This window comes from Prescottella equi, assembly GCF_002094305.1.
GTDB lineage: Bacteria > Actinomycetota > Actinomycetes > Mycobacteriales > Mycobacteriaceae > Prescottella > Prescottella equi.
In genome coordinates this window covers 1-230686 of record NZ_LWTX01000001.1, presented here as the reverse complement: position 1 = coordinate 230686, position 230686 = coordinate 1, and the positions used below count along the sequence as shown (strand labels likewise).

The window sequence follows — 230686 nt, the reverse complement described above, 5'->3', positions numbered from 1 at the left end:
TCACCCGAGACCTGTTCGTTGCCACGGAGTTTCGTTGTGACGAACAGGTCGTCGCGCGGAACTCCGGACTGCGCCAGGGCGGCGCCGACGGCGTCCTCGTTGCCGTAGATCGAGGCCGTGTCGATCTGCCGGTAGCCGGCGTCGATCCCGGCGAGCACCGCCTCGGTGGCCTCGGCGCCGACGAGCGGCCAGGTCCCGAGCCCCATCGGGGGAAGATCGTCGCGGATCATGCGGACACCTCCTGAGCGGCGGCCGCGGCAGCGGTGATCGCCGACGCGACGTCGGCGGCCGTGACGACCGCGGCGTTGACCGAGCCGCCGTCTCCGCTCGCGTCGCCGACGGTGTGGACGCCCAGCCGCGGCGCCAGCGCCCGCAACTCGGCCAGCAGTTCGGTGCGCGGCTCGACGCCCATCGAGATCAGCAGTTCGCCCGGCGCCGCGACCTCACGCTCGACACCCCCGGTGGAGATCACCGCGGTGTCCGCCGTGACCCGCCGGACGATCGACGACAGGTAGGTGGTCAGGTTCTCGCTCGCCGCCAGCCGCGGCAGCAGCACGATCTTGCCGCGCCGTCCGACGTCGTGGGCGATCGTCTCCTGCGGTCCGACCATCACCACCGTGGTGCCGCGCTGCAGCAGATCGTCGGCCACCGCGGCGGCCTCGCGATCGGCCCCGAAGAACGTGATCGCCTCGGGCGCCGGATCACCCGACTGCAGGAACTCCCGCACGTCGCGGATGCGGCGCGTCTCGGCGCCGTCGAGATCGACGACCGGACCGCGGCCACCGGTAGCCAGCACGATCGCGTCGAAGTCCCGATCGGCGAGATCGGCGGCGGCCACCCGGGACCCGAGGTGGCACGCGACCTTCAACTCGGCAATCTCGTCGCGGTACCAGTCGACGAGCCGGCCGTACTCGGGGTACTCGTGCAGGGCCGAGGCGAGCGCGAAATCGCCGCCGAGGTAGTTCCGCTCGTCGAAGAGGTGGACCTCGTGCCCGACCAGCGCCAGCTCACGCGCGGCCGCCATGCCCGACGGACCGGCGCCGACGACGGCCACGCGCACCGCGTTCGGGGCCGGCTCGGTCGGCTGCTCCGCCTCCCGCCCCACCCACGGGTTGACCGTGCACGGGATCGGGCCGGCCGCCAGGCTGTCGATGCAGTAGTTGCAGGCGATGCACGGCCGGTAGCGGCCGCCGTCGAGGGCCCGGTTCGGGAAGTCCGGATCGGCGTGCAGCGTCCGGGCCATGCTCACGAAGTCGGCCTGGCCGGACTCGATGATCCGCGCCGCGACGTCCGGGGAGGTGATGCGGCCGGCGACCCCGACCGGCATGTCGAAGCCCCGCGTGTACTGCGCGGAGTACGGCGCGAGCAGTCCGCGCTCCCACTCACCCGGCTGGATGATCCACTGTCCGGCCTCGTAGTTGCCGGCCGAGACGTCGAGGAAGTCGAGCCGGTCGGTGTCGATCGCGTCGATGCGAGCCCGGGTCGTCTCCGGATCCAGACCACCCTCGACACCCTCGAACGCCGAGAAACGCAGGCCGAGAACGATCTCCGGGGCATGCTCGCGGACCGACACGATCACCCGGTTGACGAAGAGCGTCGGATCCGCCCACTCGTCGTCGCGCTTGTTGTACGCCGGGGACAGGAACTGGTGGATGAGGTAGCCGTGCCCACCGTGCAGCGAGATGACGTCCACCCCGGCCTTCTGGCAGCGCGCCGCCGCCTCGCCGTAGCACTCGATGATGTGCTCGATGTCGTCGCTCCCCAGCTGCTCGGGCATCTCCCCGCCGACCACGTGGCACGGGATCGGGCTGGGCGCGACCGGAACGAACCCGCTCACCGCGCCCTGCGCCGTGCGACCACCGTGATTGAGCTCGACACCGAGCAGCGCACCGTGCGCGTGCACCGCCTCGACCAGCCGGGCGATGCCGGGGATGCGCTCGTCCTCGTCGACGCCCATCTGCCGGATCCGGCCCTTGCCATCGGCGCGGACGTACGCGGCCTCGGTGAACACCAGGGCCGCGCCGCCGGCCGCCCGACGTTCGAGATAGGCGATGTACCGATCGGACATCGTGCCGTCGAAGTCGCAGTAGTTGCGTTCCATCGGAGCGGAGACGAACCGGTTGCGCAGACGCAGCCCGCCGATATCGAGCGGCTGCGCGAACGACTGGGACGCCGTCGCGTGGTCGGACAGCGAATGGGACATGGGAAAACTCCTGTAATGCAATGAGAATGAGAGCGGGGGTCCACAGGGCCACCCGGCCCGCGACCACCACTTTTTCACGCGTTATTGACAGAATCAACGGTTCATTGTGCTGATTCCCGTCAATGTCAATGCGCGAAAAACGCGTGCGCGGATGGGCCGCGCACGCGTTCGTCGTCGTCAGCGCCCGGGAGCGCCGGCCCCGCTCGCCAGTACCTCGCCGAGGTGCGCGCGCATGCGGGACCGGTCGGTCGCCGCACCGGTCAACAGCTCGAACGTGTCCGCCGCCTGGGCGACGAGCATCTGGCCGCCGTCGAGCGTGGCACAGCCGAGAGCGGCTGCCGCGTCGAGAAGTTGGGTTCGCAGAGGGCGGTAGACGATGTCCGCCACCCACAGACCCGCGTGCAGTGCCGCAGGGTCCACCGGAGTTCCGGAATGTCCGTCCATTCCGATCGGGGTGGCGTTCACCAGGCCGGTCCGGGACGCAAGAACGTCGGCCACGTGGCCGAGATCGACCGCCCCACAGGCGGTGTCGGGGAACGCACCGGACACCCGCGCACACACGTCCGCGGCCCGACCCGCGTCGACGTCGGCGATCCGCAGATCCTGCACCCCGGCCGCGGCCAGCGCGTACGCGACCGCCGATCCCGCACCGCCCGCGCCCAGCAGGAGAACGGCGGCGAGGTCCGCGTCGGGCAGCCCTCGCTGCAGTGCGGTGAGGAAGCCGCTGTGGTCGGTGTTGTGTCCGACCAACCGGCCGCCATCGACGACCACCGTGTTGACGGCTCCGAGCAGGCGCGCGTTCTCGGACAGCTCGTCGAGCCCGCCGAGCACCGCCTGCTTGCACGGATGGGTGACGTTGAACCCGGTCCAGCCGGCCGCGGCGAACTCCCGGACGAGGTCCCCGGTCTCACCGACCGTCACCTCGCGCTCGGCGAGGTCGATCAGCTCGTACCGGTACTGGGACAGGCCGAGCGCGGCGGCCTCGTGCTCGTGGAGTTGCGGCGACAGCGACGTCGCGATACCCGCGCCGACCAGGCCGATCCGATGGGTGCGGTCAGCGGCGGTCATGCGTTGCTCCCGGCGAGTTCGCGCGCCTGCGCGGTGGCCCGTTTCTGCGCCTCGCGGCCGGCCGGTTCACCGAGCAGTTCGGTCGGGGTGCGGTGAGTCTCCGGACCGAACATCGCGGCGACCGCCGACAGGACCGCGAAGCCCATGCACATCCACGCCACCGGGACCCAGTTGCTCTCGTCACCGGACGAGAGCAACTGCGCGATCGCCGGAGTGAAGCCGGCGACCAGCAGGCCGAGCATGAGGCTGACCGCCATGCCGGTGTAGCGCACCTTCGCCGGGAACTGCTCCGGGAAGTACGCCGGGTAGATGCCGTTGGGCATCGAGTAGAAGAGACCGATCAGGATGATTCCGGAGGCGAACACCATGGGGACGCTTCCGGTACCTATCGCGTGGAAGAACGCGAACACCATCGCGCCCGCGCCGACGGCGCCGAGGACGAACAGCGGCTTGCGGCCGTACCGATCGGCCAGCATTCCGAAGAGGGGCTGGCTGAGCACCGCGACGAAGTTTGCCGTGGCGATCGCCCAGAGCATCGACTGACGCTCGATCCCGGCGACATTGACCGCGTACGCCAGGGCGAACACGTTGACGATCGTGTTGATCATCGCGAACGAGGAACTCAACGCGACCCGCAGCACCGTCCGCCAGTGCGAGCGGAAGACCTCCACGACCGGGACTGCGGCGACCTCGTCGCTCTCCTTCATCTCCTCGAAGACCTCGGGTTCGTCGAGGCTGCGGCGCAGCCACAACGCGACGACCGTGACGACGATGCTGGCCCAGAACGGAATTCGCCAGCCCCACGAGTACAGCGCGTCGTCGGGGAGGGAGGCGATCGGGATGAACACCAGACTCGAGACGACGATGCCGAACATGATGCCGCTCATCGTGAACGAGGTGAAGAACGAGCGCCGGTCCCCCGGCGCATGTTCGAGCGTGAGCGACGACGAACCGGGCGACTCACCGCCCGCCGACAGCCCCTGCAGCAGACGCAGGAGCACCAGGATGACCGGCGCCGCGACACCGATGGTCTCGTAGGTCGGAAGGCAACCGATGACGAACGTCGACACACCCATCATCAGCAGACAGGCCAGGAGGGCATTCTTACGTCCGAACTTGTCGCCCAGATGCCCCCACAGCACCGCTCCGAGCGGACGAGCGACGTAGGCGACTCCCAAGGTTCCGATCGACAGCAGCGTTGCCGTGGCGCCGTCGCCGGGAAAGAAGATCTTCCCGAAGACGAGCGCCGCAGCGGAGCCGTAGATGAAGAAGTCGTAGTACTCGAGCGTGCTGCCGAGGAATCCCGAAACAGCTGCCCGACGGGCATTCCGGTTCGGTGGTCCGTCCACGGTGCGGGCAGACGTGTGTGCCATGGGGGTCCTTTCGCGCAGGGAAGCCGACGGCTGACGAAGCTGGGGAAATGCCACGTCGCGCCACGAGAGCGGGATGCTCGTGACGGGTGTCACAGCCACCGGCAGGGCACGAGCCTGTCACGCCCGACTATGCCGCGTCCAACACCGAATACGTCTGAGACCCTGACCGATCAGGTCTCGATCCGCGGCGTCGGCAGAATCTCCTCCGACACCCTGAGCGCCACCCGCAGCGCTTCCGAAGCGTTGCGCGGCGACCACGCGATGGCATGGTTCATGTATTTCTCCTCGCCCGACAGGTGAACGAAAACTGTTCCCGGCGGGAGGATCTCGGCAACGCCGGAGGGCATCAACGCGACCCCGACCCCGGCGGCCACCAACATCAGGATCATGTACGGGTCCGTGATCTCCTGAACGATCCGCGGCCGGAACCCCGCGTCGAGGCAGGCGCGCATCGCCACCTCCTGCAGGCTCGACCCCGCCGACAACGGAGTGGTGACGAAGCCGTCCTCGATCAGTTCCCGGAGATCGATCTCGGCCGCACCCGCGAACCGATGGTCGGCAGGCAACACGACCCCGAACGCCTCGCGGCGGATCAACCGGGTGTCCACCGACGTCGACTCGACCGGGAGCCCCACGAAAGCCAGGTCGAGCGCGCCGCTTTCGAGTTGGACGACCGCCTCCCGGGTCATGATCCGGCCGACCAGAGAGAGTTCCACGTTCGGATAACGCTGCCGCAGCGCCCGGGTGAGCGGCGGCAGTGACTTGTGATTGAGCACGCCGGTGAAGCCGATCCTGATCCTTCCGTAGACCCCACCCGACGAGGATCGCGCCGCGTGGCGAGCGGTGTCGACATTCTCGAGCAGTCGATAAGCATGCGGGATGAACGCATGCCCGGCAGAGGTCAGCGCCACGCTGCGCGTGCTCCGCTCGAAGAGAGTGACGCCCAGATCCTTCTCCAGCTTCCGGATCGTCTGGCTCAGCGGCGACTGAGCCATCTGCAGTCGCGCCGCGGCCCGCCCGAAGTGCAACTCCTCGGCGACCGCGACGAACGCGTGCACCCATCGAATCTCCATCCCGCTCCTCCACGACTTGACGCCTGTGCCGCACGCCATATATTCAGCTACCGACATATTCAAAAGTTTGATTATGTGCGTTGGCAACTTAAACCATGACGAGTGCGCAAACAACGACAGGAGCAGAAATGACGGCAACGTATCCCGACGGCACGACGGCCCTCGTCACCGGAGGCGCCAGCGGTATAGGGGCGGCGTGCGCGAAGTTGCTGTCGGACAGCGGTGTTCGCGTCGTCACGGCCGATGTGGCGGTCGGGGCGGACGTGCGCCTGGATGTGACCGACGAAGCGGCGGTCGACTCGCTGCGCCGCGAACTCGGACGCGTCGACATCCTCGTCAACAGCGCCGGCGTGGTCGGCCCCTCGGCCCCACTCGTCGACCTGGACCTCGACGCGTGGCGCCGGACGTTCCGCATCAACGTCGACGGGGTCTTCCTCATGTGCCGGGCGTTCGTGCCCGCCATGGTCGATGCGCGATGGGGCCGGGTGGTGAACCTCGCGAGCATCGCAGCCAAGGACGGCAACCCCACACAGAGCGCGTACTCGGCGTCGAAGGCCGCGGTGATCGCACTGACCAAGTCGCTCGGGAAGGAGATCGCCCGCACCGGAGTACTCGCGAACGTTGTGGCACCCGCGGCCGTCGAGAGCCCGATGAACGCCCGAACGGATCCGGCGATCCTGGCACGATCGCAGAGCCTGACCCCGATGGGGCGGATGGGCCGTCCGGACGAGATTGCCGAACTGGTCGGCTGGTTGTGCTCGGATGCGGTCAGCTTCTCGACGGGCGCGGTGTACGACGCCAGCGGCGGCCGCGCGAGCTACTGACCGGTGGGGCGGCCGGAGGGGTCACGGCCGCCCCGAAGCGATCAGCGCGCCGTGGCGGCCTTGACGATCTCGTACATCTCCGCGATCGCGCGGGCACAGTCGCCCTGCGTGTAGCCGAGCAGCGCGGTCTCGGCCGGATCGGTGTCGTACGCAATGACGTTGCCCCGGCCCTGGACGATGAAGCTGTCGGGCAGCAACGGATGCTCCTCGTCGCGCTCTTCGATCGAACGGTCACCTCCAGCGGCGTCGACCAGCAGCTGGAAGTACTCGGCGAAGGTGAGGTTCTGGTCACCGATCAGGTAAGCCCGGCCGGACTCGGCGTTCTGCAGCGCACCCCAGATCGCCTCGGCGAGCGACTGCGCCGACATGTAGTTCGTGCCGCCGGCCGGTGCGAAGTCGGGGATCTGCGGCTCGTTGCCCGCAGCCCACGAGAACAGCTTGCGATAGCGCTTGGCGGACACGCCGCTGATGGCGCCCAGGATCGACGGCGGGTTCAGCGTCGAGACGTTGAAGTTCTCGTCGGCCAGGGCGCGCGCACCCTCGTCCGCCGCCTTGCGCGCGGCCACGTACGGCATCGTCTCCGCGTACTCCGGCCGCAGGTGGTGGTAGTAGCTGCCGACCTGGACGAAACGCGAGACCCCGGCCTCCTTCGCGAGCGCAGCGAAGCGCGGCACGCCACCGGTCTGGGTCTTCTCCCAGAACTCGGCCTCGTCCACGTCGCGGCCCATGTGCCGGATGTCCTGGCCCGCAGCGAACACGACGGCCTCGAACGGCGCCAGATCGTCGACCGTGAACGTCTGCTCCGTGTAGTCACCGAGCAGCACCGGGAAATCACGCACCGGGGAGTCGTCGGCCAGCGGATTGCGGGCGGCGACGGTGACGTCGTTTCCCTGATCACGCAGGTGCAGCGCGGTGTGGGCGCCGATCATGCCGGTGCCGCCGACGATCAGGATCTTCATGGAATGCCTCTTCTGTAGGTGGAGCGGTACTACCCTCACGAACCTACGGACGACACGATCGCCTGCATCCCGGATTCTCACCGAGCGAGAAACCGCCCGGGTTCGGCCGGCCCCGACCCCGACGCGGGGCCGGCCGAGACCCGTCCTCGCCGGTCAGCCCAGCGGGGTGCCGACGTAGTTCTCGGCGAGCAGCGTGCGGCCGGCCACCGACCGGGTGACCATGTCGAGCTCCGCGACCTGACGCTTGTGGTCGAAGCCGGACGCGTCCGGCAGTCGGTGCATCATCGAGGACATCCACCACGAGAAGTGCTGCGTGCGCCAGATGCGCGGCAGCACCGTCTCGGTGTAGGAGTCGAGTCGGCCGCGGTCGCCGGTCTCGAAGAACTCGGCCATGCCCTTGGACAGGACGTAGACGTCGGCGACGGCGAGATTGAGGCCCTTCGCTCCGGTGGGCGGCACCGTATGAGCGGCGTCGCCCGCGAGGAACAGGTTGCCGTGCTGCATCGGCTCACACACGAAGCTGCGGAACTGCAGGATCGACTTCTCGAAGATCCGGCCGTCCTTGATCTCCGCGCCCTCACCGTCCACGCGTGCGTGCAGTTCCGACCAGATGCGGTCGTCCGACCAGTTGTCCACCGAGTCGTCCGGATCGACCTGGAGGTAGTGGCGCTGGACCTGCGGGGTACGGGTGCTGATGAGCGCGAAACCCCGCGGATGGTTCGCGTAGATCAGTTCCTCGGAGGACGGCGGCGCCTCGGCGAGGATGCCGAACCACGCGAACGGGTACTGGCGGAAGTGGTCCTGCCGAATCGACGGCTCGGGGATCAACTTGCGGGTCTTGGTGCGCGAGCCGTCGCAGCCGCCGACCAGCGCACAGGTGAGCGTCTGCTCGCTCCCGTCCGCGTCGGTGTACGTGATGTAGGGCTTGTCGGAGGTGTGGTCGTGCACCTCGACGTCGGAGACGCCGAAACGAATGTCGCCGCCGTCGGCGAGCCGCTTGGCGATGAGGTCCACGAGGACCTCGTGCTGCGGATAGACCGTGACGGCGCGGCCGCCGGTGAGTTCGTCGAACGCGATGCGGTGTCCGCGTCCGCCGAAGCGCAGTTCGATGCCGTGGTGCTCGAGCCCCTCGGCCTTCACCCGGTCGCCGAGGCCGGTCTCCACCATCAGGTCGACGGTGTTCTGCTCGAGCACGCCCGCGCGGATGGTGCCCTCCACCTCTTCCCGCGTCCGAGCCTCGAGAACGACGGATTCGATGCCGCGCAGGTGCAGGAGATGGGACAGCATCAGTCCGGCCGGGCCGGCGCCGACGATGCCGACCTGGGTGCTCGAGATGGACATGGGTAACTCCCTCGGTAGATCGTGATCGCCAACACTGTCCCGGCGAACGACCCGTGCGCGGCAGGACCACTTTCACTGAGTGAAAGAGTATTTCGTCCCTGTCAGGTGAGACGTGTGTCACGCGACGCCACGGGAGATACCCCGCGCAGCGGCCCGCAGGGCGGGAATCAGGGGTGCCGGATCCTCGTCCGCACGAACCACCACGGAGACCGACGCGATCACCTCGCCCCCGGGACGTAGAACGGGCGCAGCCACCGCGAGCGTGCCGATGTTGAGATGCTCCCGGCAGACGATGAACCCGGTCCGCCGGATCTCGTCCAGCGTCTGACGCAGCCGGTGCTCGCTCGTGATCGTGTGGGGGGTGAACCGCTCGAGTCCCCCGGCCAGCACCGCGCCGAGCAGATTCGGGCCACCGTGCGCGAGGAGAACGAGACCCCCACTCGACGCGTGCAGCGGCAATCGCCCTCCGGCCCGCCCCACCACCGCAACCGCGCCGCGCGCCGAAAGCCGCTCCACGTACAGCGCCTCGAGTCCGTCGCGGACGATCAACTGCACGTTCTCCCGTGTCGCCTCGTACAGGTCTTCCAGGTAGGGCATGGCCACCTGCCTGAGACCGTGTGCGCGGGGCGCGAGAGCTCCCAGTTCCCAGAGCCGGACGCCGATCTCGTAGCGACCCTCGCCGTCACGTTCGAGCGCACCCGTCTCGACCAGTCGGGCGCACAGTCGATGGACGGTCGGTAGCGGCAGCCCGGTCCGCCGAGCAAGTTCGGACTGCGTCATCCGCAGTCGCTCCGAGGAGAACGAGTTGAGCACCCGGAACGCCCGACCGATCATGCTGCGGTCGATTCCACCTTCGTCGCTCACCTGCCCAGTGTGGCCGGACCACACGCGCAGCAGACCGCCAACCCCTCGGTTTGCGGCTTGACATTCTCCTGTGACCCACCCAACAATGACCGAGTTCTTAAATTGAACGGTGGTTCGTATTGCGAACACCTTGGCTTCTGGAGATCGAATGAGCACCATCGAACGACTCGAGACACGCGGCCGCGCCGCGATGTGGGTCGCCCCACTGTGTTGGATCGCCGTCCTCCTCGACGGCTTCGATCTCGTGGTCCTGGGTGCGGTGATCCCCTCACTGCGCGAGTACGGCGACTGGAACCTGAGCACCAGCGCGATCACGACGATCTCCACGTTCGGCCTCGTCGGTATGACGATCGGCGCCCTCGTCATCGGCACCCTCACCGACGTGATCGGACGGCGGCGAGCACTGATCTACGCCGTCGCGGCGTTCTCGGTTCTCACGCTGCTGTGCGCGGTCGCGCCGAATCCGTTCGTCTTCGGACTGCTCCGCTTCCTCGCGGGAGTCGGACTGGGCGGCGCCCTGCCCACCGCGCTGGCCCTGGTGAACGAATTCTCCAAGAAGCAGGGTGGCGGATCGGCATCGACGATGCTGATGACCGGCTACCACGTCGGCGCCGTCGCCACGGCGGCCCTGGCACTCGTGCTCATCGACCCGTTCGGCTGGCACTCGATGTTCGTCGTCGGCGCCGCACCGGCCGTCGTACTGATCCCGTTGATGATCAAGTACCTGCCGGAATCGCCATCCTACCTGCTGTCCAAGGGCCGCCGCGAGGAAGCCGCGACCATCGCGGCACAGTACGGACTCACGCTCGAGGCAGCCACGGCCGCCGACGCCCCCGTGGCCACGGCCACCGACCCCGTCAAGACGCTCTTCTCACGAAAGTTCCTGCGCAACAGCATCGCCATCTGGGTGACGTCGTTCATGGGCCTGCTGCTGGTCTACGGCCTCAACACCTGGCTGCCGACGATCATGCGCGAGGCCGGCTACGAACTCGGTGCGGCCCTGACCTTCCTGCTGATCCTCAACGCCGGCGCCGTCGTCGGCCTGCTGGTCGCGGGCCGCGTCGCCGACAAGGTGGGGCCGCGGACCGCGGCAATCGCATGGTTCACCGGCGCAGCCGTCTTCCTCGCGCTGCTCAGCATCGACGTCGGCGGCGGCATCTACGTCATGGTCTTCCTGGCCGGCTGCTTCGTCTTCAGCGCGCAGGTGCTCGTGTACGCGTTCACCAGCGCCAACCATCCCGCGAACGTTCGTGCGACAGCCCTCGGCTGGTCGGCGGGCGTCGGCCGGGTCGGCGCGATCTGCGGACCGATCCTCGGTGGCGCGCTGCTCGGCGCCGGCTACGCGGTGCCGTGGGGCTTCTACGCCTTCGCCCTGGTCGGTCTGATCGGCCTCGTGGCGATCGCCTCGACCCGCAATCTCGGCACCGACTGACGGACCGCACACGAGAGAGGGCCGGCCGGGATTCCCGGTCGGCCCTCTCTCGTCGGACGACGCCCCCTACCGGATCGGTGCGAGCGTGGGCCGCTTGGCGGTGATGCCGTCGCCCGACGACGTCCCGCGCAGTCGGCGCCCGACCCACGGGACGAGGAACTCGCGCCTCCACCGGCGGTCGGCCTCGCGCTGGGACGCCCTGTCGGTGGGCAGCTCCGGACCGAGCGGGTCCATCACGATGTGGTGCTCGACGCCGAGGGTCTGGAGCACCCGGATCGCCATGTTCTGATGTCCCGGGGTGGACATGTGCAGGCGGTCCCAGTCCCACATCCGCAGGTCGCGGTACTCGTCGAAGCGCCAGAAGTCGACGATCCGGGCGCCGTGCCGGTCCGCCACCTCCCGGACCAGTTCGTTGTAGATCGCGGACCGGCCGCGCAGCTTGCCGAACACTGCCGCCCAGCCCGCGTCGTAGGCGGTCCACACGAGCACCTCGGCGCCGGTCGCGGCGAGCTTGCCGATGGCCTCGTCGTAGCGGGCGACGAGCGCGTCGATGTCGATCTTGGGCCGCATGAAGTCGTTGCCACCGGCGTAGATGGTCACGAGGTCGGGCTCCAGCGCGACGGCCGCGTCGATCTGTTCGTCGACGATGGGGCCGAGCAGCCGACCCCGGACCGCGAGATTCGCGTATCCGAAGTCGGCGCTGCGCGTGGCAAGTTCCTCGGCCACCCGGTCCGCCCAGCCCCGCAGCCCGTTGGGCCGGGTCGGGTCGGGGTCGCCCACCCCCTCGGTGAACGAGTCACCGAGGGCGACGTACCTGTGGAAGACCGGTTCCTGCGACAACATGACCCCAGTATTTCAGTAGCAGCGCTAAAGAAGTTGGCGGCGTGCGCAATCACACGTCGGTGCTGAACCGCACCCCGCCGTCGGGCAACTTCACGCCGGGCCACACGCGGGCGCCGCCGATCAGCTCGCAGCGGGCACCGACGTCGGCGCCGTCGCCGATCACCGCGTCCCGGATCAGGGCGCGCGGACCGATACGGGCACCGAAACCGATGATCGACCGCTCGACCACCGCACCGGCCTCGACCTGGGCGCCGTCGAACAACACCGCGCCGTCCAGTCGGGCTCCGGCGCCGACCTCGGCACCGCGGCCCACGACGGTGCCGCCGATCAACAGCGCACCCGGCGCCACCCCGGCGCCCGGATGCACGAGCGACTCGCCGCGCGGACCCTCGAGGGCCGGCGACGGCGCGATGCCGCGCACCAGGTCGGCCGAACCGCGCACGAAGTCGTCCGGGGTACCCATGTCCCGCCAGTACGACATGTCGACGTGGCCGAACACGCGGGCACCGTCGGCCAGCAGGGCCGGGAACACCTCGCGCTCGACCGACACCGGGCGATCCGACGGAATCTTCTCGATGATCTCGCGGCGGAAGACGTAGCAACCGGCGTTGATCTGGTCGGTCGGCGGATCCTGCGTCTTCTCGAGGAACGCCTTGACCCGGCCTTCCTCGTCGGTGGGGACGCAACCGAACGCGCGCGGATCGCCGACCCGCACGAGGTGCAGCGTGACGTCGGCGTTGGTGCGGTGGTGCGTGTCGAGGACCGCGGCCAGGTCGGTGCCGCCGAGGACGTCGCCGTTGAAGACCATGATGTTGTCGGCGCGCAGGCTCGGCAGCACGTTGCGGATGCCGCCGCCGGTGCCCATCGGCTCCACCTCGGTCACGTACTCGATCTCGAGCCCGAGGTCGCTGCCGTCACCGAAGTGCTCCTCGAACACCTTCGCCTTGAACGACGTGCCCAGGACGACGTGCTTGATCCCGGCCTGCTTGATCCGCGCCAACAGGTGCGTCAGGAACGGAACTCCCGCCGTGGGGAGCATCGGCTTGGGCGCCGACAACGTCAGGGGACGCAGCCTGGTCCCCTGGCCTCCCACCAGAATCACGGCATCGGTCTCCGCAGCGAGTGTCATGCTTTCCCCTCTGTCTCGATCTCTTCGTCCTCGCGTCCCGTGCGCTGGCGGACGGCTGCCGCAACCGCCAGCTTCGAACGCAGTGCCAATCCCCCGCGCAGGGCCCACCGCAGCGGCGCCTGCCACCACAGCGGATGCCGGTCCGCCTGGAAGCGGTAGGCGCTCTCGTGATGTGCGGGCAGCATCAGTTCGGGATGCTTGCCGGCCGCGTGCCCCTTGGCGTGGGTGACCTCGGCCGACGGGACGAACACGTTGAGCCAGCCGGCCCGTCCCAGCCGGTCCCCGAGGTCGACGTCCTCCATGTACATGAAGTAGCGGGAGTCGAATCCGTTCACCGAATCGAACGCGGACCGGCGCATCAGCAGGCACGAGCCGGACAACCAGCCCGCGGGCCGCTCGGTGATCGTCTCGTTTTCCTGCCGGTACCGCTGCGTCCACGGATTCGACGGCCACACCGTGCCGAGCACCGCGTGCCCGGCGCCGGAGATCAGGTCCGGAACCTGCCGGGCGGACGGGTACACGCTGCCGTCGGGCTCGCGCACCATCGGGCCCAGTGCGCCGGCGCGCGGCCACCGGTCGGCGGCCGCGAGCAACTCGTCGATCGATCCGGGAGACCACCGCACGTCGGGGTTGACGACCACGACGAACTCGATGTCGGGGTCGATCTCGGCGACGGCGCGGTTGATCGCGCCGCCGTAGCCGATATTGCCGCCGGTACGCAGCAGCCGGACATGATCGTGAGCTGCTGCGGCGGCCTCGGGGGCGCCGTCCGTCGAACCGTTGTCGGCGAGGATGACCTGCGGGTTCTCGACCGTCGCGTCGGCCAGCGTGCTCAGAAAATGTTCCAGGTGCTCGCCCGGCGAGTAGGTCACCGTCACCACGGCCAGCTTCGAACTCACGCGGACAACCCTAGCCCGCGCGCCCGTATCGTCCTCATCGACGCTGCGCCAGCGCGTCGGCGAGGGCGTCGCGCCACGGGCGCAGCGGCGTCAGCCCGGCCGCTTCCCACGCGCGGGGAGACAACACGGAGTAGGCCGGTCGCGGTGCCGGACGCACGAACTCGGCACTGGTGCACGGCCGGACCCGTTCGGGGTCCGCGCCCACCCCGGCGAACACCGCGCGCGCCAGGTCGAACCACGTGGCGCTACCGGCGTTGGTGGCGTGCAGCGTCGCCCCGGGCCGGCCACCGACACGCGCCAGTTCGAGCAGGCCCGCGGCCAGATCCACCGCGTACGTCGGCGAACCCACCTGGTCGTCGACCACGGAAACCGTGTCCTTCTCCTTCTCGAGCCGCAGCATCGTCGCGACGAAGTCGGTACCGCTTCCCGTGTACACCCACGCCGTCCGGACGATGTGTGCGTCGGGGAGCACCGCACGGATCGCCAGTTCGCCGGCCAGCTTGGTCCGCCCGTACGCGGTCCGGGGGCCGGTCGGATCCCCGGGCTCGTACGGTGCGGCGTCGGCGCCTGCGCGGTCCCCGGAGAACACGTAGTCGGTGGAGACGTGGATCAGGTCGGCGCCCGCCTTCGAGCAGGCCGACGCGAGATTCCGGGCGCCGGTCTCGTTGACCGCGGTCGCTGCCGCCTCGTCCGTCTCGGCGGCGTCCACGGCGGTGTACGCCGCGCAGTTCACGACGACGGCGCCGGGCGCCACCCACGAGTCGACGGCACCCGCGTCGGTGATGTCCAGCTCAGCCGAACCGACACCCTCCACCGGCAGGCCAGCGGCCTCGGCGCACTGCACCAATCGGCCGCCGAGTTGCCCCCGCGCACCCGTCACCAGAATCCTTCGCACAGGGAGCGAGTCTGGCACGCCGAGCGCCGCCATGCCCTGTCGAAGCGGAATCACCAGTAGCCTTGTCGCCAGTATGAGTACCGACCGTCATGGAGGCCGACGCGTGCCACACGAGCCCACCGCACGGAGGGTGCCGCGAGCGCAGAACCCGCTCTCGCGCATTCAGATCGCAGTCGCGGTCGTCGCGGTGCTGGTCCTCGTCATAACCGGATTCGCCTGGCGCAGTGTCGATTCGCTGCGCTCGAATCTCGCCACGATCGGCGGCCTCGGCCTCGGTGGCGCCAAGGACGGCGCCGTCGACATCCTGCTGGTGGGCACCGACAGTCGCACCGACGCGCACGGCAATCCGTTGAGCCAGGCGGAACTCGACTCGCTGCGTGCGGGCGAGGAGGTCGCGTCCAACACCGACACGATCATTCTCGTCCGGGTACCCAACGACGGCAGTTCCGCGACCGCGATCTCGATTCCGCGCGATGCGTACGTCGACGTGCCCGGCCTCGGGAAATCGAAGATCAACGCCGCCTACGGCGCCACGAAGGAAGCCGAGCGCCAGAAGCTGATCGAGGACGGCGAGTCCGAGAAGACCGCCGAGAACGAATCGAGCCAGGCCGGCCGCGAGGCTCTCATCAAGTCGGTGGCGAACCTCACAGGGGTGACGGTCGACCACTACGCCGAGATCGGGCTGCTGGGCTTCGTCCTGCTGACCGATGCCGTCGGCGGTGTCGACGTGTGCCTCAACGCGGCTGTGGACGAACCCCTCTCGGGCGCGAAGTTCCCCGCCGGCGAGCAGACGCTGTCGGGGCCGAACGCGTTGAGCTTCGTCCGTCAGCGCCACAACCTGCCCCGCGGCGACCTCGACCGCATCGTCCGCCAGCAGGTGTTCATGGCCTCGCTGGTGCGCGAGGTACTCAGCGCGAAGACACTCACCAGCCCGGGCAAGCTCAACCAGTTGAGCGCGGCGGTGAAGCGCTCGGTGGTACTCGACTCCGACTGGGACATCATCGAATTCGCCACCCAACTCCAGGACCTGGCGGGCGGCAAGGTGCGGTTCGAGACCATCCCGGTGGTCGACATCAACGGGATGACCGACTACGGCGAGTCGATCGTGCAGGTCGACCCCAAGGCGGTTCGCAAGTACGTGGCCTCCCTCGCCGGTGAGGAGCCCGCCGAGGACGACACCACCACCTCCACGACGCCGACGACCATGCCGGACATCGAGGTGTCCTCGGTGACGGTCGACGTCGCGAACGACAGCAGCATCAGCGGTCTCGCGTCCACCGTCGCCGCGACGCTCGAGGACGAGGGGTTCGGACTGGGCGACGTCGGCAACAACACCGGCAAGTCCGTGAGCCGCAGCACGGTGTTCGCGAACAAGTCCGACAGCCAAGCCGGCCAGGCGGTTTCCGTCACGCTCGGTGGACTGCCGATCGAGGCGGACTCGTCGCTCGCGTCCGGCGAGGTTCGCGTCGTGCTCGCCGGCGACTACAAGAGCCCCGCGGGTTCGTCGACCGGGTCCGGCGGCGTCGCCGACGCGGGTACCTCCCCCACCCCCGTCGAACCCGGGCCCGCGATCGACGCCGGCAACAAGGGCCCGCACTGCGTGAACTGACCGGACAGGGAACCGACCCCGCCGCGTGAACTGACAGAATGGGCGCCGTGACCGACCTGACCACCGCACTGCTCGATCCGATTCTCGCCGCCGACCCGGCGGGCCCCCGGATCACCTACTACGACGACGCCACCGGCGAGCGCATCGAACTGTCGGCGGTCACGCTCGCCAACTGGGCCGCGAAGACCGCCAACTTCCTGTCGGACGAGTTCGCGCTCGTGCCCGGCGCCCGGGTGTCGGTGCTGCTGCCCGCGCACTGGCAGACCGCCGCCGTGCTGCTCGGCGCCTGGTGGGCGGGCCTGGAGGTCACACTCGAGGCGGATCCCGACGCGGACGCCGCCCTCGTGACGGTCGACCGACTGGACGATGTGGCCGACGTCCCCGAGGTCGCGGTCCTCTCGCTCGACGCGTTCGGGCGCCCCGTTCCCGACCTGCCTGTCGGCGTCACCGACTACGCGACGGCCGTCCGGGTGCACGGTGACCAGTTCCGGCCGAGCGGTTCCGGCCCTGCGGCCCTCGACGGCCGCGGCGTCGACGACGTCCTGTCCGCCGCCCGCTCCGGGGCCGCCGCCGACGGTGTCACCGGAAGCGACCGGGTGCTCTCCACCCGGTCCTGGTCGACGCCCGACGAGCTCATCGCCGGGCTGGTCTCGGTGCTCGCGGTGGGCGCGTCGCTGGTACAGGTGGCCAATCCCGACGCCGACGCGGTCGAACGTCGCGTCGGCGCCGAGAAGATCACCACCCGAGTCGGCGGGTAACCGGCTCACGCCAGTGCGGCCACCGGCGCCGTGCGCGCCGCCCGGCGTGCCGGCAGGATCGCGGCGACGACGCCGGCGATCCCGCCGCCGAGCACGATCAGCAGCAGCGTCAGCCACGGCAGGGTCCCGAGTTCGAGGTCGTCGAATCCGAACACCGACGCGGATCCGGTGATGCCGAACGCCAGACCCAGCACGACTCCGAGTGCGGACGCTACACCGGCGATCAGCACGGCTTCCCACAGCAGCAGCGACCGCAGACCCGCCCGGGTCAGGCCCACCGCCCGGAGCAGCCCGGACTCGCGGCGGCGCTCGAGCACCGACAGCGCCATCGTGTTCCCGACACCGATCAGGGCGATCACCACGGCCACCGACAGCAGCCCCGCGACGATCATCAACAGTGTGTCGAGGACCGTGTCGAGGGTCGCCCGCATCAACAGGGAGCCACCGACGTCGCTGCCCGGCGCCAATTGCTCCGCCAGTGACGCGATCTCGTCCCGGACCGCGCGCTGGTCGTCGTCGGAGAGACCGTCGACGAGCCGGATCCACAACTGCTCGGTACTCACCTGCGACGACAGCGTCCCCAACGCCCGCTGCTCGACCATCGCGGGCAGCTCACCCGAGTCGCCCACGGTGAACTCGCCGCGCGCCGCGTTGCCCGCGAGCATCACCATGGCTCCGGATTCGAGGCCGAGCCCGTTCCGGTCGTCGGCGGGCAGCAGCAGTTGACGGTTGCCCGGCAGGTCGATGTCGGTGCGCAGGGTCGCGCGCACCGCCGGAACGTCCGTGCCGTACACCGTGAGGGCGCGGCCGTCCGGGAGGGTGAGGTCCGCGACCGAGAGCGGTGCCACCGCATCCACCCCGTCCAGCGCCCGCACGCGGTCGGTGAGATCGATCGGCAGTCCCCCGTCCTGGTGCGTGGAGACGCTGACGTCCACCGGGAACTGGTCGTCGACCGCGCCGGGGGCACTCGCCTTGGTGACCGCGATCCCGACGACGAGTGTGCTCGTGAGCGTCACGCCGATCAGCAGTGCCGTCGCGGTCGCCGCGGTGCGCCGGGGGTTGCGCCCGGCGTTGCCCGCCGCGAGCATCCCGACCGGGCCACCGAAACGGCCCAGCACCGCACCGACGCGGGAGATCACAGCCGGGACGATTCGCTGGCTCAGCAGCACGATCGCCACGAACGTCAGCAGTCCTCCGACACAGGCGATGAGCACCTGAGCGGTGGCCACACCGACCGCCAGGATGCCGACGCCGACGACCAGCCCGAGCAGGCCCAGGAAGCGGCGGGCCCGCGAGACCACCAGTGGTTCGGGTTTCGACTCGAGCGGCTGCAGCGCCGCCAGCGGCGACACCCGCGTCGCCGCCCGGCCGGGTGCCGATGCCGCGATCATCGTCATGGCGATGCCGACGAGCAGCCCCGCGATCACCGTGACCGGGGTGACGGTCAAGCCGCGCAACGGAATCGGGGCGTCGGTGGCGGCCACGATCCGGCCCACCGCCCAGGCTGTCGCGACACCGGTCGCCACACCCAGCACCGACGCGACCGCGCCCACCCCGGCAGCCTCGGCCCGCACGCTGCGTCGCACCTGCGCGGCCGTCGCGCCGACGCAGCGGAGCAGCGCCAGCTCCTGGGTCCGGGCAGCGAGCAGCACCGCGAACGTGTTCGCGATGACCAGCCCCGCCACCACGACCGCGATGGCGCCGAACGCGAGAAGGACACTCGCCAGCAGATCGGAGTCGCCCAGGTACTGCTGCGACGCGAGTTCCGTCTGCCGGGCCGCGGTCTCCACGGTCGTGTCCGCCGGCAGCGCCGCGCGGACCCGGTCGGCCAACTGTTGCTGCGTCACGATGCCGTCGCCGGCGACACGGATCTCCCGCGCACCGCCACCCGCAGTCCACGCGTCCAACTGCGCGGGCGTCGCGAACACCGTGGCGCCGTCCATGCCCTGCGCCGTGCCGGACAGGTCGACATGTCCGACCACCTTCGCGGTCTCGGTGACCTGCCTGTCGCCGCCGAGCGTCGTGACGGTGATGTCGCTGCCGAGTGGGACACCCGAGTCCTTTTCCACCGCAACCTCACCCGGCACGTCCGGGAAGCGCCCGTCGGCGAGGGACTGCCAGCGCAGCGACGCGTCGTCCGCCACGGACTGCGCGGACCCCCACGCCGCGGACTCGCCGTCGCGTCGCACCTTGACGCTGACCGAGACGTCCTCGCTCACCGCCCGCACGCCCGGCACCGCCGCGACCGCGGCCACGTCGGCGCTGCCGGTCACCACGACGTCCGACGACGCGTACTGACCGGCCAACGAGTCCGTCACGCCGGACTTCAGTGTCGAGTTCAGGGTGAGCGTCGCGACGATGAAGGCCACCGAGATCACGACCGCGAGCGCCGAGGCGACGTACCGTCCCGCGTGGGCCCGCATCTGCGCCCATGCCAGCCCGCGCATCAGTGCGTCCTGCTGACGTCGTCGGCACCGAGCAGGCGCATCGTCTCGATCACCGAATCGGTGGTGGGACGGTCGATCTCACCGGCGATCCGGCCGTCGGCGATCAGCACCACCCGATCCGCGTAGGACGCCGCGACCGGATCGTGTGTCACCATCACCACGGTCTGACCCGTCTCGCGCACACTCGAGCGCAACAGGTCCAGAACCTCCGCGCCGGTGCGGGAATCGAGATTGCCGGTGGGCTCGTCCGCGAAGATCACGTCGGGCTGCGGCAGCAGAGCCCTCGCCACCGCGACCCGCTGCTGCTGCCCGCCCGACAACTCGTGTGGGCGGTGTCCGAGCCGGTCGGTCAACCCCAGTCGCCGCACCACCTCGTCGCGCCATCCCGGCTCGGGCAGACGTCCCGCCAACCGCATCGGCAGCAGCATGTTCTCCTCCGCCGACAGCACCGGCAGCAGGTTGAACGCCTGGAACACGAAGCCGATCCGATCCCGTCGCAGTTCCGTGAGCGCGCGGTCGCCCAGGGTCGTGATCTCGGTGCCGCCCACTTCGACGGTCCCGGCTGTCGCGGTGTCCAGGCCGGCGAGGCAGTGCATCAGCGTCGACTTACCCGAGCCCGAGGGTCCCATGATCGCCGTGAACATCCCGGCCCCGAAGTCGACGTCCACCCCGCGCAGTGCATGGACCGCGGTGTCGCCGCTGCCGTACGTCTTCGTCAGGCCCCGAGCCCGCACCTTCTGGTCGTCAATTCTCATGCAGTCGACGTTATGGCTGGTTAGGGGCCCGGCACATCGGAGCGCGGGGCGATCTCCAGGCGGGCCGCCGTCATCCCTGGGTAGGACCGGCGGTCATCCTGGGTGCCCACTCCCGGGCCTCGAGCGTGGAAATCCGCACACCCGACTCAGGACTGGACGCTACGGCTCTCCACAGGCCCTGGCCCATCCACAGACTTTTCCCCTCCCTGGGTGCCACACCGCGGTGCGTCATACCCGGGTCGGACTCTCCCCTCGTGAACCACTTCGGCATCCACACCCGTTCCGAGCCCCGTTCCAGAGTTGTCGTCGAAGTCGACGGACGCGAATTCCACAGCGGACCGGAGGTGTTCCACAGCGGCCGGAAGCGGCAGAACTGGCTGGTCCGGCAGGGATGGCCGGCGCTCGCGTCGCGCCCCGGCCTGAGTGTCCGCCCCTTCCGAGGTGCGGCGGGAATCCGCCCGGGAGGCGCAGGAGTGGGCGCAGAGGCCGACTCAGTCGGAGCCGAGCAGATCCTGCGGACGGACAAGACCGACCTGGAACGCGTAGACCACGGCCTGGACCCGGTCGCGCGAACCGGTCTTCGAGAGCACCCGTCCCACATGGGTTTTCACGGTCGCCTCGGACACCACGAACTTCTGTGCGATCTCCGAGTTCGACAACCCGTGGGCCATCGCCTCGAGCACCTCGATCTCGCGCGGGGTCATGTCCTCGGGCAGCGACGGGGCCGCCGAGTCGCTCAACATCGGCCCCACGTGCTGCAGCAGCTTGCGGGTGGAGCGGGCCTCGATCACGGCGTCGCCGCGGTGGACGGTGCGGATCGCGGCCAGCAGTTCCTCCGGGGGCACGTCCTTGAGCAGGAAACCGCTGGCGCCCGCACTGATCGCCGACATCACGTACTCGTCGTTCTCGAACGTGGTGAGCACCACCACCTTCGGGGAGTCGTCCCGCGCGGTGAGCCGGCGGGTGGCCTCGATGCCGTCCAGGTGCGGCATCTGCACGTCCATCAGCACGACGTCGGCGGCTGTGCGCTCCAACTCGGCCACACCCGCCGCGCCGTCGGATGCCTCGAGCACCACGGTGAGATCGGGCTGCGAGTCGATCACCATGCGGAAACCCGCCCGCACGAGCTGTTGGTCGTCGACGAGCGCCACACGGATCATGCGGACCAGCCTAGGGCGCGACGTACGGGAGCAGTCCCTGCACCCGGTAGCCGCCCCCGGACGCCGGACCGGCGGTCAGTCGCCCTCCGTGGAGTTTGGCGCGTTCGGTCATCCCGATCACGCCCTGACCGCCCGGCGACGGTTCGATCAACGCGGCCGCCCCGCCCCGGCCGTCGTCGGTGACGACGAGCTCGAGTTCACGCTCGCCCCAATACACGTCCACCCGCGCATGGGCACCGGGCCCGGCATGCTTGAGCACGTTGGTGAGCGACTCCTGCACGATCCGGTACGCGGTGAGACCGGCCCCGGTGGACAGCTCCCGCGGCTCGCCCGCAACGCTCAGAGCAATGTCCAGGCCGCCGCGCCGCAATTCGGCGACGAGCCCGTCGATGTCACCGACTCCCGGCATCGCGGAGAACTCGCGCGGCCGATCCTCGCGCAACACCGACAACAGCGCCCGCATGTCGGTCAGGGCCTGCCGCCCGGTCGAGGCGATGGTCTCGAGCGCGGTGATCGCCGCCTGCGGATCCTGCGCCGCGCCGTACCGCCCGCCGTCGGCCTGGGCGATCACCACCGTGAGGGAGTGCGCGACGATGTCGTGCATCTCGCGTGCGATGCGGGTGCGCTCGCCGAGGGCTGCGAGTTCGGCCTCCTGGGCGCGTTCGAGTTCGAGCAACCGGGCTCGTTCGGTCAGGCCCTCGATCTCCTTCAGACGGACCCGCCGCAGATCACCGAACGCCCACACCGCCAGCACGAACACGACGAGGAACGTCGACGTGATCACGGCCTCCTGCCAGCCGCGTCCGTCGTACGCGAAATACTCGAGACCGCCGATCGACGCGCCCCCGATCGCGATCAGCAGCGCCGTGTAGCTGCTCCACCGCGGGGTGTAAGCGGCGAAGGCGTACAGCGCGATCGGCACCGCGATCACGCTCGGCAGCAGCATGTTCGGGATCAGCACGAGGTGCGCCACCGCGAATCCCGCGATGGTGAACCCGGAGACGATCGTGTGGGAGCGTCGCCACGCCAGCGGCACCGTCATACCGAGCGACACGACCAACGCCTTGTCGCCGCCGTCGGAGGCGGCGGCCAGGAGGCAGAAGAACGACAGGAGCGCCGCCACGACACGGTCGATTCCGACCGCGTGGGCGGCGCTCCAGCGATACCAGCGCTCACTCAGGGGGAACCGGGCCATGCCGTCAGCCTAGAGCCCGGTTTCGCAGGCGCTCAGCCGAGCAGCTCGGCGCGCAGCGCCGCGTCCTTCTCCAGAACCATCTGCTCGAGACCTGCCTGGTAGTCCGCCATCCGCTGCTGCAGGGCCGGATCCGACGCACCGAGGATGCGGACCGCCAGCAGTCCCGCGTTGCGCGCGCCCCCGATCGACACCGTCGCGACCGGCACCCCGGCCGGCATCTGCACGATCGACAGCAGCGAGTCCATGCCGTCGAGGTACTTCAGCGGGACCGGCACGCCGATCACCGGCAGCGGCGTCGCCGACGCCACCATGCCCGGCAGGTGTGCGGCGCCGCCGGCACCGGCGATGATGACCTTGATACCGCGACCGGCCGCGTCATTCGCGTAGTCGAGCATGCGCTGCGGAGTGCGGTGGGCCGACACGACACCCACCTCGAACCGGACACCGAACTCGGCGAGAGCCTCCGCGGCGGCCTCCATGGTCGGCCAGTCGGAGTCGCTGCCCATGATCAGCCCGACGAGGGGCCCGTTCGATTCAGTCACTTGCCGTCCGTTCCTGTGTGATCGTTTCCGAATTTCCGTCGAGCCCGGTCAGGACCGACCGTGCTCGTCCCACCCGTCGGTCCACTCGGCGTGCGACAGCCAGTGCGCCGCCCGCTCCGCGCGCTCGCGCACCGCGGCCACGTACGCCGGGTCGTCGATCGAACCGGAGGCCGCGCCGAGCACGTTCACGTGCCCGATCTTGCGGTCCTTGCGCTCGCCCTTCCCGTACAGGTGCACCTTCGCGTCGGGCATCCGTGCGAAGAGGTGATGCAGACGCTCGTCCATGCTCATGGCCGGTGCCTCGGGTGCGCCCAGCACGTTCGCCATCACCGTGACCGGCGCGATGGGCGACGGATCGCCGAGCGGGTAGTCGAGGACCGCGCGCAGGTGCTGCTCGAACTGCGACGTCCGCGCGCCGTCCTGCGTCCAGTGACCGGAGTTGTGCGGGCGCATCGCGAGCTCGTTGACGATCAACGTGCCGTCCGTCGTCTCGAACAGCTCGACCGCCATCGAGCCGACGACACCCAACTCCGACGCCACGCGCAACGCCAACTGCTCGGCCTCGGCGGACAGCTCCTTCGACAGCTGCGGCGCCGGTGCCAGCACTACCGCGCACTGGCCGCTCCGCTGAACGGTCTCTACGACCGGCCACGACGCACCCTGCCCGAACGGCGAGCGCGCGACCATCGCGGACAGCTCCCGCGTGAAGTCGACGGCCTGTTCGACCATCAACTGGACGCCCCTGTCGAGCTGCTCGGTGACGATCGCCTCGGCCTCGTCCGAGTCGTCGGTGATCCACACGCCGCGCCCGTCGTAGCCGCCGCGAACCGCCTTGATCACCACGGGCCACCCGTGCTCGGCGCCGAAACGGACGACGTCCTCGGCCCACGTGACCTCGGCGAACGCCGGGATCGGGGCACCCATCTCACCGAGTTTGCGGCGCATCGCCAGCTTGTCCTGCGCGTACACGAGCGCCTGCGGCGGCGGCTGCACGTTGACGCCCTCGGACACCAGCACGTCGAGGTGTTCGGTGGGGACGTGCTCGTGGTCGAACGTCAGGGCGTTGGATCCGAGCGCCGCCTTCCGCAGCGCAGCGAGGTCCTCGTGGCTGCCGAGCACGACGTCGGGGCTGACCTGCGCGGCGGGCTCGTCGATGCTGCCCGCCAGGACACGCAGGGTCTGGCCCAGCTCGATCGCGGCCTGATGCGTCATGCGGGCGAGCTGACCGCCGCCGATCATCGTCACGACGGGCATCCCGCTGGGGAGGTCACGCGGAGGAGTGGGGCGAGGTGCGGATTCAGATTTGCCGGTCACGACACACCATGGTGTCATGTTCGCTCGCGAACGCTTCTGCCGAGGTCATCCCCCGTCGCAACCTGTGAAGAACCTGATAAACAACGGTCCGCTGCCGCCGTCGAGATCGCGGCTTCGTAGAATACTTCGTTGTGTCTTTCGTCGACGCGGCGATGAGCCGAGTACCGCAGCCCTTCCGGGCCATCGTTCTTCGCCACCACGAGTTGATCAAGTTCGCAATCGTCGGCGGCACCACGATGGTGGTCGACCTCGCGATCTTCTACTCGTTGAGTCTGACGATCCTCGAACAGAAGCCCGTGGTCGCCAAGATCTTCTCCGGCGTCGTCGCCACGATCCTGAGTTACATCCTCAACCGGGAGTGGTCGTTCAAGCATCGCGGCGGCCGCGAACGCCACCACGAGGCCCTGCTCTTCTTCACGATCAGCGGGATCGGCGTCATCATCGCGGCGGCGCCGCTGTGGATCGCGAACAACGTCTTCGACATCCGCGCGTCGGCGAGTTTCACGACGGTCGTGATCGTCGACTTCATCCTGAACTACATCATCGGCAACCTGCTGCAGATGATCTTCCGCTTCTGGTCGTTCCGGCGGTGGGTGTTCCCCGAGGAGACCGGCGAGCACGAGCGCATCGAGGAGCCCGAGATCGCCCCCCTGGCCGGCGAGGACCCCACCCGCAACTAGCGCGGTTCGTGGATCCCGGCCACCCGCGTCGGGGCGTCGTCCTCGACCCGCGCCAGGAACAGCGCGAACAGTGCGGGCCGGCGCCGCTGCAGTTCCAGCCGTCCGCCGTCCGCCTCGACGAGGGCGCGGGCCAGCGCCAGCCCCACACCGGTCGAGCCGGCGCCCGAGAAGCCCCGATCGAAGATGTGCGGCGCCAGTTCGTCGCTCACGCCCTCCCCCTCGTCGGACACCTCCACGCAGACCCGCGCGTCGTTCTCCGACCCACGGCCGGCGGGCCCCGACGCGAGCCGGACCGACACCGTGCACGTGCCCGCGCCGTGCTGCAGCGAGTTGTCGATCAACACCGACACGGCCTCGCGCAGCCGGGACCCCGTCGACGACGACGTCAGCCTCGGCTCACCGCGTAGTCGGAGGACCCGGCCGGCCTCCTTGTACGGCCCCTGCCAGTCCGCCACGACAGTCGCCAGCTCCCCCACCACCGACACCGGTTCGCGTCCGGCCGAGCCGCTGTTGCGCGACGACCGGACCAGGTCGTCGACCGCCACGGTCAGCCGGTCCACCTGCGCCATCGCCTCCTCGGCCTCGTGCACGACGTCGGGGTCGGGATGCCCCGACAACTCGTCGAGCCGCAGTCGTACCGCGGTGAGGCGGCTGCGCAGCTGGTGCGAGACGTCGGCGACCAGTGCATGCTCGCGCTGCAGACGCTGCGAGATCTCCACCGTCGCGGAGTCGAGGACGTCGGACACACGGTCGAGTTCGGGGATCCCGTGACGCCGCGAATCGGGCCGGAAGTCCCCCTCGGCCAAGCGGGCGGCCCGCTCGGCCACGTCCTTGAGCGGGTCCGCGAGCCGTTTCGCGGTGACCACGGCAACCGCAGCACCGGCACCGATCGAGGCGAGCACGAGCAGTGTCACGGCGCCGACGGCCTGCCTCTGCAGCGTGCGCATGCGATCGGACGGCACCTCCAGCCGCAGCGAACCCGACGTACCCATCGACAGCGACTCGACCAGAGGCGACGGCACCCTCTCGGCGCCGAGGTCCAACCGGGCAGCGCCCTCCTGCGGGGTCGGATACACCACGACGAGTTTGCCGCCCTCGGGAACGACCAGACGCAGCGACGTCGTGTCGAGTCCGTCCTCGACGACACCCGAGGCACCCTCCTGGACGATGATCTCGGCGGCCATCCGATCGAGCCGGGCCTGCAGATCGCTTCGCGTGAAGTCCTCCACCCACAGCCAGGCGGTGTAGATCAGCGGCACACCCAGCAGGAGACCGGTGAGGATGACGACGGCGAGGATCGACTGCAGGATTCGGCGACGCACGGTGGGCGAACCCTAGTCGGTGTTGATCCGGAAGCCGACCCCGCGGACGGTGGCGATCTTCCGGTCGGCGCCCGCCCCCTCGTCGCCGATCTTCCGGCGCAGCCACGACATGTGCATGTCGAGTGTCTTCGATCCGCGTAGTTCCACGTCGCCCCACACCTCGCGCAGAATCGTGTCGCGCGAGACGACCTGGCCGGCGTGCTCGAGCAACACCCGCAGCAGCTCGTACTCCTTGTTGGCCAACGCGATCTCGGAGCCGTTGACGAGCACGCGGCGCGCAGCCGGCTCGAGACGGATGCCGGCCACCTCCACGACGACGTCCTCGCCGCCGCCGCTGCGCCGCAACAGTGCCCGCACCCGGGCCATCAATTCCGCGAGCCGGAACGGCTTGCCGACGTAGTCGTCGGCGCCCGCGTCGAGGCCGACGACGAAGTCCACCTCGTCGGTGCGTGCGGTGAGCATCAGCACGGCGAGGTCGAGGCTGTGCGCGCGGAGCTGCCGGCAGACCTCGAGTCCGTCCATGCCGGGCAGGCCGAGATCGAGGATCAGTAGTTCGAACTCGCCGGTGAGCGCCCGCTCGAGCGCGGATGGCCCGGTCTGTTCGATCGTGACGGTGTAGCCCTCTCGGCCGAGTGCACGCGAGAGCGGCGCAGCGATGGCCTCGTCATCTTCGGCAAGCAGTACGGCGGTCACGACGACAGCCTACGGTCGGTTTCGTCGGCGCGGTCCCAATTACCATCCATTCCGGAAATCGCGGTGATCGTCGGGAGCAGCGCCGCGTCCGTCGTGTCCGGTGTTCGGGTAGCCGCCGGAGTGCGGATCGTTCGTGGCGTCGAACACCTGCCGGTAGAGCAGCGAGTGCACCTTCTGCACCTCGGGGATGTCGTCGAATTCCAGTGGGTCGTCGGACGATGCGACGATCATCAACGTGCCGGTCCGCAGCATCCGGTCCACGAGTCCGTGCCGGAACTGGACGTTGCTGATCCGGTTCATCGGGATGTCGATTCCCGTGTGCGTCATGATTCCGTGCCGGATCATCACCCGCCGGTCGGTGACGATGAAATGCGTGGACCGCCACCGCAATACCGGGACGAGGGTCTTCCACACCACCAGTGCGAGCCACGCGACGACGATCACGGCGGAGGCGACGAGGCTCGCGCCGTCACTCAGCCGGCGTTGCGCGAGGCCCAGCAGGTAGCCGCCGATCGCGGCGGACAACACGAAGATCGTGACCGGGACGACGAGCATCTTCCAGTGCGGGTGCCGATGCAGCACCAACTCCTCGTCCGCCGCCAGTGCGTCTTCCGGGTATCCCATGCGACGAGTCTGACAGGTACAGGTCCGCCCGGGCCTGCGGGATCAGCGCACGCGACGGCCGAGGAACGCGGCGGCCAGCACGATGATGCCGTACAGGATCATCCACACACCGACGACGATCACGAAGACACCGAGGGACAGTTCGGGCTGCAGCAGCACGATCGCGCCGGCGACGACGCTGATGAGGCCGAGCACGATGCCCACGGCCCGGTTCCCGGGCACTTCGGAGGCACCCGCGACGATGTCGAGCACCCCGCGGAACACCCACCACGCGCCGATGACGAGCGCGATCACGACGAGTGTCTGCAGCGGGCTGCGCAGGACGAGGAATCCCAGGAGGACCGCGAGCGCTCCGGACAGGCCGGTGAGCGTGCGCGCGGCGGTGGGCGCGTCGACCTCCGCGAAGGAGCGGACGATCTGGATGATCCCGAAGGCGAACACCTGGATCGCGATCAGGACGGCCACCACCACCAGAGTTGCGTCCGGCCACACCAGGATTGCGATACCGAGGCCGAGGGTGAGCAGACCGAACACCGCGGTCAGCCCGGTCAGGAATCGGCGCGCGGTCTCCAGTTGCCCGGTATCGCCCGCCACCCAGATGTCGTTCGGTGCGCTCATGGCTGTTCCCCTCCGCCTCACGAGAATTCGTGGATCAGCGTCAAGGTAGCAGCAATACCTGCGGCGGCGGACCGTACTGCGCACGCGATCGGCGGACCCGACGCGGATTCACCCTTCGGGGGTGAGGAGCGCCCGAGCGATCGGCGACACAATCCTGCTGAGGGCAGTGGACTCTCCAGCGAAGTTGCTCGATCGATCGAAAGGGGAACTGCGATGAGCGATCGCACACCGACGACCCACAGTTCGGGCGGCGGAGCCAAGCAAGGGTTCGCGGCGGGCACGTCGATCGCCGCCGCGATCGTCCTGATGACCGTCGGGGTCCTGGAGATCTTCCAGGCGATCTCGGCACTCGCCGACGACAACTTCTTCGTCGTCGGACCCGAGTACGTCTACCAGTTCGACCTCACGACGTGGGGCTGGATCCACCTGGTTCTCGGCATCGTCGTCGTCCTCGTCGGCATCGGCCTGCTGACCGGCGCGACATGGGCGCGGGTGAGCGCGATCGTCATAGCGGCGCTGGCCATCATCGCGAACTTCCTGTGGATTCCGTGGTACCCCCTGTGGTCCATCCTCATCATCGCGCTCAGCGTCGTGGTGATCTGGGCTGTCTCCACGTGGGACACCAGCAGGGTCTGAGCCTCACACGGCTCGTAGATGGGTGATGTCGCCGGCCGACACAGCGACCGGCGACTTCCCGTCCGCCTCGATCACGATCCGGCCCTCGACGTCGACGTCGATCGCCGTCCCGATCAGTTCCCGATCCCCCGGAAGCTCGGCCCGCACTCGGCGGCCGAGCGTTCCGCACCTCTCCTTGTATGCGGCGGCCAGCGCGTCGACCTTCCATCCCGCGGCCTCCCACTCCCGGTGGCGCCGCGCCAGTTCCCGCAGGATCGCCCGCACCAACACCGTGCGGTCGGTGACCTCCGCGTCCTCGAGGAGCAGCGACGTCGCGGTCGGTACCGGCAGTTCGTCCTCCGTCAGGCTCACGTTCAGGCCGATCCCGACGACGACCGTCGGGACCGGCGCCGTCGCAGCCACCTCCGCGAGGATCCCGACCACCTTGCGTCCGCCGATCAACACGTCGTTGGGCCACTTGAGTTCGGCGTCCACGCCCGCGGTCCCGCGCAGGACGTCGACCACCGCGACACCCGCGAGCAGCGGCAGCCACCCGATGTCGGCCAGGTCCATGCCGGGCATGTCGAGGACGGCCGAGACCGTGACGAGGGCACGCGGCGCGCTCACCCACGGGCGGGCGTGCCGACCGCGTCCGCCCGTCTGGTGCTCGGCGATCAGAACACTGCGCGGATAGTCGGCATCACGGGGTGCCGCAAGGAGATCGGCGTTGGTGGAACCGGTCTCGGTCACGACGTCGACGCGCGACCAGAATGCGTCCGGGTCGCCGCCCGCATCACGGACGAGGGCGCGCCGGAGCACACCGGCATCGAGCGGGGGGCGGTTCAGATCGGTCCACATCCGTCCAGCCTAGGATGCGGCTCGAATGTGACTCGTCAGTAGCTTAGGTTCAATAATTCAACGCAACCTGACCTCGCTCGACGCGGGCCCCACAGACCTGGTTAAGCTCACTTCCCATGACCAGTGTGCAGGAGCCAGCCGCGGCGGAGGCGGCGAACACCCCGGATATCCACACGACGGCGGGAAAGCTCGCTGACCTGCGCAGCCGCCAGGCGCAGGCAATGCAGCCGATGGGCGAAGCCGCGATCGAGAAGGTCCACGCGAAGGGCAAGCTGACTGCGCGCGAGCGCATCCACGCGCTCCTCGACGAGGGCTCGTTCGTCGAGCTCGACGCCCTGGCCCGGCACCGCAGCACCAACTTCGGCCTCGCCGACAACCGTCCCGTCGGCGACGGCGTCGTCACGGGCTACGGCACGATCGACGGCCGCGACGTCTGTGTCTTCTCGCAGGACGCCACCGTCTTCGGTGGCTCGCTCGGCGAGATCTACGGCGAGAAGATCGTCAAGGTCATGGACCTGGCGCTCAAGACCGGTCGCCCGCTGATCGGCATCAACGAGGGTGCCGGCGCACGTATCCAGGAGGGCGTCGTCTCGCTCGGCCTGTACGGCGAGATCTTCCACCGCAACGTCCAGGCCTCGGGTGTCATCCCGCAGATCTCCCTGATCATGGGCCCGGCCGCCGGCGGCCACGTGTACTCCCCCGCGCTGACCGACTTCGTGGTGATGGTCGACGAGGCCAGCCAGATGTTCGTCACCGGCCCCGACGTCATCAAGACCGTCACGGGCGAGGACGTCACCATGGAGGATCTGGGCGGCGCCCGGACCCACATGGCGAAGTCCGGTGTCGCGCACTACGTCGCCTCCGGCGAGCAGGACGCGCTCGACTACGTCAAGGACCTGCTGTCCTACCTGCCGAGCAACAACCAGGCCGCGGCCCCGCGCCTGGCCCCGTCCGATCCGATCGTCGGTGCGATCGAGGACTCGCTCACCGACGAGGACCGCGAACTAGACACGCTCATCCCGGACTCGGCGAACCAGCCGTACGACATGCACGAGGTCATCCGCCGCATCCTCGACGACGACGAGTTCCTCGAGGTGCAGGCCGGCCGCGCGATGAACGTCATCGTCGGCTTCGGTCGCGTCGACGGCCGCAGCGTCGGCATCGTGGCGAACCAGCCCACCCAGTTCGCGGGCTGCCTGGACATCGACGCTTCCGAGAAGGCGGCGCGGTTCGTCCGCACCTGCGACGCGTTCAACGTCCCGATCATCACCCTGGTCGACGTTCCGGGCTTCCTCCCCGGCACCGAGCAGGAGTACAACGGCATCATCCGCCGCGGCGCGAAGCTGCTGTACGCGTACGGCGAGGCCACGGTCGGCAAGATCACCGTCATCACCCGCAAGGCGTACGGCGGAGCGTACGACGTCATGGGCTCCAAGCACATGGGCGCCGACGTCAACCTGGCATGGCCGACCGCGCAGATCGCGGTCATGGGCGCGTCCGGCGCCGTCGGCTTCGTCTACCGCAAGCAGCTCCTCGAAGCCGCCAAGAACGGTGAGGACGTCGACGCGCTGCGCCTGAAGCTGCAGCAGGAGTACGAGGACACCCTGGTGAACCCGTACGTGGCGGCCGAGCGCGGCTACATCGACGCGGTGATCCCGCCGTCGCACACCCGCGGACAGATCGTCTCCGCGCTGCGTCTGCTCGAGCGCAAGATGGTTTCCCTTCCGCCCAAGAAGCATGGGAACATCCCCCTATGACAGCGACCACCCGGGAAGAAGTGCTCACCGACGCCGAGCTGCTTGATGCGTCCTCGCTCGAAGGAGCCGCGTTGGCCGAAGCTGTCGCAGGACTCGAGCCCGATGTCGCGGCCGATTCGCAGTCCCCGCTGATCAAGATCGTCAAGGGCAACCCCACCGACGAGGACGTGGCTGTGCTCGTCGCGGTGCTGTCCGCGGCGGCGGCGGCCTCGGGAGAGCCGGCCGGCGACGGCCTGCCGCCCGAGACCTGGGGCGCACCGACCCGCATGCATCGCGGGCACGCGCCGTTCTCGCCGTACTCGTTCGGCACCCCGGTCGCCGCGCGCCCGTTCTGATCGAACGGTCCGCACGAGTGACACACCTGGTTCTCGCCTCGGCGTCCCCGGCACGGCTGTCCGTGCTGCGGGGCGCCGGGGTCGAGCCCACCGTCCGCGTCTCCGGCGTGGACGAGGATGCGATCATCGACCGCCTGGGGCCTTCTGCCGCCCCGGAAGCCGTCGTCACCACGCTCGCCGAGGCCAAGGCCCGCGACGTGATTCCCGCCCTGAATGCCGAGGGCATCACCGATGCCGTCGTCATCGGCTGCGATTCGATGCTGCTCATCGACGGCGAACTGCAGGGCAAACCGCACACCGTCGACGTCGCCCGGGAACGCTGGCGTTCGATGGCCGGCCGCAGCGCGACACTCCTGACAGGGCACAGCGTCCTGCGACTGTCGGACGGCGTGGTCGTCGCCGATGCCTCGGATCACAGCGGCACCGTCGTGCACTTCGCCTCGCCGTCCACCGAGGATCTCGAGGCCTACCTCGCGTCGGGTGAGCCGTTGAAGGTCGCCGGCGCGTTCACCCTCGACAGCCTCGGTGGCTGGTTCGTGGAGCGACTGGAGGGCGATCCGTCGAGCGTGATCGGAATCGGCCTGCCGCTGGTACGGCGCCTGCTCTCGGCCGTCGGTGTCTCGATCGCCGAATTGTGGGCCGCCAACTCCCTGGTGCGCTGACCCCGCTCCGCTAGTTCCGGGCGCGCTGCAGCGCCGCCGCCATGGCGCGGGCCTTCGACTTGGCTCGTTCCGCGTCGACGCCGACAAACGACGCATCCACGGTGTCGCACCACAACGCCAACCACCGCTCGAACCGATCATCGGTGAGATCGTGCTGCCGGTGCAGCGCCTCGTGCACCGGCCCGAAGTGCCCCTGATATCTGACCGTGCGGAACAGGATCTGCTCCCAGAAGTCACCGACGACGGGTAGGTGCTCGTCGAGTCCCACGACGGCGAGGGTCTCGAAGACCGGGGCGAGCAGCGGGTCGACCAGGGCTCGTTCGTAGAAGGTGCGCAGGAGACGATCGACGTCGGCGCGGGTGGCCAGTTCCTCACGGGGGCCGTCGGGGGTCGTCACGGTGGCCGACAGTACCCGCCGGTAGCCGACGCGATATCGGTCACGCTGCCGAACGGGTGACCACTTAGACTCGTGGGTGGACAACCCTCCACCCACGCATGCCTCAGGAGCCCACCCGTGCCCGTCGCGCCAGACCCCAACCCCGCATTCGCTGCGTACGCCCACCCGGAGCGACTCGTGTCGACCGAGTGGCTGTCGATCAATCTGGGTGCTCCCGGCGTGAAGGTCGTCGAGTCCGACGAGGACGTCCTGCTCTACGACATCGGCCACATCCCCGGCGCGGTGAAGATCGACTGGCACCTGGACCTCAACGATCCGGTCACACGCGATTACATCGACGGCGCGGCGTTCGCCGACCTGATGAGCCGTAAGGGCATCTCCCGAGACGACACGGTCGTCATCTACGGCGACAAGAGCAACTGGTGGGCGGCGTACGCGCTGTGGGTGTTCACGCTGTTCGGCCACGAGGACGTGCGTCTGCTCGACGGTGGACGGGACGCGTGGATGTCGGAGAATCGCGACACCACGTTCGACGTCCCGACACCCGCCCCCACCGAGTACCCGGTCGTCGAACGCGACGACAGTTCGATCCGGGCGTTCAAGGACGACGTCCTGGCACACCTGGGCCACGGCCCGCTGGTCGACGTCCGGTCGCCGCAGGAGTACACGGGCGAGCGCACGCACATGCCCGACTACCCCGAGGAGGGCGCGCTGCGGGGCGGCCACATCCCGACCGCGGTGTCGATCCCGTGGGCCCGGGCCGCGGCGCCCGACGGGCGTTTCCGCAGCCGCCCGGAGCTCGAGGAGATCTACGGCGACTTCTCACGCGACGACGACGTGGTCGCGTACTGCCGCATCGGCGAGCGCTCGAGCCACACGTGGTTCGTCCTGACGCACCTGCTCGGGTACCCGAACGTACGGAACTACGACGGTTCGTGGACCGAGTGGGGCAACGTCGTGCGGGTCCCGATCGTCAGGGGTGACGAGCCGGGCACCGTGCCGGGCGCTGCCGTGGAAGCAGCATCGTGAGCCTGCCCGCCTCCCTGGCCGAGATCGTCGACGACTTCGCCGCCGTCGACGCGCAGGACAAGCTGCAGTTGCTGCTCGAGTTCAGCCGCGAGCTCGCGCCGTTGCCGGCCGAGCTCGAGCAGGACGCGATGGAGCCGGTGCCCGAGTGCCAGTCGCCGCTGTTCCTGTTCGTCGACAGTTCGGATCCGGAGAGGGTGCGTCTGCACTTCAGCGCGCCGGCGGAGGCCCCGACCACCCGCGGCTTCGCGTCGATCCTGCATCAGGGACTCGACGGGCACAGCGCCGCAACCATTCTCGCGGTTCCGGACGACTTCTACTCGGATCTCGGGTTGGCCGACGCGGTCAGCCCCCTCCGGCTGCGGGGCATGAGCGCGATGCTCGCCCGCATCAAGCGCCACCTGCGCAACTGAGCGGTACCTTTCCGCTGCACCACCCACCGGGGAGCGACCCTTCCCGACAACTTCACTGTGACGATCTTCACCGCCGCCACCGCGACGGGACAAGAGACTGGATTCTCCACGATGGAATTCACCGAGCTCGCGGACTACGCGATCTCCCCGGGCATGCTCACCGAGTGGTTACCCGAAGCCACCACCGGGTGGGTGGACGACGGCCGTCCGGCGTCGTACATCCACGAGGCACACCTGCGCCGCACCGCCGACGGCACCCACGACGACGGCCGGGAGTCCTGGCTCGGGGCCGCGTTCCGCATTCCGGGCGAGTTGGACCACGACGCCTTCCGTACGGCGGTGGGGATGTGGATCGAACGCCACGAGCCGCTGCGCACGCATGCCGCGCTGGGCCACGACGGGCGCATCACACGCCGCACCATCGACCCCGCCGGCATCGAACTCAACGAGGTCCGGCACGAGTTCGAGTTCGACGCGGACACCGTGTACGAGCGGGTCCACGACCTGTTCGACGAGCTGACCTCGCCGCACCGCTGGCCCGCGTATCTGTTCGTCACGCTCGAGCATTCCGATCCAACACCCGAATGCACGGTGTTCTTCGCTGCCGACCATTCGATCATCGACGGGCTCTCGATGGTATTGGTGGCGCACGAGATCACCAGCCTCTACACGGAGGCGCTGACGGGGAGGCCGTCGCTGCTGGTCCCGGCCGGCAGTTACATCGACTTCGGCACCGAGGAACGAGCGGCCGCCTCGGCGATCGATCGCACCCACCCGGCCGTCGAGTGCTGGCGGGCGGCTTTCGAGCGCAGCAAGGGGCGCCTGTCGGACTTCCCGCTCGATCTGGGGCCGCGTCCGGCGGAACGGATCGCGCAGCGGGCAGTGTCGGAGTGGGTGTTCGACGCCGGCCAGGCCGCCGCCTTCAACACGGCATGCCACCGCGCGGGGCAGAACTTCTTCGCGGGCGTCCTGGCGTGCCTGGCGCAGTCGGCCGCCGAACTGAGCGGCGACACGGTGTTCCGGACCGTCACGCCCGTGCACACGCGGAACGATCCGCACTGGGCCACGTCGCTGGGCTGGTTCGTCGGCCTCGCCCCCATCGAGTTCGACATCGCCGGCGCGGCGGACTTCGCGGAGGCCGCCGCGCGGGCGTCGGCTGCGATCTCCCTCACCAAGCCGGCGGCGAAGGTGCCGTTCGCGCGGGTCGAGGAGATCCTGGGGACCCCCATCCGGCCGCGTTTCGTCGTCTCCTTCATGGACGTCCGGTTCGTTCCGATGGCCCAGCAGTGGCCGGAGATCCACGCGCGGGCGCTGCGCAGCCGTCACTACACCCACGACGTCTACGTCTGGGTGAATCGAACCCCGCACGGCCTCAACATCTCCGCGCGATTCCCGGGAACCGACACCGCCACCGAGAGCGTGATGTTGTTCCTGCACCGCGCGCGTCGCGCCATGCTCGACGTCGTCGCGGCCTCCGAGCCCGTCCGGGCGAACATGCCGACCGCCGTCGCGAGCACAGGTGCCACTACTGATCAGTAGGGTTGCGATGCCGCGCCGAGCCCTTAATGTGTAAGCGCTATCCGGTTACATCGTCTATCGGATTGATGCATACACTCCGATGAGATGCCAACAGATACCCGCCGGTGACCCCACAGGTGATCCACGGGGACAGACCATGCGAAACACAGGAGGCTCAGTGCCCACTCAAGCCAGCGCGCAGATCACGAAGGTGCTCGTCGCCAACCGCGGCGAGATCGCTGTGCGGGTCATCCGAGCCGCGAAGGATGCCGGCTACGGCAGCGTCGCTGTCTATGCCGAGCCCGATGCGGATGCACAGTTCGTGAAGCTGGCTGACGAGGCGTTCGCCCTCGGCGGTCAGACGTCGGCCGAGTCCTACCTGGTGTTCGACAAGATCCTCGAAGCCGCGAAGAAGTCCGGCGCCGACGCGATCCACCCCGGCTACGGCTTCCTGTCCGAGAACGCCGACTTCGCGCAGGCCGTCATCGACGCGGGCCTGATCTGGATCGGCCCCTCGCCGCAGTCGATCCGCGACCTGGGCGACAAGGTCACCGCCCGCCACATCGCCGAGCGCGCGAACGCTCCGATGGCGGCCGGCACCAAGGACCCGGTCAAGAACGCCGACGAGGTCGTCGAGTTCGCCAAGCAGTACGGCGTCCCGGTCGCGATCAAGGCTGCCTTCGGTGGCGGCGGTCGTGGCATGAAGGTCGCGCAGACCATCGAGGAGATCCCCGAGCTGTTCGAGTCGGCCACCCGTGAGGCCATCGCGGCCTTCGGTCGCGGCGAGTGCTTCGTCGAGCAGTACCTGGACAAGGCCCGCCACGTCGAGGCCCAGGTCATCGCCGACAAGCACGGCAACGTCGTCGTCGCCGGCACCCGCGACTGCTCGCTGCAGCGCCGCTTCCAGAAGCTGGTCGAGGAGGCCCCCGCGCCGTTCCTGACCGACGATCAGCGCGCGCGCATCCACGCGTCGGCGAAGGCCATCTGCAAGGAGGCCGGCTACTACGGCGCCGGCACGGTCGAGTACCTGGTCCAGGGCGACACCGTCTCGTTCCTCGAGGTCAACACCCGCCTGCAGGTCGAGCACCCGGTCACCGAGGAGACCGCCGGCATCGACCTGGTCCGCCAGCAGTTCCTCATCGCCAACGGCGAGGAGCTGAGCATCAAGGAGGATCCGACTCCGCGCGGCCACTCCTTCGAGTTCCGCATCAACGGCGAGGACGCCGGCCGCGGCTTCATGCCCGCCCCCGGCCCCATCACCGTCTACAAGGAGCCCACGGGCCCCGGCGTCCGCGTGGACTCGGGTGTCGTCGCGGGCGACGTCATCGGCGGCCAGTTCGACTCGATGCTCGCCAAGCTGATCGTCACCGGCGAGAACCGCGAGCAGGCGCTGCAGCGTGCCGCGCGTGCTCTGGCCGAGTTCGAGGTCGACGGCCTCGCCACGGTCATCCCGTTCCACCGCCACATCGTCGAGAACCCCGCGTTCATCGGCGACGGCGAGAAGTTCGACGTCTACACCAAGTGGATCGAGACCGAGTGGGACAACCCGATCGAGCCGTTCACCGGTTCGGGTGCTGCCGCGGACGACGAGGAGAACCTGCCCCGTCAGTCGGTCGTCGTAGAGGTCGGTGGCCGTCGCGTCGAGGTCTCGCTGCCCGGTTCGTTCTCGATCGGCACGGGCGGCGCCCCGGCCGGCGTGATCCGCAAGAAGCCGAAGGCGCGCAAGCGTGGTGGCGCCGGTGGCGGTGCCGCTTCGGGTGACGCCGTGACGGCTCCGATGCAGGGCACCGTCGTCAAGGTCGCCGTCGAGGAGGGCCAGGAGGTCGCCGAGGGCGATCTGATCGTCGTTCTCGAGGCCATGAAGATGGAGAACCCGGTCACCGCGCACAAGGCCGGTGTCGTCACCGGTCTCGCGGTCGAGGCCGGCGCCGCCATCACGCAGGGCACGGTTCTCGCCGAGCTGAAGTGATGTCTCGGTAGGTAACCCACCGCTTCCCACTGTGCGCGCCTCGCGAATTCGCGGGGCGCGCACAGTGCTGTTCGGGCAGTAGGCTTCACGACATGTCCGACGTCCCGGAGATCCGTATCGGCACCGCCGAACGCGAGCAGGCGCTCGCGGCACTGTCGCAGCACTTCTCCGACGGCCGGCTCACGGTCGTCGAGTTCGACGAGCGCAGCGGACAGATCGCCGCGGCCACCACGCGCGGGCAGCTGGACGAGGTGTTCTCGGATCTGCCGTCGCTCACGCCGTCCGCGCCGTCGAAGGTCTCTCCGGAGCCCGCGGACGTCGACGGTGAGAAGACGTGGCGCAACACCGTCATGGCGGTGATCCCGTTCGTGGCACTGGCACTGTTCTTCGTGGTGCCGATCGACAACAGTTGGCTGTTCTTCCTCCTGATCCCCGCGACCGCGGCGATCCTCTTCGGCGGCAGGGACGGCAGGAAAGGGCGCGGCAGCTGCTGATGGAACCGATCGAGATCAACTCCGGCTCCTGGTATCTGCGCGCACTCCGCGCCGACGAGCGGGTCGACGACCGTCCCGCGCTGCGTGACGGCGGCGTCACCGATCCCGGCTACGTCGCAGATCGTGCGCGGCAGTGGGAGACGGAGGAGCACTTCTCCTGGGCCGTGTGCGAACCCACGACGGGTGAACTGCTGGCCGAGGTGGGGCTGACGCCCGGCGGCGCCGACGGCGCGCTGAGCGGGTGGGCACGCGCCGGCCACGACGACGCGCTCGCGGCCGCCACCGAGGCCGTCCGCCGGTTCGCCGAGGGTGCGCTCGGACTCGCCGTCACGGGACGATGAGGCCGATGCTCGACCGATTCGACAGGCGCTGTGTTCCGCTCGCGATCGCCACGGTGGTCGTGCTGGTGATGCTGTTCTCTCCCGGCTCCACGGTCCCGAGCGGACCGGAGAACAGCGACAAGATCACCCACGCGCTGATGTTCGCGGCGCTGGCCCTGACATCGCGCTATGCCCGGATCGGCGTGGGATGGACGGCGGCGTGGCTGCTGACGTTCGCCGCGGTGTCCGAGGTGCTGCAGGGCGCCCTGCCGATCCAGCGAAGTTGCTCGGTGTGGGACGCGGCGGCCGACGCCGTAGGCATCGTGGTCGGTCTGGTGGCCGCGCGGGTGCTGGCACGCCCGCTGCGCATCCCCGTCTGAGCCGCTCTCAGCCCTCCAGCAGGTGCGCGCGGATCGCGTCCTGTCCGGCGACGTCGATGCCGAGTCCGTCCGCGAAGTAGCCCTCGATCGAGCCGAACTTCTCGCGCATCTGGGTGAGGGCCGCCTGGAGGTACTCCGGCCGCACGCCGAGGACCTGCTTCAGCAGTTCCGGGTTGCCGCCGGCGGCGGTGAACTTGTCGAAGATCGACGCGAACGCCGGCAGCAACTGCTCGTTGGTGAGCAGATACTCGTGGAAGACGGCGTCCTCGTCCAATCCGAGCAGGAGCAACAGCGAGGCCGACGCCCAGCCGGTGCGGTCCTTGCCGGTGGTGCAGTGCACGAGGGCCGGAAGATTGTCGTGCGCAGCCAGATCCGTGAACAGCGTGCGGTACGACGCGATGGCGCTCGGCAGGGTCACGAAGTCGCGGTAGCTGCCGAGGAAGTAGTCGAGCGCCTTGTTCTCGCCCAGCATCGACACGGCGATCGACGGATCCGACATCACGGCCTGCATCTGTGCGGGCACCGAGCGCAGCGCCTTGTCGGCGAGGACGTCGAGCGGGACCTCACGTGCCGACGGCGGCAACCGGTCCGGCGCCGCCTCCCGCTCGGAGTGGGTACGCAGGTCGAACACCGTCACCAGGCCGAGCTCCGCCAGACGCGGGGCGTCGTCGACGGTGATCTTGCTGAGGTCGGTCGAGCGGTAGTAGCGCCCGAACCGGATGGTCGCGCCGTCCCGCGTGCGGTAGCCGCCGACGTCACGCAGGTTCGGGACGGACTCGATCGGGATGCTCGCACCGGGCTTCTCCCCGGAGGTTGACGTCATGCGCCCGAATCTAGACGAACCCGGCGGCCGAGGCTCGTGAAAGTCTCGGCCGCCGGGCTCGTGTCGTGTGGGGTGGGCCGTCAGCTCAGCTTCTTCGAGCGCAGTTCGTGGCCCTTCGAGGTCTTGCAGCGGCCGGTCTCGAGGTCCCACTGCCAGCCGTGCAGGTTGCACGTCAGGTTGGAGCCCTCGACGACGCCGAACTTGCTCAGGTCCGCCTTGAGGTGCGGGCAGCGACGCTGGATCTCGTAGCCGCCGACCTCGATCGAGGCGGTGTCGTCGTGCGCCTCGGCGAACCAGCCGTCGGCGTACGCGATGCGCTCGTCGGTGAGGCACTTGAAGAACGTGTAGAGGAACTCGTTGTACCCGCCGACGCGCCACGCCTCGAAGCGGGTGGACAGGAAGATCGTGTTGACCCAGTCCGGTTCGTCGTCGCGCAGCACGGTGCGCACCAGTTCGGGCGCGATGCGGAAGCCGTAGCGATACTTGCCGTCCCCCTCCTGCGGCTCGCGGACCGTGCGATTCGGGAAGTCGAGGACGACGGTCTCGTCCCCCATCACCAGTCCCACCGGGTAGCCGATGCCGTCGCAGATCACGTCGGACTGCGCCATGATCGGCTCGAACTTGGCCTTGAGCGGTCCGAGCAGCGGCTCACCCTCGGCGGGCGCCCACGAGGCCTTCTCCGCGGCGATGACGGGCGCCATGCGCTGCGCCATGTCCTCGATGTAGGCGGCCTTGTCGGTGAAGATCTTCTCGACGTCGGCGTCCGGGATGGGATGCGCCAGGGTGGCCTTCTCGCCGTGGATGTCGACGGTCGAGCCGGGGATCATCAGCAGGCCGCCGTCGTTGCCGTGGATCTTCATCTGCTCGAGGAACACGATCTGGTCGGGGAAGATGTTGCCCTCGTCGCCGTGATCGTCGTTGAGCGAACGGAGCGCGTCGTCGAGGAACACCGGCGGACCGGCGGACGGCACGACCCAGGTGGCGCCGACCTGCTCGATGTAGCTGCGGCAGCGGTCCATGCCGCGCTGGCGCTTCTGCTTGCCGAAGTTGCGCTTGGTGCCGGCCGGGATGTCGTAGACCATCGGGTACCAGATGGCGCCCGAGTACTGCAGCAGGTGGATGTCGATCTTGCCGAACGCCTCGAGCATCGGGTCCATGTCGACGGGCCGGGCGTCGTTCATGTTGAAGCACACGGTCTCGCCGTCGGAGACGACGAGGCCGGAGTCGCCGATCGGGCCGTCGGCCGGCGCGCGCAGCGCGATGATCATGATGTCCAGGTCGCCCTTGGGACCGCTCACCGTGTGCTTGACGGAGTCCTCGGTCTCGAAGAACTTGGTGAAGCCCAGCTTGCGGAGTTCACGCTCGAGGTCCGGCACCGGGTAGTCGGGGAGCAGGACGGTGGCGTCCTTGTTGACGTGCGCGGCCAGGGTCTCCGGATCGAAGTGGTCCTTGTGCAGGTGCGAGACGTACAGGTAGTCGACGTCCCCGAGGGCGTCCCAGTCGAGACCGGTGTTGTCCGGGAACGGGAACCACGACGCGAAGTACGCGGGATTCACCCACGGGTCGCAGAGAATCGACCCCGCTTCGGTCTGGATGTGGAATCCGGCGTGTCCGACGCTGGTGATCTGCACTCGTCTGCCTCCTCGATAGACCTCGACAATCGTAACGAGGCGAGGCCGCGATCCCGCCCGGCGCACCACCGATGTGGGCCGAAACACCAGGTATTCGGGACTTCGGCCCCTACGGATGCACCGCGGCCAGGGTCTGATCGAGCGCGTCGACGGCGGCGTCGAGTTCGGCGATGGTCACGGTGAGCGGCGGCCGGAACCGGATGCCGCGCTCCCCCGTCGCCAGGAACAGGACGTGTTCGCGCTCCCGCAGCCGCGTCACCACTCGGTCCCGGTGCGCGGCCGTCGGCAGCGTGATCGCGCACATCAGCCCGCGGCCCCGTGGCTCGGTGACGGCGTCGTGGGCGGCCGCGAGGTCGTCGAGCCGGCGCAACAGGTGGGTGCCGCACAGCCGGGCGCGGTCGATCAGACGGTCCTCCTCGATCACTTCGAGGATCCGGCGGGCCCGGACCATGTCGGTGAGGTTGCCGCCCCACGTCGAGTTGATCCGCGAGCTCACCTCGAAGACGTTGTCGTGCACCTCGTCGACGCGGCCGCCGGCCATGATCCCGCACACCTGCGTCTTCTTGCCGAAAGCGACGATGTCGGGGGTGACGCCCAGCTGCTGGTACGCCCACGCGGTTCCGGTGAGCCCGCAGCCCGTCTGGACCTCGTCGAAGATCAGCAGCGCGTCGTGTTCGAGGCACAACTCCCGCATGCGGGCGAAGAACTCGGGCCGGAAGTGGTGGTCGCCGCCCTCGCCCTGGATCGGTTCGGCGACGAAGCACGCGATGTCGTGCGGGTGGTCGGCGAATGCCCGCCGGGCCTGCGCGAGAGCGCGTTCCTCGGCCTGTTCCACGTCCTGTCCGTCGGTCAGGTACGGCGCGTCGATCCGTGGCCAGTCGAACTTGGGGAACCGCGCGATCTTGGTGGGGTCGGTGTTGGTGAGCGAGAGCGTGTAGCCGCTGCGCCCGTGGAACGCCTCGGTCAGGTGCAGCACCCGGGTGCCGAGCGCGGGATCGCGTCCGGCGGCCTCGTTGCGGCGGCTCTTCCAGTCGAACGCGACCTTGAGCGCGTTCTCCACGGCGAGGGTGCCGCCGTCGACGAAGAACAGGTGCGGCAGCGCCGGATCCCCGAGCACCCGCGCGAACGTGTCGACGAACCGCGCCATCGGGACGGTGTAGACGTCGGAGTTGCTGGGCTTGTTTATCGCAGCGGTCGCGAGTTCGTGACGGAACGCGCCGTCGTCGGCGAGTGCCGGATGGTTCATGCCGAGCGCGGACGACGCGAAGAACCCGAACATGTCCAGATACGCGGTGCCGTCCCGTTGATCGACCACGCTCACTCCGCGTGAGGCCTCCAGATCGAGGACCAGGTCGAAACCGTCCGCGAGCATGTGCGCTCGCAGGACGTCGTGCACTCGCCCGGCCGGCAGGTCCGAGTCACCGGCCGCGGGGCGGACCGCGGTGCTCATGCTCAAAGGCTACGTCAGCGTTCCGCCCCACGTCCGGGCATCGAGGCTCGTACGATCGAGGAGCGATGGCCGAAATCCACGAACTGCGGTCGAGATTCGCTGCGGCGCTGTCTCGCATGTACGGCCGCGAGGTTCCGGAGTACACGACGCTCGTGGACGTCACCGAACAGGTCAATGCGGACCATCTGGCCGCGCACCCGGACACCGCGGAACGCCTCGGCAGCATCGGACGGGTGACCGCGGAACGGCATGGCGCAATCCGGGTCGGGACGCCGGCGGAGATGCACGACGTCGCGGTGCTGTTCGCCGGCTTCGGCATGTACCCGGTGGGCTTCTACGACCTGCGCGAGGCGACGCCGCCGGTGCCGGTGGTATCCACCGCCTTCCGCCCGATCGATCCCTACGAGTTGGCGCGTAACCCGTTCCGGGTGTTCACGTCGATGCTGACGACATCGGATCGGCGCTTTTTCGATGCCGACCTGCAGCGGCAACTCGACGGCTTCCTGGCACGCCGTCGCTTGTTCCCGGACGTGCTGTTGTCATTGGCCCGCCGCGCCGCGGACGACGGGGGCCTCGACGAGCCGCAGGCGCAGCGCTTCGTGGCGCTCGCGACGTCGGTGTTCGAGTTGTCGCACGAACCGGTGGACCTGGGGTGGTATCGCGAACTCGAGCAGGTCTCCGCGGTGGCCGCGGACATCGGCGGCGTCACCAGCACCCACATCAATCACCTGACGCCGCGGGTGCTCGACATCGACGACCTGTACGCGCGGATGTCGGCGCGCGGCATCGCGATGATCGACCGGATCCAGGGGCCGCCGCGGTGGGACGGCCCGCCGGTGCTGCTGCGGCAGACGTCGTTCCGGGCGCTGGCCGAACCGCGCCGCTTCGCGCTGCCCGACGGCTCGGTCACCGACGGCGCGCTGCGGGTGCGGTTCGGCGAGGTCGAGGCACGCGGGATCGCACTCACCCCGAGTGGGCGGGCACTCTACGACGAGCTGATGGACGCGGATCCGTCGAACGCGAACGGACTGTGGGACAAGCGGTTCCCGGCGTCGGAGGACGAACTCGAGAAACACGAGGCCGCCTACTTCACGTACCACGACGGGGTGCGCGAACCGATCGTCTACGAGGACTTCCTACCGAAGTCCGCGGCCGGCATCTTCCGATCGAATCTCGACACCGACACCGACACCCACACCGACACTGCCGCGTCCGCCGCAGAGTCCGGCACCGACTTCTCCCGCGCCTCGCTGGCGGCGGCGATCGGCCGGGACATCCACGATCCGTACGAGCTGTACCGACGTCAGCAGGAACAGTCGAGAGGACAACGGCGATGACACTTCCCGGCACAGGACTGTTGGCGGACCGGGCGATCGCGGCGCTCGGTCGTTGCGGGGCAACACTTCCCGACATCGCCGGCGACGCCGGACCGGCCCCCATCGAAGCGCGGACGCCCATCGACGGTTCCGTGCTGGCCTTCCTGCACCCCAGCACGTCCGCCGACGTCGACGCGGCGGTGCGGGGCGCAGCGGAGGTGTTCCCGCCGTGGCGGACTACGCCTGCCCCGGGGCGGGCCGCGGTGGTCCGCCGGTTGGGTGAGCTGCTCGTCCAGCACAAGACCGACCTGGCGGACCTGGTGACCCTCGAAGCGGGGAAGATCCGCTCCGAGGCCCTCGGCGAGGTCCAGGAGATGATCGACATCTGCGAGTTCGCGGTCGGACTGTCCCGGCAGCTGTACGGGCGCACCATCGCCTCGGAGCGGACGGGGCATCGGCTGGCGGAGACGTGGCATCCGCTCGGCGTGGTGGCGGTGATCTCGGCGTTCAACTTCCCGGTCGCGGTGTGGTCGTGGAACACCGCGCTGGCGCTGGTGTGCGGTGACCCGGTGGTGTGGAAGCCGTCCGAGACGACCCCGCTCACCGCGATCGCGTGCGACGCGCTGCTGCGCCGGGCGGCGGCCGAGACCGGAGCCCCGGACGGCCTGCACCACGTGGTGCTCGGGACGGCGGTGGTGGGCGAGCAGTTGGTCGACGACCCGCGGATCGCGCTCGTGAGCGCGACCGGATCGGTCCGGATGGGCCGCGCGGTGGCGCCCCGGGTAGCAGCCCGCTTCGGCCGCTGCCTGCTGGAGTTGGGCGGCAACAACGCCGCGGTGGTGACGCCGTCGGCCGATCTGGATCTGACCGTGCGCGCGGTGGTCTTCGCGGCCGCCGGGACCGCGGGACAGCGCTGCACGACGCTGCGCCGGCTCATCGTGCACCGGTCGATCGTCAACGAGGTGACCAACCGGATCGCCGACGCGTACCGGCAACTGCGGGTGGGCAACCCGTTCGACGACGGCGTCCTGGTGGGCCCGTTGATCTCCGGAGCAGCGCTGCACGCGATGCACTCCGCGCTCGACACCGCGCGCGCCGACGGCGGCGTCGTCGTCACCGGCGGCGAACGCATCGGTGGCGGCGGCTCGTTCTACGTCAGGCCCGCGATCGTCCGGATGCCGTCACAGACCACGATCGTGCGGGCCGAGACGTTCGCGCCGATCCTCTACGTCCTCGCGTACGACACGTTCGACGAGGCCATCGAACTGCACAACGCTGTCCCGCAGGGGCTCTCGTCGTCGATCTTCACCACCGACCAGCGCGAGGCCGAGCGATTCCTCGCCTCCGACGGCTCCGACTGCGGCATCGCGAACGTCAACATCGGCACGTCCGGCGCCGAGATCGGTGGCGCGTTCGGCGGCGAGAAGGACACCGGTGGCGGGCGTGAGTCCGGCTCGGACGCCTGGAAGTCGTACATGCGCCGCGCCACCAACACCGTCAACTACTCCGACGAACTCCCCCTCGCGCAAGGGGTGGAGTTCGGCTAGCCGGTCTGCTCGCCGCGGTTCTCGTCGCGTCGCAGCCGCGCGTCGTAGTCGGCCCGTGCGGTGGGGTCGACGCGGGTCAGTGCCCGCTCACCGCCGACGGCGCGGCGGATCCACCGCACCAACCGTTCCGGTGCCACGGCGAGCCCGACGTCGAGTGCCGCGAGGTAACCCGGAACGGGTGTCTCGGCGCGGCGGGTGCGGACGGTACGGACGATCGCGTCGGCGATGTCCTCGGGATCGACCGTCGGTAGTCCCTTGCCGAGCGGTATGCCCGACGTGAGCGTCGTGCGTACGGCGCTCGGCAGGACAGTGCTGACGCTCACTCCGTGGTCGGCGAACTCGAGCCGGGCTGTCGCCGAGAGTCCCACGGCCGCAAATTTGCTGGCGTTGTACACCGCCAGCCCGGGGATCGCGATCTTCCCAGCGAGCGACGCGACGTTCACGACGTGCCCGCGTCCGCGCTCGATCATGCCGGGCACCACGGCCCGCATCCCGTGGATCGGGCCCCACACGTTGACGTCGATCGTCATCTCACCGGTCGCGTCCGGCTCGTCGAGGAACCCGCCGACCGGCATGACACCGGCGTTGTTGACGAGGATGTCGATCGCCCCGACGTCAGCCACACACGCGTCCCATGCCGTCCGGGACCGGACGTCGAGAACATGGGCAGTGCCGATGCCTGCTGCGGCGTGCTCGACCGCACCCCGATCGAGGTCGGCGAGGGCGACGTCCGCTCCACGGGCGGCGAAGGCATTCGCGGTGGCGCGGCCGATGCCGCGTCCGGCACCGGTCACGAGCACTCGTGCACCCTCGAGCGCGATGTCGGGATACCGGGTCATGACGACACCTCCGTCGACGTCAGGTAGGCCGATGCGTCGAAGTCGCGCAGTCGTTCTCGCATGCGACCCGTCGACCACGGCCAGTTGAAGCTGTTGCGGCCGTTGACGTCCAGGAAGTAGCTCTGGCAGCCACCGGCGTTGTAGACGGTGGTGGTGAGGGCCTGCTGCACCTCCGCATTGAACGCCGCCTGCACCTCGGGGCGGGTCTCCATCCGGGTCCAGCCGGCTGCGCGCGCAGCTCCGATCGCCGCCGTCAGGTAGTCGAGCTGCGCCTCGAGGATCATGAACGCCGACGTGTGGCCGGTACCCAGCGCCGGACCCAGCAGCACGTACGCGTTGGGGAATCCCGCGACGGTGGTGCCGAGGTACGCCTGCGGACTGCCCTTCCAGTGGTCACCGAGGCTGCGCCCCTGACCGTCGAACACCCGTCCGGCGATGGGCATGTCGAGGATGTGGAAACCGGTGCCGAAGATGATGGCGTCGACCTCCCGTTCCTGCCCGTCCGCGCCGATCACCACGTTGCCCCGCACCTGCCGCACCGCGTTCGCGTGCACCTCCACGTTCGGACGGTTCAGCGCCGGGTAGTAGCTGTTGGACATCAGCAGCCGCTTGCAGCCGAGGGTGTAGTCGGGGGTGAGCGACCGCCGCAGTTCCGGATCCCGGATCTGCGCCCGCAACTGCATGCGGCCGATCTGCTGGATCACCCGCAGGATCCACGGGTTACGGAAGCCGACCCCGAGGGCCTCCATGATCCCGTACTGGATGCGCCGCAACGCGTTCAGCGCCCCGGGCACCGCTCCGATCGCCGCCCGGACCGGACCCGGCAGCGTGGTGTCGGGCTTGGGCAGTACCCACTGGGCGGTCCGCTGGTACAGGTGCAGTTCCCCCACCACCGGCGCGATCTCGGGGACGAACTGCACCGCCGACGCGCCGGTCCCGACGACGGCGACGCGCTTGCCGGACAGGTCGTAGTCGTGGTTCCAGCGCGACGAGTGGAACACCTCCCCGGCGAACCCGTCGAGCCCCGGAATGTCGGGGACGAGCGGCTGATTCCACGGGCCCGCGGCCGCGATCACCGCGTTCGCGGTGAAGGTGCCGTTCGACGTCTCCAGCACCCACCGCCGCGTCGGCTCGTCCCACTGGGCACGCAGCAGTTCGGTGCCGAACTCGACTCGCTCGTGCACGCCGTGCTCGGCGGCCGTCCGCTCGATGTATTCGCGGATCTCGTGCTGTCCCGCGAACAGTCGGCTCCACCCCGGGTTCGGTGCGAACGAATACGAGTACAGCGCGGACGGCACATCGCACGCGCACCCCGGATATGTGTTGTCGCGCCACGTTCCGCCGAGCGCGTGGGCCTTCTCGAGGATCAAGACGTCGCCGATCCCCATGCGCTGCAACCGGATCACGGCACCGATACCCGAGATTCCGGCCCCGACGACGATCACCTCGTGGTGGCCGGTCATGCGGACGCTCCCGTCGCGAGGGCGCGCTGCACCGACGTTCGGGTGCTGCGCAGCGAGTGTTCCAGAGTGGCGAGTCGGCGCCTGTCGTCCATGAAGTTGGGGCCCATCACAGCGAGATCCTCGGCCGTCGCGTCGACCCGGATCACCCGCGTGCCGGACGCCTCCAACGCCGCACACTCGGCGTCGAGTCCGGCACTCATCCAGTTCCGCAGGACCGCTCGCTCGAGAGCGGCCGATCCCCGGCCGGGCACCCGACCCCGGGAGGCCATGGGCGCCAGCACGACCACCTCGTCGAGTCCGCGTTCGGCCAGCAGGTCGGCCGACGCGGTGGATGCCGCACCGCCGTCGACGTACCTCCGGCCGCCGATGGTGACCGGCCGCATCCAGCCCGGGATCGCCCACGACGCCCGCAACGCCTCGGACAGCGCCGCCTTCGGCGCCCCCTGCGCGCCGAAGGGCACTCGCTCCCCGGTCGCGGCGTCCATCGCGACCAGCCACGTCTGCGGATGCGCGACCCAATCGCCGGATGCCGCGACGCCGGTGGCGAGGCGGTCGAGCCATTCCGCGTCTCCGCGCCCCTCCGGGAGCAGTCCGCTCAACCGGGTCATGGTGGGCAGCGCACGCCGCAGCAGGCCGGGCGCACCCGGGCGTGGGCGCGGCAGTGGAGGGAATCGGCCGGGCGCGCCTGCGAGGTGTCCGGCGAGCACAGGATGCGTCGACTCCCCGAGTTGCATCGCGAGGATCTCGTCGACACCGATGCCGCTCCCGAGCATCGTGACGAGTTCGGCACCCGCGGACGTGCCGACAAGAACGTCGGCGTCGCGTGGGTCCCACCCGAGGGCGTCCCGGATCGCGATCAGCGCCGCGACCGTCCATGCTGCCCCCAGCGTCCCCCCGCATCCGAGGACCAACCCGCGACCGAGATATGTGTCACTCGAAGTCATATCCAGAAACTAGCAGCATTCAAATACTCTCGGTAGCCCAAATGTCGTGAAGAATGACGGCATGGCACGTTTGACCAGATCGGAAAGCCAGGCCCGCACCCGCGCGGAGCTGCTCACGACCGCCCGCGACCTGTTCCTCACCGACGGCTACGCGCTGACTTCTCTCGAGAAGGTCGCCGAGACGGCGGGCTACTCGAAGGGCGCGGTGTACTCGAATTTCCGCGGCAAGAAGGAACTGTGCCTCGAGGTTCTCGACCTGATCCACACGACGAAGTTCGAAGAGGTGGCAGCGCTCGTGGCCGCCGACGGCGAACTCGACGAGCTTCTCGAACGTATCCAGGAGTGGGCCGAGCGCACCTTGGGCGACGTGGGTTGGACGATGCTCGAGTTCGAGTTCATCGCCGCCTGCCGGCACGACCCCGACGTGCAGGCCGCGCTGGCATCGGCCCTGGGGATGGCGCACGGAATGGTTCTCGCGCTGGTGAATTCGCTGACCGCCGCGACCGGTACCGCGCTGCCGCTGCCGCCCGAGGAGGCGGCGCGCAGCATCCTCAGCCTCGGAGTGGGCCTCGGTATCCAGCGCGCCATCGACCCCACCATCTCGGCGCGGATCGTCACCGACAATGTGCGCGCCCTCCTGCACCGAGGCTCGCCCCTCCCCGACTCAGGGGCGAGCGTCGGCTCATGACCCTCCGGCTCGGTCAGTACAGGGTGCCGATGAAATCGAAGATCGCGGGCTGAACCGCAGGGTTGGCGTTGCTGATTCCGGTGGCCGCGCCGATGACGCCACCGATCGCCGCACCGGGGATACAGCCGACGAACAGGAACAGCACACACCCGACGACCGCGCCCACACCGGCGCCGATCTGCGCATTCATCTGGCCGCCGCCCACCCAGCCCTTCTCGATCTCGCTGATCATGTTCGAGTAGGCGTCCTGGCGCGCGTCCACGTTGTTCAGCGCACTCACACCCTGTGCCGGGATCGCCGGCGTGAGAGTGAGTTTGCCGCCGTCGACCGACGGCACCAGCGGAACGTCCACCCCGGCCACCCGGTAGGTGAGCGGGACGGTGCCGACGGTCGTCCCCGCCGGATCGACGACGTCGACGACGTCGCCGGCCACCCGGAAGGTGCCCGCATCGAGGACGGTGTCGAGCGACGTACCGTTCGCGCCGATCTGGGTCTGGTAGTGGATTGCGCCCGGCGCCGGCGGCGGCCCGGGCTCGGCGTAGGCGGTACCGGTTGCCACGCCGAGTGCAGCGATGGCGAGCACGGACACAGCCGCAGTCCTGTGGAGTTTCACGGGGAGCTCCCTCCTTGCGGGAAGACGGCCCCGACCTGGTCAAAGACCGTCCGGAACATCCATTAGACTAATGAGTGGAGGCCGGTCTGTACGGCCTAACCGGGATTCCTGACCGATTCTCGGACGACTTCGACGACGGGCCCCGTCGCCGGTCCGGCAGCGTCCGGTGATGTCCGATTCGACCGCATTCGCCCCGGCATACCGACTCTCCGGCGCGAGCGTGCCGACCACCGCGTGGGACACCGGCGTGGAGTAGAGACGCGATGTCGCCTCCGCGACCGTCGGGCGCCCGCATCGCTGATCGGCGAAGTGTCGGTACCTGCAGGCAAGATGGACCGCATGGACGCCGTCCTCGATCGCTTCTCCGCGCCCACCAGGGAGTGGTTCGACGGTGCCTTCCCCGCACCCACCGCCGCCCAGTTGGGTGCGTGGGACTCCATCGCGAGTGGTTCGCACACGCTCGTCGTCGCGCCTACCGGGTCGGGAAAGACGCTGTCGGCGTTCCTGTGGGCGCTGGACCGGTTGGCGACGGCGGTCGAGGCCGGCGCATCCGACGAGAAGCGCGCCGCTGAGCGGCGCACCACGGAGCAGCGCACCACCAAGGTGCTCTACATCTCTCCGCTCAAGGCGCTCGGCGTCGATGTCGAACGCAACCTGCGGGCGCCGCTGGTAGGCATCACACAGACCGCGAAACGTCTGGGGTTCGAACCGCCCGAGATCCGCGTCGGTGTGCGGTCGGGGGACACCCCCACCGGCGAACGGCGCAAGATGATCAAGACGCCGCCGGACATCCTCATCACCACACCCGAGTCGCTGTTCCTGATGCTCACGTCGTCGGCGCGGGAGACCCTCACCGGCGTGGAGACCGTGATCGTCGACGAAGTCCACGCGGTCGCCGGCACCAAGCGCGGCGCCCACCTCGCGCTGTCGCTCGAGCGTCTCGACATGCTGCGCGACAAACCGGTCCAGCGGATCGGACTGTCGGCCACGGTGCGCCCGCACGAGGAGGTGGGCCGCTTCCTCGCGGGTTCGGCACCGATCCGCATCGTCGCTCCCCCCGCGGCGAAGACGTTCGATCTCACGGTGCGGGTCCCGGTCGAGGACATGACGGAACTCGGTATCGCCGAGCCCGATCCGGAGTCGCTGTCGCCCACTCCGCAGGCCGGGTCGATCTGGCCGCACGTCGAGGAACAGATCGTCGATCTGATCCTCGACCACCGCTCGTCGATCGTGTTCGCGAACTCGCGCCGGCTCGCCGAGAAGCTCACCGCCCGGCTCAACGAGATCTACGCCGAACGGCTCGGCGGCGCCGTCGAGAAGCAGGGCAGACCGCCCGCGCAGCTCGGCGCGCCCACCGAGGTCAACTACGGTGCCGATCCCCTGCTGGCGCGGGCCCACCACGGCTCGGTCAGCAAGGACCAGCGGGCGATCATCGAGGACGACCTCAAGTCCGGGCGTTTGCGCTGCGTGGTGGCCACCAGCAGCCTGGAACTCGGAATCGACATGGGCGCAGTCGATCTCGTGGTGCAGGTGGAGGCGCCGCCGTCGGTCGCGAGCGGGTTGCAGCGCGTCGGCCGCGCCGGACACCAGGTGGGCGAGATCTCCCGTGGTGTGCTCTTCCCCAAGCACCGCACCGACCTCATCCACTGCGCCGTCACGGTCGAACGTATGACGAACGGCAAGATCGAGGCACTCGAGATTCCCGCGAATCCGCTCGACATCCTCGCGCAGCAGACCGTCGCCGCCACCGCCCTCGAACCTCTCGACGTGGAACAGTGGTACGACGTCGTCCGGCGCAGCGGTTCCTTCGCGACCCTGCCCCGTTCGGCGTACGAGTCGACGCTCGACCTGCTCGCGGGTCGCTATCCGTCGGACGAGTTCGCCGAACTGCGTCCCCGCCTGGTGTGGGACCGCGACGGTGGCACCCTCACCGGGCGCCCCGGTTCGCAGCGTCTGGCCGTCACGTCGGGCGGCGCGATCCCCGACCGCGGCCTGTTCGCCGTCTACATGGTGGGCGAGCGACAGTCCCGGGTCGGCGAACTCGACGAGGAGATGGTCTACGAGTCCCGCGTGGGCGACGTGTTCGCGCTCGGCGCCACCAGTTGGCGGATCGAGGAGATCACCTACGACCGGGTGCTGGTCAGTCCCGCGTACGGGCTGCCCGGACGGCTGCCGTTCTGGCACGGCGACGGTCTCGGCCGTCCCGCCGAACTCGGCGAGGCCCTCGGCGGCTTCCTGCGCGAGCTGTCGTCGAGCACGCCGGACGAGGTGGCCGCGCGTCTGGTCGCCGCCGGGCTCGACACGAACGCCACCACCAACCTCGCCGCGCTGATCGAGGACCAGCAACAGGCCACCGGGCGGGTACCCACCGACCGAACCCTCGTGGTGGAGCGCTTCCGCGACGAGCTCGGCGACTGGCGACTGGTGCTGCACTCGCCGTACGGGCTGCGGGTGCACGCACCGTGGGCGCTCGCGATCGGTGCGCGCCTGCGTGAACGATTCGGTGTGGACGCCGCCCCCACCGCGTCCGACGACGGCATCATCGTGCGTCTGCCCGACACCGACGACACCCCGCCCGGCGCGGAACTGTTCGCGTTCGAGCGCGACGAGATCGAGGACATCGTCACCGACGAGGTGGGCGGCTCGGCGCTGTTCGCGTCCCGGTTCCGTGAATGTGCCGCACGCGCACTGCTGCTACCCCGCCGCACCCCCGGCAAGCGGGCCCCGTTGTGGCAGCAGCGGCAGCGGTCGGCACAGTTGCTCGACGTCGCGCGCAAGTTCCCGACCTTCCCGATCCTGCTCGAGACCGTGCGCGAATGCCTGCAGGACGTCTACGACCTGCCCGCGTTGCGGGATCTGTTCGGCCGCATCGCCCGCCGGCAGATCCGGATGGTCGAGGTCGAGACCGCAACGCCGTCACCGTTCGCGAGTTCGCTGCTCTTCGACTACGTGGGCGCGTTCATGTACGAGGGCGACAGCCCGCTCGCCGAGCGTCGCGCAGCCGCACTGTCGCTCGATTCCACACTGCTCGCCGAACTGCTCGGCCGGGTGGAGTTGCGCGAACTGCTCGACGCCGACGTCATCGCGAAAGCCGAGCGGGAACTGCAGCGGCTGACGCCCGAACGCCATGCCCGCGACGTGGAGGGCATGGCCGATCTGTTGCGTCTGCTCGGCCCGGTCACCACCGAGGAAGCCGCCGAGCGCTCCACCGCCGACCCGGTGCCGTGGCTCGACGAACTCGTCGCGCACCGGCGCGCGCTGCGCGTCTCGTTCGCAGGACGCCAGTGGTGGACGGCCGTCGAGGACGCCGCCCGGCTGCGCGACGGACTGGGGGTGCCGCTGCCCATCGGTACTCCGGCCGCCTTCATCGAACCCGTCGACGATCCGCTCGGCGATCTGCTCGGTCGTTATGCGCGCACGCACGGACCGTTCACGGTGTCGGAGGCCGCGGAGCGCTTCGGAATCGGCTCCGCCGTCGCTCGCGACGTCCTTGCGCGACTGGCGAACGAGAAACGTGTCGTCGAGGGCGAGTTCCGGCCCGGCGCGTCCGGCAGCGAATGGTGCGACGCCGAGGTGTTGCGCCGACTGCGGCGCCGCTCGCTCGCGGCGGCGCGGGAGGAGGTGGAGCCGGTCAGCACAGCGACGCTGGGCCGGTTCCTGCCCGGCTGGCAGCATGTCGGCGGCTCGCTGCGCGGACTCGACGGCGTGGTGACGGTCGTGGAACAGCTTGCGGGCGTTCCGGTTCCCGCGTCAGCCCTCGAATCGCTGATCCTGGCGTCGCGGGTGCGCGACTACTCCCCCGCGATGCTCGACGAACTCACCGCCACCGGCGAGGTGCTGTGGTCCGGTGCCGGGCAGATCTCCGGCAAGGACGGCTGGGTGAGCCTGCACCTGGCCGACTCGTCTCCGCTGACATTGGCGACGCCCGCCGAGATCGATCTCACCGACCTGCATCGCAGCATCCTCGACACCCTGACCGGCGGCGGCGCGTACTTCTTCCGGCAACTGTCCGACACCGTGCAGTCCACCGACGACACCGCACTCGCCGCCGCGCTCTGGGACCTGGTGTGGGCCGGGTACATCGGAAACGACACGTTGGCCCCGCTGCGGGCACTGCTGTCGGACACCTCGCGTGCCACCCCCAGCCACCGCACGCCGCGGCGTGCGCCCCGCGCTCACGCGTATCGCCGGCTCGGACGTCCCACGATGCCCACCCGCAGCGGCCCGCCCACCGCGGGGGGACGGTGGTCGCTACTACCCGAGCCGGAACCCGACCCCACACTCCGCGCCCACGCCACCGCCGATCTGCTGCTCGAGCGGTACGGCGTCGTCACGCGCGGCTCGGTGGTCGCGGAGGAGGTCCCCGGCGGCTTCGCGTCGATGTACAAGGTGCTCACCGGCTTCGAGGACGGCGGACGCTGCCGGCGCGGCTACTTCGTCGACACCCTCGGGGGCGCGCAGTTCTCCACGCCCGATGTGGTCGATCGCTTACGCACCCACAGCGACTCGATCGAGGGCCGCCACACGACGGCACCTGCCGTCACACTCGCCGCGTCCGACCCCGCGAACCCCTACGGCGCGGCACTGCCGTGGCCGCAGTCGATGGCCGGTGACGATGCCCCCAAGCATCGCCCGGGCCGCAAGGCCGGGGGCCTGGTGTCGCTCGTCGACGGCGAACTGGTGTTGTTCGTCGAGCGCGGCGGACGGACCGTCCTCACCTTCACCGACGACATCGGGGTCCTGCGCACCGCCGCCGAATCGCTTGCCGCCACCGTGAAACGCGGCGGCATCGACAAGGTCGTCGTCGAGAAGGTCGACGGCGCCACCATCCACGGCAACGACTTCGCGCCGTTGCTCACCGAGGTGGGCTTCTCGGCCACCCCGCGTGGCTTCCGATTGCGGGCGTGACGCGATGCCCGAGGGAGACACCGTGTGGCAGGCCGCGCGACGCCTCGATACCGCGCTCGCCGGTCGCGTCCTGACCGAGTGCGACATCCGGGTGCCGCGCTACGCGACCGTGGACCTGTCCGGCGAGGCGGTCGACGCGGTCGTCGCCCGGGGCAAACATCTGCTGACCCGTATCGGCGCGCACACGATCCACACGCACCTGAAGATGGAGGGCTCCTGGCAGGTGTATCCACGCGGCGCTCGATGGCGGCGTCCCGCACACCAGGCACGGATCGTCCTGGGCACCGAAGACACTGTCGCCGTGGGCTTCTCCCTCGGGATCACCGAAGTGATCGATCGCAGCGACGAGGAGAGTGTGGTGGGGCATCTCGGCCCCGATCTACTCGGCGCGGACTGGGACGCTGCGGTGGCCACCTCGAATCTCGTTGCGGCGGGCGAACGTCCCATCGGGGAGGCACTGTTGGACCAGCGCATCATGGCGGGTATCGGCAACGTGTACCGCAACGAGATCTGCTTCCTGCGCGGCGTCGATCCGCGCACCCCAACCGCTCGGGTGCCGGACCTGCCGAAGGTGGTCGACCTCGCGCACCGGGTGCTCCGCGCCAACCGGGACCGACCCGTCCGTGTCACCACCGGCGACCGGCGGCCGGGACGACGGGACTGGGTGTACGGGCGCGGCGGCAAGCCGTGTCTGCGCTGCGGAACTCCGATCGCCGCGGCTGAGTTCGGTGAGGAGCCCGGCCGTGAGCGGTCGATCTTCTGGTGTCCGAACTGTCAGCCACTGCTCCCGCCCGGCGGCTGACCCGCCGCCTGCAGCAGCGCGACGCAGTGCGCGACGAACTGCTCGCGCGGAGCGGTGATCGTGCCGTCGAGGTATCCGATGAACAGGCTCGTCAAAGCTCCGACCAGACCGACCGCCGTCATCTGACGCTCGTCCGGATCGGACAGCGGCGAGAGTTGCTGGTGCACCAGGAGGACGAATGCCGGCGCGAGTTCGAGTCCCTGTCCACCCAGCGCCGGTTCGGCCAGTGGTGCGAGTAACAGCACCCGCCCGCGCGCCGGATCGTCGACCATCAACTCGACGAACGCCGACACCGCCGCGACCGCCCGATCCTGCGGCGATCCCGACGACGCCACGGCCGCGACGAGCGCGTCCCGCGCCTGCCTGCCCACGTCCTCGTACACGGCCCGCACGAATTCGTCCCGGTCGGCGAAGCTCTCGTAGAAGTAGCGCTCGGTGAGCGCGGCGGCTCGGCAGACCGCTCGAACGCTGACGGCGGCGCCGCCCTCTGCGCCCAGCAGTTCGATTCCGGCAGCCAGGAGTGCCTCCCGGCGCGCGGCGCGGCGTTCCTCGAGGCCGGCGCCCGCCCAGGTCCGCCGTTGCGCGTCCAACAACCCTCCAGTCCTTGACCGACTTCCGCCGATCCTAATCCGACAACAGGTGTAGTCACTCTTTCGGGAAGTCGGCTCGCATGACGGGCTCGTTCACCGCAACGATCCGAGTCACTACGCGCCACCCATGGGGTGATTGTGCGACGCTCTGTCGCATGGAATCGGATCTCCGCTCGTTGCTGCACCGGCCGCTGCTGAGCCGGTCCGTGCCGCTCGACAAGGACAACGCCGCCAGCCGGATCAGTGCCTACGTGTACGGCAACATCCTCATCCTCGCGGCGTTGATCCCGGAAACGATCTCGCGCAGCGATTCCCGCACGATCGCCGTGGTCGCCGGCACGGCGATCTCCACGTTCATCGCGCACGCGTTCGCCGAGGGGGTGGGCAAGTCGGTGCGCTCGGGCCGTCAGCTGACCACCGCCGAACGCTTCGCGGAGCTTCGCGACTCGGTACCGGTACTGAGCTCGGCGGTCGTGCCGATCGTCGTGCTGGGCACCGCATACTTCGGCTGGCTCGAACCGTTCACCGCGCAGGTGATCGCCGAGGTCGCGATCCTCGTCCGGATCGCGTCCATGGTGTTCGTCATCACGCGCCTGCGCGGCGAGCGGCCGTCCGGTTACACGCTGATCGCGGCGGCGGCGCTCGCCGTCGTCGCCACCGCGATCGTCGTGCTCAAGGTCGTGCTGACCCACTAGGGGCGGTGCCGGGTACCGGTTCGAGAATTTCCGCGCGGGCTTCGGGCGCCGCGGCACGCAGGGCGTCGGCGGAGAGGTCGTCGGGCTGCGCCTGCGAGAGCACCTCGGCCTCGACGCGGGCGCGGTACGTTTCGACCTCGCGGTCGATCGTGGCGTCGTCCCAGCCGAGGATCGGCGCGACCAGGCGGGCCACCTGCTCGGCGCAGTTCACCCCGCGGTGCGTGTACTCGATCGAGATGCGCGTGCGGCGGGCGAGGATGTCCTCGAGGTGCAGCGCACCCTCCGCGGCGACGGCGTACACGGCCTCCGCCTGCAGGTAGTCGGGCGCATCGGTGATCGGCTGCAACAGTTCCGGCGACTGCTTGGCCGGGGCGAGAACCTCGTCGATCAGCGATCCGTAGCGACCGAGCAGGTGCTTGATCCGATAGGGGTGCAATCCGTAGAGCTGTCCGAGGTGCACCGCCTGGTTCACGAGCGCGAAGTAGCCGTCCGCGCCCACCAGCGGAACCTTCTCGGTGATCGACGACGCGACGGCCGCCGGAAGATCCTCGGCCGCCAGATCGACGGCATCTTTGCCCATCACCCGGTAGGTGGTGTACTTCCCGCCGGCGATCGCGACCAGGCCCGGCGCCACGCGCGCCACCGCGTGCTCGCGGGACAGCTTCGACGTCTCGTCGCTCTCCCCCGCAAGCAGTGGACGCAAACCCGCGTAGACGCCGTCGATGTCCTCGTGGGTGAGCGGGGTGACCAGCACCTTGTTGACGTGGCCGAGGATGTAGTCGATGTCGGCCTCGGTGGCGGCAGGGTGCGCGAGGTCGAGGTTCCAGTCGGTGTCGGTGGTGCCGATGATCCAGTGGTTACCCCACGGAATCACGAACAGCACGGACTTCTCGGTACGCAGGATGATCGCCGAGTCGCTCACGATCCGGTCGCGCGGAACCACGATGTGCACGCCCTTCGATGCGCGCACCCGGAACCGGCCCCGCTGGTGCGAGAGCGCCTGGATCTCGTCCGTCCACACGCCGGTTGCGTTGATGACGACGTGTCCCTTCACTTCCGTGGTGGCGCCGGTCTCCGAATCCCGCACGCGCACACCGGACACTCGGTCCGCCTCGCGCAGGAAACCGACGACCTGCGTGGAGGTACGCACCACCGCACCGTAGTGCGCCGCGGTACGCGCGACCGTCATCGTGTGACGGGCGTCGTCGACGACGGTGTCGTAGTAGCGGATACCGCCGATCAGCGCATTACGCTTGAGTCCGGGCGCCATCCGCAGCGCGCCGGCGCGCGTCAGATGCTTCTGTGCCGGAACGGACTTCGCGCCGCCCATTCGGTCGTACAGCAGGAACCCGGCCGCCATGTACGGGCGCTCCCACCCGCGATGGGTCAGCGGGAAGAGGAACTTGAGCGGTTTGACGAGATGCGGCGCGAGCGTCGACATCGACAACTCCCGTTCGTGCAACGCCTCCGCGACGAGCCCGAACTCGAGCTGTTCCAGGTAGCGCAAACCCCCGTGGAACATCTTCGACGAACGGGACGACGTGCCCGACGCGAAATCCCGCGCCTCGACGAGCGCGACCTTCAGTCCGCGGGTCGCGGCGTCGAGGGCCGCGCCCACACCGACCACCCCGCCACCGATCACCACCACGTCGAACTGCTCGGTTCCCAACTGGTCCCACGCCTGCGCCCGCTGCTGCGGGCCGAGGAACTGCACACCAGGCTGCTTGTCCAACTCGGTCTCCCGTGGTTGTCGGCGAATCTGGTCTCAGGCTAGTAGCTTCGTGGCCAGACTGCCCGAGAGACGAGGATGACCGTGACCAAGTACATCGCCGCGATCGACCAGGGGACGACCTCGAGCCGGTGCATGATCTTCGATCACGACGGTGACGTCGTCGGCGTCGCACAGAAGGAACACGAGCAGATCTTCCCGGAGCCGGGCTGGGTGGAGCACGATCCCGAGGAGATCTGGACCAACACCCGCGAGATGGTCGGGTCGGTCCTGGCCAAGACCGACCTGACCGCCAAGGACATCGCCGCGGTGGGAATCACCAATCAGCGCGAAACCACCGTCGTGTGGGATCGCGAGACCGGAAAGCCCGTCTACAACGCGATCGTGTGGCAGGACACCCGTACCGACAGTCTGTGCGACGAGCTCGGCGGTGACGAGGGTCGCGGACGCTTCCGCGAGACCACCGGGCTGCCGCTGTCCACGTACTTCTCGGGGCCGAAGGTGCGGTGGATCCTCGACAACGTGGACGGCGCACGCGAGCGGGCCGAGGCCGGCGAACTCGCCTTCGGCACGATCGACTCCTGGATCATCTGGAACCTCACCGGCGGTCTGCACATCACCGACGTGACCAACGCCTCGCGCACTCTGCTGATGGACCTCGAGACCCTCGACTGGGACCACGACATCTGTGCGGCGATGGGAATCCCGGTGTCGATGCTGCCCGAGATCCGCAGTTCATCCGAGGTGTACGGCGATCTGGCGCTGCCCGGCATCTCGGCGGGAATCCCGATCGCCGGGATCCTCGGTGACCAGCAGGCCGCGACGTTCGGTCAGGCGTGCTTGTCGGAGGGCGAGGCCAAGAACACCTACGGCACCGGCAACTTCCTTCTGCTCAACACCGGCACCGAGAAGGTCCACAGCGAGCACGGTTTGCTCACCACGGTCTGCTACAAGCTCGGCGACAAGCCCGCCGTCTACGCCCTGGAGGGGTCGGTGGCCGTCACCGGCTCGCTGGTGCAGTGGCTGCGTGACAACCTCGGAATCATCCAGTCTGCCAAGGACATCGAACCGCTGGCACAGACCGTCGAGGACAACGGCGGTGCGTACTTCGTGCCCGCCTTCTCGGGTCTGTTCGCGCCGCGGTGGCGTCCCGATGCACGCGGCGTCATCGCCGGACTCACCCGATATGTCAACAAGGGTCACCTGGCGCGCGCCGCTCTCGAGGCCACCGCGTACCAGACCCGCGAGGTCATCGAGGCCATGCGCGCCGACTCTGGGGTCGAACTCACGACGCTCAAGGTCGACGGCGGCATGGTGGTCAACGAGACACTCATGCAGTTCCAGTCGGACATCTTGGATGTCCCGGTCACGCGTCCGGTCGTGAACGAGACCACCGCGCTCGGCGCGGCGTACGCGGCCGGCCTGGCCGTCGGATTCTGGGAGAGCGAGGACGACATCCGCACCAACTGGGCGGCGGACAAGACCTGGGAACCTCGGATGGGCGACGCCGAGCGCGAGCGCCTCTACGCCGGCTGGAACAAGGCCGTCGAGCGCACCTACGGCTGGACCGACGAGGACAACGCCTCCACGTAGGCCTTCCACGCCTGGAGTCGCTCGCGCCAGTAATCCGCACCCGGACCGGGCCCTACCTGAGTTGCGCGAATCCGAACCTCGGCGTCGTCCCCGGCGAAGTCGATCCGCACCTCGATCGGTGACTGAGCCGTTGCGGCCTCGGATCCCCACCTCATCGCGATGGTCTCACCGTCGACGCAGTCCACGACCCTGCCTCTGCGCTCGTCCCAGGAGATGAGGGCATCGCCACCGACCTCCGCATCGACGACAAGATCCACCCACCATCCGGCGCGTTCGCGGTACCGCGCGATCGCATTCCACACCTCGCGAAGCGAACCGCCGACCGCGACGGTTTCGTCCACCGTCTGGCGTTCGGGCCCCACCGGATCGCCCCCGACGGGCGCGAACGCCTCGAGACTTCTCAGGTCGTCGAGCGAAACGAGCGCCGCGGCCGGCGCACCGTGCCGGGTGATCGTGATCCGCTCGCCGCGGTATCCCACCCGGCACACCAGCTCCCGCAGCTGCGCCCGCGCTTCCCCGAACGGAACCTCCGACGTCGTCATTGCACGGATGCTAGGCGCGCGGTCCGACAGTCCGGCCGGGCGGAAGCACCGCGGTTCGAGCGCAGAAGATCGATCACCGACAAAGCCATTTGGTACAGATCACGAGGTTTTGTACAAAACTCTTCAGGCACCGATCACAGTTCCCGAGCGATGCGCCGAGTGGGCGGCCCGCAGCCGGTCTACGCCCTCGGCCAGCACCGCGCCGTCGTAGGTCGCGAAACACAACCGGGCCGCATGCGGGTGGGCGCTCGCGACGCCGAACGCCCCGCCGGGCACGAACGCGACATCGTGCCCGACGGCGGTGTCGAGCAGGCGCGTGGTGTCCGTGCCGTCGGCGAACTCGATCCAGCAGAACATCCCCCCGTGCACCGTCGCGTGCGAGATACGTTCCCCGAAAGCGGCTTCGAGGGACGAGACGAGAGCGTGCGCGCGCCCCGCGTACGCGGCACGGACGGTGGCTAGATGCCCGTCGAGCCACGCGGCGTCGCCGAGCAGTTCCGTCGCGATCTGCTGTGTGAGCGACGAACCGCACAGGTCCGCGCCCTGCTTGAGCAGTTCGACGGCCTCGCACACCCGGCGATCGCCGTGCAGCCAGCCGATCCGCAGCGCCGGGGCGAGGGTCTTCGATCCGCTCGACAGCCGGATCACCCGATCGGAGTGCGCCGCGACCGGGGCGGGCGCGGGCGCATCGAACCACAGTTCGCCGTACGGGTCGTCCTCGATGATCCAGAATCCGTACTCGTCCGCGAGCGCCGCGAGGTGGACCCGCCGCTCCGCCGACAGCACGACGCCGCGAGGGTTGTGGAAGTTGCTCACCGTGTGGACGAGCTTGGGCCGCAACCCCTCCCGCAGAGCCTGCTCGAGTGCCGCGGTATCCATGCCGTCCGCGTCGAGCGCGACGGGCACCAGCGCGGCCTGTGCCGTGCGGAACACCTGCAGCGCACCGGTGTAGCCGGGTTCTTCGACGACGACGGTGTCACCCGGATCGAGGAGCACCTGCGCGAGCAGGCTGAGCGCCTGCTGCGAACCGTGCGTGACCACGACCTCGGCCGGGTCGATCGACCGCCCCACCTTGACGCCCTCCCGGGCCGCGACGGTCTCGCGCAGCGGCGCCCAGCCGGACGTCTCGCCGTACTGGACCGAGCGCGGATCGGCGAGGGCGCGGTGCGCGGCCTCGGCGATCCTCTCCCGCGGAACGAGTTCGGTGGCGGGCAGTCCGCCGGCCAGGCTGATCACCTCCGGACGCGCGGTGAGGGTCAGCAGATCCCGGATGGCGGAACTGCGCAGACCGGCCATCCGGGAGGACAGACGTGGGGACGAGTCGAAAGACGACGGATCGAGTGACATGGAGGCGGCTCCGTGGCGTGGGACGGCGCGCCGTCGTACGTGCGACGGCGCAGGACGAAGGCAGGTACACCCAGGTCGTCCCGGATCCACGGGGCGGAGAGCGATGCGAGGGGCCGATGGTTCTCGGCCCCTCGCATCATTTCACAGCGCAACCACTATTTGGAAACTGAATCCCGAATCGTGAGACTCGTCATCTCAGTCCAAGTCGTCGTGGCGCATCAGCTGCCGCGACGCCTCGGTGATCGAGCCGGACAGCGACGGGTACACCGAGAACGTCTGCGCCAGGTCGTTGACGGTGAGGTTGTTCTGGACCGCGATCGCGATCGGCAGGATCAGCTCCGACGCGGTGGCCGCGACGACGACACCGCCGATGACCACCCCGGTGGCCGGTCGGCAGAAGATCTTCACGAAACCGCGGCGCAGACCGGACATCTTGGCCCGCGGATTCGTGTTGAGCGGCAGCATGACGGTGCGCGCGGGCACCTCGCCGTTGTCGATCGCGGCCTGGCTGACGCCGACGTTCGCGATCTCGGGACGGGTGAAGACTGCGGAGGCCACCGTCTTGAGCTTGATCGGGCTCACGCCCTCGCCCAGCGCGTGGTACATCGCAATGCGACCCTGCATCGCGGCCACCGAGGCCAGCGGCAGCAGGCCCGTGCAGTCCCCGGCCGCGTAGATGCCGGAGACCGCGGTCCGCGAGACACGGTCGACGCGCAGGTAGCCACCCTGGCCGAGTTCGATGCCGACCTTCTCTAGGCCCAGCCCCTCGGTGTTGGGCGTCGAGCCCACCGCCATCAGCGCGTGACTGCCGTGCACGGTACGACCGTCCGACAGCTTGACGACGATCCCGCCGTCCTCGGTCCGTTCGACGGCGTCGGCGCGGGCGTGCTTGACCAGGGTCACGCCGCGCTCGGCGAGCACGTCCTCGAGGACCAGGGCGGCGTCGGCGTCCTCGTGCGGCATGACGCGGTCACGGCTCGACACGAGAGTGACCTTGACACCCATCTCGGTGTACGCGGACACGAACTCGGCGCCCGTGACACCGGAACCGACGACCACCAGGTGCGACGGCAGCTCCTCGAGGTCGTACAGGTGACGCCACGTGAGGATGCGCTCGCCGTCCGGCACCGCACCGGGCAGCACGCGGGGGCTCGCGCCGGTCGCGATGAGCACGACGTCTGCGTCGAGGATCTTCTCCTCGCCGGTGGTGAGGGTCGCGCGGACCTGGTGGGCCGCCATACCGATCTGCCGGTCGATCAGCTCGGCCTTACCGGAGAGCAGCTGCACGCCGACGCTCTGCAGGCGCGCGCGAATGTCGGAGGACTGCACCTGCGCGAGGTTTTTGACCCGGGAGTTGATCTCGGGCAGCGAGATCGTCGCGCTCGAGGGATCGAGGGAGATACCCAGGTCGGTTGCCCGCCGCATGTCGGTGCGGATACCGGTCGAGGCGATGAAGGTCTTCGACGGAACACAGTCGAACAGGACGCACGCGCCACCGATGCCGTCCGAATCGATCAAGGAGACCGCGGCGCCGTGCTGTGCTGCCACCAGCGCCGCCTCGTATCCGGCAGGTCCGCCGCCGATGATCACGATTCGGGTCATTCGTCCTCCAAGCTTGCCTCGACGGCCGGGATCTCCAGCCTGGCCCGGGTACAACGCTATTCCAGTGACCGGGAACACGCAGGCAACGGGCCCCTCCCGAGCGCCGAGCACGTCGGATCGTGCGCCGGACGGTTCTCCGGGTTCCCCAGTTCCGAGCCGACGGATTAGGCTTGCCGCCGTGCCGATCTATGCCGCCTACGGGTCCAACATGCACCCGGAACAAATGCTCGAGCGCTGCCCGCATTCGCCGATGGCGGGCACCGGGTGGCTCCGAGGCTGGCGATTGACCTTCAGTGGCGGCGACATCGGCTGGGAGGGCGCACTCGCGACGGTCGTCGAGGATCAGGACGATCCGGATGCTGCGGTCTTCGTCGTCCTCTACGACGTCCCCACCGAGGACGAGGAGCGCCTGGACCGCTGGGAGGGTTCCGAACTCGGCATCCATCGCAAGATCCGGTTGCGCGTCGACACCGCCGACGGGCCCGTTCTCGCCTGGCTGTACGTGCTCGACGCCTACGAGGGCGGCCTGCCCTCTGCCCGCTATCTCGGCGTGATGGCCGATGCCGCGGAGATCGCCGGCGCCCCGGCCGAGTACGTCCGGAGCCTGCGCACCCGCAACAGCCGTAACGTCGGCCCCGGCACGCCCTGACCGCCTGTCAGGACTGCAGCACCAGGTTCGTCAGGACCCGGACTCCGGTGACCAGCGCCCGCTCGTCGAGGTCGAACGTGGGCTGGTGGATGTCCAACTGAGGGCCGTGCCCGGACCACACGCCCAGCCGCGCCATCGCGCCCGGCGCCTCCTCCAGATACCAGGAGAAGTCCTCGCCGCCACCCGACTGCGGGGTGTCCGCGAGAGCGTCGGGACCGATCGCGCGCACCGCGTCCTCGAACATCCGCGCCGACACCTCGTCGTTCACCACCGGCGGCACCCCGCGCCGGTAGTTGAGCTCGTAGCGCACGCCGGTCGGCGCGAGCAGTCCGTGGACGATCTCCCTGACCGTCGGCTCGAGCAGCGCCCACGTGTCGTGGTCTCCGGTGCGGACGGTCCCGGTGAGGATGCCGCTTCGGGGGATCGCGTTGGGGGCCTGCCCGGCGCTGACCGCGCCCCACACCATCACCGTGCCGCTACGCGGATCGATGCGGCGGCTGAGCATCCCGGGCAGCCCGGTGATGACCGTGCCGATCGCGTAGACCAGGTCCGTCGTCAGGTGCGGCCGGGAGGTGTGACCGCCCGGCGAGTCGAGGACGAGTTCGATGGTGTCCGCCGCGGAAGTGATGGCACCGACCCGCACGCCCACCTTGCCCGCCTCGAGCCGCGGGTCGCAGTGCAGTGCGAAAATCCGCGAGACCCCCTGCATCCCGCCGGCGGCCACGACGTCGATGGCACCGCCCGGCATGACCTCCTCGGCCGGCTGGAAGATGAACCGCACGCCGATCGGCAACTGCGGCAACGAGTTCAATGCCAGTGCTGTCCCGAGCAGGATCGCGGTGTGGGCGTCGTGGCCGCACGCGTGCGCCACGCCGGGCACGGTCGACGAGTACGGCGCACCCGTCGCCTCCTGCAGCGGCAGCGCGTCCATGTCGCCGCGCAACCCGATCCGCATTCCGCCGGGGCCGATGTCGCAGATCACGCCCGTCCCTCCGGGCAGCAGCAGCGGTGACATCCCGGCCGACGACAACTGGCTCGCAACGAACGCGGTGGTCGCGAACTCGTGCCGCGCCAGTTCCGGATTGGCGTGGAAGTGCCGACGCCACCGCGACAGGTCCATCGTGTGTTCGGCGAGCCACTTCTCGACGTCCTCGTTCACCGACGTTCCACTCCTTCCAGCAGGCGCGCTCGCTGACCTTCGTCGAGCGCGGCTCGAATCGTCGTGCGCGCCAGAGCGATCGCACCGTCGACCACGGCCTGGTCGGCCGACTCGTTAACCGCTGCCGCCGCGAACGCCGGCTGATGCGTCACCGCGCCGCCGGAATCGAGTCCCACGACCGGGTGAATTCCGGGCAGCACGTGCGTCACGTTGCCCATGTCGGTACTGCCCAGCGGCCGAGACGATTCCAACTCGGCGGACAGCGGAGTCCGGCCGAGGTCGACGATCTCGTCGCGGTACACGTCGGACAGCCACGGGTCCGGCCGCAGTTCGCTGTACGGCGGCGAGACCGTGCGGATCCCGTGTGTGCACCCCGTCGCGAGCGCCCCGGCCGCGAAGCACGCCTCGGCGCGGGCGGTCAACTCCTCGAGCGAGTCCGCCGTCCGCGCCCGCAGGTAGTACAGCATCTCGGCGTGGGCGGGCACGATGTTCGGTGCCGCGCCGCCGTCGCTGACTATTCCGTGCAGTTGCTGCCCCGGCGACAGGTGCTGACGGAGCAGCGCGAGACCGACCTGCGCGACGGTGACGGCATCGGCTGCGTTGCGGCCGAATTCCGGTGCGGCCGACGCGTGCGCCTCCCTGCCCGCGAACGTGATCGCGAGGTCGGCGAGCGCGAGCGACGTCGCACCCACGATGTCGAAGGGTCCGGGATGCACCATCAACGCCGCCGCGACATCGTCGAAGACACCGCGCTCGAGCATCAGCACCTTGCCGCCGCCCGTCTCCTCGGCCGGTGTCCCGATGACCCGCACGGTGATTCCCAGCGCATCCGCGACCGGCGCCAGCGCGAGGGCGGCGCCGACCGCGGATGCCGCAATGACGTTGTGCCCGCACGCATGACCGATCTCCGGGAGCGCGTCGTACTCGGCGAGCAGCCCGATCACCAGATCGCCGCTGCCGACAGTCGCCTCGAACGCCGTGGGCAGATCGGCGATTCCGGTGCGCACGTCGAAGTCGTGACCGCGCAGGAAGTCGACCAGCTTGGCGGCGCTGCGGACCTCCTCGAACGCCAATTCCGGTTCGTCGTGGATGGAGTGCGACAGCGCGATCAGATCCGATCGCGCGGCCGACACCGTCTCCGATACTGCAGGGGATCCTGACCTCACAGCGTCCAGTCTCTCACTCCTGCGGGCCGGGCCCTCGTCAACCGAACTTGAAGTTGCTCTCGTCGGTCGCGGTGCCGAGGGCTTCGAGCGTTTCGCGGTGGATGCCGCGCTTGATCCCGGAGAGATTCGCCCCGCGCGTGGAGACGAGTGCCGACGCCCGCGCGACGGCAGCACCGAGCACCAGATCGCCCTCGACGGCGTCGTCGACGATGCCCGCCGCCAGCGCGTCGGCCCCGCCGTAGCGGCGTCCCGTCGTCATCGCCTCGACGGCCGTCTGCCGCGTCAACCGGGACGTGAGGAGCGACGACATCCCCACCGTGAACGGCATGTTCAGATTGACCTCGGGCAGGCAGTAGTAGCCGCGGTCGCTGCGCATGACGCGGAAATCCTGCGACACCGCGAGCATCGCGCCGGCACCGAAGGCGTGACCCTGCACGGCCGCGATCGTCGCCATCGGGAAGGTCAGCAGCCGGGAGAAGACCGTGTGCACCCGATCGAGATACCCGGGCAGCTTGTCGAGGTTGCCGAAGATCCAGTCGGTGTCGAGGCCGTTCGTGTAGAACTTTCCGGTCGCCGTGGTGACCAGCGCGGCGGGCCCCTCGTGCGCCTCGACCTCGTCCAGCAACGCGTGCGTCGCGTCGATCCAGTCGGGGTGGAACCGATTCTCGTTGTCCGTCTCACCCTCGTTGCCGAGGTACAGGACGAAGACGTCGCCTTGACGATTCAGGTATGGCATGGGCGCGATACTACCCGCGAGTAACATCGCGTGCCGCCACTACTGTGTCCCTTCATGGGCACACTCGAGCAGCAGGCCGCCGACGTCCTCGCCGAACGTACCGGGATCGCGAAGCACCGCGCCGCGGTCGTTCTCGGATCGGGATGGCGGGCCGCAGCCGACTCGCTGGGCGAGCCGGTCGCCACGGTCCCGATGGCGGACCTTCCGGGTTTCGCCACACCGTCCGCCTCGGGACACGCCGGCACGGTGCTTTCGATCCGTGTCGGTGACACGCCGGTTCTCGTACTTCTCGGTCGCGCGCACGCCTACGAAGGGCACGACCTCACGCGCGTCGTGCATCCGGTCCGCACCGCGATCGCCGCCGGCGCCGACACCGTAGTGCTCACCAACGCCGCGGGCGGGATCCGCGAGGGGATGAGCGTCGGGCAGCCCGTCCTCATCAGCGACCACCTCAACCTCACCGCAAGGTCACCGCTCGTCGGGGCCCAGTTCGTGAACCTCGTCGACTCCTACAGCCCCCGGTTGCGGACCCTCGCCCGCGAGATCGACCCGACCCTGGCCGAGGGCGTGTACGCGGGACTGCCCGGCCCGCACTACGAGACGCCCGCGGAGATCCGCATGCTCCGCATCCTGGGTGCCGACCTGGTGGGGATGTCGACCGTGCACGAGACCATCGCGGCCCGCGCGCTCGGCGCGGAGGTCCTCGGCATCTCCCTCGTGACCAACCTCGCCGCCGGCATCACCGGAGAACCTCTCGACCACGCCGAGGTCCTGGCCGCTGGGCAGGCGTCCGCCGGGCGCATGGGCGGACTGCTGCGCGACCTGCTGGCGCGGCTGTGACGCTCCGCTTCGGGACCGCCGGCCTACGCGGACCGGTCGGCGACGGACCGGACTGCATGAACGTCGGGGTCGTCGAGCGCACCACGGCGGGGCTCGCGGCCTGGCTACGCGGCCAGTGCCTCGGCGGCGGCATCGTGGTCGTCGGCCGGGACGCCCGGCACGGGTCGGAGGAGTTCGCGGCGGCCGCGGCCGAAGTGCTCGCGGCGGAGGACTTCGACGTGGTGCTGCTGCCGCGGCCACTGCCCACTCCCCTGGTGGCGTTCGCGGTACGCCGACTCGGCGCGGCAGCCGGCGTGCAGATCACCGCATCGCACAATCCGCCCGCCGACAACGGATACAAGGTGTACGTCCACGGCGGGGCACCGCTCGCGGCCCCGGCCGACCGCGAGATCGAGGACGCGATCGCGAACGTCGAACGGGTCGGCCGTGCCCCGGTCACGCCGGTGGACGACGCGCTGGTCACCGCCTATCTCGAGCGAGTCGCGTCACTGCCGTTCGGCGACAGGCGGGACATCCGGATCGCACTCACACCGCTGCACGGTGTCGGCGGCGAGATCGCGGTGGCCGCCCTGCACGCGGCGGGGTTCACCGACATCCACACCGTCGCAGGGCAATTCGCACCCGATCCAGACTTTCCCACCGTCACGTTCCCGAACCCCGAGGAACGCGGCGCCACGGACGAACTGCTCGCGCTCGCTGCGTCCGTCGACGCCGACGTCGCGATCGCACTCGACCCCGACGCCGACCGCTGCGCGGTCGGTGTGCCCGGTCCGGACGGCTGGCGGATGCTCACCGGCGACGAGACCGGCGCGCTGCTCGGCGATCGGATCCTCGCGCACGCCTCCGGGGACGCACTGGTCGCGACGACGATCGTCTCGTCGACGCTGCTCGGCCGGATCGCCGAGGCCCGCGGATTTCGTTCCGCCCGCACCCTCACCGGGTTCAAGTGGCTCGTGCGCGCCGGCGAGGGCCTGGTCTACGCGTACGAGGAGGCCGTCGGGCACTGCGTCGACCCGCAGGTCGTGCGCGACAAGGACGGCATCTCCGCGGCCGTGCTGATCGCGGACCTGGTCGCCGACCTCGCGGCGGACGGGCGCACTCTCGGCGGTGCCCTCGACGACCTTGCCGCGCGCTTCGGCGTCCACGTCACCGGCCAGGTCTCGCGCCGGTTCGACGACCTCGACGAGATCGGCCGGGCGATGGCCCGACTGCGCGAGTACCCGCCGGCGGAGCTCGCCGGAATCGGCGTCACGGCAAGGGACCTCGCCGCGGCGCGCGGTCCGCTCCGCACCGACGCGGTGACCCTGACCGGCCCGGGGCTCCACGTCACGGTCCGGCCGTCGGGCACCGAGCCGAAACTCAAGGCCTACTTCGAGGTCGTCGAACCCGTTACGTCCACCACGCACCTCGCCGCCGCCCGGGTCGCCGCACAGGCGCGGGCCGAGGCGGTGCGGGCGCACCTTGCGGCGGGAGATCGACCCGGCACATCCTGAAGCGCGAGTACCTCCCACCCGAAGGTGACAACGGAACGGAGAAGACGATGCTCCGACAGAACGGTTCCACGTCGAGGACGCGCACGGCGACCCTCGCGATCACGGGGGCCGCGCTCGTCGCTCTCGCCGGTTGCGGCGGGAACGACGACGGCTGGCAGGATCCCACCTCGACCACCGGCACGACCACCGGCACGACGACCGGCGCGGGCACCGGCACGCCCGACGCCGCCCCGGGCACACAAGCCCTCGCTCGGGCCGGAGCGACCGCCGTGGCGGCGGTACCCGAGGGTGTCCTCGTCTCGATCGAAGCCGAGCACGACCGGACGTGGGAGGCGCAGGTCGTCACTCCCGACGGGATCGAACACCACGTCGATGTGTCCGCCGACGGCGCGACGGTCCTCGGGACGCCCCGGATCGAGGAAGAGGACGAAGCCGACCGCGCGAAACACCGCGACCGCGTGCAGGGAGCGACTCTCGACTACAACGCGGCCACTGCCGTCCTGCTCACCGAAGTACCCGGCGGCGCGGTCACCGAACTCGACCTCGACTCCGCCAACGGCACCACGGTGTGGGAGGCCGACGTGATCGACGAGTCCGGCACCAAGCACGAGGTCACCGTCGACGCCGCGACCGGCACGGTCCTGGCGAACACGACCGGACGCTGAACTCGGCGAACCTCCCGCTCGGGCAGATCAATCTCTGGTACAACGTTCCGGTACCGATGGTTGGCGATTTGAGAGGTTTGGCCGATATGAGAGTTTTCCAGGGCGCTGCCGCAGGCCGGGTCCGAACGGCTGCCGTCGTCGGCGCAGCACTCGTCGCCTTGGTCGGTTGCGGCAACGACGACGGCGGCGCGGCAACCACCACGAGCGCCGCTGCCGCGACGAGCACCTCCGCGAAGGCCTCGACGACGTCGGCTTCGGGGGCTTCGGAGGCTTCCGAGGCTTCGGGGGCTTCGGGGGCTTCGGGGGCTTCGGGGAACACGGCGACATCCCCCACATCGGCATCGGGCGCGACTGGCGCCCCGACGCTCGCGCCCGGCTGGAACGCCAAGGTCTTCGAACATGCCGGCCGCACCGCGCTCGCGGCAGTTCCCGGTAGCTCGCTGGTGTCCATCGAGGAGAACAGCGACGGCAGCTGGGTCGTCGACCTGATCAACGCCGACGGCGTCGCGGTCGAGGTCGGCATCTCCCCCGACGGTGACCGCGTCATCGCCGGCCCCTCGGTGACCGGGGAACCCACTCCGGGCACCGACGTAGCCGAGCTCGACTACACGGCCGCCACGGGCGTCGTGCTGACCGAGGTCCCGGGCGGCCGGATCACCGACCTGCAACTCGTGGTGGAGAAGGGCGGCACGTACGTGTGGGAGGCCGACGTCGTCGACGCGTCCGGAGCGCGGCGCGCCGTGGACGTCGACGCGGTGAGCGGACGCGTCCTGCAGAGCGCCCCGCGCTAGCTAGCGGGGGCCGAACTGGCGGTCGCCCGCATCGCCGAGTCCCGGCACGATGAAGGCGTTCTCGTCGAGGCCCTCGTCGACGGTGGCCGTGACCAGGCGGACCGGGTGGCCGGAGTTCGCGAGGGCGTCGACGCCCTCCGGTGCGGCGACCACACACACCGCGGTGACGTCGGTGGCGCCACGCGCGACGAGCAGATCGATCGTGTGCACCATCGAACCGCCGGTCGCGAGCATCGGATCGAGCACGTACACCGGGATGCCGGAAAGGTCGGCCGGCAGCGACTCGAGGTACGGCACCGGCTGGTGCGTCTCCTCGTCCCGGGCCATCCCGACGAAACCGACCCGCGACTGCGGGATGGCCAGGCTGGCCTGGTCGACCATGCCCAGGCCCGCTCGCAGGACCGGGACCAGCAGGGGCGGCGCCGCCAGTCGGTAGCCCGTCGTCACCGCCACCGGCGTCTTGACGTCGAACTTCTCGACCGGGGCGTCGCGGATGGCTTCGTAGATCAACATCTGGGTCAGTTCGCGCAATGCGGACCGGAACGTGGGGCTGTCGCTGCGCTCGTCCCGCATCGTCGTCAGAAGAGCAGCTGCCAGCGGATGATCGACCACGCACGTTTCCATGAGTTCACAGGATAGTGGGGACCTCCGCCGCCGAATTCGATGGGAACCGAACCGCGCCTCACCGCGTCCAACTCTTCGACGGACATCTTCTCGACGGGGGGACTGCATGGGTGAGTTCTCGGCACGGACGGCAGGTATCGCGACGTTCGGCGCGACGGCCGCTGCTCTGGCCGCACAGACCGAGGCCGCGGGCGCAGCCGCGGGCGCGGCGGGTCCGGCACTGCTCGGACCGGTCTTCGGAGTCGTCGGGGGCGACTTCGTGGCCGCGTTCACGGCCGCTCAGGATGCTCACGTTGCCCAGGTGCGGCGACTGTCGTCGGCCTGGTCGGCCATGAGTGCAGCGGCCGCGAGCACCGCCGCGGCGTACGACGCGACCGATGCCGCGGGCGCAGGCGCCCTCATCGACACGGGCGCAGGCGCCCTCGTCGCGACGGACGCCGGGCTCTCATGATCGACGTCCTCGCGCGCCCTGTCGTCGACCTTCTCGCCGCGTTCGGTTCCGGTGCCCTTCCGGCCGGCTCCCCCGCCGCATCGCTGCGGGCGGCCTCGGAAGCGATCGACGCCGCCCATGCGGTGGGGCGGACCGGGATCAGCGAACTCGGGGGCACCTGGACCGGTGTCGCCGCCGACGCGGCGGTCACGAAAGCGGAGGCCACACAGTCCGCATCCGTGCAGCTGTCGGATCGCGGCCGGGAGATCGCGACCGTCGTCGAGGCTGCGTCCGAGAGCGTCCGGGCAGGCAACGCCGAGCTCGCGGCGATCCTGCAGTCCTTCCTCTCACTCGCGTCCTCGGCGCTTCCCGCGCTGGCGACACCGGCCGGGCAGATGATGTTGATCGGTGCCGCGACAGAACACCTCGGTCGTGCGCTGACCGTCGTCGAGCGAGTGCGCGGAGAGTTGGCCGCGCACACCGCGAAGATCGTGGACCTCACCGCCCCCGACCCGGTGCCGAACGACGCCCGCACGGTCGCCGCGTCCGCGACCCTTCCCGCGGCACCCGTGGCACCGCAGGCCGATGTGGCCGGGCGGGTGCTGTCGGCGTTCGCGGGTCCCTCCTCGGGGCCCGTCGGATCCTTCGGCTCGTCGGCCGGCGACGTGGCACCCGTCGCCTACGGCTCCGGCTCGTACGGTTCCGGTTCGGCCGTGGCATCCACCGAGAGCGGCAGTGCCGGCGGCTCGACTTCGTACGATCCCCGCTTCGGCGGGAGCGGTGTCGAGATCGTGCTCCCCGACGGCACCACCGCCGTGGCCCCCAACGAGGAGGCCGCCGACGCGGTGCGCAATGCCCTCACCCAGCAGGGTGTGCCGTACCAATGGGGCGGCACGACGCCCGGACAGGGTCTGGACTGCAGCGGCCTCACCCAATGGGCTTACCGCGAGGCCGGAGTGGAATTGCCGCGGCTGGCCCAGGAACAGAGCGTCGGCGTTCCGGTCGCCCAGGAAAACGTCATGCCCGGCGACCTCGCGGTGTGGGACGGCCACGTCGCGATGGTGATCGGCAACGGCCAGATGGTCGAGGCCGGCGATCCGGTGTCGGTCAGCGCGATCCGAACCAGCAACAGCGGCATGGGCTTTCACGGCTTCTACCGGCCCACCGAATGAGCATCCCGTCCCACGATCGGAGTGACATGACCGAACCGTTTCCGCCCCCACCGGCGTCGCCGGCGTCCTCGGCGACCGCTGTCAACCGCGCGCGTACCGTTGCGGTCCGGGCCACCGAGACGGGGCTTCCGCTCGACATCCGCATCGACAGGGGCGAACTGCGCTACGGCGGCGAACGTCTGGCCGGCGAGATCCTGCGGCTGTGCCGCGAGGCGGGCCGGGAGGCCGGGGCCCGGCGACGCGAACAATTGACCCGCGACGGCGTGCCCGCCGACGTGCTCGATCGGCTCGGGCTGCCCACCCGCGACCAGGTCGCGGCGAGTCAGCGCGCCGAGGACGAGAACCAGGCCGCACCGGCGAGTTGGATGCGACCGGCATGAGCGGGCGCGAGATGGATGCGGTCGTCGAACGGGCGAGCGCTCAGCTGGACCTTCTCGACGGCGCGCTGTCCGCACTCCAGGCCGTTCGGGCGGAAGCCGCGAGCGAAGACGGACGCGTGCGAGTGGAGGTCGACGGCAACGGCAGCCCGACCGGGTTGTGGCTCAGCGATTCCCTGCAGGACCTCGACGCGGCGGTCCTCGCGCGGACCATTGCGCACACCGCGCACCTCGCCGCCGCGGCTGCAACCGAGGAGCGCAATCGCATCACGTCGGAACTGTTCGACACGTTCGACGCGCGTTGACGGCGTCCAGCTATATCTTTGCCGCGCGGCTGGCTAGGCTTCCGGCCATGGCTGGAGACATCGTCCCGATCGAACTCGGTCTCACCCGAGGCGACCTCGTCACCCTGTGGGCCCCGAGCTGGCGCGAGGGCGACGACGAGTGGGAGGCCTTCCTCGGCCACGAGGAAGATCTGTACGGGTTTCCCACGGTCGCGGAGCTCGCCGCGTTCATCCGGACGAACGGCGACAACGATCTCGTCGATCACCCGTCGTGGGCGACCGTCTCGCGGCTCGCGGCTCCCGAACTCGAGCCGGACGACGACCACGGCTACGACCTCGTCGGGGTCCCGGAACTCGCGGCCGGTGATCCCGAACCGCTGACCGTCGCCGAACTCCGCAGCACCCTCGACATGGTGCGCAACCTCGGTGAGGTCTGCGAGCTCGAGCCGGTCCTGAAGTTCTTCGCCAACCACTCCGAGCTGAACTACCTGCGTGGCGGCCAGGACGTGTTCGCCGGCCGCGAGGGCGAGGAGCTGTGGGACCGCATCGGCACCGCGATCGCCCGGGGCTGGGACGCGGTGATCGATGCGGTGGACTCGATCGTCTCGACCCCGGCGGTCGACGCGCAGGCCCTGGCGATCGCCGAGGCCGAGATCCTCGCGGCGGAGGAGAACGTGGTCGACGCCGACGACGACGCCGAGGCCGACGAGGACCTGGAGGAGTACGACGCCGATTCCGAGGACGAGGAGGAGACGTTCTGGACCGAGGTCGGTATCGACCCGATCCAGATCATCACGTCCGAGACCACCTACTACTCACTGCGCTGCTACCTCGACGAGCACGCGGTGTTCCTGGGCCGCGGCGGAAAGATCTCGGTGTTCGGGTCGGAGCGCGCGCTGGCCCGCTACCTGGCCGACAACCACGACCACGCGCTGGCCCAGGTGAGCACGTACGAGCAGGTGCAGACCGCCGCGGTCGACGGCTCCCTCGACATCGAGGTCACCGATCAGAACGTCTACGTCCTTCCCGGGCTGGCGGACGACTTGGCCGAGGGCCCGGACGCCGTCGACGCCGACCAGTTGGAGTTGGCCGTCGAGTTGTTCACCGACGCCGCCGACTTCGCGAAGGACGACGCCACCGATGCCGCGCTCGCCGCGTCGACCCCGCTCGGCTGGTACGTGTCGTACATTCTCGAGCCCGATCCCGGTCGCATGACCCCGAGCCCGCCGTTCCAGGCCGAGGCCGAGGCGTGGCGCGCCCTGGAGAACGAGTTCGAGACGCGTCTGCGCCCCGAATAGGCCGGGCGGGCAGGTCAGCCGATCAGCACCGCGTAACCCGGCTTGATCACCCCGTCGATCAGCGCCAGCCGTTGGTCGAAGGGGATGAACGCCGACTTCATCGCGTTGATGGTGAACCGTTCGAGATCGCTCCAGCCGTAGCCGAACGTGTCGACCAGCGCCAGCATCTCGCGGCTCATCGTGGTGTCGCTCATCAGCCGGTTGTCGGTGTTGACGGTGACCCGGAACCGCAGGCGCGCGAGCAGGTCGAACGGGTGCTCCTCGAGGTTGGCGACCGCACCGGTCTGCACGTTCGAGCTCGGGCACAGCTCGAGCGGGATCCGCTTGTCGCGCACGTAGTTCGCGAGCAGGCCCAGGGTGATCTCGCCGTCGGGTCCGACCACGATGTCGTCGGTGATGCGCACCCCGTGCCCCAACCGATCGGTTCCGCAGAACGCGATCGCCTCGTGGATCGACGGCAGCCCGAACGCCTCGCCGGCGTGGATCGTGAAATGCGCGTTGGACGCGCGCATGTACTCGAAGGCGTCGAGATGTCGGCTCGGCGGGTATCCGGCCTCGGCACCGGCGATATCGAAGCCGACCACGCCGCGGTCGCGGAAACGGACCGCGAGTTCTGCGATCTCGCGCGAGCGCGCAGCATGCCGCATCGCAGTGAGCAGGCAGCCGACCCGGATCTCACGCCCGTCGGCCCGGGCGTTCTCCTCGCCCTCCCGGAACCCTTCGAGGACGTGCTCGACGACGTCGTCGAGGCTCAGTCCGCCCTCGAGATGCTGTTCGGGCGCGAACCGCACCTCCGCGTAGACCACGCCGTCGTCGGCCAGGTCCTCCGCGCACTCGCGCGCGACCCGGCGCAGACCGACCGGGGTCTGCATCACCGCGACAGTGTGCGCGAAGGTCTCGAGGTAGAGCTCGAGCGAACCGCTGTCGGCGGCGTTCTGGAACCACGCGGCGAGTCCGTCCGGCGTCTCGGCGGGTAGCCCCGTGTAGCCGCATTCGTCGGCAAGTTCCGCGACGGTGCCCGGCCGGAGGCCGCCGTCGAGGTGATCGTGCAGCAGCACCTTGGGCGCGCTGCGGAGGTAGTCCAGATCCAACGGCGCTGTCATGGCTAGACGGTAGCCGCGGGACCTGTCGATCGGGTGGCATCGGAATGCCGAGTGTCGGAACGCGTGATGGCCGGCAGCCGGTGTTTCGAGTTGGTGCCGACCACTCCCGTCACACGAGACGACGGCTGTAACCACGAGGAATGAGGTTACCGGCGAGTAGATTCAGGAAGGCGCACCACAGACCGTGTGAGACATTTTGCACATTGCATCCGCAGGACGCAGACCCATCGATTCAGGGCCAGATCCCGGGTAGCGCGTGGACCCACCACGCACGCGGCCGACCACGCAACACCGACCACTATTGTCGCGCAACAGTTTCCGCCGAAACAGGGCACTAAGTCCCCACCTGGGACCGACCACTGAATGCATGCAGACAATCGACACCCGGCATCGACCCCGCTATGGGAAGGCAAACCTAACAAGCAATTTCGTGGCCGTACGAACCACAGAGGGAATTAGTTCCCGGATTCGGTTGGGTTTAGAGTTCACAGAAGTCGGTTTAGGTTCTCGTCGAGCCCGAGCTGCTGGACACCCGAAAAGCTGTGCAGGCTCGACGCGCCCACCAAAGACGTTGGAGGCACAGCACTCGATGAGCAGCACGACTGAAGCCGCTCCGGCCAAGGAGCGCACCCGGTCGCTTTACCGGGGAGACCCCGGCATGTGGTCTTGGGTTCTACACCGGATCACTGGCGTAGCGACATTCTTCTTCCTTTTCGTCCATGTCCTGGACACCGCACTCGTGCGCGTCAACCCGGACACCTACGACCGAGTCATCGAGACCTACAAGAACCCCCTTGTCGGCCTCATGGAGCTCGCGCTCGTCGCCATGGTGCTGTACCACGCACTCAACGGCCTGCGCGTGATGCTCGTCGACTTCTGGTCGAAGGGACCCCAGTACCAGCGCGTCATGCTCTGGGTGATCATCGCGATCTGGTTCGTGGTCATGATCCCGGGTGCCGGACGCATCTTCTACAACATGTTTGCGGGGCACTGACATGACGACAGAAGCCAAGTCTCTCGGCAAGGCGTACGACCGCCCCGCCAGCCTGGACAACCCCCGCTCGCCGCGCAAGCCGGCGAAGAACAACTTCGAGCTCTACGCGTGGCTGTTCATGCGTTTCTCGGGCCTGGCGCTCATCATCCTGGTCCTGGGTCACCTGTTCATCATGCTGATGCTCGACGACGGCGTGCACCGCATCAACTTCGCGTTCGTCGCGGGTCGCTGGTCCAGCCCGTTCTGGCAGTTCTGGGACCTCACCATGCTCTGGCTCGCCCAGCTGCACGGCGGTAACGGCCTGCGCACGGTCATCGCGGACTACTCGCGCAAGGACTCCACCCGGTTCTGGCTCAACACGATCCTGGTCGTGTCGATGATCCTGATCATGGGCCTGGGCACCTACGTCATCTTCACCTTCGACCCCAACATCTCGGCGAGCTAGGGGAGCAGAGACTTCATGCAGGAACATCGTTATGACGTCGTCATCGTCGGCGCCGGTGGCGCTGGCATGCGCGCAGCCATCGAGGCCGGGCCCCGCGCTCGCACCGCGGTCCTGACCAAGCTGTACCCCACTCGCAGCCACACCGGTGCCGCCCAGGGTGGCATGTGCGCCGCCCTGGCGAACGTCGAGGAAGACAACTGGGAGTGGCACACCTTCGACACCGTCAAGGGTGGCGACTACCTCGCCGACCAGGACGCGGTCGAGATCATGGCCAAGGAAGCCATCGACGCGGTGCTGGACCTGGAGAAGATGGGTCTCCCGTTCAACCGCACGCCCGAGGGCAAGATCGACCAGCGTCGTTTCGGTGGTCACACCCGCGATCACGGTAAGGCCCCGGTTCGCCGCGCGTGCTACGCCGCCGACCGCACCGGTCACATGATCCTGCAGACGCTCTACCAGAACTGCGTCAAGCACGACGTCGAGTTCTTCAACGAGTTCTACGCGCTCGACATCGCGCTGACCGAGACCCCCGAGGGTCCCGTCGCCACCGGCGTCATCGCCTACGAGCTCGCCACCGGCGAGATCCACGTCTTCCATGCGAAGTCGATCGTCTTCGCCACGGGTGGCTCGGGTCGCATGTACAAGACGACGTCCAACGCGCACACTCTCACCGGTGACGGCATGGGCATCATCTTCCGCAAGGGCCTGCCGCTCGAGGACATGGAGTTCCACCAGTTCCATCCGACGGGACTGGCCGGCCTGGGCATCCTCATCTCCGAGGCCGTCCGCGGCGAGGGCGGCATCCTCCGCAACGTCGACGGCGAGCGCTTCATGGAGCGCTACGCCCCCACCATCAAGGACCTCGCGCCGCGCGACATCGTCGCCCGCTCGATGGTGCTCGAGGTGCTCGAGGGTCGCGGTGCCGGTCCGAACAAGGACTACGTCTACATCGACGTCACGCACCTCGGCGAGGACGTGCTCGAGGAGAAGCTTCCCGACATCACCGAGTTCGCGCGCACCTACCTCGGCGTCGACCCGGTCACCGAGCTCGTGCCCGTCTACCCGACTTGCCACTACGTGATGGGCGGCATCCCCACCAAGATCAACGGTGAGGTGCTACGCAACAACGAGGACCACGTTCCCGGCCTGTACGCCGCCGGCGAGTGCGCGTGTGTCTCGGTGCACGGTGCGAACCGTCTCGGCACCAACTCGCTGCTCGACATCAACGTCTTCGGTCGCCGCGCCGGCATCGCCGCCGCGGAGCACGCCGAGAAGTCCGACTTCGTCGAGCTGCCCGAGAACCCGGCCGCGAACGTCGAGAAGTGGCTCGAGGTCATCCTGTCCGACCACGGCCACGAGCGCGTCGCGGACATCCGCACCGAGCTGCAGCAGTCGATGGACAACAACGCGTCGGTGTTCCGTACCGAGGAGACCCTGACGCAGGCGCTCAAGGACATCCACGCCCTCAAGGAGCGCTACAACCACATCACGGTCCAGGACAAGGGCAAGCGCTACAACAGCGACCTGCTCGAGGCCGTCGAGCTGGGCTTCCTGCTCGAGATGGCCGAGGTGACGGTCGTCGGTGCACTCAACCGCAAGGAATCGCGTGGCGGCCACGCCCGCGAGGACTACCCGGATCGCAACGATGCCGAGTACATGCAGCACACGATGGCGTACAAGGAAGGATCGGAGCTCATCTCCCCGATCCGTCTGGACTACAAGCCGGTTGTCCAGACCCGCTACGAGCCGATGGAGCGTAAGTACTGATGTCCGCACCTGTCATGGACAAGGACGCAACCGCGCTGCCGCCCGTCCCCGAGGGCGCGGTCATGGTCACCCTCAAGATCGCCCGGTTCAACCCGGAGGACGGCGAGGGCCAGCGCTGGGAGAGCTTCCAGGTCCCCACCCTGCCGACCGACCGTCTGCTGAACCTGCTGCTGTACGTGAAGGGCTACCTGGACGGCACGCTGACGTTCCGTCGCTCCTGCGCGCACGGCGTCTGCGGGTCGGACGCGATGCGCATCAACGGTGTCAACCGTCTGGCCTGCAAGGTCCTGATGCGCGACATGCTGCCCAAGGACGGCAAGCCGATCACGATCACCGTCGAGCCCATCAAGGGTCTGCCGGTCGAGAAGGATCTGCTGGTCGACATGGAGCCCTTCTTCGACGCGTTCCGCGCCGTGAAGCCGTTCCTCATCACGACCGGCAACGAGCCGACCCGCGAGCGCATCCAGTCGCAGGCGGACCGTGCCCGGTTCGACGACACCACCAAGTGCATCCTGTGCGCGTGCTGCACCACGTCGTGCCCGGTGTACTGGAGCGACGGCAGCTACTTCGGCCCGGCCGCGATCGTGAACGCACACCGCTTCATCTTCGACAGCCGTGACGAGGGCGCCGCCGAACGTCTCGACATCCTGAACGACAAGGACGGCGTGTGGCGCTGCCGCACGACCTTCAACTGCACCGACGCGTGCCCCCGCGGCATCCAGGTGACGAAGGCGATCCAGGAAGTCAAGCGCGCGCTGCTGTTCGCCCGCAAGTGACGCGTTCGTAGGAATCAGCACCACCGTTTTGCGCACTCGGCGCTGCTCCCGACCTGGTCGGGGCGGCGCCGAGTGCGCAGAATGCGTTTCAGGGCCTACCCTGGAATTTCGTTATGGCTGCTCACCCGAAGTCCGCGCGACGGCGAATCCTCCTGACCGCCACTGCCTCCGCACTCGTCCTCGGTGCCGGGGGCGCTCCCGCCGCGGCCGTGCCACTCGCCGGGCAGTCGCCCCTGGCTGCGGATCAGGCCGTCGCGCCCACCACCACTCCCCCGTTCAGCACACCGAACACCGATGCGTGCCCGCACCGACTGTCGCCGCCGCCCGCGATCGACCTGTCGGAGGTACCGCGCCCCGGTGAGACCGCACCGGCCCCCGTCCCGGTGCCGGACGAGCCGGTCGGCGGTGCGGCACTCGGCAACTGCGGTGTGGTCACCGCCCCCGGCACCCCGCCACTGCCCGCCGAGATCTCGGCGACGGGCTGGGTTCTGTCCGACCTCGACACCGGTCAGGTGCTCGCCGCGAAGGACCCGCACGGGCGTTACCGGCCCGCCAGCACCATCAAGGTGCTGCTCGCGCTGGTGGCGCTCGACGAACTCGATCTCGACACCACGATCGTGGCGAACCCCGAGGCCGCCTCCATGGAGGGCAGTTCGGTCGGCCTGGGTGCCGGCGGCACGTACAGCAACCTGCAGCTGATGCAGGGGCTCGTGATGCGGTCGGGCAACGACGCCGCCCAGGCGCTCGCACAGCAGCTCGGCGGCGAGCAGGCCACCGTCGCCAAGATGAACGCCAAAGCGGCGTCCCTGGGCGCGTCGGACACCCGGACGGCGTCCGTCTCCGGTCTCGACGGACCGGGCATGTCGACGTCGCCGTACGACCTGGCGCTGTTCTTCCGCGCGGCCATGCAGAACCCGACGTTCGCCGGGCTGATCACGACGGACACCGTGATGTTCCCCGGTCATCCCGCCGACCCCACCAAGCCCGACGACAAGCCGGTCGATCCGTACCCGATCTTCAACGACAACCAGTTGCTCGCCAACTACCCGGGCGCCCTCGGCGGCAAGACCGGCTACACCGACGACGCCAGGCAGACGTTCGTCGGCGGCGCCGAGCGGGACGGCCGCCGCCTCGCCGTCACACTGATGGCCGCCGACGTGCTGCCGATCCGGCCGTGGGAGCAGGTCGGTCGGCTGCTCGACTACGGCTGGGCGCTCGACCCCGCCGTCTCCGTGGGCGTCCTGGTGGATCCGAAGGGCGCGGACGAGCCGGCCGTCCAGGTCGCCGGGCCCGAAACACACGGTCCGGGGGGCATGGATCTGGCGTCGGGTTCGGACCTGCCGAACAAGGAGATCGCCGGACGCGTCGCGATCGGCATCGTCGGGTCGGGCATCGTCCTGGGTCTGCTGGGCTGGGCTCGGGCACTCACCCGCCGCCGCCGGCGCTGACGAGGCTCAGTCGCCCCGTCGCCGCCACAGGCCCGCCAACCCGATCGCAGCGAGTGCACCGGCGCCGGTGAGAGCGAGCGCTTCCTTCGCCGACGCCCCTTCCCGTACCTCGACGCGAGGCCGGATGACGGCGGAGTCGGGCGGCGGGACGTACGCATTCGCGAGATTCTCCCGGGCGGTGGCGGCCCACGCGGTGGCGAACAGGATGAGGCGCGCGCTGAGGTTCGCGAATACGAGGAGACCGATGATCGGCCCGAAGGCCGCACCCGCGGGCCCCTGGCTCACTGCCTCGAGATAGATGGCCCCGACCTGACGGAAGATCTCGAAGACGATCGCCGCTGCGAACGCAGCGCGCCCGGCGCTGCGCAGGGTCACCGCTTCGCGCGGCATCCGCGCGATCACCCAGGACAGCAGCGCCCAGGTGGCGAGCACGCTGATCGCCAGCGAGGTGATCCGGAGCAGGACGCCCACACCGGTCACGTGCTCCACGCCGAGCCACTCGACCACCTGACGAGCGACCGGGCCGTTACTGAGCGCCGACAGTCCGAACGTCACGAGCATCGCCCCACCCAAGCCGAGGAGCGCCCCGAAGTCCTTGAGTTTCGTGATCACGAAGTTGCCGGCCTCGTGGGTGTGCTCCCACATCGCCGTCAGCGCGTCCCGCAGGTTGGTGATCCAGCCGATGCCGGCGTACGCGGCGCCGAGGAGACCGAACACCCCCACGCTGGTGCGCGCGGAGATCGCCGAATCGATCAGCCCGTTGACGGTCTCGCCCAGACCGCCAGGCATGTTGTTGCTGACCTGGTCCTGGATCTCGTCGACCCACTCCGGGTTGCCCGCGAGCGCGAAACCGGCGACGGCGAACGCGACCATGAGGATCGGAACGATCGCGAGGATCGTGAAGTACGTGATCCCGGCGGCGTAGTAGTCGCCCTTCTGCTGCTGGTAGCGACCGCCCGCTCGGACCAGGTGATCGAGCCACGGCCGCGCCGCACGCTGCCTGTCGAGAAAGCTGGGCGCGGCATCGGCCATGTACGGATTACCTCCTGGTCGTCAGGAATCCCACCTTCTCATAGACCTGGCCGAGTGTCCGGGCAGCGACCTCGCGGGCCCGATCGGCCCCGGAGGCGAGGATGCGGTCCAGTTCGGCGCGGTCGGAGAGGTAGCCGTCGACCTTCGCGCGCAGCGGCGTGACGAACTCGCCGAGCACCTCGGCGGTGTCCGCCTTGAGGTCGCCGTACCCCTTGCCCTCGTAGCCGGCGACGAGGTCGTCGATGCTCTTGCCGGACAGTGCCGACTGGATGGTGAGCAGGTTGCTCACGCCGGGCTTGTTCTGCGGATCGAACCGAATCTCGCGCTCGTTGTCGGTGACGGCGGACTTGATCTTCTTGGCCGAGACCTTGGGGTCGTCGAGCAGGTTGACGAGGCCGGCCGGAGTGGGGCCGGACTTGCTCATCTTCGACGTCGGGTCCTGCAGGTCGTAGATCTTCGCGGTGCCCTTGATGATCTGCGGCTCGGGGATCACGAACGTCTTGCCGAAGCGGGTGTTGAACCGGCCGGCGAGGTCACGCGCGAGTTCGAGGTGCTGGCGCTGGTCCTCGCCCACCGGCACGCGCTGCGGGCGGTAGAGCAGGATGTCGGCGGCCATCAGCACCGGGTAGGTGAACAGCCCGACGCTGGCATGATCGCTGCCCTGCCTGGCCGACTTGTCCTTGAACTGCGTCATGCGGCTGGCCTCGCCGAAACCGGTGATGCAGTTGAGGACCCAGGCCAGCTCGGCGTGCTCGGGAACCTGGCTCTGCACGAACAGCGTCGACCGCTCGGGATCGATGCCGAGCGCGAGCAGCTGCGCGACGGCCCGAAGGGTGCGCTGACGCAGTTCCTTCGGGTCCTGCGGCACGGTGATCGCGTGCAGGTCGGGGATGAAGTAGAAGGCGTCGAAGTCGTCCTGCAGAGGCACCCACTGCTGCAGCGCACCGAGGAAATTGCCGAGGTGGAACGAGTCGGCGGTGGGCTGGATACCGGACAGGACGCGGGGCTTCGCGGTCGGTGCGGTCGTGGGATTCTCTGCGGTGCTCGACATAATCCCCGATACTTTCACGCGCCGGGATCGGCGATGCGAGGGAGGTGCACGCCGACCGCGGCGAACCGATCGACGACGGCGTCGGCGCCTCCGGGCCGCGCCTGCAACACGAGCGACGCGTCGGTTGCACCGACCGCCTGCGCGAACCACGGCAGTTCGGTCGGTTGTTCGTTCAGCAAGCTGTCGGCGTCGAGCACCAGCACCACCGCGTCGGCGCCGACGGTGTCGGCGAGTTCGCCGAGACACTCGTCGAACGCGTCCTTGTTGCGGCCGAAGTAGTACGGGAACTGCAGGGCCGCGGCGAACTCGTCGAACAGCGCCGCGACCGTCGGCATCCGCCTGCCCCGCACGTGCCGGACCGGCCGGAGCGCGCGCAGGTCCTCCTCGATGCCCGCGGTGCGGCGTGCATCGGCGACGAGCAGCGACAGTCCGCGCGGAAACGTCGGAGTGGGGGCCATCACCGCATCCTTGCGAAGGTCTCGTAGTGATCGTCGGTGTACCACGCGGACCCGTCGCTGCCGGTCACGATGCGCTCCGCGTCGCGGCCCCGGCCGTCCACCTTCCGGTTGACGTCCCATTCCTGGTAGCGGATCTTCCCGCCCCCGTCTGTCGCGGGCAGCCGGCCCTCGTGGTTACCGAAAGTCCGGCCGCCCTGGGTGCCCGGGGCATCGTCCGGTGGCCAGCGTCCGGCGTCGACGGCCGCGAGCGTGGCCCACGCGGCCTGGGGCACACCGCTCGCCTCCCGGACAGTCGAGGTGGTCGTGCTGGACGTCGTGGGCGGCGCCTTCGGAGCCGCGAGGGCAGTGCTCGTGGCCGACACGGGCACCGACGACGCGACCGGAGATTTGTCGTCGCCGCCGTTCTGGGTGCCGACGAACACCGCGGCCGCGAGTCCGACGAGCAGCGCGACGATCGGACTCCTGCGCTGCGGAGCCATCAGCGGAACTGCACGGTGACGGGCGCATGGTCGGACCAGCGCTCGGCGTAGGTCGCGGCCCGCTCGACGCGCGCTTCCTTCGCCCGCGCGGCCAGGCCGGGGGTGGTCAGGTGGTAGTCGATACGCCAACCGGCGTCGGTGTCGAACGCCTTGCCGCGGTACGACCACCACGAGTACGGGCCGTCGACGTCCGGGTGCAGTTCGCGCACGACGTCCACCCACGCGCCGCCGGCGAGCAGGGCGCCCACCCAGTCGCGCTCACCGGGCAGGAAGCCCGACTTCTTGACGTTGCCCTTCCAGTTCTTGATGTCCCGTTCGGTGTGGGCGATGTTCCAGTCGCCGCACACCAGGACGTCGCGTCCGGCCGCCACTGCCGCCTCGGCGCTCGCCGACAGGTGCGCCGCGAACGACGCCATGAAGCGTTCCTTCTGCTCCTGCTTGGGCGTCTCCGCCTCCCCGGTCGGCAGGTACAGGCTGCCGACGGTGAGCGCGTCGAAGTCGGCTTCGATGTAGCGTCCGGCATCCGCGAACTCGTCGTCCCCGAAACCGATGCGGACGGCGTCGGCAGGACGCCGCGACAGCACCGCCACACCGTTGCGGCCCTTCGCCGACGGTTCCGCCGACGCGACGTGCCAGCCCTGGTCGAGGGCCGGCGCCAGCGTCTCGTGCAGTTGCTTGTCGGATGCGCGCGTCTCCTGCAGGCAGACGACGTCGGCCTGGGATCCGGCGAGCCAGTCGATCAGGCCCTTGCGGGCGGCGGCGCGGACGCCGTTGACGTTGACGGTGGTGATGATGTGCGGCACGCGGAGAACCGTATCGGACGTCACCGACGCGCCGTCACCACCGCGACGGCCAGGACTGCCAGACCGGCGAGCGCGAGCGCCGACCCGACCAGAGCGGGAGCGGTGTAGCCGAGGCCCGCCGCGATGACGACCCCACCGATCCATGCGCCGAACGCGTTCGCGACGTTGAGCGCGGAGTGGTTGAGGGCGGCCGCGAGGGTCTGCGCATCGGCGGCCACGTCCATCAGCCGAGTCTGCAGGCCGGGCACGAGCGCCGAGCCGGCGGAGGCGACGAGGAACAGCACGAGCATCGCGGTGAAGGGATTGTGCGCCGCGACCGCGAAGAGCGCCAGGAGCCCCACCAGGGCAGCGAGCATCGCGAAGAGTCCGGGGGTGAGCGCCCGGTCGGCGAGGCGGCCGCCGAGGGTGTTGCCGGCCACCATGCCGAGCCCGTAGACCATGAGCGCGACGGGCACCAGCGTCACCGGGAGTCCGGCGACGTCGGTCATGGTCCAGCCGACGTACGTGTACACCGCGAACATGCCGCCGAAGCCCACGGTGGCGACGACGAGGGTGAGCCACACCTGTCCGCGCCGGAGGGCGGACAGTTCGGTCCGCGGGTCGGTGGTGCGCACGTCGTGCAGGGGCGGTACCCGGAGCGCGATCGCCGCGACGGTGAGCGCGCCGATCAGGGCGACGACGGCGAACGCGCTGCGCCAGCCGAGCCCCTGCCCGATCCAGGTCGCCGCCGGCACCCCGGCGACGTTGGCAACCGCGAGGCCGCTCATGACCATCGCGACAGCCTTCGCACGGTGCCCCGGTCCGGCGAGGTACGCGGCGACCAGCGACGCGACGCCGAAGTAGGCGCCGTGCGGGAGTCCCGCGACGAAGCGCGCCACCAGCAGTCCGCCGTAGCTGGGCGCGACGATCGTGGCGGCGTTGCCGACGGTGAACGCGATCATCAGCGCGATCAGCAGGGTCTTGCGCGGAACCCTCGCAGTCAGTGCGGCGATGACCGGCGCGCCCACGACGACGCCGAGCGCGTACGCGGTGATGACGTGTCCGGCAGTGGACTCGGAGATTTTCAGGCCGCCGGCGATCTGCGGCAACAGGCCCATCGCGGCGAACTCGGTGGTGCCGATGCCGAAGCCGCCCATCGCGAGGGCGAACATCGCGCGGCGGCGTCGGGCAGCCGGGACGGGGCTGCCGGACGGCGCGGGAACGGTGGCCGAGACGGTCAAGAGAGATACCTTCCGGGCACGGTGGAACAAGACGTCCGACGGTAGTGAGGAAATGGAAACGGGACGTTCCCACGAGGGGAACGTCCCGTTTCGGCGAGGGTTACGCGATTACGCGCGCGCCTTCTGCAGGTTCTCGTCGAGGGTCGCGAGGAACTCCTCGGTGGTCTGCCAGGCCTGGTCCGGGCCGACCAGCAATGCGAGGTCCTTGGTCATCTGACCGTTCTCGACGGTCTTGATGACGACGTCCTCGAGCTGCTGTGCGAACTCGATCAGCTCCGGGGTGTTGTCCAGCTTGCCGCGGTGCTCGAGGCCCCGGGTCCACGCGAAGATCGACGCGATCGGGTTGGTCGACGTCGGCTTGCCCTGCTGGTGCTGACGGTAGTGGCGCGTGACCGTGCCGTGTGCGGCCTCCGCCTCGACGGTACGGCCGTCCGGGGTCATCAGCACGGAGGTCATCAGACCCAGCGAGCCGTAGCCCTGCGCAACGGTGTCGGACTGGACGTCACCGTCGTAGTTCTTGCAGGCCCAGACGTAGCCACCCTCCCACTTGAGGGACGAGGCGACCATGTCGTCGATGAGGCGGTGCTCGTAGTGCAGGCCGGCGGCGTCGAACTCGGCCTTGAACTCGTCCTCGTAGATCCGCTGGAACTCGTCCTTGAACATGCCGTCGTAGGCCTTGAGGATCGTGTTCTTGGTGGAGAGGTACACCGGGTAGTTCTGCTGCAGGCCGTAGGACAGCGAGGCCCGCGCGAAGTCCTGGATGGACTTCTTGTAGTTGTACATACCCATGACCACGCCGCCGTCCTCGGGCAAGCGGCACACCTCGTGCTGGATCGGCTCGGAGCCGTCGTCCGGGGTGTAGGTGATGGTGACGGTGCCGGCGCCGGGTGCCTTGAAGTCGGTGGCGCGGTACTGGTCACCGAAGGCGTGACGGCCGACGATCACCGGCTTGGTCCAACCGGGGACCAGACGCGGGACGTTCGAGATCAGGATGGGGGCGCGGAAGATCGTGCCGCCCAGGATGTTACGGATGGTGCCGTTCGGGGAACGCCACATCTTCTTCAGGCCGAATTCCTCGACCCGCGCCTCGTCCGGGGTGATCGTGGCGCACTTGACGCCGACGCCGTGCTTCTTGATCGCTTCGGCGGCGTCGATGGTGACCTGGTCGTCGGTGGCATCGCGATGCTCGATCCCCAGGTCGTAGTACTCGAGATCGACATCCAGGTAGGGATGGATCAGCTTGTCTTTGATGAACTGCCAGATGATGCGCGTCATCTCGTCGCCGTCGAGTTCGACGACCTTGCCTTCGACCTTGATCTTGGACATGGGGGCTTCGCGTCCTCCTAGGAAGTGTCCCTGGTTCCGTTCCCTGGGTACTGGGGGTGCACGGGCCACTTTGTGAGTGGACCCGCCAACGGTTCAATTATCAAACGTAGACGGTTCGGATCTCCCTCGGCAGGGACGACCCAAACATGACGAGCGTACTGCTATTGCTTCCGAGCGCAACCATGCCCCCTGGCTCACTACCCCTACCTACCGGTAACTTTGCCGGTTCTCCACACCTGGGGTCGAAAGATCAGCCCCCTCCTTCCCGTGTGCCCGTTTCTGCCGTTAAGATCACGGCCAGGTCATGAGTGTCAGCGTCAAGCCCCGGCTCGCTGGCCGGCAACCCTCCAACCGCGGTGGGGTGCCCCGGGTGATGACCTGGTCTTCCGACTCGAGCCGGAAGACAAGCGCGGGTCCGCTGGGACGGACCCACTGACCGGGCCATGCCCCACCGGAGGTTCTTCATGTGTAGTTGTCACGAGTAGCCGGTCCACAGGCGCGCAGTCGATGCTGCGCCAACCCCATCTGCAGACTTCACACCCTGGAGTAGAACGACTCATGACCGAAATCACGGACGCCGCTGTCGACCCGACCGCGAACTGGAGCTTCGAGACCAAGCAGGTCCACGCGGGACAGACACCCGACGGCGCCACCAACGCCCGCGCGTTGCCGATCTACCAGACCACGTCGTACACGTTCGACAGCACCGACCATGCCGCAGCGCTGTTCGGCCTGGCCGAGCCCGGCAACATCTACACCCGCATCATGAACCCGACGCAGGACGCCGTCGAGCAGCGCATCGCCGCGCTCGAGGGTGGCGTCGCCGCTCTGCTGCTGGCCTCCGGGCAGGCCGCCGAGACGTTCGCGATCCTCAACCTCGCCGAGGCCGGCGACCACATCGTGTCGAGCCCGCGTCTGTACGGCGGCACGTACAACCTGTTCCACTACTCGCTGCGCAAGTTGGGCATCGAGGTCTCGTTCGTCGAGGATCCCGACGACGTCGAGCAGTGGCGTGCCGCGATCCGCCCGAACACCAAGGCGTTCTACGGCGAGTCGATCTCGAACCCTCGCAACGACATCCTCGACATCCCGGGGATCTCGAAGGTGGCGCACGAGAACGGCATCCCGCTGATCGTCGACAACACCGTCGCGAGCCCGTACCTGATCCGTCCGCTCGAGCACGGCGCCGACATCGTCGTCCACTCGGCCACGAAGTACCTCGGCGGCCACGGCACCGCGGTCGCCGGTGTGATCGTCGACGGTGGAAAGTTCGACTGGACACAGGGCCGCCACACCAACTTCACGACTGCCGACCCGAGCTACCACGGTGTCGTCTTCGCAGATCTCGGCGCGCCGGCGTTCGCTCTCAAGGCCCGCGTGCAGCTGCTGCGCGACCTGGGTTCCGCGGTCTCGCCCTTCAACGCGTTCCTGATCTCGCAGGGCATCGAGACGCTCAGTCTGCGGATGGAGCGCCACGTCGCCAACGCCAAGGCCGTCGCCGAGTACCTCGAGGCCCGACCGGAGGTCACGTCGGTCTCGTACGCCGGGCTGCCGTCGTCGCCGTGGCACGAGCGGGCGAAGACGATCGCCCCGCGCGGCACCGGCGCGATCGTCGCGTTCGAGCTGGCCGGTGGGGTCGAGGCCGGCAAGAAGTTCGTCAACGCGCTCACCCTGCACAGCCACGTCGCCAACATCGGTGACGTGCGCTCGCTGGTGATCCACCCGGCGTCGACCACCCACTCGCAGCTCACTCCGGAGGAGCAGCTCGCGTCGGGTGTCACCCCCGGCCTGGTCCGGCTCGCCGTCGGCATCGAGGGCATCGACGACATCCTCGCCGACCTCGACGCCGGTTTCGCGGCGGCGGCATCTTGACCGTCAGCTCCGTTCGCAACGCCCGTCCGGCGGGGTTCCCCCCGCCGGGCGGGCGCTTGTGCTTTGTCCACGTCGGCTCGATCGAACTCGAGAGCGGTGTGGTTCTTCCCGATGTCGAGCTCGCCGTCCAGCGGTGGGGTGAGCTCGCGACCGACCGGGACAATGTGGTCCTCGTCGAGCATGCCCTGACCGGCGACTCGCACGTGACGGGCCCCGCGGACGACGAGCACCCCTCCCCCGGCTGGTGGGACGGCATGATCGGCCCGGGCGCCCCGATCGACACGAACGAGTGGTGCGTGATCGCCACCAACGTGCTCGGCGGCTGCCGCGGTACGACGGGACCCGGTTCGATTGCCGCGGACGGCACGGTGTGGGGTTCGCGCTTCCCGGAGATCTCCATCCGCGATCAGGTGGCTGCCGAGGTCGCCCTCGCCGACGTGCTCGGCATCGAACGTTTCTCGTCCGTCATCGGCGGGTCGATGGGCGGCATGCGGACACTCGAGTGGATCGTCGGGCATCCCGATCGGGTCGACTCGGCTCTGGTCCTCGCGGTCGGTGCTCGCGCCACCGCCGACCAGATCGGCACCCAGACCACCCAGATCGCCGCCGTGACGAGCGATCCCGACTGGCAGGGCGGTGACTACCACGGCACCGGGCGGATTCCCCGCACCGGTCTGGGACTCGCCCGCCGGATCGCGCACCTGACGTACCGCACCGAGGCCGAACTCGACTCCCGTTTCGCCAACGACGCCCAGGCCGACGAGAATCCTTGGGACGGTGGCCGGTACGCGGTCCAGAGCTATCTCGACCACCAGGCCGACAAGCTGGTTGCCCGCTTCGATCCCGCCACCTACGTGTTGCTGACCGAAGCGATGAACCGGCACGACATCGGTCGCGGACGCGGCGGTGTCGCGGCGGCGCTCGCGTCGACGAACGTGCCCGTGATCGTCGGCGGCGTCGACTCCGACCGGCTGTATCCGCTACGCCTGCAGCAGGAACTCGCGGACGGGCTGCCGGGCAGCGACGGGCTGCGGGTCCTGGAATCGAAGGACGGCCACGACGGCTTCCTCACCGAAGCGGACGCCGTGGCGGAACTGTTGAAGGAGACGATGGAACTGGCGCGCGCCGCCCGCCGGGGCTGAGCGCGAACTCCCGCAGATTCGAGCGGCGCGTCAGTCGGTCCCGAGGGGGTCGATCGACGCCGCCAGCGCGATGATCGTGGCCCCGACGACCGCCATCGCCGCCACATCGAATCCCTTGCCGCGCACGGCGAGCAGCCCCACCCGGTCGGGCGACAGTGCCGCGCGCAGGAGAGCCGCGAGCACCATGGCGCCCCCGAGAACGAGGGCGCCCCGGCGCCAGCGGTCGGCAAGGACCAGCACGAAGGCCGCCGCCACCACGAGGACGACGGCGAGCAACGGCCAATTCCTGCGCGCGAACTGCGTCACGGACCGGTCCTAGTCGGACTGTCCGGCGAGCTGCTCGGCCCGCTCCACGACATTGGTGAGCAGGAAGGCACGCGTGAGCGGTCCGACACCACCGGGGTTCGGTGACACGAAGCCGGCGACCTCGCGGACGTCGTCGGCGACGTCACCGCGCAGTCCGTCGGCGGTGCGGCTGACGCCCACGTCGAGCACGGCGGCACCCGGCTTGACCATGTCCGCGGTGATCAGACCGGGCACGCCGGCGGCAGCGATCACGATGTCCGCCTGGCGCACCTGCGCGGCCAGGTCACGGGTTCCGGTGTGGCACAGCGTGACCGTCGCGTTCTCGGTGCGGCGGGTGAGCAGCAGGCCGATCGGGCGCCCGACGGTGACGCCACGACCGACGACGGCGACGTGGGCACCGGCGATCGGAACCTCGTAGCGACGCAGCAGGTGCACGATGCCGCGCGGGGTGCACGGCAGCGGCGCCTCCTTGCCCAGGACCAGGCGCCCCAGGTTCACCGGGTGCAGGCCGTCGGCGTCCTTGTCGGGGTCGACGCGCTCGAGCGCGGCGTTCTCGTCGAGGTGCTTCGGCAGCGGGAGCTGCACGATGTAGCCGGTGCACTCGGGATTGGCGTTGAGCTCGTCGATCGTGGCCTCGAGCTCTTCCTGCGTGATGTCGGCCGGCAGGTCGCGACGGATCGAGGTGATGCCCACCTTCGCGCAGTCGTTGTGCTTGCCGCGCACGTAGGCGGCCGAACCGGGGTCGTCGCCGACGAGGATGGTGCCCAGTCCGGGCGTGATGCCCTTCTCCTTCAGGGCTGCCACCCTGGCCTCGAGGTCCTCGAAAATCTCGTCGCGGGTTGCTTTGCCATCCAGGATCGTTGCAGTCACGGCGACCATTGTTCCAGGCTAGGGTCGCTGCATGTCACCGGCTCCGGATCTTCGTGGTCCACGTGTCCTGTTGACCCCCGTCCAGCCGTCCCACCACGCACGGCTGCGCGAGATCCATCGGCTTCCCGAGGTGAGCCGATGGTGGAAGGAACCCGCCGACGACTGGCCGGCCGACGACCCCGACACCGTCGGATACGCGGTCGTCGTGGACGCCCGTGTCGTGGGATTCGCGCAGTGGTACCAGGAGTCCGATCCGGAGTTCCGGCACGCCGGGCTGGATCTGTTCCTCGACGGCGCCGTGCACGGGCAGGGCCTGGGAAGCGAAGTGGTGCGGAGGCTGTGCAGCCACCTCGTCGACGATCTCGGCTTCCACCGGATCGTCATCGACCCCGAGTCCGCGAATGCGGCGGCGATCGCGTGCTACCGCAAGGCGGGGTTCCGTGAGGTCGGCATCATGCGTGAGTACTGCCTGGGCGCAGACGGGGTGTGGCGCGACGGGCTCCTGATGGATCTGCTGGCACGCGAACTGGTGCGCTGACCGACAGCGCCGTCACGGTTCGACGGTCAGGCCGTGCGCGACCGCGTACGCGACCGCCTGCGTCAGTTCGACCCGGGTCTTGTCGAGTTTCGCGGCGGTCCACAGCCCGGGGTCGACGTGAGCGCCGCGCAGGTCGGCGCCCTCGAGCCGGATCGCCTCGACCCGCGCGCCCGACAGGTTCACCGACCGCAGCACGGCGCCGCGCAGATCTGCCTGCACCAGGTTGGCCTCGCGGAATCGACAGTCGGTGAAGTCCAGCCCCCGCAGGTCCGCGCCGCCCATCGACGCCAGCGTGAAGTCGACCTCCTCGACCACCAGCGGCCGCATCTGACACTCGACGAAGATCGAACCGAGCATGCTGCAACTTCGGAAGCTGCTGTGCCACATGGTGGTCCGCGCAAACATGCACGACCGGAACGCGCTGCCGTGGTGGTGCGAATCGGTGAGGTCGGCACCGGTGAAGTCACACTCGGTGAAGACCACGAACTCGGTGTCGAGTTCCGAGAGATCCGCGTCGCGGAACGAGCACGCGGTGTAGTGCTGTCGGACCCACTTCTCCCCGGTCGCGCGGGCATCGGAGAAGTCCTCCCCCACGATCTCGACGATTTCACCGGTCATGAAATCCATGCTGCCCCCGCCCACCGACAATTTCGACCGGCGCGATCCGCTCGGCGGACGGCGACCCGTACCTGGCAAGCTGAACGCCGTGTTCCGAGTGATGTTCCACGAGCCCCGCATCCCACCCAACACGGGAAACGCGATCCGCATGGTCGCCGGGACGGGCTGCGAACTGCACCTCGTCGGCCCGCTCGGGTTCGACCTGTCCGAGCCCAAGCTGCGGCGCGCAGGCCTCGACTACCACGACCTCGCCTCGGTGACGGTGCACGAGAACCTCGAGGCGGCGTGGGACGCGCTCCGACCCGAGCGGGTCTTCGCCTTCACCGCGCACGCGTCGACGTCGTACGCGGACCTCGCCTACCAGCCGGGGGACGTGCTGCTGTTCGGCCCCGAGCCGACCGGGCTGGCGCAGGACGTCCTCGAGGACCCGCACGTCACCGCGCAGGTGCGGATCCCGATGGTGCCGGGCCGACGGTCGCTGAACCTGTCGAACGCGGCGGCGGTCGTCACGTACGAGGCCTGGCGCCAGCACGGTTTCGCGGGGGGCGTCTAGCCGGAGCCGCTGCGGCGCACCATGCGCACCAGGTCACCGGCGGGGCCGGACAGCTGACGGGGGCCGCGCCACACCGCACGCAGGCTGCGTTCGAGCACCAGGCCGTCGACGTCCACCACCTTCAACTCCCCCGCGGCCACCTGATCGGCCACTGCGAGGGTGCTCATCACCGCCGGCCCGACACCCGCGATGATGCTGGTGCGGATGGCCGCGGCGCTGCCGAGCTCGAGCAGCGGCGGCGTGCGCGGCAGGTCCTGCAGGGCGACGTCGAGGGTGGTGCGGGTGCCGGAGCCGGGCTCGCGGACCACGAGCGGCGTCTGCGCGAGCTCGGCGACGGTGATCGGCTTGCGCCGGCGCGTCCACGGGTGCCCCGGATGCACGACGACGACCAGCTCGTCCCGCGCGACGGTGACACTGTGCAGGCTGCGCGGCAGTGTCGGTGATTCCACGAATCCGACGTCGCAGGCGCCCGACTCGAGCCGCTCGAACACCTGGGTGGAGTTGAGCACCTGGAGATGGATGGTGACGTCGGCGTCGAGCCCCCGGAAGCGACCCAGCCACCCGGGGAGCAGATGTTCGGCGACGGTCATACTGGCGCCGATCGTCAGCTCCGCGGAACGTTCGGCTCTCAGCCCGTCGGCGACGTCGAGAAGTCGGTGCGCCTCGTCGAGCAGGCGGCGTGCCCAGTGCACGACCACGGTGCCCTGCGGGGTGAGTGTGGATCCGGTGGTACGCCGATCCAGCAGCGGCATACCGAGTTGCCGCTCGAGCTGTTTGATCGCGCGGCTCCCGTTGGGCTGCGCCATTCCCGCGTTTCTGCTTGCCGCGCTGAGACTTCCGTGGTCGTCGACGCCCACGAGCAGTTCCAGGACATCGAGGTCGGGCCAGCGGCGACGCATTCGCAGATTGTATGCGCCGAACTATTGACATATCCGATCGATATGCCGCCATACCGTTTTGCCGTCTACCGAACGACCGTTCAGTGACGGAATCTGGAAGCCATGAGCAGTAGCGTCGAGCAGCAGACCACCGCCCCCGAGGCACCCGGCCGCGCCCGGGCCGCCGCGGCCTCGCTGATGCCGGGAGTGGCGGTCGCCGCCGTGGCCACCGCCGTCGCGATGGGCGTCGGGCGCCTGCTTCCGACCGTCAGCCCGCTGCTGATCGCGATCGTGCTCGGCGCCGTCGCCGCCAACACCGTGCAGCTTCCGGCGACGATCCGGCCCGGGCTCACGTTCTCCTCGAAGAAGCTCCTGCGGGTGGGGATCGCGCTACTCGGTCTGCAGCTGATGCTCAGCGACATCGTCGGGCTCGGGTGGGGCATGATCGCGGTCGTCGTCGCGATCGTCACGCTCGGCATCACCGGAACGATGATGATGGGCAGCGTGCTCGGACTGCCCTGGACCCAGCGGCTCCTGATCGCCTGCGGGTTCTCGATCTGCGGTGCGGCCGCAACCGCCGCGGTCGACGGGGTCGTCGACGCCAAGGAGGAGGAAGTCCTCACCGCGGTGGCGCTCGTGGTGCTCTTCGGCACCCTGATGATCCCCACGATTCCGCTGCTCTCCCGCGCGCTGGGCATGGACGAGACCACGGCCGGCATGTGGGCGGGCGGGTCGATCCACGAGGTCGCACAGGTCATCGCGGCGGGCGGCGCCATCGGAGGCGGCGCCCTCGCCGTCGCAGCCGTCGTGAAGCTCGCCCGGGTGGTGATGCTCGCTCCGGTCATGGCCGTGATCGGTCTCCAGCAGCGCCGCCGGTCCGACGGCACGACGGCCGGGACCCGGCCGCCGCTGGTACCGCTGTTCGTGGTCGCGTTCCTCGCGTGCGCCGCGCTGCGCTCGACCGGAGTGCTTCCCGACGGCGTGCTCTCCGTCGCCAAGGTCGTGCAGACCGCCCTGTTGACCGCCGCGATGTTCGCACTCGGCACCGGCGTGCACATCGCCACCATCAGGAAGGTGGGACCGCGCCCCCTCGCGCTGGCCGCGATGTCGACGGTATGGGTGGCCGCGATCGCGTTGGTCGGCGTGCTGATCGTCAACTGACTGCACGCACAGGGACATCGCCCGCGGCACGAATGTCCGATCTGCCCCATCCGGGCCGGGCGACGCGATACAGTGCCCTCGAAAACCGGATGTATCAGGGGAATTGCACGTTACGCAGCGTTTCGGGTATGTCGGGTCCACCCCCTCGGAACGATCGAAGGACCACCACCCATGCGAAACGGAGCACTTCGCCGCGCGCGAAACGTGTTCGCCGCCTCGGCGCTGTCTCTCGCAGCGCTGCTGATCACGACCCTGAGCGATGCCGCCGTCGCCGGAGCACAACCGCTGTCCCACCTCACCGGAATCGACGGCGACAGCACCGACGCGCGCGTGCGCACCGCACACGTCTACTCGGAGTCGATGGACCGCGTCGTCCCCGTCCGGGTACTGCTGCCGGCCGACACGTCGCGTCCGCGCCCGACGCTGTACCTGCTCAACGGCGCGGGCGGCGGTGAGACCGGCGCGACCTGGCAGGCCAACACGGACGTCACGGAGTTCTTCGCGGACAAGCACGTCAACGTCGTGACCCCGATGGGCGGCACCGCCAGCTACTACACCGACTGGGAACGCGACGATCCGGTCCTCGGCCGTAACAAGTGGCAGACGTTCCTGACCCGTGAACTGCCGCCGATCATCGACGCCGAGTTCGGCGGGAACGGCACCAATTCGATCGCCGCCATCTCCATGACGGCGACGTCCGTCCTCAACCTGGCGATCGCAGCGCCCGGCCTGTACAGGGCCGTCGGGTCCTACAGTGGGTGCGCCGAGACGAGCACCCCGATGGGATCGGCCTTCGTGGACCTGGTGGTCCGGTCGGCGGGCGGGGGCGATCCGGTGAACATGTGGGGGCCGCCGGGGAGCCCGGCACGGCTGGCCAACGACCCTGTTCGCAACGCGGAGAAGCTCCGTGGGACCGAACTGTTCGTCTCGTCCGGCTCGGGTCTACCGGGGCCGCACGACCATCTGGGTGCACCCGGTGTCGACGGGGATCCGGTCCTGTTCGCCCGTCAGGTCGTCGTGGGCGGTGCGATCGAGGCCGCGACCAACGCCTGCACCCGCAATCTCGCCGATCGCCTTCGCGCCCTGAACATCCCGGCGACGTTCGACTTCAATCCGACCGGCACCCATTCGTGGGGGTACTGGCAGGACGACCTGCACCAGTCGTGGCCGCTGATGGCCCGCGCGATGGGCATCTGACGGCGAACGCTCGACCGGCGCTCAGCTGCGACCGCAGGCGATGTCGAGGAAATCGCGTGCCGCGCCGCGCAACCCGCGAGATCCGTCCCACACCGCGAGCAGCCGTCGCGGCATGCGCAGGCCCTGCACCGGAACCGACGCGAGCCGTCCGTCGTGGAGGTCGGCTTCGACCGCGAGCGACGAGACGACGGCCGGGGCGTTGCCCGCGACGACCGCAGCCTTGACGGCGGTGCACGACGTGAGTTCGAGCAGTGGGTCGACGCAGCCGGGGACCGCGTGTTCGAGCGTCGTCCGGGTGCCGGAGCCGGGCTCGCGCTGGATCAGCGGCGTGGCCGCGAGCTCACTGGGGTCGATCGGGGCCCGCGCGATCCACTTGTGGTCGGGCGGGACGATCACGACCAGTTCGTCGTGCGCCACCTCGACCGCGCGCAGACCGTCGGGGGCCGTCGGGCCCTCGACGAATCCGAGGTCCGCCTCGCCCGCCCGCACCTGGGCCGCCACGTCGGTGGAGTTGAGCAGGCGCACCGAGGTGACGACGTTCGGGTACTTGCGCCGCATCGCGACGGTCCAGCCCGGAACGAGGTATTCGGCGATCGTCATGCTGGCGGCGACGGTCAGGTTCGCGTCCCGTTCGCCGCGCAGGGCGGCGACGCCCGACGCCATCTCCTCGGCGGAGTCGAGGATCGCCGACGCCCATTCGAGGATCAGCGCACCCTCGGCGGTGGGCTGGACACCGCCGGCGCCGCGATCGAACACCCGCAGCCCGAGCTGACGCTCCGCGGAGCGCACGCGCGCACTGACGGCCTGCTGGCTGAGTCCGTGTTCGCGTCCGGCCGCGCCCATGCTCCCGAGCCTGCCCACCGCGACCAGCACGTCCAGCGCGGCGAGTTCGGGAACACGGTTCGAAAGCGGCATACCCCCAAGGCTAGACCCACAAACGGAGTTTGTATCCCTTCCACTCCAAGCCTTCTACCGGCAACAACGTCGGAACGGCAACCTTGGTTTCATGCTTACCGCTCCGCGTCTGGCACATCTGACACCCAACTGGTTCGCCGTGGTCATGGGCACCGGCATCATCGCCGTCGCCACGTCGTCGCTCCCGGTGAACCTGCCGGGCCGACGCGGGATCGCCCTGACGTTCTGGCTTCTCGCGGTGACCCTGCTCGCGGTGCTCGTGACCGCTTTCGCGGTGCACTGGATCCGGCACACCGAGCACGCCCGCGAGTACGCACGCAGCACCACGATGTTCCCGTTCTACGGCGCGCTGCCGATGGCCGTGCTCACCGTCGGTGCCGGCACCGCGGCAGTCGGCTCGACGGTGATCCCGGCCGGGCTCGCGTTCGGTATCGCCGGGACACTGTGGGCGCTCGGCACCATCGGCGGCCTTGCGACCAGCGCGGTGATGGCGGGACGGTTGCGGGCCGTCGCCGATCGCGGCACCGCGGTCCCTGCGTGGCTGATGCCGGTGGTGCCGCCCATGGTGTCGGCCGCGACCGGCGCCGCCCTGGTGACCCATCTGCCCGAGGGCGGGCCGCGGGTCGCGATGCTGGCAGGCTGCTATGCGCTGTTCACGCTCGCGCTGGTCTTCGCGCTGTTCATCGTCGCGCTGCTCGCGGCCGAGTTCCGCGACGGCGGCCTGCCGCCGCTCCAGGCGCTGCCGACCATGTGGATCCCGCTCGGCATCGTCGGGCAGTCGATCGCGGCCGCCAACAACCTGGGAACCGCGGCCGGACACGCCGTCGGACACGACACCGCGAATGCACTGCACCTGTTCGGCCTGGGTTACGGCCTGCTGATGGGGACGGTCATGATCGTCGTCCTCGCCGCGGTCGGCGTCCTCACGGCGCGCGCCTTCCGTTCGGGTCTCACGTTCACCATGAGCTGGTGGAGCTTCATCTTCCCGGTCGGCGCGTGTGCCGTGGGGATGGGAGCGTTCGGTGTCGCGGGCGACTTCGAGATCCCGCGACTGCTGTCGGCCGGACTGCTGTGCGCCCTGGTCCTCGCCTGGTGTGTGGTGGCCGTGCACACCGCACACCGGGTTCGAACCAGGGCGCTACCGGCTCCGGCCTGAGCCGGATCGACCGTCAGGTCAGCGCGTCGATCGCGGCCTGCAGGCGGGTCGTCGCCTCGGCGGCAACCTCCTCGAGCCCGGGCTCCTCGGTCACCGCGACCATGAGCGCCGGGTTCATCGCCTCGACGATCACGCCGTCGCCGTCGGAACGGACCACGACGTTGCACGGCAGCAGCAGACCGATCTGCCGGTCCACCCCGACCGCACGGTGGGCGAGCTGGGGATTGCACGCGCCGAGAATGACGTACCGCTCCATCTCGGCGCCGATCTTCGCCTTCAGCGTCGCCTGCATGTCGATCTCGGTGAGCACACCGAAACCCTGCTCCTGCAACGCCGCCCGCGTCTTGGCGATGGCGTCGTCGAACTCGGTGTTCAGTCGGGTCGAGATTCCCAGTTCCATCACGGACTCCTCGGGGTCGATTTCAGGAGGGTTGTCGTCAGGCCAGGGCCAGGAACAGCTTCTCGAGTTCGGCCTCGGTTAGCGGTTCGGACGCCTTGCCGTCACCTGACAGGCATTCGCGCAGCCCGGTCGCGACGATCTTGAAGCCGGCCCGGTCGAGCGCGCGGGACACGGCCGCCAACTGCGTGACGACGTCCTTGCACTCGCGGCCGTTCTCGATCATCGAAATGACTCCGGCCAGCTGTCCCTGCGCGCGGCGCAGGCGGTTGAGCACCTTGGCGATGCTCTCTTCGTCTCCGGTCATGAGACCTCCTCGTTTCCCTTCCAGATTACCCACAGGGGTATCCCGCCGGATCCGGCTGTGACCACTGTCATCAGCCGGATCCGGTGTCGGGATCACCCGTGCGAGAACTTGATGTTCGGCAGCGCCTTGCGCAGCCAGTTCGGCGACCACCAGGCCGCGTTCCCGGTCAGCCGCAGCAGCGCCGGCAGCAGGATCAGGCGGATCAGCACGGCGTCGAGCAGGACGGCGATGCCCAGCAGGATGCCCATCTCCTTCGGCGGCAGCGGCTCGGCGAGCGCGAAGCTGAAGAACACGCCCACCATGACGGCCGCGGCCGCGAAGATGACCCGTCCGGAATGCGCCATGCCCGAGATCTGGGCACCCCGCGCGCTACCGGTCTTCTCGTACTGCTCCTTGACCGTCGACAGCAGGAACACCGTGTAGTCCATCGCGATCGCGAAGATCATCGCGAAGAAGAACACCGGCCCCCAGCCGTCGAGGAAGCCCTGCGGGGTGAAGCCGAGCAGATCGGACAGGTGCCCGTCCTGGAAGATCAGCTTCGATGCACCGAACGCCGCAGCGGTCGACAGCAGGCTCACGACCGTGCCGATCAGCGAGACCAGCGGGGCCTGCAGGGCGACCAGCAGCAGCAGGAAGCCCAGCACCAGGATCACGCCGATGACGATCGGCAGGTAATCGTTCAACGCCGTCTGCAGGTCCAGGTTCTCCGCCGGCGCACCGCCGACCAGGGCGCTGTCGGGCAGTTCGCCACGCAGTGTGTCGAGCGTTCCGCCGAGCGCGGGATCCGACGGATCGACAGTCGGCAGCGCCTGCATCATCACCAGACCGGACCCGTCCGACGCCGGCATCGCGGGCGTCACCGCGGCCACACCGTCGACGGTTGCCGCGGCCTGGGCCGCAGCGGGCGCGTCGGCCTCGGGGACCACGATCTGCAGCGCGCCCGGCGCGCCGACACCCATCTGCTCCTGCACCAGTTCGTATCCCTGACGCACGGCGGCGTCCTCGGGGACCACCTGGATGGACGGCATCGCGACCTTGAGGCCCAGCACCGGGATCGCGAGTCCGATCAGGATCGCGACGGCACCGACCGCGAACGGCAGCGGGTGCCGGTCGAGCAGCTTGCCCCACTTGGTGAACAGCGGCGAGCCGTCGGTCTCGGTCTGCTGCTTCTTGGCGTACGGCAGCGAGCCGGCGTTGACCTTGCGGCCCAGCTTCGCGAGCACGGCGGGCAGCAGCGTCAGCGTCGCCGCGAGAACGAACACGACCGCGAGCATGATGCCGACCGCCATCGTCCGGACCGCGGGCGCGGGGACGAGCAGCACGGCGGACAGACTCACCAGCACCGTCAGTCCCGAGAGCAGGACAGCCTTGCCGGCGGTGTCCATCGTCTCGGCGACCGCCAGGCGCGCGTTCGCGTTCTTACGCAACGCGTCCCGGAAGCGGACGACGAGGAACAGCGCGTAGTCGATGCCGAGCGCGAGCGCGAACATCATCGCGAAGTTCATGGCCCACACGGAGATCGGAGTGATCTCGTTGAGCAGCACCAGGCCGCCGGCGGACGCGACCAGACCCGCGAGGGTCAGCAGCAGCGGCAGACCCGCGGCGACGAGCGAGCCGAACGCGAGGACCATGATGCCGAGCGTGACCGGCCACGACATCATCTCGGCCTTGATCATGGCGTCGTGGTTGGCCTTGTTGAAGTCGCTCCACAGTGCCGACGCGCCGGTCGGGTAGACGTCGATGCCGTCGCCCGAGAGCGCCTTCAGGTCGCCGCCGAGGTCGTCGACCGCGCGCACCATGTCGTCGGTGTTCGCGTTCGCGCCGGCGACGAGGATGCCGGTGTGCCCGTCGGGGCTGATCGTCATGCCGGGCTGCGGCGGGATCACCTCGCCGATGCGGGCGTCGGCCTGCAGCACCGACGTCGCCTCGCCGAGCACCTGCTGCACCGCGGGGTCGTCGAGCGGCTTCTCGTCGGAGTGGACGACGACCTGGATCGCCGACGACGCGTTGCCGCCGAAGTGTTCCTGTGCGAGCTCGCGCACCTGCACCGACTCGGAGCCGTTGGCCTGCCAGCCGGCACCGGCCAGCGAGCTGAACACCGAGGGCGCCGCGGCGCCGAGGGCGACGACCAGCACGAGCCACGCGGTGATCACCCATTTGAAGTTGTCGGCCATCGCGGCACCGAGCCGGGCGAGTGGGCCGCCGACGGACTCGGTGGATGGCGGCGGGGAGTCCTGCCGCTGTCCGGTGGTGGTCATGGGAGATGCCTTTCGGTGTTGTGGGTGTCTGGTTCCGTCCCGCGTTTTGCGCACTTATCGCGCTTTCACGGGTGGAATTCGCGCGATAAGTGCGCAAAACGCGAGGGACGAAAATACGGGTGGGGGTATATATGAGGGCTAAAGAGAACCCGGTCGAGAACCACTCGGTTTCGACCGGGTTCGGGTGGAGCTAGCTGCCGGACTCGACGGCGCGGCCGGACTGCAGCCATGCCATGGTGCCGCCGATGACGTTGACGGCGTCGACACCGCGGGCCTCGAGGTACTGCGCGGCCTGGGCGCTGCGGCCGCCGGCCGCGCAGATGACGTAGACAGTGCCGTCGGCCGGAACCTCGTCGACGCGCGCGACGAACTCGCTCAGCGGGATCGAGGCCGCGCCGGGCACCCGCGCCTCGGCGTACTCGTCCGCCTCACGGACGTCGACGAGCGGGGCGCCGGTGGCCAGCACCGCTTCGAGTTCGTTCACGTCGATCTCGCGCATAGAAGGTTCCTTCCGAGTGTTCAGGGTTCACGAGACGCCGGCCGGCGCCTTCGCGCGCTGCCCTGCGTCCCACGTCTTGTAGCCGCCGTCGAGGTTGGCCGCGGGTCGGCCCAACCCGGCGAGCAGGCGCACTGCGGTGTGGCCGCGCTGGCCCACCTGGCAGTGCACGATCAGGTCGCCGGCCGGCAGTTCGCCGACCCGGTCCCTGAGCTCGTCGAGCGGGACGTTGACGGCGCCCGGGACGGCGCCGGCCGCGAACTCGTCGGCGGTGCGGACGTCGACGAGCGACGCGCCACCGGCGACCAGCGTATCGAGTTCGTGCCACTGGACCGTGCGGGTGGAGTCGGTGCGCAGGTTGTCGGCGATGTAGCCGAGCATGTTCACCGGATCCTTGGCCGAACCGAACTGCGGCGCATACGCCAGTTCCAGGTCGGCCAGGTCCGACGCGGTCAGCCCACCGGCCATCGCGGTGGCGATGATGTCGATGCGCTTGTCCACGCCCTCGCCGCCCACGGCCTGGGCGCCGAGGATGGCGTCCGTCTCGGGGTCGACGAGCAGCTTGATCGCCATCTGCTGCGCACCCGGGTAGTACCCGGCGTGCGACTGCGGATGGGTGTGAATCGCCCGGTAGGGACGACCCGCCGCGCGAAGCCGCTTCTCGTTCCAGCCGGTCGCGGCGACGATCAGCCCGAACACTCCGACGACCGCGGTACCGGACGACGACGTGGCCCGCACCGGACGGCCGGCGATGACGTCGGCCACGAGACGACCCTGTCGGTTCGCCGGGTTGGCGAGCGGGATCATCGCGACCCCGCCGCCCACCGCGTCACGCTTCTCGACGGCGTCGCCGACGGCGAAGATGTGCGGGACCGAGGTGCGCATCCGGTCGTCGACCACCACGCCTCCCCGCTCCCCCAACTCGGCGCCCGCCATCTTCGCGAGCGTGTTCTCGGGCCGGACACCGATCGCCATGACGACGATGTCCGCCGGGAGCGTGCGCCCGTCCGCCAGTTCGGCGGTGGTCGCCCCGATCGAGGTCAGCTGGGTGCCGAGTTCGAGGCGCACTCCGTTCTCGCGCATCCGGTCGGCGACGGGTGCCGCCATCTCGGGGTCGAGCGGCGCCAGCACCTGGTCGGCGAGTTCGACGACGGTGACCGCGAGATCACGGTGGCGCAGGTTCTCGGCCAGTTCGACGCCGATGAAACCGGCACCGACGATGACGGCGCTGGGCGCCCCGGACGTCTGCGCCGACTCGATCTGTTCCACCAGCCGGTCGACGTCCTCGACGTCGCGCAGGATCAGTGCGCGTTCGACGCCGGGCAGCGGCGGCACGATGGGACTCGCACCGGTGCTCAGCACCAGTTCGTCGTAGCTCTCGACGTAGGTGTCTCCCGACGCGAGGTCGTGGACGGTGACGGTGCGGGCGTCGGGATCGATCGCGGCGACCTCACTGCGGACGCGGACGTCGAGGCGGAAACGGGCTCCGAGACTCTCGGGCGTCTGCAACAGCAGTTCGTCGCGGTCCTCGATGACGCCACCGGCGTAGTAGGGCAGACCGCAGTTCGCGAACGACACGTGCGCGCCGCGCTCGAAGACGACGATCTCCGCCGACTCGTCCAGACGACGCATGCGGGTGGCCGCGGACATTCCGCCGGCGACACCTCCGACGATGACAACCTTCACGATCTACCTCCTCGATGTTGCGACCGACTATACCCCAGGGGGTATCCGAGAGGGTGTGAAGCTGCTCTCAGCGGAAGTCCCGCGACCTACTCGCCATCCGCAGGTCCATCAGCTGCAGATGGTCCGCGACCACGGTCACCGCACCCTCCGCGTTCTGCACCTTCCCCCGCACCAGCAACGCCGGGGCGCTGGTGGCGAGTTTGCGATACCTCGCCCACAGCCCAACCGAACACACGACGTTGACCATTCCGGTCTCGTCCTCGAGGTTGACGAAGGTCACCCCGGCCGCGGTGGCGGGCCGTTGCCGGTGGGTCACCGCTCCCCCGACCAGCACCCGGTCCCCGTCCGGGACGTCGAGCAGCCGCGACGCCGGCAGCACTCCCAGCGCGTCGAGTTGCGGGCGCAGGAACTCCGTCGGATAGCTGTCGGGTGAGACGCCCGTCGCCCAGACGTCGGCGGCGGCGAGTTCGAGGTCGCTCATACCCGGCAGGGCCGGCGCACGGGTGGACGCCCCCATCCCCGGCAACCGGTCCGGGCGCTCCCCCGCCGCGGCGCCGGCCGCCCACAGCGCCTCGCGCCGGGACAGCCCGAAGCAGCTCAACGCTCCGGCCGTCGCGAGGGACTCGACCTGCCCCGTGGTCAGGTCGATCCGACCGGTCAGATCCAGGATCGACCGGAACGGCCCGTCCTCCGCCCGGGCCGCGACGATACGTTCGGCGAGCGCGTCACCGATGCCGCGTACCTCTCCCAACCCCAGCCGCACCTCGGTGCCGCATGCTTCGAGAGTGGCGTGCGCGAGACTCGCGTTGACGTCGGCCCCGTGCACTCGCACCCCGTGCCGGCGGGCGTCGGCGACGAGGGATTGCGGCGAGTAGAAGCCCATCGGCTGCGCACGCAGCAGGCCCGCACAGAACGCCGCCGGGTGGTGCAGCTTGAACCACGACGAGTAGAAGACGAGCGATGCGAAGGACTGCGAATGACTCTCGGGGAAGCCGAAGTTCGCGAACGCGTGCAGCTTCTCGTAGATCCGGTCGGCGACGTCGCCGGTGATGCCGTGCAACTCCCGCATGCCGTCGTAGAGCCGTCCGCGCAGGCGTTCCATCTTCTCGGGCGACCGCTTGGAGCCCATCGCGCGCCGCAACTGGTCGGCTTCGGCGGCGCTGAAACCGGCCGCGTCGACAGCCATCTGCATGAGCTGCTCCTGGAACAGCGGCACCCCCAACGTGCGCGCCAGCGCCTTCTCGAGACACGGATGGTCGTAGACGACGGGCTCGCGACCGTTGCGACGCCGGATGTACGGATGCACCGAACCGCCCTGGATCGGCCCGGGCCGGATGAGCGCGACCTCGACGACGAGGTCGTAGAAGTTGCGAGGCTTCAGGCGCGGCAGTGTCGCCATCTGGGCTCGCGACTCCACCTGGAACACCCCCACCGAGTCGGCGCGTTGCAGCATCTCGTAGACCGCCTGCTCGGACAGGTCGAGCTGCGCCAGGTCCACCTCGATCCCCTTGTGTTCGGCGACCAGGTCGATCATGTAGTGCAGCGCCGAGAGCATGCCGAGGCCGAGCAGGTCGAACTTCACCAATCCCACTGCGGCGCAGTCGTCCTTGTCCCACTGCAGAACGCTGCGGTTCTCCATGCGCGCCCATTCCACCGGGCACACGTCGGCGATGGGCCGGTCGCAGATCACCATGCCGCCGGAGTGGATGCCGAGGTGCCGGGGAAAGCCCTCGATCTGCGCGGCCAGCTCCAGCACGGCCGGCGGGATGTCGGTGTCGGTCTCCTGGCCGACGCCGGTCCACCGGCTGACCTGTTTGCTCCACGCGTCCTGCTGGCCCTGCGAGAAGCCGAGCGCCCGGGCCATGTCCCGCACCGACGACTTGCCGCGGTAGGTGATGACGTTGGCGACCTGCGCGGCGTACTCGCGGCCGTACTTGGTGTAGACGTGCTGGATGGCCTCCTCGCGGCGATCGGATTCGATGTCGACGTCGATGTCGGGCGGGCCGTCCCGCTCGGGCGAGAGGAACCGTTCGAACAACAGCTTGTTGCGCACCGGGTCGACGTTGGTGATGCCGATCGCGTAGCAGACCGCCGAGTTGGCGGCCGAACCCCTTCCCTGACAGAGGATGTCGTTGTCCTTGCAGAACGAGACGATGTCGTGGACCACGAGGAAGTAGCCGGGAAAGGTCAGCCGTTCGATGATGTCGAGTTCGTGTTCGATCTGCGCGTATGCGGCCGGGTTCGCCGACGGTGGCCCGTACCGCCGGCGTGCCCCCTGCATGGTCAGCTCGCGCAGCCAGCTCGCTTCCGTGTGCCCGTCCGGGACGTCGAACGGCGGGAGTTTCGGCGCGATGAGCCGCAGATCGAACGCGCACTCGAGCCCCAGCGCGGCGGCGCCCGCCACCGCCTCGGGGCACTGCGCGAACAGCCGCGCCATCTCGGCCCCGGACCGCAGGTGCGCACCGCCGGTGGGCGCGAGCCAGCCCGCCGCCTCGTCCAGGCTCTGCCTGGCCCGCACGGCGGCCATCGCCATCGCCAGCCGTCGTCGGGGTGGACCGGCGAAGTGCGCCGCAGTCGACGCGATCACGGGAAGCTGTTGTCGCGTGGCGATTTCCGCGAGCGCCGCGTTGATCTCGTCGTCCTCCGGCAGGCCGCGATGGGTGAGTTCGACGGTGACCCGATCGGCCCCGAACCGGTCGACGAGGTCGCGCAGCGCAGCTTCGGCGGCGTCGGGCCCGCCTGCGGCGAGTGCACTGCGCACGTGCCCCTTGCGGCACCCGGTGAGGATCTGCCAGTGCCCGCCCGCCGCCTCCGTGAGCGCGTCGTAGTCGTAGCGGGGCTTGCCCTTCTCCCCACCGGCCAGGTGCGCGGCCGCAATCTGCCGCGACAGCCGCCGGTACCCTTCCTGCCCGCGAGCCAGCACCAGAAGATGCGTGCCGCCGGGGTCGGGGGTGCCGGTGCGCGGGGTGGCGTCGAGGGACAGTTCGGCCCCGAACACCGTCCGCATGCCCAGCTCCTTCGCGGCCTCGGCGAACCGGACCACGCCGTACATGCCGTCGTGGTCGGTGAGCGCGATCGCGTCCAGCCCGAGCCGCACGGCTTCCTCGACGAGTTCCTCGGGCGGGCTGGCACCGTCGAGGAAGCTGAAGGCCGAGTGGGTGTGCAGCTCGGCGTACGGAACGGTGGCACCGACCGGGCGAACCGCACCGTCGGCCAGGTAGGCGCCGCGCTTGCGGGACCACGCCGGGCTGTCGCCGCCGTCGCCCGGGAACTGCGACTCGTGCCGCGGGCGCCCCGACAGCACCCGTTCCATCTCCGCCCACGTCGGCGGACCGTGGCCCCAACCCATCCAACTGTCACCTTCCCGCAGGACACACGCCTGCGCGTACAGGAAGACGCGGAGGGGAAGACGCATCTTTCGAACTCATGTTCGAGTGTGGCACGTGTGCCCGGCAGGGTCAACGCGAGTACCCCTGCCGGACGGTGGCCCTACGGCCCCAGCGTGCGATAGGCAGCCGCTTCGAACTCGAGGTAGCCGTCGAGTGATGCGCGGTCCGCGAAGGGCAGAACCTGCGCGGCCCACATACCTGCGATGCCGTTCTGCCGATCGATCCAGTAATAGAGGTTCGCGAGCCCAGCCCAGGCGAGCGAGCCCGCCGGCCGGCCGGTCGGCGCCGGCTCGTCGTTGACCATGAACGTGTACGCCCACGATTTACGCTGCCCGGGGAAGAACTCGGCGTCGTTGGACAGCTCCGGTTCGACGCCGGGCAGCATCGTCACCTGCTGCCCGTCCAGCCCGCTCAGGACAGCCCGCTCGACTGTCCCTGCCTCGAGGACGCGGCCATGGTCACCCATACCGTCGTTCAACCACATGCGGAGGAACCTGGTGTAGTCCCCGACGGTCGAGTACAGCCCGTGACCACCCATGTGCACCTCGGGATCCTGCGGCAACACCAAGTCGAGCGGTTCGAGCACCCCGTCCCGCCGCCGCTGATGGATCGTCGCCCGCCGCTGCTCCATCGCCTCGTCGAGCCGGAAGGCCGTGTCCGACATCCCCAAGGGGGTGAAGATGCGCTCGGACATCACGTCGCCCAGTCGCTCGCCCCGCACAGCCTCGACGACCAGCCCTGCCCAGTCGATGTTCGATCCGTACTGCCAGCGCTCACCCGGATCGAACAGCAGCGGCGTCGTCAGCGCGGCCTTGGTGCCGGTGATGACGCTCGGCCAGCCGTGCTCGACCGTCAACCGGTGGTACGTCTCGTCGAAGAACGGGTAACCCAATCCGGCAGTGTGCAGCAGCAGCATGCGCGTCGTGATCGCGCGTCGGGGTGCCCGCAGCACGGGCGCCCCCTGCGCATCGAAGCCGTCGATCACTTCGAGTTTCCCGATCTCCGGCAGGTAGTTCGACGCCGGAGCGTCGAGATCGAGGAGCCCTTCCTCCACGCACTGCAGCACGGCGGTGCCGGTGATCGCTTTCGTCGTCGAGAACATGGCGAACACGGTGTCGGGTGTCATCGGCCGCGCGTCGAGTATCGACCGAACTCCGGCCGAACCCTCGTACACGGTCCCGTTCCGGTCGGTCAGCATCGCGACCACACCGGGTATCTGCCCGGCACCGGCACCCGTCACGCCGTCGAGCACGGAGTTCATATTCGAATCACTTTGTTCCACAGTTCATCTCCCGTCAATAACCTCGTACAGGAGAGCAACCTAGGGGGATTTCCGCGGCGCCCGCGTCCTCGATCGGCAATCACCGTCTCGAACCGGCAGACATTCGTGATCGGCGTCACTCGCTTCCGCGACGCAGGGTGTCGGACGGGTTCTCACCGAACCGTTGCCGGTAAGCCGCGGCGAAGACACCCATGTTGACGTACCCCCACGCACCCGCGGCCGCGGCGACCGTCGTCGTCGCATGGGAGGACAGCTCTCGCCGCACTCCCTCCAGCCGGTGCTCGCGCAGACAGTCCCGCGGGGTGATCCCGAGGTACTCGCGGAATCCGCCGGACAGCGCCCGGACGCTGACACCGACCTCCTGGGCTACCTCGGCCACCGTCGGAAGGTCGCGAGCGTTGTCTTCGATGTAGCGCACCGCCCGCCTGACGTAGCCGGGCGCGGGCACTGCCGGGGCCGGCGCCGGGTCGACACCGGCACTCGCCGCCCATTCCTCGAGCACCTGTGCCGCGATGATTTCCTGCAGATTCGTTCCGATGCGACTGTGCGCGATCGTATCCCGGTCCGTCGCCAGGGTGCGCGAAGCGTAGTCCAACAACGCCAACCATGGGCTACCCGGGCCGCCGACGACGCACTTGTGCCGCCACAGCCGGTCGTCGGGAGCCCGCCCCCACCACCGCAGCGCGAAATCGGCCAACAACCGGTGCGGGATCGTGAGGTTGAGCTGAAGATGGTCGGCGTCGGCGGCAAACCCGTAGTCGACCCGACTGCAGTCGACGACGAACGTCTGTCCGCTCCTCAGGTCGACGCTGGACTTCGTGGTCACTTCGTGCCGTGTCCGCCCATTCAAGGTCGTGAGCACCAGGACGTTGCCGGCCTCGGGCTCGAATTCGCTCAGCGCCACCGGAATCCCGTAGCTGAACCGGGTGAGCGTCATCTCGGCGATCTTCACCGAGAACATGTCGGACGCGGGGACTAGTCCGCGCCCCACCGGCCGCACCGAGTACGGCATGTACACCGCGTCCGACCACTGCTTGATCTCGTCCCAGTCTGTGACGGATCCGGCGCCCCGCTCACGTGGGGTCCGGGGATCAAAGGTCGACAGCACACCCGGAGCATAGGTAGCGCAGTCCCGCCGCGGAAGGTTACCGGCCCTCGGATCGGACCATGGTCGTCCACTCCTCCCACACGGGGCGCACCAGCGCCGCGAGCGTCCGGTATCCGCCGCTGTCCGGGTGGGCTCCGTCCCCGTCCCGCACCTGCTGCATCCAGACCGGGTCGGCGACGAGGGCGTCGAGGACCGGAACGTACTCGACACCGGCAGACCGGCAGACCGCGGCGAACCGCCGGTCGAGCGCGGCCGTGCGCGCATTCTGATCTGCGTCGTCGATCGGCGGCGGTCCCACGACCAGCGCCCGCCATCCGCTCGCCGCACACTCCGCGAGCATCGCGGCGAGATTCTCCACGGACACGTGCGGGTCGACACGCGGCGCGCCACCCTCGACGGTCGTGTCGTTGACGCCGAACGAGAACACCACGCGCCGGTCGACACCCGCAGGCAGGCGCTGCGCGCACTCGTCCCGCCAACGGCCCCGGATGTCACTCGACGTCTGCCGTCGCGCCCCGAGGTTGTAGGCCGTCAGCGCCGTCGCCGGGGATCGACGGGCGGCGCCCCTGGACGGAGATGACGGGCCGGGTCGGTCGCTAGAGTCGCGGGAATGACACGCTGGGCCTCGATCGTCGTTTCACGCAAATGGTGGGTACTGGCGGTCGTTCTGATCGCCGCCGTGGTGGCGGGAATCTGGGGCACCGGCGTGTTCTCCAAACTCAGTCAGGGCGGCTACACCGATCCGGGAAGCGAATCGGCACAGGTGTCGAAGATCGTCGACGACAACTTCGGCCGCCAGGATCCCGACATCGTCGCGATCTACACGGTCCCTGCGGGGCAGACCCTCGCCGAGCTGGAGCCGGTCGTCACCGAGACCCTCGACCGGTTCGCGGCCGACGTGCCGACCCAGTCGGTGACGTCGTACTGGACCGCTGTCCCGCCGGCGAAACAGTTGCTGCTCTCGAACGACGGGACGAAGGTGGCCGCGTCGATCGTGCTCTCGCCCGACGCGGAGGTGACCGTCGCCAATTTCGGCGACCTGCTGCCGAGGCTCGAGATCGACGGGGTGGAATCCGAATTCGCGGGCGGGGCCGTGGTCGGGGTCTCGCTCAGCAACCGGTTGCAGGCCGACCTGGTCCGCGCCGAGGCCATCGCGATCCCGATCACGTTGGTGCTGTTGGTGTTCGTGTTCGGCGGGGTGGCCGCGGCCGCCGTCCCGGTGTTCGTCGGACTGCTCTCGGTCCTCAGTTCACTGGGTATCCTGCGCCTGCTCACCGGAGTGACCGAGGTCAGTTCGTTCGCGCTCAACGTCGCGTCGCTCATCGGGCTGGGGCTGGCGATCGACTACGGCCTGTTCATCGTGAGTCGGTTCCGTGAGGAACTCAGGAGTGGCGCCGCGCCCGCCGACGCCGCCCGCCGGACCGTGCTGACGGCCGGTCGCACCGTGATGTTCTCGGGTCTGCTGCTGGTGTGCGCGTTCGCGGGCATGCTGGTGTTCCCGCAGGCGGTGATCCGCTCGCTCGGTTTCGGCGCGATCGCAGCCGTCACGGGTGCGGCGGTGCTGTCGCTGACCGTCCTACCCGCGCTGCTCGCGATCCTCGGCCACCGCATCGACGCACTGTCGTGGCGTAAGGGTGCGGCGCAACGCGGCGAGGAACGCGCACGGCGCTTCTGGGGCGGTGTCGTCACGAAGGTGATGAGGCGACCGGCGGTCGTCGCGGTCGGCATCACCGCGGGCCTGCTGGTGCTCGCCGCGCCGCTGACGAAGGCGACACTCGGCGAGATCACCTACACCGCACTGCCGGCCGATGATCCGGCCCGCATCGCCACCGAGACGCTCACGACCGAGTTCCCGTCGACCGGCGAAGGAGCGACGCTGGTCCTGCGCGGCCCCGGCGGGGCACCCGCATCCCCGGGCGATCTGTCGAGGGTCGTCGCCGAGGCCAAGCAGGTGGACGGCATCTCGCAGGCCGTCGTGCTCGCGACGAAGAACGACGTGACCGCGATCCAGGCCCTCTACGCCGAGGGTGTCGAGGGCGGCGCGGCCGGCGACGCCGTGCAGGGCTTGCGGGGGATCGAGGCCCCGCCGGGCACCGAACTGCTCGTCGGCGGCGGGCAGGCCTCCGTCGACGACGGCAACGCCGCGATCGTGCGCTTCTTGCCCGCGATGATCGCGATCATGGTGCTCTCGACGCTGGTGCTGATGTTCCTGGCGTTCGGATCGGTGGTGCTGCCGATCAAGGCCGTCGCGATGGCGGGTCTGAGCCTCGCCGCGACGTTCGGCGTCCTCACGTGGGTGTTCCAGGAGGGGCACGGCGCCGAACTCCTCGGTGTCACTCCGGCCCCGCTCGAGGCCACGTTCGTGGTGCTCATTCTCGCGGTGGTGTTCGGGTTGTCCACCGACTACGAGGTGTTCCTGATGTCGCGGATGGTGGAGGCCCGGGCAGCCGGCGCCACCACCGAGGAGGCCGTCCGGATCGGAGCCGAACGCACCGGCCGGGTCGTCACCGCGGCGGCGATGCTGCTCATCGTCGTCACCGGCGCCTTCACGGTGTCGGGGCTGTCGATCATGCGGTTCCTCGGCGTCGGCATGATTCTCGCGCTGATCATCGACGCGACGGTCGTGCGGATGCTGCTGGTGCCGTCGCTGGTCAAGCTGATGGGTGAGGCCAACTGGTGGGCCCCGGCCTGGATGCGGCGAGTGCACGCGCGTGTCGGACTCGGTCACTGAGATTCGCGTATCCCTGGTGACGCTCCTTACTTCAGAGTAAGTTCCGGGGTATGGCCACGTACATCGTCACGGGCGGCACGGGATTCCTCGGCAGGCACACGATCGAGCGGCTACTCGAACGGGACCCGTCGGCGCAGGTGCACGTCCTCGTCCGCCCCGGTTCGCTGTCGAAGTTCGAGCGGTCGGCCGAGCGCTGGCCCGACCGCGCCCGGGTCCACGCACTCGTCGGCGACCTCACCGCGCCGGGGCTCGGGCTGCGGACCCCGCCACCGGCCGCCGACCACGTGCTGCATCTCGGCGCGATCTACGACCTCGCCGCGGGCGAGGAGCAGGCGTCGACCAACATCGACGGCACCCGGGCGGTGATCGACCTCGCCTCGGGACTCGGTGCGACGCTGCACCACGTCTCGTCCATCGCGGTGGCCGGCGATCACCCCGGCCGGTTCACCGAGGACGACTTCGACCTCGGCCAGCACTTCCCGACGCCGTACCACCGCACCAAGTTCGAGGCCGAGCGGCTGGTGCGCACCTCCGGCGTTCCGTGGCGGGTCTATCGTCCAGCAGCTGTGGTCGGGAGCTCGGTCACCGGCGAGATGGACAAGGTGGACGGCCCATACTACTTCTTCCCCGCGCTCGCCGCCCTCGCGAAGCTGCCGTCCGCGCTGCCGGTGGCCGTCCCGAAACTCGGCTACACCAACGTGGTTCCGGTGGACTTCGTCGCCGCCGCGATCGTGGAGCTGATGCTGCGGCCGGGCCTCGACCACCGGACGTTCCACCTCGTCTCGCCGGACGCCCAGCCGGTTCGGCAGATCTATGCCGCACTCGCGAAGGCCGCGCATGCGCCCACCCCGGTCGCCGATCTCCCCGGGGCTCTCGCCCGGCCGTTGCTCGATCCGCCCGCGCAGGTACGTGGGGTCCGCGACGTCGCGCTGCGCCGCATGGGCGTCCCGCCGGTCATGCTCGACCACCTCACCCTGCCGGCCCGGTTCACCACGGAGAGAACACGAGAAGCCCTGCACGACAGCGGAATTGCGGTGCCGCCCTTCCCGTCGTACGCGGAGACGCTGTGGGCGTACTGGCGCGAGCATCTCGACCCGGACCGTGCCCGGCGTGACGACCCGGCCGGCCCCCTCGTGAACCGGAACGTCGTCATCACCGGGGCGTCCTCCGGCATCGGACGCGCCGCCGCGATCGCGACCGCCGCCAAGGGCGCGACCGTGTTGCTGCTGGCCCGCCGCGCCGACGAACTGGACGCCGTCGTGTCCGGGATCCGGGAGGCCGGCGGATCGGCGTACGCCTACCAGTGCGACGTCACCGACAGCGAGGCCGTCGAGCGGACGGTGAAGTCGATTCTGACCGAACACGATCACGTCGACATGCTCGTCAACAACGCCGGCCGCTCCATCCGGCGTGGCCTGTACCACTCGACCGACCGACTGCACGACTTCGAGCGCACGATGGCGGTCAACTACTTCGGCGCGGTGCGCATGGTGCTGGCGCTGCTGCCGCACATGCGTGAGCGCCGCTTCGGTCACATCGTCGACATCAGCACCGCCGGCGTCCAGGCCCGGACACCACGATTCGCGGCGTACGTCGCGAGCAAGTCCGCGCTCGACGCGTTCGCGGACGTCGCCGCCGCCGAGACGTTATCGGACGGCATCACGTTCACCACGATTCACATGCCACTGGTGCGCACCCCGATGATCGCGCCGACCGGTCAGTACAACGCCGGGCCCGCCGCCAGTCCGGAGAAGGCCGCCGCCATGGTGGTCCGCGCGTTGATCGAGAAACCCAAACGCATCGACGTCCCCGTCGGCACTCTCGCCGAATTCGGCGGCATATTCGCGCCTCGCCTCAAGGACCGCGCACTGTCGCAGATGTATCACGCATTCCCCGATTCGCCGGCGGCGCGCGGGGAGGCCGAAGCCGAGGTCGGCACCCCCGCGCCTCTCGAGCCTCACTCGTCCACTCCCGCCCCTCGACCGACCGGTCCGACCGCCGTGGCGGCGCGGTTCGGGCGCCGTCTCGCCCGGCTGATTCCGGGCGCGCACTGGTGAGGCGTTTGCACTGGTGAACGGGTGAATTTCGCCGACGCGATCGCACACAATTTCGATTCACGAGTTGGCCAAACCGTCTTTCGCTGTGCTAAGCAAGATAGGAGGGATCACCGAAAATAGGGAGAGAACTTTGACGCCAAGGATCGCGATTTTGGGAGCCGGTCCGAGTGGCCTCGCACAGTTGAGGGCATTCGAGTCTGCACGTAAATCAGGTCTTGGGTCGATGCCCGAAATTGTTTGTTACGAAAAGCAGAGCGATCTGGGCGGCATGTGGAACTACACGTGGCGCACGGGTCTCGACCAACACGGCGAACCGGTACACGGGAGCATGTATCGCTTCCTCTGGTCCAACGGGCCGAAGGAGTGCCTGGAGTTCGCCGACTATTCTTTCGAGGAACATTTCGGCCGGCCCATTCCGTCGTATCCGCCGCGGGCGGTGCTGCACGACTACATCATGGGCCGGGTGGATCAGGACGACGTCCGCAAGTACATCCGCTTCGACACCGCCGTCCGGTGGGTGGAACGCGTGCCGACCGAGAACGGCCCGGACAGGTTCGCGGTGACCGTCGCCGACCACCGCAAGGACGTGCTCGAGACCGAACTGTTCGATCACGTAGTGGTGGCAACCGGACATTTCTCCACTCCGAACGTGCCCCATTTCGACGGCATCGAGGACTTCCCGGGACGCGTCCTGCACGCGCACGATTTCCGTGACGCACGGGAATTCACAGGTAAGCGCCTCCTGCTGATCGGCAGCAGCTATTCCGCGGAGGACATCGGCACCCAGTGCTTCAAGTACGGCGCCGCCGAGGTCACCTTCAGCTACCGCACGAGCCCGATGGGGCACGACTGGCCCGAGGGTCTGTCCGAGGTGCCGCTGCTCACCGCGATCGACGGCAACACCGTGCACTTCCAGGACGGCAGCACCCGTGAGGTGGACGCCATCGTGCTCTGCACCGGGTACCGGCACCACTTCCCGTTCCTGCCCGACGAGCTGACTCTGAAGACGAACAACCGTCTGTACCCGCGCGGCATCTACAAGGGTGTCGTCTCGCAGGCTGATCCGCACCTGTTCTTCCTGGGCATGCAGGACCAGTACTTCACGTTCAATATGTTCGACGCGCAGGCCTGGTATGTGCGCGACGTGATTCTCGATCGCATCGAATTGCCCGATCATGACGCCCGCGAGCGAGATATCGACGCGTGGCGCGAACGCGAGGAAAACCTGCAGAACGCAGTCGAAGAGATCGATTTCCAGGCGGCGTACATTCGTGATCTGGTCGACCGGACCGACTACCCCGAATTCCACGTCGAAAAACAGGGCGAGCTGTTCAAGAAGTGGAAGAAGGACAAGAAGAACGACATCATGGGCTACCGGAACTGCAGCTACACGTCGACGCTGACCGGAACCGTCGCCCCGCCGTTGCACGACGAGTGGATGAATATCCTCGACGATTCCGCGGAATCATTTCTCTCCAACAATTTCGGAATCCGGGAGCGCACGCACGCGCCACGCAAGGTGGTTCCGATCGGGTCGCCGCATGCCCGTCCGGCGGCACGCGTCGCCGAATCGGGCTGACGGACAACTACATCGGACTCCCCGCCGGAACCTCGGCGGGGAGTTCGCGTACGTGGACCGCGACGACCGGGCGGACCGGTTTGGCGTCCGCGCCGCAGCTGGCCGGACGGGCCGGCAGTTCACGCTGCTCGACCGTCACCTGCCAGCGGCGCCCGTCGCGGTGGCTCACCACCGGATGCTGCGCTCTCTCGTCCACCGTCAGGTCGTCGATTCCGGCCGGCACGCCCTGACGTACCGCCACCTCCGCGACCTGGCCGCGCTGTCCCCAGACGCTGCGTCCGCGCAGGCCGGGCAGGTAGACCTCGTCGCTGCGCGCGGCCCACACCGCGAGACCGCTCTCGGCGGGGGTGAGCCGGCCGTACGTTTGGCCGCTCGGTAGCAGGATCATCGACGGCGCGAAGCGGTGGCCGCCGGTGTGCGAGCACTCCCACACGTCGCCGGAGAACTCCGCTGCGAGCGTCGCCGCGACCGGACGCCCCAGGACCGCGCAGCACTGGTCGCGCTTGCCGTGTGCGCACACCAGCACTATCGGACCGTCGACGCGCTCCCCCAGCCCCGGCGCCGGGCCGGCGATCCGTGTCAGGTCGATGTCGAGGAGGTCGGCGACCGCTCCGATCTCGAGCCGCTCGCACCACGCGTCGTCGGGATGCGAGTTCGCCAGCAGGACCGTCCGGGTGCCGCGGTCCTCTGTGCGCCCCGGACGCCGAATGAACATGATTCGAACGCCGGCCGCATCGGCCCGATCCGTCAGGGCGGCCGCCAACTCGGGGCCCAGGGCAGTCCCGTCCAGTACGTCCCGCCCCCACGCGCCCGGATACTCCACACACACCCACCCTGCGACCTGCGCCGCGGTGCCGGGCAGCGGTTCGTCCGCGGACAACACCGAACACGTGAAGGGGCCAGCCTGGGGTACCGATTCACTCACCTCGTCATTGTGTACCGGTATCGATCACTTCGAGCACCGAGGCCGGTACCACGACCTGCCGCAGCAAGCCGGACGCCGTCGCCCGCGTGCAGCCGTCGAGTTCGACGTCGATCCGATCTCCGCCGGAACCGTCCGGGCGCAGCAGCGCAATCGTGGCGGTGCGGGTCGCGACGAGTGAGCACGCCGAGGCCGCCGGGGCGGCGACGACACCGAGCACGACGTCGGCACTCTGCTGGACCGTCAGGCGCGAGCGCGACTCCTGGGTCGACTCGCCACCGGTCTCGCGGTATCGGCACACCTGCAGCCGACCGATGCCGTCGATCGGGAAGGCGAGCGCGGATTTCTCGGAGATTCGGGCACGCCGCTCCTCCTCGGAATCGGGCCGCACGTCCACATCGGTCGTCGTGGAGAACGCCGAGCCGAACTTGGTGTCGCAGACGCCGGGATCGTCCGCCCGCAGCGCAGTGACATGCTGTTGCCGGTCCACCTCGCGCAGTTTCGCGAGGGCAGCGATGGGGCCGTCCTTGGGTCCGCATCCCGTGGATGGCCACGCCGGTCGTACTGCGCGCCCCTCGTCGTCGACGAACCACACTGCGACCGAGGGTGTCTGACGTATACAGCTCGCCATGGCGCCCTCGGGGAACCGCTCGGATTCTTCCCGGAAGGCGTCCCACGCTGCCCCGATGTCACCCTCGAGCCGCACACTGTCGATCGTCAGTGCACCCGACGAGTTCTCGCCGCGCTCGCAGCGGACGACGGAGACCGGCATGAAGTCTGCGGGCGGGTAGCCGACGCCCTGGGCGGGCGGACCGGTGTCGATACCGTCGTCCACGAGTGCAGTCAGCCGTCGCTCGATGTCGGGGGCCTGGCAATCGGCACGGTCGAACGTTGCGGCGACGGGAGGTCGATAAGAGACGTCGCCGCCGTCACACGCAGCGAGGAGTGCGCACGTGAGTACCCCGGTTACCAGCGCGAATGTGCGCCTCACCCGTAGAACTTCCGGCCCTCGGCGAACTGCTCGACGAACGAGGCGATCCGCCGGGCCCGGGTGTCGGGACGCTTGGCGTCCTGGATGCGATACAGCGCCGCGAACCGGTTGCGGCTGTCGAGTGTCGCGAAGAACGCCTCCGCTGCCGGGTTCGCGGCCAACGCGGCGGCGAAGTCGGGCGGCACCTGGGCGTCCTTGGGCCCGTCGTAGGCGCGCTCCCACCGCCCGTCGGACTTGGCTGCCTCGACTGCAGCGAGGCCGGACGGCTCCATCAACCCGCGCGCGAGTAGCGCCTCCACCGCCTCGCGGTTGCGCTTCGACCACGGACTACGGGCGCGGCGGGGCGTGAACCGTTGCAGGCGGAAGTCGTCGTCGAGCCGACGAGCCTGGCTGTCGATCCAGCCGAAACACAGCGCCACCTCCACCGCCTCCGCGTAGGTGACGGTCGTGTGCTCCGAACCCTTCTTCGCGAGCTTCAGCCACACTCCGGTCGATGTGGACGTGTTGGCGCGCAACCACTCCCGAAACGCATCCGGGTCCGAGAACTGCTCGACAGGCAGGTCGTCCGCCATGTCAGCGCCCGCGCCACACCCGGGCGAAGCCGCGGGTCAGGTAAGCCAGCGACCCCAGCGCGAGCACCCACTTGGTGGTGCTCACCGCGGTCGTGGCGCGGATGGTGCGGTCGGTGATCCGGTACCGGTGATCGAGCAGGTACAGCCCGGCGACGTTCTCGATGTAGTCGCCCGCGGCCGCGACGACGGGCGCGGCGAGAAGCACCCGCCTGGCCGTCGGCGACAGCGGCGCCAGTTCATCGAGGCGCCGCGCCCCGGCTCGCAACGCCGCCGCGTAGACGATCGGGTGCACGAAGTCCGGATAGAAGTGGCTGCGGTAGCGCTCGGTCTCCGCAGGGTCCATCCCGTCGAGGACCGTTCGGTACGCGTGCGCCGACCGAGCCGTCTGCGTCTTCAACAGCTTCGGCCCGACCGAGCCGAGCAGACGCGCGATGTTCGCCTGCGACACCACGAAGGCGACCGACCAGGCAATCAGTTTGCCGTTTCCACCACGCATCCCATCCCGGAAACCCATGTCCCGCATACTGCCACGCGGGGCCGGGTTTCAGGGCCGCATCAGGTTCAGGGCGCCATCAGGAAGGGCAGCACCGCGTTCTCGAAGTCGCGGAACCGATCCCGATGGATACTGTGCCCACACGCGAACGAGACCACCTCGCAGTCCCGGATCGCCTCGACCGCGGCGTCGAGCAGTACCGGGTCGACCATGCCGGTGGGTCCGCCGCGCAGGATCAGGGTCCGCGCCTCGATGTCCGTGAGGCGTTGCCACCACAGCCGATTGGGCTCGTGGAACTGTGTGAGGGCCGACGCCGTCATCGACCGGTCGAACGCCCACACCGCACGCGGGCTGCGCAGCATGCTGGTGGTCGCGTGCCACAACTCGACGAGCGACGGCAGCCTGCCGGCGAAGTTCGGAACAGGATCACCCGGCCGCAGCGGCAGCGGCGCCTCCTCGAGGACCAGACGACGCACCAGTTCGGGTTGCTGCTGCGCGACCAGCGACACCGCGTGCCCACCGAGCGAATGCCCCACGAGATCGACCCGGTCGAAGTCGAGGTCCTCGCACAGCCCCAGGATGTCGTCGCCGAACTCACCGAACAGGTAGGACGCGGCCCGGGCACTGCGTCCGTGTCCGCGCAGGTCCACCGCGAGGACCCGGCGCCCCCTCGCCGTCATCGACCGCGCGAACCGGTCCCATGTGCGGTTGTCCCCGCCCATGCCGTGCACCAGGATCACCGGAACCTGATGCGTCCCAGAGAAAGTGCTGCCACTGTCACGGTAGGAAATCGTGTGACCACTGCGGGTGACCGTCGTCTCGGTGAGCTGCACGGTCATCGAGCGTAGTCGTGCTCTCGTTCGGGAACCGCCCGGGTCGCCTGCTGCGGCGTGAGGTTCAACCGGCGCAGCAACTGGGCGTTGGCCGCCACCACGACCGTCGACGCCGACATGAGGATCGCACCGATCTCCATCGGCAGCACGAACCCGATCGGGGCGAGGACACCGGCCGCGAGGGGCACCGAGATCACGTTGTATCCAGCCGCCCACGCCAGGTTCTGCACCATCTTCCGGTACGTCGCGTGCGACAACTCGATCACCGAGACCACGGCACGCGGATCGTCGCTCACCAGCACCACACCCGCCGATGCGATCGCGACGTCGGTGCCGGCGCCGATCGCGATGCCGACGTCGGCCTGTGCGAGCGCGGGTGCATCGTTGACGCCGTCGCCGACCATCGCGACCCGGCGTCCGGCGGCCTGCAGTTCCTTGACCTTCGCCCCCTTGTCCTGCGGCAACACCCCGGCGATCACGTCGTCGATGCCGAGGTCGTCGCCGACCGCACGGGCGACGGCGTACGCGTCGCCGGTCAGCATCACCACGCGCACGCCGCGGGCGTGCAGCGCCTCGATCGCGTCGCGGGACTCCGGGCGGATCTCGTCGGCGAGCCCCAGCGCGCCGACGACGCGGCCGTCGCGAAGTACGTGCAGGACGGTGGAGCCCTGCGCCGCCCACTCCTCCGACACCGGAAGCGCCGAGGCCCCGTGACTGTCGAGCATGCCGGGCCCGCCGACGCTCACCTCGGCGCCGTCGACGGTTGCGGTGACGCCGACCCCGTTGCGGGCCTGGAACGCGGTGGCCTGCGGGATCCGCAATTCGCGGTGCTCGGCCGCGGCGACGATCGCCCGCCCCAGCGGGTGCTCGCTGTCACGTTCCACAGCTGCGGCGAGTGCGACGAGGGTGTCCTCGTCGACACCGGGTACCGCGCCGGTGGCGACGAGTGCCGGCTCGCCCTTGGTGAGGGTGCCGGTCTTGTCGAACAGGACGGTGTCGACGGTGCGCATCGCCTCGAGCGCCCGCCGGTCGGTGATCAGCACGCCGGCGCGGGCGGCCCGTTCGGTGGCAATCGACACCACGAGCGGGATCGCCAGGCCCAACGCGTGCGGGCACGCGATGACGAGGACCGTGATGGTGCGGGTGATCGCCTCGTCGGGCGTGCCGAAGATGGACCACACCAGCAGCGTGATCACCGCCGCACCCAACGCGAACCAGAACAGCAGCGCAGCGGCTCGATCGGCGAGTACCTGCGCCCGCGACGACGAGTTCTGTGCCTCCGCGACCAGACGCTGGATGCCGGCCAGCGCCGTGTCCTCGCCGACCGCGGTGATCTCGACCCGCAGTGCCGAATCGGTCGACACGGTACCGGCCACGACGGGATCCCCGAGTTCGCGGCGTACGGTGCGCGACTCTCCGGTGATCATCGATTCGTCGAGGTCCCCGGCTCCCTCCACGATCCGCCCGTCGGCCGGGATGCGCCCGCCCGGACGCACCATGACGACGTCACCGGTCGCCAGATCGGCAGTCGAGACGGTGGTGACCGTCCCGTCGGCGTCGATGCGTTCGGCCTCGTCGGGGAGCAGCGCGGCGAGGGAATCGAGCGCGCTCGACGCCTGCCCGAGCGAACGCATCTCGATCCAGTGACCGAGCAACATGATCACGATCAGGAGCGCGAGCTCCCACCAGAAGTCGAGGTCGTGCCCGAGCAGGCCCAGGCTCGAACCCCACGACGACACGAACGCGACGGTGATCGCGAGTGCGATGAGCAGCATCATCCCGGGCTGACGCGCCCGGATCTCGCTCACCGCACCGGTGAGGAAGGGTCGCCCGCCCCACACGAACATGACCGTGCCGAGCAGTGGCGAAATCCATTCCACCGCCGGGTTGTCCGGCAACGTGTAGCCGACGAGGTCGGCGAACATCATGTTGGCTCCGACAACCGGGATCGCGAGAACCAGCATGATCCAGAAGAGTCTGCGGAACTGGGCGACGTGATCGCCGTGCCCAGCGTGACCTGAGTGACCCGAGTGGCCCGCGTGATCGGTATGTCCGACGTGTGCGGCGTGACCCTGGTGAACTTCTTCTCCGTGTGGGTTCATACTCACAGAACCTATACCCCCTATGGGTACTGTGCACAGCATTACTCGTAGATGCCTTCCACCCCCCACCTTCCTCTCTCGTAGATCAGAAGCAAGGCCCGCGAATCGGCGAGCAGAACCTGCACCCGGGACGCCGCCCGCGCCGCCGACGCGTCCCACCATCGCTCGTCGACCGACCACGGCCCCGCCCAGCCCTGCACACCCCAGTCCCGACTCCCCCAGCGCAGCAGTGTGGGCGCCGCACCCAACTCGCCCCGCTCGGTCACGTGCACCGGAGCTCCCGAGCGGTCCTCGAGCGACACCACGGGGACGTTCGGCAGCACCGTCGACGGCGCCGGCTCGGGTATCCGGCCCGGCCACGGCGCCGACGGATCGGTCTCGGCAACCAGCTCGTCCCCCAACGGCACCAATGTAATTCGGTCCATCGGCCCCCTTCCACCACTGAGCACCCCCACCTGAACCGCCTCGCCACCGAGCAGGCCCTGTACCCGGACCAGCGCCCGCCGCGCCCGCTCGTCCTCCTCACCGACCCCGCCCCACAGCCCCAGTTGCAGGGCACCCGCCGCGACCACCTCGACGGGCTCGAGGCTCAGCACCGTGATCCCGGCGGTGGGTCGCGAGTCGCTGCGCCCGGTGAGCCAGCCGTCCAGTTGCCAGCGCACCCGGTCCGCGGTGCCCTCCGGAGTCAACGGTTCGGCACAGCGCCACGTCCGGCTCAGATGCTCGCCGTTGCCGGTGCTCGCCGACACCTGCAACCGGGTACACGCGACCGACGCGGCCGAGAGTTTGGCGTGCAACCGTTCCGCCAGCGCCCGCCCCGCGAAGGCCGCCGCGTCGACCCTCTCGATCGGCGGGTCGCACTGCTGTTCCACCTCGAGATCCGGGGGCAGCGTCCGCGCCGACGGCGGCCGCTCCGGCTCACCGCGTGCGGCCCGGTGCGCACGGACGGCGTCGGTCCCGAACCGCGACGCCACATCCACCGCGGACAGCGCCGCGAACGCCCCGACGGTGCGCAACCCGAGCCGGCGCAACAGATCGACCAGGTCGGTGCGGTCGGGCGCCGAGAGGCTGGGTTCGGCTGCGATCTCCGCGATCGGCAACGGAGCGAGGAATCGGGCGCCGCCCCCGGCCGGCACCAGCGCAGCGCGGCGTGCGGCGATCACCGCGGTGGACAGCTCGTCGGCGATCCCGATCTGACATTCGGCGCCCGCCGCCGCGACCGCGTCCACGATCCGCTCGGCGGCGGCCTCCTCGGATCCGAAGTACCGGACAGCGCCGCGCGCCGCCAGCACCAGCAGCCCGGGCCGCAGCACCTCGACCCCCGGCGCGGCCTCGTCGACAGCTGCTGCGACGGACTCGAAGAGCCGCGCGTCACGCTCCGGATCCGACTGCGCCACATGCAGTTCCGGACACCTGGCCTGAGCTTCCCGACGACGGAGCCCGCGTCGCACCCCTTCCGCCCGGGCCTGCGCCGAGCACGCGATCACCCGGTTGGCCAGGAACACCGCGACCGGCCGGGTGGCCGGGAGGTCCGCTGCGGCCGCCGCGGCCACGGCGGGCCAGTCCGGACACCACACCGCGAGTACCCGCGCACTCATCGAGCGACCGTCTCCGGCGCGAAAGCGACCGCCTCCGGCACCCACTCGACCCGTCCCCGCGTGGACCGCACGTCGAGGCACGCGGTCCGCGATTGGAACGAGCGACCCTGGGCCCGCACCGCCAACCGGACCGAACGCAATCTGCCGCGCCCCGCCTCGGGTCCGCACCCGACCCCGTCGTACCCGCGCACCCGCGCCTCCAACCGGACCTCGGCCCCACCCCACTCCCCGCCGGTCACGATCAACGTGGACTGCTTGCTGCGCGCCCGGGCCACCACGGCCCGCGCCCGCGACGGCGGCACCGAGACACCACCCAACCCGAGCACCACCAGGTCCATGCCGTCGAGCAGCACCGCCGCGACCTCCACCGGGTCCGGACCGGGGTTCGGCACGAACGCCAACCGGCGCAACTCGGCACCCATCTCGGCGGCCGCGAGCAGACCCAGGCGCGGGAAGCCGATCACCGCCGCATGCCCACCGTCCGAGGTCACCGAGGCCAGCAGTCCCAGCAACAGCGAGGTCGCGCCGGAGAGAGCGACCACCGATCCGCGCGTGAGACCACCTCGCGGCAGGAGCGCGGCCAGCGGCCCGGGAACCGGGAGAACCCGTTCGCCGCCCGCGCCCTCACGACCGTCCGCCGCTTCCCCGCGGGCCGGCACCGCCGCCATCCGGCGGCGCAGGTACTCCAGGCGTTGCTGCCGCGTCAGCCCCGCCAACGGGGCCGACTCGTCGATCCGGGGCCGGGCCGGCGATACGGACAGTCGGGCGGGTTCGGTCATGGGCTGCTCCCCGGGTACACAACGCTGGTTCTTCAGGTTCTCGGCACCACGCGGGGAAGACGCGAGCACTCGAATTCTCGATTCGAACATGCTTTCGAACTGGTACCAGTAAAGCGCCCCCACGCCGGGACGTCAAGGGAACCTCCGCGTATCCACTAACCTCGGGTACGTGACTCAGCAGGAACGCTCCGGACAGCCCCGACGAAGCCGGGCCGTCGTCGGACCGGACTACCTGATGGCAGGTAGGTACCGGCTGCGTTCCAAGCTCGGCGGCGGCGGCATGGGTGCGGTGTGGCTCGCTCACGACACCCTGCTCGACCGCGAGGTGGCCGTGAAACAGGTCACCACGACCGCGGGAATGGACGACGCCGCGGCCCGCGAGGTCCGGCAGCGCGCGCTGCGCGAGGGCCGCAACGCCGCCCAACTGTCCCACGAGCACGCCATCGCCATGTACGACGTCGCGGTCGAGTCCGACGAGCCCTGGCTCGTCATGGAGTACCTGCCCTCGCGCAGCCTCGCCGAGGCCATGAGCTACGTCGACACCCTGCCGCCGCTCCAGGTCGCGCAGATCGGCGCGCAGATCGCCGCGGCACTCACCGACGCGCACGCGGCCGGCATCCTGCACCGCGACATCAAGCCCGGCAACATCCTCGTCGCCGACCGCGGCGACGCACTCGGCATCGTGAAGATCAGCGACTTCGGTATCGCCCGCGCGAAGGGCGACGCCCCGAGCAGCAAGGCCGGCGTCATCACCGGAACGCCCGCGTACTTCGCCCCGGAGGTGGCCCGCGGCGACGACCCCACCGAGGCCAGCGACGTCTTCTCACTCGGCGCCACGCTGTACACCGTCGTCGAGGGGCAACCGCCGTTCGGTCTCGACACCGATCCGATCGCGCTGTTGCACCGGGTGGCGAAGGCCGAGATCTATCGCCCGAGCCTCAGCGGCCCGCTCACCGACACGCTCCTGCACATGCTCGAACCCGACCCGGCCCGCCGTCCCACGATGGCGCAGGCGCGGGACGCCCTCGCGGCCGTGGCGCTCGGTTCCGACGCGGTCGGCCGGACCGGCGCCCTGATCGGCGAACCCGTGAAGACCTCCGACGGCGCCATCCCGAACTGGGCGTACCGCTCGGCCCCGGCGGCGATTCCCCGACGCCGGTTGACTCCCACGACCGCCACGGATCTTCCTGCGGTGCAGTCGAACACACCGCTGGGTTCCGTCCCCCGCCCGGCCGGACGCGCCTGGCTGCGTCAGCTCACCGACGGGCTGACCGGACCGCAGGCCCCCACGGATCTACGTGGTCGACTGGTCGCGGCTGCGCCGCTCGCGATGGCCGTCATGGTCGGCATCATCGTGCTGGCACTCGTCATCGTGCTGATCGTCGCGTTACTGGCCTGACGCGGCCGGCGCTCAGTCGATGCGTCGGCGGTGCGCCCAGCGCGTGAGCGCATTCCGGTTGGACTGCTGCGTCTTCCGCAGCACGTTCGACGCGTGCGTCTCGACGGTCTTCACCGAGATCACCAATTCCTCCGCGATCTCCCGGTACGTGTAGCCGCGGGCCAGCAGGCGCAGCACCTCGAGCTCTCGCGGGGTGAGCGAATCCAGTTCCGGATCCAGCGGCGGCTCGGGCGCGTTCGACCGTCCGGTGAACGAATCCAGCACGAACCCGGCCAGGCGTGGGCTGAACACGGCGTCACCGCCGGCGACGCGACGCACCCCGTCGGCCAGTTCCGCACCCGAGATCGTCTTCGTGACGTAGCCGCGGGCGCCGGCCCGGATCACCGCGATGACGTCCTCGGCGGCGTCGGACACGCTGAGCGCCAGGCACACCGGGCCCGAGTCGATCCCGTTCAGCACCGCGACCCCGCCGCCGTCGGGCATGTGCACGTCGAGCAGGACCACCTGCGGACGCAGCGCGTTGATCCCGGCGATCGCCTCGGCGACGCCACCGGCCTCGCCCACCACCTCCATGTCCGCCTCACGTCCGAGTTCGGCACGCACCCCCGCCCGGAACACTGCGTGATCGTCGACGAGGAACACCCGGAACTTGTCGGGACCGGTCTGTGGCGAGGCCGTGAAAGTCACGGCCCCACCCTAGGACATCGGTTCGACCTCGTTCACGACGTCCTCCGCGTCGTCGTCGTCGGACACCGGTCGCGGCATGTGGATTCGCACCTCGGTGCCCTTGCCCACCGTGGACCGGACCTCCACACGACCGCCGCGGCGTTCGATCCGGGCCCGGATCGATTTCGCCAGACCCTGCCGGTCCTCGGGGACGGTGTCCGGATCGAAGCCGACGCCGCGGTCGCGCACGAACACGCTCACCTGGTCTCGTTCGGTCTCGGCGTACAGGTCGATGCTCGACACCCCGGAATGCTTGGCCGCGTTGACGAGCGACTCGCGGGTCGCGCCGAGCAGCGCGGTGAAACACTCCCGCGACAGCCCGGACCCCTCGCTGCCCTCGGCCGCGAGTTCCACGTCGCCCACCGTGACCGGCCGCACCGTGACGCCGTGCTGGTCCTCGACCTCACCGGCGATGGTCTGCAGCGCCTCCGACAGGCTCGTGTGGGCCGTTTCCCCGCCCCCGAACAGCCACCGGCGCAGTTCCCGTTCCTGACCGCGCGCGAGACGGGTCACCTCCTGCGGCGAATCGGCCTGCTTCTGGATGAGTGCGAGCGTCTGCAGGACCGAATCGTGCAGGTGCGACGCGATCTCCTCGCGTTCCTCGTTGCGGATGCGGGCGGCCCGTTCCTCACCGAGCGCCCGCCACAGCCGCAGCCACAGCGGCACGGTCAACAGGCCCGCGCCGACGAGCGTCACGACGACGGCCAGCAGCGACGAACGCAGCGCGTCGAGATCGATCTGGGCGAGGACGACGACACCGAGACCGGTGACGATCAGAGTCACTCCCCCGAGGATTCGGGCCCAGGTGAGCACCGTCGGACGCCGCGGCAGTCCCAGGACCGACCGCGAGCCGTCCACGTCGAACTCGCGCCACACCAGCGCGGCACCGACCGCGACGACGATGAACGGCGTGACGACCGACGCCGCGGTACCGCTGACCAGCCAGCTCAGGCTCGCCGCGCACGCGAGGCCGATGACGGCCAGGCCGATCGCTCGACGCCGTTCCGACGCATTCGGCCGTTCGGTGTCCGTGCCCTGCGGGGTGAAGATCCACAGCAACCCGTACGCCATGATGCCCGCGCCCGCGAGGGAGGCCAGCAGCGCGAACGCCACCCGCACCTTGAACACGTCGACGTCGAGGTGATCGGCGATCCCGCCGGCCACACCACCCACGATGCGTCCGCCCGCCCGACGCTCGAGCTTCGGATAGAGCGCTTCGTCGAGGGCAGGCACCGCAGGCACGGCGGGAACGGCGGGATTCGCCGCCTCGTTCGGATCGACCATGGGTTGCACAGTGTCGATCCTGGCACGATCCCGCAGCCCCGACATCAGGGCCCGACCCTGAGATCGACGACGTCCGGGCCGGCGAGTCGGGGAAAGATCAGGGTAGTTCCCGATGGTGCGGACCACGGCCGGACCGCAACGATGAATGCATGACCACAGGGAGCTTCTCGGACCAGCTTCACGACCTCTGGCGCACCCGCCCACTGCGGCTGCCGCAGCAGGGACACGTCGCGGGTGTCGCGGCCGGCATCGGCCAGCGCTACCGCGTCGACCCCGTCCTGGTGCGCGTCGCGTTCGTCGTCTCGACGATCTTCGGTGGCGCCGGCATCATCCTCTACATCGCGAGCTGGCTGCTGCTGAGCAAGCCGGGCGATCAGGTCTCCCCCGCGGAATCACTGATCGGCCGGGGTCGCAGCTCGCAGTCCGGCACCAAGACCGTGGTGCTGGTCGTCGCGCTCGCGATCGCCCTGAGCACGATCGGGCCGATCGGGTTCGGCATGGGCGGTTCGGTGGTGCTCAGCTTCGCGCTCATGCTCGGCGGTCTGTGGCTGCTGTACCAACGGCAGCCCGTTCCACCCGAGCTGCCGGCGAGTGTCGCGCAGGCCGCCCCCGGCTACCCGGTCACGACGTTCCAGACCGCGCAGGCGAACGCCTACCCGCCGCCCGCGTACAGCCCGTACACGCGTCTGCCCGACCACTACGAGCCCGAGTCCGCTCCCGCCGGAAGCTCGACCGACGCCGCGACCGACGCGGGCACGACGTCCCCGACCCCACCCGCGTGGGACCCGCTCGGCGTCGCCCCGTTCGCGTGGGATCTCCCCGAACCCGCCCGCACGGCCGAACCGCCGGCCGAGATTCCGAGCAAACCACGCAGCCGCTACACCTCGGTCGTCCTGGGCCTCGCGGTCCTCGCCGCAGCCGCCGCCACCGCGATGTGGGCCGTGACCGGTGCAGAATGGTTGTCCCCCGCCAGGATCGGCGCGATCTCCCTCGCCGTGATCGGCGTCGGGCTGCTGCTCGGTGCGTTCCTGCGTCGCGGCTACGGACTGCTCGTCGTCGGCTTCCCGCTCGCCGGGTTCGTGGTCCTCGCCTCCATCGTGGGACCACTGAACTGGGACGAGTCGAGGGTCGGGGAACGCACGTGGACGCCCCGGTCGATGGCCGAACTCGCGCCCGTGTACGAGGGCACGGCCGGCGACTTCACCCTCGACCTACGTCAACTACCGCTCACCGAGAGCCGGGACGTGCGCGTCGACGGCAAGCTGGGCAACTACACCGTGATCGTGCCGCAGAACATGGACGTTCGCACCGACTGCTCCGTCGTGCTCGGCTCGACCGACTGCATCGGAGACGCCGCCGTCGACGGAGGCGCCGACGGCGTCGGCGGGCCGGTTCTGAACCTGAAGGTCGACAACAAGGCCGGAGAAGTGAGGGTCTACCGTGGCTGAATTCGCTGACAACTCGGACATCCCCACCGCGGGCATCGCCGACGACACCGACGAGCACACCGCTCCGAAGCCGTCCCGCCGCCCCTCGATCGGCCTGTTCCTCGCCGGCCTCGCCGCGATCCTGGTCAGCGTGTGGGCGCTGGTCGGGCCGTTCTCCCTCGAACCGCTCGCGAACGTCGAGTTCCGCTGGCTGTTCGTGGTCGCGGCCGTCGTCGTCGGCGCGGTACTGGTGTTCTCACCCGGACGGCGGCGCTAGCCGCACGAAACGACAGCGCCCCGGCCTGTGTGGTGGCCGGGGCGCTGTCGTGTGCAGTCAGGTGGGAATCACTCCCACTCGATCGTTCCCGGCGGCTTGCTGGTCACGTCGAGCACGACGCGGTTGACGTCCGCGACCTCGTTGGTGATCCGGGTGGAGATGCGCTCGAGCACCTCGTACGGCAGACGCGTCCAGTCCGCCGTCATCGCGTCCTCACTGGAGACGGGGCGCAGCACGATCGGATGACCGTACGTGCGGCCGTCACCCTGGACGCCGACGCTGCGGACGTCCGCGAGCAGCACGACGGGGCACTGCCAGATCTGACCGTCGAGGCCGGCGGCGGTGAGCTCCTCACGCGCGATCGAATCCGCGTGGCGCAGGATGTCGAGACGCTCCTGCGTGACCTCGCCGATGATGCGGATGCCGAGGCCCGGTCCGGGGAACGGCTGGCGTCCGACGATCTCCTCCGGCAGACCGAGCTCGCGGCCGACGGCGCGCACCTCGTCCTTGAACAGCAGACGCAGCGGCTCGACCAGCTTGAACTGCAGGTCCTCGGGCAGACCGCCCACGTTGTGGTGGCTCTTGATGTTCGCGGTGCCGGTGCCGCCGCCCGACTCGACGACGTCCGGGTACAGCGTGCCCTGGACGAGGAAGTCGACGGTCTCGCCGTGCGCGGCGCTCTCACCGAGCACCTCGGACACGGCGCCCTCGAAGGAGCGGATGAACTCGCGGCCGATGATCTTGCGCTTGGTCTCCGGATCGGAGACTCCGGCCAGCTCGCGCAGGAACGTCTCGGACGCGTCGACCGTGATCAGGCGGGCACCGGTCGCGGCGACGAAGTCCTTCTCGACCTGCTGACGCTCACCGGCACGCATCAGGCCGTGATCGACGAACACGCACGTGAGGCGGTCGCCGATCGCGCGCTGCACCAGTGCGGCCGCGACCGCGGAGTCGACGCCACCGGACAGGCCGCAGATGGCCTTGCCGTCGCCGACCTGTTCACGGACCTGCTCGATGAGCGAGTCGGCGATGTTCGCGGCCGTCCACGCGCCCGGGATCTCGGCGATCTCGTGCAGGAAGCGGCTGAGCACCTGCTGGCCGTGCGGCGAGTGCAGGACCTCGGGGTGGTACTGGACACCGGCGAGCTTGCGGGCACGATCCTCGAACGCGGCGACGGGCGCGCCGGCGCTGGACGCGGTGACCTCGAAGCCCTCCGGCGCGGCCGTGACGCCGTCACCGTGGCTCATCCACACCGGCTGAGTCGCGGGCAGACCGTCGTGCAGGACGCCACCCGAGACGGTCATCTCGGTGCGGCCGTACTCCCGACCGCCGGTGTGCGCGACGGTACCGCCGAGGGCGTTCGCCATGGCCTGGAACCCGTAGCAGATGCCGAAGACCGGGACACCCAGGTCGAACAGGGCGGCGTCGAGCTGCGGCGCACCCTCCTCGTACACGCTCGAGGGCCCACCCGACAGGACGACCGCGAGCGGCTTCTTGGCCGCGATCTCCTCGACGGTCGTGGTGTGCGGCACCACTTCCGAATACACCTTCGCCTCACGTACGCGTCGCGCGATCAGCTGCGCGTACTGGGCTCCGAAGTCGACTACGAGAACCGGCCTGTCCTGCTGGGTTTCTGACACCTGCACAGTCTAATAGGCGCAGCTCCGACGCCTTCCGCGGCCTAGGCGACCCCGCTGCCCGCCTCGGTCTCCTCCTTCTGACCTCCGCGGATCTCGACGATCGGCAGGGTCAGCGCGGCCGGGGCTCCGGCGGGGACCACCGGCGAGTTCGGCGCGACGGCGGGAATCCGCTGGTAAGGAGCACCCTGTGCGGGTCGATTGTCCTGCTCGCCCTTGTTCGGCCACAGCGATGCCGCCCGCTCGGCCTGCGCGCTGATGGTCAGCGACGGGTTGACGCCCAGGTTGGCCGAGACCGCGGCGCCGTCGACGACACTGAGCGTCGGGTATCCGTACACGCGGTGGTACGGGTCGATGACGCCGTGGTCGGCATCGGCGCCGATCGTGCACCCGCCGAGGAAGTGCGCCGTGAGCGGGATGTTGAACACCTCGCCCCACGTGCCGCCGGCGACGCCGTCGATCTTGTCGGCGATCCGCCGGGTGGCCTCGTTGCCGACCGGGATCCACGTCGGGTTGGGCTCACCGTGGCCCTGCCTGCTGGTGACCTTGCGGCGGCCGAGGACACCCCGCTTGGTGTAGGTCGTGATCGAGTTGTCGAGATTCTGCATGACGAGCGCGATGATCGTGCGCTCGCTCCAATTCCGCACCGACAGCATCCGCAACATCTGCGCCGGGTTCTTCGCGATGATGCCGAGCAGCTTCACCCACCGCGGGGTGGGTCCGTCACCGTCGGTCATGAGCGTCTGCAGCAGCCCCATCGCGTTGGAGCCCTTGCCGTAGCGGACGGGCTCGATATGGGTGTCGGACGTCGGATGGAACGACGACGTGATCGCGACACCCTTCGTGAGCTCCATCGCGGGATCGACCTTGTACTTCCCGGCTCCGACGATCGACTCCGAGTTGGTGCGGGTGAGCTCGCCCAACCGGTCCGACAGCTTGGGCAGCGTGCCGGTGTCCTTCATCTTGTGCAGCAGGTGCTGGGTGCCCCACGTCCCGGCCGCGACGACGACGTACTTCGCGGTGTAGGTCTTGTGGTTCTTGCGGACCTTGGCGCCGGTACGCCGAGTCACGACGTCCCACGTACCGTCCGACGCCTCGTGCAGCGACTCGACAGTGGTCATCGGCACGATCGTCGCGCCGGCCTTCTCGGCGAGGCCGAGGTAGTTCTTGATCAGCGTGTTCTTGGCGCCGTGCCGGCAGCCGGTCATGCACTCGCCGCACTCGATGCAGCCGGTGCGGGCGGGGCCGGCGCCGCCGAAGTACGGATCCTCCACGGTCTTGCCGGGCTCACCGAAGAACACGCCGACTGGTGTCTGGATGAACGTGTCGCCCACGCCCATGTCCTCGGCGACCGACTTGATGACCTCGTCGGCGGGCGTCATGTGTGGGTTCTGCACGACGCCGAGCATCTTGCGGGCCTGCTCGTAGTGCGGCGTGAGTTCGGAATCCCAGTCGGTGATGTCGCGCCACTGCGGATCCTGGAAGAACGACGCAGGCGGCTTGTAGAGGGTGTTGGCGTAGTTGAGCGACCCGCCGCCGACGCCCGCGCCCGCGAGGATCAGGACGTCGCGCAGCAGGTGGACGCGCTGGATGCCGTAGCAGCCGAGGGCCGGCGCCCACAGGAACCGCTTGAGATCCCACGACGTCTTGGCGAAGTCGGCGTCCGCATAGCGACGGCCTGCCTCGAGCACCCCGACCTTGTAGCCCTTCTCGACCAGCCGGAGCGCAGTGACGCTGCCACCGAATCCGGAGCCGACGACGAGCACGTCGTAGTCGGTTGCACGCTGCTTGCCCATTTGCACACCTCCACCGAAGAAAACCGGGTTTGCTACTCGCCAGTATGCACCGCATTCCTGTGACCCGAGCCACAAGGGTGCCCTAACTGTAACCAGAGGTTCCACACACGGTGGTCGATACCCCCGAACGACTGTGGCCGAATGTCACACCCGTTCAGGACTGAACGGGTGTGACATTCGGCCACAGTGGAAGAGACGGATCAGGCGCGGACGCTCAGGCCGACCTTCTGGAACTCCTTGAGGTCGGAGTAGCCCGACTTCGCCATCGACCGACGCAGGCCGCCGACGAAGTTGAGCGAACCGTACGGGTCGTCCGACGGTCCGTTGAGCACCTGGTCGAGTGCGGGACGCTCGCCGTACGACACCGGCAGCAGCGAGCCGCGCGGCATCGACGGGTGTGCCGCCGCGGACGGCCAGAACCAGCCGCCGCCGGGAGCCTCCTGCGCGACCGCGAGGGGCGCACCGATGACGGCCGCGTCGGCGCCGCACGCGATTGCCTTCGCGAAGTCACCGGAGGTGGTGATGTCGCCGTCCGCGATGACGTGCACGTAGCGGCCACCGGTCTCGTCGAGGTAGTCGCGCCGCGCCGCCGCGGCATCGGCGATCGCCGTCGCCATCGGCACGCCGATGCCGAGCACCTCACGGGTGGTGGTGGCGCCCTCGGTGGAGCCGTAGCCCACGATGACGCCGGCCGCACCGGTGCGCATGAGGTGCAGCGCGGTGCGGTGATCGCTCACGCCGCCGGCGATGACCGGGACATCGAGCTCGGAGATGAACGTCTTGAGGTTCAGCGGCTCGCTGTCCCCGTGGGCGACGTGCTCGGCCGAGATGATCGTGCCGTGGATGACCAGCAGGTCGATACCGGCCTTGATCAGCTCCGGGGTGAGCGCGCGGGCGTTCTGCGGGCTGACCCGGACGGCCGTCGTGATCCCCGCATCGCGCACCTGCGCGACGGCGGCGGCCAGCAGGCCGGGCTGGATCGGCGCGGCGTGCAGTTCCTGCAGGCGTGCGACCGCGGCGTCCGGATCGACTTCCTTCTCCGCCATCTCCGCCAGCTCGACGAGCTTCTGCTCGACGTCGGCGTGCCGACCCCACAGGCCCTCACCGTTGATGACACCGAGACCACCGGCCTTGCCGAGCTCGATCGCGAACGACGGCGACACCAGCGCGTCGGTCGGATGAGCCAGCACCGGGATGTCGAAGCGGTACGCATCGATCTGCCAGGCCGTCGACACCTCCTTGGAGGAACGGGTCCGGCGAGAGGGAACGATGTTGATGTCGTCCAACTCGTAGGTGCGTCGGGCAGTTCTGCCCATGCCGATTTCGACGAGGTCGCGCACGCGCGCCCCTTTCTCGATTGTGTTGTGTGCTTAGCGGGCAGCGTAGTTGGGCGCTTCGACCGTCATGGTGATGTCGTGCGGATGGCTCTCCTTGAGGCCGGCCGCGGTGATCTGGACGAACTGCGCTTCCTGCAGCTGCTCGATCGAGGCGGAACCGGTGTATCCCATTGCCGCGCGGAGGCCACCGACGAGCTGGTGGATGACCTGGCCGAGCGGGCCGCGGAACGGCACGCGCCCTTCGATGCCCTCGGGGACCAGCTTGTCCTCGGCGAGGACGTCGTCCTGGAAGTAGCGGTCCTTGGAGTAGGACTTGCCCTGGCCCCGGCTCTGCATCGCGCCGAGCGACCCCATGCCGCGGTAGCTCTTGAACTGCTTGCCGCCGACCAGGATCAGCTCGCCCGGGGACTCGGCCGTGCCGGCCAGCAGGGAGCCCAGCATGGCGGTGGACGCGCCGGCCGCGAGGGCCTTGGCGACGTCACCGGAGAACTGCAGGCCGCCGTCCGCGATGACCGGGACACCGAGCGCCTTGCACGCCGCGGTGGCTTCCAGGATCGCCGTGATCTGCGGGGCGCCGACACCGGCGACGACACGGGTGGTGCAGATCGAGCCGGGACCGACACCGACCTTGACGGCGTCCGCGCCGGCCTCGACCAGCGCGAGGGCGCCTGCCCGGGTGGCGACGTTGCCGCCGATGAGCTGGACGCGGTCACCGATCTCGCCCTTGAGCTTGGTGATCATCTCGAGCACACCGCGGGAGTGTCCGTGGGCGCTGTCGACGACGAGCACGTCGACACCCGCGTCGGTGAGCGTCATCGCGCGGGTCCACGCGTCGTCGCCGACACCGACCGCGGCGCCGACCAGCAGGCGGCCGTCGCGGTCCTTGGTGGCGTTCGGGTACTGCTCGGTCTTGACGAAGTCCTTGACCGTGATGAGGCCGGTGAGCTTGCCCTGGCCGTCGACGATCGGCAGCTTCTCGACCTTGTGGCGGCGCAGCAGGCCGAGCGCGACCTCGGCGGTGACACCCTCGCGCGCGGTGATCAGCGGAGCCTTGGTCATCACCTCGGCGACCTGCCGGTTCTGGTCGACCTCGAACTGCATGTCGCGGTTGGTGATGATGCCGACGAGTTCGCCCGCATCGTTGGCAACCGGGAGACCGGAGATGCGGAAGCGGGCGCACATCGCCTCGACGTCGGCGATGGTGTCGGTCGGCTTGCAGGTGACCGGATCGGTGACCATGCCGGCCTCGGAACGCTTGACGGTCTCGACCCATCCGGACTGCGCTTCGACGGACGAGTTGCGGTGCAGCACACCCATGCCGCCGGCACGCGCCATCGAGATCGCCATGCGGGCCTCGGTGACGGTGTCCATCGCGGAACTCACCAGCGGCACGCCCAGCCGAATCTCGCGCGTCAGCTGGGTCGAGGTGTCGACCTGGTTCGGGACGACGTCCGATGCCGCGGGCAGCAGCAGCACGTCGTCGAAGGTGAGACCCAGCATCGCAACCTTGTTCGGGTCGTCTCCCCCGGTGTGCACGTGCCCTGCGGAACTACTCATGCGGCTCGGGTCCCTCCATCAAGCGTCGATCGGTAAAGGAAGAAGGTGTGGACGCCGGAAACTATTCCTTCGCCCGCCGTCCATGGTATCGGCTCGCGGATATCGGCTCGCTCCGGGCGGCGCACGGCCGCTCCGCGACGCACCGGGCGTGATCAGCTAGCGCAGACCGGGCTGACCTGCGTACCGTGGTGTTGTGCGCGATCAACTGCCTCCCGGCCTTCCCCCGGACCCCTTCGCTGGTGACCCCGCCGACCCGTCCGCTGCGCTCGACGCGATCGAGCCGGGTCAGCCGCTCGATCCCCACGAGCGTCTCGCAGTGGAGGAAGATCTCGCGGATCTCGCGGTGTACGAAGCACTCCTGAGCCACCGCGGCATCCGCGGACTCGTGGTGTGCTGCGACGATTGCCAGCAGGACCACTACCACGACTGGGACATGCTGCGCGCAAACCTCCTCCAGCTGCTCGTGGACGGCACGGTTCGCCCGCACGAGCCGGCCTACGACCCGTCCCCCGACGCGTACGTGACGTGGGATTACTGCCGCGGCTACGCGGACGCGTCGATGAACGACGCACTGCACGGCGACGGCTTCGATATCTGAGGCTCGATTCTCCGAGGCCGATCCCCGGCCCCACGAACGACGACTACGGCCCGGCGAGGAAACTCGCCGGGCCGTAGTCGTGCTGCCGTATGCCCCCCGGTCAGGGAGACGGGGTGGCCGGTGACGGCCCGCCCAGGGATCCGCTCGATGCCTTCGTGGTCGACGTCGACGACGGTGCCGTAGTGGTCGTCGTCGGTGTCGGTGTCCCCGACGACGGGGTCGCGGGGTTGGTGGTGGGTGTCGAGGACGCCGCGGCCGACGACGAGGGCGCGGTCGACGTGCCGGGCAGGATGCCGAGCGAACGCGGGTCGATAGGGAGGCCCGGTAGTCCCGGGTTCGACGGCGACAGTTCCGCACCGGGGTCGATCGTCGACGAGTCGACGGCGGTGGACGTGGAGGGGTCGGGCGCCGGCGGCACTATCGGCGCAGGCGCCGTGGTGGCCCTCTGCAACTCGGTCAGCAACCGCTCGCGCCAGACGTTCAGTTCGTCCCGCGTTCCGGCCTCGTTGACCGCGTTCGCGCGGGCACCTGCGGAGTCCAGCTTCGCCTTGGCCCCGGCGGCATCGCCGGACGCGATGAGCCGCTCGGCTTCCTCGAGGCTGGACGTGGTGTCGATCTTCGCGACGGTGGACGCGGCCCGTTCGGTGAAGACGACCTGCTTGACACCCCACAGCGGATCGCCGGGTTCGGCGTTGTAGGAGAAGATCGTCATGCCGCCCATCGCGATCGCGACGACGGCGGCCGCCGCGGCGATCGGACGAAGCAGTCGCAGGTGGCTGCGGCCCGATCGGGTGCGGGTGACGAGAGCATCCCTGGCACCGAGTTCGGCCTGGACCCGCGCGACGATGTCGTCGAGGTCCGGTTCGGCCGGCATCGGCTGCGCGAGGATCTCGGCACGCCAGTTCGAGAGCAGAGCCGCGACCTGGTACTCCTCCGGGCTGTCCGTCGCAACGGGCCCTTCGGCGGAGATCGCGTCGATCAGGGCGTCGTCACGGCGGACCGCGGCGACATCGATCGGCATGCCGTTTCCGGCGAGATCGGCGTGGGGGTCGCCCGGCTCGCCACTGTTGCCCCTAGCCATGTCTCTCACCTGCTTTCGTCACTTCCTTCTTCAACTTCGCGAGGGCCCGGTGTTGAGCCACGCGCACAGCTCCGGCAGTACTACCGACTGCCGCCGCCGTCTCCTCGGCCGACAACCCGACGACGAGCCGGAGGACGAGGATCTCGCGATGCTTCTCGGGAAGCGTCTGCAGCAGAGCGTTCACCTGTCGGCTCGTCTCCGAGTTGAGAGCCCGTTCCTCCGGGCTGTCGTCCGCGGATACGACATCTGGTACTTCAGCAACAGGATCGGATTTGTTACGCGCCGCGTTTCGGTGTGCATCCGCCACCTTGTGCGCGGCGATTCCGTACACGAAAGCCATGAACGGGCGACCCTGGTCCTGGTACCTGGGAAGCGCCGTCATCACCGCGAGGCACACCTCTTGCGCCACGTCGTCCGCAGACAGCTGGCCTCGTTCGGCAGCACCGACCCGGGCCCTGCAATACCGCACGACCAAAGGGCGGATACTGGCGAGAACCTGGGACAGAGCGTTCCGGTCACCTTGCGCGGCAGCGGCGACTGCGGAGTTCAACTCCTCACCCGTGTTTGACATCGTCAGAGCGGATCCTGGCGTTACAGTGGCACGTCCCCCCAGCCGGGTGTGCTTCCACCTCGCAGCGGAACATCTGTCACTCTAACTACAGAGCCCGACGCGCCATCGCATCGTCCGAATATCCGACGCTCATTTCGCGAACCGCCCACCCCGGTGAGCGATCTCCGCGGCACACTCGTCGCGCACCGTCCGCACGGCCGGATCCGGACTCACTCCGTCCAGCAGCATCGCCGCCGCCCACCGCAGTGGTAGCAGCCCGTGCGTCCCGCTGTCGGCGAGCACCGCGCGGGCCGTCTCGATCGCACGGTCCGGGGTGGGAAGCCCCGTCGCCGCGGCCGCCGACAGCAGGGCCGACTTGACGCGGTGGCGTACCGACGGATGTTCGGCCGATCGCGCGACGGCACTGTCGGTACGGGTCGTGGCGGTGGCGAAGTCGCCGGATGCCAGGGCGATCTCGGCTGTGACCCAGTCGAGGCGCACGTGCTGACGCCACAGTGCGTCCTCGTCGCCGACGCCCGCGAGGTGCGCGGCACACCGCTCGAGCAATCGCCGGCCGAGCGCGAGCCGGCCGCATCCGAGTGCGTCTGCGGCGAGTCCGGTGAGCGCATCGCAGCGGGCCTCGTGCCAGCGCCGGTCGTCCGGACCGCTGCTTCCGAGCAGAGCGAGCGCCGCGCCGTCGTACTCGGACGCCTTCGCATGGCCACCCAGCTGGCGCAGCAGCGAGGCGCGCGTGCTCGACGCCAGCGAGGCCAACGCGGGGTCGAGCCCCGGCCGGCGCTCGAGGTCGTCGAGTGCCGCCCGGGCCTGCGCATATCGGCCCTGCCCGCCCAGCGCGACAGCGCGCAACCAGCGGTCGGCCCGATCGGCGGAGTCGGCGGGATCCGGCAACGGGCTCCTGCCGGGGGTGGAGCCGAACGCGACGTCGAGCAGCATCGGGTGATCATCGCACCGCCCGTCCGCTCCCCCGCGGCGCGGGCGACCGGCGCGAATTCGGGATAGTTGACAATTCTCCAACTGGACGACCGTCAAACTATATCCCGCGTCGACAATGGGCGCGCCACAGCAACGGTCTCCTTCAATTTTGAAGAATGTGTGGCGGTGCGGTTAACGGCAATGCTCGAAGAATACTCGGGAGTAACCCACAGAGCGAGAACATTCAGGACGACCGTTCAACAGACACGCGCGACCACGTGCAGGAACGTGTTCACGGCCCTTACCGGCACGCAATCACACCCCGCCTCGGATGTAAATGTCCAGGGCGTTAATTCTCCGCGTCGGAGATATGCAAATCGCCACTAGCTGAAAGTGTTGACGCGATTTCGTATACACCTTTACGGTTGCGGGGCATGACCGATTCATTGGTCTCGTCCACCCGGGGGGTGGCGGGCCGCTCGCAGTACCACCGCGAGCCTGCTGACAGAGGAGTACTGATGCCTGTTCCGAACCATCTACCCGGCCCCAACGCCGACATCTGGGATTGGCAGATGCGGGGGCTGTGTCGTGGCGTCGAGTCCTCGGTGTTCTTTCATCCGGACGGAGAACGAGGACGTGCACGAGCACAGCGGGAGAGCCGCGCGAAGGAGATGTGCCGGAGTTGCCCGGTGCTGGCGCAGTGCCGGAACCATGCGCTGACCGTCTGTGAGCCGTACGGCATCTGGGGAGGAATGTCGGAGTCCGAGCGCGAAACCCTGACCCGACAGTCACGGCGCCGCATCGCCTGACCACTCGCCGAAGCCCGGGACACCACCACCACGCACAGGTGTCCCGGGCTTCGTCGTGTGCGCCGCCGCCCAGGAGTCGAAAACTCGGACCCGTCCGCCCGACGCACCGCTCCGAAGCACTTACCGACAATGCACGGAACATCCGTCAGGAAGGCAGTCCCATGATCACGAAGACCCGCACCCTCGCCGTCGCCGCCACCGTTTCGATCGCATTGCTCGGCGCGAGCGCGTGCTCCTCGGACGACTCCAGCGATTCGGCCACGGCGACCAGCACCACGACGATGATGCAGAGCCCGACGACGTCGGCGATGTCGGGCACCGCCGCCCCTGCCGCCGATCTGGTGGGCCCGGGCTGCGCCGAGTACGCGGCCACGGTTCCGGACGGCCCGGGCTCGGTCGCGGGCATGGCGCAGGATCCGGTGGCGGTCGCCGCGTCGAACAACCCGATGCTCAAGACGCTGACCGCCGCGGTGTCCGGCCAGCTCAACCCGGACGTGAACCTCGTCGACACCCTCAACGGCGGCCAGTTCACGGTGTTCGCGCCCACCGATGCGGCGTTCGCGAAGCTCGATCCCGCCACGGTCGAGCAGCTCAAGACCGACGACGCCCTGCTCACCAAGATCCTGACCTACCACGTGGTGCCCGGTCAGCTGGCGCCGAGCGATGTCGACGGCACCCACGCGACCGTCGAGGGCGGCGACGTCACCGTCACCGGATCGGGTGACGATCTGAAGGTGAACGAGGCCGGCGTGGTGTGCGGTGGCGTGCAGACCTCGAATGCCACCGTCTACCTGATCGATTCGGTCCTGATGCCGCAGTAGATCCGGGGTAGAACGCACCACCGTCACCACCCTGCGAGAGGATCCGGCCGATGCACGCTACGGTTGTCCACTATGCACCCGAGCGAGCAAATGTGAGTTCGGCCGGATCCTCCGGCGGGGACGACTCCTGCCCCGCGGACAATGTGCAACTCGTAGCTGTCCGCCGTGCCGAGTCCGACGAACTGCGAATCCTTCTGACCCGGATCGCGAGTGGCGACGAGGCCGCCTTCGCGTCCTTCTACGACCGCACCGGTCCGCGCGTGTACGGACTGGTTCTGCGGGTGCTCCGTGATCCGGGCTTTTCCGAGGAGACCACACAGGAGATCTACCTGCAGGTCTGGAAGTCCGCGGCGACCTTCGACCCCGGGCGCGGGTCGCCGCTGTCGTGGCTGATGACGCTCGCGCATCGCCGGGCCGTGGACCGGGTCCGCTCGGAACAGTCGCACACCGATCGCGAGATCGTGTACGAGACCGCCAACCGGACCGACGAGTTCGACGAGGTCACGGAGGAGGTCACGCGCCGCGCCGAACGTCAGGCGGTGGTCGACTGTATGCAGACCCTCACCGACATCCAACGCCAGTCGGTGACGCTCGCCTACTACGGCGGCCGGACCTACCGCGAAGTGGCAAGCGAACTGGGCGTCGCCGTACCGACGGTGAAGACCCGCATCAGAGATGGATTGGCAAGGCTCAGAGGATGTCTGGGGGTGATGTGACGTGGACGACGATCTGATCGAGTGGGCGCACCTGTACGCCCTCCACGCCCTCGACGACGAGGACCTGCGTGCGCTGGACGCTCGCCTGGCCGACGCCGACGAGACGACCCGGGCGGAGTTCGACACCGCCGTGCGATTGGCTCGCGAGACGATGGCGGCCGCAAGTTCGCTCGTCGCCGTCACCCCGCCCGCGGCACTGCGCCGCGACCTGCTGCGTCAGGTGTCGGGTGACGACCTCGCGAAGCGGCGAAACAGCAAGCGCCGGTGGCAGATCACGATGGCGTCCGTGGCAGCGGCCGTCGTCCTACTCGTCGGCGGAGTCGTGATCGGTCGCCAACTGACCGAGACACCGCCCGCGACGCCGGTGACCGCCCAGATCCTCGCGGCGTCGGACATGCACTCGGTGACGGCGGAGATTCCCGGCGGCGGCACGGCGACCACGATGTATTCGAAGGAAGCCAACGCGGCGATGCTGGTGATGAACGGTGTCACGCCGCCGAAGCCCGACACCGTCTATCAGATGTGGCTCGTCCGTGGGGACGAACCGGTGCCCGCCGGCACGATGGGGCCGGACCAGGTGTCTCCCACCACCACGGCGGTGCTCGAGGGTATCGACGGCGCGACGCAGCTCGGTTTCACGGTGGAACCCCCCGGCGGGTCCTCGTACCCGACAGGAACGATGTTCGCGTCCATTCCGCTCACCTGAGGCGCATCTCGCGACAGCAGAAGACCCCCGGACGGATTCGTCCGGGGGTCTTTCGCGTCAGCGCTTGCCGAGCAGATCAGTGGGCGTGGCCGTGGCCGTGGTCCGCTGCTTCCTCGGTGGGCTTCTCGACGACGGCCGACTCGGTGGTCAGCACCATGCGAGCGACCGACGCGGCATTGACGACCGCGGAGCGGGTCACCTTGACCGGGTCCACGACACCGTCGGCGAGCAGGTCGCCGTAGGTGAGGGTCGCGGCGTTGAAGCCGTGGCCCTTGGGCGCCTCGGAGACCTTGCTGACCACGACGGCCCCGTCGAGACCGGCGTTGGTGGCGATCCAGTACAGCGGAGCCTCGAGCGCGGTCCGCACGACCTCGACACCGGTGGCCTCGTCGCCGGAGAGCGACGCGGCGAGGTCGGTGAGGGCCAGACCGGCCTGCACGATGGCGGAACCGCCACCGGGAACGATGCCCTCCTCGACCGCGGCCTTGGCCGCGTTGACCGCGTCCTCGACACGGAACTTGCGCTCCTTGAGGTCGGTCTCGGTGGCCGCGCCGACCTTGATGACGGCGACGCCACCGGCGAGCTTCGCGAGACGCTCCTCGAGCTTCTCACGGTCCCAGTCGGAGTCGGTGTTCTCGATCTCGCGCTTGAGCTGTCCGACGCGGGTCTCGATGTCGGCCTCGGTGCCCGCGCCGTCGACGATCGTGGTCTCGTCCTTGGTGACGACGACACGACGGGCGCTGCCCAGCAGGTCCAGGCCGGCGTCCTTGAGCGTGACGCCCATGTCGGCGGTGATCACGGTGCCGGCGGTGACGACGGCGAGATCCTCGAGGAACGCCTTGCGACGGTCACCGAAGAACGGTGCCTTCACTGCGACGGCCTTGATGGTCTTGCGGATCGAGTTCACGACGAGGGTGGAGAGCGACTCGCCCTCGATGTCCTCGGCGATGATCAGGACCGGCTTGCCGGACTCGGCGATCTTCTCGAGCAGCGGCAGGAACTCGGGCAGGGAGCTGATCTTCTCGCGGTAGAGAAGGACCAGGGCATCCTCGAGGACCGCCTGCTGTGCCTCGATGTCGGTGATGAAGTACGGCGACAGGAAGCCCTTGTCGAACTGGACGCCCTCGGTGACGACGAGTTCGGTGTGCAGCGTCGAGGACTCCTCGACGGTGACGACGCCGTCGACGCCGACGCGGGTCATGGCCTCGCCGACCATTTCGCCGATCTCCTCGTCACGCGAGGAGACGGTGGCGACCTGCGCGATGGCGTTCTTGCCCTCGACCGGGGTGGCGGCGGCGAGCAGAGCCTCCGAGACCGCGTCTGCGGCCTTGGAGATGCCGACGCCGAGAGCGATCGGGTTCGCGCCTGCCGCAACGTTCTTGAGACCGGCCTTGACCAGAGCCTGGGCCAGGACGGTGGCGGTGGTGGTGCCGTCGCCCGCGACGTCGTTGGTCTTGGTGGCGACGCTCTTGACGAGCTGCGCACCGAGGTTCTCGAACGGGTCCTCGAGCTCGATCTCGCGCGCGATGCTCACGCCGTCGTTGGTGACGGTCGGGCCGCCGAATGCCTTGGCGAGCACCACGTGCCGACCGCGGGGGCCGATGGTGACCTTGACGGCGTCGGCGAGCTGGTCGACGCCGCGCTCGAGCGCGCGCCGGGCCTTCTCGTTGAACTCAATTTGCTTGGACATTGATTCAGCTACTCCTGAGATTCAGGGTTTCGTCCCGAAACGGATTTCAGGGTTACCGCCGGAAACGCACTCCGCCCCGGGTCCGATGAGGAACTCCGGGGCGGGAGGCGTGAGGCTTACTTCGCGACGACAGCCAGAACGTCGCGAGCCGACAGGATCAGGTACTCCTGGCCGGCGTACTTGATCTCGGTTCCGCCGTACTTGCTGTAGATGACGGTGTCACCCTCCTGGACGTCCAGGGGGATGCGCTTCTCGCCATCCTCGTCCCAGCGGCCGGGGCCGACGGCGACGACGGTGCCCTCCTGGGGCTTCTCCTTCGCCGTGTCGGGGATGACCAGGCCGGAGGCAGTCGTCGTCTCGGCCTCGTTGGCCTGGACGAGGATCTTGTCCTCGAGCGGCTTGATGTTCACGCTCGCCACGATGAGCCCTCCACTTTCAGGGGTTCGTTGGGCCCGAGGCTGTTCCTCGGACCACGATCAGTTCAGTCACCACGTGACCCCTCACGTGCCCCGTCGTCGCGGGTGCCGGGACTCGCTCAGTGTCGACTAGCACTCTATACATGCGAGTGCCAGCACTCAAGGCAAACCGAGAGCCGACACCCCGAATCCGGTGCCGTCAGTACTGCGACGGCATGTCGAGCACCGCCATGGTGCAGCGGGAGACGCACACGAGCTTGCCCTCGTCGTTGACGATCTTGATCTCCCACACGTGTGTCTTGCGACCGATCGCGAGCGGCGTCGCTGCGCCGTGGACCCATCCCGAGCTCACCGGACGCACGTGGTTGGCGTTGATCTCCATGCCGACGCAGTGGAACCTGCTGCGATCCACCGCGAAGATCGACGCCCAGCTCGCGAGGGTCTCGGCGAACGCGACCGACGCCCCGCCGTGCAGGACTCCGGCGGGCTGCTTGGTCCGTTCGTCGACCGGCATGCGGCCTTCGAGCGAATTGTCGGTGAACCGGGTCAGCTCGATGCCGAGATTCCGGTTGAGGGTGTCGGCGCCCTTGCGGTTGACCAACTCGACGCTGGGCTCCCCGAACCAGATGCTCACGAAACCTTCACCACGACCTTGCCGTTGACGTCACCGTCGATCATCGCCTGGAAGCCCGCGTGGATGTCCTGCAGCGGGATGACGCGATCGATCTTCGGCCGCAGACCGGTGGCCTCCATCATCCGCAGCATCGACACCAGTTCGGCGCGCGTGCATCCGGTCGAGCCGAGGATGCGCTGCTGCAGGTAGAAGATCCGGGTGAGGTCGGCGGGCGGGTTGGAGCCGGACGTCGCGCCCGCGATGACGATCGTGCCGCCCGGTCGCAGCGAACGCATGGAGTGCGCCCACGTGGCCTCGCCGACCGTCTCGATGACGACGTCGACCTTCTCCGGCAGGCGGGCGCCGGCCTCGACAGCAGCGTGTGCCCCCAGTTCGAGTGCGGTGGCACGCTTGTCGGCACTGCGGCTCGCGGCGTACACCTTGGCACCGGCAGCCGCGGCCAGGCTGATCGCGGCCGTGGCGACGCCACCCCCGGCGCCCTGCACCAGCACGCGGTCGCCGGCCTTGATCTGCGCCTGGGTGAACAGCATCCGGTACGCGGTGGTCCACGCGACGGGCAGGCACGCGGCCTCGTCGAACGACAACCAGTCCGGCTTGGGGATCAGGTTGCGGCGGGGCACCACGAGGTACTCGGCGAACGCGCCGTCGTGCTGCTCGGACAGCAGGGCGCGGTTCGGGTCGAGCGTCTCGTCGCCCATGCCGCCGTCGGCGTCGGCGATCACCGGGTAGACGATCACCTCGTTGCCGTTCTCGTCGACGCCGGCCGCATCGCAGCCGAGGATCATCGGGATCCGGTCGGCGGGATGCCCGACGCCACGAAGCGTCCACACGTCGTGCATGTTGAGGGCGGACGAACGCACCGCGACCTTGGCCCAGCCGTCCGGGACGACCGGATCGGGGACCTCGCGGAGTTCGAGTCCTCCCAGCGGGTCGTCCGCGTTCTGGGCGACGGCGACGGCTGCGAGCATGGAATCTCCTGTGCTGTCGGACACAGCGACCGGGTGCGGCGCTGCGAAACATCTGTTCGGGTACCCATGTTCGACGGGGCCCCGTCTCCCGCGCGAGCGCGCGTTCCGCACCTCGGCACGACCGCTGGCATCGAAAGCCGTCGCGGCTGTCTCCTGTTGTCATACCCGGCCGGGTTCGCATCCGGCCGGTCGATGTCACGTCATCGTCAGCATCGCCGAAGTGCAAGGGAGACGACTCATGTGTACCTCCGATGGAGGCAGCCCGACCTCGGGCTCGATCCAGCGGCCGGCCGCCCTGACCAAGTTCGTCGACGTGTCGACGATGGTCGACACCGACAACGGCTTCGTCGATCGCGCGGTCTTCACCGACCAGTCGATCTACCAGCAGGAGCTGCGCCGCATCTTCGCCCCGAGCTGGCTGTTCCTGGGCCACACGTCGCAGATCTCCAAGCCCGGCGAGTTCCTCACCACCTACATGGGCGAGGACCCCGTCATCGTCTCGATGGGCAAGGACCGCAAGATCCGGGCATTCCTCAACTCGTGCCGTCATCGCGGCGCCCGGGTGTGCCGCGCCGACTTCGGCGCCACCAAGAACTTCACGTGCACCTACCACGGCTGGAGCTTCGACACCGCCGGCAAGCTGGTGAGCGTCCCGAACGAGGCCGGCTACCCGGAGTCCTTCGACAAGAAGGACTGGGGCCTGGTCGAGGTCGCCCAGCTCGACACCTATCACGGTCTGATCTTCGCGACGTGGAACCCGGCGGCCCCGCCGCTGAAGGAAGCGCTCGGCGGCATGACCTACTACATGGACGCGATGCTCGATCGCGATCCGGAGGGCACGGTCGCCGTCGGCGGGATCCACAAGTGGGTGCTCGACGGCAACTGGAAACTGGCGGCCGAGCAGTTCGCCACCGACTGGTACCACGTCAACATGTCGCACGCGTCGGCGCTGATGGTGCTCTCCCCCACCGGCCGCGGACCGAAGTCGGAGATCGTCAACACCCCGGGCCGTCAGTTCAGCGATCCACTGGGGCACGGTGCCGGCTTCCCGACGCACCCGCGCAGCCGGTTCGACGCGCAGCCGGTGCACGAGTACTACGACTACGACGCGCTGCGTGAGCGCCTGGGCGACGAGCGCGTCGAGGGTCCGATGACGACCGGTCACGCCACCGTCTTCCCCAACTTCTCGTACCTACCCGTCAACGGCAGCATCCGCGTCTGGCACCCGAAGGGTCCGGACAAGATGGAGGTCTGGGCGTGGACCATCGTCGACAAGTCGATGCCCGAGGACGTGCGTGAGGCGCAGCGTCTCTACAACCTGCGCACCTTCGGTCCCAGCGGCATCTTCGAGCAGGACGACGGAGAGAACTGGAGCGAGTGCCAGTCCATCGCAGGCGGTTTCATGACCAACAGTGTGCCGCTGAACTACCAGATGGGCCTGGGCTCCGAGCGCGAGGACGGCGTCTACCCCGGTAAGACGAGCGAGCTGTACAGCGACGCTGCCGGACGTGGCTTCTACCGACGCTGGGCAGAACTGATGAACACACCGGCATGGCACGAAAAGGGCGCGAAGTGAGCGAGACCATCAGCAAGATCAAGGTCGGCGCGGTCGGCGACATCGAGGACGGCGAGGCGCTGGTCGTCGACGCCGAGCAGACCGGCACGGGTGAGCCGATCGCCGTCTTCCACGACGAGGGCGAGTACTTCGCACTCAACGATCGCTGCAGCCACGGCGAGGCGTCCCTCGCGGACGGCTGGATCGAGGGCGGCCAGGTCGAGTGCCCGCTGCACTCGGGCAAGTTCTGCCTGCGCACCGGGTCCGTGCTGTCCATGCCCGCCACCGAGGACGTCGCGGCCCACAAGGTCGAGGTCGAGGGCGACGAGATCTGGCTGTACCCCGGCCAGGCCGCTGCGGAGTGACCGATCCCATGAGCATTCCCGAGCGCATCGTCGTCGTGGGCGGCGGACTCGCCGGTGTCAGTGCCGCCGGCGAGCTCCGTGCCCGCGGCTTCGAGGGTGAGATCACGCTGATCGACGGCGGACCCACCCCGTACGACCGTCCGCCGCTGTCCAAGGCGTTCATGTTCGGCACCGCCGACGAGTCCGACCTCGCGCTGGCCAAACCGGATTGGTATGCCGTGCAGCGGATCACGCTGCGCACCGGGTCACCGGTCACGGCGCTGAAGCCGGACGAGGGCGTCGTCGAACTCGCCGACGGCACCCGCCTGGACGCAGACGTGACCATCCTGACCACGGGCGCCGGTGCCCGTCCGCTGCCGGTACCCGGCGGCGACCTGCCGCAGGTGCATCTGCTGCGCACCATCGACGACGCCCGCGCGCTCAAGGCGCGGCTCGTCCCGGGCGCACGCCTCGTCGTGATCGGCGCCGGCCTGATCGGCGCCGAAACCGCCTCGGCGGCACTGCAGCTCGGGGCCCAGGTGACGCTGGTCGACCCGATCGACCCGCCGATCGTTCCCGCGGTGGGCCCGGAACTGGCGCGCTACCTGCACGCCCAGCACGCCGAGCACGGCATCGCGGTGCACACCGCGGGCGTCTCGGAGATCCGGCAGACCGGCGACACCGTGACCGTCGTGCTCACCACCGGCGAGGAACTGCCGGCCGATGCGGTACTCGTGGGCATCGGGTCGATCCCGTCGACCGAACTCGCGGAGGCCGCGGGACTCGAGGTGGACGGCGGAGTGCTCGTGGACGAGCACTTCCGCACGAGCCACCCGGCGGTGTTCGCAGCCGGTGACGTCGCGCGCCGACGCGACAGCGACGGCACCCTGCACCGACGCGAAGAGCACTGGGAAGCAGCACAACTGAACGGACGCGCGGTCGCCGCCCGCGTCCTGGGGCAGGAACCCGACCCCGAGTGTGCGGGCTGGTTCTGGTCCGACCGGCACGGGATCCACGTGCAGGGCGTCGGATCGATGACCGCCGAGGGCGAGACCGTGATCCGGCTGCACCCCGACGACGCAACCCGCCCGCAGATGGTGTTCCGAGTCCGGGGCAACACCCTGGTCGGAGCCGCGTTCATCGACGGCGGTCCCGCAGTGCGGGCCGCGCGCATCATCATCGACCGCGCTCTTCCGGTGGATCCGGCCGCTCTGGCCGATCCGTCCGTGAATCTGCGCAAGCTCGCCAAAGGATGACTTGACCATGGCAACCGACACCACCTCGGCGGCGGTCCCCGCCCAACGGCAGATCGCCGACGCCGCCACGCATTTCCGTGTGCAGCAGCTGTACTTCCACGAAGCCGAACTGATCGACGACGGCCGTTTCACCGACTGGCTCGACCTGCTCGCGGAGGACCTGCACTACTGGGCACCCACCCGCAGCAACCGCCTGCGCCGTCAGCAGTCTCTCGCGGTCGCGGCCCGCGGGGAGGCTGCGTTCTTCGACGAGACCCGCGCGAGCCTCGCCTGGCGCATCCGGCGCTTCGATTCCGGCATGGCCTGGGCCGAGGATCCGCCGTCGCGCACCCGCCATCTGGTGAGCAACGTCGTCGTCCGCCACGCGGACACGGACGAACAGGAGATCGGGCAGTGGTACGCGCGCTCGAACTTCATCGTCTACCGCAACCGGCTCGAGCGTGAGGTCGACATCTACTCGGGCGGTCGCGAGGACATCCTCCGCGAGACCGGCAGCGGCGATCTGGTGGTCGCCCGCCGCACGATCCTTCTCGACCAGAACGTGTTGCTGGCCAAGAACATCAGCACCTTCTTCTGATCCCCTCATTCCTGCTCGGAACACCCAGGCGACGATCCTCCCCAGACACAAGGAGCGCGTGACACAGTGACAACGAATGCAGCGGCAGAGACGGCCGTGACCACCCGCGAGGTCGAGACCTCGCTCGGCACTATCAAGGTGAGCGAGGCCGGCACCGGCCCCGTCCTGGTGATGCTGCACGGCGGTGGGCCGGGCGCGTCGGCGATCGCCAACTACAGCCAGAACCTGCCGGCTCTGACGCCGCACTTCAAGGTCGTGCTGCCGGACCAGCCGGGCTTCGGTGGCAGCTACCGCCCCACGGAGGAAGACCTCCAGGAGCGGAGCATCACGCAGATCACGGTGGACGCGCTGATCCAGACGCTCGACGCGATGGGGATCGAGGAGTTCCACCTGATGGGCAACAGCCTCGGTGGGGCCGCGGCGATCGCCCTGGCACTGGCGATCCCGCACCGCGTCACCCGGCTGGTGCTCATGGCTCCGGGCGGCGGCTGGCTCCCGTTCGGCCCGACGCCCACCGAGGGCCAGAAGGCGATGTTCCGCTACTACAACGGCGGCGGCCCCTCGGTGAAGAAGATGAAGGACTTCGTCCGCACCATGGTCGCCGACCCCAAGCAGTTCGACGACGCCAACATCGAGGCCCGCTACGAGGCGTCGCTGGACGAGAGCCACATCGAGTTCTACCACCGCTACAACGCCGCGTTCGCGCGTCGTCACGGCATGGATCCGCTGTGGCGCGACGCCCACGAGATCAAGGCGCCGACGCTGCTGCTGTGGGGCACCGAGGACCGGACCATCACTTTCGAGGGTTCGCAGCTGATGCTCAAGCAGATTCCGAACGTGCAGTTGCACGCCTTCAGCAAGTGCGGGCACTGGGTCCAGGTCGAACGACAGAAGGAGTTCGAGCGGCTCGTGGTGGACTTCCTGGAGGACCAGTGACCGGGTGGCTCGAGGGCAACGTCGCCCTCATCACCGGTGGTGGCTCCGGTCTGGGTCGGGCCGTTGCCGAGCGGTTCCTCGACGAGGGCGCGTCGGTCGTCGTCGCGGACCGTGATCCCGTCAAGCTCGGCGAACTGGTGGAGGCGGCCGGCGATCGCGGCGACCGCGTCCACACGGTGGAGGCCGACGTCCGCTCCACCGCCGACCAGCATCGCGCGGTCTCGGAGGCCGTCGCACGCTTCGGTAAACTGGACACCCTGGTGCCCAATGCGGGTATCTGGGACTACCAGCGCTCGATCACTCGGCTCGACGGCGAATCGTTGTCGGCGGCGTTCGATGAACTGTTCGCCATCAACGTCAAGGGCTACCTGCTGGCCGTCGAGGCGTCGTGGCGGGAGCTGGTCAAGACCCGCGGCAGCGTCGTGATGACGTTGTCGAACTCGGCCTTCTATCCGAACGGAGGCGGTCCGCTGTACACCGCGAGCAAGCATGCGTGCCGCGGACTGGTGCTCGAACTCGCGTACGAGCTGGCCCCCAAGGTCCGGGTCAACGGCGTCGCCGCCGGCGGCATGCGCACCGACCTGCGCGGCCCGGAGTCGATGGGCATGGCCGAGCGTTCCATCGAGGCGTCGTTCGCCCGCAGCGCCACGACGGGCGACAACCCGCTGCTGCCGCTGCACGACGCGAGCGTCGATCCCGCCGATTTCACGGCGCCCTACGTGCTGCTGGCCTCGTCGGCCAACAGCTCCAACATCACCGGTGCGATCATTCCCGTCGACGGCGGCATCGCCGCCCGTGGGTTCCGCACCGCGGCAGGCGGAGACGATCTGTGAGCACCGAGAAGCATCCTGTCGACATCAGCCCCGCGCGTGCGCTGCAGAACCTGGGCCGACTGCACGGTGACCGCACCGCACTGATCTACGAGAACCGCACGGTCGACTACCGCGAACTGACGGCGCGCGTGCACGCGATGGCACTGACCCTCCACGCGTCCGGCATCCGCAAGGGCGACCGGGTGGCCTACCTGGGGCTCAACAGTCCGACGTTCCTCGTGACCTACCTCGCCTCGGCGTGGGTGGGCGGCGTGTTCGTGCCGATCAACTTTCGCCTGGCCGCTGCCGAGATCGCCTACCAGCTGGGCGATTTCGGACCGCGCGTCCTGATCGTCGAGCCCGGCCACATGCCCGTCGTCGACGAGATCGACCCGGCGGTCCTGCCGCCGCGCCTGATCGCGGTCGACAACGACGACGCGGTGCCGCTGACGGACGAGCCGGCCGAGCGCTGGGAGCGGCTGACGGCGGCCCTCGCGCGCGGCGCCGATCTGGACATCGCCCTGTCGCCGCTGCCCCGGTACGCGGACGACCTGGCGGCGCTCATGTACACGTCGGGCACCACCGGGCGCCCCAAGGGCGTCATGCTCACCCACGGCAACATCTGGTGGAACTCGTTCAACGTGGACTCGGTTGTCGAGACCAGCCGCAGCGACGTCAACCTCGCGGTGGCGCCGTTGTTCCACATCGGCTGCCTCAACTCGTTCACGCTGCGCAGCCTCGCCCGCGGTGGCGCGACGCTGGTGCGACGCAGCTTCGACCCGGCGCAGACCCTCGCGGACCTCGTCGAGTACAAGGTCAACACCATCTTCGCGGTGCCCGCGATGTTCTCCGCCGTCGCCCAGCTGCCGCAGTTCGCCGACGCGGACCTGTCGCAGCTGCGGTCGGCGATCGTCGCGGGGGCGCCCGTGCCGCCGAGCCTGGTCAAGGAGTACGGCCACCACGGTGTCGCGCTGCAGCAGGCGTGGGGGCTGACCGAGACCGCGCCGTTCGCGACGTCGCTGCCACCCGAGCGGACCCTGGAGCGGGCGTCGTCGGCCGGTCTGCCGATGCCGTTCTGCGAGATCAAGATCGTCGACCCGGTCACGGGCGCAACGCTCACCGAGCCCAACGCGGCCGGCGAGATCTGCGTTCGGGGACCGAACGTGACCCCGGGCTACTGGGCCAACCAGCAGGCCACGGACGCCGCGTTCGACGCCGAGAACTGGTTCCACTCCGGTGACCTGGGATGTCTCGACGAGGACGGCTTCCTGTACATCGTCGACCGGATCAAGGACATGATCATCACGGGCGGCGAGAACGTGTACCCGGCCGAGGTCGAGCGGGTACTCGTCGAGTACCCCGGCGTCACGGACGCTGCGGTCGTCGGCGCCCCCGACGCCAAGTGGGGCGAGATCGTCGTCGCCGTCCTCGTGGTGTCCACCGACACCGACCCGACGCTCGAGGAGATCCGCGACTTCACGAGCGAGCGCCTCGCCAGGTACAAGCTGCCGAAGGAGATCCTCGTGCTGGACTCGCTGCCGCGCAACGGATCCGGAAAGCTCGACAAGGTGTCGCTGCGCAAGCTGGCGGCCGACGGACACGGTTCGCTGGGCCGATGAGCATCCCGGGTTGGCCGCTGACGTACACCGTCGACGACGGTGGCACGCCGCACGAGGTCCGCGCACGGTTCGCTGTGCGCGGGCCCCTCGGGAACGCGTACCCCGCCGGCATCGCCGACCTCGAACTCGATCTGCGCGGCCTCGGGGACCCCGACGCCCTCCGCGGCCTCGGGGAACAGATCCTGCGGGAGAACCCCGCATGTCGACGCGTCGTGCTGCCGGTACCGGCCGGCGACCTCGACGCAATCGGCTTCGCCGAGGACGCCGGATTCCGCTACGTCGTCGACGTCGACGTAGCGGAAGAACGCGGTGAGATCACCGAACTGTCGCTCCTGGTCCTCGAACCGGGTTGGGTTGCCGACGCACCGACCGCCGTCGACGACCTACCCCTCTGAGTACGCCAGCCCGAAGGGCGGCCGGATTCGTCCGAATTCGGCCGCCCTTCAGCTGTTTTCGAGCCTTCGCGCGGCGCGCCTCCCGGCAATTGCCCTCCGGTTCCGGTACTTGGTTGAGGTGAATACACCTGTCACGCCGAGTCCTTCGGCCCTCATGTCCGCTGCCGCCCGAGCCGCCCACGCAGTCGTGGACCCTCCCCCGCATCTGATCGTCGACGACACCGCGCGCCTGCTCTGCGAGGCCGCCGGCAGCCCGTCCCCGCTCGACTTCCATCTCGCCCACCCCTCCGAACCGGTGCTGGCAGCCGCTCGGGTGTCGGCCGCCGCCCGCAGCGCGTACGCCGAACAGTTGCTTCGTGCGTCCGGCATCCGGCAGTACGTGGTGCTGGGCGCGGGTCTCGACACGTCGGCGTGGCGTGTGCCGCCGTCGTGCACCGTGTGGCACGTCGACCTGGCCGGTGTGCTCGCGTGGCGTGGGACGCTCCTCGACGGCGCAGGCACCTCGGACCTCGGCGTGCCGGTGGCGGTCGACCTCGCCGTCGACGACCCGGTTTCGGAACTGGTACACGCCGGTCTGCGAGTCGACGAGCCCGTGTTCGTGTCGTGGCTCGGGGTGTCGATGTATCTCGACGCCGACGCCGTCCGGAGGACCTTCACATCCCTCGGCGCCCTCGCGCCGGGATCCGAGTTGGTGTTCGACCACATCGTTCCCGCTGCCCACCGCGATCAGGCGGGCAGCGACTACGCCGAGGCCGTCGCGGCGGCGGTCGGCGCGCAGGGCGAGCCGTGGCGTTGCACACCCACCGCCGTCGAGCTCGACGTGTGGCTGGACGCGGCGGGATGGTCCACCGCCCAGTCGATCGGTGAGGCCGACTCGACCCCTCCGGGGTTCTGGGATCGGACGGACGCACTGCAACCCATGGAGCTGGTCCGATTCACGCACGCCCGGCTGCCGGGCCAGGGCGCGTCCGGGCGAAACGGATAAACTGCGGCGTCTCGATCGACGACGGAGGGGGATCCGATGAGGGGATCGATCGCACTGCGCGGGGCGGCGGCGGTGGTAGGCGTCGCCGGCGTCGTTTCCGGGTTGGCCGCGCTGGTCGCTTTCCGATCCGGCGCGTCCACCAACGTCGTGATCGTGACGGCGTCGTTCGCGCCGTTCCTGCTGGCGGTGACGATCGTGGGGGCGATCGTCACCGCCGCTGCACGGCAGTGGATCCTGCTCGGCATCTCGGCGCTGGTTCTCGCGCTGGGCGGGTGGGCGTTCGGTCCGCTGTGGGTGGGCGGCGCGTCGGGCAGCGTCGGGGCGCCGACCGGGCCGACGATTCGTGTGATGCAGTCGAACATCATGGTGGGCTCGGCGGATCCCACTGCCCTCGTGCAGGCGGTGCGAGATCAGGGTGTCGACGTACTCACGCTGCAGGAGCTGACCGAACCGGCCGTCGCGGCGCTGCGCGATTCCGGTCTGGAAGATGTTCTGCCACACACGTTCCTGGAACCACGCGTCGGCGGGAACGGCGGCGGCATCTACAGCCGTCTTCCGCTTTCCAACGGCCGGACGGTGGAGGGTATGGCCCTGACGAACCTCGTGGTCGACGTCGATGCCGGATTGGGTGAGCCGGTGGTGCTGTTCGACGTGCATCCCGTGCCCGCCTACATCGCGCCGGCCGAACATTGGACCGAGGACTTCGATCGCCTGCGGGATGCGATGGATGCGGCCGCCGTTTCCGACAACGTGATCGTGAGCGGCGACTTCAATGCCACCTACTCGCACCGCAAGTTCCGGGACCTGCGCCACGGCGGCTACGTCGACGCCGCGGACCAGCTGGGCGCGGGAACCCTGCCGACGTATCCCACCGACAAGCGTTATCCCGCGATCGTGGGAATCGACCACGTCCTCACCAAGGGTGCGCAGGCCACGTCCCTCGAGCGCGTCGAGGTGGCCGGGTCCGACCACTACGGACTGATCGCCGAGCTGCGCTTGAGCGGCGATCAGAACGGCGGCGACTCCCCGTCGGAGTAGGTCGCCGGGCTGTCGTGGCGGGATCGCATGCACGGTAGCCGCGGCACCAGAGCGGAGGCGCTGTCCTGGACAAACATTCCGCCGGGCAGCGTCACCGTCGTGGTGCCGTAGCGGCTCGTCCACACCATGACACCGGCACCGAGCATCGAGGCGTCGACTCGCCCCATCGTCTTCAGGTTGTGGTGGAACTGGCACAGGCACTGCAGGTTCGACACGATCGTCCATCCACCTGCCCGCGGGTTACGGTGCGAGAACGGCACCACGTGATCGAGTTGGCAGCGTGCCGCCGGCACCGAACAGCCGGGAAAGCGGCAGAGACTGTCCCGCGTGCGCACCATCGCCGTGGTGGCGGCGTCGGGGCGGTAGACGAGCGCTCCGGCCTGTGGCTCGCTCAGCCCGCCATGGCCGTCCGGATGGCAACCACGCCGCATCGTCGGATCGGCCTCGAGCGCAGACTCGATCCCGGAGACGGTGGTCCCGGTTCCTGGAGGTGGAGGCCCCACTCTCTCCCCCGACCGATTCGCATCCCGGTGTGGAACCCGTCCGCTGCGATGCCGCGTCCCCCGGGCCCGGAACACGTGGAGGCCCCGTCGCCGCTGCATCGGTTCCGTCGGCGGGCCGGTGGGCAGGAGATCGTCGGCAGCACCAGCGTCGGTGTCGGCGCTCGCCATTCCATCGGCCACGAGCCCGAGTTCGGTTGCCAGATCGACCATCTCGGTGAGCATCGCCCGCCAGGTGGCGTCCTCGGCGAGCGTGCGCGCGAGTTCGGGATCGATAGGACCATGCCCATCGAGGTACGCGGGCGACGCGGTGAGTCCGAGCAACGTGGCGACATCGACGGTGATCTGCACCAGCGGCTTCCGCCGCGACGGCATCGAGGCCGCGGCCACCTTGGGACAGTCGGACTTCTCGCACGTGCAGGGCAGCGCGGATTCACCGTGCAGCAGTGCCACGAAGGCGTCGACGAGAAGGATCTGCCGACCGCGGCGGTCCTTCTTGCACACGGTGTCTGCCATCTCGCACACCAGTTGCCACGCGGCCTGCCCCTGCTCGGCTGTCAGGATCGCGGTGAACTCCGACAGCGGTCCCACCGGGCGGACCCTGACTCGGCACTCCGCCTCGGCGACCTCGCGATCCGATGCCGCCTCGTCGGGGCTGACGCGCACAATCAGCTCCCGAATCTCGCGTCCGAGTGCGGCCGGCGCCAATCGCAGGGCCGATCGGACGATCTCGCCCTCCAGAAGGGCCAGCGTTTCGGGGCTGAGGCCCGCCGTCTCACGATGAATTCGCCAGGCTCGGGCGTAGTCGAGATCGCCGGCCAGGAACGCGGCACACGTGAGCGGGAGGCGAAGTCGCAGATCGACGCCGAGATCGCAGAAATGCGAGGCCATCGTGTGCGAGCAGCCCAGCCTGGTCGACACCTCCGCGATCGCCTCGTTGCCGCAATCGCGAATGTCGCCGCCACGCAACGCCACATCACGTTCGAGTGCCGACAACGTCAGCTCACCCGCCAGCAGGACCTTGCGGGCGGCATGCATGTTCTCGATCCGGGCCAGCTCCGACAACTCGACGAACCGCAGCGCATCCCGCGCGACGTCGCCCACCGCCAGCTCTTCGACCCCACCCCTGGATTCGAACATAGTTTCGATCATACGGACACCTACCGACAACCCCGCGCGTGTCATCCGAACTGCCTCCGAACGTCCGGGAGGCTGCCCCTGTGACTTCCGATTCCGAACCGGACCCGTCGACACGCCGCCGACGAGCGATCGCCGACTCACTGCGTCAGTACCTGTCGGACGCCACCTCCATGCCGCCCGCACCGACGCCGGAGCCGGATGATTCGATCGGATGGTCCGCCCCGGCCCCCGGCGGACACGAGGTGTACGGGCGAGAACCCTGGACGCGCATGCGCGACGTCGAGGTCGGCGTCGCCGGGCATGCCGTCGCCGTCTCGTTCACGTGGCGCCCCGACGACGACCCGACGCGGACGTACGTCGTCGTGCTGCACACCCGGGCTGAGACGAGGCCGTCTTGGTCGTGATCCCCAACGCCTGATGTCCGGACGCTTCGAGGCCCGACATCACGCGGCACCATCCCACCCCAGTGCCCTCGCGAGATGCGCGCGCACCGCTCCCGCCACGACATCCGGGTCCTCGAGCATCGGGATGTGCCCGACACCCGGCAGCACGATCTCCTCGACCTCGCCGGACAGTTCGTCGACGAAACGCTGCATGCAGGTGTCCCGCGCCAGGAAGGTGTCGTGTTCCCCCAGGATCAGCGACGTGGGCACGGCGATCCGATCGAGTTCACGAATTGGTCCGTCACGCAGGAATGCGAGCAGGATCGGCAGGTACACCGGGCAGTGCGACACGGCCCGAATGACATTCGTGGCGTCGTCCGGATCTACCCGGCTGACGTCGTGGCTGCAGTTCGCGATGACGGGTCGCTGGAAGAACGCACTCGCGGCGGCGCGGTCACCGAGCACCCGTGCGAGCGCCATGAGCGGGAACTGTGCCACGAAGCCGAAGCCGACGCGGAACTCGATGCGGGAGAATCGCTTCCACCCGCCGCCCGGGTTGATCCCGGCAACCGAGCGGGCCCGCCCTCGACGAGCCAGCTCGAACGCGACCTGACCGCCCAGCGAGCTGCCGACGACATGGCACGTGTCCCAGCCCATCTCGTCGAGGTGCCGTTCGATGCCGTCGGCGATGCCGGTGACCCCCAGATCGCGCCACCGCAGCCGCGGACCGCCCCAGTGCCCGGGCATCGTGAGCGCGAGAACGTCGTAGTCGGAGGCAAGATCGTCGGCCACCCGATGCCACACATGGTGCGACAGCGTGAAGCCGTGCAGCAACAGCACCGGCTCACCGGATCCCCTGCGGTACGCCGACGTCACCATGTCGTCTCCTCCCCCGAGGCGTCCTTCATGGGTAGCACCCGGGTAGGGATACGACAAGGGCCGGGCGACCTCCGCAGACGCCCGGCCCGATGCCGAAGAGAGAGAAACTACTTCGCAGTGGTCACCGCGAAACCGGCCACCCACTCGGGGATGGCGCGGTAGTAGCGCGACTGCAGCTCGTACGAACCCGAGGCCGCGAGCGCCGCGTAGGCCGCGATCCAGGTGCGGACCTCGTGCGACGAGCCGCCGCCCTGCTCCTCGAAGAACTCGTTGGTCCAGCCGTCGAACTGCTCGATGTCGCCGGACGCGACGATGTCGAGAACCTCGTTGTCCCACTCGGGGTTGAGCGGCTTGCGTGTCGACGTACCGGCGGCCAGATCGATGCCGGACTGCACGACGCGCTGCTCGCCGCGGGCGCGCTGCTCCGGGGTGGGCGGATTGCCGAGGATGAGCGCCTCGGCGACACGCGGCGGTGCTCCTTCGAGGATCGGCACCGGCGGATCGTGCGACAGGCCACCGGAGGCCAGGAACAGCACCCTCTTGTCGAGCCGCGCGGCGGCCTCGCCGAGCGCCTTGCCGAACTGCCGGATCCGGCGCACCGGGCCGAGCGGCGCGGCCACGCCGTTGACGAAGACCGGCACGGTGGGCACCGACTGGATGCCGCCGAACAGCATCTCGAGCGGCTGCACGAAGCCGTGGTCGACGACCATGCGTGCCGAGATCGTCAGGTCGATGTCACGCTCGAGGACGCCCTTGGCGATCGTGTTCGCCGCCTCGTTGTCGACCAGGATCTCCCCCTCGGCGGATCCGAAGTCTCCGACCGCAAGCGCACCCGTCGCGATCGCGAAGGGCGGCATCTTGCCGTAGAAGAACCCGTTGTAGTGGTCGGGCGCGAACAGTACGACGAGCTCGGGGTCGTACTCCTGGACGAACTTCCGCGCGCCGGCGATGGCGTGATCGACCTCGTCGAGCACCTCCTGCGCAGGGTCGTTGAGCCCGATCAGTGGGGAGTGGGACAGCGCAACCAGCGCAACTGGCATGAGACGGCTCCTTCGGCCTGAATCAGAGTCCGGGAGAGGTTCGCTCCCGGGAGCTGTAGTGGGGGCTACGACGCGAGCGCGATCTGGGAGGCGCTCAGTGCGCGCGACGCCGCCATACAGACCCGCCGCAGCGCGGGTTCCGCGCTCGCGGGGGTGTAGCGGGAAGCCTGACCGGACACGGAGAACGCCGCGACCGGACGCGATCCCGCTCCCGTCACGACCCCACCGACACAGACGAGTCCGTCACGACTCTCCTCGTGATCGAAGGCCACGCCGGCCCGACGAATCTGCGACAGCTCGACCCGCAGACGGCCGATATCGGTGATGGTCTTCGAGGTCCGCGCGGTCAGGTTCGAACCGAGAAGCTCCTCGGAGTCCTGGCCTGCATACGCGAGCAGTGCCTTGCCCACCGCCGTGCAGTGGGCCGGAACCCGGCCACCGACGCGGGAGGGCGACGCGACGGTCCGGTGGCCGTACAGCTTGTTGATGTAGAGGACGTCAGGTCCGTGCAGGACGGCGAGGTGCACGGTCTGCCGGGTGGCCTCGTACAGGTCGGCGAGGAACGGGGTGAGGACGTCGCGGACCGTCGAGTGCTGCGGGGCGTACACGCGACCGCCGAGGTTGTGCAGTTCGGAACCGAGCCGGTAGTCGCTGCCGACCCGCTCGACGGCGTGATTGCGCTCGAGCATGCCGAGGATGCGGAAGGCCGTCGACTTGCTCAGCCCGGAGCGCCGCGCGAGTTCACTCACGCCGACGCCCGTGTACGCCTCCTGGCCGAAGCTGGTGAGCAGGCTCATCGCCTTGTCGACGGCGGCGCGGCCGTCGCGACCCGAACCCGAACGAGACAGATCGGTTAGTTCCTGCACGCCCATCGATCCCACCACTTCACTCTGCGAATCGGACATCTCCGGCGCGACCAGGCGCCTCGTCAGAGTGTGCCCACCAGGCGTTTGCATGTCAAGATTGACGATAGTGATATTAAAAGTGACACCCCGACCGTCTCGGCTTTAATCGTCTGGAGCATTGAGCTCATTCGAGAGCACCGGACGGCGCCGAGCACTTCGACCGAGAGGAGGCCCGTGGACAGCAATGGGCTGATCGCACGCAATGTCCAGCGGTTCCGCAACGAACGCCAGATGAGCATGGGCGACCTCGCCAAGCGCGCCGACCTGTCGAAGCAGACGCTCTCGAAGATCGAGCAGGGTGTAGGCAACCCCACAGTCGAGACCATCGACGCGATCGCCACGGCGCTCGACGTTCCCCTGCGCCGCCTCGTCACCGAATGGGGCACCCGGGTGTTCGTGGTCCGCGGCGGCGAGGGCGTCTGGAACGACAAGAACGACGCGGGGACGACGAAGGTCCTCGACCAGATCTACGGCTCCGGTTACGTTCGCACGAGCATCATGCGCCTGCGGGCGTCGGCTACCGCGGCCCCCGACGACCTCGTCCGAGCCGCAGATTCCGCCGGAACTCTCATCCACGCCTACGTGATCAGTGGGAAGGTGCGCGTGGGTCCCGCGAACGAGCTGGCCGACCTTGGCCCCGGCGACTTCGTGCAGTTTCCGAGCGACATCCCGTGGGTGCTGGCCGCGTCCTCCGCCGAGGCCACCGTGCACGTCGTGACGACGATGCCGCAGGTGCCGCAGTTCGGTCCACTGAGCGACGAGAACGCCTGACAGCCGACACTCCGCCGATTCCGCGGCAAACGGGCGTTCGGTAACGATTCGTCGCCTACAGTGTGCGCGTGGGTGAACAGCAGATGAACGGAATGAATCGGCGCACCTTCCTGGGAGCAGCCGGTGTCGGCGCACTCGGGATCTCGGCACTGCCGCTGGTCGGCAACCGATCGTGGAATCCGCTCGCAGCGCAGGCCCGTGCGGCCGCACCGCTGCCGGCGTCGATCGCGGGCACCACGCTCGAATCCGTCGCGGTCCCTCTGGGTTCGAGCGGATACCGCCGGCTGACCGCAGGTCCAGGCTGGCCGCTGATCGTCCGGAACGATCTCGCGGAGGCCCGGTCCGGACGTGAGGACCGCCGTTCCGACCTGGCCTCGATCGTCCAGCTCACCGACGTCCACGTGCTCGACGCCCAGTCTCCCGTGCGGTTCGAGTACGTCCACCCGTTCCAGGGCGCCGCGTTCCGACCGCAGGAGACCATGACCGCCCAGGGTCTGATCTCGCTGATCGATCGCGTCAACTCCCTGCGCAAAGGACCGCACACCCAGCGCGACTTCGACGCCGTCGTCACCACCGGCGACAACACCGACAACAAGGAATTCGTCGAACTTGGCTGGTTCCTCACCGCCCTCAACGGCGGCGTCATCACCCCCAACACGGGTGATCCGACCCGATACGAGGGCGTGCAGAACTCGGGCGCCGACCTGTACTGGAATCCCGAGTCCTCGATCCAGGACATCTACAAGCAGACGGGCTTCCCCGAGGTCCCCGGGCTGCTGTCCGCGGCGCTGCAGCCCGTCACCAGCCCTGGACTGGACACCAAGTGGTACTGCGTGTTCGGCAACCACGACGACTCCGTCGAGGGCACCCTCCCGAGCGGCATCCCGTTCCTCGAGCAGATGTACACGGGCAACAAGAAATTCGAGGTGCCCGACTCCTCGGATCAGGCGGCCCGCATCTCGAGCGCGCTGAGCTCCGATCCGACGGCGCTGCTGAACCTGCTCTCCGCCATCACCACTCCGCCGCGCACCGTGACACCCGACGCGCGCCGACAGCCGTTCACGCCGCGCGAGTTCATCGCCGCCCACCTCGATCCCGCTAACACCGGTCCCGGACCGGTCGGCCACGGCTTCGCGCCCGACGCCGACGAAACGGGCATCGGCTACTACACGTTCGAGATCTCGCCGGGCGTCATCGGCATCAGCATGGACTCGACCAACCGCGCCGGGTTCGTCGACGGCTCGCTCGGCGAGGCACAGTTCAAGTGGATCGAGCAGACCCTACTCGCCGGCAGCAGCAAGTACTACGACACCAACGGTGCCCTCGTCACGCAGAGCCGCACCGACACCTACTTCGTGCTGTTCAGCCATCACACCAGCACGACGATGGCGAACACCCTGCCGGATCCCGAACGTCCCCTCGAGCCGCGTATCAAGGGCGCACAGCTGGTGGACCTGCTGCACCGCTTCCCGAACGTCCTCGCGTGGGTCAACGGACACACCCACGAGAACCGGATCACCCCGCAGGTGGGCCGGACCCCCGAACAGGGATTCTGGGAGATCAACACCGCCTCGCACATCGACTTCCCACAGCAGGGACGCATCATCGAGGTCGTCGACAACCACGACGGGACCGTCTCGCTGCTCACCACGCTGATCGAGGCGGACAGCCCCTACCAGGTCGATTACGACGACTTCTCCCCCGCGGGCCTGGCGTCGATGTATCGGGAGTTCTCGTTCAACGACATCCACGCGGATGCGAAGCTACTGGGCGGCTCGCCGGACCACAACGTGGAACTCGTCCTCGCCACACTGCGCTAGGAAGAATTGTCACCGGAGGCCGGTGGGGGCACCTCGCCCCCACCGGCCTCCTGCGTATCCTGAAGCGCCCGACCCCATTTGACGGCCTGGGTCAGTAGCTTCACACCCACCGCGAGCATCACCAGATTGCCGACGATCATCACCGTCACGACGGCTCGCGCCGGCTGGGTGACCGCGGCGATGTCGCCGAACCCGACCGTCGCGAACACCGTCAGCGTGAAGTAGAGCGCGTCGATCCGCGTCAGGGTTTCGTTGAACGCCGCCGGATCCATCTGTGAGAGCAGAAAGATCGCTGTGGCCGAGCCGAGAAGATAGACGGGCAACGTCACGGCCAGCGCTTCCGCCGAGCGCACCTCGGGTGTCGGCGAGTGAATGATCTGCCGGACCTGCCAGGCGCACAACGCGACGACCATCGAGGCCCCGCCCGTGAGTACCAGGATCGCGCCCGCATCCGAGACATGGTCCATCGGCAACGCGAAGTAGGCGGTCAGCAGAATCACGACGGTGGCGGCCGAACGCAACAGCGCCCTTCTGAGCATCCGGCGGCGGTCGTGGCGATCGAGGCTCACCAAGTGGATCGCGTCGGACATGAATCCTCGCTTCCGAAGTCACTCTTTGCACGGGCCGACGGAACGATCGCCGTCCGTTCCACCGCGAATGTCCGACCCGACCTGCACGGACGCACACCCGCCGAGCGCCGCCACCCGACATTGGGTAACGTTCGGATAACGACGCCCGTGGCCGGCATCGAATTATCTCAGTTTCCGGCCCGGGACGGCCCGAAACACGGGCGAACCGACACGAGCGAACTCGAACACCGAAAGCAGGAGGTGGACAATGCGAAATTCACTCGGCATCTCCACCGGAGCAGCCGGGGTGTGCAGCGCACTCGTCTCCTCCGACGACACCGGCGTACAGGACGTCGAATACCGCACGATCTCCGCCGACCTCGGAACACAGACCGATCCGGGCGATCTGGCACTGTCCGCGATCGGGCTGATGACCACGCAGGTTCCCGACCGCCGCATCGAGCCGGACGCCATCGCGGTCGCCTACCGCACCGAATCGCAGGCCGCCGCGGTACGTTCCGCGGCGAAGTCCCAGAAGCGGGCGATCCGGCTGGTCCCCGAGACCGCCGCCACCCTCACCTACCTGCGCAGCACCGGACTCGTCGCGCAGTACGGCATCATCGCCCTCGTCGATCTCGGTGCGTCCGGCCTCACCGTGACCATCGTCGACCAGGCCGACGGCACCGTCTTCTTCCGCGACCGCACTGCGGCGGTCAGCGCCGACGCGGCCGCCCACGAGACGGCCGACGAAGCAGGTTCGCGCGCCGCCGAATTCGTGGCCGAGGCCTTCGCCCAGGCCCTGCAGCGGCCCGAGGCACTCGTGCTGGTCGGCGGCGGCGGGCGGATCCCGGGAATCGCCTCCGCGCTGGAATCCACGTTCGACGCCGCGACGATCGCCGTCCCCGAACCCGAGGCCGCCACGGCGAAGGGCGCGGCGCTGCTCGCCGGGTCCCCCGAACGCCAGAAGTTTCCCCTGGTCACCGGGTCCGGTGGACGGGTCTCCGGTGCACTCGTGGCCGCCGTCGTGGTGGGAGGCCTGATGCTCGGCTACGGCGTCAAGGAGATGGTGCCGCAGAGCGAGGAGAACTTCTCCCCTACCGGCAGCCAGGTGATCGAGACCCCCACCACCGGCCCCTACCAGCCTCCTCCCCCTCCTGAGGAGACGTGGCTTCCGACGAAGAATCCCTACCCGACGACCACGTCCGTTCCCGTGCCGCAACCGCCGGTCCCGACATACGACTACAGCACGCCGGAACCGAGCACCAGCTACCCGACGTTCGACGAGACTCCGCCGACGACGTCGGACGTCTCGCCCGAGCCCACCACGACGGCACCCACAACACCGCCGACGACAACGACGACCACCCCGCCACCGGCGACGACCACCCATCCGGACGATCTGCCGTGGATCCCACCGAAATGGCCTGAACTACCCACGTGGCTGCCGGAGATCCCCAGCATCGCGCCGCCGGGCACGCAGACCCCGCCGCCGTCCGAGCCGCCGGAGGCGTCCGGTCCGGCCGAGACACCCGAGCAGACTCCGGAATCGGCTCCCACGACGGGGTCCGAGGAGACGGCTGCACCGTCGACCGCGGCACCGGCGCCGGAAGCACCGATCGCGGCCGTCCCCCAGGTCAGTCCCGAATCTGGCTCACCGACACCGGAAGTCCCGGATTCGTCGCCGAGGTGAGCGCCGACGGCTGTGCACCGCCCGCAATGAGGTGCGCACCGAGCGCAGCGATCATCACACCGTTGTCGGTGCACAACCGAGGACGCGGCACTCGCAGCGTGAGACCCGCCGCGGCGCAACGCTCTTCGGCGAGCGCGCGGATCCGCGAGTTCGCCGTCGCACCGCCGCCGAGAACGAGGGTGTCGACCCCGACGTCCTGCGCGGCGCGCACGGCCTTCATCGTCAGCACGTCGGCGACCGACTCCTGGAAGCCCGCCGCGACATCCGCGACCGGAACCTCTTCGCCCGCACGTTGCTTCGCCTCGACGAACCGCGCAACCGCGGTCTTGAGGCCCGAGAACGAGAAGTCGTGACGCGCGTCGCGGGAGCCGGTCATGCCGCGCGGGAACACGATCGCGTTCCGGTCGCCCTGCTGCGCGAGACGATCCAGCGCCGGGCCGCCCGGGAAGCCGAGACCGAGTAGGCGCGCAACCTTGTCGAACGCCTCACCGGCGGCGTCGTCCACGGTCGTGCCGAGTTCCACGATCGGCTTGCGCCCCAACTCCTCCACGTGCAGCAGGTGCGTGTGCCCACCGGAGACGAGGAGCGCCACGCACGGCGGCATCGGCCCGTGCTCGATGGTGTCGACCGCGACGTGACCGCCGAGGTGGTTGATGGCGTAGAACGGCACACCCCACGCCGCGGCGTACGCCTTGGCCGCGGCCACCCCGACCAGCAGCGCGCCGGCCAGCCCGGGGCCGATCGTCACGCAGATCGCGTCGGGCTTGTCGATTTCCGCGGCCGCGAGGGCGCGCTTCATGGTCGGCACCATCGCCTCGAGGTGCGCGCGCGACGCCACCTCCGGCACCACACCGCCGTATCGGGCGTGCTGGTCGACGCTCGACGCCACCTCGTCGGCGAGGAGTTCGCAGCTACCGTCGGAGTTCCACCGAACGATGCCGACACCGGTCTCGTCGCACGAACTCTCGATCCCCATCACGATCATGGCCGTCACTCCTTGCCCTGCCGCTGCGCGGCGTCGGCGTCGGTCGGTGCCGGGCGGCGCATCGTGAATGCGTCCGCGCCGCTCGGCTGGTAGTACCGCTTCCTGGTGCCGACGATCTCGAAGCCCTCGCGCCGGTACAGCGCGATCGCCGGCTCGTTGTCGGTGCGGACCTCGAGGAACACCGGCCCGCCCCACTTGTCCGCCACCCGCAGCAGCTCGCCGAGCAACGCCCCGCCGACCCCGCCGCGCTGCACCGTCGGATCGACACCGATGGTGTGCACCTCGGCCTCCGGTGTGATGCTCGTCCCGAGCAGCGACACCCCGGCGTAACCGATCAGAGCGTCGCTGCTGTCGCGCGCCGCGAAGTAGTGGTTGTGACCGCCCGCGAGCTCCGAGCGGAACGCGTCCGCGCTCCACGGGTCGTCGCCCGGGAACAGCACCTGCTCGAGTTCCGCGCACCGGTCGGCGTCGGTGTCGGCGAGCGGGACGATACGAAAACTCATTTGCGCCGGTCCGCCAACTCCACCGCGTCCGGTCGGCGCAGGTACAGCGGGACCAGCGGTTCCGGTTCCACCCCGACTCGCAGTGCCTGCGCCGCGACCGCGACCAGCCCGGCGGGCGACGGCGTCTCCACCGGCAGCACCGGCAGATCGAACAGATCCACGTGCGAGGCCGACCCGGCGATCACCTGCGACGGCTCGCCGTCCAGGTCGGACGGCTTGATCACCTCGGGCCCCTCGACGCGCTTCCCCTGCGAGTATCGCGCCCAGTACACCTCGCGCCGACGGGCGTCGGTGACCACCAACAGGTCCCGGCCGTCCGCGGCATCCGCGGCGATCGCGTCGAGGCTGCACACGCCGTGGACCGGGATGCCGAGCGCGTCGCCGAACGCGGCACCCGTCGCCATCCCCACCCGCAGTCCGGTGAACGGCCCGGGACCGACGCCGACGACGACGGCGTCGAGATCGGCCGGGGCGTAGCCCGACTCGGCCAGGCACTCGAGGATCTGCGGCGTCAGGACCTCCGCGTGTGCGCGGGCGTCGACAGTGGCCCGGGTCGCGAGCGACCGCGGGGCGTCGGCGGACTCTGGGTCGAAGCGCACGACTCCCGCAGTGACCGCAGGGGTGGAGGTGTCGATGGCAAGCACAAGCACGATGTACCAGGCTACTCGCACTCCACGGGGCTCCCCCGAGCCGGCCGACCAGCGGGCTTTCGATCGCCGTTCCGGCGCGTCGTCTTGGTGCAAATGTGATATTTCGGGAATATCTCGACCAATGCCCCACCGGGCAGCCGGGGGACCAGGAAAGGTGGCGAAATGAGTGGGGCAGTCGAAGATCTCGAACAGCAGACATCGTCCGCCCGTCAGGACGACGGGCTCTTCGGACCGGACAGCGTCACCTGGCGCTTGTTCGCCGATCCGGCGTCCTCCCTGGGCGCCGTCTGCGGCATTCTGTTGCAGACCCTCAACCCCGACATGATGACGCTGTTCAGCAAGGTCTCCGCCAACTACGGCGACGCTGCCGGCCGCGCCGCGCGCACCGTCAAATACCTCGACACCACGGTCTTCGGGGACACCGCGCACGCTTTCGCCGCCGGTGAAGCCGTGCGGCGCATGCACCGTCACGCCAAGTGGACCGACGAGCGCACCGGCCGGGTCCTCGTCGCCGACGAGCCGGACTGGCTCGTGTGGACCCACAACACGCTGGTGTGGGGCATCCTGCGAAGCTCCGAGATGTACGGGCCGAGCCTCACGGCGGCCGAACGCGACCGCTTCGTCGTCGAGCAGCACAAGGCGGCCGAACTCGTCGGCATCGACCCGTCCACGCTGGCCTCGACACATGCCGAACTCGACGACTACATCCACGGTCAAGTGGACTGGCTGGCGGTCACGCTGCCGGCGGCCGAGGCCACCGTCGCGCTACGCAAGCCGACGCTGAAGGGCAACCCGATCAAGGTCGCGTCGTCGGTGGTGATCCAGGACGGCATCATCGCGCTGCTGCCCGAGTGGGCGCGCACGATGTTCGGTGTCGCCGGCCGCCCGATGAGCCTCGGCGGCGCCGCCCGCGCGACTCGCCTGCTCATGGCCGCCGCCCGGCGCAACAAGCCCTACGAGAAGCTGATCGCCGACATGTTGTCGGAGGTCGACGCGCATCCGTACCGCAAGGTGCGCGGTATCGACGGGGTGCGCCGCTGACGGATCAGCGAACGGCGGGACCGGAGACCCACTCCCACACGGCAGTACGGACATCCGACTCCGGTTCCCGCCGCAGCCGCACCCGCAGGTGCCGATCGGCGAGATGCTCGACCACACCCTCGCCCCACTCGACGACGACGACGGCCGACGCCAGATCGGTGTCGAGGTCGAGCGCGTCGAGCTGGTCGTGCATGTCCACGGCGGCATCTGAGGCCACCGCCTCGTTCAACCGGTAGGCGTCGACGTGGACCAGTGCGACCGGGGTACCGCCGTCCGGGCGTGGGCCGGGCCGGTGCTCTCGCGCGATGATGAACGTCGGGGACGTCACGCGTCCCTCGACCCCGAGACCGGCGGCGATGCCTCGGGTCAACGCGGTCTTGCCGGCGCCGAGCGGACCGTCGAGCACGACCAGGTCGCCCGCCCCCAGGTCGGCCGCCAGCGCGCGTCCGAGCGCCTCGGTGTCCGCGGTCGTCGGCAGGGTCGCCTCGCCACGTCCGGTTCGCGTGTCAGCCGACATCTGTTCGCTCCAGTCCACCCACCAGCGCCGCATTCTCGCGATCCTCGCGTCTCGACACGGCGCGCCGGACCAGCCGATCGATCGCATCGGAGGTTACCTGCGGGAACTCGAGCTCCACGAGATGGCCCGCGTCCCGCACCCGCACCAGCTCGGCGCGGGACAATCCCGCGGCGAGCGCTTTCGAGCTGGAGAACGGGATGATCATGTCGGCGTCGCCGCACAGGACCAGCGCCGGAACGTCGCCCAGCACCGGCAGGGCCTCGGATTCGTCGTGCAACTCGAGGGATTCGAGGAAGTTGACCACCGTCACGACCGAGACGTCACTGAGCATGCCGTCGGAGAACTCGACCAGCCGCGGGCTCACCTCCGTGCCGTACGACGCCGCCCGCAGGATCGGCGAGATGATCGCGCGGGCCGCGCCGCGGGCCTGCTGCACGATGCCGGGCGCGGTCCGCACCGCGAGACGGAAGGCGTCGATCACCGGGTTGTTCAGGTTGCGGCCGAGTCCCGACTTGTTCAGACCGGCCGCCGTGGTGGCGAGCAGTCCGACACCGATCACCCTGTCGTCGAACAGCTCCGGGAACTGACGGGCCATCGCCAGGATCGTCATGCCGCCCATCGAATGACCGACCAGGACGACCGGGCCCGACGGGGCCGTCGCCTCGACGACGGCCGCCAGGTCGCGGCCCAACTGCGCGATGGTGCAGCTCTCGACGGTCGGCGTCCCGGATTCGCCGTGTCCCCGCTGGTCGTAGAACACCATCCGAGCCGAGTCCCCCCACCGGTGCGCGAGCTGAGTCCGCTGGAAATGCCACGACTCCATCCGCAGGCAGTACCCGTGCACGAAGATCACCGTGAGCGGTGCGTCGGCGGGCCCCACCTCGCGGACCAGGAGCGGTACGTCGTCCTCCGTGGTGACGACGCGACTGCGGTCACGGGAGAACACCGTGAAGTCCTCGGACGCGTAGATCTCCGGGCCGCGGCGGGTCGTCGCCGCCTTCACCGCATTGAGCCCCGCGAGCGTCCCGATCGCCGCGACGCCCGCCACCCCACCGAACAGCCCGAGCCGGTTCAGAATGTTCATGACCGGCCGCCCGGGCCTCCGACATAGGTCCGGATCGTCCGGCCCCGTACCGACGTCACCACCTCGTAGTGGATGGTGTCGAGCGCGTCCGCCCAGTCCTGCGCGTGGGGCACGCCGCGGTCACCGTCACCGTCGCCGAAGAAGACCGCGGTATCGCCCTCCCGGACTCCCGCGCCGTCCGGTCCGAGGTCGACGACCACCTGGTCCATGCAGACCCGGCCGATTCCGGGACGCCGATCGTCGCCGAGCCACACCTCGAAACGACCGCCCAGCGCGCGCGGGATCCCGTCCGCGTAGCCGACCGGAAGCAACGCCACCGTCGTGTCGTGCGGCGCCACCCACGTGTGCCCGTAGGAGACGCCCTCTCCTGCCGCCACCTTCTTCACCAGTGCCACCCTCGATCGGAACGTCATGACCGGCCGCAGGCCGAACGTCCCCAGGTCCGGAACCGGGGACAGTCCGTATATCGCGATTCCGGGCCGAACCATGTCGAACCGCAGGTCGGGACGGGTGAGGGTGGCCGCCGAGTTCGACAGGTGCGCCGCCTCAGGGACCAGACCGATGCGCTCGGCGTCCTCGAGGGCACTCGTGAAACGCTCGCGCTGGTCGTCGATGACCGGGTGGTGCGGCTCGTCCGCGTGCGCGAGGTGGGAGAACACGCCCTTGAAGCGGACCGCGCCCTCTGCCTCGACGCGCGCGAGATCCTTCAGGAAGTCGGTCCACTCCTCGCGGGACACACCGTTGCGGTTGAGGCCGGTGTCGACCTTGACCGTCACGGTCGCGGCGGTGCCGACCTGACGGGCCGCCGCGGCGACGGCAGCCAGGTGCCGCGGCGACGACAGCCCCAGTTCCACCCCGGCAGCGACCGCGGGGGCGAAGTCCGAGTCCGCGGTGTGCAGCCACGACAGCACGGGTGCGGTGATGCCGGCGTTCTTGAGTTCGAGTCCCTCGGCAAGCGTCGTGACACCGAGTTCTCCGGCACCGGCTGCCAACGCAGCCCGCGCGACCGGTACGGCACCGTGGTTGTAGGCGTCGGCCTTGACGACCGCCATGACCGTGGCGCCGCCCGCGTGCTCACGCAGGATGCCGATGTTGTGGGCCACCGCGTCGAGGTCGATCACCGCTTCCGCCTGAGGCGCCGCCGCAGATGGAGGCGTATTCGCCGCCACGGGGGCGCTCGTCTGGGTCGGGGCGGTGTCGGGCTCCTGCGCGGTAGTGGTCACGAACTTCGATCCTGCCACTCGTCAGGAGGAAACTCCTGCACGGGTAGAACCCGACCAGTCACGATCGAGACACATGTGAGCTCGGGAACACTCGCAGGATCCGGATCGCCGACCGCAGATGCGCGAGCAACGTCGACGCCGAGATGGGCGCGAGCCCCGCGTCCCCCGTCTCGTCGGAGCCCTCCCAAGCTCCCAGATTGGCCGCGAGCGAATGCGCCCGTGCACCCGCGGCGGCGGCCAGGGACGGTTCGAGTCCGGTGGCCAGCAGCGCACCGACGATGCCGGACAGGACGTCCCCCGAACCCGCCGTCGCGGCCCACGAACTGCCCGCGTCGTTGACGAGCACCCGGCCCGACGGCTCCGCGATCACCGTTGCTCGCCCCTTGAGCAGGACCGTCACGCCCCATTCCGCGGCCAGAGCACGCGCCGCCGCGACCCGGTCGGGTGTCGGTGCGACGCTCGTGAGCCGCTCGAACTCGCCGGCGTGCGGAGTCAACAGGGTCGGCGCGGCGCGGTGCCGGACGAGATCGGGGTGCTTCGCGAGCAGATTCAGACCGTCGGCGTCGACCAGCACCGGAACGTCGGAGTCGAGCACGGTCCGCAACTCCTCGAACGCGGCGTCGTCGGTGCCGATCCCGGGGCCGACCACCCACGCCTGCACCCGCCCGGCCTCCGCCGGTGACGGCGCCGCCACCACCTCGGGCCAGTGCCCGACGACCTCGTCCGCCGCCCGGCCGGCGTAGCGCACCATTCCCGCCGTCGCCGTGACCGCCGCGCCGGCCGACAGCACCGCCGCGCCCGGATACCGCCGGCTCCCCGCGACGACCCCGACGACGCCCTGCGTGTACTTGTCGTCCGCCGCATGCGGCACCGGCCACAACCGGCCGACCTCCCACGGATCGAGTGCCTGCAGGTCTGCTTCGGGGAGTGTGAGGCCGATGGGCACCAGTTCGACGCGTCCACAGCGCGCGGCGGCGAGCGCGTGCACGGGCTTGAGCGCCCCGAACGCGACGGTGACCGCCGCCGTCACCGCGGGGCCGTCCACCGCCCCGGTGTCCGGGTCGACGCCACTCGGCAGGTCCACCGCCACGATCGGGGCGTCGAGCTGCGCGACGATCGCGGCCGCGGCGGGACGGAGCGGTCCGGTCCCGGAGATGCCGACGATGCCGTCGAGCACCAGATCGGGATCGCCCGGGTCGGGCGAGACCCGCCCACCCGCGGCCTGCAGCGCCGCCAGGCCCGCCGGGTGCGCGCGGTCCGGATTCAACAGGACCGCGGTGACCGCGACGCCGCGCCGGCGCAACAGCGCGCCCGCCCACAGCGCGTCGCCGCCGTTGTCGCCGGAGCCGACGAGCAGCGTGACGCGGCGGCCCACCACGCCGCCGGTCCGCGCCCGCAACTCACCCGCCGCCACCCGCGCCAACCCGTGGGCTGCGCGGCCCATCAACGTGCCGTCGGGCAGGCTCGCCAGCAGCGGCGCCTCCGCGGCCTTGACCTGCTGCGCCGTGTAATAGTTCCGCATCTCCGTCAGGCCGCCACCGGGCCGGAGATCATGAACCGGGCACCGTTCGGATCGGCCACCTGCGCCATCCGGCCGTACTCGGTGTCCCACGGCTGGGTGAGGACCTCACCGCCGAGGTCGACGACCCGCGCGATCGCGGCATCGGTGTCGTCGACCTGCACGAACATCTGCCAGTGCGACGGCACCTCGGGCGGCAGCGCCTTGCTCGCATCGAAGATCCCCGCCAGGTCCTCACCGTCGAATCGGCCTGTCGAGTAGCGGAATTCGTCGCTGTCGCTCAGGGTGGCCAGATCCCATCCGAACACGTCCCGATAGAAGGGCAGCGCGGCGTCGTAGTCCTTGCTGACCAACTCGAACCACGCGGGCGTGTTGGACTCGCCGATCATCCCGAAACCCTTGTGTTCGCCCGGCTGCCACACACCCACGACGCCACCCGACGCGTCCCGGAACATCGCCATCCGCCCCTGCCGCGGAACCGTCATCGGCTCCATCATCACCTGGCCACCGGCCTTCGAAACGGCCTCGGCGGTCGCGTCCGCATCGGCCGTTGCCAGGTAGGTCGTCCACACGTCCACGTACGGGTTCCCGGCCTGCCCGGGCATCGCTCCGGCCACCGGCTTCCCGCCGGCGAGGAACATCACGTAGCCGCCGTACTCCTCGGAAGACCCCTCGTGGGTCCATCCGAAGAGAGCGTCGTAGAAGGCGGTGGCGCGGTCGATGTCGGACGACTGCAGGTCGATCCAGCAAGGGCGCCGAGCGGCGCGGATTCACGGGCAGGCATGGCAACTCCTCGTGCGATTCGAGGTCGGTACAGGTGTGGGAGGACACACTCGCCGTCAGACTACGCTGAATTGCATGAAAGCACGGGCAACCGCGATGGCCATCGGAATCGCTTTGGCTGCAACCCTTTCCGGGTGCAGCTCCGACGCGGGAGGCGATGCTCCGGCAGACCTTCCGGGCGGCACGGACAAAGCACTCACCGTCGAGGTGAAGAACATGACCTACTCGCCCGCGTCGATCACGATCCAGGCCGGCCAGACCGTGACCTGGGTGTTCGACGACCGCGGCGTCCCGCACGACGTCGTCGGACTGGGAAGCGCCGAGTCCGTCCTGCGCAGCCCGCTGCTGAAGACCGGCACGTGGCAGTTCACGTTCACCGAGCCGGGGACGTACGACTACACGTGCTCTCTGCACCCGGACATGCTCGGTGTGGTCGTGGTGGTCTGACGACCACACCGAGCAGGCGTCGGACTATTCGACGGTGACGGACTTCGCGAGGTTGCGCGGCTTGTCCACGTCCAGCCCGCGGGCGACCGCGACCTCCGCCGCGAAAACCTGCAGCGGAATCGTGGACAGCAGCGGCTGCAGCAGCGTCGGCGCCGCCGGGATCTCGATGAGATGGTCGGCATGCGCCCGCACCGCCTCGTCGCCCTCCTCCGCGATGACGATCGTCGTCGCGCCGCGCGCCTTGATCTCCTGGATGTTCGACACCAGCTTCGAGTGCAGCACCGCACGCCCCTTCGGCGACGGCATCACGACGATGACCGGCAGGCCCTCCTCGATCAACGCGATCGGGCCGTGCTTGAGCTCACCGGCCGCGAAGCCCTCCGCGTGCATGTACGCCAACTCCTTGAGCTTGAGCGCACCCTCGAGCGCCACCGGGTAGCCCACGTGGCGGCCCAGGAACAGCACCGCCGACGAGTCCGCGAACTGCCGGGCCAGCGCACGCACCGGCTCGACCGTCTCGAGGACACGGGACACCAGGCCCGGCATCGCCGCGAGATCGGCGTACTCCCGGGCCACCTCGTCCGGGTACTTCGTGCCGCGCGCCTGCGCCAACGCCAGCCCCACCAGGTAGTTCGCGGTCACCTGGGCGAGGAAGGCCTTGGTGGAGGCCACGGCGATCTCCGGACCGGCCCGCGTGTAGAGGACGGCGTCGGCCTCGCGGGGAATCTGCGCACCGTTGGTGTTGCAGACCGCCAGCACCCGGGCCTTCTGGTCCTTCGCGTGCTTGACGGCCTCGAGCGTGTCCGCCGTCTCACCCGACTGCGAGATCGCGACGACGAGCGTGGAGCGATCCAGCACCGGGTCGCGGTAGCGGAACTCGCTCGCGAGCTCGACCTCGACGGGAAGCCGCGTCCAGTGTTCGATCGCGTACTTCGCGAGCAGACCCGAGTGGTACGCGCTACCGCACGCCACGACGAACACCTTGTCGACGTCGCGCAGTTCCTGATCGGACAGCCGCTGCTCGTCGAGCACGATCGTGCGATCGACGAAGTGGCCACGCAGGGTGTCGGCGACGGCCTGCGGCTGCTCCTGGATCTCCTTGAGCATGAAGTAGTCGTGGCCACCCTTCTCGGCGGCCTGCAGGTCCCAGTCGATCCGGAAGGGACGGCCCTGCTGCTCGTTGCCCGCGAAGTCGCTGATCGAGTAGCCGTCCGCGGTGATCACCACCACCTGGTCCTGGCCGAGCTCGACCGCGTCCCGGGTGTGCTCGATGAACGCCGCGACGTCGGAGCCGACGAAGGTCTCGCCGTCGCCGACACCGACGACGAGCGGAGTCGACCGACGCGCCGCAATGATCATGTCGGGGTGGTCGGCGTGCGTGAACACCAGCGTGAACGCACCCTCGAGCCGGCGCAGCACCGCCAGCGCGCTCTGCAGGAAGTCACCCGCGGTGGGCCCCGACTCGTACGCCTTGGCGACGAGATGGACGGCAACCTCGGAGTCGGTGTCACTGAGCAGATCGACGCCCGCGGCCTCGAGTTCACCGCGCAAAGGAGCGAAGTTCTCGATGATGCCGTTGTGCACGACGGCGAACCGACCGCTGGCATCCCGATGCGGATGCGCATTGCGGTCGGTGGGCTTGCCGTGCGTCGCCCACCGCGTGTGTCCCATGCCGGTAGTGCCGACGAACGAGTCCCGTCCGATCTCGTCGAGCTCTGCCTTCAGATTGTCGAGACGTCCTGCCTTGCGCTCGGTCGCCAAGCCCCCCTTGCCGTCCAGGATCGCGACGCCGGCGGAGTCGTAGCCGCGGTATTCCATCCGCTGCAACGCCTTCTCCACGACATCCAGAGCCTGGCGGTGGCCTACGTACCCCACGATTCCGCACATGGTTCACCAGGGTACTTGGGCGACCGTGTGGAGCGAACTCGGTCTGCGATCGGATAACGTCACACCCGTGGCGCAGACACCTAAATCCCTGGTATCCAAGCTGTCCAAGCGTGGCCCGCACAAGGTGCTGCGCGGCGACCTCGCGCTCGCAGGACAGCCCGGCGTCGTCTACACACCCGCCGAGGGATTCAACCTGCCCGCCGTCGCCTTCGGTCACGACTGGATGGTGGGTCCCGACAACTACGCCGGCACCTTCGAACACCTCGCGTCGTGGGGAATCGTCGTCGCCGCACCGGGCACCGAACGTGGGCCGGTTCCCTCACATCTCGGACTCGCCGCCGATCTCGTCACAGCCCTCGACATCTGCACCGGTGTCCGGCTGGGCTCCGGCCGGATCAGCGTGCAACCGGAACGCCTCGCCGTCGCCGGGCACGGCATGGGGGCCGGGGCCGCCGTCCTCGCGGCGGCGCAGCACACGACGATCAAGGCCGTCGCCGCGCTGTTCCCCTCGCCGACGGCACCGTCCTCGGCGGTCGCCGCGGGCCGGGTCTCCGCCGCGGGACTGATCCTCGCCGGCGCGAAGGACGTCGACTCCCTGAACAGCGACGCCCTCGCTCTCGACGACGCCTGGCGAGGATCGACGCTGCTGCGCGTCGTCGACAAGGCATCCGACTCCGGACTCGTCGAGGGGCGCCGCCTGCTCGGTTTCCTCGGAGTCGGCGGATCGGAGCGGCGGACGCAGCGCGTGACGCGCGCCATGCTGACCGGCTTCCTGCTGCACCGGCTCACCGGCGACAAGGCGTACTCCGCGTTCGCCGACACCGACGCCCACTTCCCCGGCACGCATCCCGCCGTCCGCGAGGACGCCGAGCACGACGGTCACCCTCTCGATCCGCGTGAACTCGCCGCGCACCGCGCGGGCACCCAGGCCGGACGACTGCTCGGCGGCTGATCCCGGCCTCACATCGCGCCGGCCTCGGCGAGCGCGACTCCCTGATCATCGCCTTCGGGGGCCGGTGGGCCCACCTCGGCGAGGGTCGGTTCGACGGCGCCGGCGACGACGGGCGCCGGTGCCGGTGTCCTGCTGCCGCGGACCGGATTGGATCCCGCTCCAGGAACGGTCCCGCCGGAGTCGGATTGCCCTGCCGCCTGTTCCGGGGCCGCCTGTTCGGGGGCCGACGGTTCGGGCCCCGACTGTTCCGGCCCCGGTACGCAGTAGGCGGCCGGCGCGGGCGGCTCGGGTTCGGGTTCGCATTCCGGCTCGGGTTCGCATTCCGGCTCCGGTGCCGGCTCAGCGACCGTCTCGGCAGGAGCAGCAGCCGTGGGTTCGGGACACTGAGGTTCCGGTGCCGGCTCCGGACTCGTCGACGCTGGTTCCGAGGTCGTCGGCCCTGGTTCCGGTGCCGGCGCAGGCGGTTCGGGTTCGGGTGTCCCGGTGCCGCAACTGCACTCGCAATCGCACCCGCACCCGTCCTGTCGCTCCGGGCCCGGCTCCGGGACACTCCCGGTCTCGCATACCGACTCCGACAGCTCGACCACCACGTCACCCACGATGCCGAGTGCCATCTCGGCCACCGCGCCGACGATCGCACCCGCAGCACGGACCGCGCCGTCGATCGCGAGCGAGCCGCCCGTTCCGACCGATACCCCCGTCTCGGCCGCTCTGATCGTGACGCCGGGAGTGGGCATCGACGGCAGGACGCCGGCAGGTGCAGTCGGCGCCGTTCCGGCCGTCCGGGCTGCGGCGACTCCCGTCCCGGCGCACGTCAGGCCGGCCAGACTACTGGTGGGCGATGGCACGGAGGGCGTAGAGGGCTCGGAGACTGTGGCGCACGCCGGGGTCGTGGTGGGTGTCGACGACGGCTGCGGGCACGGCTGTGGCGCAGGCGCCGCGATGCCGGTACAGATCTCTTCGAATCCCGCCGGCGCCCGGAACGCGCTGTCGTCGACAGCGCAGAATGCAGCGTCGAGGTTCCGGAACACCGCGTCGACCGTGGATTCCGTGGCATCGCACAGGTCGACGAATTCCGCTGTGGTGTCGCGGATCCGGGCGAGGAACACTTCCACCGCCCAGTTCGCGGCATCGTCCGCCGCCGTGCCGAAGCTCGCGGCGTTCTCGACGATTCGGTCGACCTCCGCGACGGTGCGGCCGCAGGCACGAGTCGGGTCGAGACTCGCGACCCACTCCGCCTTGCGTGCAGCCGCTTCCCGCAGCACACGGTCGGCCTCGGCCAGCGCACATCGCAAATCGGCCAGGTCCTGCTGCAGGCGGGCCGCCCGCTCGAGGTGTCCGGCGAAATGCGCGTCGACGGCATCGGACGTGTGCCCCTGCCATGCCTCGGCGACGGCGGTACGCACCCGCTCCTGGTCGTCGCACCGCTGGTCGATGTCTGCCGCCACCCGTGTCACGACATCGATGTCGGCGGCCAGGGCGTCGAGTCGGATGTCGTTCTGCTCGAAGTAGCGTGCCTCGATCTCGTCGTAGGCCGGGAACGTGTCCCCTGTGCCCGCCCGCTCGGCCACGAAAGCCGCCCGGGGAACGAAGGTCGCGAAGAACTGCAGCCCGTCAGCGGCGGCCCTCGACAGGGCTTCCATCACAGCGCCCCGAGCGACACGACGTTGCCGGCGTTCGCGGTGTCCCGGCCGTCGTAGGCGTCGACCGTTTCGACGAGTCCTCGCGCAAGGGCCGACGACCCCGTCGAGAACGCGCCGATCGCCCGGGCAAGCCGCAGGTAGCCCTCACGGATCGCGCGTTCCCTGCCCGGATCACCCAGACCGTTGACGAACCGGCACTGGCCTACCTGCCAGACGAGACCGCTGGATCCCTCCGCACTCGCCTGCAGCGACCGAGCCGCTGCCCGTACCCTCGCGACGTCGATCGAGACCACGTCTGCCATCGGTTCCACCTTCCGCGCTGTCGATCTGGACTCTTATGCCCAGTTCGACGCAGGAGGTGGCCGTACGGTTCCGTCAGACCGACGCCACGTGCCCCGCGAGGGTCTCCGCGATCCTCTGCGCCACATCCAGATCCGCGGCCTCGACCATGACCCGCACCAGCTGCTCGGTGCCGGACGGACGCAACAGCACCCGGCCCGTGTCACCGAGTTCGGTCTCGGCAGTCTCGATCGCCGACAGCACCTGCGGGGCGGCGGCGACGGCAGCCTTGTCCGCGACCCGGACATTGATCAGAACCTGAGGCAGCGAGGTCATCGCCCCCGCGAGCGCTGCGAGGGGCTCACCCGTGCTCGCCATCCGTCCCATCAACCGCAGACCGGTCAGGACGCCGTCCCCCGTGGTTCCGTGGCCCGGGAGCACGACGTGCCCCGACTGCTCGCCGCCGAGGCTGAAACCCCCCGCGCGCAGTTCCTCGAGCACGTAGCGATCGCCGACCGCGGTGGTCCGCAACTCGATTCCGGCCTCACGCATCGCGATGTGCAGACCGAGGTTGCTCATGACGGTGGCGACGAGAGTGTTCCGCACGAGTTCGCCGGATTCGTGCATGCCGATCGCCAAGACGGTCATGATCGCGTCACCGTCGACGACGGCCCCCGACGCGTCGACGGCCAGGCAGCGGTCGGCATCGCCGTCGTGGGCCAGGCCGAGGTCGGCACCGTGTTCGACGACTGCCCGCTGCAGCCCCTCCAGGTGGGTCGAACCACAGCCGTCGTTGATGTTCACACCGTCGGGTTCACCGTTGATCACGATCACCGTCGCGCCGGCGGCGCGGTACGCCTCGGGGGCGACCGTCGATGCGGCGCCGTGCGCGCAGTCGACGACCACGGTCAGTCCGTCGAGGCGGATGTCGAGCGCATTGGCGAGATGGGCGAGGTACCGACTGGTGGCGTCGAACGCTACGTCGACGCGGCCGATACCGGCGCCGATGGGCCGACGGCGGGGCCCGGCAGCGATCGCGGCCTCGATCCGGTCCTCGATCTCGTCGTCGAGTTTGTGGCCGCCGGCAGCGAAGATCTTGATGCCGTTGTCGGGCATCGGGTTGTGCGACGCCGAGATCATCACCCCGAGCGCGGCGCCGTATTCACCGGTCAGGTACGCAACGGCCGGCGTCGGGAGGATTCCGACGAGCACGACGTCGACACCGGCTGCGGTGAGTCCGGCGGTGACCGCGGCCTCGAGCATTTCACCGCTGGCGCGCGGGTCGCGGCCGACGACCGCGACAGGTCGCTCCGACGCCGGTCCGGGGGGCGCGAGAACCTCCGCTGCTGCGGCGGCAACCTTCAACGCCAACTCGGCGGTCAACTCGGCGTTCGCCAAGCCCCGCACACCGTCCGTGCCGAACATACGACCCATAGATTCCGACCCCTCCAGATCCCGGCGAGCATTCAGGTGAAACACGAAAGCAGGCGTCCGGAAGCGAATGAGCTCTTCGAACGCCTGCTCTCGTGGAAGAACAGGTGCCGGAGCCGGCACGAATGCCGGCTCCGGCGACACATCAGCGCTTGGAGTACTGAGATGCCTTGCGGGCCTTCTTCAGGCCGTACTTCTTGCGCTCGACCGCGCGAGCGTCACGCGTCAGGAAGCCGGCGCGCTTGAGCGCGGGGCGATCCTCGGCGGTGACCTCGATCAGGGCACGGGAGATGGCGAGACGCAGCGCGCCGGCCTGACCCGAGGGGCCGCCACCGGTCAGCAGTGCGGTGATGTCGAACGACTCGGCGCGCTCGACCAGAACCAGCGGAGCCTTGATCAGCTGCTGGTGCACCTTGTTCGGGAAGTAGTCCTCGAGGGTGCGGCCGTTGAGCTTGAACTCACCGGTGCCGGGGGTCAGGCGGACGCGGACGACCGCCTCCTTGCGACGACCGACGGTCTGGACCGGGCGATCGATCACGATCGGAGCCTGCGGAGCAGCCTCGTAGACCTCGGCGGCCTCGGACTCCGAGGTGTACTCGGTGATCTCGTCAGCCGCGACCTCGACGGCCTCGTTGAAGTCTTCGTTGCTCACTGGGCGACCTGCTTGATCTCGAACGGAACCGGCTGCTGCGCGGCGTGGGGATGAGTCGGGCCTGCGTAGACCTTCAGCTTGCCCGCGATGGCGCGGCCCAGCTTGTTCTTGGGGAGCATGCCGGTGACGGCCTTCTCCACGAGGCGATCCGGGTTCTTCTCGAGAACCTCGCCGACCGAACGGGACTTCAGGCCACCCGGATGTCCGGAGTGGTGGTACAGGAACTTGTCCGTACGCTTGTTGCCGCTGATGGCAACCTTGTCGGCGTTGATGATGACGACGAAGTCGCCGCCGTCAACGTGGGGTGCAAAGGTGGGCTTGTGCTTGCCGCGGAGCAGGTTGGCTGCCTGCACGGCAAGGCGACCGAGCACCACGTCAGTGGCGTCGATGACGTGCCAGGTACGGGTCACGTCTCCGGCCTTCGGGGAATACGTAGGCACAGAACTTCCTCGTCTGTTCGTTTCTGCTGCTGGCCTGGCGTGCCTCGCGCAAAGGCACGGGTGGTCCTCGGCGGCCAGTTGAGACCCGGGGACCATTTCTCTCCGCACACGGATGCGCAGCGAGAGATGACACGCCGACGTAGAAGACTACCGGCTCGGGACCGGCAGGGTCAAAAAGCCCTCGCGTCAGCCGAGCGCATCGGCCAGCCGGTCCACCGCCCAGGTGAGGTCGGCCCGAGAGACGACCAGGGGCGGCGCGATCCGAATCGTTCCCTCGTGCGCATCCTTCGCCAGCACACGCCGGGCCAGCAGACGCTCGCAGATCACTCGCGCGGACGGCTGCCCGGGCGCCAACTGCACACCCGCCCACAGTCCGCGTCCTCGCACCTCGGACACCCGGTCCGCGGGCAACGCCGACAGCAACCGGTGCAGGTACTCCCCCAGCTCGCGGCTGCGCTGCTGGTACTCCCCCGTCTCGAGCAGTCGCACCACCGCGCTGCCGACCGCGCACGCGAGGGCGTTGCCGCCGAACGTGCTGCCGTGCTGACCCGGACGGATCACCCCCATGACGTCCCGGTTCGCGACGACCGCCGACACCGGCACGAGCCCACCACCGAGTGCCTTGCCGAGCACGTAGACGTCCGGCACGACCGATTCGTGATCGCACGCGAACGTGAGCCCCGTTCGCCCGAGACCGCTCTGGATCTCGTCGGCGATCATCAGCAGGCGGTGTTCGTCGCACAGCTTCCGGACCGCGGCCAGGAAGCCGTCGGGTGGAACCAGGACTCCGGCCTCGCCCTGGATCGGCTCCACGAGGACCGCGACGGTGTTCTCGGTGATCGCGTCCGCCAGCGCGACGCTGTTGCCGTACTCGACCGAGGGGAACCCCAAAGGGAAGGGGCCGAATCCGTCGCGTGCGTCGGGATCGGTCGAGAATCCGACGATTCCGATGGTGCGGCCGTGGAAGTTGCCGCGGAACGTGATGATCTCCGCACGATCGTGCTCGACGCCCTTGACTTCGTAACCCCACTTACGCGCGAGCTTGAGCGCCGTCTCGACGGCCTCCGCGCCGGTGTTCATGGGCAACACCGCGTCCTTCCGGCACAGCCGCGCGACGTCGGAGCAGAAGTCGGCGAACCGATCGTGCTGGAACGCGCGACTGGTGAGGGTGAGGCGACCGAGCTGCTCGCGGGCCACCGCGACGAGAGCGGGGTGCGCGTGCCCGAAGTTCAACGCCGAATACCCCGCCAGTACGTCGAGGTAGTCGACACCGTCGATGCCCCGCACCCAGGCGCCGGAACCGGATTCGATCACCACCGGGAGGGGGCTGTAGTTGTGGGCGCTGTGCGCGTCGGCTCGGGCGAGCGCGGCGCGTGTCTCCTCGGTCACCGGTACCAGCCCGGCTTCGGTCTCTCGTCCTACCGTCATGATCCGCCTCCCGGTCCGGCGCGACGCGCCACCGCATTCGGATCACGTCAGTATCCGCCGACCGGGCTACGGCGACAATGGTTCTCGACGGAAAATGCCGGGTACGCACGTGTGCCCCGACGTCTCTCCTACGTCGGGGCACACGATTCAGGCGTAGTGCGGAGGCTACGCCCAGCTGTTGGCAGCGGCGGTGTTCACCTGCTGCATGTCCGCGTTGCCCTGGCCGACGACACGGCCCACGGCGTCGAGGATCTGGTTGAGCTCGTCGGCGGCCGCGTCCCACTTGGCCTGGTGCTCCTGGTACGCGGCGGACGCAGCGCCGTCCCACTCCGCGACCATCGGGGCGATCGAACTCTTGAGATCGCCCAGCTTCCCGTTCATCTCCTTCTGGAGGGCGTCGATTCGAAGCTGGAGCGCCTCGATCTGGCCGAACGAATAACGCATCATGTGCTGCTGCTCCTCTGTGACTGTGATCCGGGGATCGAAATCAGATGTTCAGGCTGCCGGCGACGTTGTTGAGCGACGCCGTGTGGTCCTGCTGCGTCGTATCGAACGTGACGCTGTTGGACTTGATGTTCTCGCCGATCGCCTGGAGCGCATCGTTGAGCTTCTTGGCGCTGCCGTCCCAGCGCTCCATGAGGCTGTGGAACGCGATCGCTGCCGACCCCTCCCATGCCCCGCGAATCCCGTCCACCTCCGACCGGAGGTTCCCGAGGAGCCCGGCGATCTCCTCGCGCACGTCGCCGACGCGACGCGACGTGTCCTCCATGGTCGAGACTGTGGTCTTCATCTGATCGCTCACTCTGACTCCTTCGGAATCGTTTTCGCGTTTCCGCGCCCCGGCCCGGGTCAGCCCCCCGTGAAACAACCACAGCCGGCCTCGGCCTCTACCAGTTCGCGCCTACATATGGTTCGACGCAGCGACAGGTGAATTCGGTTCCATTCGTCCCGAGACTTTTTCGAACGCCTTCGCCGGACACGGATTCACCGCGCGGAAGCGACCGTCACGGCGCGAACCGCCTGCTCGCAATCGTCGGCGATCGCCTCCCACCCGGCATCGCGGTACTGACAACCCACGCTCACCTGCACGTCGTCTTCCAACAGCACGTACCAACGCACCCGCGATCCGTCGGCGGGTGCCTCGACGTACGCGGCGGACCGCCGCCCGCCGAACTCGACGTCCGCGGCGAAATCGGAGAATGGTCCCGCGGCCCCACGCTCGCCGATCTTGCGTTCGAGCCCGCGCACCACCGAATCCCAGGCGGAGCCGACGGCGAGTTCGGTGGGCAACACCACGATCCGGCCGTCGCGGCCGTCGTCCGGCACCAGGTCCAGCCGGCCGGATCGGTCACCCCGAATCTGCCACGAATCGGGCAGTTCGGTACTCGCCCTGCCGATCTCGACGCGCTGCAGAGGCGCGGCGGCGGGTTGAGACTCCGATCCGCGTGTGTACCGCACGGCGAGCATCGACCCCACCGCGAGCAGCAGTGCCACCGCCGCGAGTGACGCCCCGATGACGACGGACCTACCGGTCGGGCGCACCGGCTCCGGACGCGGCACCTGATCGACCCACGATCGCCGTGCCGGCTCGGACGCATCTGAGCCAGAACCTGAACCTGCACCCGACTGGGAGGACGCGGTGCGGCAGGCGACGAGCGCTGGTTCCGGCACCACCCGCACGTCGCGGCCGGCGTCGGTCGACAGCAGACGGGCGACCGTCTCGGCGGATGGGCCGACGACGCACACGGGCCCGGCGCCCTCGTCCCCACTCACCTCGTCGATCAGTTCGTTCACCACCGCGATCCACGCCGAACCGACCTCGATTCCGGTATCGGGAGCGGCGTCGGTACCGGCGCTGGCACTGGCACCGGCACTGGCACTGGCATCGGCCCCGGGTTCGAGATCGAGCACTCCGGTGCTCGGCGCGAACGCGCAGGCCGTGATCTCAGACGTGCCCTGTGGGCCCGGGCGAACGGCAACGGCGGTGGTGGTCGTCTCGGCACACTCGACGACGATCCATGCCCCCGAACTGGTCGGCGCGGGAACCGCGAGCGCGATCGGCAGGGTCTCCACCTCGTTCGCGGATCGTCGCGCAGCGGCGCCGAGCACGCCACGACGGGTCCGTCCCCAGTGCGACGGATGGAGAATCGTCATCACGTCGACGAATCCGTCTCGCTCCGAGACCTTCCTGACAGCCCGCGCGATCACGGATGCGAGCGCCTCGACGGTCGGCCGAACGTGTTGTGCCGAGTCGACGAACTCGTCGTCGATCGCATCCACGCACTCGCGCAGCTCCTCGTCCGCAGACGCGTCGACGCCGGTGGCCGTCCCGACCCACACGGTGTCGACGCCGAGGTGGACCACGACGGACCGTGACGTCACAACGGGGGCAACCATGCGACCTGGACGAGCGAGGTTCCGCGGCGGGTCACGAAGGTGCCGCGACCGGGTGGCATCTCGGACGGACGAACCGCTCCGACGAGGTTGCCTTCGTCGCGGTTCCCGCTCATGACGAGGCCGGCGGGTATCAGGTCTCGGATCCGGGCAATGACAGGTTCGTACAGTGCCCGGGACGCACCGCCGGATCGACGCGCGATGATCACGTGCAAACCGAGGTCCTTGGCGTGCGCGAGGTAATCGATCAGCGGCGTGAGCGGATTCCCGCTGGACGTAGCCACGAGGTCGTAGTCGTCCACCACGACGTAGATCTCCGGACCCGACCACCACGACCGTTCACGCAACTGTTGCTGCGTGGTGTCCGGGCCCGGCATCCGGCTCGCGAGGATTCCGGCGAGGTCGTTCATCATCGTGGTGAAAGTCGTTTCGGAAGCCGCGTATCCCGCGAGGTGATCGCCTTCCACGACGCCGAGCAACGTTCGGCGATAGTCGCCGATGATCAGCTTCGCCTGCTGCGGAGTGTTCGATTCCATCAGTCCGAGGCAGATTCCGCGCAACAACGTCGTCTTGCCGCACGAGCTGTCGCCGAACACCAGGAAATGTGGTTGCTCGGAGAGGTCGAGACGTACGGGAGCGAGTTCCGCCTCGTCGATGCCGATCGGAACGGACAGGCACGGCCCCTCCTCGGGCCAGCGCCCGGCCGACGCCGACAGCAGATCGGTACGCGGAACCCGTTCCGGCAGCATGCGGACGGGCGGAGCCGACTCACCGGGATGCAGCGCCTCGATCCGCGCCACCGCGTCGGCAACGCCCACGCCGAGGTCCTCGCTCCGGGCCACACCGTCCAGTCGCGGTAGCGCCGCCAGCAGATGCAGCCCGTCGCGCGTCATGCCGCGTCCCGGGCGTCCCGCGGGAACCAGCATCGCCTTCGCCCGCCCGATGTCGGAGTCCGTCGGATCTCCCAGACGCAGTTCGATCCTCGTGCCGAGCTGATCCTTGAGCGCCGGCCTGATGTCGGCCCACCGCGGCGTCGCCAGTACGACGTGGACTCCGAACGAGAGCCCCTGCCCGGCGAGCGCGGCGATCTGCGCCTCGAGCGCCTCGAAGTCCTGGCGGATACTCGGCCAGCCGTCCACGACCAGAAAGACGTCCCCGAACGGATCCCGGGAGAGCCCGTCCGGACCGTCACTGCCGTCCCTGCGTCGACGGCGGAACTCCGCCATCGACTCGATACCCAGTTCGCGGAACCGGCGTTCACGTCTGCGGACCACGGTCGCGATCTCGGCGACCGTGCGCCGCACGAGGTCCACGTCGAGACGGTTCGCCACGGACCCGACGTGCGGCAGCCCGGACAGCCCGGCGAGGGTGCCACCACCGAAATCGAGGCAGTAGAACTGAACCTCGCGCGGCGAATGCGTCGCGGCCATCGACAGGATCAGCGTCCGCAGCATGGTCGACTTGCCCGACTGCGGTCCACCGACGACCGCGACATTGCCGGTCGATCCGGCGAGATCGGCGAACAGCACGTCGCGGCGTTGATCGAACGGACGGTCGACGATGCCGATCGGCGCCCGCAGCGCCTCGGCGGCGGGAGCCGGAAGCCCGGACTCGGTGTGCGGCAACAACCGGTCGAGCGTGGGTGAAGTGTCGAGCGGCGGCAGCCACACCTCGTGCGCGGCCGGACCGCAGTTCCGGATCCTGTCGACCAGCACCTCGAGCAGCGACCTCGTGTCGGATTCCGCCTCGGGCGGCGCGTCCGGGATGGCCTGGACGACGGGTGCGTCGGAGGCAGGCAGCGCGACAGGTTCCGCGGTGAACAATCGGGGCCGGAGGTCCTCGGTCGGCGCCGCACTGCCTGTTGTGCCGAGCGTCCGCTCCCGCTCGTACGGCCCGGACACGTACGACGCCTGGAACCGCACGATCTCCGCGGAGTCGCACTTCAGGTAGCCGGCGCCCGGCGTCGCCGGCAGATGGTAGGCGTCCGGGACGCCCAGGACGGTGCGTGATTCGTTGGCCGAGAACGTCTTCAGTCCGATTCGATAGGACAGGTGGCTGTCCAGGCCGCGAAGCTTGCCCTCCTCGAGTCGCTGACTCGCGAGCAGCAGATGCATCTGCAGAGATCGCCCGAGTCGACCGATCGCAACGAAGAGGTCGGCGAACTCGGGTTGCTGACTCAACAACTCGGAGAACTCGTCGACCACGATGAACAGGGCGGGCAGCGGCGCCAGGTCGGCACCTGCGGCGCGGGCCTTCTCGTAATCGGTGACGTTCGCGAAATTGCCTGCCGCCCGCAGCAACTCCTGCCGGCGATTCATCTCGCCCGCGAGCGCATCCCGCATCCGGTCGACCATCGCGATCTCCTCGGAGAGATTCGTGATGACCGCGGCGACGTGTGGGGCCTTGTCCAGCCCCAGGAAGGTGGCGCCGCCCTTGAAGTCGACCAGAACCAGGTTCAGCGCCTCCGGCGAATGGGTCGCGAGGAGGCCCAGCACGAGTGTGCGCAGGAACTCGGATTTGCCCGAACCCGTTGCGCCGATGCACAGTCCGTGCGGACCCATTCCGTTCTGGGCAGCTTCCTTGAGGTCGAGTTCGACAGGGCTGCCGTCCACGCCGACGCCGATCGGCACTCGGAGCCGGTCCCGTCCCTGACGGGGTGTCCAAGCCCGGGCGGGATCGAATCGATCCACGTCGCCGAGTCCGAGGAGTCGACTCCATCCGGCCGCGACCGGACCGTCGCCGTCACCGCTCCCGTCTGCCACGGCGACCGCCGCGAGCCGATAGGGCGCGAGGCGTCGCGCGGCGGACAGAGCCTCACGCGCGGTGAGTGCGTCCGCGACCGCGAAGGTCTCCACGCCCGCGGCGCTGCGGGCTCCGAGCGCACCGTCCTGTACGACCAATTGCAGTCCACGCGTGGCCGTCAGTCGGGGGCAGTAGCCGCTGAGGTCGAGGACGGTCACCGAGTCGAGCCCACCGTCGGTGACCATCGCGATGTCGCCCGCGAGGATGCCGCCGTCGACCACGACCACGACCTGCGGAACTCCCTGCACCGGTGACGCCGTTCGGGAGAATCGTCCGCGCATCGCCAGCTGCCCGCCCAGGGCGGCATCGAGTTCCAGGACGGAGCCGTAGATCATGCGGGACGGGCCGAGCCCGTCGACGCTGTCGGAGTGCTGCGCGTGCGGAAGCCATTTCACCCAGTCCCACTCGCTGCGGGTGTCGGGTCCGCACACCACGGCGACCTGCAGCAGATCCGGACCGTGGAACGTGCACAGCTGCAGCAGCATCGCGCGCGAGAGATCCCGCGCTGCCGCCCGGTCCCCGTCGATGCCGATCGCCGCGAATCCGCGCAGCGACACCGCGGTCGGCAACTCGGCGACCACCGAGTGAGCCCGAACGAAGCGTCTGAGCGCGACCGCCGAGACGGGTTCGAGATCCTCTACCGGCCCCGTCTCCGGCGGAATGAGACGGGTGGCAAGCCGCTGGCTGCCGCGGCCCACCCGGACGTGGCAGAAGTCCGTGTCGGCGATCCTGCGCTCCCACATCCGCGAGGCGCCCGACAGCGTCCAGAGCATGTCGGGATCGGGATGGCTCCACTCGAGCGCCTCACGCTGTTGTCTGCCCGTGTCGAGAGCGTCGCGCCGCAACTGGTCGAGGTAGCGCAGGTAGTCCTTGCGGTCCTCGTTGGTCTCACCGGCTTTCGCTCCCCCGCCCCGTCCGGATCCGGCGAGCATGCCGAGTGTCGACACGAGCATCATCACCGGGAAGAGCAGCGACATCGGACTCGCCGCCATCCCCGACGTGAACATCAGGGCGACCATTCCCACCATCGCCGCGACCATGACCAGCGGAAGCAGCTTGGTCATCAGGTTGCCGGGGGTGGCCCGGGGGATCTCGGGAGGCGTCTGCAGACTCACCTCGCCGCCCGGTGCGCGCGGCGACTCCCGACGCGCCTTGCGCACGAAACGTACAGTGCCCATGCTTCCACCCCTAGAAGACTGCGCATCCCCCGCCCGGCGCGACGCTTCCATCGCACCGGGTAACCCCCCACGGGCTCCGGACTCGCGAACAGGAAACTACCGCACGACCCCGACAGGTGGCGCAGAGGTGTGGTCGAGCCGGCCCGGCGCAGCCGGTACAGTGCGGGTGTTCGCGAAAAGAGCTGTTCGGATGGGGATCCGAATCGCAGATTCCGGGGGGAACGATCGTGACTGTGCTGCGCGCCGACCAGACGACCGGCGGTACGACAGGCGCCCGACCACGTGGCGCCGCCGACCTGTGCCGGCTGACGATCCTCACACCGCACAGCCAGATCGACCTCGCGCTTCCCAACTCGGTGCCGGTCGAGCTGCTGGTACCCGGGATCGCCGACCTGGTGGAGAAGCACAGTGCCGCCAACGACTTCGACGTCGCCGGCGACCGTCTCCACCCGACCCGATGGGTGCTCTCCAGGGTGGGCAGCCCGCCGCTGTCACCGGCCTCGACCCTCCAGGAACACGGCGTCCTCGACGGCGAACTCCTCGTCTTCGACTCGGTGGAGGCCAGCCCGCCACCGCCACTGTTCGACGACGTCATGTACAACGTCGCGGTCGCCGATACCGGCCACGCGCATCCCTGGACACCGCGGATCGCGCGCCTGACGGGCTCCGCGATCGCCGTCGCCGCCGCCACGGCCGGGGCGTTCGTGCTGCTCCGCACCGAGGGCGCCACCGCGTCGGTGATCGGGGCCGTTGCCGCATTCGCGATGGTCGTGGCGTTCCTCGTCGCCGGAGCGGTGGCCGGCCGGGTGTACGACGACGCGGGCGCGGCACTCACGCTCGGCGCGGCGGCGCTGCCGATCGCGTTCGCGGCCGGCGCCCTCTTCATCCCCGGCGACGACCTGCCACCGGACACGTTGCTCGGGCTCGTCATGGTCGGCGCCTGCGCGGTGGTGGCCCTGCGTGCCGCAGGTGTCGGGCACGCCGTGTTCACGACGGCCGCGTCTGTCTCCCTGCTCGGGTCGCTCGCCGCGCTCGTCGCTGTCCTCACCGACCAGTCGACGCGGTCGGTCGGAGCGATGCTCGTCGGCGGGGCCCTGTTCGGACTCGTCTTCGCACCGCGGATCGCGATGATGCTCGCGAAACTGCCGCTGCCTCCGGTGCCGGCACCGGGCACATCGCTGGACCCCACCGAGGAAGACCCGGACGACGCCCGGAGCCTGCCCTCGTTCGCGACGGTCGAGCGGCGCGCCGAGCACGCCCGGCGCTACCTCACCGGCCTGGTCGCGGGGTGGACTCTGCTGACCGTGACCGGGGCCCTGCTGGCGTCGGCTCCGAGCGCGTCCGACGGAATATACTGGCCCGGAACGTCTCTGGCTGTTGCTGCGGCCACGGTACTCATGTTCCGAGGACGGACGTACAGTTCCGCCGAACAAGCCGTCCCTCTCATCTCCGGGGGCAGTGCGGTGCTGATGCTGCTGGCGGTCGCGACGGCAGTGGTCGTCCCGAGCGCGGCCCTCCCGCTGTTCGCGACGACAGCACTGCTGGTCGTCGCGGCTCTCGTGCTCGGAGTCGTCGTCCCGCAACGGACGTTCTCTCCGGTGCAGCGCCGCGCCGCCGAGATCGTCGACTACGCGGCCATCGCCGCCGTGGTACCGCTCGCGTGCTGGGTGTCCGGGCTCTTCGTCGCCGTTCGCGGGCTGTGATGCGGATGCGCTCCGCCGCGCGCTCGGCGACGATCGTCTCCCTCCTCGCCGTCGCCACGATGTCTCTCGGCGGAGTCGGGTCCGCGGTCGTCCCGTCACCGATCGACCCGGGCAGGCTTCCGGGTGCTGCGCGCCCCGCTCCCCTCGCGCCCACCGAGCAGCGCAACTCGTGCGCGGCGGCGACGGCGTCGGCCGACGAACCGAATGTTCCTCTGCCGCAGCGCACGATGAGCTTCGACACGGTGTGGCCGCTCACCCGTGGGGCCGGTCAGACCGTGGCGGTGATCGACACCGGCGTGGCTCGGCATCCCCGCCTACCCGGCCTGATTCCGGGCGGCGACTACGTGTCGACGGGCGACGGTACCGGCGACTGTGACGCACACGGAACCATCGTGGCCGGTCTCATCGCCGCCGCACCCACACCGACGTCGGGGTTCGCGGGCGGCGCCCCCGACGCCCGGATCATGACGATCCGCCAGTCGAGCGCCAACTTCTCGGAAACCCGCCGACGGGACGATCCGAACGACGTCCAGAACACATCCGGATACGGCAACACCCAGACCATGGCGATGGCGATCCGGCAGGCGGTCGACAACGGCGCCACGGTCGTCAACATTTCCGAAGTGGCGTGCCGGTCGGCCTCCGACGGCATCGCGGACCAGTCTCTCGGCGCCGCGGTGCACTACGCGGCCACCGTGAAGAATGCGGTGGTCGTCGCGGCAGCGGGGAACTTCCGCTCCGGCGGCTGCACGGCCCAGAATCTTGGTACCGACCCACTCGATCCCGGCGCGGACCCGTGGGATTCGGTGGCCACCATCGCGACTCCAGCGTGGTACGACGACTACGTACTCACGGTCGGATCCGTCGACCCGGACGGCGCGGCATCCGAATTCACTCTCGGTGGCCCGTGGGTGGACGTGGCGGCGCCCGGCACCGGCATCGTCTCGCTCTCACCCGACGGCGCCGGCGAGACGCGCAGCTGGTCCAACGGTCAAGGGCAGCAGATGCCCTTCGTCGGAACCAGTTTCGCGGCGCCTCTCGTGTCCGCGACGGTGGCACTCGTGCGCGCCAGGTATCCGCAACTGACCGCGCAGCAGGTGATCGCCCGGATCGAGGCCACCGCGCACGCTCCGGCCGAGGGCTGGAATCCGTTCGTCGGACGCGGTGTCGTCGACCCGGTTGCCGCGGTCACGGCCGATCTGCCCGACGACGCCGCCACGGAACCGGCGTTCGCGTCGGCACAGCTCCCGGCACCGCAGCCGCCGCGACCACCCGACAGTCGGCCCCGCACGGTGGCGCTGGCCGCGACCGGTGGGATCGTCACACTCGCCGTCCTCTGCGTGCTCGCGTCGCTGCCGCTCCGCCGTCGGGCGTCACGACACGACTAGTTGCCCGCAGCCACCGGCGCCGGATCGGTGTCGGCCGACACGCCGTCGTGCGCGACCAGCGCCGCGGACTTGCCGAGAGTGGGACCGGGAGCGAGCAATTCGACGATCCGCCACGGCGCCGGAGCACCTGGAACCTCGAACCCCAGTGCCTTCGCTGCATCGGCGTTCTCGACCCCGTACCGGACGCCCGTGTCGGCGACGAAGAACAGTCCGCCCTTTCGCGCGCTGCCGGACTCGAGGCCCGTCGTCTGCACGAACCCGCCGGCACCCGAACGCAGGTAGGCGAAATCAGCGTGATCGCCGGACCCGTCGGCCTGCGCCAACCGGACCGTGCGGGCATCGTCGGGGATCGGCAGCGAGCGTCCCGCCGCCAGCGTGAGAGCCGCTTCGACGCGGCCGGAGTCGTCGCCCTGGGCTGCGCCCTGCGGAGTCCAGGTCAGGCAGCCGACCGGGTCGGCAGCCGGGTCCGCGAGCCGCGGCGGGACAGCTGGGAAGGTCGACACGTCGAGCACGTCCGCCAAAGGAGCCCTGGCCAGCGCGTCGGGGCTGATCGTCGCCATTTCCGACTGCCCCTGGGAATCGGCGAACTGGATGAGAAGCGCTGTGGCGGCACTGATCTCCTGCACGCCGTCCCGGAGAACCACGTAGTAGCGGACGTCGTCGCCGCGCATCAGTTTCACGACGGATCCGACGGTCCGCCCGGCGATCTGATAGTTCGGTGCAGATCCCCGGGACTCGATCTGCGGTGGCGTGATCGGGAGAGTCTCCGGAATCGCGTTGAGCAGTCCCCGACCGATCGGGCGGGGCTGCGCGCTTTCGAGTCCGAGTGCGCGGGTCACTGCGCGGTCCCGCAGGTCGATCGGTGCGCGACGGCCGTCGTACACGAGGTAGGTGTCGGCGCCGTGCGAGACGAGCAGCGCACGATCGGATCCGAGCGGTCCGACCCGATCACTCCACGACGGCTCACCGACGACCACCGTGGTTGTGACAGAGCCGGTCCCGTCGGCGGTCACCGTGTCGCACACCGTCCACGGCTGCCCGTCCGGCGAACCGGCGGGGAGCGCCGACGGGGCGCCCGGGATGCCGACCAACGCGCCTCGCGGCCGGGACTCGATCTCCGACTCCGACACCGTCACCGGCTTCGCCGCCTCACCGACGATCAGCCGCGCGGACGCCAGGTTCAGCACGGGATGGAGCGCATCGTTCACCGCGACGAACATTGCGCCCGAGTCCTTTCCGACGACGATCGTCGCGTTGCCGATCTTGTCCTGCGGGCGGAACAGTGCCAGGGCCGCGCATCCGGCCAGCACCAGACACGCCACGACGATCCCCACCCCCAGGGCGCGCGACTGCGACCGCATCGGATCGGACAGCATGCGTACGTCCTTGCGGACGAGCGCATGCTCCATACGGCGGACCAGGAATCGATATCCGCTCACCTGCCATCGAGTAGTCGGCTGTGCAGCCATGTTTCCTCCCCCACGAGGCGCACGCTTCGGGTCCACACAGTACAGTTCGCTCGAAAGCACTCTTCGGCGGACGACCGATCGCTCCGTCTGGTTCAGGTATCGGGGAGGAACCGTGGACCATTTCCGTGCCGGACGCCGTCCGTACACGGCTGCCGCAGCACTGATGACGACCGTCGTGGTCGCGCAGTCGGTCGGCGCGGCCGTGTGTCTGCTCGCACTGCTCGTGGGGGTTCCGTCGTGGGCCGCGGTCGTCGCAGCCGCCGTGGTCGGCGGCGCACTGTTCACTCGCGTCGGTGGCCGGTTCGCGGTGGCGTGGATCGGGACTGTGCTGGGCCTGATCGGCACCCGCAGACCGACGATCGGACGCACCACCGACTTCCACGCCGCGAGCGAGACAGTCGGCCTGCACTGGATCGCCGGCCAGGTCGTCGCTGTCGTCGAACTGCTTCCCCCGTCAGGTCATTGGACCCGGGTGACGCGTGAGCGCGTCGACTCTCCCGACCACCTCCCCGTCGCGGCGCTGGCATCGTGCCTGAATCAGCACGACGTCACGCTCGGCGGAATCGACATCGTGGCCCACGGGAGTCGCGCCGTCACCGGCACTCCGGCCGCCGAGGTGTACGACAACCTGGTCGGTCCGCTTCCCGCCGTCGCCCGCCGCACCGTGTGGGTGGCGCTCCGGTTCGACGCCGCCGCCGACGGCGCATCGGTCGCGCGCCGCGGCGGCGGTGAGGAGGGTGCCGCACGCACCGTCGCCGTCGCCGCACGACGCGTCGTCCGGGCGCTCGGCGACGCCGGCTACGCCTCGCGCATCCTGCCCGCGACCGACGTGGAGTCGGCGGCCGCGCTCATCTGTCGCGGCGTCCACCCCGACACGATGGACCAGCAGTGGTCCCATGTCCCGCTCCAGGGCCTGTGCAACACCGGCAACTCGATCGATCCCCGGCATCTCAGCCGCGAACTGCTCACCGCGGTGTGGGCGCACCCCGGCGTCGGGACGACCGTCACGGTGCGCCTGCGTCCCGCCGCAGACAAGGATTCGGTACTCGTCGGTGCCGCGTTCCGGACCACCACCCGTGCGGTGCCGTCCCGAGGTCTGCGGCACCCGGGCCTGATCTCGATGCAGGGCCGCCACCGCGACGCTCTCGTCGCGCAATTGCCGGTCTCGTCCCCGGATCTCGACCACCTCACTCCCCTGCGCGCAACCGACCCGGCCCACCTCGACCGCCTGCACCTGCCGGTGGCCGGTTGCGGGCAACTCGTCGGTTCGGACGCCCAGGGCCACGCCGTCGCCATCCGGCTGTCCGGTCCAGGTGTGCGCGACGTACTGGTCGACGGCGAGCTGTACCTGGCGCAGCAGGTGGTGTTCCGGGCCGTGGGGACCGGTGCGCGGGTACTGGTCCACACCGACAGACCTCATGCGTGGACGACACTGGTCGAGGCGATCGGCGCGCCCAAACGACTTCGGCTCGCTCACGGATCCGCCGGGGCCGAGACCGGATTCGACACTCTCGTCGTAGACGGACCCCCGGCTCCGCCCGCCCGGCCGGGCGTCACGACCGTCCATGTCCAGCCCACCGCTGCGCCCGCGTCGGCAACGGCCCCAACGGTCGACGTATCGATACTGCAACCCGGCGCGTCCGGTGACCGCGTGATCCTCACGACGGGAGGCCGCAGCATCGACCTGGCGCTCGTGACGATCTCGTCCGAGACCGCCTTCCTCGGACGTCCGCGCCCGTCACGGCTCGTCGGCGCGCACTGAGACTCAGCCCGGATAGGGCACGTGCCCGCGCCGCGTGCGTAGCGCATCCCCCCACCACGCCAACTGTGTGAGCATCCGCCCGGCGGCATCGTTCGCAGCGCCGTCCGCCGGGTCGAAGTGCTTGCGCGCCTGATGGAAACTGACGGCTTCGCGGACCGAGACCATGTGCAGTTCCGCCACCACCTGACGCAGTTGCTCCACTGCCCGCAGCCCTCCCGACATGCCTCCGTACGCGACGAAACCGATGGGCTTGGCGCGCCACTCGTACTTGACGGTGTCGAGTGCGGTCTTGAGCGCCGCCGAATAGCCGTGGTTGTACTCGCTCGTCACGACGACGAACGCGTCCGCGTTCCCGATACGCTCGGTGAAGTCGTCGACTTCGCGGGTGCGCGAAAGATCCTGTGGGAGCGACGCGTCGGCGAGATCGAGCACCGCCGTGTCGAACTCCCCGCGGGCCCGGGCCCGATCCACGAACCAGTCGGCGACGACGGGGGCGAACCGCTGGACGCGGACACTACCGACGATCACCTCGAGTCGTAGCGGATGTTCCCATTCCATCGGATCGCTCCCTTCCGGGTTCGATCCTAGAGCGCCCGATCAGAGTCCACAGGTCAGCAGGATCGCCAATTCCTCGTACGCCTGGGCGTCGTCCAGACCGGTCGCGGCCGCCACCTGGCGCTGCTGAATCCGCACCATCGCGGCGGCGGCGACGTCCCCGACGAAGGCGGCGTGCGCGTCCCGCAACTCCCCCGCCGCAACCCCCTCGGTGATGAGTTCCTGGACGCGCCTGGCCGCGAACCGCGTGTTGCGCTCGTACACTTCACGCACTGCTGGATCGGCGGCGAGGTCCTCCATGAACCGCGGCGACGCCGGACGTAGCTGCTCGCCCACCGCTTCGAGGTACCTGCGGATGCGGTCCCGGGCGTCCACCGCACCGGCCACGCTCGCCTCGACCTGTTCGGTGGCTCCGCGAAAGAAATGGACCGTGGCAGCGCGGACCAACTGTTCCTTGCTGTCCGCAAGGCGGTACAGCGTGGACTTCGAGCAGTGCAGCCGCGCCGCCAGGTCGTCGAGCGTGAGATGCGCGAACCCCTCGTCGAGGATCAGGGCCACCAGCGCGTCGAACAGCGCGAGGCGTCTGGCCGTCATCTTCACCGGGGTTGCCATACGCCAGACGGTACTGCAGTATCGCTTTCAGTACTACTTTTCGAAGCTGAGTCAATCCGCGAGGAGACCACCGTGCCCGTCGAACGCCTGCTGCCCACCCAGGAAGCCCACGACCTGATCGACCTCACCCGTGACGTCGCGGACAAGGTGCTGGCGCCGATCGTGGACGAGCACGAGAAGACCGAGACGTTCCCCGACGGCGTCTTCCCCGCACTCGGGCGTGCCGGACTGCTGAGCCTCCCCTACCCCGAGGAGTTCGGCGGCGGCGCGCAGCCCTACGAGGTCTACCTCCAGGTTCTCGAGGAGATCGCGGCACGCTGGGCAGCCGTGGCCGTCGCCACCAGCGTGCACAGCCTGTCGTGCTTCGCGCTCGCGACCCACGGCACCGACGAGCAGAAGTCGAAGTGGCTGCCCGACATGCTCGGCGGCGAGACCATCGGCGCCTACAGCCTGTCCGAACCGCAGGCCGGCTCCGACGCCGCGGCGCTCACGTGCCGGGCCACCGAGGTGGACGGCGGCTTCCGCATCAACGGCAGCAAGGCGTGGATCACCAACGGTGGCCGTGCCGACTTCTACACCCTGTTCGCCCGCACCAGCGACGACGGGGCTCGCGGCATCTCGTGCTTCCTGGTCCCGAAGGACACCGAGGGACTCGGCTTCGGCAAACCCGAGGAGAAGATGGGACTGCGCGCCGTACCGACGACGGCCGCGCACTACGACGACGCGTTCGTCCCGGCCGAGCGGCTCATCGGCAAGACCGGGCAGGGCCTGCCCATCGCATTCAGCGCCCTCGATTCCGGGCGTCTGGGCATCGCGGCCGTCGCCGTCGGCCTGGCGCAGGGCGCGCTCGACGATGCCGTCGCATACGCCAAGGAGCGCAAGGCATTCGGCAAGCGCATCATCGACCATCAGGGGCTCGGGTTCGTCCTGGCCGACATGGCCGCCGCGGTCGACTCGGCCCGCGCCACGTACATCGATGCCGCCCGCCGGCGCGACGCCGGACTCCCTTACTCCCGCAACGCGTCCGTCGCGAAGCTCGTCGCGACGGACGCAGCCATGAAGGTCACCACCGACGCTGTCCAGGTGTTCGGCGGATACGGCTACACGCAGGACTTCCCCGTCGAGCGGTACATGCGCGAAGCCAAGATCACCCAGATCTTCGAGGGCACCAATCAGATTCAGCGACTCGTCATCGCCCGCCAACTCGCGGGCTGACGGACGTCAGTCGCCGCAACAGCCGGAGCCGCCCGGATCGATCGCACTACGCATCTCCCGGGTGGCTTCGTTGCGGGCGGCGAGGTCCTCGTCGGCCGGGTAGTCGACCCGGATCAGTGAAAGCCCGTGCGCCGGAGCGACCGCGACGGCACTCGCCCGCACGCGCTCGGCGAGCAGCCCCGCCATCCACTCGACTGTGCGGCGGCCCTCGCCGACCGCGAGCGCGGCACCGACCAGACTCCGCACCATCGACCAACAGAAGGCGTCCGCGCTCACGAAGGCAGTGAGTTCGTGACCCGACTGCTCCCAGTCGAAGCGCTGCAGTTCGCGAACCGTCGTCGCACCCTCGCGACGCTTGCAGAACGCCGCGAAATCGTGCAGACCCAGCAACCGCGACGACGCCTCCCGCATCGCGTCGACGTCGACGTCCTTGGGCCACGCGACGGTGTCCCGGGCGCGCAACGGCTCGGCGCCGTACGGCGCCGTGGTCAACCTGTACTCGTAGTGCCGCCGGATCGCCGAGAACCGTGCGTCGAAATGCTCCGGGGCGAATGAAACGGCTTTGACCCGAACGTCTCTGGGCAGGAACCGGGCCAGCCGGCGAACGAGCCGCGACGGCTCCTCGGGAATCATGTCGGCCGGCACGTCGACGTGCGCCACCTGACCACTCGCGTGGACACCCGCGTCGGTGCGTCCGGCCACCGTCAGCAGCACCGGGGTGCGGACGATCGCACTCAGCTTCTCCTCGATCTCGCCGCACACCGTGCGTCGGCCGGGCTGACGCGCCCAGCCCGAGAAGTCCGTGCCGTCGTAAGAGATGTCGAGCCGCAATCGAACGAACCCGCCGTCCCCGGAGGGAGCGGCGGGTTCGTTCGATTCAGCATGTGCCGAAACCAAGAGGACTAGTCCTTCTTGGCCTCGTCGGCGTCTGCTGCAGTCGCGGTCTCGTTCTCGACACCCTCGACCACGGCGTCGGCGTTCTCGACCTCGGCCTCGGTGGCGTCGGCCTCGACGGCCTCCACCACGTTCTCCTCGGCAGCCTGCGAAGCGGCAACGCGGCGAGCGCGATCCGCCTCGGAGGTGACGGTCTTCTCCTTGACGAGCTCGATGATCGCCATCGGAGCGTTGTCACCCTTGCGGGGGACGGTCTTGATGATGCGGGTGTAGCCACCATCGCGGTCGGCGTAGAACGGGCCGATCTCCGCGAACAGGCCGTGCACGACGTCCTTGTTGCGGATGACCTTGAGAACCTCGCGACGGTCGGCGAGGGTTCCACCCTTGGCCTTGGTCACGAGCTTCTCGGCGTACGGACGCAGGGCCTTGGCCTTGGCCTCCGTGGTGGTGATTCGGCCGTGCTCGAAGAGAGCAGTCGCCAGGTTGGCGAAGATCGCCTTCTGGTGCGACGCCGACCCGCCGAAGCGGGCACCCTTCTTGGGCTTGGGCATTGGAGCTCCTCTGAGGCTCGCCCAGCACATTTGCCCATGTGCCGGGTGATACGGGTTACAGCTGTTCGGTCTCGGCGTAGTCCTGGTCGGTGCCGTCAGCGTCGCTGAAGGAACCGGCATCCGTGTCACTCCACGTCCCGGTGGCGGCGTCGTAGCCGGCAACGGTGGTGGGATCGAAGGATGCAGGGCTGTCCTTGAGGGCGAGGCCGAGCGAATGCAGCTTGACCTTCACCTCGTCGATGGACTTCTGTCCGAAATTGCGGATGTCCAGCAGGTCGGACTCGGTACGACCAACCAACTCGCCGACGGTGTGAACACCCTCGCGCTTGAGGCAGTTGTAGGAACGAACCGTCAGGTCCAGATCCTCGATGGGGAGTCCGAAGGAAGCGATGTGATCGGCCTCGGCAGGCGAGGGTCCGATCTCGATACCTTCTGCTTCGACGTTCAGCTCACGGGCCAGGCCGAAGAGCTCAACCAGGGTCTTGCCCGCCGAAGCGAGCGCGTCCCGAGCGGTGATGGAGTTCTTGGTCTCCACGTCGAGAATCAACCGATCGAAGTCGGTGCGCTGCTCGACGCGAGTCGCCTCCACCTTGTAGGTGACCTTGAGCACCGGCGAGTAGATCGAGTCGACCGGGATACGGCCGATCTCGGCGCCGGACGCCTTGTTCTGGACGGCGGGGACATAGCCGCGACCGCGCTCGACGACGAGCTCGATCTCCAGCTTGCCCTTGTCGTTCAGGGTGGCGATGTGCAGATCCGGGTTGTTGACCGTGACGCCTGCCGGCGGAACGATGTCACCCGCAGTCACGACCCCGGGGCCCTGCTTGCGGACGTACATGGTGACCGGCTCGTCCTCTTCGGAGCTCACGACCAGGCCCTTGAGGTTCAGGATGATGTCGGTGACATCCTCCTTCACACCGGGAACGGTGGTGAACTCGTGCAGGACGCCGTCGATGCGGATGCTGGTGACAGCAGCGCCGGGAATCGACGACAGCAGGGTGCGGCGCAGCGAATTGCCGAGGGTGTACCCGAAGCCTGGCTCGAGGGGCTCGATGACGAACTTCGAGCGGTTTTCAGCGATGACCTCTTCGGTCAGCGTGGGTCGCTGAGAAATGAGCATTGGATTTCCTCCTGTACGGGCGTCCGCTATATGACGCCCACGATGGGAAAGGCTTGGGACCCGGGAGCGGCCGTTACCGACCACTCCCGGGTATCACGCCTTACTTCGAGTAGTACTCGACGATCAGCTGTTCCTGCAGCGGAACCTCGATCTGCGCACGCTCGGGGAGCTGGTGCACCAGGATGCGGAGGCGTCCACCGACGACCTGCAGCCAACCCGGGATCGGGCGATCGCCCTGGGTCTCACGAGCAACCTGGAACGGCAGGGTCGCCAGCGACTTCTCGCGGACATCGATGATGTCGTACTGCGAGACGCGGTAGCTGGGGATGTCGACCTTCTTGTTGTTCACGAGAAGGTGACCGTGCGTGACCAGCTGACGCGCCTGACGGCGGGTACGGGCGAGGCCGGCGCGGTACACGACGTTGTCGAGACGCGACTCCAGGATCTGGAGCAGGTTCTCACCGGTCTTGCCGGGGCGGTTGACCGCCTCCTGGTAGTAGCGGCGGAACTGCTTCTCCATGACGCCGTAGGTGAAGCGTGCCTTCTGCTTCTCCTGCAGCTGGAGCAGGTACTCGCTCTCCTTGATGCGCGCGCGGCCGTGCTGGCCCGGCGGGTAAGGACGCCGCTCGAATGCCTGGTCGCCTCCGACGAGGTCGACGCGCAGACGACGCGACTTGCGGGTGATGGGTCCGGTATAACGTGCCATGTTCTTTTACCTATCCTTCCCGCTACTTAAACCCGACGCCGCTTGGGCGGACGGCAGCCGTTGTGCGGCTGGGGGGTGACATCGGAGATGGTGCCGACCTCGAGGCCGGCAGCCTGCAGCGAGCGGATCGCGGTCTCGCGGCCCGAGCCCGGGCCCTTCACGAAGACGTCGACCTTCTTGACGCCGTGCTCCTGCGCCTTGCGGGCAGCGTTCTCGGCGGCGAGCTGAGCAGCGAACGGCGTCGACTTGCGCGAGCCCTTGAAGCCCACGTGGCCCGACGACGCCCAGGAGATGACGTTGCCGGCCGGGTCGGTGATCGACACGATCGTGTTGTTGAAGGTGCTCTTGATGTGAGCGGCACCGTGCGGGACGTTCTTCTTGTCCCTGCGACGCGCCTTCTGGGTCTTCTTCGGACCGGTGCTACGTGACTTGGGAGGCATTACTTCTTCTTTCCTGCGACGGTGCGCTTCGGACCCTTACGGGTGCGAGCGTTGGTCTTGGTGCGCTGTCCACGCACGGGCAGACCACGGCGGTGGCGCAGGCCCTGGTAGCAGCCGATCTCGATCTTGCGGCGGATGTCCGCCTGCACCTCGCGGCGCAGGTCACCCTCGACCTTCACCGACTCCTCGATGTACTCGCGGAGCTTGGCGAGATCCTCGTCCGTGAGGTCCTTGCTGCGCAGGTCCGGGTTGACACCCGTGGCAGCCAGGATCTCCTTGGAGGTGGTACGGCCGATGCCGTAGATGTAGGTCAGTGCGATCTCCATGCGCTTTTCGCGGGGAAGATCAACACCTGCGAGACGTGCCATGTGGCATTCCTATCGGTGTGCGGAGGTCTGCTCCCAGTCCGTCCCCTGCGCATAAGACTCTGCGTTCCGATCGCAGTGGGGCCCCGGCCTCCGTGCCGGGGGTGGACCGGTACCTGCCCGTGAACGTGCTGAGCCCGGGTACCGGTTGGTGCTGAGAGGTCTTCTTTTGCTTGTTGCCAAGCAGATCTCGAAGAAGCTGTGCTGCTGGGACTAGCCCTGACGCTGCTTGTGACGCAGGTTCTCGCAGATCACCATGACGCGCCCGTTGCGGCGGATCACCTTGCACTTCTCGCAGATCTTCTTGACGCTAGGCTGAACCTTCACGTGCGTCTGATCTCCTGTTGTCTGTCCACCCGAGGGCAGACATAGTTCTCCCCGGCCGGGTGTGGCCGGGGAAGCTTTTACTTGTAGCGGTAAACGATGCGTCCACGCGACAGGTCGTAGGGCGAAAGCTCCACGACCACGCGGTCCTCGGGAAGGATGCGAATGTAGTGCTGACGCATCTTGCCGCTGATGTGTGCGAGGACCTTGTGGCCGTTCTCCAGCTCAATGCGGAACATCGCATTGGGCAGCGGCTCGACAACTCGTCCCTCGACCTCGATGGCCCCGTCCTTCTTAGCCATGTCCTCCGCGATCCGTTGAGTGGCGTATGGGTGCATCGGTTACCGTCACCGGTATCCGCTACAGCGGTGGCTCCAATTGCCGGCCGAGAACGCCACTCCGACGCGAGGTCGGACACGCAAACAACCGATACGCAGGGCGCACCGTTTTTCCATCCTACCGGCATTTGCCGACCAGGCCAAATGCGACCCCGAGTCGCCTCGGCCTCGACCCGAAGGAGTGACCCCCTCACATGCGCGCCCTCGTCCAGCGAGTCACGTCGGCAGCCGTCGCGGTGGACGGCGACGAAGTCGCCCGGATCTCACCAGCCGACGACGGGCAGGGTCTGCTCGTCCTCCTCGGCGTCGGCCACGACGACGATCCTGTCGCCGCCGCGAACCTCGCCCGACGGGTGTGGCGGCTGCGCATCCTCGACGGCGAGAAGTCCGCGTCCGACGTCGACGCGCCGATTCTCGTGGTCAGCCAGTTCACCCTCCTTGCAGACACCCGCAAGAGCCGGCGGCCGTCGTGGTCCGCGGCCGCGCCCCGCGCCGTCGCCGAACCACTCGTCGCCGCATTCGGCGACGCACTGCGCGAGCTCGGCGCCACCGTCGAGGTCGGCCGGTTCGGCGAACACATGCAGGTGAGCCTCGTCAACGACGGACCGGTGACAGTCCTGTTGGAGGGATGACCCCGGGACACGAAAACGCCGAGCGGGCAGCGACTGCTCGCTGCCCGCTCGGTGCTCTTGCTCGGTGTTGTGGGTGAGCTCTGCTCAGTTGTCCCCGGGCCGAAGCGTGAGGATCCTTGGACCGTCCTCGGTCACCGCGACCGTGTGCTCCCAGTGCGCGGCGCGGCTGCCGTCCGTGGTCACCACGGTCCAGTCGTCGCCGAGCACCTCGGTCTCGTACGTGCCGAGCGTGAGCATCGGCTCGATCGCGAGAACCGACCCGATGACGAGGTGCGGACCCTTGCCGGGCGCTCCCTCGTTCGGCAGGAACGGATCCATGTGCATCTCGCGGCCGATCGCGTGCCCCCCGTAGCCGTCGACGATCCCGTAGGACCTGCCGTGCAGCTTCTCCGCGGCATGCGTGCCGAGCTCGATGGCGTGGGAGACATCGGTGAGGCGGTTGCCCTCGACCATCGCCGCGATCCCCGCCTCCATCGACAGCCGCGTCGCCTCACTCAGCTGCGCATCCGCCTCACTGAGTTCGCCGACACCGAACGTCCATGCCGAGTCGCCGTGCCAACCGTCGAGGATCGCTCCGCAGTCGATCGACACGAGGTCACCCTCGACCAGGATGTCGTCCGCCGACGGGATGCCGTGCACGACGCGATCGTTGACCGACGAGCAGATCGAGCCGCTGAAACCGTGGTAACCGAGGAACGACGGCACAGCGCCGGCGTCCCGGATCACCGATTCCGCGACCCGGTCCAACTCGAGGGTGCTGACACCGGGCTTGGCCGCGTCCCGCACCGCCACGAGGGCGGCGCCGACGATCGCGCCCGCCGCCGCCATGGCGTCGAGCTCACCCGCCGTGCGGAACGGAACAACCTTGCGCTTGCGGCCGAAAGCCATTACTTCCCCAGCGCGGCCAGGGCGCGGGCGTTGACCTCTTCGACAGCGCCGACGGCGTCGACGGTGACGATCTGGCCGGCGTAGTAATCGAGCAGCGGTGCCGTCTCCTCGCGGTAGACGCGCATGCGGTTACGGATCACGTCTTCGGTGTCGTCGGCGCGACCGCGGGCGAGCATCCGTTCGACGACGACCTCGTCGTCGACGTCGAACGCCAGCACACCGTCGAGCTTGGCGCCGAGCCCCTCGAGGATGCCCTCGAGGGCCTTCGCCTGATCGACCGTGCGCGGGAAACCGTCCAGCAGGAAGCCGTTGGCGGCATCCGGTTCGGCGACGCGGGCCTTCACCATGTTGTTCGTGATCTCGCTCGGGACGAGATCGCCCGCATCGAGGTACTTCTTGGCCTCGAGCCCCAGCGGCGTCTCCTGCCCGATGTTCGCGCGGAAGAGATCTCCGGTGGAGATGTGCGGAACACCCAACTTCTCGGACAGAATCGCGGCCTGGGTGCCCTTACCGGCACCGGGAGGACCAAGGAGGACAAGTCTCACTTGAGGAACCCTTCATAGTTTCGCTGCATGAGCTGGCTCTCGATCTGCTTCACGGTATCGAGGCCCACACTGACCATAATCAGCACCGCGGTGCCACCGAACGGCAGGTTCTGCACACCACCCGAATTGCCGATGTCGAGGAACAGATTCGGCAGGACCGCGATGGTGCCGAGATAGATCGCACCCGGCAGAGTGATACGGCTCAGTACGTAGTTCAAGTAGTCGGCGGTCGGGCGACCCGGACGGATGCCCGGGATGAAGCCGCCGAACTTCTTCATCTCGTCCGCGCGTTCCTCCGGATTGAAGGTGATCGCGACGTAGAAGTAGGTGAAGAAGACGATCATGCCGAAGTAGATCAGGATGTAGACCGGGTTGGCCGGGTTCACCAGGTACTCGTTGATGAACCGCTGCCACCAGCTCGGATCCGTGCTCGTGTTGGCGCCGGTGAGCTGCGCGATGAGGTTCGGCAGGTACAGCAGCGACGACGCGAAGATCACCGGGATGACGCCGGCCTGGTTGACCTTGAGCGGCAGGTACGTGGACGATCCGCCGTACATGCGGCGACCGACCATGCGCTTGGCGTACTGCACCGGGATCCGGCGCTGACCCTGCTCGACGAACACGACGCCCGCGATGATCGCCAGTGCGGCGACACACACGAGTGCGAAGGTGAGGCCGCCACGGCTGTCGAGGATGGCCTTGCCCTCGGACGGGATGCGCGAGGCGATACCGGCGAAGATCAGCAGCGACATGCCGTTGCCGACACCGCGTTCGGTGATGAGCTCACCGAACCACATGACGAGCGCAGCGCCGGCCGTCATCACCAACACGATGATGATCAACCCGAAGACGCTCTCGTCCGCGATGATCGGTTGGCTACAGCCCTGCAGCAACTGGCCGCGCGCAGCGAGCGCAACGATGCCGGTCGACTGCAGGATCGCGAGCGCGATCGAGAGGTAGCGCGTGTACTGCGTCATCTTCGCCTGGCCCGACTGGCCCTCCTTGCGGAGTTCCTCGAACTTGGGGATGACGACAGTGAGGAGCTGGACGATGATGCTCGCCGTGATGTACGGCATGATGCCGATCGCGAACACCGACAGCTGCAGGAGCGCGCCGCCGGAGAACAGGTTGATCAGCGAGTAGATGCCGGCCGACTCACCGCCGGAGACCTGGTCGATACAGGCACGGACGTTTCCGTAGTCGACGCCCGGGGACGGCAGCGTCGCGCCGAGGCGATACAGGGCGACCAGACCGAGTGTGAAGAGGATCTTCCGCCTCAGGTCTACCGTCCTGAGGGCCGAGACAAAGGCGGAAAGCAAAGATCCTCCTGGGCGCACGACTGACAGGGAAGCGAACCTATTGGTCCGTCCGGTGGGATTGCAGAACTCTAGAACTCTAACAGTGACACATGAAATTACAGCCCAGTCCCGGGCTGTCCGGCCACCAGTATGCCTCGCCGAGAAGGCCGCTGAACGAAGAATGGCCGCAGCACCACCCCGAGGGACGGTGTTGCGGCCATTCTTGCGATCAGACGAGCGAGATCACAGCTCGGTGGTGGTACCACCGGCAGCGGCGATCTTCTCCTTGGCAGCGCCCGAGAACTTGTTCGCGGTGACCTGGACGGCAACCGCGATCTCGCCCTCGGCGAGCACCTTCACGAGCTGGTTCTTGCGAACCGCGCCCGCGGCGACGAGCTCGGCAACGCCGATCTGTCCACCCTCGGGGAACAGACGGGCGATGTCGCCGACGTTGACGACCTGGTACTCGGTGCGGAACGCATTCTTGAAGCCCTTGAGCTTGGGCAGACGCATGTGAAGCGGCATCTGTCCACCCTCGAAGGCGGCCGAGACGTTCTTGCGAGCCTTGGTGCCCTTGGTACCGCGACCGGCGGTCTTGCCCTTCGAGCCCTCACCGCGACCGACGCGAGTCTTGTCGGTCTTGGCTCCGGCAGCAGGACGCAGGTGGTGCAACTTGATGGTCATGGTTAGACCTCCTCAACCGTGACGAGGTGGCGCACCACGTTGATCAGACCACGGTTCTGCGCGTTGTCCTCGCGGACGACGGACTGACGGATGCCCTTCAGTCCGAGGGTGCGCATGCTGTCCCGCTGGTTCTGCTTGGTGCCGATGGTGCTCTTGACCTGGGTGACCTTGAGCTGTGCCATTACTTCACGCTCCCAGCCTGTGCACGAGCGCGGAGCATGCCGGCAGGGGCAACGTCCTCGAGGGGCAGGCCACGACGGGCTGCAACCTCTTCCGGACGCTGCAGACCCTTGAGGGCGGCAACCGTCGCGTGCACAACATTGATGGCGTTGTCGCTACCGAGCGACTTGGCGAGGATGTCGGAGACACCCGCGCACTCCAGCACGGCACGCACCGCGCCACCGGCGATGACACCGGTACCGGGGCTGGCCGGACGCAGCATGACGACGCCGGCAGCCGCCTCACCCTGGACGGGGTGAGTGATGGTGCTACCGATCAGCGGCACGCGGAAGAAGTTCTTGCGAGCTTCCTCGACGCCCTTCTGGATGGCCGCGGGAACTTCCTTGGCCTTGCCGTAGCCGACACCGACGAGTCCGTTGCCGTCGCCGACGATCACGAGAGCGGTGAAGCTGAAGCGACGACCACCCTTGACGACCTTCGAGACGCGGTTGATGGAGACGACGCGCTCGATGTGGTTCGACTTCTCGGCGGCGTTGTCACGACGGTTGTCCCGACGATCACGGCCACCGCGGTTGTCGCCCTGGTTCGGGCCATTCTGTCCGGCGGGTCCGCTTCCGCCGTCACGCCTTTGACGTCCCGGCATCAGGCATTCCTTCCGTTAGTAATGTTGGTCATCAGAACTTCAACCCGCCTTCGCGTGCGGCGTCCGCCAGGGCCGCGATGCGGCCGCTGTAGGTGTGGCCACCGCGGTCGAAGACCACGGCCTCCACGCCGGCAGCCTTGGCACGCTCGGCGATCAGCTGACCGACCTTGGCACCGCGAGCCTTCTTGTCGCCCTCCAGCGCACGCACGTCGGCCTCGATGGTCGACGCAGCGGCCAGGGTCTTGCCGGCCAGGTCGTCCACCAGCTGCACGTGGATGTGCCGCGACGAACGGTTCACCACGAGACGGGGACGCTCGGGGGTGCCGGAGACCTTCTTGCGGAGACGGAAGTGACGACGCGCCTTCGACAGACGACGCGTGGTGGACACGTCCTTGCCCAGCGGGATCCGCTTGGCTTTCTGATTTGCAGTCTGGCTCATATCACTTACCCGTCTTTCCGACCTTGCGACGGACCTGCTCACCCTCGTAGCGGATGCCCTTGCCCTTGTACGGGTCGGACTTGCGCAGGCGGCGGATGTTGGCCGCGATCTGGCCGACCTTCTGCTTGTCGATGCCGGAGATCGAGAACTTGGTCGGCGACTCGACAGCGAAGGTGATGCCCTCCGGAGCCTCGATCGGGACCGGGTGGCTGTAGCCGAGGGCGAACTCGAGGTCCTGACCCTTCAGCGCCACACGGTAACCGACACCGTGGATCTCCATCTTGGTGGTGTAACCAGCGGTGACACCGGTGATCATGTTCTGCACCAGGGTGCGCGACAGACCGTGCAGCGCACGGCTGCGACGCTCGTCGTCGGGACGGGTGACCAGCAGGGCACCGTCCTCACCCTTGGCGACCGAGATCGGCTCGGACACGGTCAGCGACAGCGAACCCTTGGGTCCCTTGATCGCGACGTCCTGGCCGTCGATGGTCACGTCGACGCCCGCGGGGACGGCGACCGGAATCTTTCCAATACGCGACATAGTGGTGGCCTCTCTTACCAGACGTAGGCGAGGACTTCCCCGCCCACACCCTGATTGGCCGCCTGACGATCGGTGAGCAGACCGGACGACGTGGAGATGATGGCCACGCCGAGGCCGCCCAGGACCTTGGGCAGGTTGGTGGACTTCGCGTACACGCGCAGACCGGGCTTCGAGACTCGGCGCAGGCCGGCGAGGCTGCGCTCGCGGCTCGGGCCGTACTTGAGGTCGACGATCAGCGTCTTGCCGACCTCGGCATCCTCGGTGCGGTAGTCGGCGATGTAGCCCTCGCGCTTGAGGATCTCGGCGATGTTCGCCTTGATCTTCGAGTGCGGCAGCTTCACCTCGTCGTGGTACGCCGAGTTGGCATTACGCAGACGCGTCAAGAAGTCTGCGATCGGATCAGTCATGGTCATGAGTTGACCTGTGCACCTTTCTCGTTGGGGTTCCCATGCAACACCGGAGTCCGGGCCCGCTCCCCCGATCACTCGGAGGAACGGGCCCGGCCCGATCGTGGGCCTACAACGAAGTGGTTCTTTACTTCACCGTTCCCGCGGGTGCGGGACGGAAGTCTTCGTTGGTTCGCTTACCAGGAGCTCTTGTGAACGCCCGGCAGCTCGCCGGCGTGCGCCATCTCGCGAACGCAGATTCGGCACAGGCCGAACTTGCGGAACACGGAGTGCGGACGTCCGCACTTCTGGCAGCGGGTGTACGCGCGCACCGCGAACTTCGGCTTCTTGTTGGCCTTGTTGACCAGTGCCTTCTTAGCCATGGGCTCAGTTCTCCTTGAACGGGAAGCCGAGGTGCTTGAGCAGCGCACGGCCTTCTTCGTTGTTGGTGGCGGTGGTCACGACGGTGATGTCCATACCGCGCGGACGATCGATCTTGTCCACGTCGATCTCGTGGAACATCGACTGCTCGTTGAGGCCGAACGTGTAGTTGCCGTTGCCGTCGAACTGGTTGCCCGACAGGCCGCGGAAGTCGCGGATACGGGGCAGCGCGATGGACACGAGACGGTCCAGGAACTCCCACATGCGGTCGCCGCGCAGCGTCACGCGCGCGCCGATCGGCATGCCCTCACGCAGCTTGAACTGCGCGATGGACTTGCGGGCCTTCCGGATCTCCGGCTTCTGACCGGTGATCAGGGTCAGGTCGGCAACCGCGCCGTTGATCAGCTTGGCGTCACGGGCGGCGTCGCCGACACCCATGTTGACGACAACCTTGACCAGGCCGGGGATCTGCATGACGTTCGCGTAATCGAACTCAGCGTTCAGCGCGTCCTTGATCTCCGCACGGTAGCGGGCCTTCAGGCGCGGCTGGGTCTTGTTCTCGGTGGAGGTCATGTCAGATGTCCTTCCCGTTCTTCCGGGAAATGCGAACGCGCTTGCCGGTCTCCTCGTCGGTGCGGTAGCCGACGCGAGTCGGGTTCCCGTCCGAGTCGACGACCATGACGTTCGAGACGTTGATCGGAGCTTCCTGCGTCACGATGCCGCCCGAGGAGGCGCCACGCTCGTTCGCAGAAACCGCGGTGTGCTTCTTGATGCGGTTGACGCCCTCGACGAGGACCTTGTTGGTCGCGGGGTAGGCCTGGATGACCTTGCCCTTCGCGCCCTTGTCCTTGCCGGCGATGACCAGCACGGTGTCACCCTTGTGCACCTTCATCACAGCACCTCCGGGGCGAGCGAGACGATCTTCATGAACTTCTTCTCGCGCAGCTCACGGCCGACGGGGCCGAAGATGCGAGTGCCGCGAGGATCGTTGTCCGCCTTGATGATGACGGCAGCGTTCTCGTCGAACTTGATGTAGGAACCGTCCGGACGACGACGCTCCTTGGCGGTGCGGACGACGACGGCCTTGACGACGTCACCCTTCTTCACGTTTCCACCCGGGGTTGCGTCCTTGACGGTGGCGACGATGATGTCGCCGATCCCGGCGTAGCGACGAGACGAGCCACCGAGAACGCGGATGCAGAGAATCTCCTTGGCACCCGTGTTGTCGGCGACGCGCAGTCGCGACTCCTGCTGAATCACTTACTTCTCCTTGACCTGGCTTGTTTCGACCTGGTGGTTCACACGCGAATCACCGGGTCGTGCGCGGCAGATTTCCGACCCGACGCGCGCGGTCCGTACCCGCCGATGGTGGGGCCACCACTGCTTTCACAGGGCAACCCCACCATCGTACTGGATACACTCTTCGGCTCTTACTTGGCCTTCTCGAGGACCTCGACCAGACGCCAGCGCTTGGTGGCCGACAACGGACGGGTCTCCATCAGCTGCACGCGATCGCCGATGCCGGCGGTGCCGTTCTCGTCGTGCGCCTTGACCTTGGTGGTCCGACGGATGATCTTGCCGTAGAGCGGGTGCTTCACCCGGTCCTCCAGCTCGACCACGATGGTCTTCTCCATCTTGTCGGAGACCACGTAACCGGTGCGGACCTTGCGGCTGCCGCGATCTTCGGTGCTGTTGGTGCTCACTGCCTTATCCTCGCTCATGCGGCGTCACCTGCGTCCGGACCAGCGGCCAGGCCGAGCTCGCGCTCACGCAGGACGGTGTAGATGCGCGCAATCTCGTGACGGACCGTGCGCAGCCGGCGGTTGTTGTCCAGCTGGCCGGTTGCCATCTGGAAGCGAAGGTTGAACAGTTCTTCCTTCGCCTCGCGGAGCTTGGTGACCAGTTCTTCGTCGGTCAGCTCGCGGAGCTCTGCAGCAGGGCTGGTGGTTGCCATCAGAACTGCTCCTCCCTCGTCACGATCCGGCACTTGCACGGGAGCTTGTGCATCGCGCGGCGCAGGGCCTCGCGGGCGATCTCCTCGTTCGGGTAGCTCATCTCGAACATGACCCGTCCGGGCTTGATGTTCGCGACCCACCACTCCGGCGAACCCTTACCGGAACCCATGCGGGTCTCGGCAGGCTTCTTGGTGAGCGGGCGATCCGGGAAGATGTTGATCCAGATCTTGCCGCCACGCTTGATGTGGCGAGTCATGGCGATACGAGCGGACTCGATCTGCCGGTTGGTGATGTAGGCGGGCTCGAGAGCCTGGATGCCGTACTCACCGAAGGCCACCTGGGTACCGCCCTTGGCGGCACCCGAACGGCTCGGGTGGTGCTGCTTGCGGTGCTTGACCCGGCGCGGGATCAACATGCGTCAGCCCTCCTTCTGCTCGGTAGAAGCGGGAGCATCGGCGGTTGCGGTCGCAGCGCGACCGGCCTCGGTGCTGGTCGCCGTGGTGCCGGCGGCACCGGAGCGACGCGGACGGCTCGGGCGCTCGCGACGCGGGCGCTCGGCCGGGGCGGCGGCGGACAGCTCACGCTTGCCACCGACGATGTCGCCCTTGTAGATCCAGACCTTCACGCCGATGCGACCGAAGGTGGTCTTGGCCTCGTAGAGGCCGTAGTCGATGTCCGCACGCAGCGTGTGCAGCGGAACGCGACCCTCACGGTAGAACTCCGAGCGGCTCATCTCGGCGCCGCCGAGGCGGCCCGAGCACTGCACGCGGATGCCCTTGACGTTCGGCTGACGCATGGCCGACTGGATGGCCTTGCGCATCGCACGACGGAACGCGACACGGTTCGAGAGCTGCTCGGCGACACCCTGTGCCACGAGCTGAGCCTCGGCCTCGGCGTTCTTGACCTCGAGGATGTTCAGCTGGACCTGCTTGCCGGTCAGCTTCTCGAGCTCGGCGCGGATGCGATCGGCCTCGGCGCCACGGCGACCGATGACGATGCCCGGACGCGCGGTGTGGATGTCCACACGCACACGGTCACGGGTGCGCTCGATCTCGACCTTCGCGATGCCCGCGCGCTCCATGCCGGTGGCGAGGAGCTTACGGATCGCGACGTCTTCCTTGACGTACTCCGCGTACTGCTTGTCTGCGTACCAGCGCGACTTCCAGTCGGTCGTGATGCCGAGACGGAAGCCGTGCGGGTTGATCTTCTGGCCCACTACTGACCACTTCCCTTCCGGCGGTTACGACCCGAGGCGGCACCCCGGTTCGCCACACTTTCCACAATGACGGTGATGTGGCTCGAACGCTTGCGGATCCGGAAGGCCCGGCCCTGGGCGCGCGGCTGGAACCGCTTGAGGGTCGCACCCTCGTCCACGAACGCCGTCGAGACGACGAGGGTGGCGGGATCCAGATTCAGGTTGTTCTGCGCGTTGGCAGCGGCGCTGGCGATCACCTTCGCGACCGGCTCAGCCGCGGCCTGCGGTGCGAACTTGAGGATCGCGAGAGCCTCGTCGACCGACTTGCCGCGGACGATGTCCACGACACGGCGCGCCTTCATGGGGGTCACGCGCACGTGGCGCGCGACCGCCTTCGCGGTGGGGTTCTGGGTTTCAGTACTCATCGACGCTTGCTCTTCCGGTCGTCCTTGATGTGGCCCTTGAACGTCCTGGTCGGTGCAAACTCTCCGAGCTTGTGGCCAACCATCGAATCCGAAACGAACACCGGAACGTGCTTGCGTCCGTCGTGGACGGCAAACGTGTGACCGATGAAGTCCGGAATGATCGTGGAACGACGGCTCCAGGTCTTGATGACCTGCTTGGTGCCCTTCTCGTTCTGCACGTCCACCTTCGCAAGGAGGTGGTCATCGACGAACGGGCCCTTCTTCAGGCTGCGTGGCATCCTTCACTCCCTCCTTGACTAGCGCTTCTTGCCGGTACGGCGACGACGGACGATGAGCTTGTCGCTCGCCTTGTTCTTGCGGGTGCGGCCCTCGGGCTTGCCCCAGGGGCTGACCGGGTGGCGACCACCGGAGGTCTTACCCTCACCACCACCGTGCGGGTGGTCGACCGGGTTCATGACGACACCACGGACGGTCGGGCGGACGCCCTTCCAGCGCATGCGGCCGGCCTTGCCCCAGTTGATGTTCGACTGCTCGGCGTTGCCGACCTCGCCGACGGTGGCGCGGCAGCGCACGTCGACGCGACGGATCTCACCGGACGGCATACGCAGCGTGGCGTAGGTGCCTTCCTTGCCCAGCAGCTGGATGCTGGCGCCGGCGGAGCGGGCCATCTTGGCACCGCCGCCCGGACGCAGCTCCACAGCGTGGATCGTGGTACCGGTGGGGATGTTGCGCAGCGGCAGGTTGTTGCCCGGCTTGATGTCGGCGCCTGCGCCGGACTCGATCGGAGCGCCCTGCACCAGGCCCTTGGGGGCGATGATGTAGCGCTTCTCGCCGTCTGCGTAGTGCAGCAGCGCGATGCGAGCGGTGCGGTTGGGGTCGTACTCGATGTGAGCGACCTTGGCCGGCACGCCGTCCTTGTCGTTGCGACGGAAGTCGATCAACCGGTAGGCGCGCTTGTGACCGCCACCCTTGTGACGGGTGGTGATGCGACCGTGGGCGTTACGACCACCGCGACCGTGCAGCGGGCGAATGAGCGACTTCTCGGGCGTCGACCGAGTGATCTCGGCGAAGTCCGAGACGCTCGAGCCGCGGCGGCCCGGGGTAGTCGGCTTGTACTTACGGATTGCCATGAGTCTTCTCGTCCTCTATATCTCGTCAAGTCCCAGACGCTTACGCGACCGGGCCTCCGAAGATCTCGATGGGCTTGCTGTCGGCCGAGAGGGTCACGAGCGCGCGCTTGGTGTCCTTGCGCTTGCCGTAACCGAAGCGGGTCCGCTTGCGCTTGCCCTGACGGTTGGCGGTGTTGACGCTGGTCACGGTGACGCCGAAGACCTTCTCGACGGCAATCTTGATCTGCGTCTTGTTCGAGTCCGGGTGCACCAGGAAGGTGTAGGTGCCTTCCTCGATCAGTCCGTAGGACTTCTCGGAGATGACCGGGGCCAGCAAGATGTCGCGGGGGTCGGCGATGGTGGTCACTTGCTCTCCTCCTCGTTCTTGGCCGGGCCCGCGATGAAGGTGTTCAGAGCCTCGAGGCTGAACACGACGTCATCGCTGTTGAGCACGTCGTAGGTGTTGAGCTGGTCGGGTGCGATGGGGTGCACGCCGTCCAGGTTCTGGACGCTCTTCCACGCGGCGATGTCCTCGCGGCCGACGACCAGCAGGAACTTCTTGCGGTCGGACAGCTCGCCCAGGAACGACTTCGCCGTCTTGGTGGACGGGACCTGCCCGGCGACCAGTTCGGTGATGACGTGGATGCGCTCGTTGCGGGCCCGGTCGGAGAGGGCGCCACGCAGAGCGGCAGCCTTCATCTTCTTGGGGGTGCGCTGCGAGTAGTCGCGCGGCTGCGGGCCGTGGACGGTGCCACCGCCGGCGAACTGCGGCGCACGGGTCGAGCCCTGACGTGCGCGGCCGGTGCCCTTCTGGCGGTACGGCTTCTTGCCACCACCGCGGACCTCGCCGCGGGTCTTGGTGGAGTGCGTGCCCTGACGTGCCGCAGCGAGCTGCGCGACGACGACCTGGTGCATCAGAGCGATGTTCGCGGTCGCGTCGAAGATCTCGGAGGGGAGATCGACGGTGCCGTTGGTCTTGCCACCGGCGGCCTTGACGTCGAGGGTCAGCTTGGTTGCGGTCTCGGTCATGCCGAAGCACCACCCTTCACTGCGGTCTTGACGATCACGAGGCCACCCTTGCGGCCCGGGATCGCACCCTTGATCAGCAGCAGACCGTTCTCGGCATCCACCTTGTGGACCGAGAGGTTCTGCGTCGTGATGCGGTCGGAGCCCATACGGCCCGACATGCGCATGCCCTTGAACACGCGACCGGGGGTGGCACAGCCACCGATGGAACCCGGGCGACGGTGGACAGCCTGTGCGCCGTGCGAGGCGCCCTGGCCGGCGAAGCCGTGACGCTTCATGGTGCCGGCGAAGCCCTTGCCCTTGCTGGTGCCGGTGACGTCGACGTATGCGCCGTCCTCGAACACCTCGGCCGTCAGCTCCTGGCCGACCTCGTACTCCGAGGTGTCGGCGACGCGGAGCTCGACGACGTGGCGACGCGGGGTGACGCCGGCCTTGGCGAACTGGCCCGAGGTGGGCTTGTTCACCTTGCGCGGGTCGATGGCGCCGAACGCCAGCTGCACGGCGCTGTAGCCGTCACGCTCTTCGGTACGGATCTGGGTGACGACGTTCGGCCCGGCCTTGACGACGGTGACCGGAACGACCCGGTTGTTCTCGTCGAAGACCTGGGTCATGCCGAGCTTGGTGCCCAGGATTCCCTTGATCTGATTAGTCATTTGATATCTCCGCTGCGTCTTCCCAAGCTCACTGGATGTTCACGTCGACGCTGGCCGGAAGGTCGATGCGCATGAGCGCGTCGACCGTCTTCGGCGTCGGGTCGAGGATGTCGATCAGCCGCTTGTGAGTACGCATCTCGAAGTGCTCGCGCGAGTCCTTGTACTTGTGCGGCGAGCGGATGACGCAGTACACGTTCTTCTCGGTAGGCAACGGCACCGGGCCGACCACGCGTGCCCCGGTACGGGTCACCGTCTCGACGATCTTGCGCGCTGACGCGTCGATCGCCTCGTGGTCATAGGCCTTGAGCCTGATGCGGATCTTCTGTCCCGCCACGCTTGTGTCCTTTTCTTGCCGCGTTTCGTAGAACCCGAACGAGCCGGGGACTACCTCGTCTGCACAGCCCTCGGCTGAAACACGACACGAACAACACACACTCGCGATCGAGACATCACTCGATCCGCTGCCGCTGTTCATGTGTCATGGTTCTCCGGTCCACGCGGTCGGGCGTGTCGCCCTGTCGCTCATTCCCCGGCCCCGGAAATCCCTTCCCAGGAGCCGCGAGAACCGCACCGGATGCACCCGCGAGGGGCGCAAACTTTGGGTACTGCTTCCGTCTTGCATCGTCGTGACCAGGCACTTCGTCCCGATACTCGACTTTCATCCAGCCCGACTCGGGTCGCAACGGAGCGCGTCCCAGTCAAGGCAACCCGATCAGTATGCCGTAGCCGACCCTCGAGATCAAATCGCAGTCGCTCGGACTTCCGAGGTCAGCGGCCGAATCCGACCCAGCCATCTTACTCGTGAGTAAGATCTCCGCCATGACATCGACCCCCACCGCCACGTACCGAAGCTGGCAGAAGTTGCCCGCCAACGGATTCGGGCGCGCGCTGTTCTCCCTCGGCATGTGTGTGCGAGTGCCGTACTTCGCGACGGTGCTTCCGACCGTCGACCGGCTCGAGCCCGGACACTGCGAGGTGACCGCGCCGAAATGGTGGGGTGTGCACAACCACATCGGCACCTTCCACGCGATCGCGGCCTGCAATCTCGCCGAGGCGGCCATGGGGATGCTCGCGGAGGCGACCGTGCCGGTCGGTCATCGGTGGATCCCCAAGGCGATGAACGTCCGCTACCTCGCGAAGGCACAGTCCCGGCTGCGCGCGATCGCGACCCTCGACCGGATCCCCGACTTCGACACCGTCACCGAGGGAACGGAACTGACCATCCCGGTGTCGATCCGCGACCGCGCCGGCACGGAGGTCGTGCACGCCGACATCACCGTCTGGGTGACGCCCGCCTGACCGAGCGCTGCGCCGTGAGGGCGAGCGAACCCGGACCCGATATATTTGATCCGATCCGATTTTGTTGCACGCATCACACCAGCGGCCCCTACCGGCCCCGGCCGGGACCCGCGGACGAAGCGGGCACGCGTCCTGCCGAGGAGAAGTCATGGCCCCGCCCGCAGCCCGGTCGACGGGTAATCTCCGACGCCGTCCCCAGTTGTCCGACGACGTCGCGGTGCACGTGCGCAATGTGATCATGTCGGGCGGCGTGCGCCCGGGCGAGTTCATCCGCCTCGACGAGACCGCGGCCGAACTCGGCGTGAGTGTCACCCCCGTCCGCGAGGCTCTGCTGACCTTGCGGGGCGAGGGACTCGTGGAGCTGGTCCCCCACCGCGGCTATGTCGTCGCCCCGCTGAGCCGCGACGACGTCAACGACGTCTTCTGGCTGCAGGGCCGGATCGCCGAGGAGTTGGCCGGACGGGCCGTCGACCACGTCGACGACGAGGCGCTCGCCGAGCTGACCGCGATCAACGATCGGCTGCGGCAGGCCGTCGAACTCGGGGACGCCGTCCGGATCGAGGAACTCGAGTTCGCCTTCCACCGGATCATCAATCGTTTGGCAGGGGCCCGGAAGTTGTCGTGGTTCCTGCTCGGCGCCACCCGCTACACCCCGGTCCACTTCTATTCGGCCGATCGCGAGTGGGGCGACGAGGCCGTGGCCAGCCACGCGCGGCTCGTCGCGGCCCTCGCCGCTCGGGACCACGCCGGCGTCGCGGACGAGACCCGCGCCCATTTCGACGACGGCGCGAAGCGTCTGGTTCGACACCTGGAAACGATCGGAATCTGGGACTGATCGCCTGGTCAGGCGCGTCGCCGGCCGGGAACTCGGACGCGGTGGACGAACGGTGCGCCGGGCCGTGGACGGCTTGTGGCGGCCGCCACGCGGGTAACATTCCCCGGCAGCGGCGGGAATACACGTCGACGGAGGACGGCCCCTTGGCCCCCGAATGGCGGAGAGCCATCCAACCCAGGTGAACTAGCGGAGTGTCGATGCCAATATTCCAGGACGCAGCCGTGCTCGTCGACGACGTCCACAAGTCCTTCGGCGAGGTGAAGGCTCTGCAGGGCGTCAGCTTCGAAGCCAAGCGCGGGACGGTTCTGGGCATCCTCGGCCCCAACGGCGCCGGCAAGACGACCACCGTGAAGGTTCTGTCGACGCTGCTGCGACCGGACCGGGGCCGTGCGCTGGTCGCGGGACACGACGTCGTCACGCACGCCGCCGACGTCCGCCGTTCGATCATGATGACGGGCCAGTACGCAGCGCTCGACGAGACGCTGTCGGGCCGGGAGAACATCGAACTGTTCGGGCGTCTGATGGGGCTCGATCGCGCCTCCGCGAAGCAGCGGGCGCAGGATCTGCTCACCGAGTTCGATCTGCTCGACACGGGCAAGCGCCCGGTCCGCGGCTATTCCGGCGGCATGCGCCGGCGCATCGACATCGCGTGCGGACTGGTCGTGCGCCCGGAGGTCGTGTTCCTGGACGAGCCGACGACCGGACTCGATCCGCGCAGCCGCCAGGGTGTGTGGGCGCTCGTCGACACCCTCAAGGAACAGGGCATCACGGTGCTGCTGACCACGCAGTACCTGGAGGAGGCGGACCTGCTCAGCGACAACATCATCGTCATCGACCGCGGCACCGTCATCGCGGAGGGCACCGCCGATCAGCTCAAGGAGCGCACGGGCGGCAGCTACTGCGAGGTCGTCCCGCTGGATCCGCAGAAGTTGCCGTGGGCGATCCACGCGCTCGGCAATCTGGTTCCGCACGAGATCCGCACCGAGATCGCCGAAGGCGCCGATCGCGTGTCCGTGCCGGCCCCCGACGGCGCCGCCACGCTGTCCGAGGCGCTGCGCCGCCTGGACGCGGCGGGCATCGAGCTCGCCGACATCGCGCTGCGCCGGCCGTCCCTCGACGACGTCTTCCTCTCCCTGACCGGTCATTCCGCTCCGGGGGCCGAGCGATGACCTCTGGGGCCAACAGCGCGGCGAAGAGGCTGGCGGTTTCCGCAGCCTCCGAGCGGGCTTCCGTGGCGGTTCCGGCCAAGCGCGTCGGCTCGCACCGGCGTCCGGACCCCAACGGGTTCCAGCAGTGGCTCGCGCTCACCGGCCGCAGCCTCAAGACGATGGTGAAGACCGGCGAGCTCGCGGTCGCGGTGATCGCGCCGCTGATCTTCACCGTCGGCTTCTATCTGCCGCTGCGGTTCGTGATGAAGCTCCAGGGCGTCGACTACGCGCAGTTCCTCATGCCGATCATCGTGTTGCAGGCGATGGCCTTCACGGCCATCTCGGCGTCGCAGGTCGCCTCGGTGGAGTCGCTGCTCGGCCTGACGACGAGACTCAAGACGATGCCCGTCGCGGGACCCGTGCCACTGCTCTCGCGCATGACCCGCGCCCTCGTCCGGTCTGTGATCACCCTCGTGGCGGCGTTGGCGTACGGCTACGCCATCGGTTTCCGATTCAGCGCGGGCGCGGCGCAGGCAGCGCTGTTCTGCGCGTTGGCGCTGTCCATCAGTGTGGCGCTGTCGCTGGGTGCGGACGCGATCGGCACCCTGGCGAAGTCCCCGGAGGCGACGTCCCAGGCGCTCGCGCTGCCGCAGCTGATCCTCGGCATGCTGTCGTGCGGCTTCGTCCCGGAGACCGGGTTCCCCGAATGGATCCGGCCGTTCGTGCGCAACCAGCCGATCTCGCAGTTCTCGTTCGCGATGCGGGACATGGCCGAGGGCGGGGTCACCGCGTCGTCGCTCTTTCCGGCCGTCGCGTGGTGTGTGGGTCTGGTCGTGGTCTTCGCGCCACTGGCCGTGTGGGCGAGTATGAGGCGCAAATGAGTGAATCCCCGGAACGCACGATGACGTCGAGCCGAGTGGCGCGGGCGTCTGCTTCCTCCATCGATTTCCCGCCGCCCACCGAGGCGTGGCCGGAGTCGTCCCCCAAGGCGTTGTGGGTGCACAGCACCGTCCAGTGCCGACGTCTCCTCAAGCGCTGGTCGCGGGACCCTTCCACGATGATCCAGGCGCTGCTCTATCCGGCCCTCACCCTCGTGATGTTCCGGATCGTCATCGGCAACACCGTGACGGCAGCGACGGGACAACCCGCCGTCTACGGTCAGGTTCCGATGATCATCCTGATCGGTGCCATGTTCGGTTCCATCGTCAGCGCCGTCGGATTGCGGGCCGAACGCAAGAACGGCCTGCTGTCGCGCTTCTGGACGCTGCCGATCCATCGGGCCGCCGGCCTGGTGGGCCGCATGATGGCGGAAGCCGTGCGCGTGACCATCACCACGATCGTCATCCTCGTGGTGGGTGTCTTCCTCGGATTCCGGCTGACGCAGGGATTCCTGCCGAGTGTGTTCCTGGTGATCCTGCCGGTGATCTTCGGCATGGGCTTCGCGATGATGGTGACCGCGCTGGCCACGGTGTCGGGCGACGCGCCGCTGGTCGAACTCGTGTCGATCGGCTGCACCCTGTTGATGTTCTTCAACTCGGGTTTCGTGCCCGTCATGGCGTATCCGACCTGGTTGCAGCCGGTGGTGGCGGCGCAGCCGATGTCGTGCGCGATCGATGCGATGCGCGGGCTGGCGATGGGTGGTCCGATCCTCGAACCCGTGCTGCAGACCCTGGCGTGGTCGTTCGGCATGATGGCCGTGTTCGTGTATCCGGCGATCAAGGGCTACCGGCGCGCGGCCGCAACCGGCTGAGCGCGTTCGCCTCCGGCTCGGTACGGGCCGTCCGCAATACACCTCACGTTCACCCTCCCCGGAGGGCGAATGTGCGCTTCGTCTGATATTTGTTTCAGTGAGTTCAGAGGGTTGGGTTTCCGTCCGCTGTGCTTCATCCCTCCCCTTTTCTGTTCTCCAGGAGCATCCGCATGGCTTTTCGGCGGCGCCCGGCAGCGAAATTCCTCGCCGCCGCGGCCGTGGTCCTCTTCGGCGCACTCGGTTTCCCACCGCCCGCCGCGACAGCAGATCCCGGACCGGGCCGGGCCGACCTGCCGGGGGCGTTGACGTCCGCCCCTCCCCCCGGCGCCAACGACTGGAACTGCCGCCCCGGCGCAAGGCACCCACGCCCGGTGATCCTCGTCCACGGCACCGGCATGGACATGGGCAGCTGGGGCGCACTGTCCCCCGCACTGCAACGCGAGGGATACTGCGTCTTCGCCCTGGACTACGGCCTGGCGACGGGCGCGTGGGGTCGCGGTGACATCCGTGCCTCGGCCCGTGAGCTGGCGGGCTTCGTCGATGCGGTGCGGGCCCGGACCGGCGCCGCACAGGTGGACGTCGTCGGCCATTCCCAGGGCGGGACGATGACGCGGCAGTACCTGCGGTTCGAGGGCGGCGCGGATCCGAGCGATCCGTCACGCAACAAGATCCGCAGGCTGGTGATGCTCGGCCCCACGACGCACGGAACGACGTTCGGCGGTCTGCAGACCTTCGTCGACGCCTTCACGTCGCTTCGACTCACCGACGAGCCGACCAACGAATGGCTCGCCGGTCTGGGTTTCGGGCTCGCCTCGTACCAGCAGATGATCGGATCGAAGTTCCTCGCCGCCCTCAACGCCGGCCACGAAACCGTGCCGGGTGTCGACTACCGGGTCATCGCGTCCCGGAGCGACACGGTCGTCACGCCGCCCGAAGGGTCGTTCCTGGTCCCGGGCCCCGGGTCGTCCGTCCTCAACGAGTGGATCCAGGACAGTTGCCCGGCGGCGAACGTCTCGCACGTGGGACTGCTCGACGATCCGCGTTCGATCTTCCTGGTCAGGCGCGCGCTCGACCCGAGCCTGCCCGGCGCGGTCCCCTGCTGACGGGTCCCCGGCCGCCGTCGACGGGGTGAACACACCGGTGGCCGCTCCTCCCGAGGAAGGAGCGGCCACCGGTGTCCGTTCAGCGACGCAGGTACCGGTCGAGTGCCGGTCCGACCACTTCCAGCGCGGTCGGTGACAGCAGCTGCCGGTGTCCGGCCGCGACCGGTACGACCTCGACCGATCCACCGACGCAATCGCGCCAGCCCGCCGCGCCGTCGGCCTCTCCCATGTCTGCGCTGAAATACAGCAGATCTCCGTCGAAGTCACCCGGACGGTAGCGGTCGAGGAGACCGAACGAGTGCGCGATGCTCTCGACGATGCGTTCCCAGTCCGCGCCGGTGATGCGGTCGAACGGTGCCGGCAGTCTGCGCAGGATGGTGTCGACGCGCTCGGGATCCAGCTGTCGGAGCGCGACGTCGCCACCGGCGAGTTCGGCCGCGAAATCACCGAGTAGGTCGGCCAGCGAGGGGTCCTCGTACTCGGCGACGCCCGTCTCCGGATCGGCGACATGGCTGTCGAGCATGGCGAGGGTCTGCACCGTCTCGCCCATGTCCCGTAGCTGTACCGCCATGGCGTGGGCGATCGATCCGCCGAGGGACCAGCCGACGAGGTGGTAGGGGCCGCTCGGCTGGATCCGCCGGATCCGGTCGACGTACAGCGCCGCCCATTCCTCGATGCTGGCGGGAAAATCGACGTCCTCGCTCAGGGCGGGCGACTGGATGCCGTAGATAGGACGGTCCTCGTCGACGTACCCGGCCAGACCGGCGAAGCTCCATGACAGGCCGGTGACCGGGTGGAGGCAGAACAGTGGCTCCGACGTTCCCGAGGCCCGCAACGGCAGCACCACGCCGAGGCCGGCGGCCTCGTCGTCGCCGCGGTCCGCGTCGGCGTGTGCACCGGATTCGATCCGCGCCGCGATGCTCTCGACCGTGGGATCGACGAACATCCACTGCAGCGGCAACGGGACGCCGAGAGCGTCGCGCAGCGCGGCCACGACGGTCACCGCGACGAGCGAGTTGCCGCCGAGGTCGAAGAACTCGTCGTCCAGACCGACGTCGTCGACCCCGAGGGCATCGGCGAAGGCACGGGCCACGGCCTTCTCGACCGGCGTCTCCGGAGCCCGGAACTGCCGCGGCTCGACCGCAGGGGCCGGCAGCGCCTTGCGGTCGATCTTGCCGTTCACGTTCAACGGGAGGGCCTCGAGTTCGACGAACACCGACGGCACCATGTAGGACGGCAGGCCGGTCGCGAGGTCGGCCGCAAGTGCGGCGGTGCCGATCGGCGCGGTGCCCGCCGGCACGATGTACGCCACCAGCCGGTCGCCGGATCGGCCGTCGTTACGCACGATGACGGCCGCTTCGGCAACGTCGGGGTGCGCCCGCAACGCGGCCTCGATCTCGCCGAGTTCGATGCGGAATCCGCGCACCTTGACCTGGAAGTCGGCGCGACCGACATAGTCGAGGGTGCCGTCGGTGCGCCATGCGACGACGTCACCGGTGCGGTACATCCGCTCCCCCGCCGGACCGTAGGGGTCGGCGACGAATCGGTCGGCGGTCAGCGCCGGGCGACCGAAGTAGCCGCGCGCCAACTGGGCACCGGCGAGGTACAGCTCACCGGGCACACCGACGGGGACCGGCCGCAGTCTGTCGTCGAGGACGAGCAGTCGCGTGTTCCATTCGGGGCCGCCGATCGGTACCGCGGAGCCGGTGGTGTCCGCGACGCGCTGCGCCGTGACCGACACCGCGGCCTCGGTGGGCCCGTAGAGGTTGAACAGCTCGGCGGTGCCCGCCGCCACGAAGCGGGCGGCGGTGTCGGCAGGCAGCACCTCGCCGATCGCGAGGACCCGGCGCAGCGACTCGGGCAGCCGGTCTCCGGACTCGACCAGCAGCGCCTGCAGCATCGAGGGCACCGCGTGCAGCGTGGTCACCTTCTCGCGGCGCATCAACGAATCGAGGTAGCCGGGGTCGCGGTGGCCGTCCGCGGTGGCGACGACTAGTCGTCCACCGGACGTCAGCGCCGACCAGAACTCCCACACCGACAGGTCGAACGTCGCCGCGGTTTTGAGCAACGCGGCATCCGAGGCGTCCAGGCCGTATTCGGCGCGCTTCCATTCCAATTGGTTGACGATCGCCGCGTGGCTGACGGCGACGCCCTTGGGCCGACCCGTCGAACCCGACGTGAAGATCACGTAGGCGGTGTTCGCAGGTCGCAGCGGCGACGTGCGTTCGCGATCGGTGATCGGACGGCCGTCGTGCTCCGTGCCGTCGATCAGGTCGACGTGCAGCACGGGCAGGTGTGCAGGCGTCTCGACATCCTCGCGGGAGGTGGCCAGCACGCAGACCGGCTGCGCCGTGTCGAGGATGTAGGCGGTGCGGTCCGCGGGATGGTCCGGGTCGATCGGCACGTAGGCGCCACCGGCCTTGGCGACGGCGTACATGCCGACGATCAGGTCGACCGAGCGCCGCATTGCCAGCGCGACACGGGATTCCGGTCCGACGCCCATCCCGATCAGGCGACGCGCCAAGCGGTTGACCCGCACGTCGAACTCCGCGTAGGACAGTCGTTCCCCCTCGGCCACGACGGCCAAGGCGTGAGGGGCGGCCGCGACCTGGGCGTCGAACAGGTCGACCAGTGTGAGGTCGTCGGCGACCGGATGCCGGGTCGAATTCCACCGGTCGAGTACCTGGTCGCGCTCGTCGGCGTCGATCATCTCGAGGTCACCGACCGAGACCGACGCATCGGCGACGACACCGCGCAGGATGCGGGCGTACATCTGCGCGAACCGGTGGGCCGTCGCCTCGGTGAACAGGTCCGTCGCATACGTGAAGTCGACGCTGAAATCGGCCGGTTCGCCGTTCGCGTCCACGTTGTCGACGATCGTGGCGTGCAGATCGAACTTGGCGAGTTCGAAGTCGACGTCGACCGGGGCGACCGCGAGTCCCGGAAGTTCGAGGACCTCGTTCTTCATGTTCTGGAAGGAGAAGCCCACCTGGAAGAGTGGGTGCCGGGCCCGGGAGCGGACCGGGTTGAGGACCTCGACGAGACGCTCGAACGGAACATCGTCGTTCGCGAAGGCGTCGAGGTCGGCTGTGCGCACGCGTTCGAGCAGATCGCCGAACGACTCCGCGAGGTCGACCTCGACCCTCAGGGCGAGGGTGTTGACGAACATGCCGATCAGGTCGTCGAGCGCGGACTCACCGCGGCCCGCCACCGGGGTGCCGACCACGATGTCGCCGCTGCGCGACAGCCGAGCAAGCAACACGGCCAAGGCCGCGTGCATGACCATGAACGAGCTCGCACCGTGCTCGCGGCCCAATTCCACCAGGCCGCGATGTGTTTCGGCGTCGACCGAGGCACCGACGGTGGCGCCGGTGTACGACTGCACGGCCGGCCGCGGCATATCCGTGGGCAGATCGAGCTGATCCGGGATGCCGGCCAGTCTCTCCTTCCAGAAGGCGATCTGCTTCGCGATCACCGAATCCGGATCGTCCTCGGAACCGAGAGTCTCGCGCTGCCAGACGGCGTAGTCCGCGTACTGCACGTCCAGCGGAGCCCATCCGGGCGCGGCATCGGACGCCCGCGCAACGTACGCGGTCATGACGTCTCGAACCAGTGGCCCCATCGACACGCCGTCCGCGGAGATGTGGTGCACCACGAGCGCCAGCACGTACGACGACGGCGACAGTTCGAACAGACGCACCCGCAGCGGCACTTCGGCCGTGACGTCGAACGCGGTCAGCGCGATCGCGCTCAGCCGCTCTGCCAACGAATCGGCGCCCACCTTCTCCGGACCGAAGTCCCAGTCGGCCACCACATCCTCGACGGGGAGCACCGACTGGTACCCGACGCCGTCGTGCTCGGGATACCGGGTGCGCAGCGCGTCGTGCCGCGACACGACGTCGACGACCGCCTGGCGAAGGGCCTCGACGTCGAGGTCTCCGGTGAGCCGGACGGCGATCGGAATGTTGTTCACCGCAGACTCGGGCTCGAGGCGGTTGAGGAACCACATGCGCTGCTGCGCGAGCGACAGCGGGATCCGGCCGTCGTGGCTGCGCGCCACGAGTGCGTGCCGGACCGCTCCGGTGAACGATTCCAGGCGTGCCGCAAGGGCTTCCACGGTGGAAGCATCGAACAACTCGCGGACGGGGACCCGGGTGCCGAGGGCCGCCCCGAGCCGGGCCACGAGCTTGGTTGCGACGAGCGAGTTTCCGCCGAGATCGAAGAAGTCGTCGTCGAGGCCTGCCCGGTCGACTCCCAGGACGTCCACGAACGCCCGCGCGACGAGCTCCTCCGTCGGGGACGCCGGGGCCCGGAAGTCGCGTGCCTCGAAGTTCGGTGCCGGCAGGGCCTGGCGATCGAGCTTGCCGACCGCGGTGAGCGGTACCTCGTCCAGGACGATGATCGACGCGGGCACCATATACGACGGCAGCAACGACGCCACATGAGCGGCCATCGTGTCGGCGTCGACCCCGTCGGCGAGAACGTACGACACCAACGCGGTCTGCCCGGACGGCATGGGGTGGCCCACGGTCGTCGCGAACGAGACGCCGGGGCAGTCCGTCAATGCGGCGTCGATCTCGCCCAGTTCGATCCGGAAGCCCCGGACCTTGACCTGGAAGTCCGAGCGGCCGACGTACTCGATCGACATGTCGGTGGCGCCCGCCGCTTCTCCACTCGGCGACGCGGTCCACCGGACGACGTCACCGGTGCGGTACATCCGTTCTCCCGCAACGCCGTACGGGTTGGCCACGAAGCGGTCCGCCGTCAGCGCGGCGCGACCGTGGTAGCCGCGTGCCAGCGCGCCGCCCGACAGGTACAGCTCACCGGCGACGCCACGGGGCACCGGACGCAACCGGGTGTCGAGGACGAGGGCTCCCACACCGGGAACGGGCCCGCCCACCGTGACGGGCTTGCCTGCGAACAACTCTCCTCGCGTCGAGATGATCGTGGTCTCGGTGGGACCGTACGCGTTGAAGAACTGCCGGTCGGGCGCCCAGTTCCCGACGAGTTCGGTGGTCGACGCGTCGCCACCCACGGACAGCAGACGCAGATCGTCGAGGCCCTCGGGGTTCATCGATCCGAGAACGGCGGGCGTGATGATCGCGACGGTCACCTTGCGCTCGGCGAGCAGAGCATGCAGCTCCTCTCCGCCGAGGATCGTCGGGGGAACGACGACGAGCTCCGCACCCGCCGCCGCAGCGACGGCCCACTCGAACACGGACGGGTCGAAACTCGGCGAGCAGATGTGCAGCACACGATCCGACGCGGTCACCGAGTACAGCTCGACGGACTGATCCACCAGACCCGACAGACCACGGTGCGTCACCACGACGCCCTTCGGCCTGCCCGTCGATCCCGACGTGTAGATCACGTAGGCGGCGTGATCGAGCAGCAGGGGCCGGGTCCGGTCTCCGTCGGTGACGGGTGCCGCGGAATGCCCGGCCTCGACGGCGGACCGTTCGAGGTCGTCGAGCGACCACCACGAGACCGCGTCCGGCAGATCGGTGATCGAGTCGGCTACGGCGATACCCAATGCCGCAGCCGAGTCCGTCACCATGTGTTCGATCCGGTCCTCCGGATACGTCGGGTCCACCGGCACGAAGGCGGCGCCCGTCTTCGCGACCGCCCACACGCACAGCACCATCTCCCAGGAGCGAGGGAACGACAGAGCGACGACGCTCTCCGGTCCGATGCCCCGACCGATCAGCTCACGCGCGATGACACTCGAACGCTCGTCGAGGTCCCGGTACGTCAGTGCGATGTCGCCGCAGCCGAGTGCGGGAGCGTCGGGATCGGCGGCCACGTTGCGGCCGAGCATCTCGGTGAGGGTCTCGAGTCGCGCCACCGGCGGTCCGGCGACGGTGGTGAGAGCCGCGAGTTCGCGATCCGAGAGCAGCGCCGCGTCCCCCACCGGGACCGAGGCGTCGGAGACGAGCGAGTCGAGCAGCCGCACGAATCGTTCGCCGATCGAGACGACGGTCGGTGCGTCGAACAGATCGGTGGCGTAGGTCATTCCGATCGACAGTCCTGCGCGATCGGAATCGGCGTCGACGGCGTCCGAGACGGTCACCTGCAGATCGAACTTGGCGAGCGCGATATCGAAGTCGACCCCCGACGCGGTGATCCCGGGCAGTTCCAGGGCCTGTCCCGCCACACCGCTCTGGAACGCGAGCGCCACCTGGAACAACGGGTGCCGGGCCTGTGAGCGTTCGGGATCGAGAATCTCGACGAGCCGCTCGAACGGGAGGTCGGCGTGCTCGAAAGCGGCCAAGTCGGTGGACCGAACCTGCGCGAGAAGATCGGCGAAGGACTGCCCGCCGTCGATCTCGATGCGCAGGACGAGCGTGTTCACGAACATGCCGATCAGGTCATCGAGCGCGGCCTCGCCGCGGCCGGCGACCGGGGTACCGATCGCCACGTCCGGGGTACCGCTCAGCCGCGCGAGCAGCACCGACAGCGCCGCGTGCACCACCATGAACGGCGATGCCGCGTGGGCCTGTGCGACGTCCTCGATCCGGGACCGGAGATCGGCATCGATCGAGAACGTATGCGTGGCACCGCCGTTGGATGCGACGGCGGGACGCGGACGGTCCGACGGCAGGTCGAGCTGGTCGGGAAGTCCGGAAAGCGCGGACGTCCAGTAGGCGACCTGTCGCGCGATCACCGAGTCCGGGTCGTCCTCGCTGCCGAGGACCTCGCGCTGCCACAGCGCGTAGTCGGCGTACTGCACGTCGAGCGGCACCCAACCGGGGGCCTCTCCCCGACTGCGGGCCGCGTAGGCCGTCATCACGTCGCGCGCGAGCGGGCCCATCGAGACCCCGTCGGCCGCGATGTGGTGCAGCACCAGGACGAGTACGTACTCGCGGGAGGACAACGCGAAAGCTCTTGCACGGACCGGGATTTCGGCGGTGAGGTCGAATCCCTCGAGCGCCCACTCCTCGATCCGGCCGACCAACGTGCCCTCGTCGGCCTGCTCGATCCCGAGATCGAAGTCGACGGTGTCAGGGCTCAGGATCTGCTGGCTTCCCACTCCGTCGACGTCGGGGAACACCGTGCGCAGCGACTCGTGGCGGGCAAGGACGTCCCGCACCGCCAGCGCCAGCGCCTCGGTATCCACATCGCCCGACAGCCGGATAGCGAGCGGAATGTTGTTCACCGCGGACTCGGGATCGAGCCGGTTGAGGAACCACATGCGCTGCTGCGCCAACGACAACGGCACCCGCTCCGGCCGCGGACCCGCGACGAGCGCCTTACGCGCACCCGCACCCGCAAGCAACTGCACCCGCGCGGCAAGGGCCTGCACCGTCGACGCATCGAACAACACCCGCACCGGCACCTGCGCATCGAGCGCCGCACCGAGACGCGCAGCGACCTGAGTCGCGACCAGAGAGTTACCGCCGAGCGCGAAGAAATCGTCGTCCAGACCCACCCGATCCACACCGAGCACGTCCGCGAACACACCCGCGACAACCTCCTCCGCCGCAGTCGTCGGAGCCCGGAACACCGTCGCCTCGAACACCGGCTCCGGCAACGCCTTCCGATCCAACTTGCCCGACGCATTCAACGGAAACGCATCGAGCACCACGAACATCTGCGGCACCATGTACGACGCGAGCGACGTCGCCAGCTGCGCCTTGACCGCAGTGGTGTCCAGATCCTGGTCCGCCACCACATACGCGACCAGCTGATCATTCCTCACCAGCACCACCGACTGCGAGACCCCCGGCACCGCCAGCAGCGCCGTCTCGATCTCACCCAACTCGATCCGCAGACCACGCAACTTCACCTGGAAATCCGTGCGACCGATGTACTCCAACTCACCCGAACTGGTCCACGTCACCAGGTCGCCCGTGCGAT

Annotated in this window: 226 protein-coding genes, 1 pseudogene and 1 riboswitch (1 of these 228 cut by a window edge); of the genes and pseudogenes, 84 read left to right on the top strand and 143 right to left on the bottom strand. The window is 68.9% G+C overall.

The genetic code is table 11. The annotated features are described in order from the left end of the window. The 5 genes from A6I89_RS01135 to A6I89_RS01115 all read right to left on the bottom strand — a co-directional run. Positions 1-230 carry the beginning of an aldo/keto reductase gene (locus A6I89_RS01135; RefSeq protein WP_022597164.1) on the bottom strand. Its footprint begins 574 nt before the window's first position, so only the first 230 of its 804 coding nucleotides appear in the window; it begins with the start codon at positions 228-230; its stop codon lies off the left edge, out of view. Next, positions 227-2203, bottom strand: a complete 1977-nt coding sequence (locus tag A6I89_RS01130; RefSeq protein WP_022597166.1) for an oxidoreductase — start codon at positions 2201-2203, stop codon at positions 227-229. Before A6I89_RS01130 ends, A6I89_RS01135 begins: the two co-directional genes overlap by 4 nt. 177 nt (positions 2204-2380) lie before the next feature. Then, on the bottom strand, positions 2381-3271 hold the full coding sequence (locus tag A6I89_RS01125) for a shikimate dehydrogenase (RefSeq protein WP_022597168.1): 891 nt from the start codon (positions 3269-3271) through the stop codon (positions 2381-2383). Beyond that, the gene (locus A6I89_RS01120; protein WP_005518680.1) at positions 3268-4644 is read right to left on the bottom strand and encodes an MFS transporter; all 1377 of its coding nucleotides are present in this window, start codon (positions 4642-4644) and stop codon (positions 3268-3270) included. Before A6I89_RS01120 ends, A6I89_RS01125 begins: the two co-directional genes overlap by 4 nt. A gap of 170 nt (positions 4645-4814) precedes the next feature. Beyond that, positions 4815-5717, bottom strand: coding sequence for a LysR family transcriptional regulator (locus tag A6I89_RS01115; protein WP_005518679.1), 903 nt, complete (start codon positions 5715-5717; stop codon positions 4815-4817). Between the two features lie 128 nt (positions 5718-5845). Between A6I89_RS01115 and A6I89_RS01110 the strand changes: the two genes are divergently transcribed. Then, the gene (locus tag A6I89_RS01110) at positions 5846-6541 is read left to right on the top strand and encodes an SDR family NAD(P)-dependent oxidoreductase (RefSeq protein ID WP_005518678.1); all 696 of its coding nucleotides are present in this window, start codon (positions 5846-5848) and stop codon (positions 6539-6541) included. Positions 6542-6582: 41 nt separating this feature from the next. Here A6I89_RS01110 and A6I89_RS01105 read toward each other — a convergent pair whose 3' ends face one another. From A6I89_RS01105 to A6I89_RS01095, 3 genes are all read right to left on the bottom strand, one after another. After that, a complete protein-coding gene (locus A6I89_RS01105; RefSeq protein ID WP_022597171.1) occupies positions 6583-7500 on the bottom strand; it encodes an NAD-dependent epimerase/dehydratase family protein in 918 nt (305 codons plus the stop codon). A 153-nt stretch (positions 7501-7653) separates the two neighbouring features. Next, the gene (locus tag A6I89_RS01100; protein WP_005518674.1) at positions 7654-8841 is read right to left on the bottom strand and encodes a 4-hydroxybenzoate 3-monooxygenase; all 1188 of its coding nucleotides are present in this window, start codon (positions 8839-8841) and stop codon (positions 7654-7656) included. Between the two features lie 117 nt (positions 8842-8958). Then, positions 8959-9675 carry an IclR family transcriptional regulator gene (locus A6I89_RS01095; protein WP_013416758.1) on the bottom strand — a complete coding sequence of 239 codons (717 nt, stop codon included), beginning with the start codon at positions 9673-9675 and terminating at the stop codon, positions 8959-8961. A 178-nt stretch (positions 9676-9853) separates the two neighbouring features. Here A6I89_RS01095 and A6I89_RS01090 point away from each other — a divergent pair, with 178 nt between their 5' ends. Then, a complete protein-coding gene (locus tag A6I89_RS01090) occupies positions 9854-11137 on the top strand; it encodes an MFS transporter (protein WP_022597173.1) in 1284 nt (427 codons plus the stop codon). A 66-nt stretch (positions 11138-11203) separates the two neighbouring features. On the opposite strand, the gene A6I89_RS01085 is transcribed toward A6I89_RS01090, so the two are convergent. From A6I89_RS01085 to rfbD, 4 genes are read right to left on the bottom strand one after another with little or no spacing between them, the layout of a single operon-like run. Further along, entirely contained in the window at positions 11204-11980 is a 777-nt protein-coding gene (locus A6I89_RS01085) for an SGNH/GDSL hydrolase family protein (protein WP_005518669.1), read from the bottom strand. A gap of 49 nt (positions 11981-12029) precedes the next feature. Continuing rightward, a complete protein-coding gene (gene manB / locus A6I89_RS01080) occupies positions 12030-13109 on the bottom strand; it encodes a mannose-1-phosphate guanylyltransferase (protein ID WP_005518668.1) in 1080 nt (359 codons plus the stop codon). Continuing rightward, the gene (locus A6I89_RS01075; RefSeq protein WP_013416761.1) at positions 13106-14008 is read right to left on the bottom strand and encodes a glycosyltransferase family 2 protein; all 903 of its coding nucleotides are present in this window, start codon (positions 14006-14008) and stop codon (positions 13106-13108) included. The genes manB and A6I89_RS01075 overlap by 4 nt, the downstream gene beginning before the upstream one ends. A gap of 34 nt (positions 14009-14042) precedes the next feature. Beyond that, the gene (gene rfbD / locus A6I89_RS01070) at positions 14043-14936 is read right to left on the bottom strand and encodes a dTDP-4-dehydrorhamnose reductase (protein WP_041674372.1); all 894 of its coding nucleotides are present in this window, start codon (positions 14934-14936) and stop codon (positions 14043-14045) included. A gap of 40 nt (positions 14937-14976) precedes the next feature. On the opposite strand from rfbD, the gene A6I89_RS01065 reads away from it, so the two are divergent. Further along, positions 14977-16512 (top strand): LCP family protein, encoded by a 1536-nt coding sequence (locus A6I89_RS01065; protein WP_390893142.1) that lies wholly within the window; start codon positions 14977-14979, stop codon positions 16510-16512. A gap of 38 nt (positions 16513-16550) precedes the next feature. Beyond that, positions 16551-17270, top strand: a complete 720-nt coding sequence (locus A6I89_RS01060; protein WP_044991320.1) for a TIGR03089 family protein — start codon at positions 16551-16553, stop codon at positions 17268-17270. A 5-nt stretch (positions 17271-17275) separates the two neighbouring features. On the opposite strand, the gene A6I89_RS01055 is transcribed toward A6I89_RS01060, so the two are convergent. The 6 genes from A6I89_RS01055 to A6I89_RS01030 form a co-directional block, all read right to left on the bottom strand. After that, positions 17276-19717 carry an ABC transporter permease gene (locus A6I89_RS01055; protein ID WP_022597181.1) on the bottom strand — a complete coding sequence of 814 codons (2442 nt, stop codon included), beginning with the start codon at positions 19715-19717 and terminating at the stop codon, positions 17276-17278. Beyond that, the gene (locus A6I89_RS01050; RefSeq protein WP_005518658.1) at positions 19717-20472 is read right to left on the bottom strand and encodes an ABC transporter ATP-binding protein; all 756 of its coding nucleotides are present in this window, start codon (positions 20470-20472) and stop codon (positions 19717-19719) included. Before A6I89_RS01050 ends, A6I89_RS01055 begins: the two co-directional genes overlap by 1 nt. A 491-nt stretch (positions 20473-20963) precedes the next feature. Beyond that, positions 20964-21632 carry a response regulator gene (locus A6I89_RS01045; protein WP_013416766.1) on the bottom strand — a complete coding sequence of 223 codons (669 nt, stop codon included), beginning with the start codon at positions 21630-21632 and terminating at the stop codon, positions 20964-20966. A 10-nt stretch (positions 21633-21642) separates the two neighbouring features. Then, entirely contained in the window at positions 21643-22827 is a 1185-nt protein-coding gene (locus A6I89_RS01040; RefSeq protein ID WP_022597183.1) for a sensor histidine kinase, read from the bottom strand. Between the two features lie 32 nt (positions 22828-22859). Then, entirely contained in the window at positions 22860-23333 is a 474-nt protein-coding gene (purE, locus tag A6I89_RS01035) for a 5-(carboxyamino)imidazole ribonucleotide mutase (RefSeq protein WP_044991321.1), read from the bottom strand. Positions 23334-23417: 84 nt separating this feature from the next. Next, positions 23418-24701, bottom strand: a complete 1284-nt coding sequence (locus A6I89_RS01030) for a 5-(carboxyamino)imidazole ribonucleotide synthase (protein WP_087576507.1) — start codon at positions 24699-24701, stop codon at positions 23418-23420. 113 nt (positions 24702-24814) lie between these two features. Between A6I89_RS01030 and A6I89_RS01025 the strand changes: the two genes are divergently transcribed. Next, positions 24815-25363 (top strand): GtrA family protein, encoded by a 549-nt coding sequence (locus A6I89_RS01025; RefSeq protein WP_005518653.1) that lies wholly within the window; start codon positions 24815-24817, stop codon positions 25361-25363. On the opposite strand, the gene A6I89_RS01020 is transcribed toward A6I89_RS01025, so the two are convergent. From A6I89_RS01020 to A6I89_RS01005, 4 genes are read right to left on the bottom strand one after another with little or no spacing between them, the layout of a single operon-like run. After that, positions 25360-26685, bottom strand: coding sequence for a sensor histidine kinase (locus A6I89_RS01020; RefSeq protein WP_005518652.1), 1326 nt, complete (start codon positions 26683-26685; stop codon positions 25360-25362). The genes A6I89_RS01025 and A6I89_RS01020 overlap by 4 nt on opposite strands. Before the next feature lie 12 nt (positions 26686-26697). Next, positions 26698-27378 (bottom strand): response regulator transcription factor, encoded by a 681-nt coding sequence (locus A6I89_RS01015; protein ID WP_005518651.1) that lies wholly within the window; start codon positions 27376-27378, stop codon positions 26698-26700. A 39-nt stretch (positions 27379-27417) separates the two neighbouring features. Then, a complete protein-coding gene (locus tag A6I89_RS01010; RefSeq protein ID WP_005518650.1) occupies positions 27418-28002 on the bottom strand; it encodes a PH domain-containing protein in 585 nt (194 codons plus the stop codon). Between the two features lie 42 nt (positions 28003-28044). Beyond that, positions 28045-28620: an HdeD family acid-resistance protein gene (locus tag A6I89_RS01005; protein ID WP_022597185.1), complete on the bottom strand. Its 576-nt coding sequence runs from the start codon at positions 28618-28620 to the stop codon at positions 28045-28047. A 213-nt stretch (positions 28621-28833) separates the two neighbouring features. On the opposite strand from A6I89_RS01005, the gene A6I89_RS01000 reads away from it, so the two are divergent. After that, positions 28834-29256, top strand: coding sequence for a DUF7144 family membrane protein (locus tag A6I89_RS01000; protein ID WP_005518648.1), 423 nt, complete (start codon positions 28834-28836; stop codon positions 29254-29256). 3 nt (positions 29257-29259) lie between these two features. On the opposite strand, the gene A6I89_RS00995 is transcribed toward A6I89_RS01000, so the two are convergent. Beyond that, a complete protein-coding gene (locus A6I89_RS00995) occupies positions 29260-30093 on the bottom strand; it encodes a biotin--[acetyl-CoA-carboxylase] ligase (protein WP_022597186.1) in 834 nt (277 codons plus the stop codon). Between the two features lie 116 nt (positions 30094-30209). Here A6I89_RS00995 and A6I89_RS00990 point away from each other — a divergent pair, with 116 nt between their 5' ends. Genes A6I89_RS00990 through A6I89_RS00980 form a run of 3 tightly spaced genes read left to right on the top strand, consistent with a single transcriptional unit; the run spans position 30210 to position 32847 of the window. Continuing rightward, a complete protein-coding gene (locus A6I89_RS00990) occupies positions 30210-31850 on the top strand; it encodes an acyl-CoA carboxylase subunit beta (protein ID WP_005518645.1) in 1641 nt (546 codons plus the stop codon). Then, on the top strand, positions 31847-32185 hold the full coding sequence (locus A6I89_RS00985) for an acyl-CoA carboxylase subunit epsilon (protein WP_005518644.1): 339 nt from the start codon (positions 31847-31849) through the stop codon (positions 32183-32185). The genes A6I89_RS00990 and A6I89_RS00985 overlap by 4 nt, the downstream gene beginning before the upstream one ends. Before the next feature lie 17 nt (positions 32186-32202). Then, complete coding sequence (locus tag A6I89_RS00980) at positions 32203-32847, top strand: Maf family protein (RefSeq protein WP_013416774.1); 645 nt, start codon at positions 32203-32205, stop codon at positions 32845-32847. Between the two features lie 10 nt (positions 32848-32857). Here A6I89_RS00980 and A6I89_RS00975 read toward each other — a convergent pair whose 3' ends face one another. After that, positions 32858-33244 carry a group III truncated hemoglobin gene (locus A6I89_RS00975; RefSeq protein ID WP_013416775.1) on the bottom strand — a complete coding sequence of 129 codons (387 nt, stop codon included), beginning with the start codon at positions 33242-33244 and terminating at the stop codon, positions 32858-32860. A gap of 117 nt (positions 33245-33361) precedes the next feature. On the opposite strand from A6I89_RS00975, the gene A6I89_RS00970 reads away from it, so the two are divergent. The 7 genes from A6I89_RS00970 (at position 33362) to A6I89_RS00940 (ending at position 39364) form a co-directional block, all read left to right on the top strand. Continuing rightward, positions 33362-34273, top strand: a complete 912-nt coding sequence (locus A6I89_RS00970) for a sulfurtransferase (RefSeq protein ID WP_005518639.1) — start codon at positions 33362-33364, stop codon at positions 34271-34273. After that, positions 34267-34683 carry a SufE family protein gene (locus A6I89_RS00965; RefSeq protein ID WP_172504598.1) on the top strand — a complete coding sequence of 139 codons (417 nt, stop codon included), beginning with the start codon at positions 34267-34269 and terminating at the stop codon, positions 34681-34683. The genes A6I89_RS00970 and A6I89_RS00965 overlap by 7 nt, the downstream gene beginning before the upstream one ends. A 111-nt stretch (positions 34684-34794) precedes the next feature. Then, entirely contained in the window at positions 34795-36222 is a 1428-nt protein-coding gene (locus A6I89_RS00960; protein WP_044991368.1) for a condensation domain-containing protein, read from the top strand. A gap of 157 nt (positions 36223-36379) precedes the next feature. Continuing rightward, a complete protein-coding gene (locus A6I89_RS00955; protein WP_022597190.1) occupies positions 36380-38170 on the top strand; it encodes an acetyl/propionyl/methylcrotonyl-CoA carboxylase subunit alpha in 1791 nt (596 codons plus the stop codon). Positions 38171-38262: 92 nt separating this feature from the next. Continuing rightward, on the top strand, positions 38263-38664 hold the full coding sequence (locus A6I89_RS00950) for a DUF1707 SHOCT-like domain-containing protein (protein WP_005518633.1): 402 nt from the start codon (positions 38263-38265) through the stop codon (positions 38662-38664). Beyond that, on the top strand, positions 38664-39005 hold the full coding sequence (locus A6I89_RS00945; protein WP_022597191.1) for a hypothetical protein: 342 nt from the start codon (positions 38664-38666) through the stop codon (positions 39003-39005). The genes A6I89_RS00950 and A6I89_RS00945 overlap by 1 nt, the downstream gene beginning before the upstream one ends. Positions 39006-39010: 5 nt before the next feature. Continuing rightward, positions 39011-39364, top strand: coding sequence for a VanZ family protein (locus tag A6I89_RS00940; protein ID WP_022597192.1), 354 nt, complete (start codon positions 39011-39013; stop codon positions 39362-39364). 7 nt (positions 39365-39371) lie between these two features. Here the strand turns inward: A6I89_RS00940 and A6I89_RS00935 are convergent, their stop codons facing one another. The 3 genes from A6I89_RS00935 to lat form a co-directional block, all read right to left on the bottom strand. Then, positions 39372-40187, bottom strand: coding sequence for a tyrosine-protein phosphatase (locus A6I89_RS00935; RefSeq protein ID WP_022597193.1), 816 nt, complete (start codon positions 40185-40187; stop codon positions 39372-39374). Between the two features lie 80 nt (positions 40188-40267). After that, positions 40268-41818, bottom strand: coding sequence for an MBL fold metallo-hydrolase (locus tag A6I89_RS00930; RefSeq protein WP_013416780.1), 1551 nt, complete (start codon positions 41816-41818; stop codon positions 40268-40270). A gap of 109 nt (positions 41819-41927) precedes the next feature. Next, entirely contained in the window at positions 41928-43268 is a 1341-nt protein-coding gene (gene lat / locus A6I89_RS00925; protein ID WP_022597194.1) for an L-lysine 6-transaminase, read from the bottom strand. 65 nt (positions 43269-43333) lie between these two features. Between lat and hglS the strand changes: the two genes are divergently transcribed. Both hglS and amaB read left to right on the top strand, forming a co-directional pair. Continuing rightward, positions 43334-44605, top strand: a complete 1272-nt coding sequence (hglS, locus tag A6I89_RS00920; protein WP_022597195.1) for a 2-oxoadipate dioxygenase/decarboxylase — start codon at positions 43334-43336, stop codon at positions 44603-44605. Further along, positions 44602-46131, top strand: coding sequence for an L-piperidine-6-carboxylate dehydrogenase (gene amaB, locus A6I89_RS00915; RefSeq protein ID WP_022597196.1), 1530 nt, complete (start codon positions 44602-44604; stop codon positions 46129-46131). The genes hglS and amaB overlap by 4 nt, the downstream gene beginning before the upstream one ends. Here the strand turns inward: amaB and A6I89_RS00910 are convergent. The 3 genes from A6I89_RS00910 to A6I89_RS00900 are packed head-to-tail and all read right to left on the bottom strand — an operon-like array spanning position 46128 to position 49377. Further along, positions 46128-46970, bottom strand: coding sequence for an SDR family oxidoreductase (locus tag A6I89_RS00910; RefSeq protein ID WP_022597197.1), 843 nt, complete (start codon positions 46968-46970; stop codon positions 46128-46130). The genes amaB and A6I89_RS00910 overlap by 4 nt on opposite strands. Then, complete coding sequence (locus tag A6I89_RS00905; protein ID WP_022597198.1) at positions 46967-48433, bottom strand: flavin-containing monooxygenase; 1467 nt, start codon at positions 48431-48433, stop codon at positions 46967-46969. Before A6I89_RS00905 ends, A6I89_RS00910 begins: the two co-directional genes overlap by 4 nt. Further along, positions 48430-49377 carry a patatin-like phospholipase family protein gene (locus A6I89_RS00900; RefSeq protein ID WP_022597199.1) on the bottom strand — a complete coding sequence of 316 codons (948 nt, stop codon included), beginning with the start codon at positions 49375-49377 and terminating at the stop codon, positions 48430-48432. The genes A6I89_RS00905 and A6I89_RS00900 overlap by 4 nt, the downstream gene beginning before the upstream one ends. Before the next feature lie 61 nt (positions 49378-49438). Between A6I89_RS00900 and A6I89_RS00895 the strand changes: the two genes are divergently transcribed. Then, positions 49439-50065 carry a TetR/AcrR family transcriptional regulator gene (locus A6I89_RS00895; RefSeq protein WP_005518617.1) on the top strand — a complete coding sequence of 209 codons (627 nt, stop codon included), beginning with the start codon at positions 49439-49441 and terminating at the stop codon, positions 50063-50065. Positions 50066-50078: 13 nt separating this feature from the next. On the opposite strand, the gene A6I89_RS00890 is transcribed toward A6I89_RS00895, so the two are convergent. Next, positions 50079-50678: a DUF8020 domain-containing protein gene (locus A6I89_RS00890; protein ID WP_226347365.1), complete on the bottom strand. Its 600-nt coding sequence runs from the start codon at positions 50676-50678 to the stop codon at positions 50079-50081. A gap of 339 nt (positions 50679-51017) precedes the next feature. Here A6I89_RS00890 and A6I89_RS00885 point away from each other — a divergent pair, with 339 nt between their 5' ends. Both A6I89_RS00885 and A6I89_RS00880 read left to right on the top strand, forming a co-directional pair. Next, positions 51018-55586 carry an ATP-dependent helicase gene (locus A6I89_RS00885; protein ID WP_022597200.1) on the top strand — a complete coding sequence of 1523 codons (4569 nt, stop codon included), beginning with the start codon at positions 51018-51020 and terminating at the stop codon, positions 55584-55586. A gap of 4 nt (positions 55587-55590) precedes the next feature. Continuing rightward, a complete protein-coding gene (locus A6I89_RS00880; RefSeq protein WP_022597201.1) occupies positions 55591-56388 on the top strand; it encodes a DNA-formamidopyrimidine glycosylase family protein in 798 nt (265 codons plus the stop codon). Here A6I89_RS00880 and A6I89_RS00875 read toward each other — a convergent pair. Beyond that, a complete protein-coding gene (locus A6I89_RS00875) occupies positions 56361-56978 on the bottom strand; it encodes a TetR/AcrR family transcriptional regulator (RefSeq protein WP_022597202.1) in 618 nt (205 codons plus the stop codon). The genes A6I89_RS00880 and A6I89_RS00875 overlap by 28 nt on opposite strands. A gap of 155 nt (positions 56979-57133) precedes the next feature. On the opposite strand from A6I89_RS00875, the gene A6I89_RS00870 reads away from it, so the two are divergent. Beyond that, complete coding sequence (locus tag A6I89_RS00870; RefSeq protein ID WP_005518606.1) at positions 57134-57673, top strand: hypothetical protein; 540 nt, start codon at positions 57134-57136, stop codon at positions 57671-57673. Here A6I89_RS00870 and A6I89_RS00865 read toward each other — a convergent pair. Further along, a complete protein-coding gene (locus A6I89_RS00865) occupies positions 57651-59405 on the bottom strand; it encodes a glycerol-3-phosphate dehydrogenase/oxidase (protein ID WP_005518605.1) in 1755 nt (584 codons plus the stop codon). The two genes, A6I89_RS00870 and A6I89_RS00865, sit on opposite strands and share 23 nt — an antisense overlap. A gap of 75 nt (positions 59406-59480) precedes the next feature. Here A6I89_RS00865 and glpK point away from each other — a divergent pair, with 75 nt between their 5' ends. Further along, positions 59481-60995, top strand: a complete 1515-nt coding sequence (gene glpK / locus A6I89_RS00860) for a glycerol kinase GlpK (protein ID WP_044991324.1) — start codon at positions 59481-59483, stop codon at positions 60993-60995. On the opposite strand, the gene A6I89_RS00855 is transcribed toward glpK, so the two are convergent. The 3 genes from A6I89_RS00855 to A6I89_RS00845 form a co-directional block, all read right to left on the bottom strand. Beyond that, positions 60959-61537: a type II toxin-antitoxin system prevent-host-death family antitoxin gene (locus A6I89_RS00855; RefSeq protein WP_022597205.1), complete on the bottom strand. Its 579-nt coding sequence runs from the start codon at positions 61535-61537 to the stop codon at positions 60959-60961. The genes glpK and A6I89_RS00855 overlap by 37 nt on opposite strands. Before the next feature lie 123 nt (positions 61538-61660). Beyond that, the gene (locus A6I89_RS00850) at positions 61661-62884 is read right to left on the bottom strand and encodes an aminotransferase-like domain-containing protein (RefSeq protein WP_005518597.1); all 1224 of its coding nucleotides are present in this window, start codon (positions 62882-62884) and stop codon (positions 61661-61663) included. A gap of 195 nt (positions 62885-63079) precedes the next feature. Then, positions 63080-64486 (bottom strand): NAD(P)H-quinone dehydrogenase, encoded by a 1407-nt coding sequence (locus A6I89_RS00845; protein ID WP_005518596.1) that lies wholly within the window; start codon positions 64484-64486, stop codon positions 63080-63082. 178 nt (positions 64487-64664) lie between these two features. Between A6I89_RS00845 and A6I89_RS00840 the strand changes: the two genes are divergently transcribed. After that, entirely contained in the window at positions 64665-65135 is a 471-nt protein-coding gene (locus A6I89_RS00840) for a gamma-glutamylcyclotransferase family protein (RefSeq protein WP_005518595.1), read from the top strand. 7 nt (positions 65136-65142) lie between these two features. On the opposite strand, the gene A6I89_RS00835 is transcribed toward A6I89_RS00840, so the two are convergent. The 3 genes from A6I89_RS00835 to A6I89_RS00825 form a co-directional block, all read right to left on the bottom strand. Next, on the bottom strand, positions 65143-66294 hold the full coding sequence (locus A6I89_RS00835; protein ID WP_005518594.1) for a M20 family metallopeptidase: 1152 nt from the start codon (positions 66292-66294) through the stop codon (positions 65143-65145). Further along, positions 66291-67427: a M20 family metallopeptidase gene (locus A6I89_RS00830; RefSeq protein ID WP_005518592.1), complete on the bottom strand. Its 1137-nt coding sequence runs from the start codon at positions 67425-67427 to the stop codon at positions 66291-66293. Before A6I89_RS00830 ends, A6I89_RS00835 begins: the two co-directional genes overlap by 4 nt. 70 nt (positions 67428-67497) lie before the next feature. Next, the gene (locus A6I89_RS00825) at positions 67498-68196 is read right to left on the bottom strand and encodes an enoyl-CoA hydratase/isomerase family protein (protein ID WP_022597206.1); all 699 of its coding nucleotides are present in this window, start codon (positions 68194-68196) and stop codon (positions 67498-67500) included. Between the two features lie 54 nt (positions 68197-68250). On the opposite strand from A6I89_RS00825, the gene A6I89_RS00820 reads away from it, so the two are divergent. From A6I89_RS00820 to A6I89_RS00805, 4 genes are all read left to right on the top strand, one after another. Further along, positions 68251-69036: a purine-nucleoside phosphorylase gene (locus A6I89_RS00820; RefSeq protein WP_022597207.1), complete on the top strand. Its 786-nt coding sequence runs from the start codon at positions 68251-68253 to the stop codon at positions 69034-69036. Further along, entirely contained in the window at positions 69033-70529 is a 1497-nt protein-coding gene (locus tag A6I89_RS00815; protein WP_022597208.1) for a phospho-sugar mutase, read from the top strand. Before A6I89_RS00820 ends, A6I89_RS00815 begins: the two co-directional genes overlap by 4 nt. 47 nt (positions 70530-70576) lie before the next feature. After that, positions 70577-71194 carry a PepSY domain-containing protein gene (locus A6I89_RS00810; protein ID WP_005518587.1) on the top strand — a complete coding sequence of 206 codons (618 nt, stop codon included), beginning with the start codon at positions 70577-70579 and terminating at the stop codon, positions 71192-71194. An 86-nt stretch (positions 71195-71280) separates the two neighbouring features. Further along, entirely contained in the window at positions 71281-71985 is a 705-nt protein-coding gene (locus A6I89_RS00805) for a PepSY domain-containing protein (RefSeq protein ID WP_022597209.1), read from the top strand. Here the strand turns inward: A6I89_RS00805 and upp are convergent, their stop codons facing one another. Further along, positions 71986-72609 carry a uracil phosphoribosyltransferase gene (upp, locus tag A6I89_RS00800; protein WP_013416800.1) on the bottom strand — a complete coding sequence of 208 codons (624 nt, stop codon included), beginning with the start codon at positions 72607-72609 and terminating at the stop codon, positions 71986-71988. 106 nt (positions 72610-72715) lie between these two features. Between upp and A6I89_RS00795 the strand changes: the two genes are divergently transcribed. The 5 genes from A6I89_RS00795 to A6I89_RS00775 are packed head-to-tail and all read left to right on the top strand — an operon-like array spanning position 72716 to position 76170. Then, complete coding sequence (locus tag A6I89_RS00795) at positions 72716-73060, top strand: type VII secretion target (RefSeq protein WP_022597210.1); 345 nt, start codon at positions 72716-72718, stop codon at positions 73058-73060. After that, positions 73057-74211 carry a bifunctional WXG100 family type VII secretion target/C40 family peptidase gene (locus A6I89_RS00790; RefSeq protein WP_022597211.1) on the top strand — a complete coding sequence of 385 codons (1155 nt, stop codon included), beginning with the start codon at positions 73057-73059 and terminating at the stop codon, positions 74209-74211. The genes A6I89_RS00795 and A6I89_RS00790 overlap by 4 nt, the downstream gene beginning before the upstream one ends. A 26-nt stretch (positions 74212-74237) precedes the next feature. Continuing rightward, positions 74238-74591, top strand: a complete 354-nt coding sequence (locus tag A6I89_RS00785; protein WP_022597212.1) for a hypothetical protein — start codon at positions 74238-74240, stop codon at positions 74589-74591. Then, a complete protein-coding gene (locus tag A6I89_RS00780) occupies positions 74588-74893 on the top strand; it encodes a YbaB/EbfC family nucleoid-associated protein (protein WP_005518575.1) in 306 nt (101 codons plus the stop codon). Before A6I89_RS00785 ends, A6I89_RS00780 begins: the two co-directional genes overlap by 4 nt. Before the next feature lie 47 nt (positions 74894-74940). Continuing rightward, positions 74941-76170: a hypothetical protein gene (locus A6I89_RS00775; protein ID WP_022597214.1), complete on the top strand. Its 1230-nt coding sequence runs from the start codon at positions 74941-74943 to the stop codon at positions 76168-76170. A 14-nt stretch (positions 76171-76184) separates the two neighbouring features. Here the strand turns inward: A6I89_RS00775 and A6I89_RS00770 are convergent, their stop codons facing one another. Next, on the bottom strand, positions 76185-77273 hold the full coding sequence (locus tag A6I89_RS00770; protein ID WP_022597216.1) for an adenosine deaminase: 1089 nt from the start codon (positions 77271-77273) through the stop codon (positions 76185-76187). A gap of 589 nt (positions 77274-77862) precedes the next feature. Between A6I89_RS00770 and sdhC the strand changes: the two genes are divergently transcribed. The 5 genes from sdhC to A6I89_RS00745 all read left to right on the top strand — a co-directional run bounded on the left by sdhC (position 77863) and on the right by A6I89_RS00745 (position 82703). Then, on the top strand, positions 77863-78267 hold the full coding sequence (gene sdhC, locus A6I89_RS00765; protein ID WP_005518569.1) for a succinate dehydrogenase, cytochrome b556 subunit: 405 nt from the start codon (positions 77863-77865) through the stop codon (positions 78265-78267). Between the two features lies 1 nt (position 78268). Beyond that, on the top strand, positions 78269-78712 hold the full coding sequence (locus A6I89_RS00760) for a succinate dehydrogenase hydrophobic membrane anchor subunit (RefSeq protein ID WP_005518567.1): 444 nt from the start codon (positions 78269-78271) through the stop codon (positions 78710-78712). Positions 78713-78727: 15 nt separating this feature from the next. After that, on the top strand, positions 78728-80479 hold the full coding sequence (gene sdhA, locus A6I89_RS00755; RefSeq protein WP_005518565.1) for a succinate dehydrogenase flavoprotein subunit: 1752 nt from the start codon (positions 78728-78730) through the stop codon (positions 80477-80479). Beyond that, positions 80479-81255, top strand: coding sequence for a succinate dehydrogenase iron-sulfur subunit (locus tag A6I89_RS00750; protein ID WP_005518563.1), 777 nt, complete (start codon positions 80479-80481; stop codon positions 81253-81255). The genes sdhA and A6I89_RS00750 overlap by 1 nt, the downstream gene beginning before the upstream one ends. A 113-nt stretch (positions 81256-81368) precedes the next feature. Further along, positions 81369-82703 (top strand): D-alanyl-D-alanine carboxypeptidase family protein, encoded by a 1335-nt coding sequence (locus A6I89_RS00745; RefSeq protein ID WP_022597221.1) that lies wholly within the window; start codon positions 81369-81371, stop codon positions 82701-82703. Between the two features lie 6 nt (positions 82704-82709). On the opposite strand, the gene yhjD is transcribed toward A6I89_RS00745, so the two are convergent. From yhjD to A6I89_RS00710, 7 genes are all read right to left on the bottom strand, one after another. Further along, positions 82710-83735: an inner membrane protein YhjD gene (yhjD, locus tag A6I89_RS00740; RefSeq protein WP_013416808.1), complete on the bottom strand. Its 1026-nt coding sequence runs from the start codon at positions 83733-83735 to the stop codon at positions 82710-82712. 7 nt (positions 83736-83742) lie between these two features. Further along, on the bottom strand, positions 83743-84786 hold the full coding sequence (gene trpS / locus A6I89_RS00735; protein WP_005518560.1) for a tryptophan--tRNA ligase: 1044 nt from the start codon (positions 84784-84786) through the stop codon (positions 83743-83745). A 14-nt stretch (positions 84787-84800) separates the two neighbouring features. Then, positions 84801-85244, bottom strand: a complete 444-nt coding sequence (locus tag A6I89_RS00730; protein WP_022597223.1) for a barstar family protein — start codon at positions 85242-85244, stop codon at positions 84801-84803. Further along, a complete protein-coding gene (locus tag A6I89_RS00725; RefSeq protein WP_022597225.1) occupies positions 85244-85723 on the bottom strand; it encodes a guanyl-specific ribonuclease in 480 nt (159 codons plus the stop codon). Before A6I89_RS00725 ends, A6I89_RS00730 begins: the two co-directional genes overlap by 1 nt. Beyond that, entirely contained in the window at positions 85723-86526 is an 804-nt protein-coding gene (locus tag A6I89_RS00720) for an exodeoxyribonuclease III (protein WP_172504539.1), read from the bottom strand. Before A6I89_RS00720 ends, A6I89_RS00725 begins: the two co-directional genes overlap by 1 nt. 20 nt (positions 86527-86546) lie before the next feature. Continuing rightward, positions 86547-87746: an MFS transporter gene (locus A6I89_RS00715; RefSeq protein WP_005518556.1), complete on the bottom strand. Its 1200-nt coding sequence runs from the start codon at positions 87744-87746 to the stop codon at positions 86547-86549. 108 nt (positions 87747-87854) lie between these two features. Beyond that, entirely contained in the window at positions 87855-89072 is a 1218-nt protein-coding gene (locus A6I89_RS00710) for an NADP-dependent isocitrate dehydrogenase (protein ID WP_005518554.1), read from the bottom strand. Between the two features lie 300 nt (positions 89073-89372). Continuing rightward, positions 89373-89488: riboswitch (SAM riboswitch) on the top strand. Between the two features lie 142 nt (positions 89489-89630). Between A6I89_RS00710 and A6I89_RS00705 the strand changes: the two genes are divergently transcribed. Together A6I89_RS00705 and metX are read left to right on the top strand one after the other, a co-directional pair. Next, positions 89631-90944: a bifunctional o-acetylhomoserine/o-acetylserine sulfhydrylase gene (locus A6I89_RS00705; RefSeq protein ID WP_022597228.1), complete on the top strand. Its 1314-nt coding sequence runs from the start codon at positions 89631-89633 to the stop codon at positions 90942-90944. After that, entirely contained in the window at positions 90941-92086 is a 1146-nt protein-coding gene (gene metX, locus A6I89_RS00700) for a homoserine O-acetyltransferase MetX (protein ID WP_164490706.1), read from the top strand. Before A6I89_RS00705 ends, metX begins: the two co-directional genes overlap by 4 nt. 30 nt (positions 92087-92116) lie before the next feature. On the opposite strand, the gene A6I89_RS00695 is transcribed toward metX, so the two are convergent. Then, entirely contained in the window at positions 92117-92392 is a 276-nt protein-coding gene (locus tag A6I89_RS00695) for a DUF3017 domain-containing protein (RefSeq protein WP_005518549.1), read from the bottom strand. 9 nt (positions 92393-92401) lie between these two features. After that, positions 92402-93262 (bottom strand): bifunctional methylenetetrahydrofolate dehydrogenase/methenyltetrahydrofolate cyclohydrolase, encoded by an 861-nt coding sequence (locus A6I89_RS00690; protein ID WP_022597230.1) that lies wholly within the window; start codon positions 93260-93262, stop codon positions 92402-92404. A gap of 31 nt (positions 93263-93293) precedes the next feature. On the opposite strand from A6I89_RS00690, the gene A6I89_RS00685 reads away from it, so the two are divergent. Beyond that, on the top strand, positions 93294-93800 hold the full coding sequence (locus tag A6I89_RS00685) for a GNAT family N-acetyltransferase (RefSeq protein WP_049910585.1): 507 nt from the start codon (positions 93294-93296) through the stop codon (positions 93798-93800). 12 nt (positions 93801-93812) lie between these two features. Here the strand turns inward: A6I89_RS00685 and A6I89_RS00680 are convergent, their stop codons facing one another. Next, positions 93813-94427: a pentapeptide repeat-containing protein gene (locus A6I89_RS00680; RefSeq protein WP_005518545.1), complete on the bottom strand. Its 615-nt coding sequence runs from the start codon at positions 94425-94427 to the stop codon at positions 93813-93815. A 79-nt stretch (positions 94428-94506) separates the two neighbouring features. On the opposite strand from A6I89_RS00680, the gene A6I89_RS00675 reads away from it, so the two are divergent. After that, on the top strand, positions 94507-94971 hold the full coding sequence (locus A6I89_RS00675) for a tRNA (cytidine(34)-2'-O)-methyltransferase (RefSeq protein ID WP_022597236.1): 465 nt from the start codon (positions 94507-94509) through the stop codon (positions 94969-94971). Here the strand turns inward: A6I89_RS00675 and A6I89_RS00670 are convergent. Next, on the bottom strand, positions 94968-95870 hold the full coding sequence (locus A6I89_RS00670; protein WP_022597238.1) for a LysR family transcriptional regulator: 903 nt from the start codon (positions 95868-95870) through the stop codon (positions 94968-94970). The genes A6I89_RS00675 and A6I89_RS00670 overlap by 4 nt on opposite strands. Positions 95871-95972: 102 nt before the next feature. On the opposite strand from A6I89_RS00670, the gene A6I89_RS00665 reads away from it, so the two are divergent. Both A6I89_RS00665 and A6I89_RS00660 read left to right on the top strand, forming a co-directional pair. Next, a complete protein-coding gene (locus A6I89_RS00665; RefSeq protein WP_022597241.1) occupies positions 95973-97010 on the top strand; it encodes a YeiH family protein in 1038 nt (345 codons plus the stop codon). Between the two features lie 171 nt (positions 97011-97181). Further along, positions 97182-98207 (top strand): alpha/beta hydrolase, encoded by a 1026-nt coding sequence (locus A6I89_RS00660; protein WP_022597243.1) that lies wholly within the window; start codon positions 97182-97184, stop codon positions 98205-98207. 21 nt (positions 98208-98228) lie between these two features. Here the strand turns inward: A6I89_RS00660 and A6I89_RS00655 are convergent, their stop codons facing one another. Then, positions 98229-99122 (bottom strand): LysR family transcriptional regulator, encoded by an 894-nt coding sequence (locus A6I89_RS00655; protein WP_005518540.1) that lies wholly within the window; start codon positions 99120-99122, stop codon positions 98229-98231. A gap of 91 nt (positions 99123-99213) precedes the next feature. Here A6I89_RS00655 and A6I89_RS00650 point away from each other — a divergent pair, with 91 nt between their 5' ends. After that, positions 99214-100278, top strand: coding sequence for a TDT family transporter (locus tag A6I89_RS00650; protein WP_022597245.1), 1065 nt, complete (start codon positions 99214-99216; stop codon positions 100276-100278). Positions 100279-100291: 13 nt separating this feature from the next. On the opposite strand, the gene A6I89_RS00645 is transcribed toward A6I89_RS00650, so the two are convergent. From A6I89_RS00645 to A6I89_RS00605, 9 genes and pseudogenes are all read right to left on the bottom strand, one after another. Further along, positions 100292-100678, bottom strand: coding sequence for a DUF302 domain-containing protein (locus A6I89_RS00645; protein ID WP_022597247.1), 387 nt, complete (start codon positions 100676-100678; stop codon positions 100292-100294). 37 nt (positions 100679-100715) lie between these two features. Continuing rightward, positions 100716-100982, bottom strand: coding sequence for a metal-sensitive transcriptional regulator (locus A6I89_RS00640; protein WP_022597249.1), 267 nt, complete (start codon positions 100980-100982; stop codon positions 100716-100718). A gap of 92 nt (positions 100983-101074) precedes the next feature. After that, positions 101075-103240: an MMPL family transporter gene (locus tag A6I89_RS00635; RefSeq protein ID WP_005518534.1), complete on the bottom strand. Its 2166-nt coding sequence runs from the start codon at positions 103238-103240 to the stop codon at positions 101075-101077. Positions 103241-103430: 190 nt separating this feature from the next. Next, positions 103431-103739 (bottom strand): rhodanese-like domain-containing protein, encoded by a 309-nt coding sequence (locus A6I89_RS00630; protein ID WP_022597251.1) that lies wholly within the window; start codon positions 103737-103739, stop codon positions 103431-103433. A gap of 27 nt (positions 103740-103766) precedes the next feature. Next, a complete protein-coding gene (locus A6I89_RS00625; protein ID WP_197535470.1) occupies positions 103767-105425 on the bottom strand; it encodes an FAD-dependent oxidoreductase in 1659 nt (552 codons plus the stop codon). Positions 105426-105489: 64 nt separating this feature from the next. Further along, on the bottom strand, positions 105490-108771 hold the full coding sequence (locus A6I89_RS00620) for an error-prone DNA polymerase (RefSeq protein WP_013416827.1): 3282 nt from the start codon (positions 108769-108771) through the stop codon (positions 105490-105492). A 140-nt stretch (positions 108772-108911) separates the two neighbouring features. Then, positions 108912-110093 (bottom strand): methyl acetate hydrolase AcmB, encoded by a 1182-nt coding sequence (gene acmB, locus A6I89_RS00615; protein WP_013416828.1) that lies wholly within the window; start codon positions 110091-110093, stop codon positions 108912-108914. A gap of 115 nt (positions 110094-110208) precedes the next feature. Beyond that, positions 110209-111201 (bottom strand): AraC family transcriptional regulator, encoded by a 993-nt coding sequence (locus A6I89_RS00610; protein WP_013416829.1) that lies wholly within the window; start codon positions 111199-111201, stop codon positions 110209-110211. A gap of 37 nt (positions 111202-111238) precedes the next feature. Next, positions 111239-111778 (bottom strand): annotated as a pseudogene (locus A6I89_RS00605) (GDSL-type esterase/lipase family protein); the annotation flags it as partial. 33 nt (positions 111779-111811) lie between these two features. Between A6I89_RS00605 and A6I89_RS00600 the strand changes: the two are divergent. The 3 genes from A6I89_RS00600 (at position 111812) to A6I89_RS00590 (ending at position 117568) form a co-directional block, all read left to right on the top strand. Then, positions 111812-113932, top strand: coding sequence for an MMPL family transporter (locus A6I89_RS00600; RefSeq protein ID WP_022597257.1), 2121 nt, complete (start codon positions 111812-111814; stop codon positions 113930-113932). A 50-nt stretch (positions 113933-113982) separates the two neighbouring features. Next, positions 113983-115989 carry an SDR family oxidoreductase gene (locus A6I89_RS00595; protein WP_022597259.1) on the top strand — a complete coding sequence of 669 codons (2007 nt, stop codon included), beginning with the start codon at positions 113983-113985 and terminating at the stop codon, positions 115987-115989. 130 nt (positions 115990-116119) lie between these two features. Continuing rightward, entirely contained in the window at positions 116120-117568 is a 1449-nt protein-coding gene (locus A6I89_RS00590; protein ID WP_013416833.1) for a flavin-containing monooxygenase, read from the top strand. 7 nt (positions 117569-117575) lie between these two features. On the opposite strand, the gene A6I89_RS00585 is transcribed toward A6I89_RS00590, so the two are convergent. From A6I89_RS00585 to A6I89_RS00550, 8 genes are read right to left on the bottom strand one after another with little or no spacing between them, the layout of a single operon-like run. After that, complete coding sequence (locus A6I89_RS00585) at positions 117576-118493, bottom strand: sucrase ferredoxin (protein ID WP_232244772.1); 918 nt, start codon at positions 118491-118493, stop codon at positions 117576-117578. Between the two features lie 4 nt (positions 118494-118497). After that, the gene (locus A6I89_RS00580; protein ID WP_022597264.1) at positions 118498-119481 is read right to left on the bottom strand and encodes a hypothetical protein; all 984 of its coding nucleotides are present in this window, start codon (positions 119479-119481) and stop codon (positions 118498-118500) included. Further along, positions 119478-120053 carry a YdeI/OmpD-associated family protein gene (locus A6I89_RS00575; RefSeq protein WP_013416835.1) on the bottom strand — a complete coding sequence of 192 codons (576 nt, stop codon included), beginning with the start codon at positions 120051-120053 and terminating at the stop codon, positions 119478-119480. Before A6I89_RS00575 ends, A6I89_RS00580 begins: the two co-directional genes overlap by 4 nt. Position 120054: 1 nt before the next feature. Beyond that, complete coding sequence (locus A6I89_RS00570; protein ID WP_013416836.1) at positions 120055-120576, bottom strand: hypothetical protein; 522 nt, start codon at positions 120574-120576, stop codon at positions 120055-120057. Positions 120577-120614: 38 nt separating this feature from the next. Further along, positions 120615-121385 carry an alpha/beta fold hydrolase gene (locus tag A6I89_RS00565; RefSeq protein WP_022597268.1) on the bottom strand — a complete coding sequence of 257 codons (771 nt, stop codon included), beginning with the start codon at positions 121383-121385 and terminating at the stop codon, positions 120615-120617. Then, a complete protein-coding gene (locus A6I89_RS00560; protein ID WP_044991326.1) occupies positions 121382-123481 on the bottom strand; it encodes a heavy metal translocating P-type ATPase in 2100 nt (699 codons plus the stop codon). The genes A6I89_RS00565 and A6I89_RS00560 overlap by 4 nt, the downstream gene beginning before the upstream one ends. A gap of 41 nt (positions 123482-123522) precedes the next feature. Next, positions 123523-125079, bottom strand: a complete 1557-nt coding sequence (locus A6I89_RS00555) for a DNA polymerase Y family protein (RefSeq protein WP_022597272.1) — start codon at positions 125077-125079, stop codon at positions 123523-123525. Next, a complete protein-coding gene (locus A6I89_RS00550) occupies positions 125076-125858 on the bottom strand; it encodes a hypothetical protein (RefSeq protein ID WP_226347369.1) in 783 nt (260 codons plus the stop codon). The genes A6I89_RS00555 and A6I89_RS00550 overlap by 4 nt, the downstream gene beginning before the upstream one ends. 169 nt (positions 125859-126027) lie before the next feature. Here A6I89_RS00550 and A6I89_RS00545 point away from each other — a divergent pair, with 169 nt between their 5' ends. Continuing rightward, the gene (locus A6I89_RS00545) at positions 126028-127257 is read left to right on the top strand and encodes a serine/threonine-protein kinase (RefSeq protein WP_005518506.1); all 1230 of its coding nucleotides are present in this window, start codon (positions 126028-126030) and stop codon (positions 127255-127257) included. A gap of 12 nt (positions 127258-127269) precedes the next feature. Here A6I89_RS00545 and A6I89_RS00540 read toward each other — a convergent pair whose 3' ends face one another. Continuing rightward, on the bottom strand, positions 127270-127944 hold the full coding sequence (locus A6I89_RS00540) for a response regulator (RefSeq protein ID WP_005518505.1): 675 nt from the start codon (positions 127942-127944) through the stop codon (positions 127270-127272). A gap of 9 nt (positions 127945-127953) precedes the next feature. Further along, entirely contained in the window at positions 127954-129267 is a 1314-nt protein-coding gene (locus A6I89_RS00535; protein ID WP_022597276.1) for an ATP-binding protein, read from the bottom strand. 149 nt (positions 129268-129416) lie between these two features. Here A6I89_RS00535 and A6I89_RS00530 point away from each other — a divergent pair, with 149 nt between their 5' ends. Continuing rightward, on the top strand, positions 129417-130715 hold the full coding sequence (locus A6I89_RS00530; RefSeq protein ID WP_022597277.1) for a PspC domain-containing protein: 1299 nt from the start codon (positions 129417-129419) through the stop codon (positions 130713-130715). 34 nt (positions 130716-130749) lie between these two features. Then, positions 130750-130971, top strand: a complete 222-nt coding sequence (locus A6I89_RS00525) for a hypothetical protein (protein ID WP_044991376.1) — start codon at positions 130750-130752, stop codon at positions 130969-130971. A 68-nt stretch (positions 130972-131039) separates the two neighbouring features. On the opposite strand, the gene guaA is transcribed toward A6I89_RS00525, so the two are convergent. The 4 genes from guaA to guaB form a co-directional block, all read right to left on the bottom strand. Then, positions 131040-132611: a glutamine-hydrolyzing GMP synthase gene (gene guaA / locus A6I89_RS00520; protein WP_022597282.1), complete on the bottom strand. Its 1572-nt coding sequence runs from the start codon at positions 132609-132611 to the stop codon at positions 131040-131042. 41 nt (positions 132612-132652) lie between these two features. After that, the gene (locus A6I89_RS00515; protein ID WP_005518497.1) at positions 132653-134404 is read right to left on the bottom strand and encodes a GMC family oxidoreductase N-terminal domain-containing protein; all 1752 of its coding nucleotides are present in this window, start codon (positions 134402-134404) and stop codon (positions 132653-132655) included. A 200-nt stretch (positions 134405-134604) separates the two neighbouring features. Beyond that, entirely contained in the window at positions 134605-135744 is a 1140-nt protein-coding gene (locus A6I89_RS00510; RefSeq protein ID WP_005518496.1) for a GuaB3 family IMP dehydrogenase-related protein, read from the bottom strand. A 30-nt stretch (positions 135745-135774) separates the two neighbouring features. After that, on the bottom strand, positions 135775-137298 hold the full coding sequence (gene guaB / locus A6I89_RS00505; RefSeq protein WP_037084990.1) for an IMP dehydrogenase: 1524 nt from the start codon (positions 137296-137298) through the stop codon (positions 135775-135777). 193 nt (positions 137299-137491) lie between these two features. Between guaB and A6I89_RS00500 the strand changes: the two genes are divergently transcribed. Then, positions 137492-137896 (top strand): DUF5319 domain-containing protein, encoded by a 405-nt coding sequence (locus A6I89_RS00500; RefSeq protein WP_005518494.1) that lies wholly within the window; start codon positions 137492-137494, stop codon positions 137894-137896. Positions 137897-137996: 100 nt separating this feature from the next. Here A6I89_RS00500 and A6I89_RS00495 read toward each other — a convergent pair whose 3' ends face one another. The 3 genes from A6I89_RS00495 to A6I89_RS00485 form a co-directional block, all read right to left on the bottom strand. Continuing rightward, entirely contained in the window at positions 137997-138977 is a 981-nt protein-coding gene (locus A6I89_RS00495) for an anti-sigma-D factor RsdA (RefSeq protein ID WP_022597283.1), read from the bottom strand. After that, positions 138970-139548 carry a sigma-70 family RNA polymerase sigma factor gene (locus A6I89_RS00490; protein WP_005518491.1) on the bottom strand — a complete coding sequence of 193 codons (579 nt, stop codon included), beginning with the start codon at positions 139546-139548 and terminating at the stop codon, positions 138970-138972. The genes A6I89_RS00495 and A6I89_RS00490 overlap by 8 nt, the downstream gene beginning before the upstream one ends. A gap of 129 nt (positions 139549-139677) precedes the next feature. After that, on the bottom strand, positions 139678-140481 hold the full coding sequence (locus A6I89_RS00485; protein ID WP_022597284.1) for a hypothetical protein: 804 nt from the start codon (positions 140479-140481) through the stop codon (positions 139678-139680). A gap of 497 nt (positions 140482-140978) precedes the next feature. Here A6I89_RS00485 and A6I89_RS00480 point away from each other — a divergent pair, with 497 nt between their 5' ends. The 4 genes from A6I89_RS00480 to A6I89_RS00465 all read left to right on the top strand — a co-directional run bounded on the left by A6I89_RS00480 (position 140979) and on the right by A6I89_RS00465 (position 143512). Next, positions 140979-141269, top strand: coding sequence for a WhiB family transcriptional regulator (locus A6I89_RS00480; RefSeq protein ID WP_005518489.1), 291 nt, complete (start codon positions 140979-140981; stop codon positions 141267-141269). Between the two features lie 161 nt (positions 141270-141430). Then, a complete protein-coding gene (locus tag A6I89_RS00475) occupies positions 141431-142090 on the top strand; it encodes a fasciclin domain-containing protein (protein ID WP_022597285.1) in 660 nt (219 codons plus the stop codon). A gap of 50 nt (positions 142091-142140) precedes the next feature. After that, on the top strand, positions 142141-142806 hold the full coding sequence (locus A6I89_RS00470; protein ID WP_013416851.1) for a sigma-70 family RNA polymerase sigma factor: 666 nt from the start codon (positions 142141-142143) through the stop codon (positions 142804-142806). A gap of 1 nt (position 142807) precedes the next feature. Further along, positions 142808-143512, top strand: a complete 705-nt coding sequence (locus tag A6I89_RS00465; RefSeq protein ID WP_013416852.1) for an anti-sigma factor — start codon at positions 142808-142810, stop codon at positions 143510-143512. A gap of 76 nt (positions 143513-143588) precedes the next feature. On the opposite strand, the gene groL is transcribed toward A6I89_RS00465, so the two are convergent. The 4 genes from groL to A6I89_RS00445 all read right to left on the bottom strand — a co-directional run bounded on the left by groL (position 143589) and on the right by A6I89_RS00445 (position 147220). After that, positions 143589-145202, bottom strand: a complete 1614-nt coding sequence (gene groL, locus A6I89_RS00460) for a chaperonin GroEL (RefSeq protein WP_005518482.1) — start codon at positions 145200-145202, stop codon at positions 143589-143591. 116 nt (positions 145203-145318) lie between these two features. Then, positions 145319-145621 carry a co-chaperone GroES gene (groES, locus tag A6I89_RS00455; RefSeq protein WP_005518479.1) on the bottom strand — a complete coding sequence of 101 codons (303 nt, stop codon included), beginning with the start codon at positions 145619-145621 and terminating at the stop codon, positions 145319-145321. Between the two features lie 196 nt (positions 145622-145817). After that, positions 145818-146252 (bottom strand): hotdog fold thioesterase, encoded by a 435-nt coding sequence (locus tag A6I89_RS00450; protein WP_005518477.1) that lies wholly within the window; start codon positions 146250-146252, stop codon positions 145818-145820. After that, positions 146249-147220 carry a zinc-binding dehydrogenase gene (locus A6I89_RS00445; RefSeq protein ID WP_022597286.1) on the bottom strand — a complete coding sequence of 324 codons (972 nt, stop codon included), beginning with the start codon at positions 147218-147220 and terminating at the stop codon, positions 146249-146251. The genes A6I89_RS00450 and A6I89_RS00445 overlap by 4 nt, the downstream gene beginning before the upstream one ends. Before the next feature lie 238 nt (positions 147221-147458). On the opposite strand from A6I89_RS00445, the gene A6I89_RS00440 reads away from it, so the two are divergent. From A6I89_RS00440 to A6I89_RS00395, 10 genes are all read left to right on the top strand, one after another. Beyond that, positions 147459-148796 (top strand): aromatic ring-hydroxylating dioxygenase subunit alpha, encoded by a 1338-nt coding sequence (locus tag A6I89_RS00440; RefSeq protein ID WP_022597287.1) that lies wholly within the window; start codon positions 147459-147461, stop codon positions 148794-148796. Then, entirely contained in the window at positions 148793-149140 is a 348-nt protein-coding gene (locus A6I89_RS00435) for a bifunctional 3-phenylpropionate/cinnamic acid dioxygenase ferredoxin subunit (protein WP_005518472.1), read from the top strand. Before A6I89_RS00440 ends, A6I89_RS00435 begins: the two co-directional genes overlap by 4 nt. An 8-nt stretch (positions 149141-149148) precedes the next feature. Next, a complete protein-coding gene (locus A6I89_RS00430) occupies positions 149149-150375 on the top strand; it encodes an NAD(P)/FAD-dependent oxidoreductase (RefSeq protein WP_022597288.1) in 1227 nt (408 codons plus the stop codon). A 7-nt stretch (positions 150376-150382) separates the two neighbouring features. Further along, on the top strand, positions 150383-150952 hold the full coding sequence (locus A6I89_RS00425) for an aromatic-ring-hydroxylating dioxygenase subunit beta (RefSeq protein WP_005518469.1): 570 nt from the start codon (positions 150383-150385) through the stop codon (positions 150950-150952). A 66-nt stretch (positions 150953-151018) separates the two neighbouring features. Continuing rightward, complete coding sequence (locus A6I89_RS00420; protein WP_005518467.1) at positions 151019-151888, top strand: alpha/beta fold hydrolase; 870 nt, start codon at positions 151019-151021, stop codon at positions 151886-151888. Continuing rightward, positions 151885-152721: a 3-(cis-5,6-dihydroxycyclohexa-1,3-dien-1-yl)propanoate dehydrogenase gene (gene hcaB / locus A6I89_RS00415; RefSeq protein WP_022597290.1), complete on the top strand. Its 837-nt coding sequence runs from the start codon at positions 151885-151887 to the stop codon at positions 152719-152721. The genes A6I89_RS00420 and hcaB overlap by 4 nt, the downstream gene beginning before the upstream one ends. Continuing rightward, positions 152718-154319, top strand: a complete 1602-nt coding sequence (locus A6I89_RS00410; RefSeq protein ID WP_022597291.1) for an acyl-CoA synthetase — start codon at positions 152718-152720, stop codon at positions 154317-154319. The genes hcaB and A6I89_RS00410 overlap by 4 nt, the downstream gene beginning before the upstream one ends. Continuing rightward, on the top strand, positions 154316-154714 hold the full coding sequence (locus A6I89_RS00405) for a hypothetical protein (protein ID WP_005518460.1): 399 nt from the start codon (positions 154316-154318) through the stop codon (positions 154712-154714). Before A6I89_RS00410 ends, A6I89_RS00405 begins: the two co-directional genes overlap by 4 nt. A gap of 154 nt (positions 154715-154868) precedes the next feature. Further along, positions 154869-155699 (top strand): class I SAM-dependent methyltransferase, encoded by an 831-nt coding sequence (locus A6I89_RS00400; RefSeq protein WP_022597292.1) that lies wholly within the window; start codon positions 154869-154871, stop codon positions 155697-155699. 36 nt (positions 155700-155735) lie between these two features. Beyond that, positions 155736-156737 (top strand): endonuclease/exonuclease/phosphatase family protein, encoded by a 1002-nt coding sequence (locus A6I89_RS00395; RefSeq protein WP_005518455.1) that lies wholly within the window; start codon positions 155736-155738, stop codon positions 156735-156737. Here the strand turns inward: A6I89_RS00395 and A6I89_RS00390 are convergent. Further along, on the bottom strand, positions 156707-158377 hold the full coding sequence (locus A6I89_RS00390; RefSeq protein ID WP_022597294.1) for an HNH endonuclease signature motif containing protein: 1671 nt from the start codon (positions 158375-158377) through the stop codon (positions 156707-156709). The genes A6I89_RS00395 and A6I89_RS00390 overlap by 31 nt on opposite strands. A gap of 80 nt (positions 158378-158457) precedes the next feature. Between A6I89_RS00390 and A6I89_RS00385 the strand changes: the two genes are divergently transcribed. Next, positions 158458-158781, top strand: a complete 324-nt coding sequence (locus A6I89_RS00385; RefSeq protein ID WP_022597296.1) for a hypothetical protein — start codon at positions 158458-158460, stop codon at positions 158779-158781. A gap of 39 nt (positions 158782-158820) precedes the next feature. Here the strand turns inward: A6I89_RS00385 and A6I89_RS00380 are convergent, their stop codons facing one another. The 3 genes from A6I89_RS00380 to A6I89_RS00370 form a co-directional block, all read right to left on the bottom strand. Beyond that, entirely contained in the window at positions 158821-159639 is an 819-nt protein-coding gene (locus A6I89_RS00380) for an alpha/beta fold hydrolase (protein WP_022597297.1), read from the bottom strand. A 107-nt stretch (positions 159640-159746) separates the two neighbouring features. Next, the gene (locus A6I89_RS00375; protein ID WP_005518450.1) at positions 159747-160679 is read right to left on the bottom strand and encodes a 3-carboxyethylcatechol 2,3-dioxygenase; all 933 of its coding nucleotides are present in this window, start codon (positions 160677-160679) and stop codon (positions 159747-159749) included. Positions 160680-160744: 65 nt separating this feature from the next. Further along, the gene (locus tag A6I89_RS00370; protein ID WP_044991378.1) at positions 160745-161551 is read right to left on the bottom strand and encodes an IclR family transcriptional regulator; all 807 of its coding nucleotides are present in this window, start codon (positions 161549-161551) and stop codon (positions 160745-160747) included. A gap of 207 nt (positions 161552-161758) precedes the next feature. On the opposite strand from A6I89_RS00370, the gene A6I89_RS00365 reads away from it, so the two are divergent. Beyond that, complete coding sequence (locus A6I89_RS00365) at positions 161759-162355, top strand: helix-turn-helix domain-containing protein (protein WP_022597301.1); 597 nt, start codon at positions 161759-161761, stop codon at positions 162353-162355. Positions 162356-162438: 83 nt separating this feature from the next. Further along, positions 162439-164175, top strand: a complete 1737-nt coding sequence (locus tag A6I89_RS00360) for a TIGR03767 family metallophosphoesterase (protein ID WP_044991380.1) — start codon at positions 162439-162441, stop codon at positions 164173-164175. Here the strand turns inward: A6I89_RS00360 and A6I89_RS00355 are convergent. Continuing rightward, positions 164172-164765, bottom strand: coding sequence for a potassium channel family protein (locus tag A6I89_RS00355; RefSeq protein ID WP_022597305.1), 594 nt, complete (start codon positions 164763-164765; stop codon positions 164172-164174). The two genes, A6I89_RS00360 and A6I89_RS00355, sit on opposite strands and share 4 nt — an antisense overlap. Before the next feature lie 247 nt (positions 164766-165012). On the opposite strand from A6I89_RS00355, the gene A6I89_RS00350 reads away from it, so the two are divergent. Next, positions 165013-166434 carry a DUF7159 family protein gene (locus A6I89_RS00350; protein WP_022597307.1) on the top strand — a complete coding sequence of 474 codons (1422 nt, stop codon included), beginning with the start codon at positions 165013-165015 and terminating at the stop codon, positions 166432-166434. Here A6I89_RS00350 and tsaD read toward each other — a convergent pair. Genes tsaD through tsaB form a run of 3 tightly spaced genes read right to left on the bottom strand, consistent with a single transcriptional unit; the run spans position 166379 to position 168572 of the window. Continuing rightward, complete coding sequence (gene tsaD, locus A6I89_RS00345) at positions 166379-167419, bottom strand: tRNA (adenosine(37)-N6)-threonylcarbamoyltransferase complex transferase subunit TsaD (protein ID WP_005518444.1); 1041 nt, start codon at positions 167417-167419, stop codon at positions 166379-166381. The two genes, A6I89_RS00350 and tsaD, sit on opposite strands and share 56 nt — an antisense overlap. Before the next feature lie 5 nt (positions 167420-167424). Then, entirely contained in the window at positions 167425-167922 is a 498-nt protein-coding gene (gene rimI, locus A6I89_RS00340; protein WP_005518443.1) for a ribosomal protein S18-alanine N-acetyltransferase, read from the bottom strand. Then, positions 167919-168572 (bottom strand): tRNA (adenosine(37)-N6)-threonylcarbamoyltransferase complex dimerization subunit type 1 TsaB, encoded by a 654-nt coding sequence (gene tsaB / locus A6I89_RS00335; RefSeq protein ID WP_022597309.1) that lies wholly within the window; start codon positions 168570-168572, stop codon positions 167919-167921. The genes rimI and tsaB overlap by 4 nt, the downstream gene beginning before the upstream one ends. 162 nt (positions 168573-168734) lie before the next feature. Here tsaB and A6I89_RS00330 point away from each other — a divergent pair, with 162 nt between their 5' ends. Continuing rightward, entirely contained in the window at positions 168735-169613 is an 879-nt protein-coding gene (locus tag A6I89_RS00330) for an oxygenase MpaB family protein (protein WP_022597311.1), read from the top strand. 4 nt (positions 169614-169617) lie between these two features. Here the strand turns inward: A6I89_RS00330 and tsaE are convergent, their stop codons facing one another. The 5 genes from tsaE to A6I89_RS00305 all read right to left on the bottom strand — a co-directional run bounded on the left by tsaE (position 169618) and on the right by A6I89_RS00305 (position 174678). Beyond that, positions 169618-170130, bottom strand: coding sequence for a tRNA (adenosine(37)-N6)-threonylcarbamoyltransferase complex ATPase subunit type 1 TsaE (gene tsaE, locus A6I89_RS00325; protein WP_013416869.1), 513 nt, complete (start codon positions 170128-170130; stop codon positions 169618-169620). Further along, entirely contained in the window at positions 170120-171214 is a 1095-nt protein-coding gene (locus tag A6I89_RS00320) for an alpha/beta fold hydrolase (RefSeq protein ID WP_005518439.1), read from the bottom strand. The genes tsaE and A6I89_RS00320 overlap by 11 nt, the downstream gene beginning before the upstream one ends. Next, a complete protein-coding gene (alr, locus tag A6I89_RS00315) occupies positions 171211-172383 on the bottom strand; it encodes an alanine racemase (protein WP_044991381.1) in 1173 nt (390 codons plus the stop codon). Before alr ends, A6I89_RS00320 begins: the two co-directional genes overlap by 4 nt. Positions 172384-172495: 112 nt before the next feature. Further along, complete coding sequence (locus A6I89_RS00310; RefSeq protein WP_022597315.1) at positions 172496-173959, bottom strand: NAD(P)H-hydrate dehydratase; 1464 nt, start codon at positions 173957-173959, stop codon at positions 172496-172498. Between the two features lie 5 nt (positions 173960-173964). Beyond that, positions 173965-174678 (bottom strand): VOC family protein, encoded by a 714-nt coding sequence (locus A6I89_RS00305; protein ID WP_237171827.1) that lies wholly within the window; start codon positions 174676-174678, stop codon positions 173965-173967. A 136-nt stretch (positions 174679-174814) separates the two neighbouring features. On the opposite strand from A6I89_RS00305, the gene A6I89_RS00300 reads away from it, so the two are divergent. Then, a complete protein-coding gene (locus tag A6I89_RS00300) occupies positions 174815-175186 on the top strand; it encodes a cupredoxin domain-containing protein (RefSeq protein WP_037084976.1) in 372 nt (123 codons plus the stop codon). Positions 175187-175210: 24 nt separating this feature from the next. Here A6I89_RS00300 and glmS read toward each other — a convergent pair whose 3' ends face one another. Beyond that, the gene (glmS, locus tag A6I89_RS00295; RefSeq protein WP_005518432.1) at positions 175211-177073 is read right to left on the bottom strand and encodes a glutamine--fructose-6-phosphate transaminase (isomerizing); all 1863 of its coding nucleotides are present in this window, start codon (positions 177071-177073) and stop codon (positions 175211-175213) included. Between the two features lie 67 nt (positions 177074-177140). Here glmS and A6I89_RS00290 point away from each other — a divergent pair, with 67 nt between their 5' ends. Continuing rightward, on the top strand, positions 177141-178025 hold the full coding sequence (locus A6I89_RS00290) for a dienelactone hydrolase family protein (RefSeq protein WP_044991329.1): 885 nt from the start codon (positions 177141-177143) through the stop codon (positions 178023-178025). A gap of 8 nt (positions 178026-178033) precedes the next feature. Here A6I89_RS00290 and A6I89_RS00285 read toward each other — a convergent pair whose 3' ends face one another. The 10 genes from A6I89_RS00285 to A6I89_RS00240 all read right to left on the bottom strand — a co-directional run bounded on the left by A6I89_RS00285 (position 178034) and on the right by A6I89_RS00240 (position 190272). Then, positions 178034-179668, bottom strand: a complete 1635-nt coding sequence (locus tag A6I89_RS00285; RefSeq protein WP_022597320.1) for a hypothetical protein — start codon at positions 179666-179668, stop codon at positions 178034-178036. After that, positions 179668-179970, bottom strand: coding sequence for a hypothetical protein (locus tag A6I89_RS00280; protein WP_022597322.1), 303 nt, complete (start codon positions 179968-179970; stop codon positions 179668-179670). The genes A6I89_RS00285 and A6I89_RS00280 overlap by 1 nt, the downstream gene beginning before the upstream one ends. A 73-nt stretch (positions 179971-180043) precedes the next feature. Then, on the bottom strand, positions 180044-181381 hold the full coding sequence (gene glmM, locus A6I89_RS00275; RefSeq protein ID WP_022597324.1) for a phosphoglucosamine mutase: 1338 nt from the start codon (positions 181379-181381) through the stop codon (positions 180044-180046). A 142-nt stretch (positions 181382-181523) separates the two neighbouring features. Continuing rightward, positions 181524-182030 (bottom strand): 30S ribosomal protein S9, encoded by a 507-nt coding sequence (gene rpsI, locus A6I89_RS00270; protein WP_005518424.1) that lies wholly within the window; start codon positions 182028-182030, stop codon positions 181524-181526. Then, complete coding sequence (rplM, locus tag A6I89_RS00265; RefSeq protein ID WP_022597326.1) at positions 182027-182470, bottom strand: 50S ribosomal protein L13; 444 nt, start codon at positions 182468-182470, stop codon at positions 182027-182029. Before rplM ends, rpsI begins: the two co-directional genes overlap by 4 nt. Before the next feature lie 186 nt (positions 182471-182656). Beyond that, entirely contained in the window at positions 182657-183898 is a 1242-nt protein-coding gene (gene rocD, locus A6I89_RS00260) for an ornithine--oxo-acid transaminase (RefSeq protein ID WP_013416879.1), read from the bottom strand. 165 nt (positions 183899-184063) lie between these two features. Continuing rightward, complete coding sequence (locus A6I89_RS00255) at positions 184064-184345, bottom strand: WXG100 family type VII secretion target (RefSeq protein ID WP_005518421.1); 282 nt, start codon at positions 184343-184345, stop codon at positions 184064-184066. Between the two features lie 40 nt (positions 184346-184385). Continuing rightward, positions 184386-184700 (bottom strand): WXG100 family type VII secretion target, encoded by a 315-nt coding sequence (locus A6I89_RS00250; RefSeq protein WP_005518419.1) that lies wholly within the window; start codon positions 184698-184700, stop codon positions 184386-184388. A 182-nt stretch (positions 184701-184882) separates the two neighbouring features. After that, on the bottom strand, positions 184883-186280 hold the full coding sequence (locus tag A6I89_RS00245) for a type VII secretion-associated protein (protein ID WP_022597330.1): 1398 nt from the start codon (positions 186278-186280) through the stop codon (positions 184883-184885). After that, a complete protein-coding gene (locus tag A6I89_RS00240; protein ID WP_022597332.1) occupies positions 186277-190272 on the bottom strand; it encodes a type VII secretion protein EccC in 3996 nt (1331 codons plus the stop codon). Before A6I89_RS00240 ends, A6I89_RS00245 begins: the two co-directional genes overlap by 4 nt. A 227-nt stretch (positions 190273-190499) precedes the next feature. Here A6I89_RS00240 and eccD point away from each other — a divergent pair, with 227 nt between their 5' ends. Then, positions 190500-191975, top strand: coding sequence for a type VII secretion integral membrane protein EccD (gene eccD / locus A6I89_RS00235; protein WP_044991331.1), 1476 nt, complete (start codon positions 190500-190502; stop codon positions 191973-191975). Between the two features lie 5 nt (positions 191976-191980). After that, the gene (gene mycP, locus A6I89_RS00230; RefSeq protein WP_164490707.1) at positions 191981-193363 is read left to right on the top strand and encodes a type VII secretion-associated serine protease mycosin; all 1383 of its coding nucleotides are present in this window, start codon (positions 191981-191983) and stop codon (positions 193361-193363) included. On the opposite strand, the gene eccB is transcribed toward mycP, so the two are convergent. Continuing rightward, positions 193360-194832, bottom strand: coding sequence for a type VII secretion protein EccB (eccB, locus tag A6I89_RS00225; protein ID WP_037084969.1), 1473 nt, complete (start codon positions 194830-194832; stop codon positions 193360-193362). The two genes, mycP and eccB, sit on opposite strands and share 4 nt — an antisense overlap. A gap of 112 nt (positions 194833-194944) precedes the next feature. Here eccB and eccE point away from each other — a divergent pair, with 112 nt between their 5' ends. Continuing rightward, entirely contained in the window at positions 194945-196594 is a 1650-nt protein-coding gene (eccE, locus tag A6I89_RS00220) for a type VII secretion protein EccE (RefSeq protein ID WP_022597340.1), read from the top strand. Between the two features lie 3 nt (positions 196595-196597). Here the strand turns inward: eccE and A6I89_RS00215 are convergent, their stop codons facing one another. Both A6I89_RS00215 and A6I89_RS00210 read right to left on the bottom strand, forming a co-directional pair. Continuing rightward, a complete protein-coding gene (locus A6I89_RS00215; RefSeq protein ID WP_022597343.1) occupies positions 196598-197152 on the bottom strand; it encodes an NADPH-dependent FMN reductase in 555 nt (184 codons plus the stop codon). Positions 197153-197191: 39 nt separating this feature from the next. Next, entirely contained in the window at positions 197192-197761 is a 570-nt protein-coding gene (locus A6I89_RS00210) for a TetR/AcrR family transcriptional regulator (RefSeq protein WP_013416887.1), read from the bottom strand. 72 nt (positions 197762-197833) lie between these two features. On the opposite strand from A6I89_RS00210, the gene A6I89_RS00205 reads away from it, so the two are divergent. Then, the gene (locus A6I89_RS00205) at positions 197834-198976 is read left to right on the top strand and encodes an acyl-CoA dehydrogenase family protein (protein ID WP_022597345.1); all 1143 of its coding nucleotides are present in this window, start codon (positions 197834-197836) and stop codon (positions 198974-198976) included. Between the two features lie 6 nt (positions 198977-198982). On the opposite strand, the gene truA is transcribed toward A6I89_RS00205, so the two are convergent. From truA to infA, 8 genes are all read right to left on the bottom strand, one after another. Beyond that, positions 198983-199873 carry a tRNA pseudouridine(38-40) synthase TruA gene (gene truA, locus A6I89_RS00200; RefSeq protein WP_022597347.1) on the bottom strand — a complete coding sequence of 297 codons (891 nt, stop codon included), beginning with the start codon at positions 199871-199873 and terminating at the stop codon, positions 198983-198985. A 5-nt stretch (positions 199874-199878) separates the two neighbouring features. Then, the gene (rplQ, locus tag A6I89_RS00195; protein ID WP_005518406.1) at positions 199879-200421 is read right to left on the bottom strand and encodes a 50S ribosomal protein L17; all 543 of its coding nucleotides are present in this window, start codon (positions 200419-200421) and stop codon (positions 199879-199881) included. A gap of 55 nt (positions 200422-200476) precedes the next feature. Next, the gene (locus A6I89_RS00190) at positions 200477-201541 is read right to left on the bottom strand and encodes a DNA-directed RNA polymerase subunit alpha (protein ID WP_005518405.1); all 1065 of its coding nucleotides are present in this window, start codon (positions 201539-201541) and stop codon (positions 200477-200479) included. A gap of 100 nt (positions 201542-201641) precedes the next feature. Continuing rightward, positions 201642-202247 (bottom strand): 30S ribosomal protein S4, encoded by a 606-nt coding sequence (gene rpsD / locus A6I89_RS00185; RefSeq protein WP_005518404.1) that lies wholly within the window; start codon positions 202245-202247, stop codon positions 201642-201644. Positions 202248-202273: 26 nt separating this feature from the next. Continuing rightward, positions 202274-202687 (bottom strand): 30S ribosomal protein S11, encoded by a 414-nt coding sequence (gene rpsK, locus A6I89_RS00180; protein WP_005239680.1) that lies wholly within the window; start codon positions 202685-202687, stop codon positions 202274-202276. Then, positions 202687-203055 carry a 30S ribosomal protein S13 gene (rpsM, locus tag A6I89_RS00175; RefSeq protein WP_005518403.1) on the bottom strand — a complete coding sequence of 123 codons (369 nt, stop codon included), beginning with the start codon at positions 203053-203055 and terminating at the stop codon, positions 202687-202689. Before rpsM ends, rpsK begins: the two co-directional genes overlap by 1 nt. A gap of 210 nt (positions 203056-203265) precedes the next feature. Next, complete coding sequence (gene rpmJ, locus A6I89_RS00170; protein ID WP_003938068.1) at positions 203266-203379, bottom strand: 50S ribosomal protein L36; 114 nt, start codon at positions 203377-203379, stop codon at positions 203266-203268. A 77-nt stretch (positions 203380-203456) separates the two neighbouring features. Beyond that, entirely contained in the window at positions 203457-203678 is a 222-nt protein-coding gene (infA, locus tag A6I89_RS00165) for a translation initiation factor IF-1 (RefSeq protein WP_003418601.1), read from the bottom strand. Between the two features lie 230 nt (positions 203679-203908). Between infA and dtd the strand changes: the two genes are divergently transcribed. Further along, the gene (gene dtd, locus A6I89_RS00160; protein ID WP_005518401.1) at positions 203909-204346 is read left to right on the top strand and encodes a D-aminoacyl-tRNA deacylase; all 438 of its coding nucleotides are present in this window, start codon (positions 203909-203911) and stop codon (positions 204344-204346) included. Between the two features lie 84 nt (positions 204347-204430). Here dtd and map read toward each other — a convergent pair whose 3' ends face one another. The 24 genes from map to rpsJ all read right to left on the bottom strand — a co-directional run bounded on the left by map (position 204431) and on the right by rpsJ (position 217028). Beyond that, positions 204431-205234 (bottom strand): type I methionyl aminopeptidase, encoded by an 804-nt coding sequence (gene map, locus A6I89_RS00155; RefSeq protein ID WP_005518398.1) that lies wholly within the window; start codon positions 205232-205234, stop codon positions 204431-204433. Next, positions 205234-205779, bottom strand: a complete 546-nt coding sequence (locus A6I89_RS00150; protein WP_005518397.1) for an adenylate kinase — start codon at positions 205777-205779, stop codon at positions 205234-205236. Before A6I89_RS00150 ends, map begins: the two co-directional genes overlap by 1 nt. After that, positions 205776-207098, bottom strand: a complete 1323-nt coding sequence (secY, locus tag A6I89_RS00145; protein WP_005518396.1) for a preprotein translocase subunit SecY — start codon at positions 207096-207098, stop codon at positions 205776-205778. Before secY ends, A6I89_RS00150 begins: the two co-directional genes overlap by 4 nt. A 222-nt stretch (positions 207099-207320) precedes the next feature. Continuing rightward, entirely contained in the window at positions 207321-207761 is a 441-nt protein-coding gene (gene rplO, locus A6I89_RS00140; RefSeq protein WP_005518395.1) for a 50S ribosomal protein L15, read from the bottom strand. Positions 207762-207763: 2 nt separating this feature from the next. Then, on the bottom strand, positions 207764-207943 hold the full coding sequence (gene rpmD, locus A6I89_RS00135) for a 50S ribosomal protein L30 (protein ID WP_005518394.1): 180 nt from the start codon (positions 207941-207943) through the stop codon (positions 207764-207766). Then, positions 207943-208584 (bottom strand): 30S ribosomal protein S5, encoded by a 642-nt coding sequence (gene rpsE, locus A6I89_RS00130; protein WP_005518393.1) that lies wholly within the window; start codon positions 208582-208584, stop codon positions 207943-207945. Before rpsE ends, rpmD begins: the two co-directional genes overlap by 1 nt. A gap of 31 nt (positions 208585-208615) precedes the next feature. After that, positions 208616-209023, bottom strand: coding sequence for a 50S ribosomal protein L18 (gene rplR, locus A6I89_RS00125; RefSeq protein ID WP_005518392.1), 408 nt, complete (start codon positions 209021-209023; stop codon positions 208616-208618). Position 209024: 1 nt separating this feature from the next. Then, entirely contained in the window at positions 209025-209564 is a 540-nt protein-coding gene (gene rplF, locus A6I89_RS00120) for a 50S ribosomal protein L6 (protein WP_005518391.1), read from the bottom strand. 14 nt (positions 209565-209578) lie between these two features. Beyond that, the gene (gene rpsH / locus A6I89_RS00115) at positions 209579-209977 is read right to left on the bottom strand and encodes a 30S ribosomal protein S8 (RefSeq protein WP_005518386.1); all 399 of its coding nucleotides are present in this window, start codon (positions 209975-209977) and stop codon (positions 209579-209581) included. Positions 209978-210147: 170 nt separating this feature from the next. Further along, positions 210148-210333 (bottom strand): type Z 30S ribosomal protein S14, encoded by a 186-nt coding sequence (locus tag A6I89_RS00110; protein WP_005518383.1) that lies wholly within the window; start codon positions 210331-210333, stop codon positions 210148-210150. Between the two features lie 4 nt (positions 210334-210337). Next, positions 210338-210904 carry a 50S ribosomal protein L5 gene (rplE, locus tag A6I89_RS00105; RefSeq protein ID WP_005518382.1) on the bottom strand — a complete coding sequence of 189 codons (567 nt, stop codon included), beginning with the start codon at positions 210902-210904 and terminating at the stop codon, positions 210338-210340. Position 210905: 1 nt separating this feature from the next. Next, positions 210906-211223 carry a 50S ribosomal protein L24 gene (rplX, locus tag A6I89_RS00100; RefSeq protein ID WP_005518380.1) on the bottom strand — a complete coding sequence of 106 codons (318 nt, stop codon included), beginning with the start codon at positions 211221-211223 and terminating at the stop codon, positions 210906-210908. Continuing rightward, positions 211223-211591 carry a 50S ribosomal protein L14 gene (gene rplN, locus A6I89_RS00095; protein WP_005518379.1) on the bottom strand — a complete coding sequence of 123 codons (369 nt, stop codon included), beginning with the start codon at positions 211589-211591 and terminating at the stop codon, positions 211223-211225. The genes rplX and rplN overlap by 1 nt, the downstream gene beginning before the upstream one ends. Before the next feature lie 170 nt (positions 211592-211761). Further along, complete coding sequence (gene rpsQ, locus A6I89_RS00090) at positions 211762-212052, bottom strand: 30S ribosomal protein S17 (RefSeq protein WP_005518378.1); 291 nt, start codon at positions 212050-212052, stop codon at positions 211762-211764. Continuing rightward, a complete protein-coding gene (rpmC, locus tag A6I89_RS00085) occupies positions 212049-212285 on the bottom strand; it encodes a 50S ribosomal protein L29 (RefSeq protein WP_005518377.1) in 237 nt (78 codons plus the stop codon). The genes rpsQ and rpmC overlap by 4 nt, the downstream gene beginning before the upstream one ends. After that, on the bottom strand, positions 212285-212701 hold the full coding sequence (gene rplP, locus A6I89_RS00080; RefSeq protein ID WP_005518375.1) for a 50S ribosomal protein L16: 417 nt from the start codon (positions 212699-212701) through the stop codon (positions 212285-212287). Before rplP ends, rpmC begins: the two co-directional genes overlap by 1 nt. Positions 212702-212704: 3 nt before the next feature. Continuing rightward, complete coding sequence (rpsC, locus tag A6I89_RS00075) at positions 212705-213502, bottom strand: 30S ribosomal protein S3 (RefSeq protein WP_005518374.1); 798 nt, start codon at positions 213500-213502, stop codon at positions 212705-212707. Continuing rightward, positions 213502-213906: a 50S ribosomal protein L22 gene (gene rplV, locus A6I89_RS00070; RefSeq protein ID WP_005518372.1), complete on the bottom strand. Its 405-nt coding sequence runs from the start codon at positions 213904-213906 to the stop codon at positions 213502-213504. Before rplV ends, rpsC begins: the two co-directional genes overlap by 1 nt. Then, positions 213903-214184: a 30S ribosomal protein S19 gene (rpsS, locus tag A6I89_RS00065; RefSeq protein ID WP_005518370.1), complete on the bottom strand. Its 282-nt coding sequence runs from the start codon at positions 214182-214184 to the stop codon at positions 213903-213905. The genes rplV and rpsS overlap by 4 nt, the downstream gene beginning before the upstream one ends. 18 nt (positions 214185-214202) lie before the next feature. Beyond that, positions 214203-215036, bottom strand: coding sequence for a 50S ribosomal protein L2 (gene rplB, locus A6I89_RS00060; protein ID WP_005518369.1), 834 nt, complete (start codon positions 215034-215036; stop codon positions 214203-214205). 40 nt (positions 215037-215076) lie between these two features. Beyond that, positions 215077-215382, bottom strand: a complete 306-nt coding sequence (rplW, locus tag A6I89_RS00055; RefSeq protein ID WP_005518367.1) for a 50S ribosomal protein L23 — start codon at positions 215380-215382, stop codon at positions 215077-215079. Beyond that, positions 215379-216044 carry a 50S ribosomal protein L4 gene (gene rplD / locus A6I89_RS00050; protein WP_005518365.1) on the bottom strand — a complete coding sequence of 222 codons (666 nt, stop codon included), beginning with the start codon at positions 216042-216044 and terminating at the stop codon, positions 215379-215381. Before rplD ends, rplW begins: the two co-directional genes overlap by 4 nt. Then, complete coding sequence (gene rplC / locus A6I89_RS00045; RefSeq protein WP_005518362.1) at positions 216041-216694, bottom strand: 50S ribosomal protein L3; 654 nt, start codon at positions 216692-216694, stop codon at positions 216041-216043. Before rplC ends, rplD begins: the two co-directional genes overlap by 4 nt. A 28-nt stretch (positions 216695-216722) precedes the next feature. Then, positions 216723-217028 (bottom strand): 30S ribosomal protein S10, encoded by a 306-nt coding sequence (rpsJ, locus tag A6I89_RS00040; protein WP_003938093.1) that lies wholly within the window; start codon positions 217026-217028, stop codon positions 216723-216725. A 485-nt stretch (positions 217029-217513) separates the two neighbouring features. Here rpsJ and A6I89_RS00035 point away from each other — a divergent pair, with 485 nt between their 5' ends. The 6 genes from A6I89_RS00035 to A6I89_RS00010 all read left to right on the top strand — a co-directional run bounded on the left by A6I89_RS00035 (position 217514) and on the right by A6I89_RS00010 (position 222829). Next, positions 217514-217993: a hotdog fold domain-containing protein gene (locus A6I89_RS00035; RefSeq protein WP_022597354.1), complete on the top strand. Its 480-nt coding sequence runs from the start codon at positions 217514-217516 to the stop codon at positions 217991-217993. 148 nt (positions 217994-218141) lie between these two features. Further along, a complete protein-coding gene (locus A6I89_RS00030; protein ID WP_022597356.1) occupies positions 218142-218828 on the top strand; it encodes a GntR family transcriptional regulator in 687 nt (228 codons plus the stop codon). A 197-nt stretch (positions 218829-219025) separates the two neighbouring features. Continuing rightward, entirely contained in the window at positions 219026-219997 is a 972-nt protein-coding gene (locus tag A6I89_RS00025; RefSeq protein WP_005518359.1) for a daunorubicin resistance protein DrrA family ABC transporter ATP-binding protein, read from the top strand. After that, entirely contained in the window at positions 219994-220857 is an 864-nt protein-coding gene (locus A6I89_RS00020) for an ABC transporter permease (RefSeq protein ID WP_005518357.1), read from the top strand. The genes A6I89_RS00025 and A6I89_RS00020 overlap by 4 nt, the downstream gene beginning before the upstream one ends. Then, a complete protein-coding gene (locus tag A6I89_RS00015) occupies positions 220854-221726 on the top strand; it encodes an ABC transporter permease (protein ID WP_044991335.1) in 873 nt (290 codons plus the stop codon). Before A6I89_RS00020 ends, A6I89_RS00015 begins: the two co-directional genes overlap by 4 nt. 170 nt (positions 221727-221896) lie before the next feature. After that, on the top strand, positions 221897-222829 hold the full coding sequence (locus A6I89_RS00010; protein WP_005518352.1) for an esterase/lipase family protein: 933 nt from the start codon (positions 221897-221899) through the stop codon (positions 222827-222829). Positions 222830-222908: 79 nt separating this feature from the next. On the opposite strand, the gene A6I89_RS00005 is transcribed toward A6I89_RS00010, so the two are convergent. Next, on the bottom strand, positions 222909-230686 hold a 7778-nt coding region (locus A6I89_RS00005), incomplete at its 5' end, for an amino acid adenylation domain-containing protein (protein ID WP_139811859.1).

Coding starts and splice junctions, on each gene's coding strand:
- A6I89_RS01130 (WP_022597166.1), bottom strand. CDS start 2,203: ATGTCCCATTCGCTGTCCGACCACGCGACGGCGTCCCAGTCGTTCGCG.
- A6I89_RS01125 (WP_022597168.1), bottom strand. CDS start 3,271: ATGACCGCCGCTGACCGCACCCATCGGATCGGCCTGGTCGGCGCGGGT.
- A6I89_RS01120 (WP_005518680.1), bottom strand. CDS start 4,644: ATGGCACACACGTCTGCCCGCACCGTGGACGGACCACCGAACCGGAAT.
- A6I89_RS01115 (WP_005518679.1), bottom strand. CDS start 5,717: ATGGAGATTCGATGGGTGCACGCGTTCGTCGCGGTCGCCGAGGAGTTG.
- A6I89_RS01110 (WP_005518678.1), top strand. CDS start 5,846: ATGACGGCAACGTATCCCGACGGCACGACGGCCCTCGTCACCGGAGGC.
- A6I89_RS01105 (WP_022597171.1), bottom strand. CDS start 7,500: ATGAAGATCCTGATCGTCGGCGGCACCGGCATGATCGGCGCCCACACC.
- A6I89_RS01100 (WP_005518674.1), bottom strand. CDS start 8,841: ATGTCCATCTCGAGCACCCAGGTCGGCATCGTCGGCGCCGGCCCGGCC.
- A6I89_RS01095 (WP_013416758.1), bottom strand. CDS start 9,675: ATGATCGGTCGGGCGTTCCGGGTGCTCAACTCGTTCTCCTCGGAGCGA.
- A6I89_RS01090 (WP_022597173.1), top strand. CDS start 9,854: ATGAGCACCATCGAACGACTCGAGACACGCGGCCGCGCCGCGATGTGG.
- A6I89_RS01085 (WP_005518669.1), bottom strand. CDS start 11,980: ATGTTGTCGCAGGAACCGGTCTTCCACAGGTACGTCGCCCTCGGTGAC.
- manB (WP_005518668.1), bottom strand. CDS start 13,109: ATGACACTCGCTGCGGAGACCGATGCCGTGATTCTGGTGGGAGGCCAG.
- rfbD (WP_041674372.1), bottom strand. CDS start 14,936: ATGGCGGCGCTCGGCGTGCCAGACTCGCTCCCTGTGCGAAGGATTCTG.
- A6I89_RS01065 (WP_390893142.1), top strand. CDS start 14,977: ATGAGTACCGACCGTCATGGAGGCCGACGCGTGCCACACGAGCCCACC.
- A6I89_RS01060 (WP_044991320.1), top strand. CDS start 16,551: ATGGGCGCCGTGACCGACCTGACCACCGCACTGCTCGATCCGATTCTC.
- A6I89_RS01055 (WP_022597181.1), bottom strand. CDS start 19,717: ATGCGCGGGCTGGCATGGGCGCAGATGCGGGCCCACGCGGGACGGTAC.
- A6I89_RS01050 (WP_005518658.1), bottom strand. CDS start 20,472: ATGAGAATTGACGACCAGAAGGTGCGGGCTCGGGGCCTGACGAAGACG.
- A6I89_RS01045 (WP_013416766.1), bottom strand. CDS start 21,632: ATGATCCGTGTGGCGCTCGTCGACGACCAACAGCTCGTGCGGGCGGGT.
- A6I89_RS01040 (WP_022597183.1), bottom strand. CDS start 22,827: ATGGCCCGGTTCCCCCTGAGTGAGCGCTGGTATCGCTGGAGCGCCGCC.
- purE (WP_044991321.1), bottom strand. CDS start 23,333: ATGGGCAGCGACTCCGACTGGCCGACCATGGAGGCCGCCGCGGAGGCT.
- A6I89_RS01030 (WP_087576507.1), bottom strand. CDS start 24,701: ATGACACCATGGTGTGTCGTGACCGGCAAATCTGAATCCGCACCTCGC.
- A6I89_RS01010 (WP_005518650.1), bottom strand. CDS start 28,002: ATGGGATACCCGGAAGACGCACTGGCGGCGGACGAGGAGTTGGTGCTG.
- A6I89_RS01005 (WP_022597185.1), bottom strand. CDS start 28,620: ATGAGCGCACCGAACGACATCTGGGTGGCGGGCGATACCGGGCAACTG.
- A6I89_RS01000 (WP_005518648.1), top strand. CDS start 28,834: ATGAGCGATCGCACACCGACGACCCACAGTTCGGGCGGCGGAGCCAAG.
- A6I89_RS00995 (WP_022597186.1), bottom strand. CDS start 30,093: ATGTGGACCGATCTGAACCGCCCCCCGCTCGATGCCGGTGTGCTCCGG.
- A6I89_RS00990 (WP_005518645.1), top strand. CDS start 30,210: ATGACCAGTGTGCAGGAGCCAGCCGCGGCGGAGGCGGCGAACACCCCG.
- A6I89_RS00985 (WP_005518644.1), top strand. CDS start 31,847: ATGACAGCGACCACCCGGGAAGAAGTGCTCACCGACGCCGAGCTGCTT.
- A6I89_RS00960 (WP_044991368.1), top strand. CDS start 34,795: ATGGAATTCACCGAGCTCGCGGACTACGCGATCTCCCCGGGCATGCTC.
- A6I89_RS00950 (WP_005518633.1), top strand. CDS start 38,263: ATGTCCGACGTCCCGGAGATCCGTATCGGCACCGCCGAACGCGAGCAG.
- A6I89_RS00945 (WP_022597191.1), top strand. CDS start 38,664: ATGGAACCGATCGAGATCAACTCCGGCTCCTGGTATCTGCGCGCACTC.
- A6I89_RS00940 (WP_022597192.1), top strand. CDS start 39,011: ATGCTCGACCGATTCGACAGGCGCTGTGTTCCGCTCGCGATCGCCACG.
- A6I89_RS00935 (WP_022597193.1), bottom strand. CDS start 40,187: ATGACGTCAACCTCCGGGGAGAAGCCCGGTGCGAGCATCCCGATCGAG.
- lat (WP_022597194.1), bottom strand. CDS start 43,268: ATGAGCACCGCGGTCCGCCCCGCGGCCGGTGACTCGGACCTGCCGGCC.
- hglS (WP_022597195.1), top strand. CDS start 43,334: ATGGCCGAAATCCACGAACTGCGGTCGAGATTCGCTGCGGCGCTGTCT.
- amaB (WP_022597196.1), top strand. CDS start 44,602: ATGACACTTCCCGGCACAGGACTGTTGGCGGACCGGGCGATCGCGGCG.
- A6I89_RS00910 (WP_022597197.1), bottom strand. CDS start 46,970: ATGACCCGGTATCCCGACATCGCGCTCGAGGGTGCACGAGTGCTCGTG.
- A6I89_RS00905 (WP_022597198.1), bottom strand. CDS start 48,433: ATGACCGGCCACCACGAGGTGATCGTCGTCGGGGCCGGAATCTCGGGT.
- A6I89_RS00900 (WP_022597199.1), bottom strand. CDS start 49,377: ATGACTTCGAGTGACACATATCTCGGTCGCGGGTTGGTCCTCGGATGC.
- A6I89_RS00895 (WP_005518617.1), top strand. CDS start 49,439: ATGGCACGTTTGACCAGATCGGAAAGCCAGGCCCGCACCCGCGCGGAG.
- A6I89_RS00885 (WP_022597200.1), top strand. CDS start 51,018: ATGGACGCCGTCCTCGATCGCTTCTCCGCGCCCACCAGGGAGTGGTTC.
- A6I89_RS00880 (WP_022597201.1), top strand. CDS start 55,591: ATGCCCGAGGGAGACACCGTGTGGCAGGCCGCGCGACGCCTCGATACC.
- A6I89_RS00870 (WP_005518606.1), top strand. CDS start 57,134: ATGGAATCGGATCTCCGCTCGTTGCTGCACCGGCCGCTGCTGAGCCGG.
- glpK (WP_044991324.1), top strand. CDS start 59,481: ATGACCGTGACCAAGTACATCGCCGCGATCGACCAGGGGACGACCTCG.
- A6I89_RS00855 (WP_022597205.1), bottom strand. CDS start 61,537: ATGACGACGTCGGAGGTTCCGTTCGGGGAAGCGCGGGCGCAGCTGCGG.
- A6I89_RS00850 (WP_005518597.1), bottom strand. CDS start 62,884: ATGTCACTCGATCCGTCGTCTTTCGACTCGTCCCCACGTCTGTCCTCC.
- A6I89_RS00845 (WP_005518596.1), bottom strand. CDS start 64,486: ATGACCCGAATCGTGATCATCGGCGGCGGACCTGCCGGATACGAGGCG.
- A6I89_RS00825 (WP_022597206.1), bottom strand. CDS start 68,196: ATGCCATACCTGAATCGTCAAGGCGACGTCTTCGTCCTGTACCTCGGC.
- A6I89_RS00820 (WP_022597207.1), top strand. CDS start 68,251: ATGGGCACACTCGAGCAGCAGGCCGCCGACGTCCTCGCCGAACGTACC.
- A6I89_RS00810 (WP_005518587.1), top strand. CDS start 70,577: ATGCTCCGACAGAACGGTTCCACGTCGAGGACGCGCACGGCGACCCTC.
- A6I89_RS00805 (WP_022597209.1), top strand. CDS start 71,281: ATGAGAGTTTTCCAGGGCGCTGCCGCAGGCCGGGTCCGAACGGCTGCC.
- upp (WP_013416800.1), bottom strand. CDS start 72,609: ATGGAAACGTGCGTGGTCGATCATCCGCTGGCAGCTGCTCTTCTGACG.
- A6I89_RS00795 (WP_022597210.1), top strand. CDS start 72,716: ATGGGTGAGTTCTCGGCACGGACGGCAGGTATCGCGACGTTCGGCGCG.
- A6I89_RS00790 (WP_022597211.1), top strand. CDS start 73,057: ATGATCGACGTCCTCGCGCGCCCTGTCGTCGACCTTCTCGCCGCGTTC.
- A6I89_RS00785 (WP_022597212.1), top strand. CDS start 74,238: ATGACCGAACCGTTTCCGCCCCCACCGGCGTCGCCGGCGTCCTCGGCG.
- A6I89_RS00780 (WP_005518575.1), top strand. CDS start 74,588: ATGAGCGGGCGCGAGATGGATGCGGTCGTCGAACGGGCGAGCGCTCAG.
- A6I89_RS00775 (WP_022597214.1), top strand. CDS start 74,941: ATGGCTGGAGACATCGTCCCGATCGAACTCGGTCTCACCCGAGGCGAC.
- A6I89_RS00770 (WP_022597216.1), bottom strand. CDS start 77,273: ATGACAGCGCCGTTGGATCTGGACTACCTCCGCAGCGCGCCCAAGGTG.
- sdhC (WP_005518569.1), top strand. CDS start 77,863: ATGAGCAGCACGACTGAAGCCGCTCCGGCCAAGGAGCGCACCCGGTCG.
- A6I89_RS00760 (WP_005518567.1), top strand. CDS start 78,269: ATGACGACAGAAGCCAAGTCTCTCGGCAAGGCGTACGACCGCCCCGCC.
- sdhA (WP_005518565.1), top strand. CDS start 78,728: ATGCAGGAACATCGTTATGACGTCGTCATCGTCGGCGCCGGTGGCGCT.
- A6I89_RS00750 (WP_005518563.1), top strand. CDS start 80,479: ATGTCCGCACCTGTCATGGACAAGGACGCAACCGCGCTGCCGCCCGTC.
- A6I89_RS00745 (WP_022597221.1), top strand. CDS start 81,369: ATGGCTGCTCACCCGAAGTCCGCGCGACGGCGAATCCTCCTGACCGCC.
- yhjD (WP_013416808.1), bottom strand. CDS start 83,735: ATGGCCGATGCCGCGCCCAGCTTTCTCGACAGGCAGCGTGCGGCGCGG.
- trpS (WP_005518560.1), bottom strand. CDS start 84,786: ATGTCGAGCACCGCAGAGAATCCCACGACCGCACCGACCGCGAAGCCC.
- A6I89_RS00730 (WP_022597223.1), bottom strand. CDS start 85,244: ATGGCCCCCACTCCGACGTTTCCGCGCGGACTGTCGCTGCTCGTCGCC.
- A6I89_RS00725 (WP_022597225.1), bottom strand. CDS start 85,723: ATGGCTCCGCAGCGCAGGAGTCCGATCGTCGCGCTGCTCGTCGGACTC.
- A6I89_RS00710 (WP_005518554.1), bottom strand. CDS start 89,072: ATGTCCAAGATCAAGGTCGAAGGCAAGGTCGTCGAACTCGACGGCGAC.
- A6I89_RS00705 (WP_022597228.1), top strand. CDS start 89,631: ATGACCGAAATCACGGACGCCGCTGTCGACCCGACCGCGAACTGGAGC.
- A6I89_RS00685 (WP_049910585.1), top strand. CDS start 93,294: ATGTCACCGGCTCCGGATCTTCGTGGTCCACGTGTCCTGTTGACCCCC.
- A6I89_RS00680 (WP_005518545.1), bottom strand. CDS start 94,427: ATGGATTTCATGACCGGTGAAATCGTCGAGATCGTGGGGGAGGACTTC.
- A6I89_RS00670 (WP_022597238.1), bottom strand. CDS start 95,870: ATGCGTCGCCGCTGGCCCGACCTCGATGTCCTGGAACTGCTCGTGGGC.
- A6I89_RS00665 (WP_022597241.1), top strand. CDS start 95,973: ATGAGCAGTAGCGTCGAGCAGCAGACCACCGCCCCCGAGGCACCCGGC.
- A6I89_RS00660 (WP_022597243.1), top strand. CDS start 97,182: ATGCGAAACGGAGCACTTCGCCGCGCGCGAAACGTGTTCGCCGCCTCG.
- A6I89_RS00655 (WP_005518540.1), bottom strand. CDS start 99,122: ATGCCGCTTTCGAACCGTGTTCCCGAACTCGCCGCGCTGGACGTGCTG.
- A6I89_RS00650 (WP_022597245.1), top strand. CDS start 99,214: ATGCTTACCGCTCCGCGTCTGGCACATCTGACACCCAACTGGTTCGCC.
- A6I89_RS00645 (WP_022597247.1), bottom strand. CDS start 100,678: ATGGAACTGGGAATCTCGACCCGACTGAACACCGAGTTCGACGACGCC.
- A6I89_RS00640 (WP_022597249.1), bottom strand. CDS start 100,982: ATGACCGGAGACGAAGAGAGCATCGCCAAGGTGCTCAACCGCCTGCGC.
- A6I89_RS00635 (WP_005518534.1), bottom strand. CDS start 103,240: ATGACCACCACCGGACAGCGGCAGGACTCCCCGCCGCCATCCACCGAG.
- A6I89_RS00630 (WP_022597251.1), bottom strand. CDS start 103,739: ATGCGCGAGATCGACGTGAACGAACTCGAAGCGGTGCTGGCCACCGGC.
- A6I89_RS00620 (WP_013416827.1), bottom strand. CDS start 108,771: ATGGGTTGGGGCCACGGTCCGCCGACGTGGGCGGAGATGGAACGGGTG.
- A6I89_RS00600 (WP_022597257.1), top strand. CDS start 111,812: ATGACACGCTGGGCCTCGATCGTCGTTTCACGCAAATGGTGGGTACTG.
- A6I89_RS00595 (WP_022597259.1), top strand. CDS start 113,983: ATGGCCACGTACATCGTCACGGGCGGCACGGGATTCCTCGGCAGGCAC.
- A6I89_RS00575 (WP_013416835.1), bottom strand. CDS start 120,053: ATGGCGGACGACCTGCCTGTCGAGCAGTTCTCGGACCCGGATGCGTTT.
- A6I89_RS00570 (WP_013416836.1), bottom strand. CDS start 120,576: ATGCGGGACATGGGTTTCCGGGATGGGATGCGTGGTGGAAACGGCAAA.
- A6I89_RS00565 (WP_022597268.1), bottom strand. CDS start 121,385: ATGACCGTGCAGCTCACCGAGACGACGGTCACCCGCAGTGGTCACACG.
- A6I89_RS00560 (WP_044991326.1), bottom strand. CDS start 123,481: ATGAACCCACACGGAGAAGAAGTTCACCAGGGTCACGCCGCACACGTC.
- A6I89_RS00555 (WP_022597272.1), bottom strand. CDS start 125,079: ATGAGTGCGCGGGTACTCGCGGTGTGGTGTCCGGACTGGCCCGCCGTG.
- A6I89_RS00550 (WP_226347369.1), bottom strand. CDS start 125,858: ATGACCGAACCCGCCCGACTGTCCGTATCGCCGGCCCGGCCCCGGATC.
- A6I89_RS00535 (WP_022597276.1), bottom strand. CDS start 129,267: ATGGTCGATCCGAACGAGGCGGCGAATCCCGCCGTTCCCGCCGTGCCT.
- A6I89_RS00530 (WP_022597277.1), top strand. CDS start 129,417: ATGACCACAGGGAGCTTCTCGGACCAGCTTCACGACCTCTGGCGCACC.
- A6I89_RS00515 (WP_005518497.1), bottom strand. CDS start 134,404: ATGGGCAAGCAGCGTGCAACCGACTACGACGTGCTCGTCGTCGGCTCC.
- guaB (WP_037084990.1), bottom strand. CDS start 137,298: ATGAGTAGTTCCGCAGGGCACGTGCACACCGGGGGAGACGACCCGAAC.
- A6I89_RS00495 (WP_022597283.1), bottom strand. CDS start 138,977: ATGGCTAGGGGCAACAGTGGCGAGCCGGGCGACCCCCACGCCGATCTC.
- A6I89_RS00490 (WP_005518491.1), bottom strand. CDS start 139,548: ATGTCAAACACGGGTGAGGAGTTGAACTCCGCAGTCGCCGCTGCCGCG.
- A6I89_RS00485 (WP_022597284.1), bottom strand. CDS start 140,481: ATGCTGCTCGACGTCGCGTTCGGCTCCACCCCCGGCAGGAGCCCGTTG.
- A6I89_RS00480 (WP_005518489.1), top strand. CDS start 140,979: ATGCCTGTTCCGAACCATCTACCCGGCCCCAACGCCGACATCTGGGAT.
- A6I89_RS00475 (WP_022597285.1), top strand. CDS start 141,431: ATGATCACGAAGACCCGCACCCTCGCCGTCGCCGCCACCGTTTCGATC.
- A6I89_RS00470 (WP_013416851.1), top strand. CDS start 142,141: ATGCACGCTACGGTTGTCCACTATGCACCCGAGCGAGCAAATGTGAGT.
- groL (WP_005518482.1), bottom strand. CDS start 145,202: ATGTCCAAGCAAATTGAGTTCAACGAGAAGGCCCGGCGCGCGCTCGAG.
- A6I89_RS00445 (WP_022597286.1), bottom strand. CDS start 147,220: ATGCTCGCAGCCGTCGCCGTCGCCCAGAACGCGGACGACCCGCTGGGA.
- A6I89_RS00440 (WP_022597287.1), top strand. CDS start 147,459: ATGTGTACCTCCGATGGAGGCAGCCCGACCTCGGGCTCGATCCAGCGG.
- A6I89_RS00430 (WP_022597288.1), top strand. CDS start 149,149: ATGAGCATTCCCGAGCGCATCGTCGTCGTGGGCGGCGGACTCGCCGGT.
- A6I89_RS00425 (WP_005518469.1), top strand. CDS start 150,383: ATGGCAACCGACACCACCTCGGCGGCGGTCCCCGCCCAACGGCAGATC.
- A6I89_RS00405 (WP_005518460.1), top strand. CDS start 154,316: ATGAGCATCCCGGGTTGGCCGCTGACGTACACCGTCGACGACGGTGGC.
- A6I89_RS00400 (WP_022597292.1), top strand. CDS start 154,869: ATGTCCGCTGCCGCCCGAGCCGCCCACGCAGTCGTGGACCCTCCCCCG.
- A6I89_RS00395 (WP_005518455.1), top strand. CDS start 155,736: ATGAGGGGATCGATCGCACTGCGCGGGGCGGCGGCGGTGGTAGGCGTC.
- A6I89_RS00390 (WP_022597294.1), bottom strand. CDS start 158,377: ATGTTCGAATCCAGGGGTGGGGTCGAAGAGCTGGCGGTGGGCGACGTC.
- A6I89_RS00380 (WP_022597297.1), bottom strand. CDS start 159,639: ATGGTGACGTCGGCGTACCGCAGGGGATCCGGTGAGCCGGTGCTGTTG.
- A6I89_RS00375 (WP_005518450.1), bottom strand. CDS start 160,679: ATGCCAGTTGCGCTGGTTGCGCTGTCCCACTCCCCACTGATCGGGCTC.
- A6I89_RS00370 (WP_044991378.1), bottom strand. CDS start 161,551: ATGGGCGTGCAGGAACTAACCGATCTGTCTCGTTCGGGTTCGGGTCGC.
- A6I89_RS00360 (WP_044991380.1), top strand. CDS start 162,439: ATGAACGGAATGAATCGGCGCACCTTCCTGGGAGCAGCCGGTGTCGGC.
- A6I89_RS00355 (WP_022597305.1), bottom strand. CDS start 164,765: ATGTCCGACGCGATCCACTTGGTGAGCCTCGATCGCCACGACCGCCGC.
- A6I89_RS00350 (WP_022597307.1), top strand. CDS start 165,013: ATGCGAAATTCACTCGGCATCTCCACCGGAGCAGCCGGGGTGTGCAGC.
- tsaD (WP_005518444.1), bottom strand. CDS start 167,419: ATGATCGTGATGGGGATCGAGAGTTCGTGCGACGAGACCGGTGTCGGC.
- rimI (WP_005518443.1), bottom strand. CDS start 167,922: ATGAGTTTTCGTATCGTCCCGCTCGCCGACACCGACGCCGACCGGTGC.
- A6I89_RS00330 (WP_022597311.1), top strand. CDS start 168,735: ATGAGTGGGGCAGTCGAAGATCTCGAACAGCAGACATCGTCCGCCCGT.
- tsaE (WP_013416869.1), bottom strand. CDS start 170,130: ATGTCGGCTGACACGCGAACCGGACGTGGCGAGGCGACCCTGCCGACG.
- A6I89_RS00320 (WP_005518439.1), bottom strand. CDS start 171,214: ATGAACATTCTGAACCGGCTCGGGCTGTTCGGTGGGGTGGCGGGCGTC.
- A6I89_RS00310 (WP_022597315.1), bottom strand. CDS start 173,959: ATGCGGAACTATTACACGGCGCAGCAGGTCAAGGCCGCGGAGGCGCCG.
- A6I89_RS00300 (WP_037084976.1), top strand. CDS start 174,815: ATGAAAGCACGGGCAACCGCGATGGCCATCGGAATCGCTTTGGCTGCA.
- glmS (WP_005518432.1), bottom strand. CDS start 177,073: ATGTGCGGAATCGTGGGGTACGTAGGCCACCGCCAGGCTCTGGATGTC.
- A6I89_RS00285 (WP_022597320.1), bottom strand. CDS start 179,668: ATGGAAGCCCTGTCGAGGGCCGCCGCTGACGGGCTGCAGTTCTTCGCG.
- A6I89_RS00280 (WP_022597322.1), bottom strand. CDS start 179,970: ATGGCAGACGTGGTCTCGATCGACGTCGCGAGGGTACGGGCAGCGGCT.
- glmM (WP_022597324.1), bottom strand. CDS start 181,381: ATGGGTCGTATGTTCGGCACGGACGGTGTGCGGGGCTTGGCGAACGCC.
- rocD (WP_013416879.1), bottom strand. CDS start 183,898: ATGACGGTAGGACGAGAGACCGAAGCCGGGCTGGTACCGGTGACCGAG.
- A6I89_RS00255 (WP_005518421.1), bottom strand. CDS start 184,345: ATGATGCGTTATTCGTTCGGCCAGATCGAGGCGCTCCAGCTTCGAATC.
- A6I89_RS00240 (WP_022597332.1), bottom strand. CDS start 190,272: ATGGGCACTGTACGTTTCGTGCGCAAGGCGCGTCGGGAGTCGCCGCGC.
- mycP (WP_164490707.1), top strand. CDS start 191,981: ATGCGCTCCGCCGCGCGCTCGGCGACGATCGTCTCCCTCCTCGCCGTC.
- eccB (WP_037084969.1), bottom strand. CDS start 194,832: ATGGCTGCACAGCCGACTACTCGATGGCAGGTGAGCGGATATCGATTC.
- A6I89_RS00215 (WP_022597343.1), bottom strand. CDS start 197,152: ATGGAATGGGAACATCCGCTACGACTCGAGGTGATCGTCGGTAGTGTC.
- A6I89_RS00210 (WP_013416887.1), bottom strand. CDS start 197,761: ATGGCAACCCCGGTGAAGATGACGGCCAGACGCCTCGCGCTGTTCGAC.
- rplQ (WP_005518406.1), bottom strand. CDS start 200,421: ATGCCCAAGCCCAAGAAGGGTGCCCGCTTCGGCGGGTCGGCGTCGCAC.
- A6I89_RS00190 (WP_005518405.1), bottom strand. CDS start 201,541: ATGCTCATTTCTCAGCGACCCACGCTGACCGAAGAGGTCATCGCTGAA.
- rpsD (WP_005518404.1), bottom strand. CDS start 202,247: ATGGCACGTTATACCGGACCCATCACCCGCAAGTCGCGTCGTCTGCGC.
- rpsK (WP_005239680.1), bottom strand. CDS start 202,687: ATGCCTCCCAAGTCACGTAGCACCGGTCCGAAGAAGACCCAGAAGGCG.
- rpsM (WP_005518403.1), bottom strand. CDS start 203,055: ATGGCACGTCTCGCAGGTGTTGATCTTCCCCGCGAAAAGCGCATGGAG.
- infA (WP_003418601.1), bottom strand. CDS start 203,678: ATGGCTAAGAAGGACGGGGCCATCGAGGTCGAGGGACGAGTTGTCGAG.
- dtd (WP_005518401.1), top strand. CDS start 203,909: ATGCGCGCCCTCGTCCAGCGAGTCACGTCGGCAGCCGTCGCGGTGGAC.
- map (WP_005518398.1), bottom strand. CDS start 205,234: ATGGCTTTCGGCCGCAAGCGCAAGGTTGTTCCGTTCCGCACGGCGGGT.
- rplO (WP_005518395.1), bottom strand. CDS start 207,761: ATGACCATCAAGTTGCACCACCTGCGTCCTGCTGCCGGAGCCAAGACC.
- rpmD (WP_005518394.1), bottom strand. CDS start 207,943: ATGGCACAGCTCAAGGTCACCCAGGTCAAGAGCACCATCGGCACCAAG.
- rpsE (WP_005518393.1), bottom strand. CDS start 208,584: ATGCCGGGACGTCAAAGGCGTGACGGCGGAAGCGGACCCGCCGGACAG.
- rplR (WP_005518392.1), bottom strand. CDS start 209,023: ATGAGCCAGACTGCAAATCAGAAAGCCAAGCGGATCCCGCTGGGCAAG.
- rplF (WP_005518391.1), bottom strand. CDS start 209,564: ATGTCGCGTATTGGAAAGATTCCGGTCGCCGTCCCCGCGGGCGTCGAC.
- rpsH (WP_005518386.1), bottom strand. CDS start 209,977: ATGACCATGACTGATCCGATCGCAGACTTCTTGACGCGTCTGCGTAAT.
- A6I89_RS00110 (WP_005518383.1), bottom strand. CDS start 210,333: ATGGCTAAGAAGGCACTGGTCAACAAGGCCAACAAGAAGCCGAAGTTC.
- rplE (WP_005518382.1), bottom strand. CDS start 210,904: ATGACCTCCACCGAGAACAAGACCCAGCCGCGCCTGAAGGCCCGCTAC.
- rplX (WP_005518380.1), bottom strand. CDS start 211,223: ATGAAGGTGCACAAGGGTGACACCGTGCTGGTCATCGCCGGCAAGGAC.
- rpsQ (WP_005518378.1), bottom strand. CDS start 212,052: ATGAGCGAGGATAAGGCAGTGAGCACCAACAGCACCGAAGATCGCGGC.
- rpmC (WP_005518377.1), bottom strand. CDS start 212,285: ATGGCAACCACCAGCCCTGCTGCAGAGCTCCGCGAGCTGACCGACGAA.
- rplP (WP_005518375.1), bottom strand. CDS start 212,701: ATGTTGATCCCGCGCCGGGTCAAGCACCGCAAGCAGCACCACCCGAGC.
- rplV (WP_005518372.1), bottom strand. CDS start 213,906: ATGAGTACTGAAACCCAGAACCCCACCGCGAAGGCGGTCGCGCGCCAC.
- rpsS (WP_005518370.1), bottom strand. CDS start 214,184: ATGCCACGCAGCCTGAAGAAGGGCCCGTTCGTCGATGACCACCTCCTT.
- rplB (WP_005518369.1), bottom strand. CDS start 215,036: ATGGCAATCCGTAAGTACAAGCCGACTACCCCGGGCCGCCGCGGCTCG.
- rplD (WP_005518365.1), bottom strand. CDS start 216,044: ATGACCGAGACCGCAACCAAGCTGACCCTCGACGTCAAGGCCGCCGGT.
- rplC (WP_005518362.1), bottom strand. CDS start 216,694: ATGACTAATCAGATCAAGGGAATCCTGGGCACCAAGCTCGGCATGACC.
- A6I89_RS00035 (WP_022597354.1), top strand. CDS start 217,514: ATGACATCGACCCCCACCGCCACGTACCGAAGCTGGCAGAAGTTGCCC.
- A6I89_RS00030 (WP_022597356.1), top strand. CDS start 218,142: ATGGCCCCGCCCGCAGCCCGGTCGACGGGTAATCTCCGACGCCGTCCC.
- A6I89_RS00025 (WP_005518359.1), top strand. CDS start 219,026: ATGCCAATATTCCAGGACGCAGCCGTGCTCGTCGACGACGTCCACAAG.
- A6I89_RS00020 (WP_005518357.1), top strand. CDS start 219,994: ATGACCTCTGGGGCCAACAGCGCGGCGAAGAGGCTGGCGGTTTCCGCA.
- A6I89_RS00015 (WP_044991335.1), top strand. CDS start 220,854: ATGAGTGAATCCCCGGAACGCACGATGACGTCGAGCCGAGTGGCGCGG.
- A6I89_RS00010 (WP_005518352.1), top strand. CDS start 221,897: ATGGCTTTTCGGCGGCGCCCGGCAGCGAAATTCCTCGCCGCCGCGGCC.